Source organism: Pseudomonas sp. NyZ480, assembly GCF_029537255.1.
In the GTDB taxonomy this organism is placed as follows: Bacteria; Pseudomonadota; Gammaproteobacteria; order Pseudomonadales; family Pseudomonadaceae; genus Aquipseudomonas; species Aquipseudomonas taiwanensis.
In genome coordinates, this window is the sequence record NZ_CP120626.1 from 688,310 (window position 1) to 913,894 (window position 225,585).

200 protein-coding genes, 4 tRNA genes, 3 rRNA genes, 1 other RNA gene and 1 pseudogene (2 of these 209 only partly in view) are annotated in these 225,585 nt (G+C 61.9%); 121 read left to right on the forward strand and 88 right to left on the reverse strand.

Annotation, left to right across the window (positions count from 1 at the left end; translation table 11 throughout):
- Positions 1 to 352, forward strand: the final stretch of a protein-coding gene (locus tag P3R38_RS03050) for a YdcF family protein (RefSeq protein WP_027907992.1). The gene continues 410 nt to the left of window position 1, outside the view; 352 of the gene's 762 nt are visible here — the last part of the coding sequence; its start codon lies off the left edge, out of view; its stop codon occupies positions 350 to 352.
- Between the two features lie 152 nt (positions 353 to 504).
- Here the strand turns inward: P3R38_RS03050 and lnt are convergent, their stop codons facing one another.
- From lnt to P3R38_RS03070, 4 genes are read right to left on the reverse strand one after another with little or no spacing between them, the layout of a single operon-like run.
- Positions 505 to 2,022: an apolipoprotein N-acyltransferase gene (gene lnt / locus P3R38_RS03055; protein ID WP_277686814.1), complete on the reverse strand. Its 1,518-nt coding sequence runs from the start codon at positions 2,020 to 2,022 to the stop codon at positions 505 to 507.
- An 8-nt stretch (positions 2,023 to 2,030) separates the two neighbouring features.
- Positions 2,031 to 2,870, reverse strand: a complete 840-nt coding sequence (locus P3R38_RS03060; protein ID WP_023378556.1) for an HlyC/CorC family transporter — start codon at positions 2,868 to 2,870, stop codon at positions 2,031 to 2,033.
- 25 nt (positions 2,871 to 2,895) lie between these two features.
- Positions 2,896 to 3,369 (reverse strand): rRNA maturation RNase YbeY, encoded by a 474-nt coding sequence (ybeY, locus tag P3R38_RS03065; RefSeq protein ID WP_023378557.1) that lies wholly within the window; start codon positions 3,367 to 3,369, stop codon positions 2,896 to 2,898.
- Positions 3,362 to 4,360 carry a PhoH family protein gene (locus tag P3R38_RS03070; RefSeq protein ID WP_023378558.1) on the reverse strand — a complete coding sequence of 333 codons (999 nt, stop codon included), beginning with the start codon at positions 4,358 to 4,360 and terminating at the stop codon, positions 3,362 to 3,364. Before P3R38_RS03070 ends, ybeY begins: the two co-directional genes overlap by 8 nt.
- Positions 4,361 to 4,608: 248 nt before the next feature.
- Here P3R38_RS03070 and P3R38_RS03075 point away from each other — a divergent pair, with 248 nt between their 5' ends.
- On the forward strand, positions 4,609 to 4,935 hold the full coding sequence (locus tag P3R38_RS03075; RefSeq protein ID WP_016393488.1) for a DUF1820 family protein: 327 nt from the start codon (positions 4,609 to 4,611) through the stop codon (positions 4,933 to 4,935).
- 6 nt (positions 4,936 to 4,941) lie between these two features.
- Here the strand turns inward: P3R38_RS03075 and P3R38_RS03080 are convergent, their stop codons facing one another.
- From P3R38_RS03080 to P3R38_RS03095, 4 genes are all read right to left on the reverse strand, one after another.
- Positions 4,942 to 5,487, reverse strand: a complete 546-nt coding sequence (locus P3R38_RS03080; RefSeq protein ID WP_023378559.1) for a tetratricopeptide repeat protein — start codon at positions 5,485 to 5,487, stop codon at positions 4,942 to 4,944.
- Between the two features lie 217 nt (positions 5,488 to 5,704).
- Positions 5,705 to 6,988, reverse strand: coding sequence for a glutamate-1-semialdehyde 2,1-aminomutase (hemL, locus tag P3R38_RS03085; protein ID WP_023378560.1), 1,284 nt, complete (start codon positions 6,986 to 6,988; stop codon positions 5,705 to 5,707).
- Positions 6,989 to 7,005: 17 nt separating this feature from the next.
- Entirely contained in the window at positions 7,006 to 7,629 is a 624-nt protein-coding gene (thiE, locus tag P3R38_RS03090; protein ID WP_023378561.1) for a thiamine phosphate synthase, read from the reverse strand.
- A gap of 14 nt (positions 7,630 to 7,643) precedes the next feature.
- Complete coding sequence (locus P3R38_RS03095; RefSeq protein ID WP_023378562.1) at positions 7,644 to 8,441, reverse strand: hydroxymethylpyrimidine/phosphomethylpyrimidine kinase; 798 nt, start codon at positions 8,439 to 8,441, stop codon at positions 7,644 to 7,646.
- Positions 8,442 to 8,706: 265 nt separating this feature from the next.
- On the opposite strand from P3R38_RS03095, the gene P3R38_RS03100 reads away from it, so the two are divergent.
- The 4 genes from P3R38_RS03100 (at position 8,707) to P3R38_RS03115 (ending at position 15,410) form a co-directional block, all read left to right on the forward strand.
- A complete protein-coding gene (locus P3R38_RS03100) occupies positions 8,707 to 10,698 on the forward strand; it encodes a hybrid sensor histidine kinase/response regulator (RefSeq protein WP_027907995.1) in 1,992 nt (663 codons plus the stop codon).
- Positions 10,699 to 10,800: 102 nt separating this feature from the next.
- On the forward strand, positions 10,801 to 12,453 hold the full coding sequence (locus P3R38_RS03105; protein WP_023378564.1) for an acyl-CoA dehydrogenase family protein: 1,653 nt from the start codon (positions 10,801 to 10,803) through the stop codon (positions 12,451 to 12,453).
- An 851-nt stretch (positions 12,454 to 13,304) separates the two neighbouring features.
- Complete coding sequence (gene amn / locus P3R38_RS03110; RefSeq protein WP_023378565.1) at positions 13,305 to 14,768, forward strand: AMP nucleosidase; 1,464 nt, start codon at positions 13,305 to 13,307, stop codon at positions 14,766 to 14,768.
- A 6-nt stretch (positions 14,769 to 14,774) separates the two neighbouring features.
- A complete protein-coding gene (locus tag P3R38_RS03115) occupies positions 14,775 to 15,410 on the forward strand; it encodes a pseudouridine synthase (RefSeq protein ID WP_027907996.1) in 636 nt (211 codons plus the stop codon).
- Between the two features lie 72 nt (positions 15,411 to 15,482).
- On the opposite strand, the gene P3R38_RS03120 is transcribed toward P3R38_RS03115, so the two are convergent.
- Positions 15,483 to 15,686 (reverse strand): DUF2788 domain-containing protein, encoded by a 204-nt coding sequence (locus P3R38_RS03120; protein WP_023378567.1) that lies wholly within the window; start codon positions 15,684 to 15,686, stop codon positions 15,483 to 15,485.
- 19 nt (positions 15,687 to 15,705) lie between these two features.
- Positions 15,706 to 16,182, reverse strand: coding sequence for an Lrp/AsnC family transcriptional regulator (locus tag P3R38_RS03125; protein ID WP_016712159.1), 477 nt, complete (start codon positions 16,180 to 16,182; stop codon positions 15,706 to 15,708).
- Positions 16,183 to 16,577: 395 nt separating this feature from the next.
- Between P3R38_RS03125 and P3R38_RS03130 the strand changes: the two genes are divergently transcribed.
- Positions 16,578 to 17,417, forward strand: a complete 840-nt coding sequence (locus tag P3R38_RS03130; protein WP_027907997.1) for a DUF6515 family protein — start codon at positions 16,578 to 16,580, stop codon at positions 17,415 to 17,417.
- A gap of 69 nt (positions 17,418 to 17,486) precedes the next feature.
- Here P3R38_RS03130 and P3R38_RS03135 read toward each other — a convergent pair whose 3' ends face one another.
- Positions 17,487 to 18,356 carry a cation diffusion facilitator family transporter gene (locus tag P3R38_RS03135; RefSeq protein ID WP_023378569.1) on the reverse strand — a complete coding sequence of 290 codons (870 nt, stop codon included), beginning with the start codon at positions 18,354 to 18,356 and terminating at the stop codon, positions 17,487 to 17,489.
- 25 nt (positions 18,357 to 18,381) lie between these two features.
- Positions 18,382 to 18,801 carry a hypothetical protein gene (locus P3R38_RS03140; protein WP_023378570.1) on the reverse strand — a complete coding sequence of 140 codons (420 nt, stop codon included), beginning with the start codon at positions 18,799 to 18,801 and terminating at the stop codon, positions 18,382 to 18,384.
- 118 nt (positions 18,802 to 18,919) lie between these two features.
- On the opposite strand from P3R38_RS03140, the gene hrpB reads away from it, so the two are divergent.
- The gene (gene hrpB / locus P3R38_RS03145) at positions 18,920 to 21,448 is read left to right on the forward strand and encodes an ATP-dependent helicase HrpB (protein WP_104882990.1); all 2,529 of its coding nucleotides are present in this window, start codon (positions 18,920 to 18,922) and stop codon (positions 21,446 to 21,448) included.
- Positions 21,449 to 21,491: 43 nt separating this feature from the next.
- Here hrpB and P3R38_RS03150 read toward each other — a convergent pair whose 3' ends face one another.
- On the reverse strand, positions 21,492 to 22,148 hold the full coding sequence (locus P3R38_RS03150) for a YciC family protein (protein ID WP_023378572.1): 657 nt from the start codon (positions 22,146 to 22,148) through the stop codon (positions 21,492 to 21,494).
- Between the two features lie 155 nt (positions 22,149 to 22,303).
- On the opposite strand from P3R38_RS03150, the gene P3R38_RS03155 reads away from it, so the two are divergent.
- Together P3R38_RS03155 and P3R38_RS03160 are read left to right on the forward strand one after the other, a co-directional pair.
- Positions 22,304 to 23,047 (forward strand): DUF2076 domain-containing protein, encoded by a 744-nt coding sequence (locus P3R38_RS03155; protein WP_027908000.1) that lies wholly within the window; start codon positions 22,304 to 22,306, stop codon positions 23,045 to 23,047.
- 63 nt (positions 23,048 to 23,110) lie between these two features.
- Positions 23,111 to 23,590 (forward strand): NYN domain-containing protein, encoded by a 480-nt coding sequence (locus P3R38_RS03160; protein WP_023378574.1) that lies wholly within the window; start codon positions 23,111 to 23,113, stop codon positions 23,588 to 23,590.
- A gap of 2 nt (positions 23,591 to 23,592) precedes the next feature.
- Here the strand turns inward: P3R38_RS03160 and P3R38_RS03165 are convergent, their stop codons facing one another.
- Positions 23,593 to 24,051 (reverse strand): Lrp/AsnC family transcriptional regulator, encoded by a 459-nt coding sequence (locus P3R38_RS03165; RefSeq protein ID WP_027908001.1) that lies wholly within the window; start codon positions 24,049 to 24,051, stop codon positions 23,593 to 23,595.
- 151 nt (positions 24,052 to 24,202) lie between these two features.
- Between P3R38_RS03165 and yedA the strand changes: the two genes are divergently transcribed.
- Positions 24,203 to 25,123 carry a drug/metabolite exporter YedA gene (gene yedA, locus P3R38_RS03170; RefSeq protein ID WP_023378576.1) on the forward strand — a complete coding sequence of 307 codons (921 nt, stop codon included), beginning with the start codon at positions 24,203 to 24,205 and terminating at the stop codon, positions 25,121 to 25,123.
- 56 nt (positions 25,124 to 25,179) lie between these two features.
- A complete protein-coding gene (locus P3R38_RS03175; RefSeq protein ID WP_023378577.1) occupies positions 25,180 to 26,511 on the forward strand; it encodes a DEAD/DEAH box helicase in 1,332 nt (443 codons plus the stop codon).
- Positions 26,512 to 26,556: 45 nt separating this feature from the next.
- On the opposite strand, the gene P3R38_RS03180 is transcribed toward P3R38_RS03175, so the two are convergent.
- The 3 genes from P3R38_RS03180 to P3R38_RS03190 form a co-directional block, all read right to left on the reverse strand.
- Positions 26,557 to 27,807: a TIGR03862 family flavoprotein gene (locus P3R38_RS03180; RefSeq protein ID WP_104882987.1), complete on the reverse strand. Its 1,251-nt coding sequence runs from the start codon at positions 27,805 to 27,807 to the stop codon at positions 26,557 to 26,559.
- 149 nt (positions 27,808 to 27,956) lie between these two features.
- The gene (locus P3R38_RS03185) at positions 27,957 to 28,871 is read right to left on the reverse strand and encodes a histone deacetylase (protein ID WP_023378579.1); all 915 of its coding nucleotides are present in this window, start codon (positions 28,869 to 28,871) and stop codon (positions 27,957 to 27,959) included.
- A 75-nt stretch (positions 28,872 to 28,946) separates the two neighbouring features.
- Positions 28,947 to 29,636, reverse strand: a complete 690-nt coding sequence (locus tag P3R38_RS03190; protein WP_023378581.1) for a histidine phosphatase family protein — start codon at positions 29,634 to 29,636, stop codon at positions 28,947 to 28,949.
- A 163-nt stretch (positions 29,637 to 29,799) separates the two neighbouring features.
- On the opposite strand from P3R38_RS03190, the gene P3R38_RS03195 reads away from it, so the two are divergent.
- The 4 genes from P3R38_RS03195 (at position 29,800) to P3R38_RS03210 (ending at position 33,060) form a co-directional block, all read left to right on the forward strand.
- Positions 29,800 to 30,369: a GNAT family N-acetyltransferase gene (locus tag P3R38_RS03195; RefSeq protein WP_023378582.1), complete on the forward strand. Its 570-nt coding sequence runs from the start codon at positions 29,800 to 29,802 to the stop codon at positions 30,367 to 30,369.
- A 95-nt stretch (positions 30,370 to 30,464) separates the two neighbouring features.
- The gene (tesB, locus tag P3R38_RS03200) at positions 30,465 to 31,334 is read left to right on the forward strand and encodes an acyl-CoA thioesterase II (RefSeq protein WP_023378583.1); all 870 of its coding nucleotides are present in this window, start codon (positions 30,465 to 30,467) and stop codon (positions 31,332 to 31,334) included.
- Positions 31,331 to 31,921, forward strand: a complete 591-nt coding sequence (locus P3R38_RS03205) for an HAD family hydrolase (protein ID WP_027908005.1) — start codon at positions 31,331 to 31,333, stop codon at positions 31,919 to 31,921. Before tesB ends, P3R38_RS03205 begins: the two co-directional genes overlap by 4 nt.
- A 128-nt stretch (positions 31,922 to 32,049) precedes the next feature.
- Complete coding sequence (locus tag P3R38_RS03210; protein WP_104882209.1) at positions 32,050 to 33,060, forward strand: NAD(P)-dependent alcohol dehydrogenase; 1,011 nt, start codon at positions 32,050 to 32,052, stop codon at positions 33,058 to 33,060.
- A gap of 9 nt (positions 33,061 to 33,069) precedes the next feature.
- Here P3R38_RS03210 and P3R38_RS03215 read toward each other — a convergent pair whose 3' ends face one another.
- Positions 33,070 to 33,762, reverse strand: a complete 693-nt coding sequence (locus tag P3R38_RS03215; RefSeq protein WP_104882208.1) for a FadR/GntR family transcriptional regulator — start codon at positions 33,760 to 33,762, stop codon at positions 33,070 to 33,072.
- 290 nt (positions 33,763 to 34,052) lie between these two features.
- Between P3R38_RS03215 and P3R38_RS03220 the strand changes: the two genes are divergently transcribed.
- From P3R38_RS03220 to gabP, 3 genes are all read left to right on the forward strand, one after another.
- Entirely contained in the window at positions 34,053 to 35,402 is a 1,350-nt protein-coding gene (locus P3R38_RS03220) for an MFS transporter (RefSeq protein WP_023378587.1), read from the forward strand.
- 18 nt (positions 35,403 to 35,420) lie between these two features.
- Positions 35,421 to 36,794, forward strand: coding sequence for a glucarate dehydratase (gudD, locus tag P3R38_RS03225; RefSeq protein WP_027908007.1), 1,374 nt, complete (start codon positions 35,421 to 35,423; stop codon positions 36,792 to 36,794).
- 492 nt (positions 36,795 to 37,286) lie between these two features.
- A complete protein-coding gene (gabP, locus tag P3R38_RS03230; RefSeq protein ID WP_023378589.1) occupies positions 37,287 to 38,678 on the forward strand; it encodes a GABA permease in 1,392 nt (463 codons plus the stop codon).
- A 71-nt stretch (positions 38,679 to 38,749) separates the two neighbouring features.
- Here the strand turns inward: gabP and P3R38_RS03235 are convergent, their stop codons facing one another.
- Entirely contained in the window at positions 38,750 to 39,013 is a 264-nt protein-coding gene (locus P3R38_RS03235; protein WP_104882201.1) for a DUF3077 domain-containing protein, read from the reverse strand.
- Between the two features lie 108 nt (positions 39,014 to 39,121).
- The gene (locus tag P3R38_RS03240) at positions 39,122 to 39,364 is read right to left on the reverse strand and encodes a hypothetical protein (RefSeq protein ID WP_277686815.1); all 243 of its coding nucleotides are present in this window, start codon (positions 39,362 to 39,364) and stop codon (positions 39,122 to 39,124) included.
- Positions 39,365 to 41,283: 1,919 nt separating this feature from the next.
- Here P3R38_RS03240 and P3R38_RS03245 point away from each other — a divergent pair.
- Positions 41,284 to 41,382 (forward strand): annotated as a pseudogene (locus P3R38_RS03245) (transposase); the annotation flags it as partial.
- A gap of 79 nt (positions 41,383 to 41,461) precedes the next feature.
- Here P3R38_RS03245 and P3R38_RS03250 read toward each other — a convergent pair.
- Together P3R38_RS03250 and P3R38_RS03255 are read right to left on the reverse strand one after the other, a co-directional pair.
- Positions 41,462 to 42,643 (reverse strand): hypothetical protein, encoded by a 1,182-nt coding sequence (locus P3R38_RS03250; RefSeq protein WP_277686816.1) that lies wholly within the window; start codon positions 42,641 to 42,643, stop codon positions 41,462 to 41,464.
- A gap of 62 nt (positions 42,644 to 42,705) precedes the next feature.
- Positions 42,706 to 43,578, reverse strand: a complete 873-nt coding sequence (locus P3R38_RS03255) for a WYL domain-containing protein (protein ID WP_277686817.1) — start codon at positions 43,576 to 43,578, stop codon at positions 42,706 to 42,708.
- 118 nt (positions 43,579 to 43,696) lie between these two features.
- Here P3R38_RS03255 and P3R38_RS03260 point away from each other — a divergent pair, with 118 nt between their 5' ends.
- The 4 genes from P3R38_RS03260 to P3R38_RS03275 all read left to right on the forward strand — a co-directional run bounded on the left by P3R38_RS03260 (position 43,697) and on the right by P3R38_RS03275 (position 46,340).
- Positions 43,697 to 43,957, forward strand: coding sequence for a hypothetical protein (locus tag P3R38_RS03260; protein WP_144968035.1), 261 nt, complete (start codon positions 43,697 to 43,699; stop codon positions 43,955 to 43,957).
- An 8-nt stretch (positions 43,958 to 43,965) separates the two neighbouring features.
- Positions 43,966 to 45,018, forward strand: coding sequence for an ADP-ribosylglycohydrolase family protein (locus P3R38_RS03265; RefSeq protein WP_277686818.1), 1,053 nt, complete (start codon positions 43,966 to 43,968; stop codon positions 45,016 to 45,018).
- 287 nt (positions 45,019 to 45,305) lie between these two features.
- The gene (locus P3R38_RS03270; protein WP_256592196.1) at positions 45,306 to 45,431 is read left to right on the forward strand and encodes a hypothetical protein; all 126 of its coding nucleotides are present in this window, start codon (positions 45,306 to 45,308) and stop codon (positions 45,429 to 45,431) included.
- A 114-nt stretch (positions 45,432 to 45,545) separates the two neighbouring features.
- Positions 45,546 to 46,340 (forward strand): EcsC family protein, encoded by a 795-nt coding sequence (locus P3R38_RS03275; RefSeq protein ID WP_277686819.1) that lies wholly within the window; start codon positions 45,546 to 45,548, stop codon positions 46,338 to 46,340.
- Between the two features lie 284 nt (positions 46,341 to 46,624).
- On the opposite strand, the gene P3R38_RS03280 is transcribed toward P3R38_RS03275, so the two are convergent.
- The 6 genes from P3R38_RS03280 to P3R38_RS03310 all read right to left on the reverse strand — a co-directional run bounded on the left by P3R38_RS03280 (position 46,625) and on the right by P3R38_RS03310 (position 54,914).
- A complete protein-coding gene (locus P3R38_RS03280) occupies positions 46,625 to 46,846 on the reverse strand; it encodes a hypothetical protein (protein WP_277686820.1) in 222 nt (73 codons plus the stop codon).
- 828 nt (positions 46,847 to 47,674) lie between these two features.
- Positions 47,675 to 48,066: a transfer-messenger RNA gene (gene ssrA, locus P3R38_RS03290) on the reverse strand.
- Positions 48,067 to 48,169: 103 nt separating this feature from the next.
- The gene (locus P3R38_RS03295; RefSeq protein ID WP_023378599.1) at positions 48,170 to 48,457 is read right to left on the reverse strand and encodes a hypothetical protein; all 288 of its coding nucleotides are present in this window, start codon (positions 48,455 to 48,457) and stop codon (positions 48,170 to 48,172) included.
- Positions 48,458 to 49,134: 677 nt separating this feature from the next.
- The gene (locus tag P3R38_RS03300; RefSeq protein WP_277686821.1) at positions 49,135 to 51,945 is read right to left on the reverse strand and encodes an FAD-binding and (Fe-S)-binding domain-containing protein; all 2,811 of its coding nucleotides are present in this window, start codon (positions 51,943 to 51,945) and stop codon (positions 49,135 to 49,137) included.
- A 59-nt stretch (positions 51,946 to 52,004) separates the two neighbouring features.
- Complete coding sequence (gene lldD, locus P3R38_RS03305) at positions 52,005 to 53,180, reverse strand: FMN-dependent L-lactate dehydrogenase LldD (RefSeq protein ID WP_023378601.1); 1,176 nt, start codon at positions 53,178 to 53,180, stop codon at positions 52,005 to 52,007.
- Between the two features lie 63 nt (positions 53,181 to 53,243).
- Positions 53,244 to 54,914 (reverse strand): lactate permease LctP family transporter, encoded by a 1,671-nt coding sequence (locus P3R38_RS03310; RefSeq protein WP_023378602.1) that lies wholly within the window; start codon positions 54,912 to 54,914, stop codon positions 53,244 to 53,246.
- A gap of 256 nt (positions 54,915 to 55,170) precedes the next feature.
- Here P3R38_RS03310 and P3R38_RS03315 point away from each other — a divergent pair, with 256 nt between their 5' ends.
- Positions 55,171 to 55,938 (forward strand): FCD domain-containing protein, encoded by a 768-nt coding sequence (locus tag P3R38_RS03315; RefSeq protein ID WP_023378603.1) that lies wholly within the window; start codon positions 55,171 to 55,173, stop codon positions 55,936 to 55,938.
- A 57-nt stretch (positions 55,939 to 55,995) separates the two neighbouring features.
- Here P3R38_RS03315 and smpB read toward each other — a convergent pair whose 3' ends face one another.
- Complete coding sequence (gene smpB, locus P3R38_RS03320; RefSeq protein WP_023378604.1) at positions 55,996 to 56,478, reverse strand: SsrA-binding protein SmpB; 483 nt, start codon at positions 56,476 to 56,478, stop codon at positions 55,996 to 55,998.
- Between the two features lie 162 nt (positions 56,479 to 56,640).
- On the opposite strand from smpB, the gene P3R38_RS03325 reads away from it, so the two are divergent.
- Both P3R38_RS03325 and P3R38_RS03330 read left to right on the forward strand, forming a co-directional pair.
- The gene (locus tag P3R38_RS03325; protein WP_277686822.1) at positions 56,641 to 57,075 is read left to right on the forward strand and encodes a type II toxin-antitoxin system RatA family toxin; all 435 of its coding nucleotides are present in this window, start codon (positions 56,641 to 56,643) and stop codon (positions 57,073 to 57,075) included.
- Positions 57,068 to 57,370 (forward strand): RnfH family protein, encoded by a 303-nt coding sequence (locus P3R38_RS03330; RefSeq protein ID WP_104882192.1) that lies wholly within the window; start codon positions 57,068 to 57,070, stop codon positions 57,368 to 57,370. The genes P3R38_RS03325 and P3R38_RS03330 overlap by 8 nt, the downstream gene beginning before the upstream one ends.
- A 58-nt stretch (positions 57,371 to 57,428) precedes the next feature.
- Here the strand turns inward: P3R38_RS03330 and P3R38_RS03335 are convergent, their stop codons facing one another.
- Positions 57,429 to 57,959, reverse strand: coding sequence for an outer membrane protein assembly factor BamE (locus P3R38_RS03335; RefSeq protein ID WP_023378608.1), 531 nt, complete (start codon positions 57,957 to 57,959; stop codon positions 57,429 to 57,431).
- A 97-nt stretch (positions 57,960 to 58,056) separates the two neighbouring features.
- On the opposite strand from P3R38_RS03335, the gene fur reads away from it, so the two are divergent.
- Positions 58,057 to 58,461: a ferric iron uptake transcriptional regulator gene (gene fur, locus P3R38_RS03340; RefSeq protein WP_023378609.1), complete on the forward strand. Its 405-nt coding sequence runs from the start codon at positions 58,057 to 58,059 to the stop codon at positions 58,459 to 58,461.
- A gap of 128 nt (positions 58,462 to 58,589) precedes the next feature.
- Here the strand turns inward: fur and recN are convergent, their stop codons facing one another.
- Positions 58,590 to 60,263, reverse strand: coding sequence for a DNA repair protein RecN (gene recN / locus P3R38_RS03345; RefSeq protein ID WP_023378610.1), 1,674 nt, complete (start codon positions 60,261 to 60,263; stop codon positions 58,590 to 58,592).
- 192 nt (positions 60,264 to 60,455) lie between these two features.
- Between recN and grpE the strand changes: the two genes are divergently transcribed.
- From grpE to P3R38_RS03385, 8 genes are all read left to right on the forward strand, one after another.
- Positions 60,456 to 61,010 (forward strand): nucleotide exchange factor GrpE, encoded by a 555-nt coding sequence (gene grpE, locus P3R38_RS03350; protein WP_023378611.1) that lies wholly within the window; start codon positions 60,456 to 60,458, stop codon positions 61,008 to 61,010.
- Positions 61,011 to 61,112: 102 nt separating this feature from the next.
- Entirely contained in the window at positions 61,113 to 63,035 is a 1,923-nt protein-coding gene (gene dnaK, locus P3R38_RS03355; RefSeq protein WP_023378612.1) for a molecular chaperone DnaK, read from the forward strand.
- Positions 63,036 to 63,230: 195 nt separating this feature from the next.
- Positions 63,231 to 64,358, forward strand: coding sequence for a molecular chaperone DnaJ (gene dnaJ, locus P3R38_RS03360; protein ID WP_023378613.1), 1,128 nt, complete (start codon positions 63,231 to 63,233; stop codon positions 64,356 to 64,358).
- Positions 64,359 to 64,372: 14 nt separating this feature from the next.
- On the forward strand, positions 64,373 to 65,179 hold the full coding sequence (dapB, locus tag P3R38_RS03365) for a 4-hydroxy-tetrahydrodipicolinate reductase (protein ID WP_023378614.1): 807 nt from the start codon (positions 64,373 to 64,375) through the stop codon (positions 65,177 to 65,179).
- Between the two features lie 333 nt (positions 65,180 to 65,512).
- Positions 65,513 to 66,649, forward strand: coding sequence for a glutamine-hydrolyzing carbamoyl-phosphate synthase small subunit (gene carA, locus P3R38_RS03370; protein ID WP_023378615.1), 1,137 nt, complete (start codon positions 65,513 to 65,515; stop codon positions 66,647 to 66,649).
- 108 nt (positions 66,650 to 66,757) lie between these two features.
- The gene (carB, locus tag P3R38_RS03375; protein WP_277686823.1) at positions 66,758 to 69,979 is read left to right on the forward strand and encodes a carbamoyl-phosphate synthase large subunit; all 3,222 of its coding nucleotides are present in this window, start codon (positions 66,758 to 66,760) and stop codon (positions 69,977 to 69,979) included.
- Positions 69,976 to 70,458, forward strand: a complete 483-nt coding sequence (gene greA / locus P3R38_RS03380; RefSeq protein WP_023378618.1) for a transcription elongation factor GreA — start codon at positions 69,976 to 69,978, stop codon at positions 70,456 to 70,458. The genes carB and greA overlap by 4 nt, the downstream gene beginning before the upstream one ends.
- On the forward strand, positions 70,436 to 70,885 hold the full coding sequence (locus tag P3R38_RS03385; RefSeq protein ID WP_277686824.1) for an MFS transporter: 450 nt from the start codon (positions 70,436 to 70,438) through the stop codon (positions 70,883 to 70,885). Before greA ends, P3R38_RS03385 begins: the two co-directional genes overlap by 23 nt.
- A 72-nt stretch (positions 70,886 to 70,957) precedes the next feature.
- Here P3R38_RS03385 and yhbY read toward each other — a convergent pair whose 3' ends face one another.
- A complete protein-coding gene (gene yhbY / locus P3R38_RS03390; protein WP_023378620.1) occupies positions 70,958 to 71,266 on the reverse strand; it encodes a ribosome assembly RNA-binding protein YhbY in 309 nt (102 codons plus the stop codon).
- A 102-nt stretch (positions 71,267 to 71,368) separates the two neighbouring features.
- Between yhbY and rlmE the strand changes: the two genes are divergently transcribed.
- The 16 genes from rlmE (at position 71,369) to P3R38_RS03470 (ending at position 87,351) form a co-directional block, all read left to right on the forward strand.
- A complete protein-coding gene (gene rlmE, locus P3R38_RS03395) occupies positions 71,369 to 71,995 on the forward strand; it encodes a 23S rRNA (uridine(2552)-2'-O)-methyltransferase RlmE (protein WP_023378621.1) in 627 nt (208 codons plus the stop codon).
- Between the two features lie 204 nt (positions 71,996 to 72,199).
- The gene (gene ftsH, locus P3R38_RS03400) at positions 72,200 to 74,104 is read left to right on the forward strand and encodes an ATP-dependent zinc metalloprotease FtsH (RefSeq protein WP_023378622.1); all 1,905 of its coding nucleotides are present in this window, start codon (positions 72,200 to 72,202) and stop codon (positions 74,102 to 74,104) included.
- Between the two features lie 8 nt (positions 74,105 to 74,112).
- Positions 74,113 to 74,964 carry a dihydropteroate synthase gene (gene folP / locus P3R38_RS03405; RefSeq protein ID WP_023378623.1) on the forward strand — a complete coding sequence of 284 codons (852 nt, stop codon included), beginning with the start codon at positions 74,113 to 74,115 and terminating at the stop codon, positions 74,962 to 74,964.
- Between the two features lie 16 nt (positions 74,965 to 74,980).
- Positions 74,981 to 76,321, forward strand: coding sequence for a phosphoglucosamine mutase (glmM, locus tag P3R38_RS03410; protein ID WP_277686825.1), 1,341 nt, complete (start codon positions 74,981 to 74,983; stop codon positions 76,319 to 76,321).
- A gap of 66 nt (positions 76,322 to 76,387) precedes the next feature.
- Entirely contained in the window at positions 76,388 to 77,143 is a 756-nt protein-coding gene (tpiA, locus tag P3R38_RS03415) for a triose-phosphate isomerase (RefSeq protein ID WP_202675874.1), read from the forward strand.
- 4 nt (positions 77,144 to 77,147) lie between these two features.
- Positions 77,148 to 77,540 carry a preprotein translocase subunit SecG gene (secG, locus tag P3R38_RS03420; RefSeq protein ID WP_023378626.1) on the forward strand — a complete coding sequence of 131 codons (393 nt, stop codon included), beginning with the start codon at positions 77,148 to 77,150 and terminating at the stop codon, positions 77,538 to 77,540.
- A gap of 21 nt (positions 77,541 to 77,561) precedes the next feature.
- Positions 77,562 to 77,647 (forward strand) — tRNA-Leu (locus tag P3R38_RS03425).
- Positions 77,648 to 77,745: 98 nt separating this feature from the next.
- A tRNA-Met gene (locus P3R38_RS03430) sits at positions 77,746 to 77,822 on the forward strand.
- A 130-nt stretch (positions 77,823 to 77,952) separates the two neighbouring features.
- The gene (gene rimP / locus P3R38_RS03435; RefSeq protein WP_023378627.1) at positions 77,953 to 78,411 is read left to right on the forward strand and encodes a ribosome maturation factor RimP; all 459 of its coding nucleotides are present in this window, start codon (positions 77,953 to 77,955) and stop codon (positions 78,409 to 78,411) included.
- A 59-nt stretch (positions 78,412 to 78,470) separates the two neighbouring features.
- Entirely contained in the window at positions 78,471 to 79,952 is a 1,482-nt protein-coding gene (nusA, locus tag P3R38_RS03440; protein ID WP_023378628.1) for a transcription termination factor NusA, read from the forward strand.
- 27 nt (positions 79,953 to 79,979) lie between these two features.
- The gene (gene infB, locus P3R38_RS03445) at positions 79,980 to 82,517 is read left to right on the forward strand and encodes a translation initiation factor IF-2 (protein WP_023378629.1); all 2,538 of its coding nucleotides are present in this window, start codon (positions 79,980 to 79,982) and stop codon (positions 82,515 to 82,517) included.
- A 116-nt stretch (positions 82,518 to 82,633) separates the two neighbouring features.
- Positions 82,634 to 83,032, forward strand: coding sequence for a 30S ribosome-binding factor RbfA (gene rbfA / locus P3R38_RS03450; RefSeq protein ID WP_277686826.1), 399 nt, complete (start codon positions 82,634 to 82,636; stop codon positions 83,030 to 83,032).
- Between the two features lie 3 nt (positions 83,033 to 83,035).
- Positions 83,036 to 83,953 (forward strand): tRNA pseudouridine(55) synthase TruB, encoded by a 918-nt coding sequence (truB, locus tag P3R38_RS03455; RefSeq protein ID WP_023378631.1) that lies wholly within the window; start codon positions 83,036 to 83,038, stop codon positions 83,951 to 83,953.
- Positions 83,954 to 84,102: 149 nt separating this feature from the next.
- On the forward strand, positions 84,103 to 84,372 hold the full coding sequence (gene rpsO, locus P3R38_RS03460) for a 30S ribosomal protein S15 (RefSeq protein WP_011532144.1): 270 nt from the start codon (positions 84,103 to 84,105) through the stop codon (positions 84,370 to 84,372).
- Between the two features lie 259 nt (positions 84,373 to 84,631).
- Positions 84,632 to 86,737 (forward strand): polyribonucleotide nucleotidyltransferase, encoded by a 2,106-nt coding sequence (gene pnp / locus P3R38_RS03465; RefSeq protein WP_277686827.1) that lies wholly within the window; start codon positions 84,632 to 84,634, stop codon positions 86,735 to 86,737.
- Positions 86,738 to 87,000: 263 nt separating this feature from the next.
- On the forward strand, positions 87,001 to 87,351 hold the full coding sequence (locus tag P3R38_RS03470; protein WP_023378633.1) for a BON domain-containing protein: 351 nt from the start codon (positions 87,001 to 87,003) through the stop codon (positions 87,349 to 87,351).
- Positions 87,352 to 87,422: 71 nt separating this feature from the next.
- On the opposite strand, the gene P3R38_RS03475 is transcribed toward P3R38_RS03470, so the two are convergent.
- On the reverse strand, positions 87,423 to 87,725 hold the full coding sequence (locus P3R38_RS03475; RefSeq protein WP_023378634.1) for a putative quinol monooxygenase: 303 nt from the start codon (positions 87,723 to 87,725) through the stop codon (positions 87,423 to 87,425).
- Positions 87,726 to 87,785: 60 nt separating this feature from the next.
- Between P3R38_RS03475 and P3R38_RS03480 the strand changes: the two genes are divergently transcribed.
- Positions 87,786 to 88,199 (forward strand): VOC family protein, encoded by a 414-nt coding sequence (locus P3R38_RS03480; RefSeq protein ID WP_023378635.1) that lies wholly within the window; start codon positions 87,786 to 87,788, stop codon positions 88,197 to 88,199.
- A gap of 73 nt (positions 88,200 to 88,272) precedes the next feature.
- On the opposite strand, the gene P3R38_RS03485 is transcribed toward P3R38_RS03480, so the two are convergent.
- The 13 genes from P3R38_RS03485 to dksA all read right to left on the reverse strand — a co-directional run bounded on the left by P3R38_RS03485 (position 88,273) and on the right by dksA (position 107,738).
- Positions 88,273 to 91,209 carry a DUF748 domain-containing protein gene (locus P3R38_RS03485; RefSeq protein ID WP_277686828.1) on the reverse strand — a complete coding sequence of 979 codons (2,937 nt, stop codon included), beginning with the start codon at positions 91,207 to 91,209 and terminating at the stop codon, positions 88,273 to 88,275.
- 78 nt (positions 91,210 to 91,287) lie between these two features.
- Positions 91,288 to 92,157 carry an oxygenase MpaB family protein gene (locus tag P3R38_RS03490; protein ID WP_023378637.1) on the reverse strand — a complete coding sequence of 290 codons (870 nt, stop codon included), beginning with the start codon at positions 92,155 to 92,157 and terminating at the stop codon, positions 91,288 to 91,290.
- A 41-nt stretch (positions 92,158 to 92,198) separates the two neighbouring features.
- Positions 92,199 to 94,133: an acetate--CoA ligase gene (acs, locus tag P3R38_RS03495; protein WP_023378638.1), complete on the reverse strand. Its 1,935-nt coding sequence runs from the start codon at positions 94,131 to 94,133 to the stop codon at positions 92,199 to 92,201.
- 188 nt (positions 94,134 to 94,321) lie between these two features.
- A complete protein-coding gene (pgi, locus tag P3R38_RS03500; RefSeq protein ID WP_023378639.1) occupies positions 94,322 to 95,986 on the reverse strand; it encodes a glucose-6-phosphate isomerase in 1,665 nt (554 codons plus the stop codon).
- Positions 95,987 to 96,254: 268 nt separating this feature from the next.
- Complete coding sequence (gene panC / locus P3R38_RS03505; protein ID WP_023378640.1) at positions 96,255 to 97,118, reverse strand: pantoate--beta-alanine ligase; 864 nt, start codon at positions 97,116 to 97,118, stop codon at positions 96,255 to 96,257.
- The gene (panB, locus tag P3R38_RS03510; RefSeq protein ID WP_023378641.1) at positions 97,115 to 97,915 is read right to left on the reverse strand and encodes a 3-methyl-2-oxobutanoate hydroxymethyltransferase; all 801 of its coding nucleotides are present in this window, start codon (positions 97,913 to 97,915) and stop codon (positions 97,115 to 97,117) included. The genes panC and panB overlap by 4 nt, the downstream gene beginning before the upstream one ends.
- Positions 97,916 to 98,166: 251 nt before the next feature.
- Complete coding sequence (folK, locus tag P3R38_RS03515; protein ID WP_277686829.1) at positions 98,167 to 98,646, reverse strand: 2-amino-4-hydroxy-6-hydroxymethyldihydropteridine diphosphokinase; 480 nt, start codon at positions 98,644 to 98,646, stop codon at positions 98,167 to 98,169.
- Positions 98,643 to 100,031 carry a polynucleotide adenylyltransferase PcnB gene (locus P3R38_RS03520; protein WP_023378643.1) on the reverse strand — a complete coding sequence of 463 codons (1,389 nt, stop codon included), beginning with the start codon at positions 100,029 to 100,031 and terminating at the stop codon, positions 98,643 to 98,645. Before P3R38_RS03520 ends, folK begins: the two co-directional genes overlap by 4 nt.
- 1,583 nt (positions 100,032 to 101,614) lie before the next feature.
- Positions 101,615 to 103,063 carry a sigma-54 dependent transcriptional regulator gene (locus tag P3R38_RS03525; RefSeq protein WP_023378644.1) on the reverse strand — a complete coding sequence of 483 codons (1,449 nt, stop codon included), beginning with the start codon at positions 103,061 to 103,063 and terminating at the stop codon, positions 101,615 to 101,617.
- 4 nt (positions 103,064 to 103,067) lie between these two features.
- Entirely contained in the window at positions 103,068 to 106,043 is a 2,976-nt protein-coding gene (locus tag P3R38_RS03530; RefSeq protein WP_027908026.1) for a sensor histidine kinase, read from the reverse strand.
- On the reverse strand, positions 106,027 to 106,203 hold the full coding sequence (locus tag P3R38_RS03535; RefSeq protein WP_003250005.1) for a hypothetical protein: 177 nt from the start codon (positions 106,201 to 106,203) through the stop codon (positions 106,027 to 106,029). The genes P3R38_RS03530 and P3R38_RS03535 overlap by 17 nt, the downstream gene beginning before the upstream one ends.
- 138 nt (positions 106,204 to 106,341) lie before the next feature.
- Positions 106,342 to 107,229 (reverse strand): tRNA glutamyl-Q(34) synthetase GluQRS, encoded by an 888-nt coding sequence (gene gluQRS, locus P3R38_RS03540; protein ID WP_023378646.1) that lies wholly within the window; start codon positions 107,227 to 107,229, stop codon positions 106,342 to 106,344.
- A gap of 65 nt (positions 107,230 to 107,294) precedes the next feature.
- On the reverse strand, positions 107,295 to 107,738 hold the full coding sequence (gene dksA / locus P3R38_RS03545; RefSeq protein WP_023378647.1) for an RNA polymerase-binding protein DksA: 444 nt from the start codon (positions 107,736 to 107,738) through the stop codon (positions 107,295 to 107,297).
- Between the two features lie 210 nt (positions 107,739 to 107,948).
- On the opposite strand from dksA, the gene P3R38_RS03550 reads away from it, so the two are divergent.
- A complete protein-coding gene (locus tag P3R38_RS03550) occupies positions 107,949 to 109,121 on the forward strand; it encodes a pyridoxal phosphate-dependent aminotransferase (RefSeq protein WP_023378649.1) in 1,173 nt (390 codons plus the stop codon).
- Positions 109,121 to 109,834, forward strand: a complete 714-nt coding sequence (gene sfsA, locus P3R38_RS03555; RefSeq protein ID WP_023378650.1) for a DNA/RNA nuclease SfsA — start codon at positions 109,121 to 109,123, stop codon at positions 109,832 to 109,834. Before P3R38_RS03550 ends, sfsA begins: the two co-directional genes overlap by 1 nt.
- Here sfsA and P3R38_RS03560 read toward each other — a convergent pair.
- Positions 109,824 to 110,141: a Rieske (2Fe-2S) protein gene (locus P3R38_RS03560; RefSeq protein WP_027908027.1), complete on the reverse strand. Its 318-nt coding sequence runs from the start codon at positions 110,139 to 110,141 to the stop codon at positions 109,824 to 109,826. The two genes, sfsA and P3R38_RS03560, sit on opposite strands and share 11 nt — an antisense overlap.
- Before the next feature lie 148 nt (positions 110,142 to 110,289).
- On the opposite strand from P3R38_RS03560, the gene P3R38_RS03565 reads away from it, so the two are divergent.
- The 4 genes from P3R38_RS03565 to P3R38_RS03580 are packed head-to-tail and all read left to right on the forward strand — an operon-like array spanning position 110,290 to position 113,875.
- A complete protein-coding gene (locus P3R38_RS03565; protein ID WP_104882181.1) occupies positions 110,290 to 111,174 on the forward strand; it encodes an ABC transporter substrate-binding protein in 885 nt (294 codons plus the stop codon).
- 50 nt (positions 111,175 to 111,224) lie between these two features.
- Positions 111,225 to 112,208 (forward strand): iron chelate uptake ABC transporter family permease subunit, encoded by a 984-nt coding sequence (locus tag P3R38_RS03570; RefSeq protein ID WP_177429858.1) that lies wholly within the window; start codon positions 111,225 to 111,227, stop codon positions 112,206 to 112,208.
- Positions 112,208 to 112,975, forward strand: coding sequence for a heme ABC transporter ATP-binding protein (locus tag P3R38_RS03575; RefSeq protein WP_104882179.1), 768 nt, complete (start codon positions 112,208 to 112,210; stop codon positions 112,973 to 112,975). The genes P3R38_RS03570 and P3R38_RS03575 overlap by 1 nt, the downstream gene beginning before the upstream one ends.
- A gap of 12 nt (positions 112,976 to 112,987) precedes the next feature.
- A complete protein-coding gene (locus tag P3R38_RS03580) occupies positions 112,988 to 113,875 on the forward strand; it encodes a ChaN family lipoprotein (protein ID WP_277686830.1) in 888 nt (295 codons plus the stop codon).
- Between the two features lie 193 nt (positions 113,876 to 114,068).
- On the opposite strand, the gene P3R38_RS03585 is transcribed toward P3R38_RS03580, so the two are convergent.
- From P3R38_RS03585 to P3R38_RS03595, 3 genes are all read right to left on the reverse strand, one after another.
- Entirely contained in the window at positions 114,069 to 114,347 is a 279-nt protein-coding gene (locus P3R38_RS03585; RefSeq protein ID WP_023378656.1) for a TfoX/Sxy family protein, read from the reverse strand.
- Between the two features lie 154 nt (positions 114,348 to 114,501).
- Entirely contained in the window at positions 114,502 to 114,849 is a 348-nt protein-coding gene (locus P3R38_RS03590; RefSeq protein ID WP_027908028.1) for a pentapeptide repeat-containing protein, read from the reverse strand.
- 98 nt (positions 114,850 to 114,947) lie between these two features.
- Positions 114,948 to 116,510 carry a bifunctional aminoglycoside phosphotransferase/ATP-binding protein gene (locus P3R38_RS03595; protein WP_027908029.1) on the reverse strand — a complete coding sequence of 521 codons (1,563 nt, stop codon included), beginning with the start codon at positions 116,508 to 116,510 and terminating at the stop codon, positions 114,948 to 114,950.
- Positions 116,511 to 116,626: 116 nt separating this feature from the next.
- Between P3R38_RS03595 and mrcB the strand changes: the two genes are divergently transcribed.
- The 20 genes from mrcB to P3R38_RS03695 all read left to right on the forward strand — a co-directional run bounded on the left by mrcB (position 116,627) and on the right by P3R38_RS03695 (position 144,189).
- Positions 116,627 to 118,948, forward strand: a complete 2,322-nt coding sequence (gene mrcB / locus P3R38_RS03600) for a penicillin-binding protein 1B (RefSeq protein WP_023378659.1) — start codon at positions 116,627 to 116,629, stop codon at positions 118,946 to 118,948.
- 15 nt (positions 118,949 to 118,963) lie between these two features.
- On the forward strand, positions 118,964 to 119,734 hold the full coding sequence (locus P3R38_RS03605) for a tetratricopeptide repeat protein (protein ID WP_027908030.1): 771 nt from the start codon (positions 118,964 to 118,966) through the stop codon (positions 119,732 to 119,734).
- Positions 119,734 to 120,066 carry a YqcC family protein gene (locus P3R38_RS03610; RefSeq protein ID WP_023378661.1) on the forward strand — a complete coding sequence of 111 codons (333 nt, stop codon included), beginning with the start codon at positions 119,734 to 119,736 and terminating at the stop codon, positions 120,064 to 120,066. Before P3R38_RS03605 ends, P3R38_RS03610 begins: the two co-directional genes overlap by 1 nt.
- Positions 120,067 to 120,473: 407 nt before the next feature.
- Positions 120,474 to 122,198, forward strand: a complete 1,725-nt coding sequence (locus P3R38_RS03615) for an acetolactate synthase 3 large subunit (protein WP_023378662.1) — start codon at positions 120,474 to 120,476, stop codon at positions 122,196 to 122,198.
- A gap of 1 nt (position 122,199) precedes the next feature.
- A complete protein-coding gene (ilvN, locus tag P3R38_RS03620; protein WP_003250040.1) occupies positions 122,200 to 122,691 on the forward strand; it encodes an acetolactate synthase small subunit in 492 nt (163 codons plus the stop codon).
- A 56-nt stretch (positions 122,692 to 122,747) separates the two neighbouring features.
- Positions 122,748 to 123,764: a ketol-acid reductoisomerase gene (gene ilvC, locus P3R38_RS03625; RefSeq protein ID WP_023378663.1), complete on the forward strand. Its 1,017-nt coding sequence runs from the start codon at positions 122,748 to 122,750 to the stop codon at positions 123,762 to 123,764.
- 150 nt (positions 123,765 to 123,914) lie between these two features.
- Entirely contained in the window at positions 123,915 to 124,766 is an 852-nt protein-coding gene (pssA, locus tag P3R38_RS03630) for a CDP-diacylglycerol--serine O-phosphatidyltransferase (protein ID WP_003250045.1), read from the forward strand.
- A 79-nt stretch (positions 124,767 to 124,845) separates the two neighbouring features.
- The gene (gene msrP / locus P3R38_RS03635) at positions 124,846 to 125,859 is read left to right on the forward strand and encodes a protein-methionine-sulfoxide reductase catalytic subunit MsrP (protein WP_277686831.1); all 1,014 of its coding nucleotides are present in this window, start codon (positions 124,846 to 124,848) and stop codon (positions 125,857 to 125,859) included.
- On the forward strand, positions 125,859 to 126,470 hold the full coding sequence (gene msrQ / locus P3R38_RS03640) for a protein-methionine-sulfoxide reductase heme-binding subunit MsrQ (protein ID WP_023378665.1): 612 nt from the start codon (positions 125,859 to 125,861) through the stop codon (positions 126,468 to 126,470). Before msrP ends, msrQ begins: the two co-directional genes overlap by 1 nt.
- 729 nt (positions 126,471 to 127,199) lie before the next feature.
- Positions 127,200 to 128,736: ribosomal RNA gene (locus tag P3R38_RS03645) — 16S ribosomal RNA — on the forward strand.
- Positions 128,737 to 128,822: 86 nt separating this feature from the next.
- Positions 128,823 to 128,899 (forward strand) — tRNA-Ile (locus P3R38_RS03650).
- 26 nt (positions 128,900 to 128,925) lie between these two features.
- Positions 128,926 to 129,001 (forward strand) — tRNA-Ala (locus tag P3R38_RS03655).
- Between the two features lie 242 nt (positions 129,002 to 129,243).
- Positions 129,244 to 132,135: ribosomal RNA gene (locus P3R38_RS03660) — 23S ribosomal RNA — on the forward strand.
- 130 nt (positions 132,136 to 132,265) lie between these two features.
- Positions 132,266 to 132,381, forward strand: a 5S ribosomal RNA gene (gene rrf, locus P3R38_RS03665).
- The 16S, 23S and 5S rRNA genes sit together here with 2 tRNA genes alongside, the layout of an rRNA operon.
- A 188-nt stretch (positions 132,382 to 132,569) precedes the next feature.
- On the forward strand, positions 132,570 to 136,049 hold the full coding sequence (gene recC, locus P3R38_RS03670; RefSeq protein ID WP_277686832.1) for an exodeoxyribonuclease V subunit gamma: 3,480 nt from the start codon (positions 132,570 to 132,572) through the stop codon (positions 136,047 to 136,049).
- The gene (gene recB / locus P3R38_RS03675; RefSeq protein WP_104882175.1) at positions 136,046 to 139,720 is read left to right on the forward strand and encodes an exodeoxyribonuclease V subunit beta; all 3,675 of its coding nucleotides are present in this window, start codon (positions 136,046 to 136,048) and stop codon (positions 139,718 to 139,720) included. Before recC ends, recB begins: the two co-directional genes overlap by 4 nt.
- Positions 139,717 to 141,792, forward strand: coding sequence for an exodeoxyribonuclease V subunit alpha (gene recD / locus P3R38_RS03680; protein WP_277686833.1), 2,076 nt, complete (start codon positions 139,717 to 139,719; stop codon positions 141,790 to 141,792). The genes recB and recD overlap by 4 nt, the downstream gene beginning before the upstream one ends.
- 67 nt (positions 141,793 to 141,859) lie before the next feature.
- The gene (locus P3R38_RS03685) at positions 141,860 to 142,426 is read left to right on the forward strand and encodes a YfiR family protein (RefSeq protein ID WP_277686834.1); all 567 of its coding nucleotides are present in this window, start codon (positions 141,860 to 141,862) and stop codon (positions 142,424 to 142,426) included.
- The gene (locus P3R38_RS03690; RefSeq protein ID WP_023378670.1) at positions 142,423 to 143,664 is read left to right on the forward strand and encodes a diguanylate cyclase; all 1,242 of its coding nucleotides are present in this window, start codon (positions 142,423 to 142,425) and stop codon (positions 143,662 to 143,664) included. The genes P3R38_RS03685 and P3R38_RS03690 overlap by 4 nt, the downstream gene beginning before the upstream one ends.
- A 33-nt stretch (positions 143,665 to 143,697) precedes the next feature.
- Positions 143,698 to 144,189 carry an OmpA family protein gene (locus P3R38_RS03695; RefSeq protein WP_104882173.1) on the forward strand — a complete coding sequence of 164 codons (492 nt, stop codon included), beginning with the start codon at positions 143,698 to 143,700 and terminating at the stop codon, positions 144,187 to 144,189.
- Positions 144,190 to 144,248: 59 nt separating this feature from the next.
- Here the strand turns inward: P3R38_RS03695 and P3R38_RS03700 are convergent, their stop codons facing one another.
- A complete protein-coding gene (locus P3R38_RS03700; RefSeq protein WP_277686835.1) occupies positions 144,249 to 145,199 on the reverse strand; it encodes a LysR family transcriptional regulator in 951 nt (316 codons plus the stop codon).
- Positions 145,200 to 145,339: 140 nt separating this feature from the next.
- On the opposite strand from P3R38_RS03700, the gene P3R38_RS03705 reads away from it, so the two are divergent.
- Positions 145,340 to 146,866 (forward strand): CoA-acylating methylmalonate-semialdehyde dehydrogenase, encoded by a 1,527-nt coding sequence (locus P3R38_RS03705; RefSeq protein ID WP_023378674.1) that lies wholly within the window; start codon positions 145,340 to 145,342, stop codon positions 146,864 to 146,866.
- Between the two features lie 10 nt (positions 146,867 to 146,876).
- Positions 146,877 to 147,767 (forward strand): 3-hydroxyisobutyrate dehydrogenase, encoded by an 891-nt coding sequence (gene mmsB, locus P3R38_RS03710; protein WP_023378675.1) that lies wholly within the window; start codon positions 146,877 to 146,879, stop codon positions 147,765 to 147,767.
- A gap of 971 nt (positions 147,768 to 148,738) precedes the next feature.
- Here the strand turns inward: mmsB and P3R38_RS03715 are convergent.
- From P3R38_RS03715 to P3R38_RS03750, 8 genes are all read right to left on the reverse strand, one after another.
- Entirely contained in the window at positions 148,739 to 149,083 is a 345-nt protein-coding gene (locus P3R38_RS03715; RefSeq protein WP_003258412.1) for a cupin domain-containing protein, read from the reverse strand.
- Positions 149,084 to 149,209: 126 nt separating this feature from the next.
- The gene (locus P3R38_RS03720; protein ID WP_277686836.1) at positions 149,210 to 150,142 is read right to left on the reverse strand and encodes a phosphatidate cytidylyltransferase; all 933 of its coding nucleotides are present in this window, start codon (positions 150,140 to 150,142) and stop codon (positions 149,210 to 149,212) included.
- Between the two features lies 1 nt (position 150,143).
- Positions 150,144 to 150,767: a lysophospholipid acyltransferase family protein gene (locus P3R38_RS03725; RefSeq protein ID WP_027908032.1), complete on the reverse strand. Its 624-nt coding sequence runs from the start codon at positions 150,765 to 150,767 to the stop codon at positions 150,144 to 150,146.
- A 10-nt stretch (positions 150,768 to 150,777) separates the two neighbouring features.
- Positions 150,778 to 151,209 carry a hypothetical protein gene (locus P3R38_RS03730; protein WP_023378679.1) on the reverse strand — a complete coding sequence of 144 codons (432 nt, stop codon included), beginning with the start codon at positions 151,207 to 151,209 and terminating at the stop codon, positions 150,778 to 150,780.
- Complete coding sequence (locus P3R38_RS03735) at positions 151,206 to 152,519, reverse strand: phosphatase PAP2/dual specificity phosphatase family protein (RefSeq protein ID WP_041925435.1); 1,314 nt, start codon at positions 152,517 to 152,519, stop codon at positions 151,206 to 151,208. The genes P3R38_RS03730 and P3R38_RS03735 overlap by 4 nt, the downstream gene beginning before the upstream one ends.
- Positions 152,516 to 154,273: a bifunctional alpha/beta hydrolase/class I SAM-dependent methyltransferase gene (locus tag P3R38_RS03740; protein ID WP_277686837.1), complete on the reverse strand. Its 1,758-nt coding sequence runs from the start codon at positions 154,271 to 154,273 to the stop codon at positions 152,516 to 152,518. Before P3R38_RS03740 ends, P3R38_RS03735 begins: the two co-directional genes overlap by 4 nt.
- A 30-nt stretch (positions 154,274 to 154,303) precedes the next feature.
- Positions 154,304 to 154,909 (reverse strand): CDP-alcohol phosphatidyltransferase family protein, encoded by a 606-nt coding sequence (locus P3R38_RS03745; RefSeq protein ID WP_277687194.1) that lies wholly within the window; start codon positions 154,907 to 154,909, stop codon positions 154,304 to 154,306.
- Positions 154,910 to 155,104: 195 nt separating this feature from the next.
- A complete protein-coding gene (locus tag P3R38_RS03750) occupies positions 155,105 to 156,022 on the reverse strand; it encodes a LysR family transcriptional regulator (RefSeq protein ID WP_023378683.1) in 918 nt (305 codons plus the stop codon).
- A 77-nt stretch (positions 156,023 to 156,099) separates the two neighbouring features.
- Between P3R38_RS03750 and P3R38_RS03755 the strand changes: the two genes are divergently transcribed.
- Complete coding sequence (locus tag P3R38_RS03755) at positions 156,100 to 156,864, forward strand: sulfite exporter TauE/SafE family protein (protein ID WP_186598934.1); 765 nt, start codon at positions 156,100 to 156,102, stop codon at positions 156,862 to 156,864.
- Here P3R38_RS03755 and P3R38_RS03760 read toward each other — a convergent pair.
- Complete coding sequence (locus P3R38_RS03760) at positions 156,854 to 157,168, reverse strand: putative quinol monooxygenase (RefSeq protein WP_023378686.1); 315 nt, start codon at positions 157,166 to 157,168, stop codon at positions 156,854 to 156,856. The two genes, P3R38_RS03755 and P3R38_RS03760, sit on opposite strands and share 11 nt — an antisense overlap.
- A 196-nt stretch (positions 157,169 to 157,364) precedes the next feature.
- Here P3R38_RS03760 and P3R38_RS03765 point away from each other — a divergent pair, with 196 nt between their 5' ends.
- The 3 genes from P3R38_RS03765 (at position 157,365) to ggt (ending at position 160,848) form a co-directional block, all read left to right on the forward strand.
- Positions 157,365 to 157,955 carry an NAD(P)H-dependent oxidoreductase gene (locus tag P3R38_RS03765; RefSeq protein WP_023378687.1) on the forward strand — a complete coding sequence of 197 codons (591 nt, stop codon included), beginning with the start codon at positions 157,365 to 157,367 and terminating at the stop codon, positions 157,953 to 157,955.
- Between the two features lie 125 nt (positions 157,956 to 158,080).
- Positions 158,081 to 158,977, forward strand: coding sequence for a LysR family transcriptional regulator (locus P3R38_RS03770; protein WP_104882167.1), 897 nt, complete (start codon positions 158,081 to 158,083; stop codon positions 158,975 to 158,977).
- Positions 158,978 to 159,180: 203 nt separating this feature from the next.
- Positions 159,181 to 160,848, forward strand: a complete 1,668-nt coding sequence (gene ggt / locus P3R38_RS03775) for a gamma-glutamyltransferase (protein ID WP_023378689.1) — start codon at positions 159,181 to 159,183, stop codon at positions 160,846 to 160,848.
- 108 nt (positions 160,849 to 160,956) lie between these two features.
- Here ggt and P3R38_RS03780 read toward each other — a convergent pair whose 3' ends face one another.
- Both P3R38_RS03780 and P3R38_RS03785 read right to left on the reverse strand, forming a co-directional pair.
- On the reverse strand, positions 160,957 to 162,876 hold the full coding sequence (locus tag P3R38_RS03780; protein WP_023378690.1) for a methyl-accepting chemotaxis protein: 1,920 nt from the start codon (positions 162,874 to 162,876) through the stop codon (positions 160,957 to 160,959).
- Between the two features lie 192 nt (positions 162,877 to 163,068).
- Positions 163,069 to 163,953, reverse strand: a complete 885-nt coding sequence (locus P3R38_RS03785) for a neutral zinc metallopeptidase (RefSeq protein WP_023378691.1) — start codon at positions 163,951 to 163,953, stop codon at positions 163,069 to 163,071.
- 201 nt (positions 163,954 to 164,154) lie between these two features.
- Between P3R38_RS03785 and pcaH the strand changes: the two genes are divergently transcribed.
- A complete protein-coding gene (gene pcaH, locus P3R38_RS03790) occupies positions 164,155 to 164,874 on the forward strand; it encodes a protocatechuate 3,4-dioxygenase subunit beta (RefSeq protein ID WP_023378692.1) in 720 nt (239 codons plus the stop codon).
- Positions 164,875 to 164,884: 10 nt separating this feature from the next.
- The gene (gene pcaG / locus P3R38_RS03795) at positions 164,885 to 165,490 is read left to right on the forward strand and encodes a protocatechuate 3,4-dioxygenase subunit alpha (RefSeq protein ID WP_023378693.1); all 606 of its coding nucleotides are present in this window, start codon (positions 164,885 to 164,887) and stop codon (positions 165,488 to 165,490) included.
- A gap of 102 nt (positions 165,491 to 165,592) precedes the next feature.
- Here the strand turns inward: pcaG and trmA are convergent, their stop codons facing one another.
- The 3 genes from trmA to P3R38_RS03810 all read right to left on the reverse strand — a co-directional run bounded on the left by trmA (position 165,593) and on the right by P3R38_RS03810 (position 169,404).
- Positions 165,593 to 166,678: a tRNA (uridine(54)-C5)-methyltransferase TrmA gene (gene trmA / locus P3R38_RS03800; RefSeq protein ID WP_023378694.1), complete on the reverse strand. Its 1,086-nt coding sequence runs from the start codon at positions 166,676 to 166,678 to the stop codon at positions 165,593 to 165,595.
- The gene (locus tag P3R38_RS03805; protein WP_023378695.1) at positions 166,675 to 167,970 is read right to left on the reverse strand and encodes an NCS2 family permease; all 1,296 of its coding nucleotides are present in this window, start codon (positions 167,968 to 167,970) and stop codon (positions 166,675 to 166,677) included. Before P3R38_RS03805 ends, trmA begins: the two co-directional genes overlap by 4 nt.
- Positions 167,971 to 168,183: 213 nt before the next feature.
- Positions 168,184 to 169,404: an MFS transporter gene (locus P3R38_RS03810; RefSeq protein WP_023378696.1), complete on the reverse strand. Its 1,221-nt coding sequence runs from the start codon at positions 169,402 to 169,404 to the stop codon at positions 168,184 to 168,186.
- Positions 169,405 to 169,762: 358 nt separating this feature from the next.
- Here P3R38_RS03810 and P3R38_RS03815 point away from each other — a divergent pair, with 358 nt between their 5' ends.
- From P3R38_RS03815 to P3R38_RS03825, 3 genes are read left to right on the forward strand one after another with little or no spacing between them, the layout of a single operon-like run.
- Positions 169,763 to 171,199: a cytochrome ubiquinol oxidase subunit I gene (locus P3R38_RS03815; protein WP_023378697.1), complete on the forward strand. Its 1,437-nt coding sequence runs from the start codon at positions 169,763 to 169,765 to the stop codon at positions 171,197 to 171,199.
- A gap of 3 nt (positions 171,200 to 171,202) precedes the next feature.
- Positions 171,203 to 172,210: a cytochrome d ubiquinol oxidase subunit II gene (gene cydB, locus P3R38_RS03820; protein ID WP_023378698.1), complete on the forward strand. Its 1,008-nt coding sequence runs from the start codon at positions 171,203 to 171,205 to the stop codon at positions 172,208 to 172,210.
- 12 nt (positions 172,211 to 172,222) lie between these two features.
- Positions 172,223 to 172,375, forward strand: coding sequence for a DUF2474 domain-containing protein (locus P3R38_RS03825; protein WP_023378699.1), 153 nt, complete (start codon positions 172,223 to 172,225; stop codon positions 172,373 to 172,375).
- 62 nt (positions 172,376 to 172,437) lie between these two features.
- Here P3R38_RS03825 and P3R38_RS03830 read toward each other — a convergent pair whose 3' ends face one another.
- Both P3R38_RS03830 and P3R38_RS03835 read right to left on the reverse strand, forming a co-directional pair.
- Positions 172,438 to 173,562: a methyltransferase gene (locus P3R38_RS03830; RefSeq protein WP_202675882.1), complete on the reverse strand. Its 1,125-nt coding sequence runs from the start codon at positions 173,560 to 173,562 to the stop codon at positions 172,438 to 172,440.
- Between the two features lie 95 nt (positions 173,563 to 173,657).
- Positions 173,658 to 174,365 carry an autoinducer binding domain-containing protein gene (locus P3R38_RS03835; protein WP_023378701.1) on the reverse strand — a complete coding sequence of 236 codons (708 nt, stop codon included), beginning with the start codon at positions 174,363 to 174,365 and terminating at the stop codon, positions 173,658 to 173,660.
- Between the two features lie 220 nt (positions 174,366 to 174,585).
- Between P3R38_RS03835 and P3R38_RS03840 the strand changes: the two genes are divergently transcribed.
- Positions 174,586 to 175,362 (forward strand): ferredoxin--NADP reductase, encoded by a 777-nt coding sequence (locus P3R38_RS03840; RefSeq protein WP_023378702.1) that lies wholly within the window; start codon positions 174,586 to 174,588, stop codon positions 175,360 to 175,362.
- A gap of 73 nt (positions 175,363 to 175,435) precedes the next feature.
- On the opposite strand, the gene mscL is transcribed toward P3R38_RS03840, so the two are convergent.
- On the reverse strand, positions 175,436 to 175,855 hold the full coding sequence (mscL, locus tag P3R38_RS03845; protein WP_023378703.1) for a large-conductance mechanosensitive channel protein MscL: 420 nt from the start codon (positions 175,853 to 175,855) through the stop codon (positions 175,436 to 175,438).
- 176 nt (positions 175,856 to 176,031) lie between these two features.
- On the opposite strand from mscL, the gene radA reads away from it, so the two are divergent.
- A complete protein-coding gene (radA, locus tag P3R38_RS03850) occupies positions 176,032 to 177,399 on the forward strand; it encodes a DNA repair protein RadA (protein ID WP_023378705.1) in 1,368 nt (455 codons plus the stop codon).
- Positions 177,400 to 177,530: 131 nt separating this feature from the next.
- Here radA and P3R38_RS03855 read toward each other — a convergent pair whose 3' ends face one another.
- Both P3R38_RS03855 and P3R38_RS03860 read right to left on the reverse strand, forming a co-directional pair.
- A complete protein-coding gene (locus tag P3R38_RS03855; protein WP_023378707.1) occupies positions 177,531 to 179,051 on the reverse strand; it encodes a nucleobase:cation symporter-2 family protein in 1,521 nt (506 codons plus the stop codon).
- Between the two features lie 260 nt (positions 179,052 to 179,311).
- Positions 179,312 to 179,677: a PilZ domain-containing protein gene (locus P3R38_RS03860; protein WP_023378708.1), complete on the reverse strand. Its 366-nt coding sequence runs from the start codon at positions 179,675 to 179,677 to the stop codon at positions 179,312 to 179,314.
- A gap of 166 nt (positions 179,678 to 179,843) precedes the next feature.
- On the opposite strand from P3R38_RS03860, the gene P3R38_RS03865 reads away from it, so the two are divergent.
- From P3R38_RS03865 to yjiA, 3 genes are all read left to right on the forward strand, one after another.
- Positions 179,844 to 181,910, forward strand: a complete 2,067-nt coding sequence (locus P3R38_RS03865; protein ID WP_023378709.1) for a carbon starvation CstA family protein — start codon at positions 179,844 to 179,846, stop codon at positions 181,908 to 181,910.
- A gap of 18 nt (positions 181,911 to 181,928) precedes the next feature.
- Positions 181,929 to 182,126: a YbdD/YjiX family protein gene (locus tag P3R38_RS03870; RefSeq protein ID WP_013974210.1), complete on the forward strand. Its 198-nt coding sequence runs from the start codon at positions 181,929 to 181,931 to the stop codon at positions 182,124 to 182,126.
- 149 nt (positions 182,127 to 182,275) lie between these two features.
- Positions 182,276 to 183,253, forward strand: a complete 978-nt coding sequence (yjiA, locus tag P3R38_RS03875) for a GTPase (protein WP_023378710.1) — start codon at positions 182,276 to 182,278, stop codon at positions 183,251 to 183,253.
- On the opposite strand, the gene P3R38_RS03880 is transcribed toward yjiA, so the two are convergent.
- Positions 183,213 to 184,700, reverse strand: a complete 1,488-nt coding sequence (locus P3R38_RS03880) for a methylenetetrahydrofolate reductase C-terminal domain-containing protein (RefSeq protein WP_277686838.1) — start codon at positions 184,698 to 184,700, stop codon at positions 183,213 to 183,215. The two genes, yjiA and P3R38_RS03880, sit on opposite strands and share 41 nt — an antisense overlap.
- Positions 184,701 to 184,955: 255 nt before the next feature.
- Here P3R38_RS03880 and metE point away from each other — a divergent pair, with 255 nt between their 5' ends.
- A complete protein-coding gene (gene metE / locus P3R38_RS03885; RefSeq protein WP_277686839.1) occupies positions 184,956 to 187,244 on the forward strand; it encodes a 5-methyltetrahydropteroyltriglutamate--homocysteine S-methyltransferase in 2,289 nt (762 codons plus the stop codon).
- Between the two features lie 73 nt (positions 187,245 to 187,317).
- On the opposite strand, the gene P3R38_RS03890 is transcribed toward metE, so the two are convergent.
- On the reverse strand, positions 187,318 to 188,496 hold the full coding sequence (locus P3R38_RS03890; protein WP_104882162.1) for an acetyl-CoA C-acetyltransferase: 1,179 nt from the start codon (positions 188,494 to 188,496) through the stop codon (positions 187,318 to 187,320).
- Between the two features lie 314 nt (positions 188,497 to 188,810).
- Between P3R38_RS03890 and fabV the strand changes: the two genes are divergently transcribed.
- Positions 188,811 to 190,022, forward strand: coding sequence for an enoyl-ACP reductase FabV (fabV, locus tag P3R38_RS03895; RefSeq protein ID WP_023378714.1), 1,212 nt, complete (start codon positions 188,811 to 188,813; stop codon positions 190,020 to 190,022).
- Positions 190,023 to 190,161: 139 nt separating this feature from the next.
- The gene (locus P3R38_RS03900; RefSeq protein ID WP_023378715.1) at positions 190,162 to 191,073 is read left to right on the forward strand and encodes an alpha/beta fold hydrolase; all 912 of its coding nucleotides are present in this window, start codon (positions 190,162 to 190,164) and stop codon (positions 191,071 to 191,073) included.
- A gap of 68 nt (positions 191,074 to 191,141) precedes the next feature.
- Here the strand turns inward: P3R38_RS03900 and P3R38_RS03905 are convergent, their stop codons facing one another.
- The 4 genes from P3R38_RS03905 to P3R38_RS03920 form a co-directional block, all read right to left on the reverse strand.
- Positions 191,142 to 191,483: a HopJ type III effector protein gene (locus P3R38_RS03905; protein ID WP_027908042.1), complete on the reverse strand. Its 342-nt coding sequence runs from the start codon at positions 191,481 to 191,483 to the stop codon at positions 191,142 to 191,144.
- Positions 191,476 to 191,772: a DUF1244 domain-containing protein gene (locus tag P3R38_RS03910; RefSeq protein ID WP_023378717.1), complete on the reverse strand. Its 297-nt coding sequence runs from the start codon at positions 191,770 to 191,772 to the stop codon at positions 191,476 to 191,478. The genes P3R38_RS03905 and P3R38_RS03910 overlap by 8 nt, the downstream gene beginning before the upstream one ends.
- 9 nt (positions 191,773 to 191,781) lie before the next feature.
- Positions 191,782 to 192,474 (reverse strand): dihydromonapterin reductase, encoded by a 693-nt coding sequence (folM, locus tag P3R38_RS03915; RefSeq protein ID WP_023378718.1) that lies wholly within the window; start codon positions 192,472 to 192,474, stop codon positions 191,782 to 191,784.
- A gap of 77 nt (positions 192,475 to 192,551) precedes the next feature.
- The gene (locus tag P3R38_RS03920; RefSeq protein WP_023378719.1) at positions 192,552 to 193,112 is read right to left on the reverse strand and encodes a hypothetical protein; all 561 of its coding nucleotides are present in this window, start codon (positions 193,110 to 193,112) and stop codon (positions 192,552 to 192,554) included.
- Between the two features lie 218 nt (positions 193,113 to 193,330).
- On the opposite strand from P3R38_RS03920, the gene P3R38_RS03925 reads away from it, so the two are divergent.
- Positions 193,331 to 194,260: a MerR family transcriptional regulator gene (locus P3R38_RS03925; RefSeq protein ID WP_041925436.1), complete on the forward strand. Its 930-nt coding sequence runs from the start codon at positions 193,331 to 193,333 to the stop codon at positions 194,258 to 194,260.
- Here the strand turns inward: P3R38_RS03925 and P3R38_RS03930 are convergent.
- Together P3R38_RS03930 and P3R38_RS03935 are read right to left on the reverse strand one after the other, a co-directional pair.
- Complete coding sequence (locus P3R38_RS03930) at positions 194,245 to 194,862, reverse strand: hypothetical protein (protein ID WP_277686840.1); 618 nt, start codon at positions 194,860 to 194,862, stop codon at positions 194,245 to 194,247. The two genes, P3R38_RS03925 and P3R38_RS03930, sit on opposite strands and share 16 nt — an antisense overlap.
- Positions 194,863 to 194,918: 56 nt before the next feature.
- On the reverse strand, positions 194,919 to 195,347 hold the full coding sequence (locus tag P3R38_RS03935; protein WP_023378722.1) for a PAS domain S-box protein: 429 nt from the start codon (positions 195,345 to 195,347) through the stop codon (positions 194,919 to 194,921).
- A gap of 105 nt (positions 195,348 to 195,452) precedes the next feature.
- On the opposite strand from P3R38_RS03935, the gene P3R38_RS03940 reads away from it, so the two are divergent.
- Entirely contained in the window at positions 195,453 to 195,908 is a 456-nt protein-coding gene (locus P3R38_RS03940) for a flavodoxin (protein ID WP_277686841.1), read from the forward strand.
- Between the two features lie 75 nt (positions 195,909 to 195,983).
- Here the strand turns inward: P3R38_RS03940 and P3R38_RS03945 are convergent, their stop codons facing one another.
- Positions 195,984 to 196,862, reverse strand: a complete 879-nt coding sequence (locus P3R38_RS03945; RefSeq protein ID WP_277686842.1) for a LysR family transcriptional regulator — start codon at positions 196,860 to 196,862, stop codon at positions 195,984 to 195,986.
- 96 nt (positions 196,863 to 196,958) lie between these two features.
- On the opposite strand from P3R38_RS03945, the gene P3R38_RS03950 reads away from it, so the two are divergent.
- The 4 genes from P3R38_RS03950 (at position 196,959) to P3R38_RS03965 (ending at position 200,133) form a co-directional block, all read left to right on the forward strand.
- Positions 196,959 to 197,345, forward strand: coding sequence for a CidA/LrgA family protein (locus P3R38_RS03950; protein WP_277686843.1), 387 nt, complete (start codon positions 196,959 to 196,961; stop codon positions 197,343 to 197,345).
- On the forward strand, positions 197,335 to 198,021 hold the full coding sequence (locus P3R38_RS03955) for an LrgB family protein (protein ID WP_027908047.1): 687 nt from the start codon (positions 197,335 to 197,337) through the stop codon (positions 198,019 to 198,021). The genes P3R38_RS03950 and P3R38_RS03955 overlap by 11 nt, the downstream gene beginning before the upstream one ends.
- Before the next feature lie 176 nt (positions 198,022 to 198,197).
- Positions 198,198 to 199,103: an alpha/beta hydrolase gene (locus P3R38_RS03960; protein WP_186598927.1), complete on the forward strand. Its 906-nt coding sequence runs from the start codon at positions 198,198 to 198,200 to the stop codon at positions 199,101 to 199,103.
- Between the two features lie 115 nt (positions 199,104 to 199,218).
- Entirely contained in the window at positions 199,219 to 200,133 is a 915-nt protein-coding gene (locus P3R38_RS03965; RefSeq protein WP_104882159.1) for an SDR family oxidoreductase, read from the forward strand.
- A gap of 265 nt (positions 200,134 to 200,398) precedes the next feature.
- Here P3R38_RS03965 and P3R38_RS03970 read toward each other — a convergent pair whose 3' ends face one another.
- Positions 200,399 to 201,184 carry an IclR family transcriptional regulator gene (locus P3R38_RS03970; RefSeq protein ID WP_104882939.1) on the reverse strand — a complete coding sequence of 262 codons (786 nt, stop codon included), beginning with the start codon at positions 201,182 to 201,184 and terminating at the stop codon, positions 200,399 to 200,401.
- Positions 201,185 to 201,349: 165 nt separating this feature from the next.
- Here P3R38_RS03970 and hmgA point away from each other — a divergent pair, with 165 nt between their 5' ends.
- From hmgA to maiA, 3 genes are read left to right on the forward strand one after another with little or no spacing between them, the layout of a single operon-like run.
- Entirely contained in the window at positions 201,350 to 202,651 is a 1,302-nt protein-coding gene (gene hmgA / locus P3R38_RS03975; RefSeq protein ID WP_104882938.1) for a homogentisate 1,2-dioxygenase, read from the forward strand.
- A 3-nt stretch (positions 202,652 to 202,654) separates the two neighbouring features.
- Positions 202,655 to 203,947, forward strand: a complete 1,293-nt coding sequence (gene fahA, locus P3R38_RS03980; RefSeq protein ID WP_277686844.1) for a fumarylacetoacetase — start codon at positions 202,655 to 202,657, stop codon at positions 203,945 to 203,947.
- A 14-nt stretch (positions 203,948 to 203,961) separates the two neighbouring features.
- Positions 203,962 to 204,594 carry a maleylacetoacetate isomerase gene (gene maiA, locus P3R38_RS03985; protein WP_023378733.1) on the forward strand — a complete coding sequence of 211 codons (633 nt, stop codon included), beginning with the start codon at positions 203,962 to 203,964 and terminating at the stop codon, positions 204,592 to 204,594.
- Here the strand turns inward: maiA and P3R38_RS03990 are convergent.
- Positions 204,588 to 205,394, reverse strand: coding sequence for a tetratricopeptide repeat protein (locus P3R38_RS03990; RefSeq protein ID WP_023378734.1), 807 nt, complete (start codon positions 205,392 to 205,394; stop codon positions 204,588 to 204,590). The two genes, maiA and P3R38_RS03990, sit on opposite strands and share 7 nt — an antisense overlap.
- Before the next feature lie 124 nt (positions 205,395 to 205,518).
- On the opposite strand from P3R38_RS03990, the gene P3R38_RS03995 reads away from it, so the two are divergent.
- Complete coding sequence (locus tag P3R38_RS03995) at positions 205,519 to 206,538, forward strand: Glu/Leu/Phe/Val dehydrogenase dimerization domain-containing protein (protein ID WP_023378735.1); 1,020 nt, start codon at positions 205,519 to 205,521, stop codon at positions 206,536 to 206,538.
- A 42-nt stretch (positions 206,539 to 206,580) separates the two neighbouring features.
- Here P3R38_RS03995 and P3R38_RS04000 read toward each other — a convergent pair whose 3' ends face one another.
- Entirely contained in the window at positions 206,581 to 206,838 is a 258-nt protein-coding gene (locus P3R38_RS04000; protein ID WP_023378736.1) for a YebG family protein, read from the reverse strand.
- A 257-nt stretch (positions 206,839 to 207,095) separates the two neighbouring features.
- Between P3R38_RS04000 and P3R38_RS04005 the strand changes: the two genes are divergently transcribed.
- Both P3R38_RS04005 and P3R38_RS04010 read left to right on the forward strand, forming a co-directional pair.
- Positions 207,096 to 207,566 (forward strand): phosphate-starvation-inducible PsiE family protein, encoded by a 471-nt coding sequence (locus P3R38_RS04005; protein ID WP_023378737.1) that lies wholly within the window; start codon positions 207,096 to 207,098, stop codon positions 207,564 to 207,566.
- A 114-nt stretch (positions 207,567 to 207,680) separates the two neighbouring features.
- Positions 207,681 to 207,983, forward strand: coding sequence for a hypothetical protein (locus P3R38_RS04010; RefSeq protein WP_027908053.1), 303 nt, complete (start codon positions 207,681 to 207,683; stop codon positions 207,981 to 207,983).
- A 15-nt stretch (positions 207,984 to 207,998) separates the two neighbouring features.
- Here P3R38_RS04010 and P3R38_RS04015 read toward each other — a convergent pair whose 3' ends face one another.
- Both P3R38_RS04015 and P3R38_RS04020 read right to left on the reverse strand, forming a co-directional pair.
- Complete coding sequence (locus P3R38_RS04015; protein ID WP_027908054.1) at positions 207,999 to 208,301, reverse strand: DUF3509 domain-containing protein; 303 nt, start codon at positions 208,299 to 208,301, stop codon at positions 207,999 to 208,001.
- A 125-nt stretch (positions 208,302 to 208,426) separates the two neighbouring features.
- Positions 208,427 to 208,774 carry an HPF/RaiA family ribosome-associated protein gene (locus tag P3R38_RS04020; RefSeq protein WP_023378740.1) on the reverse strand — a complete coding sequence of 116 codons (348 nt, stop codon included), beginning with the start codon at positions 208,772 to 208,774 and terminating at the stop codon, positions 208,427 to 208,429.
- A 335-nt stretch (positions 208,775 to 209,109) separates the two neighbouring features.
- Between P3R38_RS04020 and P3R38_RS04025 the strand changes: the two genes are divergently transcribed.
- The 3 genes from P3R38_RS04025 (at position 209,110) to P3R38_RS04035 (ending at position 213,195) form a co-directional block, all read left to right on the forward strand.
- The gene (locus tag P3R38_RS04025) at positions 209,110 to 209,667 is read left to right on the forward strand and encodes an RNA polymerase sigma factor (protein WP_023378741.1); all 558 of its coding nucleotides are present in this window, start codon (positions 209,110 to 209,112) and stop codon (positions 209,665 to 209,667) included.
- On the forward strand, positions 209,664 to 210,650 hold the full coding sequence (locus P3R38_RS04030) for a FecR domain-containing protein (RefSeq protein WP_104882934.1): 987 nt from the start codon (positions 209,664 to 209,666) through the stop codon (positions 210,648 to 210,650). Before P3R38_RS04025 ends, P3R38_RS04030 begins: the two co-directional genes overlap by 4 nt.
- 154 nt (positions 210,651 to 210,804) lie before the next feature.
- Positions 210,805 to 213,195, forward strand: a complete 2,391-nt coding sequence (locus P3R38_RS04035) for a TonB-dependent receptor (protein ID WP_277686845.1) — start codon at positions 210,805 to 210,807, stop codon at positions 213,193 to 213,195.
- Between the two features lie 29 nt (positions 213,196 to 213,224).
- On the opposite strand, the gene P3R38_RS04040 is transcribed toward P3R38_RS04035, so the two are convergent.
- Complete coding sequence (locus tag P3R38_RS04040) at positions 213,225 to 214,100, reverse strand: helix-turn-helix domain-containing protein (protein WP_023378744.1); 876 nt, start codon at positions 214,098 to 214,100, stop codon at positions 213,225 to 213,227.
- Between the two features lie 214 nt (positions 214,101 to 214,314).
- Between P3R38_RS04040 and P3R38_RS04045 the strand changes: the two genes are divergently transcribed.
- From P3R38_RS04045 to P3R38_RS04055, 3 genes are all read left to right on the forward strand, one after another.
- Positions 214,315 to 215,238 carry a DMT family transporter gene (locus P3R38_RS04045; RefSeq protein WP_277686846.1) on the forward strand — a complete coding sequence of 308 codons (924 nt, stop codon included), beginning with the start codon at positions 214,315 to 214,317 and terminating at the stop codon, positions 215,236 to 215,238.
- 102 nt (positions 215,239 to 215,340) lie between these two features.
- A complete protein-coding gene (locus tag P3R38_RS04050; protein ID WP_277686847.1) occupies positions 215,341 to 215,928 on the forward strand; it encodes a hypothetical protein in 588 nt (195 codons plus the stop codon).
- A gap of 116 nt (positions 215,929 to 216,044) precedes the next feature.
- Positions 216,045 to 217,631 (forward strand): hypothetical protein, encoded by a 1,587-nt coding sequence (locus tag P3R38_RS04055; RefSeq protein WP_277686848.1) that lies wholly within the window; start codon positions 216,045 to 216,047, stop codon positions 217,629 to 217,631.
- A 24-nt stretch (positions 217,632 to 217,655) separates the two neighbouring features.
- Here P3R38_RS04055 and P3R38_RS04060 read toward each other — a convergent pair whose 3' ends face one another.
- Both P3R38_RS04060 and P3R38_RS04065 read right to left on the reverse strand, forming a co-directional pair.
- Positions 217,656 to 218,630, reverse strand: a complete 975-nt coding sequence (locus P3R38_RS04060; protein WP_277686849.1) for a D-glycerate dehydrogenase — start codon at positions 218,628 to 218,630, stop codon at positions 217,656 to 217,658.
- Positions 218,631 to 218,755: 125 nt separating this feature from the next.
- The gene (locus P3R38_RS04065; protein WP_023378747.1) at positions 218,756 to 219,703 is read right to left on the reverse strand and encodes a LysR family transcriptional regulator; all 948 of its coding nucleotides are present in this window, start codon (positions 219,701 to 219,703) and stop codon (positions 218,756 to 218,758) included.
- 180 nt (positions 219,704 to 219,883) lie between these two features.
- Between P3R38_RS04065 and P3R38_RS04070 the strand changes: the two genes are divergently transcribed.
- From P3R38_RS04070 to P3R38_RS04085, 4 genes are read left to right on the forward strand one after another with little or no spacing between them, the layout of a single operon-like run.
- Positions 219,884 to 221,410 (forward strand): efflux transporter outer membrane subunit, encoded by a 1,527-nt coding sequence (locus P3R38_RS04070; protein ID WP_023378748.1) that lies wholly within the window; start codon positions 219,884 to 219,886, stop codon positions 221,408 to 221,410.
- Positions 221,407 to 223,584 carry an FUSC family protein gene (locus P3R38_RS04075; protein ID WP_023378749.1) on the forward strand — a complete coding sequence of 726 codons (2,178 nt, stop codon included), beginning with the start codon at positions 221,407 to 221,409 and terminating at the stop codon, positions 223,582 to 223,584. The genes P3R38_RS04070 and P3R38_RS04075 overlap by 4 nt, the downstream gene beginning before the upstream one ends.
- A complete protein-coding gene (locus P3R38_RS04080) occupies positions 223,574 to 223,774 on the forward strand; it encodes a DUF1656 domain-containing protein (protein WP_023378750.1) in 201 nt (66 codons plus the stop codon). The genes P3R38_RS04075 and P3R38_RS04080 overlap by 11 nt, the downstream gene beginning before the upstream one ends.
- 10 nt (positions 223,775 to 223,784) lie before the next feature.
- Positions 223,785 to 224,645, forward strand: coding sequence for an HlyD family secretion protein (locus P3R38_RS04085; protein WP_023378752.1), 861 nt, complete (start codon positions 223,785 to 223,787; stop codon positions 224,643 to 224,645).
- A gap of 258 nt (positions 224,646 to 224,903) precedes the next feature.
- Here the strand turns inward: P3R38_RS04085 and P3R38_RS04090 are convergent, their stop codons facing one another.
- Positions 224,904 to 225,362 carry a universal stress protein gene (locus tag P3R38_RS04090; RefSeq protein ID WP_277686850.1) on the reverse strand — a complete coding sequence of 153 codons (459 nt, stop codon included), beginning with the start codon at positions 225,360 to 225,362 and terminating at the stop codon, positions 224,904 to 224,906.
- Between the two features lie 177 nt (positions 225,363 to 225,539).
- Here P3R38_RS04090 and P3R38_RS04095 point away from each other — a divergent pair, with 177 nt between their 5' ends.
- Positions 225,540 to 225,585, forward strand: partial view of a LysR family transcriptional regulator gene (locus P3R38_RS04095; protein WP_023378754.1) — the 5' portion only. Its footprint extends 863 nt past the window's final position; the window shows 46 of its 909 coding nt (coding positions 1-46); the start codon lies at positions 225,540 to 225,542; its stop codon lies beyond the right edge, outside the window.

The following is a 225,585-nucleotide window of genomic DNA, read 5'->3' on the forward strand; positions in this document are numbered from 1 at the left end:
GAGTGAGGCGCAGTTGATGGCCGACCGGTTGCAGGAGGACTTTGCCGTTGGCGTCAAATGGAAGGAAGAAGCCAGCCGTACGACCTGGGAGAATGCCCAGCTCAGCGCCCGGCTGCTTCAGCCTTTGGGTATTCGCCGGGTAGTGCTGGTGACGCAGGCATGGCACATGCAGCGCTCGCGCTGGAGCTTCGAGCAGGCGGGCTTCGAGGTGGTGGTGGCGCCGATGGGATTTCTTGGGCGTGATCATGCGCGGCCGTTTGGCGGGTTGCTGCCGGAGAGCCGGGCGGTGTGGCAAAGCGGGCAGTTGCTCAATGAGGCGGTGGGGTTGCTAGGGTATCGGTTGTTCTATTGAGATGGCCGTTCACCGGCAAACCGGCTCCAGCAGTGCCCCGCACGATCTCGGCTCTTGCCCAGGGCTGTTGTTTCCAAGCCCCGAAGTTCTTGGATGGGCGCGGCCATGCGACGCGAAAGGGCTGCGCTGCAGCCCTCGCCTGTCCCGTGTCGTCAAACGGTCTTCGCGATCCGCCCGGCTGCCAACGCCCAACCCAGCAACAGCGCACAGACGATCGCCAGCGGCCACGAGCGCCATTGCAGATAAGGTGTCAGTTGCTGCATGGGCACCACCTCGCCATACAGGATCGCCTGCTGGAATTGCGGTATTTGCGCGGTGATCTTGCCGAATGGGTCGATCAGCGCGGTGACCCCGTTGTTGGTGGCCCGGATCATCCAGCGGCCAGCTTCCAGGGCACGCATCTGCGCCATCTGCAGATGCTGCAGCGGGCCGATCGAGGTGCCGAACCAGGTGTCGTTGCTGATGGTCAGCAACAGGTCGCTGCGGGCAGCCAGGCCGGCGGCGAATTCCGGGTAAACGACTTCGTAGCAGATGTACGGCGCAATCTGGTAGCCCTTGGCTTGCAGTAGCGGCTGGTCTTCAGGTCCCCGGGCGAAGTCGGACATTGGCAGGTTGAAGAACTCGATCAGCCCCCGAAGCATGTCCTGCAGTGGCACGTATTCGCCGAACGGCACCAGCTTTTGCTTCAGATACGTGCCATCGCCCTCACCGGTGACGGTGATACCGTTGTAGTAGCGGCGCTGGTGGTGCACCACTTGCCGCACAGGTAGGCCGGTGATCAGCGCAGAATGCCGCTCGGCGGCAAAACGCCCCATCACGTCGATGTAGCCCTGCGCCTGGTCCTTGAGCACCGGTACGGCTGTCTCGGGCCAGACCAGCAGGTCCACGGGCTTGGAGGTGAAGCTCATGTCGCGGTACAGCGCCAGCTGTGCGTCGATATGGGCGGGGTCCCACTTCAGGTCCTGCTCGACGTTGCCTTGCACGGCAGCGACCTTGAGCGGGTCGCCGACCGGGGTGGTCCAGGCGTGGCCCTTGAGCGCAAGGCCCAGGCCCCAGGGTGCCAGCAGCAGCACGATGCCGACCGCCAGGAATGACGGGCGTGCCCGCAGACGCGGCAGGTTGCACAGCAGCGCAGCGCTCATGGCCAGAACGAAGGACACCAGCCACACGCCACCCAGCGGGGCAAGCCCGGCCAGCGGACCGTCCAGCTGGCTATAGCCTGCGTATAGCCACGGGAAACCGGTCAGGAACCAGCCTCGGAAGGCCTCTTGCAACAACCACAGCGCAGCAAAGCACAACGCATCGGCCAGGGGCGCTTCATTGCGCCGTAGCCAGCGCGCCCACAGCCATGTGGGCAAGGCGAAGAACCAGGCAAGCGCCGCGAAGAACGCCAGCAGCAGCAGAGTCGCCAGCAGCGGAGAAGCACCGCCATAGGTGTTCATGCTGACGTAGATCCACCAGGTGCCGGCACCGTACAGGCCGAAGCCGAAGCACCAACCGCGGCCCATGGCCTGGCGCGGGCTGAGCTCGCGCAGGCCGAGGTAGAGCAGGGCGATGGACACCAGGGCCAGCGGCCAGATGTCGAATGGCGCCAAGGCCAGGAGAGTGGAGGCGCCGGCCGCCATGGCCAGCAGGTTACCGGGCCAGCCGGGGCGGGTGATCCAACGCATGTTTGTCCTTAGCGGGTGATCGGTGTCAGGCGCAGCAAGTGTATCCGCCGGCTATCGGCGTTGAGAATACGGAATCTGTAGGAACCGATCTCGGTAGTCTCGTTGCGCTTTGGCAGGTGGCCAAAGGCGCTCATCACCAGGCCGCCGACCGTGTCGAACTCGTCGTCCGAGAACTCGCTGTCGAAGAACTCGTTGAAGTTGTCGATCGGTGTCAGTGCCTTGACCAGGAAGTCGCCGCTTGGCAGTGGCTTGATGTAGCTGTCTTCCTCGACATCGTGTTCGTCTTCGATGTCGCCGACGATCTGCTCGAGCACGTCCTCGATGGTCACCAGGCCCGCCACACCACCATATTCGTCGATGACGATGGCCATGTGGTTGTGATTGGCGCGGAATTCACGCAGCAGCACGTTCAGGCGCTTGGATTCCGGCACGAAGGTGGCGGGGCGCAGCAGGTCCTTGATGTTGAAACTGTCGCCGTTCTCTTTGAGGATCAGCGGCAGCAGGTCCTTGGCCAGCAAGATCCCGAGCACATCGTCATGGCTTTCGCCGATCACCGGATAGCGCGAGTGGGCGGCGTCGATCACCGCAGGCAGGAACTCACGTGGCGACTGGGTAGCCTTGATGCTGATCATCTGCGAGCGTGGCACCATGATGTCGCGCACCTGCAGGTCCGCGACCTGGATGGCACCTTCGACGATGGTCAGCGCTTCGCTGTCGAGCAGCTTGTTCTGATGGGCTTCACGCAGCAGCTCGAGGAGCTCCTGGCGGTTTTTCGGCTCATGGGCAAAAGCCTGGGTCAGTTTACCCAGCCAGGACTTCTGCCCGTTGCTCGATCGATCTTCGCTCATGGCGGTTCTCGTGATCCTTGCAGTATCAGTGTGTGATTGATTCGTTTTCATCGTCGGCATATGGGTCGGGGTGACCCAGTTCTGCCAGCAATTCCCGTTCCAGCGCTTCCATTTCCTCGGCCTCATCGTCTTCGATGTGGTCATAGCCGAGCAGGTGCAGGCAGCCGTGGATGACCAGGTGCGCCCAGTGAGCCTCCAGGGACTTGCCCTGTTCGGCGGCCTCGCGCTCGACCACTGGCACGCAAATGACCAGGTCGCCCAGTAGCGGGATATCCAGCAGGTCGTCCGGCACGTCGGCTGGGAACGACAACACATTGGTTGCGTAGTCCTTGTGCCGGTAGGTGTGGTTGAGTTCGCGGCCTTCGGTTTCGTCGACCAGGCGAATGGTCATTTCCGAGTCGGCGCTGCGCTGGCGCAAGGCCAGTTCGCACCAGCGGCGGAAGGCGGCGTCATCCGGGGCGGCAGCGTCCGTGGCCCGTTGCAGGTCGAGTTCAAGCATCTTTGCCGGGAACCTCGGGTTTTGCCTGACGGGCGTCGAAACGGTCGTAAGCCTCGACGATGCGCTGCACCAGTGGGTGACGAACCACGTCTTTGGGTTGGAAGTGGGTAAAGCTGATGCCCGGAACGTCCTTGAGCACCTCGATGACGTGGGCCAGGCCCGACTTGGTGCCGCGTGGCAGGTCGACCTGGGTGATGTCACCGGTGATCACCGCCGTCGAGCCGAAGCCGATTCGGGTGAGGAACATCTTCATCTGTTCGAGCGTGGTGTTCTGGCTCTCGTCGAGGATGATGAAGCTGTTGTTCAGTGTGCGGCCACGCATGTAGGCGAGGGGGGCGATCTCGATCACCTGGCGCTCGATGAGCTTGGCCACATGCTCGAAGCCCAGCATCTCGTAGAGCGCGTCATAGAGCGGGCGCAGGTACGGGTCGATCTTCTGCGCAAGGTCGCCTGGCAGAAAACCGAGCTTCTCGCCGGCCTCGACGGCCGGACGCACCAGCAGGATGCGACGCACTTGCTCGCGTTCCAGGGCGTCCACGGCGCAGGCCACGGCCAGGTAGGTCTTGCCGGTACCGGCCGGGCCGATGCCGAAGTTGATGTCGTTGGCCAGGATTTCCTTGACGTAGCGCTGCTGGTTGACCCCGCGCGGGCGAATGTTGCCCTTGCGTGTACGCAACGAAACGCTCACCTCATTGACCGCCGGGTTGTCGATGTTCTCGACCGTGGACTCCTGCAGGTACAGGTGGACGGTTTCCGGCGACAGGTCGGAGGATTTGGCCTCGCGATAGAGACGTCGCAGCAGTTGCTCGGCAGCGGAGGTCGTCTTGGGTTCGCCGATCAGCTCGAATTGGTTGCCGCGGTTGCGGATTTCGATGGCCAGGCGTTGTTCGATCAGGCGCAGGTGCTCGTCGAACTGGCCGCACAGGTTGGCGAAACGGTGGGCCTCGAAAGGTTCGAGGATGAAACGATGGGGTTCTATGGGTGCGTTCAAGGTCGTTTTTTAGCCGCTCGACGGCAATGAATGTGATCTCAAGAATAACCCTTCGATGGCAGTGGCGAAAGCACTGAAACGATCAAGGGTTGGCACAAGCTATGTACTGCCCGTTCCGGCCTTGTCGCCGGCGAGCCGGCTCCGGCCGGAAGTGCGGGACTCGTGCTGGCTGGAACCGGCGGCACAGATCGATCTGCCTCTCTGCTATGATGCCCGCCTTTTCTTACGCATGTGTTATCTCCGCAAACATGAGCAAACGCGAACCCGCCATCTATAAAGTCATTTTCCTGAATCAGGGCCAGGTCTTCGAAATGTATGCCAAGCAGATCTACCAGAGCGATCTGTGGGGCTTTCTCGAAATCGAGGAGTTTGTCTTCGGCGAGCGCACCCAAGTGGTGGTCGACCCGAGCGAAGAGAAGCTCAAGAACCAGTTCGAAGGGGTGATCCGCAGCTTCGTGCCGATGCACTCGATCGTGCGTATCGACGAAGTGGAGCGTCTGGGAACGGCCAAGATCAGCGAAGCCAAGGGGGGTGGCAATGTAATGCCATTCCCGATGCCGATGCCGGAGAAGTAAGGCGTTTCAGGGAAGTGGCGAGAACGGCGTGCGCCCTTCGGCGTTCTGTAGTTCAAGCAGGTACTTGCGGAAGATCTGGCCGAGCACCTGGGTGGCATGCTCCAGCTCGTCACGGGGCATCTGCTCGGTCACTTCATCGGCCATGTCCAGTGCATCCTCGGCACCGTTGACCGCGGCCATCTTCAGCAGGATGTAGGCCTGCACGTTATTGGCCTTGACCCCTTCGCCATGGAAGAACATGGCGCCCAGGCGGTATTGGGCTTCGGCGTGACCTTGCAGCGAAGCTTTCTCGAACCAGTCCAGGGCCTTTTTCAGGTCCTTTGGCGTTTGCGTGTAGTAATACTCGCCCAGTTCGAACTGCGCTTGGGCGTCCCCGGTCGCCGCCGTCTGCTCACAGGCCTTCAAGGCATTGTGCAGGTCTTCTGGCTGAACGTTCAAAGTGCAGCGGCCCGTCGCTGGAATCAGCAACGAGTTACCGCCCTCCGCCAGGGCCAGCAGGGGCTGAAGAAGCAACAGGCAGCCCATGGTCAGGGCGCGGCCGGTGCGGTTCATGGGGATCGACTTACCTCTGCAAAGCTACGGCCAATGTCTCTGGTGGCACATTATGGGATAAGCAGCGCCAACCTTACAAAGTTTTACGCGAATTTCTGTTTGGTTGGGGAAGTCAGTGCGTGTTGCAGGCTCTTTTATTACCCGCCCCCACAGGTATTGCACAGGTTACCAGGCCTGTGAAGTACCTGCAGGAGCCGGCGGCCGGCGATCAGGGAGCTTACTTGAGCTTGGCGAAAGCGCGCTCGGCCGCATCCAGGGTGATCTGCAGCTCTTTCTCGCCGTGGGCGATCGAGGTGAAGCCGGCCTCGAACGCGCTTGGGGCCAGGTATACGCCACCTTCGAGCATCAGGTGGAAGAAGCGCTTGAAGCGCTCGGCGTCGCTGGCCATCACGTCGTCGAAGGTGACGATGTCGTCGGCGCCACTGAAGTACAGGCCGAACATGGCCCCCGCCTGGGTCGTGACGAACGGAATGCTGGCAGCATCGGCGCGCTGCTGCAGGCCATCGAGCATGCGGCTGGTGAAGGCGCTCAGTTCATCGTGGAAGCCCGGGCGGCTGATCAGTTTCAGGGTGGTCAGGCCGGCCGCCATGGCCAGTGGGTTACCCGACAGCGTGCCCGCCTGGTAGACAGGGCCCAGCGGGGCGATGCAGCCCATGATTTCGCGTTTGCCACCGAAGCAGCCGACGGGCATGCCGCCACCGACGATCTTGCCGAAGGTCGACAGGTCCGGCTTGATGCCGTAATGGCCCTGTGCGCCACCGAGGGAGACGCGGAAACCGGTCATCACTTCGTCGAAGATCAACACCACGCCGTGCTTGTCGCACTGCTCACGCAGGCCTTCGAGGAAGCCTGGAGCCGGTGGTACGCAGTTCATGTTGCCGGCCACCGGCTCGACGATGATGCAGGCGACGGTCTGACCGACTTCGGAAAGGGTCTTCTCCACCGCAGCGATATCGTTGAACGGCAGGGTCAGGGTGTGCTTGGCGAAGTCCGCCGGGACGCCGGCGGAGCTAGGCACGCCCTGAGTCAGCAAACCAGAGCCGGCCTTGACCAGCAGGCTGTCGGAGTGGCCATGGTAGCAGCCCTCGAACTTGATGATGGCGTCGCGGCCAGTGTAACCACGGGCCAGACGAATGGCGCTCATGGTCGCTTCGGTGCCCGAGCTGACCATGCGCACCATTTCCATGGACGGCACGATCGAGCAGACCAGGTCGGCCATTTCGGTTTCCATGGCGGTCGGTGCGCCATAGGACAGGCCGTGTTCGAGCTGCTTGCGTACCGATTCGAGTACGTCCGGGTGGCCGTGGCCGAGGATCATCGGGCCCCAGGAGCCGACATAGTCGACGTAGCGCTTGTCGTCCTCGTCAACCACGTAGGCGCCTTCGGCGTGCTTGAAGAACAGTGGCGTGCCGCCGACGCTCTTGAAGGCACGGACCGGCGAGTTGACGCCGCCGGGGATGTGCTTCTGGGCTTGGGCGAACAGGGATTCGGAACGGGACATGGAGTTATCTCTCGAAATCAGGAAGCGAACAGGGCGTTGAAGGCGCGGGCGCGGCGGGTAACTTCCTGCGCGCTGTCGGCACCGAACAAGCCATGGATCACCGCCAGCAGGTCTGCACCATGGGCGACCAGCGGGGCGGCGTTGTCGAGGGTGATTCCGCCGATCACGGCGATCGGCAGCTTGACCTGGGCACGGGCCTGTTCCAGCAGCTCTACGCTGGCGGCCGGCGCACCGGGCTTGGTCACCGAGTTGAAGAAGCGCCCGAAGGCCACATAGCTGGCGCCTTCGTTGGCCGCTTGTCTGGCCAGGTCGAGCTGGGCGTGGCAGGTCGAGCCGATGATGGCATGGCGGCCCAGCAGGGCGCGGGCGGGTGTCAGTGGGCCATCGGTTTGGCCCAGGTGCACGCCGACGCCCAGGCGCGCGGCCAGTTCGGCATCGTCGTTGATGATCAGCTGGGTGCCGTAGCGCTCGCAGAGCTGCTTCAGCGCCTCTGCTTCGCGCAGGCGGCGGGCGGCATCGTCGCTTTTGTCACGGTATTGCAGCAGGCACACGCCGCCTTCAAGGGCTGCCTCGACGTGGGACAGGAAACGGCCGGCGAGCAGCTGGCTGTCGGTGATCGCGTACAGACCGCGTAGCTTCATCGGAAAGCCTCGTATCAGGAACAGAAGTCCAAGGGCAGACGGCGCGGGACGAACTGGCCTTTGCCCAGTTGTTCGGCATCGCGCAGGGTTCGCCAGGTGTAGTCCAGGGCACTGCGTACGGCGCTCTGGAGCTGCTCGCCAAGTGCCAGGCGACCGGCTAGGGCACTGGCCAGCGTGCAGCCCGAACCATGGTAGCTGCCGGGCAGGCGTTGGCAGGTCCAGGTGTGGCTCTGGCCGTCGCGGCTGTACAGGCGGTTATGGATTTCGTCTTCGTCACCGTGGCCACCGGTGATCAGCAGGTGTTTACAGAACGGCAACAGTTTTTCGGCACACTCGTCGGCGCTGCCGTCGGGCAGTTCGGCCAGAATGCGTGCTTCGGGTAGGTTTGGCGTGGCGATGGTGGCACGCGGCAGCAGGCGTTCGCGCAGGGCATAGCCGACCTCGTCCTTGCCCAGGCGGCCGCCGCCACCCGCGCGCAGCACGGGGTCGCAGACCAGCGGGAGGTGAGGGTGGGCGCTGAGCAGTTCGGCAACGGTGTCGACCATTTCAATCGACCCGAGCATGCCAAGCTTGACCGCAGCGACATCGGAGTCGGCCAGCACGGCGTTGGCCTGTGCCAGTACCCATTCGCGGTCGAGCACGCGGAAATCGGTAACGTTGACGGTATCCTGGACGGTCAGGGCTGTTACCGCGGGCGCGGCGTGACAGCCTTGGGCGATCAGGGCTTCGATATCTGCCTGCAGGCCGGCACCGCCACTGGGGTCGTGGCCGGAGAGACAGAGGACAACGGGGCGGGAGCTGTAGGTATTCATGGTCGGCGAGCTTACCACCAATCCCATTTGCGCGGATCGTCCTACAAACGCTATTTGTTGATCAATCGGTCAAATTATTGGTTTCGGATGTCTGCAAGCCATTGATCTAGAGCGGTTTCTTTAAAATATGAAGTGGCCCAATGCTATCGTTGAAGGCTATGCTAGAGTGCTCGGATAATTCGACTAACGGGTACTGCCGGGGTACGTCGTCTCAAAGGGATGGGGGGCAACCACGACGCGACCGGACAGGCCATGCTGGGGCTGTATGCGCTATTTGCTGATTGTGCTTCTGGGCTGGCTGCCCGTGCTGGCCGGTGCGGTCGAAATAACCGACGCGACCCGGCATCTCCCGCTTGGCAGGGTCATGCAGGTCTACGAGGACCGCGACGGCAGCGCCAGTATCGCTCAGGTCAGCGCACCTGCGTTCGCCAGCCGTTTCCGCCAGCATGGTCAGGACGTGCTCAATGCTGGTTACTCGACGTCGGTGTTCTGGCTCAAGTTCGACCTGCGTTACGCCGCTGCCCCGGGTGCGGCGCCGCGTCAGTGGCTTCTTGAACTGGCCTACCCGCCATTGGACCATCTCGAACTGTATCTGCCTGACGCCAGCGGAGCCTACCGCCTGGCCCAGCGTACCGGCGACGCGCTGCCTTACCACAGCCGGCAGATACGGCAGAACAACTACCTCTTCGAACTGCCCTTGCGCCCGGGCCAGGCGGTCACGGCCTATCTGCGCCTGCACAGCCAGGGCTCGGTCCAGGCCCCCTTGGCGCTGTGGTCGGCCGAAGCCTACATCGAAGAGCAACCTGCGCGTTTGTACGTGCTAGGGATCATCTACGGCGTTTTGCTGGTGATGCTGGTGTACAACCTGTTCATCTACCTGAGCGTTCGCGACGTCAGCTACCTCTATTACATTGCCTATATTGCGTCGTTCGGCTTGTATCAGGTATCGGTCAATGGCGCGGGCGTAGCCTACTTCTGGCCCGACAGCCCCTGGTGGGCGAATGCGGCGACGCCGATGTTCATTGGCGCTGCCGGCTTGTTCGGGTGCCAGTTCGCCCGGCATTTCCTGCAGCTGAGCAGTATTGCCCGTGGTTTCGACCGGCTGTTGCAACTGTTGATGCTGGGCGGTGCGCTGGTCATGGTGCTGGCAGTGAGCATGCCCTATGGCGTCGCCTTGCGCATGGCCACCTTGCTGGCGCTGGCGTTCACCGTGAGCATTTTCGCGGCGGGGCTTTATGCCTGGTGGCATGGCCTACGGGTGGCGCGCTGGTTCATCATCGCCTGGTCGGCGTTCCTGCTCGGCGGCCTGGTCAACACCCTGATGGTGCTGGGCTATCTGCCGAATGTGTTCCTCACCATGTACGCCAGCCAGCTCGGCTCGGCCCTCGAGGTGGCGCTGCTGTCCTTGGCCCTGGCCGACCGGATCAACAGCCTGCGCGAGCAGCAGGCCAGCACGTTACGCGACACGGGGCGGACGTTGGAGCAATTGAACCAGCAACTGGCACGCAGTAACCGCCTGAAGGACGAGTTCCTGGCCACTGTGACCCACGAACTGCGCACGCCGATGAATGGTGTGATCGGTTCGCTTGAGTTGATGCACACGCTACCCATGGACGCGGAGATGGCTCAGTACCACCGGACGGCGGTGGGCTCGTCGCAGGACATGATGGACATGGTCGACGACATTCTCACCCTGACCGAACTCCAGGCCGGCCGCCTGCGTGTGCAAGGCACGCCGTTCAGCCTGCGGCGTCTGGTCCAGGACCTGCGGGCGGGCTACGCCGGGCGTGCGCTGGGCAAGGGTTTGTACCTGAGCCTGGACATTCCTGCAGAATTGCCTGACGCGCTGGTTGGGGACGCGCAGAAGCTGGCCCGCTGCCTGGGTTGCCTGGTGGATAACGGCCTCAAGTTCACCCATCAGGGGGGTGTCATGATTCAAGCCCGAGGCCGGCGTCTTGGCCCGGACAGCCTGTCGCTGACCTTCACGGTCAGCGACAGTGGCATCGGCTTCGATGACCTGGACCAGGCGATTCTCTACCAACGCTTCTTCCAGGTGGATGGCTCGATGACCCGACGTTATGGCGGCCTGGGTATCGGCTTGTCGATCTGCCGACAGTTGGGCGAGTTGCTCGGGGCCACGTTGTCCCATGAGTCGACGCGGGGGTTGGGTAGCCGATTCGAACTGACGCTGGAGGTGGCCATCGAGCAGGTGCAGATGCCTCCCGGGCGGACGGCCTCCGGGGCAACGCGGTTCTAGGTCATTCCGTCGCCGTCTGTTTAGTCATATTTGTCACTATGACTGCCTGGCAGGGAGTGCTTCACTGGGGTTTCAGGCTTGCCCGGATCCAGGAGCTCGACGATGAACCTGCACCAGTACGCTGAAACCCACGAAGTGACGAACCAGCCGCCCTCCCTGGATGGCGCCAACCTGTACCGTCTGGACCAGCCGCTACAGGAGTGGTCGCAGCGTTGCGGCGCGGGCTGGGCGGAGTCGCGGATCGACGCCTATGGCGCCCTGGCCGGCGGACCGCTGATGGCGGCTGGCTTTCTGGCCAATGCGCACAAGCCGGAGTTCAGCAGTCACGACCGTTATGGCCATCGGATCGACCTGGTGGAATTCCACCCCGCGTATCACGAGCTGATGCGCACGGCTGTCGAGCACGGGTTGCCTTCACTGCCCTGGGCCGAACCACGCCCGGGCGCCCACGTGGCCAGAGCGTGCATGACCTACCTGCACAGCCAGGCCGAAGCCGGCACGGGCTGCCCGCTGACCATGACCTTCGCTGCGGTGCCGGCTTTGCGCGTGCAGCCGGAGCTGGCCGAGTACTGGTTACCGAAGATCCTGGCGCGGGAGTACGACCCACGAAACGTCGGTGACCGGCACAAGGCCGGGGTTACCCTTGGCATGGCCATGACGGAAAAACAGGGCGGCACCGACGTGCGTGCCAACACCACCCGGGCCTACCCGGTTGGCGCTTCCGGGCCCGGCCAGGCGTACGAGTTGGTCGGGCACAAATGGTTCTGTTCCGCGCCCATGTGCGATGCCTTCCTGACGCTGGCCCAGACGGAAAAGGGCCTGAGCTGTTTCCTGTTGCCCCGGCATCGGCCTGACGACAGTCGTAACCAGTTCTATATCCAGCGGCTGAAGAACAAGTTGGGCAACAGCTCGAATGCTTCGAGCGAAGTGGAGTTTCGTGGTGCCTTGGCGTGGATGATCGGTGAGGAGGGGCGGGGCGTGCCGACCATCATCGAGATGGTGGCCATGACCCGTTTCGACTGCATGGTGGGTTCCAGTGCCTTGATGCGGCAGGCGTTGACCCAGGCGGCCCATCATTGCGCGTATCGCAAGGTGGGTGGCCGGGTATTGAGCGAGCAGCCGTTGATGCAGAACGTGCTGGCTGACCTGGCCCTGGAAAGCGAGGCGGCGCTGGCCTTGAGCTTGCGCATGGGGCAGGCGCTCGATCAGTTGGACGATCCTCAGCAAGCGCACTTCGCGCGGTTGGTGACGGCGGTGGGCAAGTATTGGATCTGCAAGCGGGCGCCGGGGATGATCAACGAAGCGGCGGAGTGCCTTGGGGGCGCGGGTTATGTCGAGGAGAGCATCTTGCCCCGGCTGTACCGAGAGGCGCCGGTCAACTCGACTTGGGAGGGTTCTGGGAACGTGCAGTGTCTGGATGTGCTGCGGGCGTTGTCCAAGGAGCCGGGAGTGTTGGACGCGTTGTTCGCCGAATTGGGCGATGGCCATGGTGACCCGCGGCTTGCAGCGCATATTGGCAATCTCAAGGGGGCTTTTGCCGACACCGGAGACATTCAATACCGCGCCCGGCAGTTGACCGAAGATATTGCGCTGGCGCTGCAGGCCAAATTGTTGCTGGAGGCAGGTAATACAGCGGTGAGTGATGCATTCATTGGCAGCCGGTTGTGCACGGGTGGCCGGGTGTATGGGGCGTTGCCCAGGGGTATTGATGTAGGAGCGCTCGTGGCGAGAGCTACGCCTGTTTGGTCAAATTGAGAAGCGCCTCATTTTGAGTTCTTGCTCTTGCTCTTGCTCTTGCTCTTGCTCTTGCTCTTGCTTTTGCTTTTGCTCTGCTTTTGCTTCTAATGCGCGATAGTCCAGACGCCACGAATTGCGACGTCAGGAGGCCGAGCGTAGGGCTTGCGGAGGGAGGTGACGGGCATGGATGCCCGTCAAGCGCTGCGGCCCAGGATGGGCCGTTCAGCGCGGTCCTCCCGGGAGCAAGACCGTAGCGAGGGGACCCCGAAGCGCAGCGTAGGGGCCGGATGATAGGAGCCAACGGTTTTGGTTACTTTGGCCACGACCAAAGTAACCCGCCGGAAGGGCGGAAAGGTGAATAGGCGCCTCCATGGCAAATGGATATTCACGCTATTTGAATGCCAGTACCAAGTATTCGCTTTGAGGTTTGAGGTTTGAGGTTTGAAGTTTGGTATTTAGATTTATGAGCATATCCATTTGCCAAGGCGACGCTCAATCACCTTTCCGCTCTTACAGCGGGTCACTTTTTGGCAGACGCCCCAAAAAGTAACCAAAAAAGTCTGGCTCCTATCATCCGGCCCCTACGCTGCGCTCCGGGGTTCCCTCACTCCGGCCTCCTGACGTCGCAATTCGTGGTGTCTGGACTATCGCGCACGAAAAGCCAGAGCAACAGCCAGAGCACAAGCCACAGCACAGCCAGAGCACAAGCCACAGCGACAGCCAGAGCACAAGCCACAGCGACAGCCAGAGCGACAGCCAAGCCACAGCGACAGCCAAGCCAGAGCGAGATACTCCTGATCAATGGGGATGTAATTACCCGCGAAGGTAGGCAAGATGACTCCCATGCATGTCCAGACAGGAAGCCCAGTGTGAGCCAAGCTTTTGTAGTCGTTGATACCCCCGAACAGGCCGTCGATCGTCTGGCGGCCTTGCATGAACAGGCCACCGGGGCCCTCAGCCAGGCCCTGAAGCTTTACCTGAAGGACCGTACCCAGCCCAATGACGACGAGCGGGCCTTGTTCCGCTACCCGGCCCTGCGCCTGACCTACTACAGCCATGGCGAAGTCGCCGCCACCACCCGGGCCTACGCCAAAGTCCAGGTAGCCGGCACCTACAGCGTTACCGTCACCCAACCCGCCGCGTTCAGAAGCTACCTCCTGGAACAGCTGCGCCCGCTGATGAGCGACTACACCGTAACGGTGGAAGTCGGTGTCAGCGAACAGAACATCCCATACCCCTACGTGGTCGACCAAGGCGACGAACTCGCCGGCAGCGGCATCACCGCCGCAGAACTCGCGCGGGTATTCCCCAGCACCGACCTGTCAGCCGCCACCGACAACATCGCTGACGGCCTGTGCGACTGGGGCAGCGCCGAAACCCTGCCGCTGGCGCTGTTCGACGCCGCCCGCGTCGACTTCTCGCTGCGCCGCCTGGTGCACTACACCGGCAGTGACTGGCGCCACATGCAGCCGTGGATCCTGCTGACCAACTACCACCGCTATGTCGACCAGTTCATCAGCCACGGCCTGGAGCAATTGCGCGAGGACCCACGCTTCGTACGCATGGTGTTGCCAGGCAATGTAGTGATCGAGAAGGGCATGGACCACGGTGAGGCCCAAGCGCTGGTCGCCAGCGTCGTCTGGCACCGTTACCAGATGCCGGCCTACCACCTCATCGCCGGCGATGGTGATGGCATCACCCTGGTCAACATCGGTGTCGGCCCGTCCAACGCCAAGAACATCACCGACCACCTGGCGGTGCTGCGCCCGCACTGCTGGCTGATGATCGGCCACTGTGGCGGCCTGCGACAGTCGCAGACCATCGGCGATTACGTGCTGGCCCACGCCTACATGCGCCGCGACGGTATCCTCGACCGGGTCGTGCCGCCGAACATTCCGATTCCGGCCCTGGCGGAAGTGCAACTGGCACTGCAGGAAGCCGCGGCGCAGGTGACCGGCGAGCGTGGCGAGGCCTTGAAGAAGCGCCTGCGCACCGGCACCGTGCTGACCTACGACGACCGCAACTGGGAGCTGCGTTGGGCCCAGGAGCGTCCGCTGATCAACCTGTCCCGCGCCGTGGCGGTGGACATGGAAAGCGGCACCATCGCCGCCCAGGGCTACCGCCTGCGTGTGCCGTACGGCACCTTGCTGTGTGTTTCGGACAAGCCGCTGCACAGCGAGATCAAATTGCCTGGCTCGGCCAATGCCTTCTACAACCGCGCCGTCAGCCAGCACCTCAAAATCGGCATCGCTGCCCTCGATCTGTTGCGTACCGAGCTCAATTCGTTGCACTCGCGTAAACTGCGCAGCTTCGATGAGCCGCCGTTCCGCTGAGGATCCATGCCCCTGCCACCCCGTTCCAAGCCGCGCCGCCCCTCGGCGCGGCCTGCCGGTCCCCGTCGCCAACCCAAGGCGCCGCCGGCCGAGCCCCGCCTGATCCTGTTCAACAAGCCGTTCGACGTGCTGACCCAGTTCAGTGACGGCGAAGGGCGTGCCACCCTCAAGGACTACATCGACATCCCGGGCGTCTATCCAGCCGGGCGGCTGGATCGTGACAGTGAAGGCCTGCTGCTGCTGACCAACGACGGTGGACTGCAAGCGCGCATCGCCGATCCGAAGCACAAGTTGGCCAAAACCTATTGGGTGCAGGTCGAAGGCGAGCCGAGCGACGAGCAATTGCAGCGGCTGCGCGACGGCGTGGAACTCAACGACGGGCCCACCTTGCCAGCACAAGCGCGGCGCCTGGATGAGCCTGATCTGTGGCCGCGCAATCCGCCGGTGCGGTTTCGCAAGAGCGTGCCGACCAGTTGGCTGGAGCTGGTGATTCGCGAGGGGCGCAACCGCCAGGTGCGGCGGATGACGGCAGCGGTAGGGCTGCCTACCTTGCGTCTGGTGCGGGTACGTATTGGTGACTGGACCCTGGATGGCCTGGACCAGGGCTGCTGGCGCGAGGTGGCGCCAAAGCTCGTGCGCTAACCCAGCGCCGTCGGCAGGGGCAACACCGCCCCTGCAGGAGCTGGCTTGCCGGCGCCGAGCTCCGCCAAACCGCTAAACCCCCTCCAGAAACCCCACCACCACGCTCTTGATGATGAAGGCCAGTACACCCAGGCCCAACACGAAGAACAGAATCAGCGTACCAAAACGCCCCGCCTTGGATTTCTTGGCCAGGTCCCAGACGATGAAGCCCATGAAACCGATCAGCACGGTCACCAGGACGATCATCATCCACTCTTCAAATACAGCCGGATCCATCTGTTTTCTCCTGTTGCGATCAGCGCAGGTGGGTCAGCGGCATTTCGGTGCTGGCCAGCACCTGGTTGAGCACGAAGCTCGAACGCACGCTGGTGACGCCTTCGATACGGGTCAGGCTGCCTAGGAGCAACTTCTGGTAATGGTCCATGTCGGGCACCACGACCTTCAGTTGATAGTCAGCGTCCATTCCCGTGACCAGGCTGCATTCCAGCACCTGGGGCAGGTTGCGGATGGCGGCTTCGAAGGTTTCGAAACGCTCCGGGGTGTGACGGTCCATGCCGATCAATACATAGGCAGTCAGGCTCAGGCCGAGTTTCTTGCGGTCGAGCAGGGCGACCTGGCGCGAGATATAGCCGTCGTCTTCCAGTTGCTTGACCCGACGCGAGCATGGGGAGGGCGAAAGACCGATACGTTCTGCCAGCTCCTGGTTGGAGATGCGTGCGTCACGCTGCAATTCGGCGAGGATGCTCAGGTCGTAGCGGTCAAGCTTGCTCATGGGAAAGGCCTTTTCTGTTCAGATTGCGATGAATTATCAATCCAGGGTGAAAAATTGCGCAAGTGCTATTTATCCGAGCAATCTTCGCAATCATCTGCTGCACCGTCTCCCGTATCGTTACTCACAGAATCACTGCCCGGACATGAGTCCACGGCGACGCGCCCTAGGCGGGCGGTCGCGGCCAGCCATCCAACAGGATCCGCCAGGCCCCCGGGCTACACACCGTCCAGAAGACGATGTGAGGTGAGCCGGTGCCACAAGCACCGAGCACGGACGACAATTCCCAAAGGGAGGCCCAGCGGCCTCCCTTTTTTCATGCCTGCGTTTTTCATCTGCCCTTGCCATGGGCGCGGTAGACTGGCGGCCAGTGCAGTGCATTCACCGAGAGGAACAACATGAAGTCGCGCATCTGGCAGTTGGCAGGTGTTGGTGTGTTGGGGCTGGGCATCAGCTTGGGCGCTTTGGCCCAAGGGCCGGGCGAGGGCTATGGCGGTCAGGGCGACACCCCCCAGCAAGGCGCCAATGGTGGCGCCCCAGGCCGTGCGCTCAACTCGCGCGACGAAGTGCGTCAAACTCAACCAGCGCGACAGGGTTACTACCAGGACATCCCGCGTCGCAATGGCGAGGTGCGTTCGTGGGAGGCGGGTGGCCCAGGTCAGCGGCCTGGGGGCGACTGGCATGGGCGTCCGGACGGGCATGGCAATGGCTGGGGGCCTGGGCCGCAGTACCGCCCTGGGCATACGGTAGACCGCTTCCCCGACCGTTACTGGAAGGTGCCCTACCGTGGGCAGGATTACTTCTACTCGGGCGGTTACTGGTATCGCCCTCATGGGGGCCGCTATATCGTGGTGACCCCGCCGTATGGTGTGCGGGTCGATTACCTGCCGCCTTACGCCCGCGAAGTATGGCTGGGCGGGGCGTTGTTCTTCCTGGTGGCCGATACCTACTACCAGTACCTGGCCGACAGCCGCGAATATGTAGTGGTCAACCCGCCTGTGGCCAGGCCTGCACCGGTAGTGCCCGCCGCCAACGGTTATGACGTGGTGGCCTACCCGATGTATGGCCAGGGGCAGGAGCAGCAGGATCAGGATCGCTACCAGTGCCACCGCTGGGCCGTAAGCCAGTCGGGGTTCGACCCCGCGAACGCCAGCTATGCGCCCGCCGCCAACGTGGCGGACACCTACCGACGTGCGCTGGGCGCTTGTCTGAGTGGGCGGGGATACAGCATCAACTGAGGCTGTGTGTCGGCTGGATAGACCCTATCGCCGGCCAGCCGGCTGCCGCACCCGTTGGCGATAGGGGGCTCAGACAGGGTCCGCATGCACCATCACATCCGCCTTCGGATACCGCTGGCGGATCGCCGCAGATGCTGCCACACACAATGCATGTGCCTCGTGCAGCGGCAGTTCCCCGGGCAGCTCCAGATGCAGTTGCACGAACCATTGGTTGCCTGACATACGCGTGCGCAGGTCATGCACGCCTTTTACCCCAGGCACCGCCAGCACTTGTTCGGCCATGCCTTCGGCGACATCCGCAGGCAGCTCCTGGTCCATGAGGATCGCCGTGCTCTCCCGGGCAATCTGCAGCGCGCTCCAAAGGATGTATACCGCGATGCCGAGGCCAAACAGTGCATCCACTTGTGGCCAGCCGAAGCGGGCCAGCACCAGGGCCAGCAGGATGCTGCCATTGAGCAGCAGGTCAGAGCGGTAGTGCAGCGAATCGGCGCGTACGGCCGTGGAGCCGGTCAGGCGGATGACCTTGTGCTGCAAGGCCAGCAACGCCACGGTCAGTACCAGCGACAGCAACATCACGGCGATACCGATGCTGGTGTCGCCCAGAGGCTGCGGTGTCTGCAGGCGCTCGACCGCTTGCACCGCGATCAGCACCGCGCTGCCACCGATGAACAATGCCTGGGCCATGCCGGCCAGGGCTTCGGCCTTGCCATGGCCGAAACGGTGGTCGTCATCGGCCGGGCGCAAGGCGTAGTGCACGGCCAGCAGGTTGAGGAACGAGGCGACGGCGTCCAGCGCCGAGTCGGTCAAGCCCGCCAGCAGGCTCACCGAGCCGCTGAGCCACCAGGCGACCGCCTTGCTCAGGACCAGGATGCTGGCCACGGCCAATGAGGCGCGGGTAGCCAGGCGCAGCAGGCGTTGGTGTTCAGCCGGGGTGATCATGCCGGAGGCGATGTCCTTGTGTGGTTCAGGCGGCCGGGACCAGGCCGTAAGCGGCCAGTTGCTCGACGCTGCCACGGTGCTGGATCAAGCGCGGGTCGTTCAGCGGCAAGCGCTGGCCCAGCTCGCTTTCGAGAATGGCCTGCAGCTTGAGGTTGTCGACCTTGCCGTCGGGCGTGACGGCTTGGCGCAGTTTCTCCGGCGCGACCTGGGCCGTGGTGCCGCCGGGGTAATAGATGGCACCGGTGGCGAAGTCCACGCCGAAGGCGATCAGGCCAGGAATGACATAGAACAGGATACCGATGGCATCGAGCGCGGCGACCACAGGGTCGATCTTGCCTTCGATCTGACCGCGACGGTCAGGGTAGAACAGCGTGCCACAGGCCGTCAGCTGGGTCAGCAGGGTGGCGATGAGTACGCTGCCAATGACGCGGGAAGGGATACGCATGTGAATCTCCGAAAAAGGTGTACTGCAAGGCTAGGCGTTACGCCAGCACCTGATGCTAAGACCATGATAGAGCAGGCTCGGTTCGCCGTTATACTCGGACGATTGTTCGAGGACCACCATGATTTCATTACCAATCGATGCTGTCTTGCCCGCCCTGCGCCGGGCGCTGGAAAACCGTGACGAAGCGGTGCTCGAAGCGCCTCCCGGTGCGGGCAAGACCACCCGGGTACCCTTGGCGTTGCTGGACGAACCTTGGCTGGCCGGCCAGACCATCCTCATGCTCGAACCCCGTCGCCTGGCCGCCCGTGCGGCGGCCGAGCGCCTGGCCAGCGAGCTGGGCGAGAAGGTCGGGGAAACCGTGGGCTACCGCATCCGGCTGGACAGCAAGGTGGGCCCCCATACCCGCATCGAAGTGGTCACCGAAGGTATCCTCACGCGGCGCCTGCAGGCTGACCCGGCGCTGGACGGGGTGGGCTTGCTGATTTTCGACGAGTTCCACGAACGCAGCCTGGACGCCGACCTGGCCCTGGCGCTGAGCCTCAACGGCCGCGAACTGCTGCGCGACGAGCCGCCGCTGAAGATCCTGCTGATGTCCGCGACCTTGGAAGGCGAACGCTTGTCGCGGCTGCTGGACGATGCGCCGGTGGTCAGCAGCGAGGGTCGCATGCACCCTGTGGATATCCATTGGGGGCGCCCGTTCCAACCCGGTGAATTCATCGAGCCACGGGTTGTGGACAGTGTGCTCCAGGCCTTGGCGGACCAGACCGGCAGCCTGTTGGTGTTCCTGCCCGGTCAGGCCGAGATTCGACGTGTCAACCAGAGCCTTCGCGATGCCCTCGGCGAACGTCCCGAGATCCTGCTGTGCCCATTGCACGGCGAACTCGACCTCAACGCCCAGCGTGCGGCCATCGACCCTGCGCCCAAAGGCCAGCGCAAGGTGGTGCTGGCCACCAATATCGCTGAAACCAGTCTGACCATCGACGGTGTGCGCGTGGTCATCGACGCCGGCTTGGCACGCGTCCCGCGTTTCGACCCAGGCAGTGGCATGACGCGCCTGGACACGCAGCGCATCTCGCGGGCCAGTGCCACCCAACGTGCCGGGCGGGCTGGACGTCTGGAGCCGGGGGTGTGCTACCGACTGTGGTCCGAAGCCCAGCACGACCAGCTGGCGGCCCACGGCAGTGCCGAAATTCTTCAGGCCGACCTGGCAGGCCTGGCCCTGCAACTGGCGCGATGGGGGGTTGAACCAGGGCAACTGCGCTGGCTCGACCAGCCGCCGACTGCTGCGTTCGCTCAAGCCCGGGACCTGCTGGCACGGCTGGGCGCGTTCAAGCCGGGCAGCCGCGATCATCTCAGCGAGCACGGCCAGGCCATGGCCGAGCTGCCTGCCCACCCGCGCATTGCGCACCTGCTGTTGCGCGGGCAGAGCCTGGGATTGGCCGACATGGCCTGCGATGTCGCCGCCTTGCTGGGCGAGCGCGATATCCAGCGCGGGGCTGGCGCCGACTTGCACAGCCGACTGGCGCTGGTCAGCGGCGAGGCCAAGGCCGGTCGTGACAGCCAAGGGGGCGTGCAGCGTGCGCGCCAGCTGGCCCGTCAGTACCGGGGGCTGTTGCGCGGCAAGGCTGCAGCGGCGGTTACCGACCCTGATCATCCTCGTTGGCTCGGTGCGCTGTTGGCGCTGGCCTATCCCGATCGGGTCGCTCAGCAGCGCCGCGAGGGCGGTGCCGAGTATCGCCTGGCCAATGGCCGCGCAGCGCTGTTCGCCGAGGTCGATGCTCTGATGAAGTGTCCATGGCTGGTGATCGCCGACCTGGGCAGCCGTCAGGGGCAGCGGGAAGAGCGCATCTACCTGGCGGCCGAGTTCGACCCGGCGCTGTTGGACGGCGTGCTGGCCGAGCAGGTCGATGTCCTCGATATCCTTGACTGGGACGAGCGGGAGAACGTTTTGCGTGCCGAGCGTCAGCGCAAAGTGGGCGAACTGGTACTCAGTCGCGAACCCTTGCCTGGTTTGGATGAAGAGGCGCGAACCAAGGCCCTGCTCGGTTTGGTGCGACGCAAAGGCCTCAACCTGCTGACCTGGACGCCGGAACTGCGCCAGTGGCAGGCGCGTATTGCGTTGTTGCGCCAGCTCGATCTCGCGCAGGACGGCCAAAGCGAATGGCCTGATCTGAGCGACGAGGCATTGTTGGCGAGCCTCGATGTCTGGCTGCAGCCGTACCTGGGCAACGTGTCGCGGCTGAGCCATTTTGCCGCGCTGGATGTGTCCTCGATCCTGCGCAACCTGCTGCCCTGGCCGTTGCCGCAACGTCTGGATGAGCTGGCGCCGCAATCGCTGACAGTGCCTTCGGGTTCGAACATCAGGCTCGATTACAGCGAGTACCCGCCGATTCTCGCCGTGCGCCTGCAAGAGCTTTTTGGCTTGGCGGATACGCCACGTCTTGCGCAAGGACGCCTGCAGGTGAAGCTGCACTTGCTGTCACCCGCGCGCCGACCGGTGCAGGTCACTCAGGATCTGGCCAACTTCTGGCGCACGACCTATGCCGAAGTGAAGAAAGACTTGAAAGGACGTTACCCGAAGCACTACTGGCCGGATGACCCGCTGGTGGCCGAGGCCACGGCGCGGGCCAAACCACGCGGCACGTGACAGCGCCGGCACCGTTGCTGAAATGGGCGGTGCCGGTCAGGTATCACGCGCCAGCTTCGCCTTCGAGCAGCATGAACAGGCGGTAGAGCACCACGGTGCTGAACAGTTGCAAGAACCCGCTGAGGCTGTCCATGGCCAGCTTGGCGGCCGGCGAAGGCTCTGCAATGGCCATCAGCAGCGTGCCATCGATCAGCCAGATCGGCGCCAGCACGCCCACCACGCAGATCATGATGCGCATGAAATGGCCGGTGGTCATCCGCGCGCTTTCGCGCATCGCTTGCACCACTGGCAGGCCGCGCAGAACCAGCAGGTACTCGGCGAACACCAGGTTGATCATGATCCACACGCCCGGGAAGATGAACAGCGCCAGGCCCGCCATGATCAGCAGCGAGCTGATCAGGATCAGCAGCGCCAGTTGCGGCCACAGCTGCACGGCGCGGGCGAACAGGTTGCGCTTGGGGATGTCCTGGCCGTTGCTGCGGGTGTCCAGGTAGAGGATCAGCGCCGCGCTGTAGAGCGGGTAGAACAGAAGACTGACCAGCATGCCGTAGGCAGGTGAGGCCTGCTCGCCCATTTGCCGGTACAGCAGTTGAGTCAGCAGGGCTTCGAGCACCACCAGTGGCAGGCACAGCGCAATGATGCTCTGCAAGTGGCGGCGGAAGAAGTACAGGGAGTCGCGCAGAACGCTCAGCGGATTCATCAGTCAACATCGCATGGCTGTAGAAGCAGGGGCCTTACTTTAGCCCAGAGCGGCCAGTTGCTAAAAAATGTTTAACCGTCTCGATGATTGAATCCTCTGGTTACGCGCCCCATCTTTGACACATCCGATGTCCTGCTCCCCCATGAGGTAGCTCCATGAACACTGAAGAACAAACCCTGATCGACGGCCTGTTCGGTCGCATCAAGCAAGCCGAGGACCCGAGCCAGCCTCGCGATGCCCAGGCCCAGGCGCGCATCGAGGACCACCTGCGACAGCAACCGGCCGCGCCTTACTACATGGCCCAGGCCATTCTGGTCCAGGAGGCTGCGATCAAGCGCCTGGACGAGCAGAACAAACAGCTCGAAGCCGAACTCAAGCAAGCCCGTGCCCAGCTCGAGGCAACCCGCAGCAGCAACAGCAGCAGCGGTGGTTTCCTGTCCAGCATCTTCGGCGCAGGCACACGCAACCCAGAGCCGGTTCAGCAACCTCAACGCCCAGCAGCGCCTGCTTCCGGTGGAGGCGGCTGGCGCGAGCCGTCCGCACCTGGGTTCTCCCAGCCCCCTGTGCAGCAGCCAGGTTTCGGTGCAGCCCCGGCCCGCAGTGGTGCCAGCAGCTTCCTCGGCGGTGCCATGCAGACCGCGGCCGGTGTGGCGGGCGGCGTCTTGCTGGCGCAGGGCATCAGCAGCCTGTTCAACCATCACTCGCAGCCGGATGAGGTGGTCGAGGTGATCAAGGAAGAACCGGCCCCGGCCAGCGACAACGGTGGTTGGAACGACGCTTCCGAGCCTCGGCAGGTCGCCGACAACGGTGGCTGGGGCGCTGATCAGGGGGGGTATGCGGATACCGACTATGGCAGCGATGACGGCGGGTTCTTCTCCGACGACGACACCTTCGTCTGACCGGTCTGGCATACTGGAGGCATTTCAGGGGTGCGTTGCGCCCCTTCCTGCCGAGAGTGAGTCGTGAAGAAGATCGCGCTGTTCGCCGATGTGCAGAACCTCTACTACACCGTGCGCCAGGCCTACGGTTGCCACTTCAATTACACCGCGCTATGGGCCGATGTGTGTCGCGAGGGCGAGATCGTCGAAGCTGTGGCGTACGCCATCGACCGTGGCGACACCAAACAACAGCAATTTCAGCAGATCCTGCGCAACCTCGGTTTCGATGTACGTCTCAAACCCTTCATCCAGCGCAGCGATGGCTCGGCCAAGGGCGACTGGGACGTGGGTATCACCCTGGATGTGATCGATGCCGCCAGCCGTGTCGACCAAGTGGTGCTGGCCTCAGGCGATGGCGATTTCGACCTGTTGCTCGAGCGCGTGATCCAGCGCCATGGCACCGAGGCGGTGGTCTATGGCGTGCCAGGGCTGACCGCGTTGTCGCTGATTCGCGCCGCCAGCCGCTACGTACCTATCGAGGGGCGCCTGTTGCTGCGCCATTGAACTCAGCTTTTCTTGCCATTGCTCTGCAGGTGATCCAGCGGCACCCGCCGTTCCACCGCGCTGGACAGAATGATCGAGGTCTTGCTGAAACCCAGCTGCGAAACGCGGTTGATCAACGCTTCCAGTTCAAGCATCGAACCCACGGCAGCCTGCATGATCACGCAAGGGTCGCCGGTCACCCGGTGGCACTCGGTCAGCTCGGGTATGCGGGCCAGCTCGTCATAGCTCTGTTGATTGCCATGGCTGGCCAGCCGCAATTCGATCACGCACTGTATCGGCAGGCCGATCTTGGCCAGGTTGACCTTGGCCGTGTAGCCAGAGATGACCCCTGTGGCTTCAAGCTTGGCCACCCTTTCCGCGACCGCCGGCGCCGAAAGATTTACCTGGCGAGCCAGTTGTGCGTAGGTGGCCCGTCCGTTTTCGAGCAGGGCGGCGAGCAGCATGCGGTCGTATTTGTCCATCTGAGGTTCCTGCTTTGCATTCAACGGCAAAATGGCCGAACAAACGTTCATTGCAAAGTGTAAGGGCGTGTTAAACGTGTTTTGTAACTTAAGTTTGCACGGAAGCCTTTCTAAACTAAGTCACCCGTAAACGGATTTCGAGTCTTTTTCCATGCCTGCCTCCCGTCGCCTTCCCTGGTTGCTCATTGGTGCCTTCCTGGCCTTGTATCTGGTCTGGGGTTCCACCTACCTGTTCATCCGCATCGGTGTCGAAACCTGGCCGCCGATGCTCATGGCCGGGGTGCGATTTTTGATTGCCGGTAGCCTGTTGTATGGCTTCCTGCGCTGGCGTGGGGTGCCGGCACCGAGCTGGACGCAGTGGCGTGCGGCAGGCGCCATCGGCTTTCTGTTGCTCAGTTGCGGCAATGGCGGTGTGACCCTGGCCGAGCATGCCGGGGTTGCATCGGGTGTGGCGGCCTTGGCGGTTGCCACCGTGCCCCTGTTCACCTTGCTGTTCGGGCTACTGTTCGGTCACCGCAACTCGCGGTTGGAGTGGGCGGGGATCGTCCTTGGTCTGGTCGGTATCGGGCTGCTGAACCTGGGGTCGAACCTGCAAGCCAGCCCCATGGGCGCGGCACTCATCCTGTTCGCGGCGGCGGCCTGGGCGTTCGGCTCGGTGTGGAGCAAAAACCTGCCCTTGCCCCAGGGCGCGATGGCCAGTGCCGCCGAGATGCTGGTCGGCGGCGCGGTATTGCTGCTGGGCAGTGCCCTGAGCGGCGAGCGCTTGACGCAGATGCCCACCGCAGCCGGTTGGGGCGCGCTTGCCTACCTGGTGTTCTTCGGCTCGATCCTGGCCTTCAGTGCCTACATGTACCTGCTCAAGCACGTACGTCCGGCGGCAGCGACCAGCTATGCCTATGTCAATCCGGCAGTTGCGGTGTTGCTCGGCATCGTCTTTGCCGGTGAGACCATTGGCGCCGAAGAATGCCTGGCCATGGCGGTGATCATTGGCGCGGTAGTGCTGATCGGCCTGCCACAGTGGCGCAGGCCGCCGCAGCCCGTGCAGCCGTTGAAAGGCGAAATCTGCAAGTAGGGTGGGGTGTTGCGGTAAACTTGCCGCCTTCGCTGAACCCCCCTGACGGTATTGCCATGAATTTCGCCAAACTCGGCCTGATCGAACCCTTGCTGCGCACGTTGCAGCACCTGGACTACAACACTCCGACCCCTGTCCAGGCCAAGGCCATTCCCGCCGTGCTGGCCGGCCGCGACCTGATGGCCGCGGCCCAGACCGGTACCGGCAAGACCGCGGGTTTTGCCCTGCCGGTGTTGCAGCGCCTGGCCCTCGAAGGGGAAAAAGTCGCCAGCAACTCGATCCGAGCGCTGGTGCTGGTGCCGACCCGTGAACTGGCCGAGCAGGTGCATGCCAATATCCGTGAGTATGCCGAAAACCTGCCGCTGAGCACCTATGCGGTGTATGGCGGTGTCAGCATCAACCCGCAGATGATGCGCCTGCGCCGGGGTGTCGACCTGTTGGTGGCAACCCCAGGGCGACTGCTGGACCTGTTCCGTCAGAATGCGGTGAAGTTCGGCCAAGTGCAGACCCTGGTGCTCGACGAAGCCGACCGAATGCTCGACCTGGGGTTCGCCGAGGAACTGCAGGCGGTGTATGCCGCCTTGCCGCGCAAGCGCCAGACCCTGCTGTTTTCCGCCACCTTCTCCGACCAGATCCGCATGTTGGCGGGCCTGGCCCTGAACGATCCGCTGAGCATCGAGGTCAGCCCGCGCAACACCACGGCTTCGACGGTCAAGCAGTGGCTGGTGCCGGTGGACAAGAAGCGCAAGGCCGACCTGTTCTGCCATCTGCTGCGCAAGCAACGCTGGAAGCAAGTGCTGGTGTTCGCCAAGACCCGTAACGGTGTCGACCAATTGGTGGAGCGTCTGATGGGCGAGGGCGTGAACGCCGATGGCATTCATGGTGACCGGCCACAAGCCACGCGCCAGCGTGCGCTGGACAGTTTCAAGGCCCGCGAGATTCAGGTGCTGGTGGCCACCGATGTGGCGGCGCGCGGCCTGGACATCGACGACCTGCCACTGGTGGTCAACCTGGACCTGCCGATCGTGGCCGAAGACTATGTGCACCGCATCGGCCGCACCGGCCGGGCGGGCAACAAGGGCGAGGCCATTTCGCTGGTGTGTGCCGACGAAGTGCAACTGCTGGCCAGCATTGAAACCTTGATCCGCCAGACCCTACCGCGTCATGAAGAGCCGGACTTCATCCCCGATCACCGGGTGCCGATGACCGATGCCAGCGGCCAGGTGATCAAGAAGCCGAAGAAGCCCAAGAAGCCGAAAGAGAACAGCGCCAAGCGTGGATTGGGACGGTGGATGGACAGTGCCGAGTCTGGGGCCTCGGAAGCCCCGGTCAAGGCAGTACGCAAGGTGCCGAGTTTCAACAGTGGGCCACGTAAGCGTAAGCCTTGAGGTGGTCGGGGCCGCATTGCGGCCCAATCGCCGGTGAGCCGGCGCCTACCGTGCGGGTTTGGGATGGGCCAACCACTGTGCCGCAGCGCGCCCCGCTCGCAGCCCGCTGGCAAAGCACGCCGTCAACAGGTAGCCCCCGGTCGGGGCCTCCCAGTCCAGCATCTCTCCGGCACAAAACACGCCGGGTAGTTGCTTGATCATCAACCCCTCATCCAGCCCCTCGAAGCGCACGCCGCCGGCGCTGCTGATCGCTTCATCCAGCGGCCGTGGACGCAGCAACTCGATGGGCAATGCCTTGATCGCCTGTGCCAACGCTTGTGGGTCGGCAAAGGTGGCCTGGTCGGTCAGTTCGCGCAGCAAGGCGGCTTTCACGCCGTCGAGCCCCAATTGGCTGTGCAAGTGCTTGGCCATGGAACGCGAGCCTCGTGGCTTGGCCAGGGCGAAAGCGATTTTATCCACAGGCCGGTCGGGCAGCAGGTCGAGTCGCAACGTTGCTCGGCCATCACGGTTGATCGCCTCGCGAACCGGCGCCGACCAGGCATACACCAGGCTGCCCTCGACACCCTGGGCGGTAAGAATGAATTCGCCCTTGCGCGGCGCACTGCCAGGCACGCTGAGGGCGATGTTCTTCAGTGGTGCGCCGGCGAACTTGTCCTTGAGCAATGCACTCCAGCCTGCGACTTCAAAGCCACAGTTGCTCGGTTGCAGCGGCGAGATATCCACACCCCGGGCGGCCAGCAGCGGCTGCCAGCTGCCATCCGAGCCCAGGCGTGCCCAGCTACCACCACCCAACGCCAGGACTACCGCACTGGCGCGTACACTCAGTTCGCCCTGTGGATAAGCAATCCGCAGGCTGCCGTCATCGTTCCAGCCCAGCCAGCGATGGCGGGTGTGGATAACCACGCCACTGTCGCGCAGGCGCTTGAGCCAGGCACGCAGCAGTGGCGCGGCTTTCATGTCGCGGGGGAAGACACGGCCCGACGTGCCGACGAAGGTCTCGATGCCCAGGCCGTGGATCCACTGGCGCAAAGCATCGGCATCGAAGTCGTGCAGCAGGGCGTCGATCTCACCCTGGCGTTCGGCGTAGCGCGAAACGAAGGCCGGGTAAGCCTCGGAATGGGTGATGTTCATGCCACCCACGCCCGCCAGCAGGAACTTGCGACCCACCGAAGGCATGGCGTCGAAGACCTCCACGGCGAGGCCGGCCTGGGCCAGGGCTTCGGCGGCCATCAAGCCAGCGGGGCCGGCGCCAATGACGGCGACCAGGGGAGGGGAGGCAGGGTGTAGATCGGGCATGGTGGGGGGCAGGCTGTGGAAAAGAGCGCGCATTCTACCGCAGGCAGGCCTGTGGCGGCACTGAACAAAAAATGATCAGTACCTTGTACGCCAGGTGTTCAGAGGGCTGCAGCCGCTTTCCCGCAGGTTATCCACAAGCGGTTCCACAGTCATTGTGAACAACCGATGACTTTCGCAGCGCTGTGGTGAAGGATCCCGTGGCGCTTGGCCAGGGCCAGACGGTCCTTGCTGTAGCCGCCACCGATGACGCCCACCACTGGGATATCGCGGCCCAGGCAATGGCGCAGGACCTGTTCGTCACGCGCAGCCAGGCCCTCATCGGTCAGTTGCAGGTAACCCAAGGCATCGTCCTTGTGCACATCCACCCCAGCGTCGTACAGCACGAGGTCGGGCTGGTACAGCGGTAACAGGTAGTTGAGGGCATCGTCCACCACCTTCAGGTACGCAGCGTCGCCCATGCCTCGGGGCAACGGGATGTCCCAGTCGCTTTGCGCCTTGCGGGCCGGGAAGTTCTGTTCACAGTGCAGCGACACGGTGATGGCATCGGGGGTGTCATGGAGAATGCGCGCGGTGCCGTCGCCCTGATGCACGTCGCAGTCGAAGATCAGGACCCGGTGCACGCGCCCAGCCTCCAGCAGGTAACGGCTGATCACCGCCAGGTCGTTGAAAATGCAGAAGCCGGCGGGGTGGTCATAGTGGGCATGGTGGGTGCCGCCGGCCAGGTGACAGGCCACCCCATGGCGCAGCGCCATTTCGGCGGTGAGCAGCGACCCGCCGACGGCGCGCACGGTCCGCCGAGCCAGGGCCTCGCTCCATGGCAAGCCAAGACGGCGCTGGTCTTCGCGAGACAGTTCGCCACTCATGTAGCGCTCGATGTAGCCCCTGTCATGGGCCAGGGCGAGGACGTCGTTCGGGCAGATTTCCGGACGCAGCAGCGCCTGGTCGGTGGTCAGTCCGCTGTCGATCAGGTGATCGTGCAACAGGCGGAACTTGTCCATCGGGAAGCGGTGCTCGGGGGGAAATTCCGGGCTGTAGTCTTCGTGGTAGATCAACGGCAACGGCATGGCAGGTTCGCATTCAGGGCCAGCGGCCATCTTGCCAGCAGTTGCCGTGTCGTTGCCAATGCCAGCGTTGCAAGGCTACCGCTCGGTCGTGGCCAGTACCCGCTGCCAGTCCGGCGCGTTCATGCGCCCCAGGATCCTTGCCTTGCCGGTGCTGTCCACCGAAACGAACAGGGCGCTGGCGTATCCGCTGTCACGCTCGCCGCCAGCCACCTTCTGCGCGCGCTGGAAATGGTCGATGCAACCATTGTGGGTGACCAGCACCAGGTTGTGGCCTGGGCGCTTGCGAGCCAGCGCATCGTCGACGAACGAGCGGTCGCAGCGCTCCAGCCAATCTTCGCTGGGCACGGCTTGGCCAAGAATGAAATGAGCCGTCTGGCGTGTGCGCAGCTTGGGGCTGCTGAGCATGTCAGCGTTGGCCAGCCCCAGGTGTTGCAAGCCCTGGCCGACGCGGGTGGCGGCCTCACTGCCGGCCACGGTGATGCCGGTGGGGTCGTCCAGGCACGGGCCGGGGGCGCTGTCGCAGCGTTCGGCATGGCGGACCATGACGATCACCGCACCCTCGGCCCAGTCCTGCAGCAGGCCGCTGTCACTTAACTGTTGTTCGTTGCCAAGGTCCACGATATGCGTCCTCGTTGCCAGCCAGGTGCTCAACGCCGCCAGTATCAGGCACAGGCCGAAGGCGGCACCGAGAAGCGTGCGCAGGCGTCCACTTCGCTTGCGTTGGGTGTGGGCGATAGGGGCTTCCAGTGTGTTGCTCGACTGCATGCGTCACTCCGATGGCATGACCGCGCCAGGCGCGGCGTTGGATGCCGGCATTCTGGAAAGCGTGCTGTCGGGAGGCGGTGAAGGGGTTGTGAAAATTGCATTCAAGGCGCCCTGGCCGCGCCTACGCTTTAAACTGCAAGACCGTGAAACCGGAGCCTCATCGATGACCCCTATCCTGCATCTGGAAAGCGCACGTCTGGTGCTGCGTCAATGGCACGACGACGACTTGCGCGAGTTCGCCGCCCTGTGCGCGGACCCGCAGGTGATGCGCTATTTCCCTGCCCCCATGACGCGCCTGGAAGCGGCAGCCTTGATCGGACGGATCCGTGGTCACTTCAACGAATACGGCTTTGGCCTGTGGGCGCTCGAGCGCAAGGACAGTGGTGCCTTCATCGGCATGACTGGCCTACTCAACGTCAATTTCGACGCCCCCTTCGCCCCGGCCGTCGAGATAAGCTGGCGCCTGGCGCGGCGGCACTGGGGGTTGGGTTTCGCCAGCGAGGCGGCCTGGACGTGCCTGCGTTGTGCTTTCGCCCAATTGCGCCTGGATGAAGTGGTGTCGTTCACTACCGAGGGCAACCTGCCGTCGCAGAAAGTCATGCAGGCCATTGGCATGGTGCAGGACGTTTCTGGCAGTTTCGAACACCCCCGCCTACCCGCAGGTCACCCTTTGCGCCCCCATGTGCTGTATCGCATCGACCGGGCGCACTGGGAGCAGACCCTGCGCGGCTGAATGGTTGGCCATGCGCGGTGCCGATGACAAACCCTGTATCATTTACCCCGATGAGCGCGCCGAAGAGCTGTGATGCCTTGCTAGGAGAACCCCCGATGAGCCATGTGTTGGACGACCTGGTCGACCTGTTGAGCCTCGAGTCGATCGAGGAAAACCTGTTCCGCGGACGCAGCCAGGACCTGGGCTTCCGCCAGCTGTACGGTGGTCAGGTACTGGGCCAGTCGTTGTCGGCGGCCAGCCAGACGGTCGAGGATGCGCGCCATGTGCATTCGCTGCATGGCTACTTCCTGCGGCCGGGCGATGCCAGCCTGCCGGTGGTCTATTCGGTCGACCGCGTGCGCGACGGCGGCAGCTTCAGCACGCGCCGGGTGACGGCGATCCAGAAGGGCCAGACCATCTTTACCTGCAGTGCCTCGTTCCAGTACGACGAGGAGGGGTTCGAGCACCAGGCGCAGATGCCTGATGTGGTGGGCCCCGAGAATCTGCCCAGTGAAGTCGAGCTGGCGCGCACCATGGCCGATCACCTGCCCGAGCGCATTCGCGAGAAGGTGCTGTGTGCCAAACCGATCGAAATCCGCCCGGTCACCGAGCGCGACCCGTTCAATCCCAAGGCTGGCGACCCGGTCAAGTACGCCTGGTTCCGCGCCGACGGCAGCCTTCCGGACACCCCGGCGCTGCACAAGTACCTGCTGGCCTATGCCTCGGACTTCGGCCTGCTGACCACCTCGCTGCAGCCCCATGGCAAGTCGGTGTGGCAGAAGGATATGCAGATCGCCAGCCTCGACCACGCGCTGTGGTTCCACCGTAACCTGCGCGCCGATGAATGGCTGCTGTACGCCACCGACAGCCCGTGGGCTGGTAACTCCCGTGGTTTCTGCCGTGGCAGCATCTACAACCGCGCCGGTCAGTTGGTGGCGTCCTCCACCCAGGAAGGTCTGATTCGTCACCGCAAGGACTGGGCATGAGCCTCGCCGAGATTCGCAACTGGGTGTTCGACATGGACGGCACGCTCACCGTGGCGGTGCACGATTTCGCGGCCATCCGCGAGGCGTTGGAGATTCCTGCCGAGCATGACATCCTCACCCATCTGGCGGCGTTGCCAGCAGCGGAGGCGGCAGCCAAGCATGCCTGGCTGCTGGAGCACGAGCGTGACCTGGCCATTGCCTCCACGGCCGCGAGCGGCGCGGTGGAGCTGGTGCGTGAGCTGGCCGCGCGTGGCTGCCGGCTGGGTATTCTGACCCGTAATGCCCGGGAGCTGGCGCATGTGACCCTGGAAGCGATCGGTTTGGCGGACTGCTTTGCAGTCGAGCACATCCTCGGGCGTGACGAGGCCGCGCCCAAGCCCAGCCCAGATGGCTTGTTGAAGATCGCTGATGCGTGGGGCGTGGCCCCGGGCGAGCTGGTGATGGTCGGGGACTATCGTTTCGACCTCGATTGCGGGCGCGCAGCGGGCGCGCGAACGGTGTTGGTGAACCTGCCGGACAACCCCTGGCCTGAGCTTGCTGACTGGCATGCCGCCGACTGCCACGCGTTGCGCAGCCTGTTGGGCTGAAGGGCCTGTCGCCAACGGACAATCCGCCTGGGGCTGCGCGGCGTCCGCCGGCGATGGGGCCATTACAGACACCGCCGCCATTGCTGGCTAAGCTCCTGTTCTGCTTCCCCATCCAAGGAGTTCCAGCCATGAGCAGCAAGGCCATCTACGTCCAACCCGGCGGCGGCTACGACAAGGTCCAGGTCGGCACCTGCGAGGCCCCGGCACCAAAGGCCGGCGAGATCACCGTGCGCCTGCACGCCAGCTCCCTCAACTACCATGACTTCGCCGTGGTCAGCGGCATGTGGGGGCCGAGCGAGCGGCGTATTCCCATGGCCGATGGCGCGGGCGAAGTGGTTGCGGTCGGCGCGGGTGTCGATGAATTCAAGGTGGGCGATGCCGTGGTCAGCACCTTCTTCCCAGGCTGGCTCGACGGCCAGGCCCAGGTCGAAGGCTTCGCCAGCGTCCCCGGTGATGGCATCGACGGTTACGCCCGCGAACACGTGACCGCCCGTGCCACCGCCTTCACCCTGGCCCCCAAAGGCTACAGCCATGCCGAAGCCGCCACGCTGACCACCGCCGGCCTCACCGCCTGGCGTGCGCTGATGAGCGATGACCACCTCAAGCCCGGTGACACGGTGCTGGTGCAAGGCACCGGTGGGGTATCGATCTTCGCCCTGCAATTCGCCAAGTTGGCCGGCGCGACGGTCATCGCCACCTCATCCAGCGACGCCAAGCTCGAACGCCTCAAGTCGCTGGGCGCCGACCACCTGATCAACTACCGCACCACCCCCGCCTGGGGCGAGCAGGTGCGCCAGCTCACCGACAACCGGGGTGTCGATCACGTCATCGAAGTGGGCGGCCCTGCGACCCTGGAGCAGTCGATGATCGCCGCACGGATCGGCGGGCATATCTCGCTGATCGGCATCCTCACCGGTGTGGCAGGGCAGTTGCCGCTGGTGCAGGCGCTGGTACGGCAGATCCGCCTGCAGGGCGTGCTGGTGGGCAGCCGGGCGCAGCAACAGGCGATGGTCCGGGCGATCGATGCCAATGGCCTGCGGCCTGTGGTAGACAAGCACTTCGAACTGGAGCAGATCGTCGATGCGTTCCGCTACCAGGAGAGCAATCGCCATTTCGGCAAGATCTGCCTGACCTGGTAACCCGTTCGGTCAGTCCGGCAACAAACGGTCCCGGCTGTTGGACAGGTGCAAGCAGATCGCCGCCCGCGCCGCATCCGGGTCCTTGCGCCGAATGGCATTGAGGATGGCCTCGTGTTCGAGGTTGGCCAGGTAGGCATGGCGAGCCAGGTTGGCGCCCGAACGCTCGTTCAGGGCCATGCGGTTGCGCGGGATCATGCCATTGCCCAACTGCATCATCATCTCGGTGAAGTACAGGTTGCCAGTGGCTTCGGCAATCAGCAGGTGGAAACGCCGGTCGGGCTCGATGCAGCTGTCGCCGGCCGCTGCCAGGTCCTGGTAATCGTCCAGCGCCTGGCGCATGCGCTTCAGGTGCTCGTCGCTGCGGCGCAGGGCGGCGAGGGCGGCGGCCTGGCCTTCCAGGCCGATTCTCAACTCCAACAGGTCGCGCACACTGGCGGCGTTCTCTGCCGCCACCCGCAAGCCCGTCTGGGCCTGGCGCTCGATCACGAAGGTGCCGATCCCGTGGCGTGGCTCCACCAGTCCCGACGCCTGTAGCTTCGACAAAGCCTCGCGTACCACCGTGCGGCTGACGCCATGCTCGCGCACGAGCGTGTTTTCTGAGGGCAGCTTGTCACCGGGCTGGAAGGTGCCCAGCAGAATGTGTTGGGTCAGGCTCGAAACCAGGTCGTGGGCGCGGCTGTGGCCACGGGAGTGGGTGTCCATGGGTTTTCCTGGTAGCCGTTAACTTGTATGACAAGATAATGCATCGAAATATTTTTTGCAGATTTTTTGTATCGAAGACGGAGTGGTCTTGCCGCTGTTTTAACGAATATCGCGCAATTTAGGCTTTTTGCAGCTTGTATTTTGCCATTTAGACGGTTTTTCTCGTCTTGTCGTACAACTGCCCGGCGAATATGCTCGTTCCCACTGGCCTGTCAGACAACCCCGGCGGACTGCCTCCCGCCAACGACAGCCTCTCGACCCGCACAAAAACAATTAGTGGGAGATTTCACGTGAACGACACCCTCGATCCGTCCGCCCGAAGCGGTGGCGACGCGTTGGCCAGTGCCGTGGCCAAGGTCAAGCGCCATGTCCTGCCGCTGTTCGTCATCATGTTCATCGTCAACTACCTCGACCGCGTCAACATCGGTTTCGTGCGCCCGCACCTGGAAAGCGACCTTGGCATCAGCGCGGCGGCCTACGGTTTCGGCGCAGGGCTTTTCTTCATTGGCTACGCCCTGTTCGAAGTGCCGTCGAACATGCTGTTGCAGCGTGTCGGTGCACGCCTGTGGCTGACCCGCATCATGTTCACCTGGGGGCTGGTCGCTACGGCCATGGCGTTCGTGCAGAACGAAACCCAGTTCTATGTACTGCGCTTCCTGCTGGGGGTGGCCGAGGCCGGTTTCTTCCCAGGGGTCATCTATTACTTCACCCGTTGGTTGCCAGCTGCCGAGCGCGGCAAGGCCATTGCCATCTTCCTCAGCGGTTCGGCAGTGGCATCGCTGATTTCCGGGCCCCTGGCCGGCGCCTTGATGCAGATTCAGGGCATGGGCCTGCACGGCTGGCAGTGGATGCTGTTCATCGAAGGCATGGCCTCGGTGGTGCTGTGCTTCTTCGTGTTCTTCTGGCTCGACTCCAAACCACAGGACGCCAAGTGGCTGAGCAAGGCCGAGCAGGATGCCCTGGTCGAAACCATCGACCGCGAGCAGCGTGAGCGCGAGGCGGGCGGGGTGGTGAAGGTGTCGGCCTGGCGACTGCTCAAGGACCGTCAGATCGTGCTGTTCTGCGTGATCTACTTCTGCATCCAGCTGACCATCTACGCAGCGACCTTCTGGCTGCCGAGCATCATCAAGCGCATGGGCGAGCTGTCCGACATTCAGGTGGGCTTCTTCAACTCCATCCCCTGGCTGATCTCGATCCTGGCGATGTATGCCTTCGCGGCAGGCTCGGCGCGCTGGAAGTTCCAGCAGGCCTGGGTGGCCGCCGCGCTGGTGGTCGCGGCCATCGGCATGTTCATGTCCACCACGGGCGGGCCGGTCTTCGCATTCGTCGCCGTGTGCTTCGCCGCCATCGGTTTCAAATCGGCCTCGTCGTTGTTCTGGCCAATCCCACAGGGGTACCTGGATGCGCGGATCGCTGCGGCGGTGATCGCCCTGATCAACTCCGTCGGCAACCTCGGTGGCTTTGTCGCTCCCACCACCTTCGGCCTGCTCGAGCAGCAGACCGGCTCGATCCAGGGTGGCCTGTATGGCCTGGCGGTGACCTCGGTACTGGCAGCGATCCTGGTGTTCTTCGTCCGCACCCGCCCCAACACCTCCTCGAACAGCCTCAAGCCGCAGTCGGCGTTGAGCCAGACCCACTGAACCTGCAGGAAACCCTACATGAACATGCAGAGCACTCCAGAATCCTTCAGCGGCTCCCCGGTACACACCGCCACCCCAGTGGTCACCGACCTGCGCGTGATCCCGGTGGCCGGCCACGACAGCATGCTGCTCAACCTCAGCGGTGCCCATGGCCCGTACTTCACCCGCAACGTTGTGGTGCTGCGTGACAGCGCTGGCAATACCGGCCTGGGTGAAGTGCCTGGCGGCGAGAGCATTCGCCAGACCCTGGAGGACGCCCGCAGCCTGGTGGTCGGCCAGCCCATCGGCCACTACCAGCGCGTGCTCAACGCCATGCGCCAGACGTTCGGCAACCGCGACGCTGCTGGTCGTGGCCTGCAGACCTTCGACCTGCGCATCACCGTGCACGCGGTGACGGCCATCGAGTCGGCCTTGCTCGACCTGCTTGGCCAACACCTGGGGGTGCCGATGGCAGCACTGCTGGGTGAAGGCCAGCAGCGCGAAGCAGTCAAGATGCTGGGTTACCTGTTCTACATCGGTGACCGTCAGCAGACCAGCCTGGCCTACCGCAACGAAGCCGACGCCGATAACGACTGGTTCCGCCTACGCCACGAAAAAGCCCTGACCCCTGAGGCCGTGGTGCGCCTGGCGGAAGCTGCGAAGGCGCGTTATGGCTTTGGCGACTTCAAGCTCAAGGGCGGCGTGCTGCGTGGCGAGGAGGAGATGGAAGCGGTCACCGCCCTGGCCGAGCGCTTCCCTGAGGCACGCATCACCCTGGACCCCAACGGTGCATGGTCACTCAAGCAAGCCATCGCCCTGTGCCGCGACAAGCACGCTGTGCTGGCTTACGCCGAAGACCCATGCGGTGCCGAAAATGGCTACTCGGGCCGTGAAGTGATGGCGGAATTCCGTCGTGCGACCGGGCTGCCGACCGCCACCAACATGATCGCCACCGACTGGCGGCAGATGGGCCACGCGATTCAGTTGCAGTCGGTGGACATTCCGCTGGCCGACCCACACTTCTGGACCCTGCAGGGTTCGGTGCGTGTAGCGCAGATGTGCAACGACTGGGGGCTGACCTGGGGCTCGCACTCCAACAACCACTTCGATATTTCCCTGGCCATGTTCACCCAGGTGGCGGCCGCGGCGCCGGGCGAGATCACCGCGATCGACACCCACTGGATCTGGCAGGACGGCCAGCGCCTGACGCGCGAGCCGCTACGCATCGTCGACGGCCATGTGCGCGTGCCGCAGCGCCCCGGGCTGGGCGTGGAGCTCGATGAAGACCAACTGGCCAAGGCCCATGAGTGCTACCGCAACATGGGGCTCGGCGCACGGGATGACAGCGTGGCGATGCAATTTCTGATTCCGGGCTGGACGTTCGATCACAAGCGGCCCTGCCTGGTGCGCTGATTCCAATCTGCTCGCGAAAGCCCTTTCGCGGATAAACCGCTCTTACAGGCACGGCGCCGTCCCCAAAAACCGCCGGGATCCTGTAGGAGCGCGTTTCACCTGCGAACCCCGGCGAAGCCGGTGCCATCCTCCCGGGAACGTCTACTCCGCCCTTAACCCCGCCCCGCAGGCTCACGCCGCCCCAGCACATCCGCATGAAAAACGAAACCTTCAATTCGCCAGCAGGCGCGTTCAGACACGCCATCTGCAACTTGTGACGCAATCGGAAAACCCTTGTCGTGATCGCGCACCTACGGGACGTTCTCGTGTAATTTCCTACAGCCTCACGGGGCTTAAATGAAGCCCGAATTCCGCTGGCGCGTTGCTCTGTAAAGCGTGCAAAAGGCCTACAACAGAGCGCGAGTGACGTGCCCCTTACGTTCTTCCCAAGGAGATTTTTTCGCTTACGTCTGCCCGTCCTTTCCTTGTGTCAGCAAAAAGAGAACAACATCAATGAGCACCGTGGGATCTGATGGCAACCTTGCACAAGGTTTCAAGCCACGTCACGTAACGATGCTGTCCATCGCGGGCATCATCGGCGCCGGACTTTTCGTGGGTTCCGGGCACGCCATCGCGGCGGCCGGGCCAGCAACCATTCTTTCTTACTTCGTGGCCGGAACCCTGGTGGTGCTGGTCATGCGCATGCTCGGCGAAATGGCCGTAGCGCACCCCGATACGGGTTCATTCTCCACCTACGCCGACCAGGCCATAGGCCGCTGGGCCGGCTACACCATCGGCTGGTTGTACTGGTGGTTCTGGGTCCTGGTGATTCCCATCGAAGCACTTGCCGCCGGGCACGTGCTCAACGCCTGGTTCCCGCAGGTGGACAGCTGGATCTTCGCCCTCGCGTCAGTCCTGCTGCTGGCCAGCACCAACCTGTTCAGCGTGGCCAAGTACGGTGAGTTCGAGTTCTGGTTCGCCATCCTCAAGGTCACGGCGATTCTGGGCTTCATCGGCCTAGGTTTCGCCGCGCTGATGGGCTGGCTGCCCAACCGCGAAGTCAGCGGCCTGAGCACCCTGATGGCCGAGTACGGCGGCTTCGCCCCCAAAGGCTGGTCGGCGGTGGTCGGTGCCTTCATCACCGTGATGTTCAGCTTCATTGGCACCGAGGCGGTGACCATCGCCGCATCCGAGTCCAGCGACCCCTCGCGCAACATCGCCAAGGCCACCCGCTCGGTGATCTGGCGCATCAGCACCTTCTACATCCTGTCGATCTTCGTGATCATCTCGGTGGTGCCGTGGAACGATCCACAGCTTGCGGTGGTGGGTTCGTACCAGCGCGCGCTGGAGATCATGAACATCCCCAATGCCGCACTGATGGTGGATTTCGTGGTGCTGATCGCCGTCACCAGTTGCATGAACTCGTCGATCTACATCGCCTCGCGGATGATGTACTCGTTGGCCAAGCGCGGTGATGCCCCAGCCTTCCTCAACAAGACCTCCAAGGTCGGCGTGCCGCGTGCGGCCGTGTTCGGCAGCACCCTGATCGGCGCGGCCATCGCCGTCCTCAATTACTTCGCGCCCAAGGGCGTTTTCGAGTTCCTGCTCGCAAGCTCCGGCGCCATCGCTTTGCTGGTGTACCTGGTGATCGCCATTTCCCAGCTGCGCATGCGCCGTCGCCTGGAGCGGGAAAATGCCGAGCTGAAGTTCCGCATGTGGCTGTTCCCATGGCTGACCTGGGCGGTGATTGCCTTCATCAGCGGTGCGCTGGCGGTGATGATGTATACCCCGGAGCACCGGGCTGAGGTGACGGCGACCTTGAGCCTGGCGATCGTGATTTCCTTCCTGGGGATCGTGACCTCGCGTGGGCATGCGCGGGCAGTGGCGGTGCGGTCGGTGGGCTGATGGGGTTCACTGATTGAAGGTGAAAAGAGCACCCTGGGATGGGTGCTCTTTTTGTTTGGGGGCGACTTGCTTCAACGCAGCAGGCCCAATTCAGCATCATCCAGCAGGGCTTTGCCCAGCGCGCAGAGGTAATGCGCAGCCCATATCAGGCTGGGTTTGTCCTCCATCAACCCGTCGATGGTCAGGTCTCGTGCATAGCCCATCAGTTCCGAGGCCTGTTCGCGGGCGTTTTGGCAGGGGATGCCGGCTTCGATGCGAAACAGGGGGTGGGTCTGGTTTTCACCTTGGTAGAAGATGGTTTTGCCCACTGTGCATTTGATGTCTTCGGTGGCCATTGAGGAATCTCCCTGGGGTGGGACGGTGCCTGGGCTGGCCCTATTGCCGGCAAGCCGGGCTCGTACAGGTTGAGTGGGGGAAAGGGCCAGGCAGGTCATGATGGCGGGTCAATGCAGCGTTTGCGGGTCCGCTGGTTGTTGGACCTGGGCCAGTGCGGTTTCGAGTAACCTTCGCAGGGTTTCGAGCTCGTGCATCGACGCCATGAGCAGCAACGATGCGGGCGATTTGGGCTGCATCAGCATCGCTTGATGGGCGACGGCTTCGGCACAGACTGCGTAGTCCGAGGCCAGGATGAGCGTGTCTTCCAGGGAATGGAGGTGGTGGGGTGGATCCGGCACTATCTTCAACATGATTGCTTCCATATCAGGGCTCTCACTCCCTGCTGTCAAACAGAGGGTGGCAGCTGTACGCGGGTTGACAGACCGGCGGAAACAACAAAGTTCCGGCGCACGCAAGCGTGCCCGCACGTACAGCTGCCATAGAGGCGAGCCGTGCTGTTGTTTACCGTCGCGACCTGTCAAAGTCATGCCGTTGATGAGCAACGACCGCCCGAGACTAAGACCCTGAATAGACGTCTGCAACGGAAAACAGGCGCGGGGAGTATCTTTGGGAAACGTCCTACATGAAAGGGGTTAAATCTGATTTTCCTGGTTCGCGTACCCAAAATGCCAGGCGCAGAAAGACGCACGAAGGCGTCTTCTTTTTTGGAATGTTTGGTGGGCCGGGGTAATTTGAAACAACTCGGTATCTATCTGTTTTGGTTAGTAAAAAAATGATTGGTTAACATGCTTGGAATACCAGTTGGAACGCTGCGTGGCCTGGATTCCGATGGACGGTGCTGTTGGAGCTAGGTACGAGCGCGTAAATGCGTGGTGCTAAACAGATGCTTTCGCGTGAGCAATGTCAGAGCCAGATGTCTCCACGCTTCCTTGCTGAGGTGTTGGTCGGCTGGATCGACCAGCCTGCGCTTTGATGTAGCCCAATGGCCGCAGTGTTGGGATGATGATAGCGATTTGGTATACCGTAAGAAACGGCTGCCAGGGCTCCTTGAGACATAGGGATGGGAGGTGGCCCAGTAAAGGCACCTCCGTGATGGGTTATCGCAATTGCAGAAAACTGAGTCCCAATGCCAAGGGGCAATAGGGAGTAAGGTAGATCACCCGAGAGTAGAACGGGTCCTCCAGCCCTGATTATCCTCATTGCATATCCACTGTCATTTCGATTGCTGGGAGCGCCTGTACCTTTCCATAGCTCTATTCCACTCCTGATGCTAAAGAACGGAGCAGAAAGCAGAGTCAGGTTGGTACCCAGAAGAGCCTGGAGCCGGGCCGCATTTGGCCCGATTGGTTGATCAGGCGCATACCACGCGAGGTTACGAAGCTCCGGAATTTTGCTGACGGCTAACGAATAGTGGTCAAAGTCCCAGTGAGACAGGACGACAAATCCCGATTGAGGCACCCTTTTCTGTTCGAGAAACACGCTGGGGAATGTCTTGTGATGAAAGAACAGCGGCTCTCCTACGTCAAAGTACCCCATGATTGGAGATGTGATGTTTTTGCTGGAATGGATGGCTGAAAAGCTAGCTTGACCGACGTCAACTACCCTCACAAACGGACCGCTCGCGTTTCGTCGAGGACGCCAACTTGAAAGCTGTTGGACGTGTTTCGCATCAGGAGCTTGGCAAAACTCGACTAGCTTTTGTTCAAGTCTACTCGCCGCAAACGGCCCTCCTCCTATGCGGACAGCGTCGGTGATGTTCGTGCGAACGACCTTTCCGCCGTAGTCACCATCAGCGGAGAGGTACCAAGCTGGAGGATCTCCTGGACTGTCTTGGAGCTTGAACTCGATCCAGCTTCCCTCTTCCCAATTGCTCCCTGGGAAGCGCGCTTCTAAACGATTGATGGTTGAAAGGATCCGAACTATCAAAAGATCATCAGCCGTGTCCCTGACGCTCACACCCTTCTGGAGTGCCTCTACTCGAAGGCTATCCAAAACTAAATTCACGCGCCCCCGGTTACTCTCCTTAGGGTCAGGGTAAGTCACTGCTTCAACAAAGCCATAAGCCTTAATAACCGGCCTTTCCCGCCCATCCATGGTCAATCCTCACGCATGATCAATGACGCTTTGAAAACCCAGATTCCCTAAGAGCATCGCGTTGCGATGAAAAGGCCCAGGGGGGGCTAGGTGCTTGCAGGACTTTATGCCTCCAACACACAGGGCGCCCCCCTGGAAGATATAGGATGAGCAGACTGTATTCCAGGCGGAATGTACCAGGTACCTAGACGATAGGGCTGTGCACATCGACAGCAACCAGCTGGAGAACCAGATACGGCCATGGGCACTCGTTCGCTCTAACTGTTTGTCTGCCGCGATAAAAGGGGACAGATTTATATCTTGCGTTCCGGTATTCAATAAACACCGGAACGTGGGTAGGCATGGGGGCAGGATCAATTCGGCTTGGCTACCGTCGCGGCATCCTTGCTTAATACAGGAGCGGCTACATGCACCTTGGCCTCAGACAACGCAATACAGCGGTGTGCGTAGCTGCCGATCTCTTTCAAAGCGATATTTCGATAGCGAGCGGGACAGATTAACAACGTATCGCCGAAGCGGAACTGACGAAACGCCCTGACGCTATACAAACCATTCGGCCCGTCGTAGCTCTCCAGTTGCCACGGGTCGCTGCTGAAGACCTCCTTCGGATAATCCTTTTCGTTCAACACATAGCTCAGCTCGGTATTGTCCCTGATTTTGATCAGATTGGCGGCGGAATAGACCCACAGGTCCAAGAGGGCCGGCAACAGCATGGTATTGACGAAGATGCACCCGAGCAGTACCAGTGCGGCTCGGCCGGTGCGCTGCATCGCATTGCCGTTTGTCAAATAAAAGACGAGGACTGGCGCTAGGTAGAGGCACATTATCAATAAGCAGAGAGCGATAGCCCCGAATGCCTCTTCGTCGCTCTCTCCGCCTCGCCACGTCATGATGGCTAGCTGGGCGGGCATGACTCCACTCACCGAAGTAAACGCTAGCAGCGTACCTAGCCAGCCAACGAGGGCTGTGTAATAGAGTTTGCGATGCGAGGGTTTGCGGGGACCAGGCGGCAGCTCCAGTACTTTGTTGTGCAGGGGCGCATCGCGGCGAAGCAGAACTATCACGGCACAAGCGGCAGCGACTACGACGATAGGGAAGAAGTAGCCTGGAGCCATGGTGTGATCAAAGAGGGCCCCCAGCAGGTTGAGCGATAGCAGTAGGTAGCCCCCGCCTACGATGAGGCCAAAGCGTAAGGCGAGCCTCTTTTCCAGCTCTCTGTCGACGGTGCATACAGACATGCTTAACGTGAAGACCAAAGACGGCACCGATACGATGAGCAGCAGCGACGCGAGTATCAGCAGGCTGAAGAATAACCAGGCGACGAGGTTCGAAGGGTTACCTAACGAACTTAGGATCAACTCGGGGTGATGGATTACCCAGAGGTACTTGGTGAGGAGTGAGATTGAGATAAGCGTTGAAACTACTGGCAGCCACCATTTGATATCGGCGAGTAGTTTGAATAGTGCTTGCCGGGGGCTGGTGGAGGCGGCGGACTCGCTTTGCGGGTTGGTTGTGGGAGGAGATGCGGCTGTCATGAGCGTGTGTTTCTTCCTTGAGTGCAGTTTTCATGCTGATGGAATGCAACGAGCGCGCTGAATCAGTCGTACAGCCAAGGCTTCAGCTGGTTCAAGTTGGCGATCACGACCTGCTGCGCTTCTGGCTTGGGGTCCAGGTTCTTGGGGTCGATTTGATAGCGTTGCAGCACATACTTTACCAGCGCTTGCCGGCTCGGGATCTCCAGGCGTCCGTCCTGCATGCCGTAGTCACCCTCGATGATCGCCTTCTGTGCGGCGTCCAGGCGCGGGTCAGGCTCCAGAATCACCGATACCTCGGTGTTCCATACCGTATCGCCTTCGATGCCGTTGCCATTGCCATCGAGTAGGTCAGGATTGCCGCGCATGCGGCTGAGTACGAAGTCGCGGTAAGCACCGTTTTTCTCGCAGTAGGCCCGAACGTGCCATCGCATGCCGGTGTGGATCAGGGTGTGCGGCTCGATCAAGCGAATCTCAGGCTCAGGGTTGGCCAACGAAACGTATTCGACCTCGAGCCGCAACCCTTCCCGGCACGCCCGCAACAGGGGTCGAAGCACCTCCGGCTGAATGCTGCGATCTGGAACTTGCAGCATCAATGTATGCGCATATGCCAGCTTCAGCCCTTCGATGTGCGGCGCCCGTTCATTGTTCTGCGCAAGCATGTCGAGGTAGGCGCTGGCGCTGAGGTCGATGAAGCGTGGTTTGAAGTGCGACGTAGGTACGTAGCCTTTGATCCGCTTGTCATATGTCAAGTTTCTTGACGCATGCTCGCTGATGTAAGTGTTGATGTCTTTAGACGCTTGCTGGCGGCTGATGCCAAAGCTCTGCATCAGGTGGCCCGTGGTCAGCCGGCCTTCCCACCAGGCAACTGTCTCGATTAAACGATAGCGAAGTGCCAGGTCCCAGCGTACCTGTTCGATGGATTGCTTGCGTTTCATACCCTCTCCATGTGCGCGATTACTTTACCTGTATAAGTCTACATTCTAGACGTGTAATTTTGAACTACATATCTTTGATTTGTCTTCGGAATACATCGGGGCAGCAAAGGATATGAGCATGACGATGCCGGAAGTAGTTGCTACAGGGGCCTTGGTGGCGATGGGGATCATCCTGCTGGTGCTAATTCAGCAGGCTTTGAAGCTCGGTGAGCTTGGGAAAAAGGTCGAGCACTGCCAGAGGGACCTGCGCTGGCTACAGATTTGGGAAATGGAAAACCGCGAGCTGCGGTCGGCGTTGCGCGCAGAGCGGGAGCATGTTGCGCAGTTGCAGCGCAAGCTGGTGATTTTGCAGGACCTAGCTTCTGGTGAAGGGTGTTGAGGGACGATATGAACAGAATTGAACGGATCAGCGGCTGCCTGCTGGGGGGAGCCGTCGGAGATGCGCTGGGCTCTCCCGTGGAGTTGCTTGAGTGGCCTGTGATTGAGGCTAGGTTCGGTGCGCAGGGCATCAGTGATTTTGCCCAGGCTTACGGCATCACCGGTGCCATCAGCGACGCTACGCAGATGATGCTGTTTACCGCTGAAGGCTTGCTGCGGGCTTTTGTGCTTGGCAGTTCGCGGCAGCCATGCCATGTGCCCAGCGTAATTCACCACGCGTTGCTACGCTGGCTGACGACCCAGGATCATCCCTCGGTGATACCGGTCGTAACGGATGGCTGGCTGATCGAGCATATGGCGCTCTGGTCGCGTCGTGCCCCGGACACCACCAGCCTGAATGCCCTCAAGGCCAGCGGCCGGTTGGGTGCGGTCGCCGAAAACTACAGCAAAGGCTGCGGTGCTTTGGTACGCGTTGCACCATGCGCATTCTTCGCCAACGCATTCGACTACGCAGCGCAGTCCGGGCGCCTGACGCACGGGCACCCGACGGCCTACTTGGCGGCAGGGCTGTTCGCCGACCTGCTTCAGCGTGTTGTAGATCGGCAAGCCAGCTTGGAGCACGCTGTGACGCAAACTTTGGCCCGGTACGGGAAAGTCCCTGGGATGAAAGATATCTGTGGCCTTGTCGAGCGTGTGCTGTTCTTCTTTTACGAGGGCTATGCACCGACCCCGCATCGCATTGGTAATTTTGTCGATGGCTGGGCTGCCGAGCAGGTGCTGGCGATTGGGCTGTGGTGCGCGCTGACGGCGCCCTCGTTCGAAGAAGGGGTGATCATGGCGGTGAATCACAGTGGTGACAGCGCCAGCACGGGGCTTGTAGTCGGGCACTTGCTGGGGGCGCTGCATGGTGCTGGCGGCATTCCGGCCCGCTGGCTCGAACGCCTGGAACTGCGCCAGGTGATTGCGCAGGTTGCCGAAGACATTGAGCGCGTTCCGCTTGACTACTGTGGGATTGGCGGCGCGTTCGATCAGCAGATCGAGCTGGCTTATCCCGGTAGTTGAATGTGGTTGATGCAACGAGTTTGTACAGGGACCAAGGAGCTTAAACATGCCCATCAAACCCAGGCCCTTCACTGTTGAATGTGAAGGTTGCGGTTGGACGAAAACAGTGGCGCCGCGAAGTGATGCGTTGGCGCCGGGGGAGTGGGTCGACCATTGCCCGAAGTGTAGGGGCAAGGAATTGAAGGTGCGCGCTGCTGGGTGGTTGGCCGGAACGGTGGCGGAGTTGCTGACGCGGCGGCGGTTTTAGAGCATGGGCGGGCAAATCAATCAATAAGGAGAATGCAGCCATGAAGAATATCTTTGCCGTTGTTGGGTTTATCGTGATCGTTACCAAGGGGTACGAGTTGTATCGCGAATATAGTGAGATGAAGCGTGAGAAGGCGGCGCGGGAGGCCGGTGGCGGCTCGGTGTGACGTATGTCCAACGAGGCTGGTAGTCGAAGCAGGTGCTGGTCGAGCTGGAGTCAAAAAACAGTGATATCATATAGCCTTCATTGGCGTCGTTCAGGCTTCGAGGGTTTTACCGTGATGGACCAAATTTCTGATGCTGATCTGAAGGCCCTGCAGAATGCAAAAAATCTTCTGGAGAATCCTGGCGTTGCAGTGAAGGTTACTAACCTGATAGGTGCCCCAATCGAAAAGGGCTTTGAGTTGCTGCCCGAGGATTGGAACAAAAATATCGGAGATGTTGTAAAGACGGCTTTGCTCAAAGCGTCGGATATGGCCACCTTCACGATGAAAGATATTCCGGGTGAAGAGTCCTCAAATATTTGGCATAAGCTTGGAGTAGCAATCACCGGCGGAATCGGAGGTTTTTTTGGATTGCCAGCTCTGGCAGTCGAACTTCCGATCTCTACCTCAATCATGTTGCGATCTATCGCTGACATAGCAAGAAGCGAAGGCGAGTCAATATCTGACGCTGACACTAAACAGGCTTGTCTGACCGTATTCGCGCTCGGCGGTGAAAGTGTTGATGATGATTGCGCTGAAAGTACTTATTATGCGGTGAGGACAGCCCTCGCTAAGTCAGTTGCGACTGCTTCTGAATTTCTTGTTAATAAAAAGCTTACCGAGGAGAGCGCCCCTGTTCTGGTGAGGCTGATAGCTGCAATTGCAGAACGGTTCAGTATTCAAATCACTGAGAAGGTTGCGGCGCAAGCAGTTCCGGCAATTGGTGCGGCAGGAGGTGCGTTTATAAATACTATATTTATGGATCACTTCCAGGACATGGCAAAAGGGCACTTCACCGTCAGGCGTCTGGAGAGAAAATATGGTGATGAGCTAGTGCGGTCAGTTTACGACGGGCTTCCAAAGCTCGGATAAGTCTAAAGGCTGCAACCTAGGCGGCCTTTATACAGAATGTATCGCAAAAATTTGTCAATTAAATTGTGTAGGGCTCTGCAGGGTGAGGACTGTCAAGTGAAACACTTTTACGAGGCCTCTTCATTGCTCGGAGTGCGATTTCAATAAATCTTGAGCGTTTCATCACCCTCTAGCGGGAAGCCGCGAGCTGCAGCCGGCATTGAGTAGGATAAAAGGGGACAAGATTTATATCTTGCGTTCCGGTATTCAGTCAACACCGGAACGTGGGTAGGCATGGGGCAGGATCAATTCAGCTTGGCTACCGTCGCGGCATCCTTGCTTAATACAGGAGCGGCTACATGCACCTTGGCCTCGGACAACGCAATACAGCGATGTGCGTAGCTGTCGATCTCTTTCAAAGCGATATTTCGGTAGCTAGCGGGACAGATCAACAGCGTATTGCCGAAGCGGAACTGACGGAACGCCCTGACGCTGTACAAACCATTCGGTCCCTCGTAGCTTTCCATTTGCCACGGGGCGCTACTGAATACCTCCTTTGGATATCCGGGCAGTTGAATGCACCGATGGCAATACATCAGCGAAGGGACCAAGGAGCTTTAGAATGCCCATCAAACCCAGGCCCTTCACCTTTGAATGTGAAGGATGCGGTTGGACAAAGACAGTGGCACCGCAAAGTGATGCGCTGATGCCCAGCGAGTGGTTTGACCAGTGCCCGAGGTGCGGGAGCAAGGCACTGAAGATGCGCACCGCAGGGTGGCTTGAAGGGGCGTTGGCGGAGTTGCTGGCGCGGCGGCGATTTTGAGCGCACAGGCCAGGGTTCAGCGCCCAGGCCTGCAACGGCCTGCCAGCAGGCAGGCCTGGGTTTGTAACACGCTGTGTGCCGGCGTTTACCGGCGTATTCGAGTGCGAAGGAAGTCATCAGACTCGACAGAGGTTCTGGTGCGAACGAGTTCGCAAACCTCTAGGGCTTAGCCCATCAGCATGGGGATGCGAAGCCTCCCCATGCTGATGGGCTTAGCCGGAGAAACCAAAATCGAGGCGAGTTGGCGACTGTCGCCATCCGCTCATCCGTGAGGACATAGTCCTTGTCTTTGGGCTTGACCGCCTTGAGCTGGCGGTCGGAGAGGCGAGCTGTTTGAGCGCACATGGGAGAGCTCCATGACACCTTTTGGTATTCCCAAGATTAGCCCCAGGTAGGCTGGAATACCACCGGGAATACCGGGGTGGCTGGAACTCAAAAAACCGTTGTGGCCCTCAAAAGAGCAGTAAGCCCTTGATTTCACTGACTTCCAGGCACAAAAAAAGACGTCCGTGGACGTCTTTGATTGATCATTTGGTGGAGCCGGGGGGATTTGAACCCCCGTCCGCCAGTACTCCGCTGTCGGTACTACATGCTTAGCCGTGTCTACTGAGTTAATCCGCAGCCGCCCGACGGGCAGGGTGCTTTGGACGAGTTGGGTAAGTTTTAGTCGCTTTGCCCCCAACGTGCTACACGACGATCCTGTTCTGTATGACAATCATTTCGGGTTTACAGGCATCCCCTGATGATTGCTGGAGCCGAAGCTACCAGGAGAGCGGGCTCAGCTGCTTACGCAGCGAGAGCGTAGCCCTCGTAGTTTTCGTCATTGGCAACTATAGAAAGTTGCAACAGTGGATTTACGAGTTCTGTTACCAACTCGGCATGCACCTAGAGTTTCGCTACCGGCGTCGAATCCTGATCGGCCCCACGCTACAGCTCTCTAGCTGGCTTACCTTTCGGTACGCACGATGGAGTATACGCGTTTGCGCGGGCGACGTCGACTGTCCGTCCTGTCGCCCGCTCCTTGGGGTCACGCTCCGCTCGGGGAGCCACTGCTCTTGTCGGTTTTCTCCAGACGCTCAAGCACTTTGGTGGTGATGGCGATGCACTCTTTGGTATCGCCTGAGGCTTGTGCTGCCTTGGCTTTGTCGACGTGCTCGGTGATGGCTTTGTCCAGGCCTTCGGAGGTGGCGCCAGCGGTGGCCATGCTGTCGTCGATTTTCTGCAGGTTGGCCGTGCAAAGGTCTTCGGCGGCGAACGCTGGGGCAGCCAGGAGGGTGGCCGCGGCGAAGAGGGCGGAAAGCGCAGTACCTTTCATGGGTGTCTCCTTTGAGGGCCTCTGGAAGGTGGGCCTGTTAGGTGGACTGTGGGGAGGTGCCGAGGGTTCAATCGGGGTGGTGGGGGTGGGGAGGGCTTGGGGTTGTTAGGGGGGGATTGGGCGCGGCGCATCGTGAGCAAGGCTCGCTCCTACACTGGTTGGGGGCCGTTTTTGCCGATGCGATATGCGTGCGAGCGCTTGGGTGCCTAGCGCGATACCGGGTCGTACATACCAGGCGGTCGCGCGGATCTGTCACTGGCGTTATTGGCCCGAAACAGACGTAGGGAGCCAACTGTCTTTGCGCTTACGCCCGACCAACGCACCTATTAGGGCGTGCAGGCGCTAATTCTGCCTCCAGGGTACACGTTCGAACTGGCTGATCACCCCCAAGGCATCGCCCATGGGGGCCTGGGAGATCGAGCGCCGCCTGCGCGGCGCATCGCGAGCAAGGCTCGCGCCTACGATTCCTGCGGGATTCGCGCGCGAACGCCTGGGTGCATGGCACCATATCGTGTCGTACAAACCAGGCGGTCGCGCGCATCTGTCACTGCCGTGACTGGCCCGAAACACACGTAGGCGCGAGCCTTGCTCGCGATGCGCCGCGCGGGCGGCACTCGATCTCCCACCCCCTGAACACCTCAAGGCGATCACCTCTCGAGACCACCCCCCCCCTCAACTCAGCCCCCCCGAGGCCGCGTCACGCGGTCCACCAGGTACACCAGCCCGTGGTAGTCGATACCGCTATGACTGGACAACCCAATCTCACAGGTACGACTCGTAGAAATGCCCTCACTGCAATACTGCACCGCATCCTTCAAGCTGCGCAGCGAATGCGCATTGAGCTCAGGCGTGGTGAAGCCCTTGTCACCGGCAAAGCCGCAGCAGTGAATCCCTTCCGGGATCACCACCTGATTGCTGCAACGCCGCGCCAGGTCGATCAGGGCCTGGCTCTCGCCCAGGTGCTGGGTGCTGCAGGTCACATGCACGGCCACCGGCTCGTCCTGAGGGGTGAACTCCAGCTTGTCGAGCAGGTGAGTGCGGATAAAGCGCACCGGGTCGTACAGGTCCAGGCGGGTTTCACCCAGGTCCTGCACCAGGCGCAGGGTGCAGGGGCTGGTGTCGCAATAGATCGGGTCGAGGCCGCCACGGCTGGCATGCAGCAGGGCGTTGATCAGCTCCTGGCGCTTGTGCTCCGCTTGCTCGGGATAACCTTTCGAGGCGAACGGCTGGCCGCAGCACAGGCTGTCGGCGTTCTCCGGGAACACCACCTGGTAACCTGCCTTTTCCAGCAGGGCGCGGGTCTTGTCGAGCAGTGAACTTTGCTCGCGGTCGGCATAAGCCGGGCCCATCACCCGCGAGACGCAGGCAGCCAGGTACACCACGCGTGGTCGGGCGTTGTTGCTGGCCGTGCCGAAATCCAGCGGGCGCAGCGGCTGGGGCATCGCCGGCGTCCACTGTGGCAAGCGGCCTTTACTGGCTTTGCTCAGGCTGGCGCTCAGGCGGCCCAGGCGGGGTGCGCCGAGCAGCTTGCGGGCGGTGTTGGCGGCGGTCAGGGTCAGGCGGGCACCGCCCAGCGCGGTGCCGAAGTGGTCGGCCAGCCAATCGGCGGTCTTGCCATGCTCGGCGGCCTGGCTGCGCAATTTCTTCACCAGTTCGCCGGTGTTGATGCCCACCGGGCAGCGCTGGGCGCACAGGCCGGTGGCAGCACAGGTGTCGATGCCTTGGTATTGGTAGGTCTGCAGCAGTTCGCGGGTGTCGATGCCGGCGCGTTTCTTGGCCTGGATGTCGCGCCACATGACGATGCGTTGGCGTGGGCTGAGGGTAAGGCCCTTGGACGGGCACACGGGCTCGCAGAAGCCGCACTCGATGCACTTGTCGACGATCTCGTCGGCCGCCGGCAGGGGCTTGAGGTGCTTGAGGTGGATGTCCGGGTCTTCGCTCAGCACCACGTCCGGGTTGAGGATGCCGTTGGGGTCGAGCAGGCGCTTGAGCGTCCACATCAGCTGATAGGCATCATGGCCCCACTCCAATTCGACGAACGGCGCCATGTTGCGGCCGGTGCCGTGTTCGGCCTTGAGCGAACCGCCGAACTCCACCGCCACCAGTTGCGCCACGTCATCCATGAAGGCTTGGTAGCGCGCCACTTCCTCGGCGCTGTTGAAGCCTTGGGTGAAGACGAAGTGCAGGTTGCCCTCCAGCGCATGGCCGAAAATGATCGCTTCGTCGTAGCGGTGCTTGTCGAACAGCTGGATCAGCCGGTTGACGCCTTCGGCCAGTTGCTCGATGGGGAAGGTCACGTCTTCGATGATCACGGTGGTGCCGGTCTGGCGCACAGCGCCGACAGCGGGGAAGGTGTCCTTGCGGATTTTCCACAGCTGGTTGTACACCGCGGGGTCTTCGCTGAAGTCGACTTGCTGCTCCAGCGGGAACTCGGCGATGGAGGTCATTACCTGCTGCAGTTGTTCGTGCAGCAGGCTCCGGCTGGCGGCGCGGGACTCGATCAGCAGGGCGCAGGCGTGGTCCGACAGGCCTTTTACCCACAGCGGCATGCCGGGCATGTCCTGCACTGAACGCAGGCTGCGGCGGTCGAGCAGTTCGACGGCGGAAACCGGCTGGCGCTTGAGCACGGTCACGGCGCGGCAGCAGCTTTCCACGCTGGGGAACACCAGCAGGGCGCTGGCTTTGTGCGGGTGGTCCGGCACGGTGTCGTAGGTGACGGCGCTGATGAAGCCCAGGGTGCCTTCGGAACCGACCAGCAGGTGCTGCAGGATATCCAGCGGTTTGTCGTAGTCCACCAGGGCGTTCAGCGACAGACCGGTGGTGTTCTTGAGCCGGTACTTGTGGCGGATGCGGTCGGCCAGTTCGGTGTTGGCGCGGGTTTCCCGACCGAGGCGGGCCAGGGCTTCGAGCAGGCTGGCGTGGCTGTGCTCGAAGGCTGCGACGCTGGCGGGGTCCTCGCTGTCCAGGCGCGTGCCATCGGCCAGCACCAGGCGCATGCCGGCCAGGGTGTGGTAAGTGTTCTGGGCCGTGCCGCAGCACATGCCGCTGGCGTTGTTGGCGACGATGCCGCCGATCTTGCAGGCATTGATCGAGGCCGGGTCGGGGCCGATCTTGCGGCCAAAGGGGGCCAGCCAGGCGTTGGCCTGGGCACCGATGACGCCGGGCTGCAGGCGGATCTGCTCGCCCTGGCCACGGATTTCGCGGCCGTTCCAGTTGTCGCCCAGGACGATCAGCACCGAGTCGCTGATGGCCTGGCCAGACAAGCTGGTGCCAGCCGCGCGGAAGGTGACCGGCACGCGTTCGCGCTGGGCCAGGTGGAGCAGGCCGACCACTTCGTCCTCGGACTCGACGCGCACGACCAGTTTGGGAATCAACCGGTAAAAGCTGGCGTCCGTGCCGAAGGCCAGGGTCGAGGTCGGGTCGTCGAAACGGCGTTCGGCGGGGATCAGGCGCTCGGCATCACGCAGGAACGCGGCGGGCAGGCTCATGCAGTCTCCTCGCGGGGCCGGGCGTCTGTCGCGCCGCGTGCCCCGGGTTTATCAGGCAGTCAGGCGGGGATGGCTTCGTGGGAGCGGCTCAGCGCGCCCAGTTCGCGAACCAGCGAATCGCGGGTGATTTCGCTGATCGACTTGGCACCGGTCAGCACCATCGCCACGCGCATTTCCTTCTCGAACAGTTCGAGCAGGTTCTTCACCCCAGCCTGGCCGTGGACGGCGAGGGCATAGAGGAAGGCGCGGCCGATCAGGACGGTGTCGGCACCCAGGGCGATCATGCGCACCACGTCCAGGCCACTGCGAATGCCGGAGTCGGCGAGAATCTTCAGGTCGCCTTTCACCGCGTCGGCAATCGCCGGCAGGGCGCGGGCGCTGGACAGCACGCCGTCGAGCTGGCGGCCGCCGTGGTTGGACACCACGATGCCGTCGGCGCCGAACTTGACGGCGTCGCGGGCGTCGTCGGCGTCGAGGATGCCCTTGATGATCATCGGGCCGTCCCAGAATTCACGAATCCATTCCAGGTCTTTCCACGAGATCGACGGGTCGAAGTTGTTGCCCAGCCAGCCGATGTAGTCGGCCAGGCCGGTGGGGTTGCCCCGGTACTTGGAGATGTTGCCCAGGTCGTGCGGGCGGCCCATCACGCCAACGTCCCACGCCCATTCAGGGTGGGTCATGGCTTGCAGCACGCGGCGCAGCGGGCCGTTCTTGCCGCTCATGCCGGAGTGGGCATCGCGGTAGCGGGCACCCGGCACTGGCATGTCGACGGTGAACACCAGCGTCTTCACGCCGGCGGCCTTGGCGCGCTCCAGGGCGTTGCGCATGAAGCCGCGGTCTTTGAGGACATACAGCTGGAACCACATGGGCCGGTCGATGGCCGGAGCCACTTCTTCGATCGGGCACACCGACACCGTGGACAGGGTGAACGGAATGCCATGGGCAGCGGCTGCGCGCGCCGCCTGCACTTCACCACGGCGCGCGTACATGCCGGTCAGGCCAACGGGCGCCAGGGCCACGGGCATGCTCAGGGTTTCATCGAACAGCTGGGTCTTCAGGCTCAGCTCGGACATGTTCTTCAGTACGCGCTGGCGCAGGGCGATGCTGGCCAGGTCCGAGACGTTGTGACGCAAGGTGTGCTCGGCGTACGCGCCGCCGTCGGCGTAGTGGAAGAGGAAAGGGGGCAGCTTGCGTTGGGCCGCGGCGCGATAGTCGGTGGAGGCGGAAATGATCATGGATTCTCGCAGCGTGGGTTGAGGAAGTTACCGGGCGCGCCATGGCGCCCGGCCCCTTTCACTTTAGTGATGAACCAGCATGCCGGTCAGCCAGTAAGCCTGGATCAGGGTGATCAGGCCGACGATGGTGGCGAAGAACAGGCTGTGCTTGACGGTGAAGCGGAACAGGTCGGATTCCTTGCCGACCAGGCCGGTCGCGGCGCAGGCCACGGCGATCGACTGCGGCGAGATCATCTTGCCGGTCACGCCGCCGCTGGTGTTGGCAGCCACCAACAGGGTGTCGTTGACCCCGATCTGGTGCGCGGTGGTGGCCTGCAGCGAGCTGAACAGCGCGTTGGACGAGGTGTCGGAACCGGTCAGGAACACGCCCAGCCAGCCGAGGAACGGCGAGAAGAACGGGAACGCAGCGCCAGTACCAGCCAGCACCAGTGCCAGGGTCGACGACATGCCCGAGTAGTTGGTGACGAAGGCGAAGGCCAGCACCATGCCAATCGAGAGAATGGGCCAGCGCAGCTCCCAGAGGGTTTCCTTGAAAGTGGTCAGACCAGTTTTGACGTTGATCTTGAGCACTGCCATGGAGATCAGCGCCGACAGGAAGATCGCGGTGCCGGTGGCGGAGATTGGGTCGAGCTTGAACACGGCCGGCATTGCGGTGGCGGTGGTGACGATCGGCGCGGTCTTGATCACCAGCTGGTCAAGGTGCGGGATGGCGAAGTTGAACACGAAGTTGTACATCGAGCCGCCAGCGGCGAAGGCGGCTTTGAACGGCTTCAGGGTCCAGAGGGTGACCAGCACGGTGAGGATCAGGAACGGCGACCAGGCCTTGAAGATCTCGCCCAGGCTGTAGGGCGAAGGCTGGCTGCCACCGCTGCTGACCACGGCGGCGCCGACACTGCCCTTGGCTTCTGCGAACGAGCGCTTGGGTTGCCACACTTTCAGGAACAGGGTCAGGGCGATCAGGCTGGCCAGTGCCGAGGTGATGTCCGGCAGTTCTGGGCCGATGAAGTTCGAGGTGAAGTACTGGGTGACGGCGAAGCTCAGGCCTGCGACCAGGGCTGCTGGCCAGGTTTCTTTCACGCCGCGCAGGCCGTCCATCATGAACACCAGCCAGAACGGTACGAACAGCGACAGCAGCGGCAGTTGACGACCGGTCATAGCGCCAATGTGGAAGGCGTCGATACCGGTGACCTGGCCCGCAACGATGATCGGGATACCCAGGGCGCCGAAAGCCACGGGCGCGGTGTTGGCGATCAGGCACAGGCCGGCGGCGTACAGCGGGTTGAAGCCCAGGCCGACCAGCAGCGCGGCCGTGATGGCCACCGGTGCGCCGAAGCCGGCCGCGCCTTCGAGGAAGGCACCGAAGCAGAAGCCGATCAGCAGCACCTGCAGGCGCTGGTCATCGGTGATCGACAGCACCGAGCTGCGGATGACTTCGAACTGGCCGCTCTTGACCGTGAGTTTGTAGAGGAACACCGCGGCAACGATGATCCAGGCAATTGGCCAGAGGCCGTAGAGGAAGCCATAACCGGCGGCGGCGAAGGCCATGTCGGCAGGCATCTGGAAGGCGAAGATCGCCACCAGGATCGACAGTGCAAGGGTGATGCTGCCGGCGACGTGGCCTTTGAGGCGGAACACGGCGAGCGCGAGGAAGAAGAACACGATAGGGATGACCGCCGCCAGTGCGGACAGGCCGAGACTACCAAGCGGGGTATAGAGTTGTTGCCAGGTTTGCATATGGGGTGGCCCCTAATTGTTGTTGGTCAGGCACTGGCATTGGATAATTGGTAAGACCAATTTACAATGGCTGGACGCTAGGTTAAAAGCGCTGTCGTGGGTGTGTCAATTTGTCCGAGGCAAAACTTTGGTCGCGTGCCGATGAGTGGCCAGCTGATTGGCTGGCAAAATCCATAGCTGATGGGTGTCTGCGCGGCGCGGATCGGCGAGAATAGACGCCCCCCGAAACAAGCAGGGGGTTCGTGGAGAGCATGTGATGGTTTTTGATCAGGTCCGCCAACGGCGTCTGTCCGACGACATCGTCGATCGGTTGGAAGGGATGATTCTCGAGGGTACCTTGACCTCCGGGCAGCGGCTTCCCGCGGAGCGCGTGCTGGCCGAGCAGTTCGGGGTGTCCCGTCCGTCGCTGCGCGAGGCCATCCAGAAGCTGGTGGCCAAAGGGTTGCTGGTCAGCCGTCAGGGTGGCGGCAACTATGTCGCGCAGAGCCTCGGTTCGACCTTCAGTGACCCTCTGCTCCAGCTGCTCGAGCACAGCGCCGAGGCGCAGCGCGATTTGCTCGAGTTTCGCCATACCCTGGAGGCGTCCTGCGCCTATTACGCGGCGCAGCGTGCCACCGAGCCTGATCGCGTGCGCCTGAAGGCGGCATTCGACACCTTGCAGGACTGCTATACCCGGGTCGATGAAGTCACCCGGGCGGAGGAGGGCGCAGCCGATGCGCGTTTCCACTTGGCCATTGCCGAGGCCAGCCACAATGCGGTGCTGCTGCACACCATCCGTGGGTTGTTCGACCTGCTCAAGCGTAACGTGGTGACCAATATCGGCGGCATGTACCAGCAGCGCTCAGAAACCCGGGACATGCTGATCAGTCAGCACCGGGAGCTGTACCTGGCGATTGTCGAGGGCAGGGCTGACGATGCGCGGGAGGTGTCCAGCCGGCACATTCTGTATGTGCAGGAGGTGCTGGAGGAGGCGCATGAAGAGGCGCAGCGGGTCGCGCGGGCGGAGCGGCGTAGCGGGCGTTGAGTACGCTGGCCCTTTCGCGGGTTTGCCCGCAAAAGGGCCAGCACAGGCCGAAGCGTATTACTCTTCCTTGCCCTTGTTGCGCACCGCACGCTGCAGCTCGCGGTTGGAGTCGCGTTCGCGCATGGTATCGCGCTTGTCGAACTCCTTCTTGCCCTTGCCAAGCGCGATTTCGCACTTGATCAGGTGCTTGCTCCAGTACAGCGACAGCGCCACGCAGGTGTAGCCTTTTTGCGCCACGGAGGCTTCCACGCGCTCGAGCTCGCGCTTGTTCAGCAGCAGCTTGCGGGTGCGGGTGGGGTCGGCGATGACATGCGTGCTGGCGGTGGTCAGCGGGGTGATGTGGCTGCCGAACAGCCATGCCTCGCCATCCTTGAGCAGCACGTAGCTGTCGGTCAGGTGTGCCTTGCCGGCCCGCAGGCTCTTTACTTCCCAACCGGACAGGACCAGTCCGGCCTCGAACTTGTGTTCGATGAAGTAATCGTGTCGCGCCTTCTTGTTTTGCGCGATGGTCCCGGTCGGATGTTTCTTTTGTTTAGCCATAGGGGCGGCATTATAGGCAGTCGCTGCGTCGTCGGCTACGGGATTTCAGTGTGCTTGAGCCAGTGGAATGAATACCGGACAATACGGGCCCTGTCTTTTGCACAGAACCTGTTTTCGGCACGCTGCGAAGCGCCGCCACCCAGCCTTGGAAGTGACGCCTGGATGACTACCCATATTCAACGCTCCGCCCTGCTGCCGTATCCCGCCCAGGCGCTGTACGATCTGGTCAACGACGTAGCCAGCTACCCGAAGTTCCTGCCCTGGTGCTCGGCATCGACCGTGATCGAAGTCAGCGATACGCACATGCGCGCGAAGCTGGAAGTGGCCAAGGGTGGCATGAGCCAGCAGTTTGTAACGAGCAATGTGCTGGTGCCAGGCCAGTCCATCGAGATGAATCTCGAAGAAGGGCCGTTCACCCAGTTGCATGGTGTATGGGTGTTCAAGCCGCTGGGTGAAAAGGCCTGCAAGATCAGCCTGGACCTGTCCTTCGACTATGCCGGGCCTATCGTGCGGGCAACCCTGGGGCCGTTGTTCAACCAGGCGGCGAATACCCTGGTAGATGCGTTCTGCCAGCGCGCCAAGCAGCTCAATGGTTGAGCGCTCGCTGAAAATCGAAGTGGTCTACGCCACGCCCGAGCGCCAGTGGTTGCTTGCCTGCGAAGTGCCCCGTGGTACGACCGTACGCGAGGCGTTGCGTGTTTCGGGGATTGCGGGGCAGGTGGCCGGTCTGGATGTCGAAGGTTGCCCTGTGGGCATTTTCGGCAAGGTGGTCAGTGACCCGGCGGTGCGCGAGGTAGAGGAGGGCGATCGCCTGGAGATCTATCGGCCCCTGCTGGTCGACCCTCTGGAGGCGCGCAAGCAGCGCGCCGCCAAGGCCAGGGCCAAGCGCTAGTCGCCTGGGGTGCACAAAAAAGCCCGGATGCGATCCGGGCTTTTTGTTGTCCGCAATATTACTGCGGCGAGGTTTCCAGCGGTGCTGGGGTCGGGACCGGGGTGGTCTCGATGGTGTCGATTTCGCGCTGGATGGATTCTTCCACCGAACCGGGTTTGGCAGGTTTTTCTTCCGGCTGCGGCGTCGGTTGGCCTTCGCCGGCTGGGCTGACGGTGGTGTCGCCGCTGCCGCCGAGAATTTCCTGGTCCTTGCTCACGCCGGGCATGAAGTCGCCGGACAGGCTGACCAGTTGGTCGCTTTCGTTGAAGAAGACGCTCATGCGCTCCTGCTGGCGCTGCCCGCCACCAGGCTGCAGACTGTACAGGTAGTCCCAGCGGTTGGTGTTGAACGTGTCCTGAATCAGCGGGTTGCCCATGATAAACCTTACTTGCCGGCGGGTCATTCCGGGACGTAATTGGTCTATCATGTCTTGCGTAACGACATTGCCCTGCTGGATGTCGATTTTGTAAACCCCGGGAAACGAGCAACCGGCGAGTGCGAGCAGTCCCACAAAGGTGAGGCTGGTTAGCAAGAGCTTGGTGTTTTGCATCGGTGGGCGACTTCCACTATCTTGGCTGGACAACGTAAACCCCGATCATACCCGTATTAAGAGAAGCTGCGAAGCAGCATCGGCGAGAAAGCTGACCATGGTTGAAAATAGCGAATTGCGCAAAGCCGGTCTCAAGGTGACCCTGCCTCGAGTCAAGATCCTTCAAATGCTGGACTCGACCGAGCAGCGTCACATGAGTGCCGAGGATGTCTACAAGGCGCTGATGGAGGCGGGCGAGGACGTCGGTCTGGCTACTGTTTATCGCGTACTGACCCAGTTCGAAGCAGCGGGTCTGGTGGTTCGCCACAACTTCGACGGCGGTCATGCAGTGTTCGAGCTGGCGGACGGCGGTCACCACGACCATATGGTCAACGTGGACACCAGCGAAGTCATCGAATTCATGGATGCCGAGATCGAAAAACGTCAGAAAGAGATCGTCGCCGAGCATGGCTACGAGCTCGTGGACCACAATCTGGTCCTGTATGTACGTAAGAAGAAGTAACGATTTTTATCGTTGTTCATGACAAAGGCGACCTCAGGGTCGCCTTTGTACTTTAGGGCTCGGGTGATTCATGTCTGCCCAATCGCCAGCGCGCCGGCTCGGACACGGCTCCGGTGGGCCCGAAGATCTCAAGCCTTCCCGCTGACCACCATCTTGCGCGCATGCGCCAGGGATTCCTTGGTCAAGTCGATACCGCCGAGCATCCGCGCCACTTCCTCGACCCGCTCGCGCTTGGCCAGGCTGGTCACTGCGGTGTGAGTGGTGTCGCTGTTGCGCACCTTGTGCACGAACAAATGGTGATGCCCTTGTGCGGCGACTTGCGGTAGGTGGGTCACGGTCAGGACTTGGCCGCGTTCACCCAATCGGCGCAGCAACTGGCCGACGATTTCGGCGGTGGGGCCGCCGATGCCGACGTCGACTTCGTCGAACACCAGCGTCGGGATGCGGGAGGTTTGAGCAGTGATCACCTGGATCGCCAGGCTGATGCGTGACAGTTCACCGCCCGAGGCCACCTTGGCCAGGCCCTTGAGGGGTTGCCCAGGGTTGGCGCTGACCAGCAGTTCGATCTGCTCAAGGCCGTGGGGCGACAGTTCCTGGCCGTCGTTTGGTGTCAGTTCGATGCAGAAACGCCCGCCGGGCATGCCCAGGCGCTGGATCTCCTGCTCGACGGCAGTTGCCAGCTGGCTGGCGGCCTGCCGACGCAGTGCGCTCAGTTCGCTGGCCTTCTCTTTATAGTGGTGGGCGTAGGCGGTCAGCTCATCGCCCAGGCGTTCGATGGATTCGTCACTGGCATTGAGCCCTTCCAGCTCTTCCATCAGCTGTTGTTGCAGGTGCGGTAGCTCGGTCGGGTGCACGCGGTGCTTGCGTGCCAGGGTGTAGAGGGTGTCGAGGCGTTCTTCCAGGGCTTGCAGGCGCATGGGGTCGGCATCGAAGTTGTCCAGGAAGCGGTTGAGTTCGCCCACGGCCTCTTCGACCTGGATCTGCGCGCTGGCGATCAGGTTGGCGGCCTCTGCCAGTGCCTTGGGGGCATGGTTGGCGGCGCCCAGCCGGTTGAGGCTGGAGGTGAGGGCGCTCAGCACATTGCCCGAGTCGCTCTCGCTGCACTGGTCGATGACCTGGCGGCAAATGCCGAACAGCGCCTCGGCACTGGTCAGGTTCTTGTGTTCCTGTTCGAGTTGTTCGAGTTCGTTTTCGCCCAGGCCCAGGTTGTCGAGTTCTTCCAGTTGATAGCTGAGCAGCTGATGGCGAGCGCGTTGCTCGTCGCTCGAGTTGGTCAGGCGCTCCAGTTCGAGGCGGGTCTGGTTCCAGCGTTTGGCGGCCAATTGCACCTGGCGCGCCAGGTCGATGGCACCGGCATATTCGTCCAGCAGGCGGCGATGGGTGTCGGTCTTGAGCAGCGACTGGTGTTCGTGCTGGCTGTGAATGTCGATCAGCAGTTCGCCCAGCGCCTTCAGGTCGCCCAGCGGGCAGGGTGTGCCGTTGATGTAGCCGCGGCTTCGGCCCTCGGCGGTGATGACCCGGCGCAGGATGCACGGCCCGTCGATGTCCAGGTCGCGTTCGGCCAACCAGGCGCGTGCCTCGGGGATGTCCACCAGGTCGAAGGTGGCGAGGATGTCCGCCTTGTCTGCGCCGGGACGCACAACGCCGCTGTCGGCACGGTCACCCAAGGTGAGGCCGAGGGCGTCGAGCATGATCGACTTGCCTGCGCCGGTCTCACCGGTGATGACGGACATGCCACGGGCCAGTTCGAGGTCGAGGTGCTCGACGATGGCGTAGTTGTGAATGGACAGGTGCACCAGCATGAGGGCGGCTCCCGAAGCGGTTGGTCTGGTTATTTATACAGTAGTTTTTTCGAGGCTGACAATGCCCGTTGGCAGATTCTTGCGTTGCCTGAAAACCACATTGCCCCTTGAAGCCTGTTTTTCCGGCCCCATATAGCCGACAAACAAGGCGAGCCAGGCTCGCAGACCAGAAATTTGCGGAGGAGAACACCCATGGCTGACGAACAGCTGGATGAAAACACCCTTAATACCGAAGAGGCTGGTGCGACGTCCGTCGATGCCCGCGTCCAGGAGCTAGAGGAGCAGCTGGCCGCCGCCAAGGATCAGTCCCTGCGCACCGCCGCCGAACTGCAGAACATTCGCCGTCGTGCCGAGCAGGACGTCGAGAAGGCGCACAAGTTCGCCCTTGAGAAATTCGCCGGCGACCTGCTGCCGGTCATCGACAGCCTGGAACTCGCCCTGACGCACTCCAGTGCCGAAGACGAGCACGTCAAGCAGATTCGCGAAGGCGTCGAGCTGACCCTGAAGATGTTCCAGGACACCCTCAAGCGCTACAACCTCGAAGCCATCGACCCGCACGGCCAGCCGTTCAATGCCGAGCACCATCAGGCGATGGCCATGCAGGAAAGCGCCACTGTCGAGCCCAACAGCGTGCTGAACGTGTTCCAGAAGGGCTACCTGCTCAATGGCCGCCTGCTGCGCCCCGCCATGGTGGTGGTCAGCAAGGCGCCAGCAGCGCCACAACCTTCTATCGATGAAAAGGCTTGAAATCCGTCAGGGCATCCCCATCTAGGTGTCAAGCCTTCAAGTATTACCGCAGTTGGCTGAATGAAGTCGCTGCTACCAAATTCAAGTTTCGGGAGATTCAACATGGGTAAAATCATCGGTATCGACCTGGGGACCACCAACTCGTGCGTCTCCATTCTGGAAAACGGTAACGTCAAAGTCATCGAGAACGCCGAGGGCGCGCGTACTACCCCTTCGATCGTGGCTTACGCCAACGATGGCGAAATCCTGGTTGGCCAGTCGGCCAAGCGCCAGGCCGTCACCAACCCGCACAACACCCTGTTCGCCGTGAAGCGTCTGATTGGCCGTCGCTTCGAAGAAGACGTCGTGCAGAAAGACATCAAGCTGGTGCCGTACAAGATCGTCAAAGCCAACAATGGTGACGCTTGGGTCGAGGCCGGCGGCAAGGAAATGGCTCCGCCGCAAATCAGCGCCGAAGTCCTGAAGAAAATGAAGAAGACCGCCGAAGACTACCTCGGCGAGCCGGTCACCGAAGCGGTCATCACCGTTCCGGCCTACTTCAACGACAGCCAGCGTCAGGCCACCAAGGACGCCGGCCGCATCGCGGGTCTGGACGTAAAACGCATCATCAACGAACCGACCGCTGCTGCCCTGGCCTACGGCATGGACAAAGCGAAGGGCGACCACACTGTGATCGTCTATGACCTCGGTGGTGGTACCTTCGACGTTTCCGTGATCGAGATCGCTGAAGTCGACGGCGAGCACCAGTTCGAAGTACTGGCCACCAACGGTGACACCTTCCTGGGTGGTGAAGACTTCGACATGCGCCTGATCGACTACCTCGTCGACGAATTCAAGAAAGAGTCGGGCATGGATCTGAAGAACGATCCGCTGGCCCTGCAACGTCTGAAAGAAGCGGCTGAAAAGGCCAAGATCGAGCTGTCCTCGTCTCAGTCGACCGACGTCAACCTGCCGTACATCACTGCGGACGCTACCGGTCCTAAGCACCTGAACGTGAAGATTTCCCGCGCCAAGCTGGAATCGCTGGTCGAAGACCTGGTCAACCGTACCATCGAGCCTTGCCGCATCGCGCTGAAAGACGCGGGTATCGACGCAAGCAAGATCGACGACGTGATCCTGGTCGGTGGCCAGACCCGTATGCCGATGGTGCAGAAAGCCGTTGCCGACTTCTTCGGTAAAGAAGCACGTAAGGACGTCAACCCGGACGAAGCCGTTGCCATGGGCGCAGCCATTCAAGGCGCGGTACTGGCCGGTGACGTGAAGGACGTACTGCTGCTGGACGTCAGCCCGCTGACCCTGGGTATCGAAACCATGGGCGGCGTGATGACTCCGCTGATCGAGAAGAACACCACCATCCCGACCAAGAAGTCGCAGGTGTTCTCGACTGCCGATGACAACCAGGGCGCTGTGACCATCCACGTTCTGCAGGGTGAGCGTAAGCAGGCCGCTCAGAACAAGTCGCTGGGCAAGTTCGACCTGGCCGACATTCCGCCGGCCCCACGCGGTGTGCCGCAGATCGAAGTGACCTTCGACATCGACGCCAACGGCATCCTGCACGTCAGCGCCAAAGACAAGGCCACCGGCAAGTCGCAGTCGATCGTGATCAAGGCCAACTCCGGTCTGTCGGACGAAGAAATCGAGCGCATGGTGCGTGACGCCGAGGCCAACGCCGAGGAAGACCGCAAGTTCGAAGAGCTGGCCGCTGCCCGTAACCAGGGTGACGCGCTGGTTCACTCGACTCGCAAGATGGTCGCTGACGCCGGTGACAAGGTTACCGCCGAAGAAAAAACCGCCATCGAAGCTGCGGTCGTTGCCCTGGAAGCCGCCGTCAAAGGCGACGACAAGGCTGCCATCGATGCCAAGGTCGAGGAGCTGTCGAAAGTCTCCGCGCCAGTGGCTCAGAAGATGTACGCCGAACAGGCTCAGCAGCCGCAGGGCGGTGCCCAGCAGGCTGAGCCGGAAGCCAAGCACGATGACGTGGTTGACGCCGAGTTCGAAGAAGTGAAAGACAACAACAAGCAGTAATCCCTGCATGTTGTCGGCCAGTGAGCGTCATTTGACGATGAACTGGTAGGATGTCGCCGCGCGGGGGCTTGCTCCCGCGTTGGTGTGTCTGGAATACGAGAATTTTTACAGCATCTGTCAGGGCGCTTTGGGCGTGTAGCGGCAGGTGCTGACGGCATGGAGCATGCCGAACGCCCTCAAGAGTGCAAATGACCTATGGCAAAGCGTGATTATTATGAGGTCCTGGGTGTCGAGCGTGGCGCCAGCGAAGGTGACCTCAAGAAGGCTTATCGCCGCCTGGCGATGAAGTACCACCCCGACCGCAACCCGGATGACAAGGCGTCGGAAGAGCAATTCAAGGAGGTCAGCGAGGCCTATGAAGTGCTGTCCGACGCGAACAAGCGTGCATCCTACGACCAGTATGGCCATGCCGCTTTCGACGCTGGCATGGGTGGCGGTGGCGGCGCTGGTTTCGGTGGTGCCAACTTCTCTGACATCTTCGGTGATGTCTTCAGTGATTTCTTCGGCGGCGGACGCGGTGGTGCTCGTGGCGGCGCGCAGCGCGGCAGCGACCTGCGATACACCCTGGAGCTGAATCTGGAAGAGGCTGTGCGCGGTACCACGGTCAATATCCGGGTGCCTACGCTGGTCAACTGCAAACCCTGCGACGGTTCGGGTGCGAAGAAGGGGTCGACCCCATCCACCTGCCCGACCTGCGGCGGTGCTGGCCAGGTACGCATGCAGCAGGGCTTCTTCGCCGTGCAGCAAACCTGCCCCCGTTGCCATGGGCAAGGCAAGATCATCACCGACCCTTGCACCTCTTGCCATGGCGAAGGCCGTGTCGAGGAATACAAGACCCTTTCGGTCAAGGTGCCGGCGGGCGTCGATACCGGCGACCGCATCCGCCTGTCCGGTGAGGGCGAGGCCGGTACCCATGGTGGCCCGACCGGCGACCTGTACGTGGTCATCAATGTGCGTGAGCACGCGATCTTCCAGCGTGATGGCAAGCATCTGTACTGCGAAGTGCCGATCAGCTACACCGATGCGGCCCTGGGCGGCGAGCTGGAAGTGCCGACCCTCGATGGTCGGGTCAAGTTGAAGATCCCCGAAGGCACCCAGACCGGCAAGCAGTTCCGCCTGCGTGGCAAGGGCGTGGCGCCGGTGCGTGGGGGTGCGGCGGGCGACCTGCTGTGCCGTGTCGCGGTGGAAACGCCGGTCAACCTCAGCCGCCGTCAGCGCGAGCTGCTTGAAGAACTGCGCGATTCGCTCGATGGCGACAGCTCTCATTCGCCCAAGGCCAGTGGCTGGTTCGAGGGTGTGAAGCGCTTCTTCGGCGATCTCTGACAAGGAACAGACGTATGCGACGTATTGCAGTGATGGGCGCGGCGGGGCGGATGGGCAAGACCCTCGTCGAGGCCGTGCAGCAACAGGCGCCTCAGGCAGGCCTGACGGCGGCGATCGATCGCCCCGATAGTTCCCTGGTGGGGGCGGATGCGGGTGAGTTGGCGGCCCTGGGCCGTATTGGCGTGCCGATTTCCGATGACCTGGCCAAGGTCGCCGACGAGTTCGATGTGCTGATCGACTTCACCCATCCCTCGGTCACCCTGAAGAACCTGGCGTTCTGCCGCAAGGCAGGCAAGGCCATGGTCATCGGTACCACTGGTTTTACCCCGGAAGAAAAGCAGCAACTGGTCGAGGCGGGCAAGGAGATTCCGATCGTCTTCGCCGCCAACTTCAGCGTTGGCGTCAACCTGTGCCTCAAGCTGCTGGATACCGCAGCGCGGGTATTGGGCGACGATGTGGATATCGAGATCATCGAGGCGCACCACCGACACAAAGTCGATGCACCTTCGGGTACCGCCCTGCGCATGGGGGAGGTGGTTGCCCAGGCGTTGGGGCGCGATCTGCAGGAAGTGGCCGTTTACGGTCGCGAAGGCCAGACTGGCGCGCGCGATCGTCAGACCATCGGTTTCGCTACTGTGCGTGCCGGTGACGTAGTCGGTGACCACACCGTGCTGTTCGCCGCCGAAGGCGAGCGCGTGGAGATCACCCACAAGGCGTCCAGCCGCATGACCTTTGCCAAGGGTGCCGTGCGTGCGGCGCTGTGGCTGGATGGGCGTGAGCCGGGCCTGTACGACATGCAGGATGTGCTCGAGCTGCGTTAAGCAGGTCGAGCGGCGGTGGCTTCATCGCGGTAAGCCTGCTCCCGCTCCCGCATGGAATGGCGTTGCTCCGAGGTTTGGCGCGGTGTCTGTAGGAGCGGGTTTACCCGCGAAGGGGTTTTCAGGGATGTCAGTCTGTCGCAATCATGTGTTTTAGAGACACATATGCGGTAGACCTAAAACGCACTTTTCTGTAAGCTACAGCTTTAGTGTGTCCACTAAAAGCGCGCAGCGAATTGAATTCAGCACATGAAAGCGGGGTGACGTGTCCATACGTCACTCCGCTTTTTTGCAACCTGCGATCGCCCTTTCATGCTTGATTAACGGGAGGTCTTCTTGACAAAGCCAGCCATACTCGCCCTTGCCGATGGCAGTATTTTCCGCGGTGAAGCCATCGGAGCCGACGGTCAGACCGTTGGTGAGGTGGTGTTCAACACTGCTATGACCGGCTACCAGGAAATCCTTACTGATCCTTCCTACGCGCAGCAAATCGTTACCCTGACCTACCCGCACATCGGTAATACCGGCACCACCCCGGAAGATGCCGAGTCGAACCGCGTCTGGTCCGCTGGCCTGGTCATCCGTGACCTGCCGCTGCTGGCCAGCAACTGGCGTAACACCCAGTCGCTGCCTGAGTACCTGAAGGCCAACAACGTCGTCGCCATCGCCGGTATCGACACCCGTCGCCTGACCCGCATCCTGCGTGAGAAGGGCGCCCAGAACGGTTGCATCCTGGCCGGTGACAACATAAGCGAAGAAGCCGCCATCGCCGCTGCCCGCGCCTTCCCGGGCCTCAAGGGCATGGACCTGGCCAAGGTCGTTTCCACCAAAGAGCGCTACGAGTGGCGTTCCAGCGTGTGGGAGCTGAAAACCGACAGCCACCCGACCATTGACGCTGCCGACCTGCCTTACCACGTGGTGGCCTTCGACTACGGCGTCAAGCTGAACATCCTGCGCATGCTGGTCGCCCGCGGCTGCCGCGTGACCGTGGTGCCTGCCCAGACCCCGGCGAGCGAAGTCCTGGCAATGAATCCAGATGGCGTGTTCCTGTCCAACGGCCCTGGTGACCCCGAGCCTTGCGACTACGCGATCCAGGCGATCAAGGAAATCCTGGAAACCGAGATCCCGGTCTTCGGTATCTGCCTCGGCCACCAGCTGCTGGCCCTGGCCTCCGGCGCCAAGACCGTCAAGATGGGTCATGGCCACCACGGTGCCAACCACCCGGTCCAGGACCTGGACACCGGCGTGGTGATGATCACCAGCCAGAACCACGGTTTCGCCGTCGACGAAGCCACCCTGCCGGGCAATGTCCGCGCCATCCACAAGTCGCTGTTCGACGGCACCCTGCAGGGTATCGAGCGCACCGACAAGAGCGCGTTCAGCTTCCAGGGCCACCCTGAAGCGAGCCCAGGCCCGACCGACGTCGCGCCACTGTTCGATCGTTTCATCGATGCCATGGCCAAGCGCCGCTGAGCATCCTGCTTCAAGGCCCCGGGCCGGCTCGTGCCGCGCCCGGAAGCGCCTGACCCAGATTGTTCAAGACGGCTTGCCGACTGACCCGCGGATTTGAGTGACAACCCAATGCCAAAACGTACAGACATTAAAAGCATCCTGATTCTCGGCGCTGGCCCGATCGTGATCGGCCAGGCCTGCGAATTCGACTATTCCGGCGCCCAGGCCTGCAAGGCCCTGCGCGAGGAAGGTTTCCGCGTCATCCTGGTGAACTCCAACCCAGCCACCATCATGACCGACCCGGCCATGGCCGATGCCACCTACATCGAGCCGATCAAGTGGCAATCGGTGGCCAAGATCATCGAGAAAGAGCGTCCGGATGCCCTGCTGCCGACCATGGGCGGTCAGACCGCACTGAACTGCGCCCTGGACCTGGAGCGCCACGGCGTTCTGGAGAAATTCGGCGTAGAGATGATCGGTGCCAACGCCGACACCATCGACAAGGCCGAAGACCGTTCGCGCTTCGACAAGGCGATGAAAGCCATTGGCCTGGAGTGCCCGCGTTCCGGTATCGCCCACAGCATGGAAGAGGCCAACGCCGTTCTCGAGCGCCTGGGCTTCCCGTGCATCATCCGTCCGTCGTTCACCATGGGTGGCACCGGTGGCGGTATCGCCTACAACCGTGAAGAGTTCGAAGAAATCTGCGCCCGTGGTCTGGACCTGTCGCCGACCAAGGAGCTGCTGATCGACGAATCGCTGATCGGCTGGAAGGAATACGAGATGGAGGTGGTCCGTGACAAGAAGGACAACTGCATCATCGTCTGCTCCATCGAAAACTTCGACCCGATGGGTGTGCACACCGGTGACTCCATCACTGTCGCTCCGGCGCAAACGCTGACCGACAAGGAATACCAGATCATGCGTAACGCCTCGCTGGCGGTACTGCGTGAAATCGGCGTCGAAACCGGCGGTTCCAACGTTCAGTTCGGTATCTGCCCGAACACCGGCCGCATGGTCGTGATCGAGATGAACCCGCGTGTATCGCGCTCCTCGGCCCTGGCCTCGAAGGCTACCGGCTTCCCGATCGCCAAGATCGCCGCCAAGCTGGCCGTGGGTTACACCCTCGACGAACTGCAGAACGACATCACCGGCGGCCGCACTCCGGCTTCCTTCGAGCCGTCGATCGACTACGTCGTCACCAAGCTGCCGCGCTTCGCCTTCGAGAAATTCCCGAAAGCCGACGCCCGCCTGACCACCCAGATGAAGTCGGTCGGTGAAGTCATGGCCATCGGCCGTACCTTCCAGGAATCCCTGCAGAAAGCCCTGCGCGGCCTGGAAGTCGGTGCCTGCGGTCTGGACCCGAAAGTCGACCTGGCCAGCCCGGATGCCAACAGCATCCTCAAGCGCGAGCTGACCGTACCGGGCGCCGAGCGTATCTGGTACGTGGCCGACGCCATGCGTGCTGGCATGACGTGCGAAGAAATCTTCAAGCTGACCGGCATCGACATGTGGTTCCTGGTGCAGATGGAAGATCTCATCAAGGAAGAAGAGAAGGTCAAGACCCTGGCCCTGTCGGCCATCGACAAGGACTACATGCTGCGCCTCAAGCGCAAGGGCTTCTCTGACCAGCGTCTGGCCAAGCTGCTCGGCATCACCGACAAGAACCTGCGTCGTCACCGCCACAAGCTGGAAGTGTTCCCGGTCTACAAGCGCGTCGACACCTGCGCCGCCGAGTTCGCCACCGATACCGCCTACCTGTACTCGACCTACGAGGAAGAGTGCGAGGCCAATCCGTCGACCCGCGACAAGATCATGATCCTGGGTGGCGGCCCGAACCGTATCGGTCAAGGTATCGAGTTCGACTACTGCTGCGTACACGCTGCCCTGGCGCTGCGTGATGACGGTTACGAGACCATCATGGTCAACTGCAACCCGGAAACCGTTTCCACCGACTACGACACCTCGGACCGTCTGTACTTCGAGCCGCTGACCCTGGAGGACGTGCTGGAAGTCTGCCGCGTCGAGAAACCCAAGGGCGTCATCGTCCACTACGGTGGCCAGACCCCGCTGAAGCTGGCTCGCGCCCTTGAAGAAGCTGGCGTGCCGATCATCGGTACCAGCCCGGACGCGATCGACCGCGCCGAAGACCGTGAGCGTTTCCAGCAGATGGTTCAGCGCCTGAACCTGCGCCAGCCGCCAAACGCCACCGTGCGCAGCGAAGACGAAGCCATCCGTGCCGCTGGCGACATCGGCTACCCGCTGGTCGTGCGTCCGTCGTACGTACTGGGCGGTCGCGCCATGGAGATCGTCTACGAACTGGACGAGCTCAAGCGCTACCTGCGTGAAGCGGTCCAGGTCTCCAACGACAGCCCGGTGCTGCTCGACCACTTCCTCAACTGCGCCATCGAAATGGACGTGGATGCGGTGTGCGACGGCACCGACGTGGTGATCGGCGCGATCATGCAGCACATCGAACAGGCCGGTGTTCACTCCGGTGACTCGGCGTGCTCGCTGCCACCTTACTCGTTGAGCAAGGAAGTCCAGGACGAAGTCCGTGACCAGGTGCGCAAGATGGCCCTGGAACTGGGTGTCGTCGGCCTGATGAACGTGCAGCTGGCTCTGCAGGGCGACAAGATCTACGTGATCGAAGTCAACCCGCGTGCGTCGCGTACCGTTCCGTTCGTTTCCAAGTGCATCGGTACTTCCCTGGCGATGATCGCGGCGCGCGTCATGGCGGGTAAAACGCTCAAAGAGCTGGGCTTCACCCAGGAAATCATCCCGAACTTCTACAGCGTCAAGGAAGCCGTCTTCCCGTTCGCCAAGTTCCCAGGTGTTGACCCGATCCTCGGCCCTGAGATGAAATCTACCGGTGAAGTGATGGGTGTCGGCGACAGCTTCGGTGAAGCCTTCGCCAAGGCCCAGATGGGCGCCAGCGAAGTGCTGCCGAACGGCGGTACTGCGTTCATCAGCGTGCGTGACGACGACAAGCCACAAGTGGCTGGCGTTGCCCGCGACCTGATCGCCCTGGGCTTTGAAGTGGTTGCAACTGCCGGTACCGCCAAGGTGATCGAGGCGGCTGGCCTGAAAGTGCGCCGTGTGAACAAAGTGACCGAAGGTCGCCCGCATGTGGTCGACATGATCAAGAACGACGAAGTGTCGCTGATCATCAACACCACCGAAGGCCGCCAGTCGATCGCCGATTCCTACTCGATTCGTCGCAATGCGCTGCAGCACAAGATCTACTGCACGACCACCATTGCGGCAGGTGAAGCCATCTGCGAAGCGCTGAAATTCGGCCCTGAGAAGACCGTTCGCCGCTTGCAGGATCTGCATGCAGGACTTAAAGCATGAGCATTACCAAGTACCCGATGACCGTCCAGGGCGCTCGCGCCCTGGAAGAGGAACTGACCTTCCTGAGCAAGACCGAGCGCCCGCGCCTGAGCCAGGCGATCGGTGAAGCGCGTGAGCTGGGCGACCTCAAGGAAAACGCCGAGTACCATGCTGCCCGCGAAGAGCAGGGCATGGTCGAGGCGCGTATCCGTGACATCGAAGGCCGTCTGCAGAACTCGGTGGTGATCGATGTCACCACCATCGCGCACACCGGCAAGGTGATCTTCGGTACCACCGTGGACCTGGAGAACACCGAGACCGGCGATCAGGTGACCTACCAGATCGTGGGCGAGGACGAAGCCGACGTGAAGAAAGGCAAGCTGTCGAACAGTGCGCCGATCGCCCGTGCCATCATCGGCAAGGAAGAAGGTGACACCGTTGTCGTCAAGACGCCAAACGGTACGGTCGAGTACGAGATTGTCGAAGTCAAGCACATCTGACCGGCGCCTTCGGGCGCCCTCCCTCGAGGGAATCCTCTGGCAGCTGGCCCAGGTCTTCTGGGTTGGCGGCCTCTGGGTGTTCCATGTGGGTTTGGTGCCTGCGCTCAAGGTCAGTGGTCTGGCGCCATTGCTGGTGCAGGATATCGCTGGGCAGATTGACCGCTGGTTGATCGGCGTGGCGTTGCTTGGGCTGTTGACCCAGCTGGCGGTGCTGGCGAGGGTGGAGGGCCTGGCGGCCTGGTGGCGGCAGTTTCGCGGCCAGATGCTGTTGCTCGGCTTCGGTGCTTGCGTGGGGTACTACACCCTGCGCTATGGCATCTCGGTAGCCGAGCGCTGGCAGATGTTCTGTTTTCTGGTGCTGGGCTTCTCCGGCATCGTGCTGGTAGCCCAGCCTGTCCCGGTCAAGACGCGTTCACCGCGCCACTGACAGGGAAGGCGCCGAGGCCTCGACGCTGGCAAGCCGGCCCCCACAGGGTGAATACCTGCGGGGGCCTTTCCGTTACTTGTAACGGTGGATGTTGGACAGCTGCTTGTTCGGCTGCGGGTTCTTGCGGTAGATCAGCGCTTTCTTGCCGATGGTCTGCACCAGCTCCGCGCGGCCAGCCTTGCACAGCTCGGCGATGGCGGCGGCACGTTCTTCACGATCTTCGGAGCGAATCTCGACCTTGATCAGTTCGTGGTCGGTGAGTGCACGTTCCAGTTCGGCGATGACGCCTTCGTTCAAGCCGTTGCCAGCCACGATCAAGACCGGCTTCAGGTCATGACCAATGGATTTGTACTGTTTCTTCTGCTCGTTATTGAGCGGCATAATCTGACCCTTTTCGTCTGATTCTGTAAAATTGACGGGCATTTTACCCGAGGGCCCGTGGCTCCGCCCAGTCAAACACGACGCATATCATCGAGGTGCCCCGTGGCGCAACGTTCCAAAAGCAGCCATAACTGGCTGAGAGAGCATTTCAACGATCCTTTCGTCAAGCAGGCGCAAAAGGATGGCTACCGCTCGCGCGCGAGCTACAAGCTGCTTGAGATCCAGGAAAAGGACCGACTGATCCGTCCTGGCATGAGCGTGATCGACCTGGGCGCCGCCCCGGGAGGCTGGTCGCAGGTGACCAGTCGTCTGATTGGTGGGCAGGGTCGCTTGATCGCATCCGACATCCTGGAAATGGACGCGATCCCCGACGTTACCTTCATTCAGGGCGATTTCACCCAGGATGAAGTCCTCGCCAGCATTCTGCAGGCAGTCGGCGATTCGCACGTGGACCTTGTGATTTCCGACATGGCCCCCAATATGAGTGGTACGCCTGCGGTGGACATGCCGCGCGCCATGTTCCTGTGTGAGCTGGCCCTCGATCTGGCCACCCGCGTCCTCAAGCCGGGCGGCGATTTCCTGATCAAGATTTTCCAGGGCGAAGGTTTTGACGTGTACCTCAAGGACGTGCGCAGCAAGTTCGACAAGGTACAGATGCGCAAGCCGTCGTCCTCGCGGGATCGCTCGCGTGAGCAATACCTGCTGGCCAGGGGCTTCAAAGGGGTGTGAAAAGGCGGGTTGGGGGGTGGTCGATAGTTATTTCCAATCGCCCGCCCCCTCAGGATCGTCCGAACTTCGTGTAGTCTAGGTTTCACAAAGGGTTACAGACGGTGCCTGCGGATGCGTAGGTAATGTAGTAAGTTAGGGCGACGAATATCATGCGAGGCACGGCTGCGTCGTGCGCCGGCCTCAGAGGGTAGCGAATTGAACGACATGGCAAAGAATCTGATCCTCTGGTTGATCATCGCGGCGGTCCTGGTGACGGTGATGAACAACTTCTCGAGCCCTAACGAGCCGCAGACCCTCAACTACTCCGACTTCATCCAGCAGGTAAAAGACGGGAAAGTCGAGCGTGTGACCGTCGATGGCTACATCATTACCGGCAAGCGTTCCGACGGCGACAACTTCAAGACCGTGCGTCCGGCCATTACCGACAATGGCCTGATCGGCGACCTGGTCGACAATCACGTCATCATCGAAGGCAAGCAGCCTGAGCAACAGAGCATCTGGACGCAGCTGCTGGTAGCCAGCTTCCCGATCCTGGTGATCATCGCCGTCTTCATGTTCTTCATGCGCCAGATGCAAGGCGGCGCGGGGGGCAAGGGCGGGCCGATGAGCTTCGGCAAGAGCAAGGCGCGCCTGTTGTCCGAAGACCAGGTCAAGACCACCCTGGCCGACGTCGCAGGTTGCGACGAAGCCAAGGAAGAGGTTGGCGAGCTGGTCGAGTTCCTGCGCGATCCGGGCAAGTTCCAGCGCCTGGGTGGCCGTATTCCGCGTGGCGTACTGATGGTAGGCCCGCCCGGTACCGGTAAGACCTTGCTGGCCAAGGCCATTGCCGGTGAAGCGAAAGTGCCGTTCTTCACCATTTCCGGTTCCGACTTCGTGGAAATGTTCGTGGGTGTCGGTGCCAGCCGCGTCCGTGACATGTTCGAGCAGGCCAAGAAGCACGCGCCTTGCATCATCTTCATCGACGAGATCGACGCCGTGGGTCGCCACCGTGGCGCGGGCATGGGCGGTGGTCACGACGAGCGCGAACAAACCCTCAACCAGTTGCTGGTCGAGATGGATGGCTTCGAAATGAACGATGGCATCATCGTCATTGCCGCCACCAACCGTCCGGACGTACTGGACCCTGCGCTGCTGCGTCCCGGCCGTTTCGACCGTCAGGTCGTGGTCGGCCTGCCGGATATCCGCGGCCGTGAACAGATTCTCAAGGTGCACATGCGCAAGGTGCCGGTCGGCGAGAACGTCAATCCGGCGGTCATCGCCCGTGGTACCCCTGGCTTCTCCGGTGCCGACCTGGCCAACCTGGTCAACGAGGCTTCGCTGTTCGCCGCACGCTCCAACAAGCGCCTGGTCGAAATGAAAGAGTTCGAACTGGCCAAGGACAAGATCATGATGGGCGCCGAGCGCAAGACCATGGTCATGTCCGAGAAGGAAAAACAGAACACTGCCTACCACGAGGCGGGTCATGCCATCGTCGGTCGTCTGGTGCCTGAGCATGACCCGGTCTACAAGGTGTCGATCATTCCTCGTGGCCGCGCCCTGGGTGTGACCATGTTCCTGCCGGAAGAGGACCGCTACAGCCTGTCCAAGCGCGCGTTGATCAGCCAGATCTGCTCGCTGTACGGTGGCCGTATCGCCGAGGAAATGACCCTGGGCTTCGACGGTGTCACCACGGGTGCCTCCAACGACATCATGCGTGCCAGCCAGATCGCCCGGAACATGGTGACCAAGTGGGGCCTGTCCGAGAAGCTCGGCCCGCTGATGTACGCCGAAGAGGAGGGCGAGGTGTTCCTCGGCCGCAGCGCTGCCAGCCAGCACGCCAGTGTCTCCGGTGAAACCGCCAAGCTGATCGACTCGGAAGTGCGCAGCATCATCGACCAGTGCTATGCCACGGCCAAGCAACTGCTGACCGACAACCGCGACAAGCTCGATGCCATGGCCGAGGCGCTGATGAAGTACGAGACCATCGACGCCGAGCAGATCGACGATATCATGGCCGGCCGTCCACCCCGCGAACCGCGTGACTGGGACGACGACTCGGCTTCGGGCACCTCTGCAACCCAGGGTGATCGCCCAGAGTCGCCGATTGGCGGCCCAGCGGCACAACACTAAGGGCACTTATGAGCTCACAGCAGTACCCGACCCGGTTGCCTTGCGGCAACCGGGTTCTTGATTTGTCCCGTACCCATGTCATGGGTATTCTCAATGTCACCCCCGACTCCTTCTCCGACGGCGGGCGCTTCAATCAGCGCGACGAAGCGCTTCGGCATGCCGAGGCGATGGTCGCTGCAGGCGCCACGCTGATCGACATCGGTGGCGAGTCGACCCGGCCTGGCGCGCGGGCAGTATCGGTTACTGAAGAGCTCGAGCGCGTGGCGCCGATGGTCGAGGCGATCAACAGTCGCCTGGATGTGGTGATTTCCGTGGATACGTCCACCCCGGCCGTGATCCGCGAGTCGGCGCGCCTGGGGGCCGGTCTGATCAACGACGTGCGCGCGCTGGAGCGCGACGGTGCACTGGATGCCGCTGCCGATACCGGCCTGCCGGTCTGCCTCATGCACATGCGTGGCGAGCCGGGCAATATGCAGGATGATCCACATTACGACGATGTGACCGCCGACGTTACGCGCTATCTTGAACAGCGGATGGCGGCCTGCGCAGCGGCCGGTATCGACGCTGACCGAATCATTCTTGATCCTGGCTTCGGTTTCGCCAAGACCCTGGCGCATAACCTGAGCCTGTTCAAACACATGGAAGCGCTCTACCGCTTGGGGCGCCCGCTTTTGGTGGGCGTTTCGCGCAAAAGCATGATCGGCTTGACCCTGGATCGCCCGGTGGGCGAGCGGTTGTACGGCAGTCTTGCGCTGGCGGCATTGGCGATGACCAAGGGTGCTAGCATCCTGCGCGTCCATGACGTGGCCGAGACCGTTGATGTCGTGCGCATGATCGCTGCGGTACAGAACGCCGAATAAGAACATTGGAGTCCCTATGAGCAGAAAATACTTTGGTACCGACGGCATTCGTGGCCGCGTCGGCGAATACCCGATCACACCGGATTTCATGCTGAAACTGGGTTGGGCTGCGGGCATGGCGTTCCGCAAGCAGGGCAATTGCCGAGTGCTGGTAGGCAAGGACACCCGTATCTCCGGGTACATGTTCGAATCGGCGCTCGAAGCCGGTCTTTCTGCCGCCGGTGCCGATGTCATGCTGCTCGGGCCGATGCCGACGCCGGCCATCGCCTACCTCACCCGGACCTTCCATGCCGAAGCGGGGATCGTCATCAGCGCCTCGCACAACCCGCATGACGACAATGGCATCAAGTTCTTCTCGGGCCAGGGCACCAAGCTGCCGGACGAAGTCGAGCTGATGATCGAGGAGTTGCTGGACCAGCCGATGACAGTGGTCGAGTCGAGCAAGCTGGGCAAGGTGTCCCGTATCAACGACGCCGCCGGTCGCTACATCGAGTTCTGCAAGAGCAGCGTGCCGAGCAGCACCAGTTTCGAAGGCCTCAAGCTGGTGGTCGACTGCGCCCATGGCGCTACCTACAAGGTTGCGCCCAGCGTGTTCCGTGAGTTGGGCGCTCAGGTGACCGTGCTGCATGCCCAGCCGGACGGCCTCAACATCAACGAGAATTGCGGATCCACGCACATCGAGTCGCTGCAGGCTGCCGTACTGGTCGGCCACGCCGACCTAGGCATCGCATTCGATGGCGATGGGGACCGTGTGCTGATGGTCGACCACACCGGCGCCATCGTCGACGGAGACGAATTGCTGTTCATCATCGCGCGCGACCTGCACGAGCGCGACAAGCTGCAGGGTGGCGTAGTGGGTACCCTGATGAGCAACCTCGGCCTGGAGCTGGCGCTCAAGGACCTGGATATTCCGTTCGTGCGGGCCAAGGTCGGCGACCGCTATGTCATGGCGGAGTTGCTCGAGCGCGAGTGGCTGGTTGGCGGGGAAAACTCCGGGCACGTGGTTTGCTGCAACCACACCACCACTGGCGATGCGATCATTGCCGCGCTGCAGGTGCTGTTGTCGCTCAAGCGCCGTGGCGAGACCCTGGCGCAGGCCCGCCAGGCCGTTCGCAAATGCCCACAGGTGCTGATCAACGTGCGCTTTGGCGCAAGCAAGGTCGACCCGCTGGAGCATCCTGCGGTGAAGGAGGCCAGTGCCAAGGTCACCGAGGCGATGGCTGGGCGCGGACGGGTACTTTTGCGCAAGTCGGGTACCGAGCCGCTGGTGCGGGTCATGGTCGAAGGCGACGACGAAAACCAAGTGCGCAGCCACGCCGAAGCCTTGGCCAAGCTGGTCAGCGAAGTTTGTGCCTGAAATAGGCTTGCCAGCGCAGATCTGGTTGGGTAAGATCTGCGCCCACTTTGACCGACGAGGTAAAGCATGCGTCGCCCCATGGTAGCTGGTAACTGGAAGATGCACGGTACCCGCGCCAGCGTCGCTGAGCTGATCCAGGGCTTGGGCAATATGTCCTTGCCAGACGGTGTGGAAGTCGCGGTGTTTCCGCCGGCGCTGTTCATCAATCAAGTCATTGATGGGCTGCAAGGCAGGGGGATCATCGTAGGTGCACAGAATTCTGCGGTAAAACCCGAAGAGGGTGCGCTGACGGGTGAAATTGCACCCAGTCAGTTGGTTGAAGCAGGTTGCAAGTTGGTTCTGATTGGCCATTCCGAACGCCGCCAAATTATTGGTGAAACTGAGGAAGTGCTGAAAGATAAGTTTGCAGCTGCTCAACTTAGTGGTTTAATGCCGGTGCTTTGCGTAGGGGAAACTCTCGAAGAGCGCGAGGCGGGCAAGACGCTTGAAGTTGTCGGGCGTCAACTAAGCAGTATCATCGATGCATTCGGTGTTAAGGCTTTTGCCAATGCAGTAATTGCTTATGAGCCCGTGTGGGCCATTGGCACAGGTTTGACGGCTTCGCCGCAACAAGCGCAGGATGTGCATGCAGCCATTCGCGCGCAGTTGGCGGCGGAAGACGCCGAAGTTGCCGCGAACGTGCAGCTTCTCTACGGCGGCAGCGTGAAGGCGGCCAATGCGGCTGAGCTGTTCGGCATGCCGGATATCGATGGGGGGCTCATTGGTGGAGCGTCCCTGAACGCAGACGAATTCGGTGCAATTTGTCGCGCCGCAGGAAACTGAACAAATGCTGGAAACAGTTATCGTTGTTTTTCATCTGTTGGCAGCGCTGTCACTCGTAGTGCTGGTTCTGTTGCAACAGGGTAAAGGTGCGGAAGCAGGTGCATCTTTCGGCGCAGGTGCCTCTAATACTGTGTTCGGAAGCCAAGGTTCTGCTACCTTCCTGAGTAAATTGACTGCTATACTCGCTGCCACTTTCTTTTTGACAGCACTTGGGTTAGGATACTTCGCCAAGCAACAAGCTCACCAGCTGAGCCAGGCGGGTCTCCCAGATCCAGCGGTACTGGAAGTGAAAGAGCAGAAGCCGGCAGTTAATGATGATGTACCGGTGCTCCAGGAGCAGAAGAGCGAAACCACCAACGCTGGTGACGTACCTCCTCCGGCTCAAGAGCAGAAGTAACGGGTTTCAAGTAGTAATATTGCCGAGGTGGTGGAATTGGTAGACACGCAACCTTGAGGTGGTTGTGCCCATAGGGTGTAGGGGTTCGAGTCCCCTTCTCGGTACCAATTAAAGCTTGAGAGCCCGCTTTAGCGGGCTTTCTTGCAGGTGGAGGTTAGATTGACCCTGTAGCGGGTTCAGTCTTATACTTTCGCCCCAGCTTTGTCGCGGGGTGGAGCAGCTTGGTAGCTCGTCGGGCTCATAACCCGAAGGTCGTTGGTTCAAATCCAGCCCCCGCAACCAGCTTCAGCGGAGCCCCTTTTCAGGGGCTTTTTGCTAGCCGAACAGTTATCGGCGTCGTTGTCCAACGGCGCTTTCAGGGATGGGCGCTTCGCCCATTTTTTATTTGCACAGCATGCACGAGGGGGTTCAGGTGTCGAGCAAGCTAGAACAGTTGCAGGCCTTGTTGGCCCCGGTGGTCGAGGGTCTGGGCTACCAATGCTGGGGGATCGAATACATCTCCCAGGGCAAACATTCGGTCCTGCGTATCTACATCGACAAGGAAGGCGGAATCCTGGTGGACGACTGCGAAGCGGTCAGCCGTCAGGCCAGTGCCATCCTGGATGTTGAAGATCCGATCAGCAGTGAATATACCCTCGAGGTGTCCTCTCCAGGCATGGATCGCCCGCTGTTCACTCTGGAACAGTTTGCTTCGCATGCCGGCGAACAAGTGAAGATCAAGCTGCGTACGCCCTTCGAGGGTCGTCGTAACTTCCAGGGCCTTCTCCGCGGTGTGGAGGAGCAGGATGTGGTGGTCCAGGTGGACAATCACGAGTTCCTGTTGCCGATCGACTCGATCGACAAGGCCAATATTATTCCCAGTTTTGACTGAGACGTGCCGGGCCCGGCGGACTGTCCGGACCCAATGGCTTGCGCAAGGCGAGGCGTACGATGAGCAAAGAAGTACTGCTGGTTGTTGAATCGGTATCCAACGAGAAAGGTGTACCGCCCGGCGTCATTTTCGAGGCGCTGGAAGTGGCCCTGGCCACTGCAACCAAAAAACGTTTTGAGGACGAAGTCGACCTGCGTGTGGAAATCAACCGCCACACCGGTAGCTACGAGACCTTCCGCCGCTGGACCGTGGTCGACGAGAACGACCTGGACGATCCGGCTATCGAAACCTGGCTGAGCAAGATCCAGGACACGCATCCGGATGCCAAGATCGGTGACGTGATCGAAGAGAAGATCGAGTCCATCGAGTTCGGTCGTATCGCCGCCCAGACCGCCAAGCAGGTCATCGTGCAGAAAGTGCGCGAGGCCGAGCGTGCCCAAGTGGTCGACGCCTACCGCGAGCGCGTTGGCGAGATCATCTCCGGTACCGTCAAGAAGGTTACCCGCGACAACGTCATCGTCGACCTGGGTAACAACGCCGAGGCCCTGTTGGCTCGCGAAGACATCATTCCCCGTGAGACCTTCCGTGTCGGCGTGCGCCTGCGTGCGCTGCTCAAGGAAATCCGCACCGAGAACCGCGGTCCGCAACTGATCCTGTCGCGCACTGCGCCACAGATGCTGATCGAGTTGTTCCGCATCGAGGTACCGGAAATCGCCGAAGGCCTCATTGAAGTCATGGCTGCATCCCGTGATCCGGGTTCGCGTGCCAAGATCGCCGTCCGCTCCAAGGACAAGCGCATCGACCCGCAAGGTGCCTGTATCGGCATGCGCGGTTCGCGTGTCCAGGCCGTATCCGGCGAGTTGGGTGGTGAGCGTGTGGATATCGTCCTGTGGGACGAGAACCCGGCGCAGTTCGTCATCAACGCCATGTCGCCGGCTGAAGTCGCGGCGATCATCGTTGATGAAGATGCCCATGCAATGGACATCGCAGTTGCCGAAGACAACCTGGCCCAGGCTATTGGCCGTGGCGGTCAGAACGTTCGCCTGGCCAGTCAGCTGACCGGTTGGACCCTGAACGTGATGACCGAAAAGGACATCCAGGCCAAGCAGCAGGCTGAGACCGGCGACATCCTGCGCAACTTCATTGAGGAACTGGAAGTCGACGAGGAGCTGGCACAAGTGCTGGTCGACGAAGGCTTCACCAGCCTTGAAGAAATTGCCTACGTACCGTTGGAAGAAATGCTCAACATCGATGGCTTTGACGAGGATATCGTCAATGAGCTCCGCGCTCGTGCCAAGGACCGTTTGTTGACCAAGGCCATCGCTACCGAAGAAAAACTGGCAGACGCCCATCCGGCTGAAGACCTGCTCTCCCTCGAGGGCATGGACAAGGACCTGGCGGCGGAACTGGCGGTGCGCGGCGTGGTTAACCGCGAAGACCTGGCCGAGCAGTCGATCGACGATCTGCTCGACATCGACGGCATCGACGAAGAGCGTGCCGGCAAGTTGATCATGGCCGCCCGAGCCCACTGGTTCGAGTAATTAGGCGCGGCCTGAGGAGAGAAGTGCATGACGCAAGTCACGGTGAAAGAACTGGCCCAAGAGGTCGAGGCACCGGTAGAGCGCCTGCTGCAGCAGATGCGTGAGGCAGGTCTGCCGCACACCGACGCCGGTCAGGTAGTGACCGATAACGAGAAGCAGGTTTTGCTGACCCATTTGAAGAGCAGCCACAAGAGCAAGGCGGAAGAGCCGCGCAAGATCACCTTGCAGCGCAAAACCACCAGCACCCTGCGTGTAGCCGGTAGCAAGAGCATCAGCGTAGAAGTACGCAAGAAGAAAGTATTCGTGCAGCGCAGCCCGGAAGAGATCCAGGCTGAGCAGAAGCGTGAACTGGAAGAGCGTCGTGCGGCCGAGAACGCCGTTCGCGAGAAGGCTGAAGCCGAGGCTCGCCAGCGCGCCGAGGAACAAGCCCGTCGCCAGGCCGCCGAAACCACTGCTACGGCCCCTGCGGCCAAGGCAGAGCCGGCGCCTGCCCCTGCAGCTGCTGCTCCGGTAGTGGCCGAGGCGCCAGCGTCCGAAGACGCTGCCGCACGCGCTGCCGAGCGCAAGAAGGACGAGACTCGTCGCAACGAAAGCCGCACTCGCGACGAAGACCGTCGTGGCGGCGAGCGTCGTGGCGAAGCCCCGCGCGTGTCGATCAAGGTCAAGGTCAAGGAGAAAGAAAAAGCTCCTACGCCTCGTGCCGCGCCACGCACCACCGATGAAGAAAGCGATGGTTTCCGTCGCGGTCGCGGTGGCAAGGGCAAGCCGAAGAAGCGTAACCAGCATGGCTTCCAGAACCCGACCGGCCCCGTCATTCGTGACGTGACCATCGGCGAGACCATCACGGTCTCCGAACTTGCCCAGCAGATGTCGGTGAAAGCCGCTGAAGTCGTCAAGTTCATGTTCAAGCTGGGTACCCCGGTCACCATCAACCAGGTGCTCGACCAGGAAACTGCTCAGCTGGTCGCTGAAGAACTGGGCCATAAGGTCACCCTGATCAGCGACACCGCCCTGGAAGACTCCCTGGCCGAATCGCTGAAGTTCGAAGGTGAGACCGAGCCTCGTGCACCGGTAGTGACCGTCATGGGTCACGTTGACCATGGTAAGACCTCGCTGCTCGACTACATCCGTCGTGCCAAGGTTGCTGCTGGCGAGGCCGGTGGTATTACCCAGCACATCGGTGCCTACCACGTGGAAACCGACCGCGGCATGGTCACCTTCCTCGATACCCCAGGCCACGCTGCGTTCACCGCCATGCGTGCCCGTGGTGCCAAGGCCACCGACATCGTCATCCTGGTGGTGGCGGCTGACGACGGCGTGATGCCGCAGACCCGTGAGGCCGTGCAGCATGCCAAGGCAGCTGGCGTTCCGCTGGTGGTCGCGGTGAACAAGATCGACAAGCCGGGTGCAGACCTCGATCGTATCCGCAACGAACTGGCCGTCGAAGGCGTAACCTCCGAGGACTGGGGTGGTGACACTCCGTTCGTCAAGGTTTCGGCGAAGATGGGTACCGGTGTCGACGAGCTCCTCGAGGCCGTCCTGCTGCAGGCCGAGATCCTCGAACTCACCGCCACTCCGACCGCACCAGGTCGTGGCGTCGTGGTCGAATCGCGCTTGGACAAGGGTCGCGGTCCAGTGGCTACCATCCTGGTTCAGGACGGTACCCTGCGTCAGGGCGACATGGTCCTGGTCGGCTCCAACTACGGCCGCGTGCGTGCCATGCTCGACGAAAACGGCAAGCCTGTGAAGGAAGCCGGTCCGTCGATTCCGGTCGAGATCCTCGGTCTGGATGGTACGCCGGAAGCCGGTGACGAGCTGTCCGTGGTTGCCGACGAGAAGAAAGCCCGCGAAGTTGCCCTGTTCCGTCAGGGCAAGTACCGCGAGGTCAAGCTGGCCCGTGCTCACGCCGGCAAGCTGGAAAACATCTTCGAGACCATGGGTCAGGAAGAGAAGAAGACCCTCAACATCGTCCTCAAGACCGACGTGCGCGGTTCTCTGGAGGCCCTGCAAGGCTCGCTCAGCGGCCTGGGCAACGACGAGGTTCAGGTTCGTGTCATCGGTGGCGGCGTCGGTGGTATCACCGAGAGCGACGCCAACCTGGCGCTGGCGTCCAACGCGGTGCTGTTCGGCTTCAACGTGCGTGCCGATGCTGGCGCCCGCAAGATCGTCGAGCAGGAAGGTCTGGATATGCGTTACTACAACGTGATCTATGACATCATCGAAGACGTCAAGAAGGCCCTGACCGGTATGCTCGGCAGCGATGTTCGCGAGAACATCCTGGGTGTCGCCGAGGTCCGTGACGTGTTCCGCTCGCCGAAGTTCGGCGCCATTGCCGGCTGTATGGTCATCGAGGGTACTGTGTACCGCAACCGTCCGATCCGCGTACTGCGCGAGGACGTGGTGATCTTCGAAGGCGAACTGGAATCGCTGCGTCGCTTCAAGGACGACGCCTCCGAAGTGCGTAGTGGCATGGAGTGCGGTATCGGCGTCAAGAGCTACAACGACGTCAAGGTCGGCGACAAGATCGAAGTCTTCGAGAAAGTCCAGGTGGCTCGTACCCTGTAAGGGGTGGGCATGGCGCAGGCCTCGCCCCAGGGCGTTTGGCAGTGCCTCTGAAGGTAGCGCCCGGTCAGGCTTCAGCTTGACCGGGCGTTTGCCGCTTTACGTTACAGGTAGCAAGAATGGCAAAAGAATATAGCCGTACCCAACGCATCGGTGATCAGATGCAGCGTGAGCTGTCGGAGCTGATTCGCCGTGAAGTCAAAGATCCGCGCGTCGGCCTGGTGACCATCACCGCCGTGGACGTCAGCCGCGACCTGGGGCACGCCAAGGTCTTCGTCACCGTCATGGGCCAGGACGGGACCGACGCCGTACCTCAGACCCTCAAGGCCCTTACCAGTGCCGCGAGCTTCCTGCGCCTGCACCTTGGGCGTGTCATGCAACTGCGCAGCGTGCCGCAGCTGCACTTCCACTTCGACGAGAGCGTCAGCCGTGGTGCCCATCTGTCGGCACTGATCGAGCGCGCGGTCGCCGAAGACCGTCTGCACCAGGATGCCGACAAGCCGGACGCCGGGGAGTAAGCGGTGGCCCAGGTCAAACGTATTCGCCGTAATGTCAGCGGCATCATCCTGCTCGACAAGCCATTGGGGTTCACCTCCAACGCCGCGCTGCAGAAAGTCCGCTGGTTGCTCAATGCCGAAAAGGCCGGTCACACCGGTAGCCTCGACCCACTGGCCTCCGGCGTACTGCCGCTGTGCTTCGGTGAGGCGACCAAGTTCTCGCAGTACCTGCTCGATTCCGACAAGGGCTACGAAACGGTCATGCAGCTGGGGCAGACTACCAGCACCGGCGATGCCGAAGGGGAAGTACTCAAGACTCGCGACGTGACCGTTGGTCGCGCCGAGATCGAGGCTGTGCTGCCGCGTTTTCGTGGTCAAATCAGCCAGGTACCGCCGATGTACTCCGCCCTCAAGCGCGACGGCCAGCCGCTTTACAAGCTAGCTCGTGCAGGAGAGGTAGTGGAGCGCGAGGCGCGTTCTGTTACTATTGGCCGCTTGGAATTGCTCGAGTGCGAAGGCACCCGTGCGCGCCTGACCGTCGGTTGCAGCAAAGGCACCTATATCCGCACCCTGGTGGAGGATATCGGCGAGGCCCTGGGCTGTGGCGCCTATGTCGCCGAGCTGCGCAGGACCCAGGCCGGGCCCTTCGAGCTGGCGCAGACGGTAACGCTCGAAGAACTCGAGCAGGCCCACGCCGAAGGGGGCAACGAAGCGCTCGATCGCTTCCTCATGCCGTCCGACAGCGGCTTGCAGGACTGGCCGCTGGTGCGCCTGTCCGAGCACAGTGCGTTCTACTGGCTGCATGGGCAGGCAGTGCGTGCTCCGGACGCGCCGCAATTCGGCATGGTTCGGGTACAGGATCACAATGCCCGCTTCATCGGTATCGGTGAGGTGAGCGAGGACGGGCGCATTGCGCCGCGTCGACTGATTCGGTCGGAATGACCGAACACACAGGGTCAGGCTTGCGCCGAGCCCTGTGGACACGAGGGTGGCTGTCAGTAGGCACGGTCACACCTCTTTTATTAATACGGGGATATTGTCCCTGGCCTATTGGACCCCGCTTGCGGGATCCGTTTATCAGGAGAAGCCAAATGGCCCTCAGCGTTGAAGAAAAAGCTCAGATCGTTGCCGAATACCAGCAAGCCGCCGGCGATACCGGTAGCCCGGAAGTGCAGGTTGCTCTGCTGACCGCCAACATCAACAAGCTGCAAGGCCACTTCAAGGCCAACGAGAAAGACCACCACTCCCGTCGTGGTCTGATCCGTATGGTTAACCAGCGTCGTAAGCTGCTGGACTACCTGAAGGGCAAAGACACCACTCGTTACAGCGCCCTGATCGGTCGCCTGGGTCTGCGTCGCTAATAGCGGCCTGGCCAGTGGTGTGCATGGCGTGTTGCATGCTCGATGCTGTATGGCAGCAATGCTGTACAGCGTTGGCGTCCAACACGCCACGCGTATCTCCGAGGTTGGCAGCCTGGTGATGTCGAGCGGATTTTCCGCTGGGCAGCCAGGCTCCCAGCCTCGTGTTGTATCTGGACGGTCAATGGGGCCGATTCCCCGTTCTGCCCAAGAATTCGCAAGAAACCAGTTCCCCCAGAGCCACTGAAAAAGGTAGGAAACCGTGAACCCGGTAATCAAGAAGTTCCAGTTCGGTCAATCGACCGTTACCCTCGAAACGGGCCGCATTGCCCGTCAGGCGACCGGCGCCGTGCTGGTCACCGTCGACAACGACGTCACCGTGCTGGTGACCGTGGTTGGCGCCAAGCAGGCCGACCCAGGCAAGGGCTTCTTCCCGCTGTCGGTCCACTATCAGGAAAAGACCTACGCCGCCGGTAAGATCCCAGGTGGCTTCTTCAAGCGCGAAGGCCGTCCTTCCGAGAAAGAGACGCTGACCTCGCGCCTGATCGACCGTCCGATCCGCCCGCTGTTCCCAGAAGGTTTCATGAACGAAGTGCAGGTTGTCTGCACCGTCGTCTCCACCAGCAAGAAGACCGATCCGGACATCGCTGCGATGATCGGTACCTCGGCTGCCCTGGCGATTTCCGGCATTCCGTTCGAAGGCCCGATCGGCGCCGCCCGCGTTGCCTTCCACGAGAGCACCGGCTACCTGCTGAACCCGACTTACGAGCAGCTGCAGGCTTCGAGCCTGGACATGGTCGTGGCCGGTACCGAAACCGCCGTTCTGATGGTTGAATCCGAAGCCCAAGAGCTGACCGAAGACCAGATGCTGGGCGCTGTCCTGTTCGCCCATGACGAGTTCCAGGCCGTGATCAAGGCCGTCAAGGAACTGGCCGCCGAAGCCGGCAAGCCAACCTGGGACTGGCAGGCGCCAGCCGCCAACACCGAACTGCTCAACCTGGTACGTGCCGAGTTCGGCGAGGCTATCTCGCAGGCCTACACCATCACCATCAAGGCCGACCGCTACAACCGCCTGGGCGAATTGCGCGACCAGGCCGTTGCCCGTCTGGCCAACGAAGAAACCGGCCCGACCGCTGGCCAGATCAAAGAGATCTTCGGCGAGCTGGAATACCGCACCGTTCGCGAGAACATCGTCAACGGCAAGCCGCGTATCGACGGCCGTGACACCCGCACCGTGCGTCCGCTGAACATCGAAGTCGGCGTTCTGCCGAAAACCCACGGTTCGGCCCTGTTCACCCGTGGCGAAACCCAGGCCCTGGTCGTTGCGACCCTGGGTACCGCCCGTGACGCCCAGTTGCTGGACACCCTGGAAGGCGAGAAGAAAGACCCCTTCATGCTGCACTACAACTTCCCGCCGTTCTCGGTGGGCGAGTGTGGTCGCATGGGCGGTGCTGGCCGTCGTGAAATCGGTCATGGCCGTCTGGCGCGTCGTGGCGTTCAGGCCATGCTGCCGAGCGACACCGAGTTCCCGTACACCATCCGTGTGGTTTCGGAAATCACCGAATCCAACGGTTCTAGCTCCATGGCTTCGGTCTGCGGTGCTTCCCTGGCCCTGATGGACGCCGGTGTACCGATGAAGGCGCCGGTTGCTGGTATCGCCATGGGTCTGGTCAAGGAAGGCGACAAGTTCGCGGTCCTGACCGACATCCTGGGTGACGAAGACCACCTGGGCGACATGGACTTCAAGGTAGCCGGTACCGCCAAGGGTGTTACCGCGCTGCAGATGGACATCAAGATCAACGGCATCACCGAAGAAATCATGGAAATCGCCCTGGGCCAGGCCCTGGAAGCGCGCCTGAACATCCTCGGCCAGATGAACCAGGTCATCGCTCAGTCGCGCATCGAGCTGTCGGCCAACGCTCCGACCATGATCGCGATGAAGATCGACACCGACAAGATCCGTGACGTCATCGGTAAAGGCGGCGCCACCATCCGCGCGATCTGCGAAGAAACCAAGGCCTCGATCGACATCGAAGACGATGGTTCGATCAAGATCTTCGGCGAAACCAAGGAAGCGGCCGATGCAGCCAAGCAGCGCATCCTGGGCATCACTGCCGAGGCCGAGATCGGCAAGATCTACTTGGGCAAGGTCGAGCGCATCGTCGACTTCGGTGCCTTCGTGAACATCCTGCCTGGCAAGGACGGCCTGGTGCACATCTCCATGCTCAGCGATGCGCGTGTCGAGAAAGTCACCGACGTGCTGAAAGAAGGTCAGGAAGTCGAAGTGCTGGTACTGGACGTGGACAACCGCGGCCGCATCAAGCTGTCGATCAAGGACGTTGCCGCTGCCAAGGCATCGGGCGTCTAAGTCTTTTTCGAAAGGCTGGAAAGAAGGACCCTTCGGGGTCCTTTTTTTGTGCGTGCGATTCTATTTGGCGGACTTGCATCTTGCATGCAGGAAATACCCCCGGCGTGCAAAATGCACGATGAACGATCCCGGGGTTTTTCTATAAATCATTGATTTAATTGGTGTTTTTATAAAGGCAAAAGCTGGCACATGCCGTGCAATATCTCTTGTACCTGCCGCCAGGAATCAAGGCGCAGACCTTTCGACAAACAGGAGTGACCTAAATGAAGAAGTTCGCCATTGCTGCCGCTACTGCTACCGCTCTGACCCTGACCATGGCTAACGCGGCATTCGCCCAGCAGTCCACCCAGGCCCCGATGACGCTGGCGGCCGGTGAGGTGACCAAAGCCAAGGAAGCAACCTCCGATACCTGGATCACCACCAAGGTCAAAGCTGACTTGATGACCGAGAAAGGCGTGCCTGGCAGCGATATCAAAGTCGAAACCAACAAGGGTGTGGTCTCGCTCTCTTCCGACGTTGCCATCACCGATTCGCAGAAAGAAATGGCCATTGCCATCGCCAAGAAGATCAAGGGCGTTCAGGCCGTGTCGGCCGATGGCCTGAAATCCGAGTAAGGGATGTCCCGTCGGCCAAATGGATTTGGCCACTCATTCAAGAAAGCCCCGGCATTGGCCGGGGCTTTTCTTTATGCGACGGGGTTTCGCGCTACCACATCGCTTTCGAAGCACACCTGCTCGATGATCAGGGGCTCGACGAGCGGCCTGCTGTCGCGAAAGTGCGCAGTCTGGGTATGGGCTTCATAGGCGTGCTCATCGCGGTAGATTTCGTAGAGGTAGATCAGATCCGGGTCAGCGCGGTCCTGGGATACGTCGAACACCAGGCAACCAGGCTCGGTGGCCACCGAAGCCGCAGCGTTGGCTTTGATAGCGCTGAGGAACGCGGCAGCGGTACCGGGTTTAACCCGGGTCTTGATGAAGAGACTGTACACAAGCGGATCCTTTTGTTTTAAATTCACAAACGAATTGTATACAAAATAGGAGCCGCGCGAATGTCCGAATTACCCACCCGTCCTGGTCGACTCAACGGCCTGCGTCATATCGCATTACTGGTGCCCAACCTGGAGGAGTGCGAGCGCTTCTACGTGGACGTGCTGGGCATGCAGGTGCTGCACCGGGCCAACGAAGACCTGGTGTACCTCACCTGTGGCAACGACAACCTTTCGCTTGGACGTGGGGCGGGCGCGTCGAACGGTTTTCAGACCCTGGATCACTACGGCTTCATCGTCGATACCGTGCAGGAGCTGGAAGCCTGGTACCACTACTTCAAGGCACACGGCGTGACCCTGCTGGATCGGCCCTTCGACCATGGCGACGGTGCCCGGAGCTTCCACCTGCTTGACCCGGCGGGCAACAAGGTCCAACCGCTTTATCACCCAGCGGTGTCGGGGCAGCGTTTGGCGTGAGGATGTATGTGGCTCTCTGGCCGGCAAACGGGCTCCTACAGGCGCCTGTTTGCCGGCGATGAAGACCTGGCGATCACTCCGCGTCCAGGTGCATTGGCGTCACCACGCGGCCATCGCGCTCGGCTTGCCCCAGGTTGGTGTCGATGAAGTACACCCGGTCGTCCTCGAGCTTGCCCTTGTCGACCAGATAGTCCTTGATGCTGCTGGCGCGCTCCTGGCCCAGGGTGCGCAACAGTGCTGTGCTTTCAGCCCAGGACTTGATCACCGCTTCGCGTAGCTTGGCCGTGCGCTCTTCGCGGCTCAGTTGCTCCCATTCGGCCGGTGGCTGCTGCTTGAGCCTGTTACGGTAGATGCCTTCGAGCATGGCGGGCTTGTCGCTGTCGTCGACTACCAGCATCGAGGCATTGGCCGGGACCTTGTCGCCACGGCGTTGAAGGATCTTGTACCAGGTGGCCTGATACTCACGCTCCAGGCGCTGTTCAGCGATCAATGGGCCATCGCTGCTCTGGGCACTGGTGCCTTCGATCTCCAGGCGCAGTTCTGGGCGCTGTTTGAGCGCGGCCGACAGTTTGTCCAGTGCAGCCTGCGCATCGGCGCTCAGTTCGCTGGAGCCTGGTGCGAAGGCGACGCTGCCAAGGTCTTCCGCGCCGCCGCCGGCAATCAGCCCGCCAATGAACTTGAACGGTGCCTGTGCCGCACGCAGCACCAGGTTGCGCAGTGTCTGCCAGACGATGGGCATGACGCTGAACTGAGGGTTGTTCAGGTCGCCCGCAACCGGCAGTTCGATGGAGATCTTCCCTTCGGTGTCCTTGAGCAGCGCCACCGCCAGGCGAATCGGCAAATCGACCGCGTCCGGGCTGTCGACCTTCTCGCCCAATTGCAGCTGCTCGACGACCACTTTGTTCTCGGCCTTCAGCTGGCCATTGGTGATCAGGTAGTGCAGGTCGAGATTCAGCCGGCCTTTGCGGATGCGAAAGCCTGCGAACTTGCCGGAGTAAGGCGTAAGCGTAGTCAGCTCGACTCGCTTGAAGCTGGTGGCGATGTCCAGGCTGGCCAGTGGGTTGAAGGGGTTCAAGGCACCTTTGATGGTAACCGGCGCATAACGGTCGACTTTGCCTTTGATATCGACCTTGGCCGGTGACGGCCTACGGTTGTCGATGGTGCCGATCTGACCGTTAAGCTGCTGGATGGCGGTGGCGAAGTTCGGGGTAAGGGTCAGGTCGGCGAAGTTTGCCGAGCCATCGTTGATGTCGATCTGGCCGATGTGTATGCCCAGCGGCTTGTCGCTGCCGCCTCCGGCTGGCTTGGCCTTGGCCGAGGCAGGGGCATTGGCCGGTTGAGGGATCAGCAGGTCGTCAATATTGGTGGTGCGGTCTTCGTTGATGATGAAGCGGGCATAGGGCTGCAGCAGGGTCACCTTGTCGATGGCCAGGGCGTCGCCGTGCACGTACGAGAGACCGTCCACGTTGACCTGCTGCCATTTCACGAAATCGCGGTTCTTGATGGTATCCAGGGTGTGCAATTGGCTGACCTGCGCTTTGCCGGCGACCGTGAAGGCCAGTGGCTCGGTGCTCTTGAGGTCGACCTTCAGGTCGCTGCCCAGCATGCCGCTGCGCAGCTCCAGGCGGATGAACGGGCTGATGTAGGACTGGGCGACACGCAAGTCGATGTCCCGGGTGCTGACATCGAGCTTGGCGCTGACCGGTGCCAGGTTCACCTGACCTGCCGCTTGCAGCTTGCCCTGTTTACCGACGCCCGTGTCGAGCTTCAGGGTGAAGGGTGATTGGTTGAGGCTGTCGAAGCCCTGCAAGTCCAGGTTCAGGGGGCCGACGTCCAGTGCCACGGGCTCCGGCTGGCTGCGGTCGGCCAGGTGCACCCTGTAGTTGCGCAGCTGCACGTCCTTGAGCAGCACCTGCCAGGGCTTGGCCGGCTCCTTGGCGGCTTTTTCTTCGGGTGTAGGCTCGGCGGCGGCGGGCTCGGCTTTCTCCTGTGGGGTGGCCTTGGCCGGCTGGCTGGCGAACAGCTTCTGCCAATCGAGCTGGCCGTCTTTCTCGCGTGCTGCCCAGGTTTCGAGCTGTTCGCTGCGGACCTTGCCGACGGTGACCAACTGCTTGGCCAGGTCGATCGACGTATCACTGACTTCCAGGCTGGCCAGGCGCGCCAGCTGACGGCCATCCGGCGCCTTGATGGCGAAGGGCGCGACCCGCACGGAGGTCTTGTCGAGCAACAGCTGTGTTTCTTTGGACAGGTTGAGAGTGTAGTGGGTGTCGAGGTTGATCACGCCGTCTTCCAGCACCAGCGGTACGGCATCGCGTACATAAGGCCAGAACACTTTCATTTTGCCGTCGGTGACCTTCAGGGTGCCTTCCGAGGCGATCGGCGACAGGCTGAACGTGCCGTTCCAGTCGATGCGCCCGCCGTTGGGACCCGCGGCCACCAGGGTCATGTCGGCGTTGTCATCTGGCAGGGTGCTGAGGTTTTTCAGCTCCAGATTCATCGCGTCGTAGAGGAACTCGATCGGCTCGCTGGGGCGGTCGTCCTTGAAGTGCAGGTAGCCGTCCTTGAGCTTGATGCTGCCGATGCGCAGGGGGAACGGATCGCTCGGCGGCTCCTCGGGCTTGGGCTCACTGGGCGGCAGCTTGAACAGCTGGGTCAGGTTGAGCGTGCCGTCCTTGGCGAACAGCAGTTCGCTGCGCGGCTTGTCGAGCTCGACCGCATCCAAGTGCAGTGCGCCTTTCCACAGGCTGTCCAGCGACAGGTTGGCGTACAGCCGCTCGAAGCCGACCTGCTCCTTGCCAGGCTCACCCAACTGCAAGCCCCATAGCGTCAGTTCGAGGCTGAAGGGGTTGAGTTCGATACGTTGCAGGTGCGCAGGTAGCGTGGCGTATTGGGCCAACTGCTGGTTGGCGATGCGCAGGGCGACGCCAGGGAGGATAAGGAAGCCGAGCAGGCTGTAGAGGGCAACGAGGGCCAGCAGTGCGCCGAAGGCGCGAGTCAATCCTTTGTACATGTGTCGCTTCGTCTGTCTAAGCGGGGGTCGTTGGAGTATGGCACGTTAAATCGGTTCCGCAGCGGCGACCATTTGACCTCACTCAATGCCCATGCGCCGTTTGGCCCGGTGGGCGGAGCCATTGCGCATGGCCCAGCGCAACACGGGGGCCGTGCGTTCGATTCCCAGGCGGATCATGCGCCGCTGTAAAGGGCCTTGCTCAAGGCCCAGCATGGCTTGCGCCCATTCCGGCAACAGGTCGATGCCTGCCTGCAGCATCAGCTTGCCGATCGGCTCGGCCAGTCGGCTGGGGGCAGGGGCGTTGAGCAGGATCTCTACCACTTCCAGGCTACGGGCATCACATTGCAGGTGTGGGCGCATGCGCTGCAGATAATCCTCGACCTGTTGGCGTGAGCGCGGCACATCGCGGGCGCCCAGGCGTTCGGCGATCAGGGCGATCTCGTCGTAGTAGGCGTCCTGGTCGGCAAGAGACAGTTGCGGATTGCGGTAGCGCAAGTGGGCGGCCAGGAAACTGCTGACCTCGGCAACGTGCACCCAGGTCAGCAGGTCGGGATCGCTGGCGGAATACGGACGGCCGTCGGGTGCGACGCCGGTCACCTTGAGGTGAATGGTGCGCACTTTCTCGATCAGCCATTCGGCATCGCGGGTGGAGCCGAAGGTGGTGCCTGAGATGAACTGGCTGGTGCGGCGCAGGCGGCCAAGCAGGTCGTGGCGGAAGTTGGAATGATCCCACACCCCTGCCAGTGCCAGCGGGTGCAGCAATTGGAGCATCAGCGCGCTGATACCACCGACCAGCATGCTGGGAAAATCGCCATGCACGCGCCAGCTGATGCTGTGCGGGCCGAACAGGCCCGGGTCGCCCTTGGGCGACTCCAGGTCGAGCTGGCCCAGCGCCAGCCCGGTGAGGCTCATGACCTGGGTTTCGATGCGGCGACGTAGGGTTTCCATGGCGACCTGTCTTCAGGGCGGCCATGAACCCAGGCCGCCGGTTATTTGTTGAGGCGTGTGTCGATCAACCCCTGGACCACGCTTGGGTCAGCCAGGGTCGAGGTATCGCCCAGGTTCTCCAGTTCATTGCAGGCGATTTTGCGCAGTATACGCCGCATGATCTTGCCCGAGCGGGTCTTGGGCAGTGCGGGGGCCCATTGGATCAGCTCGGGTTTGGCGAAACTGCCGATTTCCTTGCTAACCAGATCGAGCAGCGCTTTCTTGAGCTCATCGTCCGGGGTGACACCGTTCATGGGCGTGACGAAGGCATATACCCCTTGGCCCTTCAGATCGTGCGGGTAGCCGACAACGGCCGCCTCGGCGACGCTGTCATGCAGCACCAGTGCACTTTCCACTTCGGCGGTGCCGATGCGGTGGCCGGAAACGTTGATTACATCGTCGATGCGACCGGTGATCCAGTAGTCACCCTCGGCATCGCGCCGAGCACCGTCGCCGGTGAAGTAGTAGCCTGGCATGGGTTTGAAATAGGTGTCGACCATACGCTGGTGGTCGCCATAGACACTGCGGATCTGCCCCGGCCAGCTGGCCTTGATGGCCAGAATGCCAGCCCCGGGCCCTTCGATGAGCTTGCCTTTGTCATCCAGCAGCACCGGTTGCACGCCGAACATCGGTTGCGTGGCGCAGCCTGGCTTGAGCTTCTGCGCGCCGGGCAGGGGTGTGATCATGATGCCGCCGGTTTCGGTCTGCCACCAGGTGTCGACGATGGGGCAGCGTTTCTGCCCGACTGCCTCGAAATACCATTCCCAGGCTTCCGGGTTGATCGGCTCGCCAACGCTGCCCAGCAGCCTCAGGCTTTGACGCGAGGTGCTCTGCAGCGGCCCGGAGCCTTCACGCATCAGCGCCCGCAGGGCGGTGGGGGCGGTGTAGAAGATATTCACCTTGTGTTTATCCACGACCTGCCAGAAGCGTGAAGTGTCCGGATAGTTGGGCACGCCTTCGAACATCAGCGAGATGGCGCCGTTGGCCAGCGGGCCGTAGACGATGTAGCTGTGGCCGGTGACCCAGCCGACATCGGCGGTGCACCAGAACACCTCGCCCTCGCGGTAGTCGAACACCACCTTGAAGGTGAGGGTGGCCTGCAGCAAGTAGCCTGCGGTGGTGTGCAGGACTCCCTTGGGTTTGCCGGTGCTGCCGGAGGTGTACAGGATGAACAGCGGGTCCTCCGCTTCCATGGCCTCTGGCGGGCAGTCGTCGCCGGCCTGTTCGGTCGCCTCGTGGTACCAGAGGTCGCGCTGGTTGATCCAGGCCACTTCGCTGCCGGTGCGACGCACGACGAATACGCTGCTGACATTGGGGCAACTGGCCAGGGCTTTGTCGACGTTCTGTTTCAGCGGGATGCGTTTGCCGCCGCGGATACCTTCGTCGGCGGTAATCACCGTGCGGCAGTCGGCATCGAGGATACGGTCGCGCAACGCATCAGGGGAAAAACCACCGAACACCACTGAATGGATGGCGCCGATGCGTGTGCAGGCGAGCATGGCATAGGCGGCCTCCGGGACCATCGGCATGTAGATGCAGACCCGATCGCCTTTCTTCACGCCCCGCGCTTTCAGGGCATTGGCCAGGCGGCAGACCTGGCGGTGCAGCGCTCGGTAGGTGATGGCCTTGGACTCGCCAGGGTCATCGCCCTCCCAGAGCAGGGCGGTTTGCTCGCCCCGTTTGGCCAGGTGGCGGTCGATGCAGTTGTAGCTCACGTTCAGTTGGGCGCCGTCGAACCAGCGCGCCTTGCCACTTTTCATGTCGCACTGCTGCACGCTTGACCAGGGTTTGATCCAGTCCAGGCGTTTGGCCTGTTCGGCCCAGAAGGTGTCGGGGTCTTCGACCGATTGACGGTAGAGGCGACGGTAGTCGTCGGGGGTGATGGCGGCAGATTGGCTGACGGCGAGCGCCTGGGGAAAATCGCGGATATCGAACATGGCGGGTTGTCCTGCTCTTGTCGGGGCGATGGACTGCTTCGGCTATTCGATAGGACAGTGTAGCTGGAGGGGTGTTCAACCGGTGCCGACCCTTCGCGGAGGAACCCAGGGGTACTGCGCCGCTTCACGGCGTGCGCAGTACCTGGAGAGGCGGGTTCACCCGCGAGCAAGCCGGTGTCGGCGCGGAATCAGCCGCGGTGACGGCCGCGGAAGTAGTTGATCAGGCCTTGCGTCGAGCCGTCCTCGGCGCTGTCTTCCAGGCTGCCGACCAAGCGTTGGTAGACGCCCTTGCCGAGCTCTTTGCCCAGCTCCACGCCCCACTGGTCGAAGGCATTGATGCCCCAGATCACGCTTTGCACGAAGACCTTGTGTTCATACATGGCCACCAGGGCGCCCAGGCGGCGCGGGCTGATGCGTTCGACCACCAGGGTGTTGCTCGGCCGGTTGCCCGGAATCACCTTGTGCGGGGCGAGCTTCTCGATATCGGCCTCGTTCAGGCCTTTCTGGCGCAGTTCCGCCTCGGCTTCCTCTCGGGTTTTGCCCAGCATCAGTGCCTGGCTCTGCGACAGGCAGTTGGCGTACAGCCACTGGTGGTGGTCCGCCACGGGGTTGAAGCTCACCACCGGTACGATGAAGTCCGCCGGGATCAGCTGGGTGCCTTGGTGCAGCAACTGGTGGTAGGCATGCTGGCCGTTGCAGCCAACGCCGCCCCAGATTACCGGGCCGGTATCGGTCTTCACTGGACTGCCGTCCTGCAACACGCTCTTGCCGTTGGATTCCATGTCCAACTGCTGCAGGTGCTTGGTGATGTTGCGCAGGTAGTGGTCGTACGGCAGGATCGCGTGGCTCGATGCCCCCCAGAAGTTGCCGTACCACACACCTAGCAGGGCCAGCAGCACGGGCATGTTCTTGTCGAACGGCGCGGTCTGGAAGTGCTGGTCCATGGTGTAGGCACCCGACAGCAGTTCCTTGAAGTTGGCCATGCCGATGGCCAGGGCGATCGGCAGGCCGATGGCCGACCACAGCGAGTAACGCCCGCCAACCCAGTCCCACATCGGGAAGATGTTCTCTTCGCGGATGCCGAAGGCCACGGCGGCGGCCTTGTTGCTGGAGACAGCGATGAAGTGGCGGTACAGCTCGGCTTCGGAGCCGCCCTGGGCGAGGTACCAGGTACGTGCGGCCATGGCGTTCTTCAGCGTCTCGAGGGTGTTGAACGACTTCGACGAAACGATGAACAGGGTCGTCTCGGCGCGCAGGTTGGCCGACAACTCATGGAATTCGCTGCCGTCGATGTTTGCCAGGTAATGGCAACGCACACCGCGCTGGGCATAGGGCAGCAGGGCTTCGGAGACCAGCTCTGGGCCGAGGAACGAGCCGCCGATGCCGATGTTCACCACGTCGGTGATCGGTTTCTCGCTGTAGCCCCGCCACAGGCCATCATGAATGCGGCCGACCAGCTCGGTGATCTGGTTCAGTACCTTGTGCACTTCCGGCATCACGTTGACGCCGTTGACGCTGAGTTTGTCGCCGACCGGACGACGCAGGGCGGTGTGGAGCACCGGGCGTCCTTCGGAAGCGTTGATGATCTCGCCGCTGAACATCGACTTGATCGCATCCTGCAGGCCGACCTCATTGGCCAGGCCTACCAGCAGGTCACGGGTCTGCTCGGTGATCAGGTTCTTGGAATAATCGAGGAACAGGCCGCAGCTGCTCAGGGAGAACTGGTCGAAGCGCTTGGCATCGCTGGCGAAGGCTTCGCGCATGCTGAAGCCTTGCATGGCGTCGCGGTGTTGCTGGAGTGCCTGCCAGGCGGGCAGGGCCGTAACATCGTGGGGTGTACGGTAATACGCCATTGCGGAGGGTTCCTTGGTGCGTGGTGTTGCCTTGGACAGGGCAGTGATTGCCGGGTTCAGGCTGGCCATCATTATAGGCAATGGCCCGGCGCAGGGAATGGGGCGAGAAGGGGAATTTAGGCGTGCCGCGATCCCTTTAGGAGCGGCCGTGTGTCGCGGTAGGGCTGTGTAGCAGCCCCGGATTCCAGCGTCCCTGCATCAGAGGGTGGGGGCTGCCGGGCAGCCCTATCGCGACACAACGCCGCTTCCACACCCAATCGCAGCAGGCTTACGCGGTTTTTTCGTCGAGGTGCAGATACAGGTTGTCGATCAACCGGGTGTTACCCAGGTAAGCCGCAGCCAGAATCACCAGGTCACGGTCACCAAAGGTGGCCGGTTGCAGGTTCACGGCGTGGCGCACTTCGAGGTAATCCGGGCGCAGGCCGGCGGCGTTCAACTGTGCCTTGCCTTCCTCGACCAGCGCGGGGAAGTCGACTTGGCCACGGGTAATCTGTTCGCTGATGTGTTTCAGGGTGCGATACAGCACCGGCGCGACAGCGCGCTGCTCGGGCGTGAGGTAGCCATTGCGCGATGACAACGCCAGCCCATCCTCGGCACGTACGGTCGGCTCGCCGATGATTTGAATCGGCATGTTGAGGTCACGCACCATCGCGCGGATAACTGCCAGTTGCTGGTAGTCCTTCTCGCCAAAAACGGCGAGGTCGGGCTGGACCATGTTGAACAGCTTGTTGACCACCGTGGCCACACCCTCGAAGTGTCCCGGTCGGCTGGCACCGCACAGGCCTTCGGAGAGGTTCGGCACGCTGACGCGGGTCTGCACGCTCATGCCGTCGGGGTACATTTCCTCGACCGTCGGGGCGAACAGTAGGTTGCAACCGGCCTCGAGCAGGCGTTCCTGGTCGGCAGCCAGGGTGCGAGGGTATTTGTCGAGGTCTTCGTTGGCGCCGAACTGCAGCGGGTTGACGAAGATGCTGGCAACCACGAAGTCGGCTCGTTGAGCCGCCTTGGTCACCAGTGCGGCGTGGCCGCTGTGCAGGTTGCCCATGGTGGGCACGAAGCCGATGCGTTTGCCCTCGCTGCGCGCGCGCGCGACGGCGGCACGCAGTTCCCGGACGGTCTTGACTGTATTCATGCGCTGAACCCGTGTTCGCTACCTGGGAAGCTGACCTCTTTGACGGCCTGTACGTAGGCGGCAAGGGCGCTCTGGATGTCTGGCTGGCCGGACATGAAGTTCTTCACGAACTTCGGTACGCGACCGCTCAGGGACAAGCCGAGCATGTCATGCAAAACCAGCACTTGGCCGTCGGTAGCATTTCCCGCACCGATGCCGATCACCGGGATGCTGACCGCCTGGGTGATCTCAGCTGCCAGTTCACTGGGCACGCACTCGAGCAGCAACATGGCCGCTCCGGCCTGCTCCAGGGCAATGGCATCGGCACGCATTTGCCGCGCCTGGGCTTCCTGGCGACCCTGTACCTTGTAGCCGCCCAGCACGTTGACGGTTTGCGGGGTCAGGCCCATGTGCGCGCACACAGGTACGCCACGGTCGGCGAGCAGTCGAATGGTCTCGGCCAGCCAGGCTGCACCTTCGATCTTGATCATGTGAGCGCCGGCACGCATCAGGGTCGCGCAGTTGGTGAAGGCTTGCTCTGGCGTGGCGTGGGCCATGAACGGCAGGTCGGCCAGGATCAGGGCGCCATCGTTGCCGCGTTTGACGCAGGCAGTGTGGTAAGCCATTTCGTCGGTGGTGACAGGCAGCGTGCTGTCATGGCCTTGCAGGACCATCCCCAGGGAGTCGCCCACCAGCAACACTTCGACACCGGCTTGGCTGGCCGCCTTGGCGAAGGTGGCGTCGTAGCAGGTCAGCATGGTGATTTTTTCACCCTTGGCCTTCAGGCCATGGAGGGTGGTCAGGGTTACTTCAGGCATTTAGGAAAATCCTCGTTCAGGCGCTTTGAAAAACGACTGCGACCAACACGTTGAGTCATCTTCCGGAGCGGCACATCATCGCTTGTGATGTTCGGGCACAGGTCCGTCCGGGCCTAGATACGGGTATGCGGCACTTTGGTGCCACACGGGACGCCTATAGTCGTGAGCGAGGTGGGGGAAGTCAATCACCCTGTTACCGCATTGTTACGATTCGGGTGTTACTGGCGTTACCTTGGTCTGGAACGCCCGGATTACAGGCGTTCCAGCCCGACGAACGGGCAGTCTGCGAGCAACTGTGCGAGGGCGCGGCCATCGGCCAGGCGGAAGTCCGCGGGTACCAGTTCGGCAAGCGGGTACAGCACGAAGGGCCGTGCATGCATGTGGTAGTGCGGGACTTTCAGGCGCGGTACGTCGAGCACCTGGTCGCCGAACAGCAAGATGTCCAGGTCGACCGTGCGCGGGCCCCAGCGCTCCTTGCGCACACGCCCCTGGTCATTTTCGATGGCTTGCAGGGCATCGAGCAGCGCCAGCGGTTCAAGCGATGTGTCGAGGGCGGCTACGGCATTGGTGTAACGCGGTTGGCCTGGCAGCAGCGAGTCGCTGGTATACAAGGCGGATGCGGCGACCAGGTGGGAGCCTTCGACCTGGTCGAGCGACTGCAAGGCACTGCGCAGTTGCTCGGCAGGCTGGTCCAGGTTGCTCCCCAGGCCGATGTAGGCGCGCGTGTTCAATCGAAGGCCTCGTCACCGCCACGCTTGCGCTTGCTGCCACTGCGTTTGCGTTTGCGCGGGCCGGCACCGGCGCCATCGTCACGGCTGCCCAGCTCGCGGATCATCTCGCGGCGTTCGCTGTCGTTGGCGTCCTGGTAGTCGGTCCACCACTGGCCGAGGTCGTCGGTGTCTTCACCGGCGCTTTCACGCAGCAGCAGGAAGTCGTAACCGGCACGGAAGCGCGGATTGTCCAGCAGTAGGTCGGCACGTTTGCCGCTGCGGCGCGGCAGGCGCTCCTGCATGTCCCAGATTTCGCGGATCGGCAGCGTGAAGCGCTTCGGGATGGCGATGCGTGCGCATTGCTCGGCGATCAGGTCGTGGGCTGCGCCGTTCATGGCCGGAATCGGCGGTACACCCTGGTTCTGCAGGTGCAGGACGCGGCTTGGCAGCGCTGGCCAGAGCAAGGCGGCGAACAGGAAGGCCGGTGTTACCGGCTTGCCTTGCTTGACGCGCAGGTCGGTGTTGTTCAGCGCCTGGCTGATCAGGGTGTGGGTGTAGGTCGGCCGCTCTTCCAGGGCATGGGCACTGGCCGGGAACAAGGGGTCGAACAAGTGCAGGTCGACCAGCATCTCGAAGGCGATCGCGCCTTGGCCGGAGAGGAACAGCTTGAGGGTTTCCTCGAACAGGCGGGCTGGCGGGATGTCACGCAGCAGCGGAGCCAGTTCACGAATGGGCTGGTAGGTGTGCTTCTCGATACCGAAGTCGAGCTTGGCGGCGAAACGCACAGCGCGCAGCATCCGCACCGGGTCTTCCTGGTAGCGGTGGGTTGGGTCGCCGATCAGGCGCAGCAGGCGGTTGCGGACATCGTGCACACCGTTGGCGTAATCGAGGATGCGCTCGCTGACCGGGTCGTAGTAAAGGGCGTTGATGGTGAAGTCGCGGCGTTGGGCGTCTTCCTCCAGCGTGCCGTAGACGTTGTCGCGCAGAATGCGGCCACTGGCATTGTGTGACGAACGGTGGCTGTCGCCCTGGTCTTCTTCGGAGTGAGGCGCACGGAATGTGGCGACTTCGATGATCTCACGGCCGAAATGCACATGGACCAGCTTGAAGCGGCGGCCAATGATGCGCGCATTGCGGAACTCGGCGCGGACCTGCTCGGGGGTGGCACTGGTGGCGACGTCGAAGTCTTTCGGCGTGATGCCCAGCATCAGGTCGCGGACACAGCCACCGACCAGGTATGCCTGGTAACCAGCACTTTGCAGCCGCTCGACGATATTCACCGCGTGGCGGCTGAACTGGTGGCGTTGCAGCGAGTGTTGGCTCTTGTTGATCACCTCAGGCGTGGTGCGTCTGTGGTGCTGGCCCGGTACGGGCGGGCGGAACGACTGGAACAGCTTCTTCAGCATGGGATGCACTGTTTGAAGGAATGTTCGGCCAAGAATAGGAGAATGGCCGCATGATGGGCGGGGATTCTAGCATTTACTCGGGGAATGGTGTAGGCGGTCGCAGGAAGCCTGCTGGAAGGAGAGAAACGACAAGGGGAGCCTAAGCTCCCCAAGAAGTCGTTGCGTGCTCTTATTGTTCTTCTGCTGGGCTTCTTGTTTTTGTTGAGTGCCCTGTCCACAAATCTCAAAGCTTGTGGACGACCCCCAATCCAGGGGTTAAGAGCAAACGGATTGCTTTGGTCGCTGATGTCACGTTGATCTATCGATCCAACCAGTTCAGGCGCTGCTTTTTAGTGCAGTTTTTGTTGTTCTCTGCCTGGTCGTGGGGCAAGCCCCAAACACGCATCCTCTCCAAAAGAATCAGTTAGCTGCGCCTCCGCCGTCTTGTTTTTATTGTGCGTGAGCCGTTTCGTCTTGTTCTTATTCTGAGTTGCAGTGCTTGTTATTGTTCTTGTGCCAAAGATATAGCAGGTGCCGTGCCAACTTTTGAAAACACAATAAAATCAATGGCTTGGCGAGATTTGGCGGAAGCGGGCGGGCGGGAAATGTAGAAATTTCGTTACCGTACACCTCGGGAACTGTTACGCGGGGAGAGCCTGGGTAACAGATTGTTGGGGTGGGGAGGTGTTACCTGGGAGGTTTACAGTCCGCAAGGGCCTGACGTAGCAGGTTTGGCGCCTGTGAGACCGAGCGCCGCCTGCGCGGCGCATCGCGAGCAAGGCTCGCTCCTACGTTTGTTTCGGGCCAATCATCCCTGCGGGATGGGCGCGCGACCTGTAGGAGCGAGCTTTGCTCGCGATGCGCCGCGCAGGCGGCGCTCGATCTCACAGGCCCCCGAAAATCTGGCAGCGCGCCGTCCCCAGCCTCAACTATCGCTGGTGGCGTTGCTCTTGCGACGAGGAATGCCCAGGCACTTGCGGCTTACGCCCAGCTTGCGCGCAAGCTCGGGGGAGGTGTTACCTGGGAGGTTTACAGTCCGCAAGGGCCTGACGTAGCAGGTTTGGCGCCTGTGGGACCGAGCGCCGCCTGCGCGGCGCATCGCGAGCAAGGCTCGCTCCTACGTTTGCTTCGGACCAATCATCCCTGCGGGATGGGCGCGCGACCTGTAGGAGCGAGCTTTGCTCGCGATGCGCCGCGCAGGCGGCGCTCGATCTCACAGGTCCCTGAAAATCGGGCAGCGCGCCGTCCCCAGCCTCAATTATCGCTGGTGGCGTTGCTCTTGCGACGAGGAATGCCCAGGCGCTGGCGGCGCTCCCACAGGCACTTGCGGCTTACGCCCAGCTTGCGCGCAAGCTCGGGGGAGGTGTTACCTGGGAGGTTTACAGTCCGCAAGGGCCTGACGTAGCAGGTTTGGCGCCTGTGGGACCGAGCGCCGCCTGCGCGGCGCATCGCGAGCAAGGCTCGCTCCTACGTTTGTTTCGGACCAATCATCCCTGCGAGATGGGCGCGCGACCTGTAGGAGCGAGCTTTGCTCGCGATGCGCCGCGCAGGCGGCGCTCGATCTCACAGGCCCCTGAAAATCGGGCAGCGCGCCGTCCCCAGCCTCAATTATCGCTGGTGGCGTTGCTCTTGCGACGAGGAATGCCCAGGCGCTGGCGGCGCTCCCACAGGCACTTGCGGCTTACGCCCAGCTTGCGCGCAAGCTCGGTTTCGGTCATGTGGTCCTGGTGCTCGAGGACGAAGTGCTGGAAATAGTCCTCCAGTGACAGGTCCTCGGTGGGCTCATGGCTGGCATTGTTGGCGTTGCTACCCGCGATGATCGGGGTGTCGTCGAGAATATCGTCGTCCAGGTCGCTCAACTCGATATCGATGCCCAGCAGTTCGGCAGAAATTTCCGGGCTTTCGCTCAGAATGACTGCACGCTCCACGGCGTTCTCCAGCTCGCGCACGTTACCTGGCCAGCTGTAGTGACGGATCGCTTGCTCGGCCTCTGCCGAGAAACGCAGGTCGTCACGGCCAATGCGCGCACTCTGGCGAGCCAGGAAGGCGTTGGCGATTTCGTTGACGTCACTGCCGCGCTCACGCAGGGCTGGCAATTTCAGGGCAATGACATGCAGGCGGTAATACAGGTCTTCACGGAATTGCCCGGCCTTGGCCAGGTTCTTCAGGTCCCGGTGCGTTGCAGCGATCAGCCGCACATCAACTTTCTGCGACTGAACCGAACCCACCCGGCGAATCTCGCCTTCCTGCAGCACACGCAGCAGGCGTGCCTGGGCCTCCAGCGGCAGTTCGCCGATCTCGTCGAGGAACAGGGTGCCGCCGTCGGCTGCTTCCACCAACCCCGCACGCCCCGCGCTGGCACCGGTGAAGGCGCCTTTTTCGTGGCCGAACAGTTCGGATTCGATCAGGGTCTCGGGAATGGCCGCGCAGTTGACCGAAATCATCGGTGCCTTGGCGCGGCGCGACAGATTGTGCAAGGCGCGAGCGACCAGCTCCTTGCCGGTGCCCGACTCGCCCTGGATAAGTACGTTGGAATCGGTGGGCGCGACCTTGCGGATCTTGCTGAACATGTCCTGCATCGGCGGGCAGGACCCGATGATGCCGATTTCACCATTGGCCGGTGCCATGCTGCCTTTGTCGGCCAGCGGTGCCTTGCCATTGGGGCGCGGTTCGGCGGTGACTGGGGCCACGACAGGTGCGTTCTGCCGGTCACGCAGAATGCGCGCGACGGCCTGGAGCATCTCGTCGTGGTCGAACGGTTTGGCGATGTAGTCCACCGCGCCCATTTTCATCGAATCTACTGCCGAGCGCAGGCTGGCATAGCTGGTCATGATCAGCACCGGTGTGCCCTGGCCGAGCTTGATCAGCTCGGTACCGGGTGCACCGGGCAGGCGCAGGTCGCTGACGATCAGGTCGAAGGTGGCAATGCTGAAGCGTTCCTGTGCTTCCTGTACCGAGCCGGCTTCGCTGACCTGGTACTGGTTCCGCTCCAGCAGACGACGCAGGGCCGAGCGGATGATGGTTTCGTCTTCGACGATCAGAATGTGCGGCATTGATTCAATTCTCTCGACGGTCTCGAATTTCAGGGGACGTCGCTACGACATGCCGGGGCAGGGTCACGCGGATCCGGGTGCCACGTTGCCGTTCGATGTCGGCCGGGCTGTCGATGGTGATTTGCCCATAATGCTCCTCCACGATGGAATAGACCAGAGCGAGCCCCAGTCCGGTTCCCTCGCCAGGGTCCTTGGTGGTGAAGAACGGTTCGAACAGGCGGTCCATGATGTTCTTGGGAATGCCGCTGCCTTCATCCTCCACGATCAGGTCGACCGTGTGCTCGTTGGCCTCGCTGCGCACACGAACGGCGCTGCCAGGTGGCGAGGCATCGCGGGCGTTGGAGAGCAGGTTGATCAGCACCTGAGCCAGTCGCTGCGGGTCGCCCTCGGCCCAGTGGTCGGGGTCGCAGAGGTTGAAGAACTGTACTTCGAAGTTGCGCCGGTTCAACGCCAGCAGACCAATGGCGTCCTGGGCCACCTCTGCCAGGCACACCGGCTCTTCGCTATTCTGGTGGCTGCCGCCGGCGTGGGCGAAGCTCATCAGCGACTGGACGATGCGCGACACTCGCTTGGTCTGCTCCAGGATCTGGCTGGACAGCTCGATGATCTCGCCGTCACCCTCGCGCTCTTCACGCAGGTTCTGCGCCAGGCAGGCGATGCCGGTGATCGGGTTGCCGATCTCGTGGGCTACACCGGCGGCCAGGCGGCCAATGCTGGCCAGGCGTTCGGAATGCACCAGTTTGTCTTCCAGGGCCTGGGTCTCGGTGAGGTCCTCGACCAGCAGCACCAGGCCGCTGTTGCCTGGTGCCAGTGGCTCGTCGATGGCCGCCTTGTGCAGGTTCAGCCAGCGGGGTTGACCGTCCAGGGCCAGGCGCTGCTTGTGCAGGTGCTCGTCGGGCACATTGATGAAGCCTTGCAACAGGCCGCGCCAGGGTTCGCTGATGGTGACCAGGCGCGAGCCCACCACGTGCTTGGCGGCAATGCCGGTGAGTTCTTCCATGGCCTTGTTCCACATCAGGATTTCCTGGTCCTTGGCCAGCGAGCATACGCCCATGGGCAGCTCTTGCAGGGTCTGGCGGTGGTAACGGCGCAGGGCATCGAGCTCGGCGGCCAGGCCGGTCAGGCGCGAGTGGTAGTCTTCCAGACGGCTTTCGATGAAGTGGATGTCTTCGGTGACATAGTTCTCGTTGCCGGACTTGTAGGGCAAGAAGGTCTCGACCATGTCCTGGGCAACGCTTGGCCCCATCAGGCCGGACAAGTTCGCCTCGATGCGGTCGCGCAGGCGGCGCAGGGCGTAGGGGCGGCGCTCGTCGAAGGGCAGGTAGAGATCGCGTAGCGCCTGCTCGACTTCCTTCTGCGCAGCCTTGGCGCCCAATGGCTTGGCCAGCTGGGTGGCGAACTCCTGGGGCGAGGCGGCATGCAGCTCACGACGTTGCGGGCGGCGTACGTTGTCCACCGCGCAGGCCTCGGCGGCGCTGGCTTCTTCGGTGCTGGCGTTGGTGAACAGCGAGATCAGGGTGAACAACAGCACGTTGGCCGCCAGCGAGGCAATGGCCGCCATGTGCCAGCTGGTGTCGTCCAGCACGTAGATCATGTCCAGCAGCGGAATGTAGAAGCCCTGCAGGTTGCCCAGCAACGGCAACAGCATCGTTACCATCCACACCAGGGTGCCCGCCAGCAGGCCGGCGATGAAGCCACGGCGGTTGGCGGTCGGCCAGTACAGCACCGACAGCACGCCGGGCAGGAACTGCAAGGTGGCAACGAAGGCGACGATGCCGAGATTGGCAAGGCTTTGGTGGTTGTTCTGGGTGAGGTAGAACATGAAGCCGGCGGTGATGATGGCGACGATCAGTGCGCGTCGGGTCCATTTCAGCCAGCGGTAGATGTTGCCCTCGGCGGGGGGCTGGTACAGCGGCAGCACCAGATGGTTGAGCGCCATGCCCGATAGCGCCAGGGTGGTGACGATGATCAGTCCGCTGGCGGCCGACAACCCGCCGACGTAGGCGAGCAAGGCCAGAGCCGGATTGCCGGCAGCTATTCCCAGGCCCAGGGTGAAATACTCGGGGTTGGTGCTGGCGCCCAGGCGCAAGCCGGCCCAGAGCACCAGGGGCACCGCCAGGCTCATCAACAGCAGGAACAGTGGCAGGCCCCAGCTGGCGCTGACCAGCGAGCGCGGGTTGAGGTTCTCGGTGAAGGCCATGTGGTACATGTGTGGCATGACGATAGCCGAGGCGAAGAACACCAGCAGCAGGGTGCGCCATGGCCCTTCCTGCAGCGGGGTATGCAACGCCGCCAGGGCGGTCTGGTTCTGCAGCAGCCACACCTCGAGCTGGTGAGGGCCGCCGAACACGCCATACAGGGCATACAGTCCGATACCGCCCAGGGCCAGCAGTTTGATCACCGATTCGAAGGCGATGGCGAAGACCAGACCTTCGTGTTTTTCGCGCGTGGCGATATGACGTGAGCCAAAGAAAATGGTGAACAGGATGATCAGCACGCAGAACGCGAACGCCACCCGCGCCTTGACCGGTTCTCCGGTGAGAATGCTGATCGAGTCTGCGACCGCCTGGATCTGCAGGGCCAGCAACGGCAACACGCCGATCAGCATGATCACCGTCGTCAGCGCACCGGCCCAGGTGCTGCGAAAGCGAAACGCCAGCAGGTCTGCCAGCGAGGAAAGCTGGTAGGTCCGGGTGATCTTCAGGATCGGGTAGAGCAGCACCGGGGCGAGCAGGAACGCGCCTGAGACCCCCAGGTAACACGCCAGGAAGCCATAGCCATACTGGTAGGCCAGGCCAACCGACCCATAGAAGGCCCACGCGCTGGCGTATACCCCCAGCGACAGCGTGTAGGTCAGGGGGTGACGGATGATGGAGCGGGGAATCAGCCCTCGCTCGCTGATCCAGGCCACGCCGAACAGCACCAGAAGGTACGCGGCGCTGATCAGGATCATCTGGGTCAGGCTAAAGCTCATCGGCATCTCGTTGGCTCTGCAGGATGAAGGTGACGACGATCAGGATCAGCCAGAGCAGGTAGGGGCGGTACCAGGCTCCGGTCGGTTCGATCCACCAGTCCATGATGGCCGGGGAGAACAGGTAGATCCCCACGACCAGAAGCAGGACCAAACGATAGATGTACATGCTGGCCTCGATGGTTGGGCGCTGCGGGCTTGGACTTATTATTGGCGCAAATGGCTGGGGCGATGCTAGCGGGAATCCATGGGGTTCGCCAAGAGTTTGAATTTATTGGGCTTTTGTTTTCGAGAGGCCGGGCCTGCGTCAGTGCAAGTCTGCCTCTGCAACAGTGGCCTGCCGGGCAATCGCCTCTGGCCGCCACTGCTTGCGGGCTACCGCAAGGACTTCAGCCGGTGTTGCCAGCCGCAACTCCGGGTCTGCTGCCTGCCCCAAGGCCCGCAGCGCGCGCAGCAGCAAAGGCGTCGCCTGTTCCGCCTGCAGCGGCGGCGAGCGATAGGACTTGCCCAGCTTGTGTCCATCCGGCTGCACGATGAGCGGAATATGCAGGTAACGCGGCTGCGAAAGGCCCAGCAGTTCCTGCAGGTACAACTGGCGTGGGGTGTTGTCGAGCAGGTCCGCCCCGCGCACGATGTCGGTAACACCCTGCCAGGCATCATCCAGCACCACCGCCAGTTGATACGCATACAGCCCATCACGCCGCTGGATCACGAAATCGCCCACTTCACGCCCCAGGTGTTGCTGGAACTCGCCCTGCACCCGGTCTGTAAAGCGGTAGATCAACTCAGGCACCCGTAGCCGGATCGCTGCGCCTTCTCGGGCATGCCCGGCGTTACGGCAAAAGCCTGGGTAGATGCCGTTGTAGCCCTCCAGCTGCTTGCGCGAACAGGTACAGGCGTAGGCCAGGCCCATGCTGAACAGGCGGTCGACCACCGCGGCGTAGGCGTCGTGGCGCTGGCTCTGGTAGACCACTTCGCCATCCCACTCCAGGCCATAGCGCTCTAGGGTCTGCAGGATCGCGTCGCGGGCCCCGGGCATTTCCCGGGGCGGGTCGGTGTCTTCCATGCGTACCAGCCAGCGGCCATCGACCGCGCGGGCGTCGAGCCAGGAGGCGAGGGCGGCGACCAGCGAGCCGAAGTGCAGGAAGCCGCTGGGAGTGGGGGCGAAACGTCCGATATAGCGGGAGTCTTTCATGGGCCGTACAGGTCGTAAAAATGAAAACGGGGCGCATGGTGCGCCCCGTTCGAATGGGAAAAGAGTCAGCCTTTGCCGACCGTCTTTTCCTTCTTCTCCGCGATTTCCTTGCAATCGAAGCACAGGTCGGCGGTGGGACGGGCTTCCAGGCGACGCAGGCCGATCTCGATGCCGCACGATTCGCACCAGCCGTATTCGTCGGCCTTGATCTTGTCGAGGGTCTTGTCGATCTTCTTGATCAGCTTGCGCTCGCGATCGCGGTTGCGCAGCTCAAGGGCGAATTCTTCTTCCTGGCTGGCGCGGTCAGCCGGGTCGGGGAAGTTGGCAGCTTCGTCCTTCATGTGATCCACGGTGCGGTCCACACTGTTCATCAGTTCCTGTTTCCAGGCACCGAGAAGCTTGGTGAAGTGCTTTTTCATGGGCTCGCCCATGTACTCTTCGCCCTGCTTTTCTACGTAGGGCTCGACACCGTACATGGTCTGGGCTTTGTGCTTTTCTACGGTGGACATGAATAGACCGCCTCTCACTCATCTGATCCAATGCGCAGGCTGCTCCATCTCCGGCACCCGCCGGCCCTGCGACTGCGAGCCGCCGAACTTACCAGATAGATCGGGGGTGCGCTACCCCGCCCGATTCTAGTGGTTGACAGCGGCGCAAGTCGTACGTTCGGTGCCGCGCAGAGGTAGAATCCACAGTTTAGACCCAATTGAGAGAAGGTCATGGCCCACACCCACAGTGCGCGCAGTCGCGCCATCGAACCCTTCCATGTCATGGCACTGCTGGCGCGGGCCAACGAGTTGCAGGCGGCTGGGCACGATGTGATCCACCTTGAAATCGGCGAGCCAGATTTCACCACCGCTGCACCCATCGTCGCGGCGGGCCAGGCGGCGCTGGCGGCAGGTCATACCCGATACACCGCGGCCCGTGGCTTGCCGGCCTTGCGCGAGGCGATCGCCGGCTTCTACCAGCAGCGTTATGGCGTGACGATCGACCCGCAGCGCATTTTGATCACCCCTGGCGGATCGGGCGCGCTGTTGCTGGCCAGCAGTCTGTTGGTGGACCCCGGCAAGCACTGGTTGCTGGCCGACCCAGGCTACCCCTGCAATCGACATTTCTTGCGCCTGGTCGAAGGCGGCGCCCAACTGGTCCCGGTGGGGCCGGACGTCAACTACCAACTGACGGCCGATCTGGTCGAGCGCCACTGGGACAAGGACACCGTTGGCGCCCTGGTCGCTTCGCCAGCCAACCCGACCGGCACGGTGCTCAGCCGTGACCAGTTGGCCAGCCTGTCCAGGGCCACCCGTGAGCACCATGGTCACCTGGTGGTGGACGAGATCTACCACGGCCTCACCTATGGCATGGACGCTGCGAGCGTGCTGGAAGTCGATGATGAGGCCTTTGTCCTTAATAGTTTTTCCAAGTATTTCGGCATGACCGGATGGCGCCTGGGTTGGCTGGTGGCACCGCCCAGTGCCGTGGCCGACTTGGAGAAACTGGCGCAGAACCTCTATATCAGCGCACCGAGCATGGCCCAGCACGCCGCGTTGGCATGCTTCCAGCCCGAGACCTTGTCGATTCTCGAAGAGCGCCGCGCAGAGTTCGCCCGCCGTCGCGATTTCCTGTTGCCGGCGCTGCGCGAGCTGGGCTTCGGGATCGCCGTCGAGCCTCAGGGCGCGTTCTATCTTTATGCCGATATCAGCGCATTTGGCGGCGATGCCTTTGCGTTTTGCCGGCATTTCCTCGAAACCGAACACCTGGCCTTTACCCCAGGTCTGGACTTTGGCCGCCACCTGGCCGGTCATCATGTGCGTTTTGCCTATACCCAGAGCTTGCCGCGCCTGGAGGAGGCGGTACAGCGCATTGCCCGTGGCCTGCGGAGCTGGCAAGGCTGATGCGCTTTTCACCCGCACTCGAACAGGGGCGCCTGCTGCGTCGCTACAAACGCTTTCTGGCCGATATCGAACTGGCCAGCGGCGAGCAGCTGACCATCCATTGCCCCAACACCGGTTCCATGCTCAATTGCATGCTTGAAGGTGGTCAGGTCTGGTTCAGCCGCTCCAACGACCCCAAGCGCAAGTTGCCTGGAACCTGGGAAATTAGCGAAACGCCTCAGGGGCGCCTGGCCTGCGTGAACACCGGTCGGGCCAATGCATTGGTCGAAGAAGCGTTGCACGCAGGTGTCATCCGTGAGTTGGCAGGTTTCACCGGACTCAAGCGCGAGGTGGCGTACGGCGAAGAACGTAGCCGTGTGGATTTTCGCCTGGAGTTCGCCGATGGCCCGGCTTATGTCGAGGTCAAGAGCGTGACCCTGGGTTACCCGGACTCCTCGGTCGCCGCCTTCCCCGATGCGGTGACCCAGCGCGGTGCCAAGCACTTGCGCGAATTGGCGGCCCTGGCCCGGCAAGGTATTCGTGCGGTGCAGCTGTACTGCGTCAACCTGACCGGTGTGGACGCTGTGCGCCCTGCCGAAGAGATCGATGCGGCCTACAGCCAGGCCCTGCGCGCGGCCGTGGCGGATGGCGTAGAAGTGCTGGCCTACGGCGCTCGCCTGGACGCCGGTCAGATCGTCATCGACCGCCCTTTGCCGGTGCTGCTCAACCGGTAAGCCAGATGCCCTGGCTGTCCTCACGGCAGCCCAGGGCCTCCAACGCCTCGCCCTCGCAGGGGCCGGCCACGCATTCGCCACTTTCGATCAGGAACAGGGCGCCGTGATGGGCGCAGTGGATCAGGCTGGCGCTGTCATCGAGAAAGCTGTCCTCTGCCCAGTTCAACGCAATACCGCGGTGGGGGCAACGGTTGCGGTACAGGTACACCTGGCCTCGGCGACGTACGCCGAACACCGCGGTGCCGTCTACGCTGAAGGCGCGGCTATGGCCCTCGGGCAGCCCGTGGGAAGTACAAAGGAAGTGCATGGCAGGGGTGTTCCAGGTGGCAACGTCTGGCTTGACGCTTTAATGCGAATAATTATCAAATTGCAGCCGCTCGCTGCGCCTGCCTGCCTATGGTGCGCAGTTCCGCCGCCCGCCACAAGGCGCGTGGCCTGCCTTCAGGAGGAATCCGATGATGCGCCGTATCGCTGCCCATGTCGCCCTGTGCGTGGGCCTGGTGCTTTCAACCCAGGCCCTGGCCACCGACTCGCCGCAACGCTGGGTGAGTGCTGGGGGCTCCCTGAGCGAATGGATCAGCCTGCTGGGTGGCGAGCAGCGGCTGGTTGGTGTCGATACCACCAGCCAGCATCCTGAGTCGCTGAAGGCATTACCAAGCATCGGGTATCAACGGCAGCTGTCGGCCGAGGGCATTCTCAGTTTGCGCCCGGATGTACTGGTTGGGACCGAGGAAATGGGGCCGCCGCCGGTGTTGGCGCAGATTCGCAAGGCCGGTGTGCAGGTCGAGCTGTTGTCCAGCAAGGCCGAGCTGGCTGCCGTGGATGAAAACCTCAAGCAGCTGGGCAAATTGTTGGGGGTGCAGCAGAAGGCTTCGGAGCTGGCTGCGGGCTACCACCAGCAACTGGAAGCGCTATCGGCAAGGGTCAGACAGGCCCAGGCAGGCCAGAAGGCGCCGGGCGTATTGCTGCTGGTCGGCCATGCGGGAGCCAAACCGTTGATTGCCGGGCAAGGCACGGCGGGCGATTGGGTAGTGCGTCAGGCTGGTGGGCGTAACCTCGCCGAACACCCAGGCTACAAGCATTTCTCCGTCGAAGCGTTGGCTGCGCTGGACCCGGATGTCGTGGTGTTCTCCGACCGTGCCCTTGTGGGCGAGCAGGCCTTGCAAGCATTGCTCAAGGAAAACCCGGCACTGGCCGTATCACGCGCGGTGCGTGAGCAGCGCCTGGTTGCGCTGGACCCGACCCTGTTGGTGGGTGGCCTTGGCCCACGCTTGCCGGCCACCCTGCAAGGGTTGGCGGAAAGCTTCTATCCCAATGCCAAGGCACGTCCCACTCAATGAAGCAGCGGATCGCGCCGCGCAGCGTGTGCCTGGGTTTGGGCCTTCTGTGTCTGCTGGCGGTCTGGCTGTCGCTGGCACTAGGGCCGGTCAGCCTGCCATTGTTCGATACCCTGCGCGCGGGGCTGCGCTTGCTCGGGCTGCCCGTTGGAGGTGATGGCCTCGAGCAGGCGCAGATGATTCTCGGCCAGATCCGCGTTCCGCGCACCTTGCTAGGCCTTGCCGTCGGAGCGGTGCTGGCGCTGTCCGGGGTTGCCATGCAAGCGCTGTTTCGTAACCCGTTGGCTGACCCGGGGCTGGTGGGCGTGGCGAGCGGCGCGGCGCTTGGCGCGGCAGTGGCGATCGTGGCGGGGAGCTGGCTTGGAGGTTTGCCAGAAGCGCTGGCACCGTACCTGCTGTCGGCTTGTGCATTCGTCGGTGGGCTCGGTGTGACCGCGCTGGTGTATCGCCTGGGCCGGCGCGATGGCCAGACCCATGTCGCCACCATGCTCCTGGCCGGCATCGCCATGACCGCTTTAGGCGGCTCGGCGGTGGGGTTGTTCACCTATCTGGCCGATGACGCCACGCTGCGTACACTGACATTCTGGAACCTGGGCAGCCTCAATGGCGCCAGTTACGAGCGTTCATGGCCAGTGCTTCTGGTCACGCTGGCCGTGGCGATCTGGCTGCCGCGTCGGGCGCAGGCGCTAAATGCCTTGCTGCTGGGTGAATCGGAGGCCCGTCACCTGGGAGTCGATGTGGAGCGGCTCAAGCGCGAACTGGTGCTTTGCACGGCGCTGGGCGTAGGTTCGGCGGTGGCGGCAGCCGGCCTGATCGGCTTCGTCGGTCTGGTGGTGCCGCACTGGGTGCGGCTGCTGGCTGGCCCGGATCATCGGGTATTGCTGCCGGCCTCGCTGCTGGCAGGCGGCGCGTTGCTGTTGTTTGCCGATTTGGTTGCGCGCCTGGCCCTGGCCCCAGCCGAGTTGCCGATTGGGATCGTTACCGCGTTCATTGGTGCGCCGTTCTTTCTGTTCTTGCTGGTACGGGGGCGCAACTGATGCTTTCAGTCGAGGGCCTGCACTTGCGGCGGGGAAGCAACGAGGTGCTGCACGGCCTCCACCTTCAGTTGCAGCCAGGCCAGGTGCTGGGCGTGCTCGGTCCGAACGGTGCGGGCAAAAGCAGTCTGTTGGGTGTGCTGTGCGGCGAGCTGGCGCCCAGCGAGGGCCAGGTGAGGTTGCAGGGGCGGGCATTGGCCGACTGGCCAGGGCAGGCGCGGGCACGACGCCTGGCGGTGCTGCCACAGGTGTCCAGCCTGGGGTTCGCCTTTCGTGTGGACGAGGTGGTCGGCATGGGGCGTCTGCCTCATGACACCGGCCGGCAACGTGATCGAGAGATCGTCGAGGCGGCGTTGCAGGCAGCGGATGCCTGGCATCTGGTCGAGCGCAGCTACCTGGCGCTGTCCGGCGGCGAGCGTCAGCGGGTTCACCTGGCGCGGGTCCTGGCCCAGCTATGGCCAGGCGAAGTGGGGGCCACGTTGCTGCTCGACGAACCAACCTCGATGCTCGACCCTCTGCACCAGCACACCACGTTGCAGGTTGTGCGAAGCTTTGCCGACCGTGGTGCGGCGGTGCTGGTGATCCTGCATGACCTGAACCTGGCGGCGCGTTACTGTGATCGCATCCTGCTGCTGGAGCAGGGGCGCTGTCATGCGCTTGCTGAGCCGCAGGCGGTCTTGACGCCTCGGGCGCTCAAGGCGGTATTTGGCATCGATGTTCTGGTGCAGGAGCACCCAGAGCGTGGCCACCCGTTGATCATCACTCGCTAGGAGGCTCTGTGCATGCGTCATCCATGGCTGTCTGCTGTTTCGCTGGGTCTGGGGCTGGCCTTGGGCGGGTGCCAGGCGAGCTTGCCGACGCTACCGGCCTGGCAAAGCAGTGAAGGGCGTGACAGTGCGCAGTTGGGGCAGATTCGCGACCTGACCAGCGGTCAGTCGATCAGCCCTGAGCAACTGGTCCGGCGCCTGGCCGATGCGCCACGAGTGATTGTGGGCGAGAAGCATGACAACCCTGACCACCATGCCCTGCAGCTATGGTTGCTGCGTGCCGTGCAGACCCAGCGCCCCCAGGGCAGCCTGTTGATGGAGATGCTGCAACCGGACCAGCAGTCCCAGGTCGATGCCGTGCAGCAGCAAGCCCAGTTGCCTCAGGACCTGCCCAAGGCTCTGGCCTGGGATGAAGGCTGGGATTGGCCATTGTATGGGCCGATCGTGCGGGAGGCCTTGCAGGGGCATGTCCCCTTGCTGGCGGCCAACCTTTCACCCGAGCAGATGCGTCAGGCCTATCGCCAGCCGCCGCCATTGCCCGGCACACGCTCCAACAGCCCGGCAGTGAAAGCGGCATTGCTCAAGCAGGTACGGGAAGGACACTGTGGTCTGTTGCCGGAAAGCCAACTGCCGGCGATGCTGGCCGTTCAGCAGCAGCGTGACCGGCGAATCGCCGAACGACTCAACGATGCGCCGCAGCCTGCAATGTTGCTGACCGGGGCCTATCACGCGCGCAAGGACCTGGGCGTGCCACTGCATTTGGCCGACCTGGAGGCGAAAGGGGAGACCAAGGTGTTGATCTTGGCCGAGGTGGGTCAGACTGTGGAAGCTGGCATGGCCGATTACGTGTGGTACACCGCCGCCCTGCCCGAGCAGGATTACTGCGCGACGCTGCGTCAGTAACGATTTCGGCGCGCCGGTCAGCGTCCAGGCAAAAAAAGACCCGGCAAAACTGCCGGGTCAATAACCGTGATTAGCCTGATGAGGAGATAATCTGAGAGTCCGAACCAGGGGCTTTCAGCTTATCCAACCAGTCTCGCGACCAGTTGTGATAATCATAACGATTCTCATTTAATCGTCAATCCCCTTTGTGCGTTCATTTCGCATTTTTTTGCGTAAGGCATTTCGCATCCAGTTGTTGGTTGAGTGCTTCCTTGCGTTCGGCCGGCAAATCGTTCCAGTGCATGTCCAGGAGCGCGCCTTCAATGGCGTACAACAGCACCTTCGATGCCCGGAATCCCCGCGTTTTGACGGCTTGGTACGCACCCACGGCACCGAGACGACGCAGGTCCGACGCACTGTGTATACCCGCCGCGTGCAACCACTGCGCAGAGGTCTTGCCAAGATTCTTCAGATGCTGCAATTCATCGTTCATCTAGCCTCCTTGCGATGGCTGAACGGGTCTTGGGGGATAAATCGCGAGCAGGTCAGAAAGGAGTGTAGCGGGGGTTCGCAAATGCGCGGCCTTTTGCCATCGGGGCCGACGAGATGCCCGAGAGGTGGGGCTGTCGGGCAGCCCCAGCCATGATTCAGGCTTTCGGTCGATAGCGCATGCGCGTGCCGAACTTGGCTGACATGAGGATTTCGTCCGCGCTCAGCTCCGGCGGGAAGTACGTGCCGGAGATCTGGGCATGGGCGATGCTCGCCCCTTCCAGGCCATTGTCACGCAGGTCCAGCCCGCGCAAGTCGGCAGCGCGGAAGTACGCGTCGGTGAAGTCGATGCCACGCGCATCTAGCTCACGCAGGTCCAGGCCACGGAAGTCGCCGCCGCGAAAGTCGATCAGCCCCTCGGCGGGTCTTTCACGATTGAATGCGCTGATGTTCTCGTCGCGGACCAATGCGTACAGGGCATTGTCCAGTTGACGGGGCTGGTTCATGACGGCGCCTCCTTATGATTGTGATGATATTGTAATGCCATCACTGTGGAGGCGCCGAACTTCAGGCGTGAAGTGTCGACTGCTTCACGCCTTTAGGCTCAGAGGCCTGGCAAACGCTGGCGAACCTGATCGATCACCTGGTTCATGCTGGCGCTGTCCTGGGTGTCGACGCGGGTGCTGTGTTTGAGTTCCTCCTCGTCCAGAGGCTCACGGCTGGCCTGCTGCGCCTTGATCACCTCCAGGGTGGCATCCGAAGGGTCGCTGTTTTCTGCCTGGCGCTGCTCCAGCCAGCTGGCGATGACGGCCTCAGGGGCGTGGCAGTCGAGGATCAGGAAAGGCACGCCGGTGTGATTGGCGACTTCCGCCGCTGACTGGCGCTGTGCGCGTTTGAGGTAGGTGGCATCGAGCACTACCGGGAACCCGGCGCGCAGGATGGTCGCCGCCAGCTCGTGCAGGCGCTGGTAGGTGGCGGCGCTGGCGTTCTGGTCGTAGATGCCGGTGTTCTGCTGCCCGGCGTTTGCCGCTTGCTGCTCACCGAACAGGCGTTTGCGCTCTACGTCCGAACGCACGCGGATGGCCCCCAGGGCTTCGACCATGCGCATGGCGACATGGCTTTTGCCCACGGCCGAAACACCGTGGGTGATGGCCAGAAGGCGCGAGGGGATGGCGCTGTAGCTTTCCGCCAGGTTGGCGTAGTTACGGTAGGTACGCAGGGTGGTGGCGCGTTGTACGCCGTCGGCGTCTGCCGGCAGGCTGAACAGCGCAACCTTGGCGCGTACCAGGGCACGATAGGCCTTGTAGAAGTTGAGCAGCTCCAGGCCCTCGTAGTCGCCGGTGAGCTCCAGGTACTGGCTGATGAAGCGGCGCGACAGACACTTGAGGCCACGGTCTTCCAGGTCCATGGCCAGGAAGCCGACGTCGGCGTAGACATCGGTCAGGCGGAAGGGCTCGTTGAACTCGATGCAGTCGAAGATCACCACCTTGCCGTCGATCAGGGTGGCATTGCCCAGGTGGATGTCGCCATGGCACTCACGGATGAAGCCTTTGGCCTTGCGTTGCTCCAACAGGCTGTGCAGGCGCTCGAAGCTGCTGTGGGCCCAGGCTTGCAGGTTGTCCAGTTGTTGCAGGTCGGCCTTGTCGGTGAGGAACGGACGGATCTGCTCGAAGTTCTGCTCCACCGGCGCCATGACGCTGTCCGGGGTGCCCAGCGGGTGGTCGACCGGCACTTTTGGCGCCTGCAGGTGGAACTCGGCGATCTGTCTGGCCATCTGGTCGATATGGCCAGCATTCAGTTCACCGTTGGCCTGCAGCGTGTTGAGCATTTGGCCCTGGGGGAACTGGCGCATTTTCAGGACGTATTCGATAGCCTCGCCCTCGCCGCCGATTTGCGGTGCCTCGGCAGTACCGGTGATCGGCAGGACCTCAAGGTAGAGACCGTCGGTCAGGCGCTGGTTCAGACGCAACTCTTCGTTACAGAAATGCTGGCGCTTATCCAGGCTGGTGAAGTCGAGAAAGCCGAAGTTCATCGGTTTCTTGACCTTGTAGGCGTACTCGCCGGTGAGCAGAACCCAGGAGATATGCGTCTCGATGAGTTGGAAGCCATCCACCGGGTGAGGGTAGAGGGCTGGGTTCTGCAAGGCGTTGATCAAGGCTTGGCTCACGAGAAATCCTTCCGGGGCAGGGAATTCGAATGCGCCATTATGGTCAATGGTGCCGTCCCTGCATACCGCCAGAGGGCGTCTGCCCAGCCTTTACAAAGTGCGTATAATCCGCCGCCATGACTCGAACTCGATCCCCCCGCACCCCTCAGAAACGCCCGACCGGCCGCTCCCGCGCCTGGCTGGGCTGGGCTTTGAAGCTCAGCCTGGTTGGCCTTGTGATCGTCGCCGGCTTCGCGGTTTACCTCGATGCCGTCGTCCAGGAGAAGTTCTCTGGCAAGCGCTGGACCATCCCGGCCAAGGTGTATGCCCGGCCGCTGGAGCTGTTCGTCGGACAGAAACTGAGCAAGAACGACTTCCTCACCGAACTCGATGCGCTCGGCTATCGGCGCGAGAGCGCCGCCAACGGCCCAGGTGCGGCCGCGGTCAATGGTAACAACGTCGACCTCAATACCCGTGGCTTCCAGTTCTACGAGGGCATGGAGCCGGCCCAGTTCGTGCGCGTGCGTTTCTCCGGTGACTATGTTGCGGGGCTCTCCGGCGCCAACGGCGGCAAGCTCGATGTGGTGCGCCTGGAGCCTTTGATGATCGGCGGTATCTATCCGAAGAACCTCGAAGACCGCATTCTGATCAAGATCGACCAGGTGCCGCCGTACCTGCTCGAAACCTTGGTGGCGGTGGAAGACCGCGACTTCTACAGCCACTTCGGCGTATCGCCCAAGTCGATTGCCCGCGCCATGTGGGTCAACACGTCATCCGGCTCCATGCGCCAGGGCGGCAGTACCCTGACGCAGCAGTTGGTGAAGAACTTCTACCTGACCAGCGAGCGCAGTCTCAGCCGCAAGCTCACCGAAGCGATGATGGCCGTGCTGCTGGAGCTGCATTACGACAAGCGCGAAATTCTCGAGGCCTACCTCAACGAAGTGTTCGTTGGCCAGGACGGTCAACGTGCCGTGCATGGCTTCGGCCTGGCCAGCCAGTTCTTCTTCAGCCAGCCGCTGTCGGAACTCAAGCTGCATCAGGTCGCCTTGCTGGTGGGTATGGTCAAGGGGCCGTCCTACTACAACCCGCGCCGTTACCCGGAGCGTGCGCTGACTCGCCGTAACCTGGTGCTCGACCTGCTGGCCGAGCAGAACGTGGTGAGCAAGGAAGTCGCCGAAGCGGCCAAGAAAATGCCCTTGGGCGTGACCAAGCGTGGCAGCCTGGCCGACAGCTCGTTCCCGGCCTTCCTCGACCTGGTCAAGCGTCAGCTGCGCCAGGACTACCGCGATGAGGACTTGACCGAAGAAGGCCTGCGAATCTTCACCAGCTTCGACCCGATCCTGCAGATGAAGGCCGAGAGCGCCATGAGCGAGACGTTCAAGCGCCTGGCCGGGCGCAAGGGCGCTGATGAGGTGGAGTCGGCAATGGTTGTGACCAACCCGGAAACCGGTGAGGTGCAGGCGCTGATCGGCAGCCGCCAGTCGGGCTTCGCCGGCTTCAACCGCGCCATCGATGCGGTGCGTCCGATTGGTTCGCTGGTCAAGCCAGCGGTCTACCTGACCGCGCTGGAGCAACCGACCAAGTACACCCTGACCAGCCGCGTGCAGGATGAGCCGTTTTCGGTCAAGGGCGCCGACGGCCAGGTATGGCGTCCGCAGAACTACGACCGCCGCCCCCATGGCACCATCTACCTGTATCAGGGGCTGGCCAACTCCTACAACCTGTCGACCGCCAAGATCGGCTTGGAAGTGGGGGTCCCGAACGTCATCAAGACCATTGGGCGGCTGGGCGTGAATGTCGATTGGCCAGCCTTCCCATCGATGCTGCTGGGCGCCGGTGGGATGTCGCCGATGCAGGTCGCGACCATGTACCAGACCATCGCCAATGGTGGCTTCAATACCCCGATGCGCGGTATTCGCAGCGTGCTGACGGCCGAAGGCGAGCCGCTCAAGCGCTACCCGTTCCAGATCCAGCAGACTTTCGATCCGGGCTCGATCTACCTGGTGCAGAACGCCATGCAGCGAGTGATGCGTGAAGGTACCGGTCGTTCGGTGTACAGCGTGCTGCCAAGTTCGCTGACCCTGGCAGGCAAGACCGGGACCAGTAACGATTCGCGCGACAGCTGGTTCTCCGGCTTCAGCCAGGACCTGCTGGCCGTGGTCTGGCTGGGCCGCGACGATAACGGCAAGACACCGTTCACTGGCGCCACCGGTGCCCTGCAGGTATGGACCAGCTTCATGCGCAAGGCCGACCCGCTGCCGTTGGACATGCCGCAGCCGGACAATGTAGTGCAGGCCTGGATCGACCCGTACAGCGGGCAAGGTTCCGATGGCAGCTGTCCGGGAGCCGTGCAGATGCCGTATATTCGCGGGAGCGAACCGCCCGCGGGTGCGACCTGTGGCGGTGAGCAGGATCCGGTTGAGTCGGTCATGGACTGGGTCAAGGGCTGGATGAATTAAGCACTGGCTGCATTGATGAGGTGTGAAGTGAAAAAGTGGTGGTTTCCTGCCGTGACGGCACTGGTTGTGCTCCAGGGTTGCTCCAGCGTTCCGCGGGGCAATATCCCGGTCGTCGACTCGAGCACACGCGTGTCCAACAGCGAGCGCATCACTGCCAACCGTTCGGCGGTTGGCATGAGCGGTGGCACCTCTCAGGCACAGACGCTGCCCGAGGACTCCGGGGTGACCGTGGTCATTCCACAGGGCGCGGGTTCCGCGCCAATCCAGACGTTCCCGGCCGCGACCGGGGCGGCGCCGATCAGCACTGCGCCAATCAGCACCACACCGATCACGACCAACCCTAATCCGATCGCCGACGAGCCGTTCGACATCGCGTCGATGAGTGGCGGTTCGAGCGCCACCAGCGCCCCGACCGGTATTCCACGCAGCGGTGCCTCGGGTGGCCTGTCGGCCGATGAGCAGTTGGACGGCCCGGTGCTGGCATTGCTCACCACCGCCCAGCAGCAGCAAGGCAGTGGCGACTTCAATGGCGCGGCTTCCAGCCTGGAGCGTGCCCAGCGCATCGCCCCGCGCGAGCCGCAAGTGCTGTTCCGCCTGGCCCAGGTACGCTTGTCCCAAGGGGATGCCGCTCAGGCCGAACAACTGGCGCGTCGTGGCCTGAGCTATGCCAACGGCCGCCCAAGCCTGCAGGCCGAGCTGTGGAACACCATCGCCCAGGCACGCGAAAAGCAAGGCGATAGCGCCGGTGCCGCACTGGCGCGGCAAAAGGCTCGGGTCAGCTCCTGATGGTCGAACAACGGATCCTGGACATCGCCGATCACCTGCTGCTCATCGAGCGTGAGCTGCAGGTGCAAGGCTGGTGGAGCGACGCCTCGCCGAGCAAGCAGGCGCTGGCCAGCACGGTGCCATTTGCGGTCGATACGCTGAGCTTCGAGCAGTGGCTGCAGTGGATCTTCCTGCCCCGCATGAGGCTTATCATCGAGCGGGGCCAACCGCTGCCCAACGCCTCGGGCATCCTGGTCATGGCCGAAACCGTCTTTGTCGATCGTCCGGAGCAAAGTCGTGAGCTGCGGCGCCTTTTGGCAGCTTTCGATCAATTGATCGCTCCTTCCGCCTGATTTCTTCTTTTTTTCCTTCAAGGGCCGCAGATTGTGGCCCTTTTTTATGGAAATCTTATTTTTTCTGCTGCTGAGGCGGTTTTTAGTGGTGGCAGGAATTCATCTTGAGGAAAAATTGGCAATAATTTTTCTTGACTTGTAGCCGCCAAATCACAAGAATCCAGATTCCGCTGTAGAGGGACTGCCAGAAGCAGACCCGCTAAGCAGATCATGAGGCGCACACCCGCGCCGACCTGTTACACCCCGCAACGCGTTACCTCGCGCTGGGTGGGAAACCCCCGCAACACTCTGGGGAGCTCCCAATACTTGCTCAGTCAGTGCTGACGTTCGCTCATGCTCTGCTTGGCAGTAAACCTATTAAGACCCGTCCATGTGGGCGGTATTCTGGCGTTTTAGAGGTGAACAACGTGGAGCTTTTATCTGGCGCTGAGATGGTCGTCCGCTTCTTGCGTGACGAAGGCGTTAAGCACATCTACGGGTACCCTGGTGGTGCTCTCCTTCATGTTTACGATGCACTGTTCAAGGAACCGGAAGTCGAGCACATCCTGGTTCGTCACGAGCAGGCTGCTACCCATATGGCGGACGGCTACGCCCGTGCCACCGGCAAGGCCGGTGTGGTGCTGGTGACTTCCGGCCCGGGTGCGACCAATGCCATTACCGGTATTGCCACCGCCTACATGGACTCGATTCCGATGGTCATCCTGTCCGGCCAGGTGCCTAGCACCATGGTGGGTACCGATGCCTTCCAGGAAACCGACATGATCGGGATCTCGCGGCCTATCGTGAAGCACAGCTTCATGGTCAAGCATGCCTCGGAAATCCCTGAAGTCCTGAAAAAAGCGTTCTACCTGGCGCAATCCGGCCGTCCTGGCCCGGTCGTGGTCGACATTCCAAAAGATATGACCAACCCGGCCGAGAAGTTCGAATACGTCTACCCGAAAAAGGTCAAGCTGCGCTCCTACAGCCCAGCCGTACGCGGCCACTCCGGTCAGATCCGCAAGGCAGCCGAGATGATCCTCGCCGCCAAGCGCCCGATCGTGTACTCCGGTGGCGGCGTCATCCTCGGTGGTGGCTCCGAAGCCCTGACCGAAATCGCCAAGTCGCTGAACCTGCCTGTCACCAATACCCTGATGGGGCTGGGTGGCTTCCCGGGCACCGATCGCCAGTTCCTTGGCATGCTCGGTATGCACGGCAGCTTCACCGCCAACATGGCCATGCACAATGCCGACGTGATCCTGGCGGTTGGTGCGCGTTTCGACGACCGTGTGGTCAATGGCCCGGCCAAGTTCTGCCCCAACGCCAAGATCATCCACATCGACATCGACCCTGCGTCGATCTCCAAGATGATCAAGGCTGACGTACCGATCGTGGGGCCAGTCGACAGCGTGCTGAGCGAGATGCTCACCATCCTCAAGGAAATCGGCGAGCAGCCTGACAAGGCCGCGTTGGATGCCTGGTGGAAGCAGATCGACGAATGGCGCGGTGACCGTGGCCTGTTCCCTTACGACAAGGGCGACGGCAGCGTCATCAAGCCACAGACCGTGATCGAGACCCTCTGCGAAGTGACCCATGGCGACGCCTTCGTCACCTCCGACGTAGGTCAGCACCAGATGTTCGCGGCGCAGTACTACCGCTTCAACAAGCCGAACCGTTGGATCAACTCTGGTGGCCTTGGCACCATGGGCTTCGGTTTCCCGGCGGCCATGGGCATCAAGCTGAACTTCCCGGATCAGGACGTGGCCTGCGTCACTGGCGAGGGCAGTATCCAGATGAACATTCAGGAACTGTCCACCTGCATGCAGTACGGCCTGCCGGTGAAGATCGTCAACCTGAACAACGGCGTGTTGGGCATGGTCCGCCAATGGCAGGACATGTCCTACAACGGTCGTCACTCGCATTCGTACGTCGAGTCGCTGCCTGACTTCATCAAGCTGGCTGAGGCCTATGGCCATGTGGGCATCCGCATCACCAGCCTGAAGGACCTCAAGCCGAAGCTGGAGGAAGCCTTCGCGATGAAGGACCGCCTGGTGTTCATCGACATCGCGGTTGACCGTACCGAGCACGTCTATCCGATGCAGATCAAGGATGGCTCGATGCGTGACATGTGGCTGAGCAAGACGGAGCGTACCTGATATGCGGCACATCATCTCCCTGCTGCTGGAAAACGAACCCGGTGCGTTGTCCCGTGTGGTCGGCCTGTTCTCCCAGCGCAACTACAACATTGAAAGCCTGACCGTGGCGCCGACCGAAGACCCGACCCTGTCGCGTCTGACGCTGACCACCGTTGGCCATGACGAAGTGATCGAACAGATCACCAAGAACCTGAACAAGCTGGTCGAAGTGGTCAAATTGGTCGACCTGTCGGAAAGTGCTCACATCGAGCGCGAGCTGATGTTGGTCAAGGTCAAGGCCACCGGTGCCCAGCGCGCCGAGATCAAGCGCACCACGGATATCTTCCGTGGCCAGATCGTCGACGTCACCGCCAGCGTGTACACCGTGCAACTGAGCGGTACCAGCGACAAACTGGACAGCTTCATCCAGGCGATCGGCACTGCATCGATTCTCGAAACCGTGCGCAGTGGCGTCACCGGCATTGCCCGTGGCGACAAAGTGCTCAGCATCTAAATTCAAAAATTAGCGATGGCTCCGCAGGGGGCCGAGATATAACCAGGGGTATTTCCATGAAAGTTTTCTACGACAAAGACTGCGACCTTTCCATCATTCAGGGTAAGAAAGTCGCCATCATCGGTTACGGCTCCCAGGGCCACGCTCAGGCGTGCAACCTGAAAGACTCCGGTGTGGATGTCACCATCGGTCTGCGTAAAGGTTCGGCCACCGTTGCCAAGGCAGAAGCCCATGGCCTGAAAGTGACCGACGTTGCCTCTGCCGTCGCTGCTGCCGACCTGGTCATGATCCTGACTCCGGACGAGTTCCAGGGCCAGCTGTACAAGAACGAGATCGAACCGAACATCAAGAAGGGCGCCACCCTGGCCTTCTCCCACGGCTTCTCGATCCACTACAACCAAGTCGTTCCTCGTGCCGACCTGGACGTGATCATGATCGCGCCGAAGGCTCCGGGCCACACCGTTCGTTCCGAGTTCGTCAAAGGCGGCGGTATCCCTGACCTGATCGCTATCTACCAGGACGCCTCCGGCAATGCCAAGAACGTTGCCCTGTCCTACGCTTCGGGCGTTGGTGGCGGCCGTACCGGCATCATCGAAACCACCTTCAAGGACGAGACCGAGACCGACCTGTTCGGTGAGCAGGCTGTTCTGTGTGGCGGTACCGTCGAACTGGTCAAAGCCGGTTTCGAAACCCTGGTCGAAGCTGGCTACGCGCCGGAAATGGCCTACTTCGAGTGCCTGCACGAGCTGAAACTGATCGTTGACCTCATGTACGAAGGCGGCATCGCCAACATGAACTACTCGATCTCCAACAACGCCGAGTACGGTGAGTACGTCACCGGCCCAGAAGTCATCAACGAAGAATCCCGCAAGGCCATGCGCAACGCTCTGAAGCGCATCCAGGACGGCGAATACGCGAAGATGTTCATCTCCGAGGGCGCCACCAACTACCCATCGATGACCGCCAAGCGTCGTAACAACGCTGCCCACGGCATCGAGATCATCGGTGAGCAACTGCGCTCGATGATGCCTTGGATCTCGGCTAACAAGATCGTCGACAAGACCAAGAACTAAGTCTTATCGAAAGATGAAAAACGCGGCTTCGGCCGCGTTTTTTCGTTCCGACAGTCAGCTTCTGGTATAAAGCAGACCAGTGGCTTGCTGTAAGAACCTGTTTTGCAGGCCCGTGTCGAACATTTTCCATCCTGTTGCAAGGTACCCTCCATGAGCGAACGTCCCGAAGAGCCGAACAAGCCCTCCGACGCCGAAAGCCTGCTACCTGTCGATGAGCACGTTGAAGAAGGGCATGACGCCGAAGGGCGCAAGGTGCGCCATCGCGGCATCTATCTGTTGCCTAACCTGTTTACCACCGCCAACCTGTTCGCGGGTTTCTATTCCATCATCAGTTCGATGAGCGCACAGAGCGCCCTCAGTGCCGGTGACCCGCGGGAGGCGAGCAAGTATTTTGCCTTTGCCGCCATCGCCATCTTCGTTGCCATGGTGCTTGACGGTCTCGATGGCCGAGTGGCACGCATGACCAATACCCAGAGTGCCTTCGGCGCCGAGTACGACTCGCTGTCGGACATGGTTGCCTTTGGCGTGGCACCCGCGTTGCTGGCGTTCGGCTGGGCGCTGGGCGACATGGGCAAGGTCGGCTGGATGGTCGCATTCATCTACGTCGCTGGCGCCGCGCTGCGCCTGGCGCGTTTCAATACCCAGGTGGGCACTGCTGACAAACGCTACTTCATCGGCCTGGCCAGTCCGGCTGCCGCCGGAGTGGTCGCCGGTACCGTATGGGCTTTCAGCGACTACGGCATCCAGGGCTCGAAACTGTCGTTTCTGGTCGCGCTGCTGGTAGCCGCTGCCGGCATGCTGATGGTCAGCAACATCAAGTACAACAGCTTCAAGGAGCTGGACCTCAAGGGACGCGTTCCGTTCGTGGCGATCCTTGCTGTGGTGCTGGTGTTCGCCGTGGTGTTCAGCGACCCGCCACGCATCCTGCTGCTGATCTTCCTCGCTTACGCGGCTTCGGGGCCAATCCAGTTCCTGTTGAAAGCGCGCCGTCGTAAAGCGTGACATTCTTTTAATGGTGGAATAACCCTCCGGCTCCATAGTCTTACTGGAACATCCGCTATCCAGTGCTATGGAGCCGACCATGCTCATCAAGCTTCCCAAGTCTTCCGAGTGCAAGGCATCGGAGATCACCCCCGAAGGCGTATACCTTTCCCGTCGAACCCTGCTGGGTGGCTCCCTGGCTGGCCTCGCCCTGGGCGCATTGCCGGGCCGGGCCAGCGCGGTTGAAGCCTCGCGTTATGCCGATGTGCAGGCCGGCGCCGCACCGGCTTGGTTCACCGAGAAGCTTGCAGCTACACGCTGGCAGGCGGTAACGGTCAAAGATGAGGCGGTCACGCCCTTCAAGGATGCGACCCACTACAACAACTTCTATGAGTTCGGGCCCGACAAGGGCGACCCGGCGGCCAATGGTGGCAGCCTGAAGACCGAGCCGTGGAGCGTGGTGATCGATGGTGAGGTGGGCAAGCCGGGGCGGTATGCGCTGGAAGACTTCGTCAAACCCTATCAGCTCGAAGAGCGTATTTACCGATTGCGCTGTGTCGAGGCCTGGTCGATGGTCATCCCCTGGCTGGGTTTTCCGTTGGCGCAGTTGCTCAAGCAGGTCGAGCCGACCTCGAAGGCGCGTTATGTGCGCTTCGAAACCCTGAACGATCCAGAGCATATGCCTGGGCAGCGTTCAGGCTTTGCCCTGATCGACTGGCCCTACAGGGAGGGGTTGCGCCTCGACGAGGCGATGCACCCGCTGACGATCCTGGCGGTTGGCATGTACGGCCGGGAACTGCCTAACCAGAATGGCGCCCCTTTGCGGCTGGTGGTGCCTTGGAAGTATGGGTTCAAGAGCATCAAGTCGATCGTGCGCATCAGCCTGGTGGCCGAGCAGCCTGGCACCACATGGCAAGGGTTGGCGCCGGATGAGTATGGCTTCTATGCCAATGTGAATCCGACGGTCGACCATCCGCGTTGGACTCAGGCGCGTGAGCGGCGTCTGCCCAGTGGGTTGTTCAGTCCCAACGTGCGGGAAACCCAGATGTTCAATGGCTACGCCGACGAAGTTGCGTCGCTGTATACCGGGCTGGATCTGCGGAAGAACTATTGATGCGTTATCCCTGGTTGCGACTGGCCATTTTCGTTGTGGGCTGCCTGTTTCCGGTGTGGTGGCTGTATGAGGCCGCGATGAATCTGCTTGGGCCGGATCCGGGCAAGATCATGATGGATCGCCTGGGGCTCGGGGCGCTGACCTTCCTGCTGGTCACCCTGGGCATGACCCCGCTGCAGAAGTTATCGGGGTGGTCGGGCTGGGTCGTGATTCGGCGGCAGCTGGGGTTGTGGGTGTTCGCCTATATCGTGCTGCACATCCTGGCCTACCTGTTCTTTATCCTCGGGCTGGATTGGGCGCAGTTGGCGGTGGAGCTGCGTAAGCGGCCTTACATTATCGTGGGAGCGCTCGGGTTTCTTGGCTTGCTGGTGTTGGCGGTCACCTCGAACCGTTACAGCCAGCGGCGGCTTGGGGCACGCTGGAAGAAGCTGCACAGGTTGGTGTATGTGATTCTTGGGTTGGGGTTGCTGCATTTCCTTTGGATCGTGCGTTCCGACCTCAGGGAGTGGGCCATCTATGCGTCGATAGGCGCCTTGCTGATGGCGCTGCGGATTCCAGCTGTGTCGCGGGTGCTTCCCAGGATCGCCAGGAAGCAGGGCAGGGTGGTTTGAGGCGTAGCTGCCTTGGTCGTTCTGGCGCCTATGGGATTGAGCGCCGCCCGCGTTGGTATACGCCACGTTATCGAACCGTACAAACCAGGCGGTCGCGTGCGTCTGCCACTGGCGTTACTGACCAAAAACAACCTGTAGGAGCGAGCCTTGCTCGCGATGCGCCGCGCGGGCGGCGCTCGATCTACAAACCGCTGAATGCATCGCGGCGGGCACCTGGCGGCCTCGATACGGTCCGTGTTTGCCATTATTTCAATTTAAATGAACATTAACGGTTGACGGCCTCTCGAATCCCCTTATAATACGCCCCACTTCCGACGCAGTCGAAACGAAAAACTCCTTGTTAATCAACAGGTTGAGCGTTTAGAAAGCAATCGGAAGGGCTGAAAGAGGTGGTTGACAGCGTTTTAAAACGCTGTATTATTCGCCTCCCGCTACGAGAGATCGCAGCGAGTCAAGTGTTTGAAGCTAAACGAGTTTCTCGCAAAAAACTTCAAAATAAACGCTTGACAGCAAATGAGGAAAGCGTAGAATGCGCGCCTCGGTTGAGACGAAACGCTCTTAGCCAAACGCTCTTTAACAAATCGAATCAAGCAATTCGTGTGGGTGCTTGTGAGTATGGACTGATAGTCACAAAGATTATCAGCATCACAAGTGACCATGCGAGAAATCACATAGTCATTTGAGATTGCTGAGCCAAGTTTAGGGTTTCTTAAAAACCCAAGCAGTATTGAACTGAAGAGTTTGATCATGGCTCAGATTGAACGCTGGCGGCAGGCCTAACACATGCAAGTCGAGCGGATGACGGGAGCTTGCTCCTTGATTCAGCGGCGGACGGGTGAGTAATGCCTAGGAATCTGCCTGGTAGTGGGGGACAACGTTTCGAAAGGAACGCTAATACCGCATACGTCCTACGGGAGAAAGCAGGGGACCTTCGGGCCTTGCGCTATCAGATGAGCCTAGGTCGGATTAGCTAGTTGGTGAGGTAATGGCTCACCAAGGCGACGATCCGTAACTGGTCTGAGAGGATGATCAGTCACACTGGAACTGAGACACGGTCCAGACTCCTACGGGAGGCAGCAGTGGGGAATATTGGACAATGGGCGAAAGCCTGATCCAGCCATGCCGCGTGTGTGAAGAAGGTCTTCGGATTGTAAAGCACTTTAAGTTGGGAGGAAGGGCAGTAAGTTAATACCTTGCTGTTTTGACGTTACCGACAGAATAAGCACCGGCTAACTCTGTGCCAGCAGCCGCGGTAATACAGAGGGTGCAAGCGTTAATCGGAATTACTGGGCGTAAAGCGCGCGTAGGTGGTTCGTTAAGTTGGATGTGAAAGCCCCGGGCTCAACCTGGGAACTGCATCCAAAACTGGCGAGCTAGAGTACGGTAGAGGGTGGTGGAATTTCCTGTGTAGCGGTGAAATGCGTAGATATAGGAAGGAACACCAGTGGCGAAGGCGACCACCTGGACTGATACTGACACTGAGGTGCGAAAGCGTGGGGAGCAAACAGGATTAGATACCCTGGTAGTCCACGCCGTAAACGATGTCAACTAGCCGTTGGAATCCTTGAGATTTTAGTGGCGCAGCTAACGCATTAAGTTGACCGCCTGGGGAGTACGGCCGCAAGGTTAAAACTCAAATGAATTGACGGGGGCCCGCACAAGCGGTGGAGCATGTGGTTTAATTCGAAGCAACGCGAAGAACCTTACCAGGCCTTGACATGCAGAGAACTTTCCAGAGATGGATTGGTGCCTTCGGGAACTCTGACACAGGTGCTGCATGGCTGTCGTCAGCTCGTGTCGTGAGATGTTGGGTTAAGTCCCGTAACGAGCGCAACCCTTGTCCTTAGTTACCAGCACGTTATGGTGGGCACTCTAAGGAGACTGCCGGTGACAAACCGGAGGAAGGTGGGGATGACGTCAAGTCATCATGGCCCTTACGGTCTGGGCTACACACGTGCTACAATGGTCGGTACAGAGGGTTGCCAAGCCGCGAGGTGGAGCTAATCTCACAAAACCGATCGTAGTCCGGATCGCAGTCTGCAACTCGACTGCGTGAAGTCGGAATCGCTAGTAATCGCGAATCAGAATGTCGCGGTGAATACGTTCCCGGGCCTTGTACACACCGCCCGTCACACCATGGGAGTGGGTTGCACCAGAAGTAGCTAGTCTAACCTTCGGGAGGACGGTTACCACGGTGTGATTCATGACTGGGGTGAAGTCGTAACAAGGTAGCCGTAGGGGAACCTGCGGCTGGATCACCTCCTTAATCGACGACATCAGCCTGCTGATGAGCTCCCACACGAATTGCTTGATTCTTTGTATAAAGACGATGCTGTAACGCGACCCTGTTATAGGTCTGTAGCTCAGTTGGTTAGAGCGCACCCCTGATAAGGGTGAGGTCGGCAGTTCAAATCTGCCCAGACCTACCAATTACTTGGTGCGGCCTAGAACACACGGGGCCATAGCTCAGCTGGGAGAGCGCCTGCCTTGCACGCAGGAGGTCAGCGGTTCGATCCCGCTTGGCTCCACCACTCTTTCAGGTTGTACAGCTGCTCAGAACTTAGAAATGAACATTCAGATCGAATGTTGATTTCTGACTTTTGTCAGATCGTTCTTTAAAAATTCGGATATGTGATAGATAGACTGACACGCACTTTCACTGGTGTGATGTCAGGCTAAGGTAAAATTTGTGAGTTCTGCTCTTAATTGAGCAACATGCGAATTTTCGGCGAATGTCGTCTTCACAGTATAACCAGATTGCTTGGGGTTATATGGTCAAGTGAAGAAGCGCATACGGTGGATGCCTTGGCAGTCAGAGGCGATGAAAGACGTGGTAGCCTGCGATAAGCTTTGGGGAGTCGGCAAACAGACTGTGATCCAGAGATCTCTGAATGGGGGAACCCAGCCAGCATAAGCTGGTTATCTTGTACTGAATACATAGGTACAAGAGGCGAACCAGGGGAACTGAAACATCTAAGTACCCTGAGGAAAAGAAATCAACCGAGATTCCCTTAGTAGTGGCGAGCGAACGGGGACCAGCCCTTAAGTTGATTTGAGATTAGTGGAACGCTCTGGAAAGTGCGGCCATAGTGGGTGATAGCCCCGTACACGAAAATCTCTTATCAATGAAATCGAGTAGGACGGAGCACGAGAAACTTTGTCTGAACATGGGGGGACCATCCTCCAAGGCTAAATACTACTGACTGACCGATAGTGAACCAGTACCGTGAGGGAAAGGCGAAAAGAACCCCGGAGAGGGGAGTGAAATAGAACCTGAAACCGTATGCGTACAAGCAGTGGGAGCCTACTTTGTTAGGTGACTGCGTACCTTTTGTATAATGGGTCAGCGACTTATATTCAGTGGCAAGCTTAACCGAATAGGGGAGGCGTAGCGAAAGCGAGTCTTAATAGGGCGTTTAGTCGCTGGGTATAGACCCGAAACCGGGCGATCTATCCATGGGCAGGTTGAAGGTTAGGTAACACTGACTGGAGGACCGAACCGACTACCGTTGAAAAGTTAGCGGATGACCTGTGGATCGGAGTGAAAGGCTAATCAAGCTCGGAGATAGCTGGTTCTCCTCGAAAGCTATTTAGGTAGCGCCTCATGTATCACTCCAGGGGGTAGAGCACTGTTTCGGCTAGGGGGTCATCCCGACTTACCAAACCGATGCAAACTCCGAATACCTGGAAGTGCCGAGCATGGGAGACACACGGCGGGTGCTAACGTCCGTCGTGAAAAGGGAAACAACCCAGACCGTCAGCTAAGGTCCCAAAGTCATGGTTAAGTGGGAAACGATGTGGGAAGGCTTAGACAGCTAGGAGGTTGGCTTAGAAGCAGCCATCCTTTAAAGAAAGCGTAATAGCTCACTAGTCGAGTCGGCCTGCGCGGAAGATGTAACGGGGCTCAAACCATGCACCGAAGCTACGGGTGTCATCTTTGATGACGCGGTAGAGGAGCGTTCTGTAAGCCTGTGAAGGTGAGTTGAGAAGCTTGCTGGAGGTATCAGAAGTGCGAATGCTGACATGAGTAACGACAATGGGAGTGAAAAACTCCCACGCCGAAAGACCAAGGTTTCCTGCGCAACGTTAATCGACGCAGGGTTAGTCGGTCCCTAAGGCGAGGCTGAAAAGCGTAGTCGATGGAAAACAGGTTAATATTCCTGTACTTCCAGTTATTGCGATGGAGGGACGGAGAAGGCTAGGCCAGCTTGGCGTTGGTTGTCCAAGTTTAAGGTGGTAGGCTGAGATCTTAGGCAAATCCGGGATCTTAAGGCCGAGAGCTGATGACGAGTTGCCTTTAGGCGACGAAGTGGTTGATGCCATGCTTCCAAGAAAAGCTCCTAAGCTTCAGATAACTGGGAACCGTACCCCAAACCGACACAGGTGGTCGGGTAGAGAATACCAAGGCGCTTGAGAGAACTCGGGTGAAGGAACTAGGCAAAATGGCACCGTAACTTCGGGAGAAGGTGCGCCGACGAGGGTGAAGGACTTGCTCCGTAAGCCCATGTCGGTCGAAGATACCAGGCCGCTGCGACTGTTTATTAAAAACACAGCACTCTGCAAACACGAAAGTGGACGTATAGGGTGTGACGCCTGCCCGGTGCCGGAAGGTTAATTGATGGGGTTAGCGCAAGCGAAGCTCTTGATCGAAGCCCCGGTAAACGGCGGCCGTAACTATAACGGTCCTAAGGTAGCGAAATTCCTTGTCGGGTAAGTTCCGACCTGCACGAATGGCGTAACGATGGCGGCGCTGTCTCCACCCGAGACTCAGTGAAATTGAAATCGCTGTGAAGATGCAGTGTATCCGCGGCTAGACGGAAAGACCCCGTGAACCTTTACTATAGCTTTGCACTGGACTTTGAATTTGCTTGTGTAGGATAGGTGGGAGGCTTTGAAGTGGGGACGCCAGTTCTCATGGAGCCATTCTTGAAATACCACCCTGGCAACTTTGAGGTTCTAACTCAGGTCCGTTATCCGGATCGAGGACAGTGTATGGTGGGTAGTTTGACTGGGGCGGTCTCCTCCCAAAGAGTAACGGAGGAGTACGAAGGTGCGCTCAGACCGGTCGGAAATCGGTCGCAGAGTATAAAGGCAAAAGCGCGCTTGACTGCGAGACAAACACGTCGAGCAGGTACGAAAGTAGGTCTTAGTGATCCGGTGGTTCTGTATGGAAGGGCCATCGCTCAACGGATAAAAGGTACTCCGGGGATAACAGGCTGATACCGCCCAAGAGTTCATATCGACGGCGGTGTTTGGCACCTCGATGTCGGCTCATCACATCCTGGGGCTGAAGCCGGTCCCAAGGGTATGGCTGTTCGCCATTTAAAGTGGTACGCGAGCTGGGTTTAGAACGTCGTGAGACAGTTCGGTCCCTATCTGCCGTGGACGTTTGAGATTTGAGAGGGGCTGCTCCTAGTACGAGAGGACCGGAGTGGACGAACCTCTGGTGTTCCGGTTGTCACGCCAGTGGCATTGCCGGGTAGCTATGTTCGGAAGAGATAACCGCTGAAAGCATCTAAGCGGGAAACTTGCCTCAAGATGAGATCTCACTGGAACCTTGAGTTCCCTAAAGGGCCGTCGAAGACTACGACGTTGATAGGTTGGGTGTGTAAGCGCTGTGAGGCGTTGAGCTAACCAATACTAATTGCCCGTGAGGCTTGACCATATAACACCCAAGCAATTTGCCGACGCAGATTGCGGTGGTGAAGACGAAACGACCGAAAGTTCGCAAGACCACAAATTCACATATCCGAATTGGCCAAGAGTGTTTACACGACATTCTGGCAACAGAATTTCTTGACGACCATAGAGCATTGGAACCACCTGATCCCATCCCGAACTCAGCAGTGAAACGATGCATCGCCGATGGTAGTGTGGGGTTTCCCCATGTGAGAGTAGGTCATCGTCAAGATTCATTTCGCAAAACCCCTATCTGCGCGAGCAGGTAGGGGTTTTGTCTTTCTGGCGCAGAACACTACTGCTCTGGCGCACCGCGCCCCCCAGTTCAAGGGCTGTCGCACAACCGACTGCGACACATTTCGGTGTCTGCCCCGTGATATGGTTCCGCACCAGAACCGACCAGTTACCAGAGAACGCTCAATGGCTAACAGCACCCCACTTCATCCCGGCTTCATGATCGTCCACGGCAACCGACTGGATGACCTGCGAAGCCTGGTGGTGAGCTGGATGCGGCGCTACCCGCTGGCGCCACTGGAAAACGAAATCGCCCTCGTGCAAAGCAACGGCATCGCGCAGTGGCTCAAGCTGGCCCTGGCTGAGGACCCGCAGGACGACGATCAAGGAGGTTGTGGCATCGCGGCCGCCATTGACGTGCAACTACCTGGCAGTTTCATGTGGCAGTTGTACCGGGCCATACTGGGGCGCGAAGAAATCCCCGAGGTATCCCTGCTCGACAAGGCCCCGCTGACCTGGCGCCTGATGCGCTTGCTTCCCGCCTTGATCGAACGTCCCCATTTCGAGCCGCTGCGCCGTTTCCTCACCGACGACAGCGACCTGCGTAAGCGTTATCAGTTGGCGGAACGCCTTGCCGACCTGTTCGACCAATACCAGGTCTACCGCGCCGACTGGCTGAAGGACTGGGCTGCCGGTGAGCATGTACTCAACACCGCCCGTGGCGAACGCAAACCGTTGGCCCCCGGTAATCGTTGGCAAGCCGAGCTGTGGCGAGCGCTGTTGGAAGATGTCGGCGAGCAAGGCATGGCCCAGAGCCGTGCCGGAGTGCACCAACGCTTCATCGAGCGTATCAACCAACTTCAAGACGCACCGGCGGGCCTGCCTTCACGGGTAATCGTGTTCGGTATCTCGTCCTTGCCTGCCCAGGCACTGGAGGCGTTGGCCGGCCTGGCCCGTTTCAGTCAGGTCTTGCTTTGTGTGCACAACCCATGTCGTCACCACTGGGCCGATATCGTCGCCGACAAGGACCTGCTGCGTCATCAGTACAAGCGCCAGCAGCGCAAGCAGGGCATGCCCTTGCAACTGGATGATGAATCGCTGCATCAGCATGCCCATCCCCTGCTTGCCGCTTGGGGCAAGCAGGGCCGCGACTACATCAACCTGCTCGACAGCTACGACGACCCTGGCAGCTACCGGGGCGTGTTCAGCGATGGGCGTATCGACCTGTTCAGCGACGGCGCGCCCACTACATTGCTCAACCAGTTGCAGGACGACATTCTCGAACTTCGTCCGCTCGCGGAAACCCGCGAGCGGTGGCCACAAGTCGACCCTGGCAAGGATCGTTCGGTGCGTTTCCACGTGGCCCATAGCCCCCAGCGTGAGGTCGAGATCCTCCATGACCAGTTGCTTGCCCGGTTCAGCGCCGACCCTACCCTGAGGCCACGTGACGTCATCGTCATGCTCCCGGCAATCGACACCTATGCCCCGCACATTCGCGCTGTGTTCGGTCAACTGCAGCGTAACGATCCCCGCTACATCCCCTACACCCTCACCGATCAGGGGCAGCGTGGTCGTGACCCACTGCTGATCGCCCTCGAATACCTGCTCAAGCTCCCCGACAGCCGCTTCGCCGTCAGTGAAGTACTCGATCTGTTGGATGTCCCGACCGTTCGCGCCCGTTTCGGCATCCGTGAGAGCGACCTGCCGACACTGCATCGCTGGATCGAGGGTGCCGGTATTCGTTGGGGTTTGAGTGCCGAGCAAAGGGCCTCGCTGGGGTTGCCGGAAGGCCTGGAGCAGAACAGCTGGCGATTTGGTTTGCGCCGCATGCTGCTGGGCTATGCCGTCGGCGTGGGTGAGAGCTGCGACGGCATCGAGCCCTACGATGAGATCGGCGGCCTCGACGCTGCCTTGATCGGCCCATTGGTGGCGCTGCTGGAGGCCTTGGACGTGGCCTGCGAAGCCTTGCGCCAACCCGCTACCGCCGCGCAGTGGGGCGAGCGTCTGCACGCGCTGTTGCAGGTATTCTTCCTGGCAGAGGAAGAACACGATGAATTCCTCCTGATGCAATTGCAGGAGCTGCGCGACAGCTGGCTCGAAGTCTGCGAAACCGTGGGGCTGCAGGATTTGCTGCCGCTTACCGTCGTGCGCGAGGCCTGGCTGTCCGGTCTCGACCAGGGCAAGCTGTCTCAGCGTTTTCTCGCCGGGTCGGTGAACTTCTGCACCTTGATGCCCATGCGCGCCATTCCTTTCCGCGTAGTCTGTCTGCTGGGCATGAACGATGGCGATTACCCGCGCGCCCAGCCACCCCTGGACTTCGACCTGATGGCCAGCGATTACCGTCCAGGTGACCGCTCCCGCCGTGAAGACGACCGCTACCTACTGCTCGAAGCCGTGCTTTCGGCTCAGGACCAGCTGTATGTCAGTTGGGTCGGTCGCAGCATTCGCGACAACAGCGAGCGGCCAGCCTCGGTGTTGATTGGCCAGTTGCGTGACCACCTTGCGGCCGGTTGGCGCCTGCTCGGTGCCCAGGATGGCGAACAGCAAGACCCCGGCCAGCAACTGTTGCATGCCCTGACCCAGGAGCATCCATTGCAGCCGTTCAGCTGGCGTTATTTCCAGAAGGGCAGTGCATTGTTCAGCTATGCCCATGAGTGGCAGGTGCTGCATCAGGCAGTCGAACAGGTGCCACTCAGCGACGCACTGGCGCCCTATGACAATGAGGAGGCCCTGACGCTGATGCAACTGCAGGACTTCTTGCGTCACCCGGTCCGGCATTTCTTCAGCCAACGGTTGAAAGTGTTTTTCGAGGCGTTGGAAGCACCAACCCCAGATGAGGAACCGTTCGTGCTCGACACCCTGCAACGCTACAGCGCCAGCGAAAGCTTGCTGGGCGCCGCGCTGGCCGATCCCGACCACGCCGAGCAGGCCTTGCACGCCCAGGCCCGTCGTCTGCAGGCCTGTGGGGCGCTGCCTCTGGCGGGCTTCGGTGAACTGCTGCAGGCCGACTTGATCGAGCCCTTGCCTGATCTTTTGCAACGTCACCGACAACTGTTGCAACGCTGGCCAACCTTGGTTGAGGGGGCGCTACCAATTCATTTCGAGCAGGGTAAGCATCGCCTCGAGGGTTGGTTGGGACGCGTATACCAGGCCGATGACCAGAGCCTACTTAGCGTCACCACGGTACCCAATACCATCAGTGCCGGGCGCAACAACTTCAAGTGGCACCGCCTCACGGCAAGCTGGGTGATGCACCTGGCAGCCTGCGCTGCCGGTTATCCGCTCAACAGTGCCGTGGTGGCCAGTGACCTGACCCTGCTGCTGCCGCCCCTGCCACAGGCGGATGCCGCCAAACTGCTTGGCCACCTGCTCGTGGCACGCCAGGCGGCGATGAACGCACCGCTGCCGGTGGCCGCCAAGACAGCGTTCGCCTGGCTCGCCCAGGAAGACCCGGAGAAGGCCCTGGCCGCCGCTGAGCGTGCCTATGAAGGGGATGGCCGAACCAGCTTTGGCGAACGCAGCGAAAGCCTCGCCCTGGCGCGCCAGTTCCGCGACTTTGCCGCACTCATGGCCGACGAGACCTTCGAGGGCTGGTGCGAGACCCTGTACCGACCGTTATTTACCGCACCCTGGCAAACCCTGGGTAACCCGGAGAGTGGCGCATGACCCAGGTTCGACCTCTGGCATTGAGTTTTCCCCTGCATGGCAGCCAGCTGATCGAGGCCAGTGCCGGTACGGGCAAGACGTTCACCATTTCCGCACTGTACCTGCGCCTGATCCTCGGCCACGGCGGCGAACAAGGCTTTGGTCGCGAACTGCTGCCACCGCAAATTCTCGTGGTGACCTTCACCGATGCCGCCACCAAGGAGTTGCGCGAGCGCATTCGTGCCCGCCTGGCCGAGGCTGCACGCTTCTTCCGGGGCGAACTGGCCGCCGCCGATCCGCTGCTGCAGCAGCTGCGTGACGACTACCCCGAGCACGACTGGCCGCGCTGCGCCAGCCGTCTGGAAATCGCCGTTCAGTGGATGGATGAAGCCGCGGTATCGACCATTCACGGCTGGTGCCAGCGCATGTTGCGCGAGCATGCCTTCGACAGTGGAAGCTTGTTCACGCAGAGCCTGGAGACCGACCACAGCGAGCTGCTGGGCCAAGTGATGCGCGACTACTGGCGACGCTTCTGCTACGCCATGCAGGGCGAAGCACTGGCCTGGGTGCGCGACCACTGGGGCAGCCCGGACGCGCTGCTTCCCCGTATTCGTCCGCTGTTCGGGCGAGTGGCCATCGACCTGGACGGGCCAGAGCCACAAGCGTTGATCGAGGCTGCGCTGCGCCAGCGCGGTGAACAGCTGCGCCAACTCAAGGCGCCCTGGGCGCAATGGGCCGACGAGCTACAGCAGCTCTGCCAGGATGCCGTCGCTGCCAAGCAGGTCGACGGACGTAAACTACAGGCGCGGTTTTTCGTCCCCTGGTTCGACAAGCTGCGTGCCTGGGCCAGCGACGATCAGCTCGCGGAGCTGGAACTGGGCACCGGTTTCACACGCCTCACCCCAGACGGCATGGCCGAGATCTGGAAGTCGGGCGCGCCTCCGGCGCATCCCGGACTGGATGCCATGCAGTCGCTTGAGCAGCAATTGCAGGCCCTGGCCAGTCCCGACGCACGCTTGCTGGAACAGGCTGCGGGCTGGGTATCGGCACGCTTTGAAGTGGAGAAGCGCCGCCGTGCGGAAATGGGCTTCGACGACATGCTGACGCGATTGCAGCAGGCATTGACGAGCGAGGCTGGTGAGCGCTTGGCGGGACTGATACGCGAGCAGTTCCCCGTGGCGCTGATCGACGAGTTCCAGGACACCGACCCGGTGCAGTACGGCATCTTCGAGTGCATCTACCGGATTACCGAGAATCGCCGGGAAACCGGTCTATTCATGATCGGCGACCCCAAGCAGGCGATCTACGCTTTCCGCGGCGCCGACATCCATACCTACCTGACTGCCCGACGTGCCACCGCCGACCGACTGCATAGCCTGGACACCAACTACCGGTCCAGCCAGGCCATGGTCGCGGCAGTCAACCAAGTGTTCCTCCAGGCAGAAGGCCGGACGCAGGGGCGAGGGGCGTTCCTGTTCCGCGAGGCGCATGACAACCCATTGCCCTTCGTAGAGGTGAAGGCCAAAGGTCGAAGCGAGCAATTGCTCGTCGATGGCCAGCCATGCGCGGCACTGCATTGCTGGCGACTGGAGCGTGACGAACCGATCTCCAGTACGCTCTACCGGCAGCAACTTGCGGCCAGCTGCGCCAGCCACATCGTGACCCTGCTCAACGGCGGCCAGCAGGGCACGATCGGCTTCGGTAAGGGGGATGGCGACTGGCGTCCCTGCCTGCCTTCGGATATCGCCATCCTCGTGCGCGACGGCAACGAAGCGCAGTTGATTCGCAGCGAACTGGCGGCGCGCAGCGTGCGCAGTGTGTACCTGTCCGACAAGGACTCGGTGTTCGCCGCCCAGGAAGCCCATGACCTGCTGGCCTGGCTCAAGGCCTGCGCCGAGCCGGACTCCGAGCGCCTGCTCAAGGCTGCCCTGGCCAGCCTCACCCTCGACCTGCCGCTGGCCAGGCTGGACCAGCTCAACCAGGATGAGCGGGTCTGGGAAGACTGGGTGATGCGTTTTCGTCACTACCGCGAACTCTGGCAGCGCCAGGGCGTGCTGCCGATGCTGCGCCACTTGTTGCACGACTTCGAGCTGCCCCGAACCTTGCTTGGCCGCACCGACGGCGAGCGTGTACTGACCAACCTGCTGCACCTGGCCGAGCTGCTGCAACAGGCCGCCACCGAACTGGATGGCGAGCAGGCGCTGATCCGTCACCTGGCCGAGCACCTGGCCAATTCGGGCCAGGCCGGCGAGGAGCAAATTCTGCGTCTGGAAAGCGATGAGCAGTTGGTCAAGGTAGTCACGATTCACAAGTCCAAGGGCCTGGAGTATCCGCTTGTCTATCTGCCGTTCATCTGCACCAGCAAACCGGTGGATGGCTCACGACTGCCGCTGGCCTGGCACGACGGCGCGGGCAACGCCCACCTGACCTTGACGCCCACCCCAGAACAGATAGCTCAGGCCGACGACGAACGCCTCGCCGAGGACCTGCGTCTGCTCTACGTGGCCCTCACCCGCGCCCAGCATGCCTGCTGGCTGGGTATTGCCGATCTCAAGCGTGGCAACCAGAAAAGCTCGCAGTTGCACCGTTCGGCGCTGGGTTACTTGCTCGGCGGCGGGCTGGCGCTTCCCACCTCTGAACTGTTGGCGGACTGGTTACAGGCATTGGCGTCGGCTTGCCGCCATATCGTCTGCTCCAGCCCTCCTGAAGTCGATGAAACGCTGTACAGCGCACCGCGCAGCGAGCAAGAAATGGTGCCGGCGCGCAAACCGCGTCGGGCCGCGGCCGAGCATTGGTGGATCGCTTCCTACAGTGCGCTGCGGGTTGGCGAACAAACCCTGGGGGCAGATAGCTCCCTGGCTCAGCAACTGCTCGATGATGAAGCCGTCGATGCCCAACGGGTGCGTGAAGTGCCAGCCGAAGGGGGGGATATCCACCGCTTCCCCCGCGGACCGAACCCCGGCACCTTCCTCCATGGCCTACTCGAATGGGCCGGTCGCGAGGGCTTTGCCGAGGTCAGCGCCAACCCCAGGTTGCTCGAACGCACGGTGGGCCAACGCTGCAATCGGCGAGACTGGACCGGCTGGATTCCGGCCTTGAGCCAGTGGTTGCAGCGGCTGCTGACCGAGCCGCTGTCGATCGACGGTGGCGATGCGACGCTGTCACTCGCCCAGTTGCGGCACTACCAGATCGAGATGGAGTTCTGGTTCGCGAGCCACCAGGTCGACGCCGAGCAGCTTGACCGCCTGGTGGCACGCTACACGCACCCCGGTGCTGGCCGTCCGGCTGCCCAGCCGACGCTGCTCAATGGCATGTTCAAAGGATTCATCGACCTGGCCTTCGAGCTCGATGGCCGCTATTACGTGGCGGACTACAAGTCCAATTGGCTCGGTCCCGACATCCAGGCCTATGACGGCATGGCCATGGAAAAAGCCATCCTGGAGCACCGTTATGACCTGCAATACGTGCTGTACCTGCTGGCCCTGCATCGCCAGTTGCGCGCACGACTGCCTGACTACGACTACGACCGCGATGTCGGCGGTGCACTGTTCATTTTCCTGCGGGGAGCCAGCAGCGGCCACGGCGTGTACTTCGCCAAACCTCCCCGAGTGCTGATCGACGCGCTGGATGCCCTGTTCCGTGGCGTTCACCAACCCGAACAGCAGGACCTGTTTGCCGGAGTCGCGCCATGAGCCGAAGCCTTGACGATCTTTTGCCCACGCCGCTGGATGCCGAGCACCTGCAGGCACTGGCGCCGCAACGTGACAGCAACGACCTGTTGCAATTGCTCGACCGTTGGGTAGAGCGGGGCTGGCTACGCGCCCTGGACCGCGCGTTCGTGTCGTTTCTCGAAGAGCGGGCGCCGGGCAGTGATCCTTTGTTGCTGCTGGCGGCGGCGCTGGCCAGTCATCAGCTGGGCCATGGCCATGTCTGTCTGGACTTGCAGCAGACCTTGGCCGAACCGGACTTCGCCCTGTCACTGCCGCCCGAAGGCGATGCCTTGGCCGGTCCGCTGATGCTACCCTCGCAACTGCTGGCGAATCTGGACCTCTCTACCTGGCGCCAACGTATCGCCGCCAGCCTACTGGTGGCCGCCGGCGATAGTCATGAGCAGCGTTCGCGTCCATTGGTACTCAGTGGCGAGCGCCTTTACCTGCGCCGGTACTGGAGCTACGAACGGCAGATCGACCAGACGCTGCGCCAACGCCTGGGCCGCGGCGAGGTATCGCCCGATGAACTGCCCGAACGTCTGGCCCAGTTGTTCGATGGTGGCTCACCGGCAGGCCAGGTGGACTGGCAGAAGCTCGCGTGTGCCCTGGCCACGCGGGCAGGCTTCAGCATCATCACTGGCGGCCCCGGCACCGGCAAGACAACCACGGTGGTGCGCCTGCTGGCGCTGCTGCAGGCTCCGGCGGTCGAGCAGGGCCGGCCTCTGCGCATCCGCCTGGCCGCGCCGACCGGCAAAGCCGCTGCTCGCCTGACCGAGTCCATTGGCCAGCAGGTCGAGCGGCTGCAGGTCAGCGCCGAGGTACGCGGGCAGATTCCCACCGACGTGAGTACGGTGCACCGCTTGCTGGGCAGTCGCCCAGGGTCTCGGCATTTCCGTCATCACAGCGCCAATCCGTTGCCGTTGGATGTACTGGTGGTCGATGAAGCCTCGATGATCGACCTGGAGATGATGGCTAACCTGCTCGATGCCCTGCCGCCAAGGGCCCGCCTGATTCTGCTGGGCGACAAGGACCAGCTGGCCTCGGTCGAGGCCGGTGCCGTGCTGGGTGACCTGTGCCGGGACGCGGAGGAGGGCTGCTATTCGCCTGAAACCCGAGCCTGGCTTGAGCAGGTGGGCGGCCAATCGCTGGCCAACAGCGGTCTCAAGGCCGGTGATGCACAGCGCAACCCACTCGCCCAGCAGGTGGTGATGCTGCGTTTCTCCCGCCGCTTCGGCGAGGGCAGTGGTATCGGCCAACTGGCTCGTCTGGTCAACCGCCAGGAGGCGCAAGCTGCGCGCGACTTGTTGACCTTGCCACCGGCGGACGTGTTTGGCCTTGCCCTGCGCGGTGAACAGGATCGTGCCTTCGACCGCCTGTTGCTCGATGGACTGAACCGGGGCGAGGAGGGGCCACACGGTTACCGTCACTACCTGCGTGCCATCGGGCGTTTTCGCCCCGCGCCAGGCACCGCCTTCGACGACCCACGCTGGCAGCAATGGGCGAGCAAGGTGCTGCAGCATTTCGAGGACTTCCAGCTGCTGTGCGCGGTGCGCAAGGGCGCCTGGGGGGTGGAAGGGTTGAACGAGCGGGTGACTCGCGTGCTGCACAATGCAGGGCTGATCAATAGCCAGCAGCCCTGGTACGAGGGGCGTCCAGTCCTGGTGACGCGAAACGACTACGGCCTGGGGCTGATGAATGGCGACATCGGGATCGCCCTGTACCTGCCGGATGAACAGGGCCAGCCCCTGTTGCGCGTGGCCTTCCCACGTAACGACGGCAGTGGCGGTGTGCGTTTCGTCCTGCCCAGCCGCCTTAACGAAGTGGAGACGGTGTTCGCCATGACGGTGCACAAGTCCCAGGGCTCGGAGTTCAGCCATACCGCCCTGGTACTGCCCGATGCCCTGAACCCGGTGCTGACCAAGGAGCTGGTGTACACCGGCATCACGCGCGCCAAGCACTGCTTCAGCCTGATCGAGCCGCGCCAGGGTATTTTCGAAGAGGCGGTGATGCGTAAGGTCCGGCGTATCTCGGGGTTGATGCTGGAGCAGGTCTAGCCGCCTGTGGGGCGGCGTTATGCTATCGTTGCGAAATAATTTGAAAGGGATGTGAGAGATTTCCCACATGACAGGGGCTGGGGGACGGTTGTCGCGCTGCGCGCTTTCGCTGCTTCTGGCTGCTCTGTCGCTATTGGCAGGCCCTGTGCGCGCCGACGTCACGGCGACGGCCGAGCAGGCGCAACAGCGGGCCAAGGCCGTCACTCAGGTAGTGCTGGGGATCTTCAGCTATGCCCGTTGGCCGGTGCCACCTTCGCCGTTGCGCTTGTGCCTGGTCGGGCCTACCGAATATGCCGACGACCTGATCAAAGGCAATGTCCAGAACGCCGGCCAGCCGCTTCAGGTGCGCCGCCTGTTGGCCGACGATGCCCAGCTCGCCCAGTCCTGCGATGCGCTGTACATCGGCAGGCTTGACCCCGGCCAGCGTGACCGCCTCTTCCAGTCGGTCAGCGGCCACCCGGTGTTGAGCATCAGCGAGGCTGACGACCCCTGCACGGTGGGCAGCCTGTTTTGCCTGCGGGTCACTGACCAGCAGGTCGCCTTCGAGGTGAACCTCGACTCCGTGGCGCGCTCAGGCGTTCGTATTCACCCTAGCGTGCTGCAATTGTCGCGGCGTCGAGCGGTGCAGCCATGAAGCCTGGCAAGCAGCGTAATGCACGCCCGACCCTGCGCTCGGTGCTGAGCCGTGGCCACCTCAGCGTGGCGTTGCTGGCAGTGGGGCTGGCCGGTATATCCCTGACCCTGCTCGGGGTGCTTGCCCTGCAAGCTTATGCCAATCACAACCTGCACTTGATTGCCCGCTCGATCAACTACACCGTCGAAGCCGCCGTGGTGTTCGACGACAGTGCCGCGGCCAATGAGGCGTTGGCGCTGATCGCCAGCACCGAAGAGGTGGCCGAGGCCAAAGTCTTCAACAACGATGGCGATCAGCTTGCGCACTGGCAACGCCGCGATGACAGCATGCTTGCCCATCTGGAAGCCCGGGTGGCAACTGCCTTGCTGGACGAACCGATCAACCTGCCGATTTTTCATCAGCAGCAGAAGGTGGGGCATATGGAGCTGGTTGGCCAGGGCCGCAGCCTGTTGTTATTCCTGCTCAGCGGATTGGGCGGCATTCTGTGCTGCACTCTGTTGAGCGCGGTGGTTGCCCTTTACCTGTCGCAACGCATGCTGGGCGACATTGTCCGCCCGCTGCGCGGCCTGGCCAGCGTCGCCCATGCCGCGCGCCGTGAGCGCAGTTTCGACCGTCGCGTGCCGGAAGCACCCATTGCCGAGCTCAACGAACTGGGTAACGACTTCAATGCCTTGCTCGATGAACTGGAGGTCTGGCACAGCCACCTGCAGAACGAGAACCAGACCCTGGCCCATCAAGCCAGCCACGACAGCCTCACCGGCTTGCCCAACCGCGCGTTCTTCGAAGGCCGTCTGAACCGCACGGTGCGCAATGCGGCCCGTCAGGGCGATCACCTGGCACTGTTGTTCCTCGATAGCGACCATTTCAAGCAGATCAACGACAGCCTCGGCCATGCCGTGGGCGACGAAGTGCTGATCTGTGTTGCCGAGCGCGTTCGCGCCCAGTTGCGCGAACACGACTTGGTGGCGCGCCTTGGCGGTGATGAATTCGCCGTGATCCTGACACCGATGCAGTCGCGCGAAGATGCCGAGCGCATTGCCGAGAAGATCGTTGCCAGCATGAAGCTGCCCATCCAACTGGACAGCGGCAGCAGCATCAGCACGTCGGTGAGCGTGGGCATCGCTTACTACCCGCAAGATGGCACCGACCCTGCCAGCCTCCTCAATGCCGCCGATGCGGCGATGTACCAGGCCAAGCGCAGGCGTCGGGGTCATTGGCAAGCGGCGCAGACGGAGTAGTCCGCCGTAGAAATAAAAAACAGGAGTTGAACCGTGATACTGCGTTTACGTTTTCCCCTCGTTGCGTTGTTGCTGGCCCTGCTGGCGCTGGGTGGTTGCCAGAGTGCGCCACCCAAAGGACTGAGTGCCGAACAGATCGCTGTCCTCAAGCGTGAAGGGTTTGCTCCGACGGAGGAGGGTTGGGCTTATGACCTGTCGGGCAAGGTGCTGTTCGGCAGCGACCTGGACAGCCTCAACGGCCAGAGCGAGGCGATAGTCGAGCGGATCGGCAAGGCGTTGTTGAGCGTGGGTATCCAAGGTGTGCGGGTCGACGGTCATGCCGATGCCTCGGGCAAGGCTGCCTACAACCAACAGCTTTCCGAGCGCCGGGCACAGAGTGTGGCCAGGGCTCTGATTGGCATCGGCATGCCGGCACAGAACATTCAGACCCGAGGTCTGGGCAGCAGTCAGCCGGTTGCAGACAACCGCAGCAGCGCTGGGCGCATGGAAAATCGCCGTGTGTCGATCGTGGTGGCGTCGTACTGAATCTTGCGCGATCACGGTAGAAGCCAACACGCCGGCTCCTACCGTGGCCTTGTGGCCTCTCAGGCCTGAACGAACCGCATCTTGCGCGTTTCACCCATCAACAGCGGTGCATTCGCCTCGGTCACCTCACGTATGTAATCCCACAGCAAGGTAATCCGCTTCAACTTGCGCAAGTCCTCCCGGCAATACATCCAGAACTGCCGCGTCACTTCGATCTCCTCCGGCAGCACCGTCAACAGCCGCGGATCCTGCGCCGCCAGGAAGCACGGCAGAATCGCCAGTCCTCGACCCTGCAGCGCGGCGGTGAACTGGGCGATCACGCTGGTGCTGCGCAGGTGCGCACTGGCATTGGGAATCAGGTTGGCCAGGTACAGCAGCTCCGAGCTGAACGCCAGGTCATCCACATAGCTGATGAACGGATGCTCGACCAGATCGCTCACCTGGCGAATCGGCGCGTGGCTGTCCAGGTACTCCTGGGTGGCATACAACCGCAGGCGGTAGTCGCACAGCTTGCAGCACACGTACGGCCCATGCTCCGGACGTTCCAGGGCAATCACGATGTCCGCCTCGCGCTTGGACAGGCTGATGAAGTGCGGCAGCGGCAGGATATCCACCGAAATGGCCGGCCAGGCATCGACGAAATGGCTCAATTGCGGGGTGACGAAGAAGCTGCCGAAACCCTCGGTGCAGCCCATGCGTACGTGCCCCGACAACGCTACCCCAGAACCGGAAACCTGTTCGCAGGCCATGTGCAGGGTGCTTTCGATCGACTCGGCATAGCCCAGCAAGCGCTGGCCCTCGGCCGTGAGCACGAAGCCGTTGGTGCGTGATTTTTCGAACAGCAAGGTGCCCAGGGCGCCCTCCAGCGAGCTGATGCGCCGCGATACCGTGGTGTAGTCGACGCTCAGGCGCTTGGCGGCGCTGCTGGCCTTGCGGGTGCGTGCCACTTCGAGGAAGAACTTGAGATCGTCCCAGTTCAGCGCGCTCAATGAGGTGAGGTCTTTTTGCATGATGATCCGGTTTTTTTGTGCGTTCTTGTTGGATGTTTGCACATCTATACTCGAAAAAAGCCCCAAGACCCAAGCGCCACCTCGCGTTTGCCCCCGGCGCTGGCGATCTCGTCCTGACAATAATTCCAAGGAGAACGCAGATGAACGCACCGCAATCCCCCGACCAGACCAAGGTCGAACAGGTCAAGCTGCTGATCGATGGCCAATGGGTCGAATCGAAGACCAGCGAATGGCGTGACATCGTCAACCCGGCCACCCAGCAGGTGTTGGCGCGAGTTCCCTTCGCCACTGTCGAGGAAGTGGATGCTGCTGTGGCCGCCGCCCAGCGCGCCTTCCTGACCTGGCGCGACACCCCGATCGGCGCACGCATGCGCATCATGCTCAAGCTGCAGGCGTTGATCCGCGAGCACACCAAGCGCATCGCCCAGACCCTCAGCGCCGAGCAGGGCAAGACCCTGGCCGATGCCGAAGGCGATATCTTCCGTGGCCTTGAAGTGGTCGAGCACGCAGCGTCCATCGGTACCCTGCAGATGGGCGAGTTCGCCGAGAACGTCGCCGGTGGTGTCGACACCTACACCCTGCGCCAGCCCATCGGCGTGTGTGCAGGCATCACCCCGTTCAACTTCCCGGCGATGATCCCGCTGTGGATGTTCCCCATGGCCATCGTTTGCGGCAACACCTTCGTTCTCAAGCCATCCGAGCAGGACCCGCTGTCGACCATGATGCTGGTCGAGCTGGCGCTGGAAGCCGGCGTGCCAGCGGGCGTTCTGAACGTGGTCCATGGTGGCAAGCAAGTGGTCGATGCGATCTGTACCCACAAGGACATCAAGGCCATCTCCTTCGTCGGCTCCACCGAAGTCGGCACCCACGTCTACAACCTGGGCAGCCAGCACGGTAAGCGCGTGCAGTCGATGATGGGCGCCAAGAACCATGCCGTGGTGCTGCCCGATGCCAACCGCACGCAAACCGTCAATGCTCTGGTCGGCGCCGCTTTCGGCGCAGCCGGCCAGCGCTGCATGGCCACGTCGGTGGCGGTGCTGGTGGGCAAGGCCCGTGAGTGGCTGCCGGATATCAAGGCGGCGGCGAGCAAGCTCAAGGTCAATGCTGGTTGTGAACCAGGCACCGATGTGGGCCCGGTGGTATCCAAGCGCGCCAAGGAGCGTGTTCTGGGCTTGATCGAAAGCGGTATCAAGGAAGGCGCCAAGCTTGAACTGGATGGGCGCGATGTGAAGGTCCCAGGCTACGAGCAGGGCAACTTCGTTGGCCCGACCCTGTTCTCTGGGGTGAAAACCGACATGCAGATCTACACCCAGGAGATCTTCGGCCCGGTGCTGGTGACCCTGGAAGTCGACACCCTCGATGAAGCCATCGCCCTGGTCAACGCCAACCCGTTCGGCAACGGCACCGGCCTGTTCACCCAGAGTGGCGCGGCGGCGCGCAAGTTCCAGAGCGAGATCGACATCGGCCAGGTCGGTATCAACATCCCGATCCCAGTGCCGGTTCCGTTCTTCAGCTTCACCGGTTCGCGCGGCTCGAAGCTGGGCGACCTGGGCCCGTACGGCAAGCAAGTGGTGCAGTTCTACACTCAGACCAAGACCGTCACCGCCCGCTGGTTCGATGACGACAGCGTCAATGACGGTGTGAACACCACCATCAGCCTGCGCTAAGGAGATTGCCATGCGTATCGCATTCATCGGCCTGGGCAACATGGGTGCCCCCATGGCCCGCAACTTGATCAAGGCCGGGCACTCGTTGAACCTGTTCGACCTGAACAAGACCGTGTTGGCCGAGCTTGCCGAGCTCGGGGGGCAGGTCAGCGCCTCGCCCAAGGACGCGGCTGCTGGCAGCGAACTGGTCATCACCATGTTGCCGGCTGCGGCCCATGTGCGCGCCGTGTACCTCAACGAAGAAGATGGCGTACTGGCGGGCATCCGCCCCGGTACGCCGACGGTGGATTGCAGCACCATCGACCCGCAGACCGCCCGCGATGTATCCAAGGCCGCCGCGGCCAAGGGGGTGGACATGGGCGATGCTCCGGTGTCTGGCGGCACCGGCGGCGCGGCGGCTGGCACATTGACGTTCATGGTCGGCGCCAGTGCCGAGCTGTTCGCCACCCTCAAGCCAGTGCTGGAGCAGATGGGCCGCAACATCGTGCATTGCGGTGAGGTCGGGACCGGGCAGATCGCCAAGATCTGCAACAACCTGCTGCTGGGCATCTCCATGATCGGAGTATCCGAAGCCATGGCCCTGGGCAATGCGCTGGGCATCGATACCAAGGTGCTGGCCGGCATCATCAATAGCTCGACCGGGCGTTGCTGGAGTTCCGACACCTACAACCCATGGCCGGGCGTCATCGAGACCGCCCCGGCGTCACGGGGCTACACCGGAGGTTTTGGTGCCGAGTTGATGCTCAAGGACCTGGGGTTGGCCACTGAGGCTGCGCGGCAGGCGCACCAACCGGTGATTCTCGGCGCCGTCGCCCAGCAGTTGTACCAGGCGATGAGCCTGCGGGGGGACGGTGGCAAGGACTTCTCGGCGATTGTCGAGGGGTATCGCAAGAAGGATTGACGAGCGAGGCTTGATCGCGGGTTGGGTGCTTTTCCCTCTGTAACTGCGCACCAGAAGGAGGGACACCTGGCCCGCGATTTTTTTTGCCTGTCGTAAGGTTTTTGGCGTTTGCAAGATTGAGCGCCGCCCGCGCGGCGCATCGCGAGCAAGGCTCGCTCCTACGCGTGGCGAGGGGTATCGCCAGAAGGATTGACGAGCGAGGCTTGATCGCGGGTTGGGTGCTTCTCCCTCTGTAACTGCGCACCAGAGGGAGGGGCACCTGGCCCGCGATTTTTTTTGCCTGTTGTAAGGTTTTTGCGTTTGCAAGATCGAGCGCCGTCCGCGCGGCGCATCGCGAGCAAGGCTCGCTCCTACGCGTGGCGAGGGGTATCGCAAGAAGGATTGACGAGCGAGGCTTGAGCGCGGGTTGGGTGCTTCTCCCTCTGTAACTGCGCACCAGAGGGAGGGGCACCTGGCCCGCGATTTTTTTTGCCTGTCGTAAGGTTTTTGGCGTTTGCAAGATCGAGCGCCGCCCGCGCGGCGCATCGCGAGCAAGGCTCGCTCCTACGCGTGGCGAGGGGTATCGCCAGAAGGATTGACGAGCGAGGCTTGATCGCGGGTTGGGTGCTTTTCCCTCTGTAACTGCGCACCAGAAGGAGGGACACCTGGCCCGCGATTTTTTTTGCCTGTCGTAAGGTTTTTGGCGTTTGCAAGATCGAGCGCCGCCCGCGCGGCGCATCGCGAGCAAGGCTCGCTCCTACGTTTGTTTACGGCCAATAACGCCTGTGACAGACGCGCGCGACCGCCTTGTTTGTACGGCGCGATATCGAGCCATGCGCCAACGCGTTCGCGCACGAATCTCGCAGGAATAATTGGCCCGAAACAAACGTGGGAGCGAGCCTTGCTCGCGATGCGCCGCGCGGGCGGCGCTCGATATACGCATCACCGCTAAACCATGACAGCCACCTAGCATCCCCAACCCATATCAAGAATCAGGCGAAGACGAAATACTTGCGCACGGTCTCGACCACTTCCCAGGTGCCCTTCATTCCCGGTTCGATCACGAACACATCACCGGCTTTGAGGTGCTTGGGCTCTTCACCTTCCGGGGTGATGATGCAATAGCCATCGAGGAAGTGGCAGAACTCCCACTTTTCGTAATTCACCTCGAACTTGCCTGGCGTGCAGATCCAGGTACCCATGATCTTGCTGCCGTCGGCAGACAAGTAGGCGTTGAGGTTGACGGTGTGCGGATCGCCGCCGATGCGCTTCCACTTGGTGGCGTCCACGACCGGCGTCGGGCAGGTCTCGCGCAGGACGGTGATGAAATCGGACATGGCACAACTCCTGGTGACTGGCTGAATGACGTATCACCATAGGGCCATTGGCCGAGCGCCAGTTGCCTGGGCTCGACGTCCAGCTGCCTGACCGCGCTATGCCGTCGACCCGTGCAGCGCCACGGCTCACGCCCACCAGTAGCGCACAAAGTGAAAGAACACCGGCGCAGCGAAGCACACTGAATCCATCCGATCGAGCATGCCTCCGTGGCCCTCGATCATGTGCCCCCAGTCCTTGACCCCACGGTCGCGTTTGATCGCCGACATCACCAGCCCACCGAAAAAGCCCATGGCATTGACCGTCAAGGCCATCAATGCAGCCTGCCAGAAGCTGAACGGGGTGATCCAGCACAGTAGGGCGCCGACCAAGGTCGCCAGTGCCACACCGCCGGCCAGGCCTTCGATGGTCTTCGACGGTGACAGGTTGGGCGCCACCTTGTGCTTGCCGAACAACTTGCCGCACACGTACTGCAGCACGTCGCTGATCTGCACCACCAGAATCAGCCAGGCGATCAACAACAGGTTGCGGCCTTCGTAACCGGGTATATCGAGGGTCAGCAGGGCGGGTACCGAAGACAGGCAGTAAACCGCGATCATCAGGCCCCACTGTACCTTCGAGGCCCGTTCCAGAAAGCGCGTGGTGTCACCGCCGAAGCTGGCCAGAATCGGCAACAGCAGGAACAGGTACACCGGGATGAAGATGCTGAACAACCCGTACCAGTCCATGGCAATCAGCAAATATTGCACCGGCAGCGCCACGTAGAAGGCGGCCACGAGCGCCGGGTAGTCGCTGCGTCGGGTCGGGGTGAGGGTCATGAACTCGCGCAAGGCGTAGAACGAAACGCCGTAGAACAACACGATCACACCGTACTTGCCGAACAGGAAGGCGATGCCGATCACCACTACCATCACCCACCAGGCATTGATGCGGGCGTTGAGGTTGTCGATTACCGCATGAGGGGCAGGGCCTGCACGCCATTTGAGCAAGCGACCGATCACACTGGCGAGCAATAGGAGCGCGCCAATACCGGCGAACAGCAGAAGGGTGTTGTCGTCCATGTCAGGCATCCTTTGGTGCCAGATTCAGCAGGGCCTGACTGGCCCGCTCTAGAAAGTCCTGCTTGCCCTCGTCGGCCTGCAGGTGAATGGGCTCACCAAAACTCAAGGTGCACAACAGCGGCAACGGTAGGGCCCGGCCCTTGGGCATCACACGGTTGAGGTTGGCGATCCAGACGGGCACCAATTGCATGCCGGGATTGGCGGCGGCCAAATGGAACAATCCACTTTTGAAGGGCATCAGCGGCTCATCGCCCAGGTTGCGGGTGCCCTCCGGGAAGAAGATCAGGGAATCGCCCTGGGCCAGGGCGTCGAAGATCGGTTGCAGTGGGTTGCCCTGGCCTTCGACCCGGTGCCGGTCGATCAGCACCCCGTTGAACACTTTGCGGATCAGAAAGTCGCGCAGCCCAGGCTTGGCCCAGTAATCGGCGCCTGCCACGGGCCGGGTATGCCTGCGCAGCGGCGCAGGCAGTGAGGCCCAGATCAGCACGAAATCGCCGTGGCTGCTGTGGTTGGCGAAATACAGGCGTTGCACCGGTTGCGGTGCGCAGCCTAGCCACAGGGCGCGGGCGCCGGTGATCAGGCGCGCTGCGCTGGTGATGATGAAGGCAGTCAGGGCGGCAAGCATGGCTCGGTGATCATCCAATGAAAGGCACTGTCAGCAGGGTAGCCAACGTCAGCAGCGCCTGCAGGCCAAGGCACAGGGTCTGACGGCGCAACAGCGCCAGTGCCGCCTGGCTTCGGGCAGACCAGTCGCGGGCGTCTTCGGGCTGGGTTTTCAAATGCAGGTCGAACAGGGCATGGTCCAGAGCCTGGGTATCGGCCGCCAAATCGGTGCTGGCGCCAAGTCGGGCGAACAGGTCGGCGTCCAGCGCGACACGTACCGCCCAGTATTTGTGCAACACACCGAGGGCGAGCAGGGCAGCGCACAGCAGGCTGGCCGATGGCGTCAGCGCTGCACCCAGCAGCGGCGCCAGGCCATAGGCCAAGGCCAGCAGGCTGATGCCATCGGACAGACGCTCCAGCTGCGCGCCACGACCGAGCAGGCTGGCCACCACCATCAGCTTCATGGCGGGCTGCCCAGCCGTTGCAGCGCCAGGCGATGGGCGGGCGACAGCACCACGCCCTGGCGAGCCTTGCGGATCAGTACCTGTGCCTGGGCGATGTCGCTGCATCGACCAGTCAATAGCAGCCAGGCGGCGACCGCGCTGGCACTGCGCGAGTAGCCCAACGCGCAGCAGACCAGCAAAGGGCCTTGGTGGCGCGACCGCTCGATCGCCGCGGCGGCTTGCTGCAGCAACTGGCTGTTCGGCGCGATCAGGTCGAGCGTGGCCAGCACGTGGTAATCGACCCCCTGGGTCATCGGGCAAGGCAGTTCCGCACAGAGGTCGACGATTGCGGCATAGCTCGAAGCTTCAACTTGGCCTGGAATACGCCCCAGGAAAACCCCGTCGCAGACTGCGTCGGCATTGGGGTGACGCCATGTCCACAGTCGCGAATTGATCCATGCCGCCAGCGTGTAGGGGGCAAGCAGCGCGCTGGCGGCAATCGACAAGCGTCCGTCATCACCTTTCTGAAAACCCTGTGCGCCCAGCGCCGCGTAGTTCAGCGCTACCAGCAGCAGCGCCACGGCCGGCCAAAGCAGCCATAACCCGGCACCACCCACCAGCAGCGCAATTACCACGCTGCCCATCGCCCCGGCCCCATAGCGCAGCGCCAGGCGCCAGCGATACGGTTCGCGAGCCAGGTGGGCATGCTGCCAGGGCAACTGGCCCTTAGGCGGCCAGAGCCAGAGGCAGGCGAATCCGGACAATGCTCCGGTGGGCAGGTCGATGAAGTGATGCTGCCAAGTGGTGAGCACGGACACCCCGATCAGCGCCATCCACCCATGCATGACCCAACGCCAGAGCGGGCGATGCAGATGCCGGGCGAACATCGACCAGATGATGACCAAGAGTGCGATGTGCAGCGAGGGGGCCTGGTTGAATGGCTTGTCGAACCCCATCAGCACCTCGAACAGCCAGCCGAACAGACCATCCATTGCCGGCCGTTCGAAGGTGAAACGCAGGGGCCAGAGCAGAAAGCAGCTGACACTGATCACCTGCGCGGTGAGCAGGGCCAGGGCATGGCGGTCCATTTCGCGGCGTGTACGCGGCAGCAGGAAGGACAGGCCATAAAGGAGGTCGATCGACCAGTACGGCAGGATGGTCCAGGGCCAGAGCGGTATGTGCCGTTCCCAGGCGAACACCAGGCTGCCGACATCGTCGCGGCCCTCGGTGTGACTGTTGGCCAGGCCATAGCTGAGGAAGAAGACTGGCCCGAGCAGCAACAGCCACAGCACGCCTCGCCGGATAAGCCCAGGCTCACGCATCGGCTTCACTCACGAACTCGCTGCGCCAGGCTCACGCTGAAGATGCCCCATTCATCGATGCGCTGGGCCAGCTTGCGAAAACCCGCGGCTTCCACCAGTTGGTCCATCTCTGCCTGGCTGCGTCGCCGCATCACCCAGGCCTCGCCACCACGATGGCTGGTAAGGGCGCGGGCGATCATCTCAAGCTGCGGGTGCCAGGGTTGGCCGGTGTAGACCAGGTAACCGCCATTCTCCACGGCCTCGGCAAGGCCAGCCAGCGAGTTGCCAACCAGGGTGTTGCTGGCGAACAGTTCATACAGGCCGGACACCACGGCCAGTGTCGGGCGTGGCTCCAGCGCAGCCAGGCCCTGGCGGTCGAATGCATCGGCTTGCACGAAGCGGGCGATGCTGGTCAAACCCTTTTCTGCGATCAGCGCGCTGCCTTGTTGCACGTTCAGTTCGCTGTAGTCGCGCAGCAGAATCGAGTCCGGCTGCCGATCATGTGCCTGCAAAGCTTCGAGAATGTAGCGGCCATGGCCTGCCGCGATATCGACGATATGCACGGGTCGCTGTTGCTCGCGCAGGCGATCGATGGCCAGTCGCAGCAATTCCTCGACGTGCAGCTTGCGTTGGCGGATGCCTCGCCAGCCTATGGCGTTCAGGTAGTTCTGGTCGATCAGACGGCCCAGTGACCCCTTGCCCGAGGGCTGGTTGCGGTAGACGTAGTCGAGTGTGCTGCCAGAGTCGAAGCCGGTGTCGAAGCCCAGCCTCACGCCTTCGGAGAAGCCCCTGCCCAGGCGCAGCCCTGCGCGGGTGGCGCGCCAGTAAAGCTCGCGGGGCGAGTTGCGGGGTAGCGGCGCGGCGAGGCTTTCGGCTTCGGCGCAGCTGGCGCCGGTCTTGTCCGCATCGAGCAAGCTGGGCGCTGCCACGGGGTTGTCGAAGCTGTGCTCGACGAAGCGCTCGATGCGCCTGAGTACATGGCCGCGGTCGCGTTCGCCCAGGGTGTCGTGGAAGAAGCCGGGAAGCACATGCATTTCCTTGCGCAGGCACCCAAGGCGCTCGAAGAAGCGCTCCTGCGGTGCGCGCTCGACCACCAGGTCGGCCCCCGACACCAGCAGTTGGGTCGGCACCTGGATCGCCTGGGCATCGGCGACCACGCGGTCGGCTGCCTCGTACAAGCCCAGCAGCATGGTTACCGAAATGGGCCGGCTGATCAGCGGGTCGGCGATGTACGACATGACCCGCTCCGGGTCGTGGGTCAGCAGGCGCGGCTTGACATAGCTGTTGACGAAGAAGTTGCCCCGCAGGGCCTTGAGCAACTTCAGGCCTGGGCGGGCGAAGGGCACGTACAGCTTCACCTTGAAGGCCGGCGAGGCAAGCACCAGGCAGCGCACCTTGGGGGCGTAGTCATGGGCCCAGGTGGCGATCAGAACCGCGCCGACGCTCTGGGCAAGCACCACGATGTCTGGCTCGGCAATACCGTGGCGCGCCTGGATGTGCTCGATGAAGGTCTGCACATCACGCACGCTGGTGGCAAACCCTGGGCTATCGCCGCGAGCACCGGGCGACTGGCCATGGCCACGCGCATCCCAGGCGAAGAAGTCGTAGCCAGGCATGTCCAGCTCGTCGGCCAGATGAGCCATGCGCCCGCCGTGCTCATGGCCTCGGTGGAACATCACCACCGCCCGTCTTGGCTGATGTTCGTTTCGGGTGGCGGGCCAATGACGGTAATGCAGTTCGACACCATCATGGGTAGGGAAATACAGCGATTGCGCTTGGCGCATGGCGAAGGTCCTTGTCCGGCGACACTAGGCTCAGCGGGTTTCTACCAGACCCTGGCGAACCCGGTTGTAGAGGGTATAGGGCGAGAGGGCGAGGATGACCAGCAGCAGGCCGTCGATCCACGCCGGGCTCAGGAGGTGGAACGCCACGCCCGCGCCCAGCAGGCCGAAGGCGAAGGCCCGGTCGCTTTTGCCCATGGGGCCGTCATAGCGCCGCGAAGCACCCACCAGCGGCCCCATGACCCCGGCGTATTCGCTGATCAGCGCACTGATCACCACCAGTACCACCAGCAGTGGCGTCACCCCAGGCAAGCATGCGAATGGCAGGTAGAGCGCGGTGTCCGCGATCACGTCGCACAGCTCGTTCAGGTAAGCCCCCAGTTTCGATTGCTGGCCGAATTCACGGGCCAGCATGCCATCGACCGCATTGAGCGCCATGCGCAGCAACATCCATATGGGGATCAGGATGAACAGCCATGTGACAGGGCTCAACCACGCCAACAGCAAACCCAGCAATACCGACACCAGTGCCGCTGCGACCGTGACCTGGTTGGCCGTGACGCCACGGCCGTGGAGACGGTCTACCGCAGGGCGCAACAGGGCCTGGAAGTGTGGTTTCAATTGGTAGATCGATAGCACATCAGGCTCCCATTGCAGTTCGGTATTGCAGGACGACTGGAGCAAGTGGCCTCGAGCCTGAGGGCTACGGCTCGATGAGCTGCCTCAGGTAGCCTCTTGCCAGAGCAATGGTAGTCAATGGTTGGAGGATCGCGGGTGGGTTCGTTGTGAAACGGCGCACTATGTGATCTTTCTGACGTATGAAGCAGACGAGTCCTACATCGGCTGCGTGAGGGGCCGCTTGTCACCTTTGGCGTGTAGCAAGCTGCTGACCAAGCCAGCCGTATAACCTGGCAGCGCGGCGAAGTCCCGCGCACAGAGCAGCAGTTGCCGCTTGGCCCAATCCTCCTGCAGTCTTCGCCAATGCAACGCGAGTGTCGCTTCCCAACGGCGTACCGAGGCCAGCGGCACGATGCCGATACCGGCGCCCCCGGCCACCATACGGATCAACCCATCGAAACCCTCCGCCCGTACCCGCACCTGCATGCGTCGCCCCTGTCGCAGCGCTTGTTCTTCAAGGTGCAGCGCCAATGCACTGCTCGCATCCAGGCCCACATGGCCATGGGCGAGGCTGGCGTTGAAACTGACATCTTCAAGGCTTGCCAGCGGGTGGTCAGGGGACATCACCAGCACCAATGGATCTTCGCGAAACGGGAGAGTCTGCAAATGATCACTGGGCACGGCGGTGGAGATGATGCCAAGGTCGGCCATGCCCTGGGTGATCGACTGGACGATGCGCAGGCTCGGCAGCTCTTGTACATCGATGCTGACGCCCGGTTGCTCGGCCAGGTAACCGGCCAGCAGCTCCGGCAGGTATTCGGTCAGTGCCGCCGTGTTGCACAGCAGGCGTACCTGGCCTTGCTGCCCCTGGGCATATTGCGCCAGGTCGAACTGCAACCGCTCGACCTGCTGCCCGATCATCCGGGCATGCTGCAACAGCGCCTGGCCAGCAGGCGTCGGCTGCACGCCCCGGCGATTACGGGCCAGCAGCGCAATCCCGAGCGAGCTCTCCATCGCACGGATACGCGCACTGGCCGCGGGCAGGGACAGGTGGCTGCGCTGGGCACCTGCCGTGATACTGCCGCACTCCAGCACATGCTGGAACAGGTTCAGGTCGATCAAGTCGAAGTGCATGTGCCTCTGTCCTGGCAAGAGTCAGGCTGAGTATATGGCAGATGTTCAAACCAGCGGATACTGCCCATCATGGGCGCATGAACACACTGATCGCTTTCTATCAAGACATAGGACCGGCGCTGTCGTTGCTGGTGGTGATGACCTTCCTGCTGGCCGGTACGGTCAAGGGTGTCATCGGCCTGGGCCTGCCGACCATCGCCATGGGGCTGTTGGGTCTGGCTATGACGCCGGCACAGGCTGCGGCGTTGTTGATCGTTCCGTCGACGTTGACCAACCTGTGGCAATTGGGTGCTGGCGGGCACCTGCTGGCGTTGTTGCGCCGTCTGGGCCCCCTGTTGCTGATGATCGTCGTTGGCACCCTGCTTGGCAGCGCCTGGTTGGGTATCGACAGCGGACCGTGGGCCGTTCATGCGCTGGGCGCAGCGTTGCTCGCCTACGCGCTGTACGGCCTGGTCGGCCGTGGTTTTCAGCTAACGCCAGCGCAGGAAAGATGGTTAGGCCCCCTGTGCGGACTGGTGACCGGTGTGGTGACGGCGGCAACCGGCGTGTTCGTGATGCCGGCGGTACCTTTTCTGCAGGGCCTTGGGCTGAACCGTGACGAAATGATCCAGGCCTTGGGCCTATCGTTCACGGTGTCTACGCTGGCCCTGGCCATTGGCCTGGCCAGGCAGGATGCCCTTGGCGGTCAAGGCTTGGGCGCATCGCTGCTGATGCTGGCGCCAGCATTGCTGGGCATGCTGGCCGGCCAGTGGTTGCGCCAACGCATCAGCGCGGTAGGGTTCAAGCGTTGCTTCTTCGTGGGCCTGGCCGCGTTGGGCGGCCACCTGCTGGTCAACGGCTAGCGGATGAAGGGCTGAGCATCTCGATGAGCTGGATATCGAAATCGCGCTCCAGGTAGTCCATGCGCTTTTCAAAGAATTCGCGCATGTGCGGCAAGGCCGAGTGCTCATCCAGGGCGGCCTTGCTGGCCCAGACTTCGTAGAACACGAACAGGGTCGGGTCTTGCTTGTCGCGCAGCATGTGGTATTCGACGCAGCCCGGTTCCTGGCGGCTCGGTTCTACGTACGCCCGGAACAGGGTTTCAAAGGCTTCGGACTTTTCAGGACGGGTTTTGGCCTTGAGGATGAAGGCGTGCTGCTCGCTCATGGGGGGGCCTCTAAGGTTGAATGACTGAAACGATTCTAAGGCAACAATGGCCGAACCATTGATGATTTCAAGGCAAAAGTATTTTGCCCCAAGGCCGCTTTTTCTCAGCTTGCCCGCTCCGTAACCTGCCGCCATCCCATTCGGCTCGATCGGCAGGCGCAGCGCCTCGGATCGACACCCACGTTCGAGGTTACCCATGAAAAAGATCCTGTTGCTCAACGGCGGCAAGCAGTTCGCCCATTCCGACGGTCGTCTGAACCAGACCCTGCACGATGCGGCGGTTGCCTACCTGGACCGCGCCGGTTTCGATGTGCGGGAAACGTTCATCGATGGCGGCTACGACGTCGCTGAAGAAGTGCAGAAGTACCTGTGGGCCGATGTGGTCATCTACCAGATGCCAGGTTGGTGGATGGGCGCGCCGTGGACCGTGAAGAAGTACATCGACGAAGTCTTTACCGCAGGCCATGGCAGCCTCTACGCCAACGATGGTCGCACCCGGTCGGATGCCTCGCAGAAGTACGGCAGCGGCGGACTCGTGCAGGGCAAGCAGTACATGATTTCGGCGACCTGGAATGCTCCTGAGCAAGCCTTCGACGACCCGACCGACTTCTTCGAAGGTAAAGGTGTGGATGCGGTGTACTTCCCGTTCCACAAGGCCAATCAGTTCCTCGGCATGACTGGTTTGCCGACGTTCCTGGCGGTGGATGTGATGAAGCGGCCTGACGTACCGGCGGCGCTGGCAGCGTATGAGGCGCACCTGGGAGAGGTGTTCGGCAAGCAAGGGTAACGGTTTCGCGGTGCCTGTGCCGGCCTCATCGTCGGCGAGCCGGCGCCTGCAGGCACTGTGCTTGACTTGCGCAGTGCCCGGCGACCCGCTATCAATCACAGCACTTTTCGATACAGGCCTGCCACGTGAAAACCCGATCCGAAGAACTCCAGGTTTTCGTCGCCGTTATCGACAGCGGCTCCATTTCCGCCGCTGCCGAGCAACTGGGCCAGACGCCGTCTGCTGTCAGCCGCACCCTGTCGCGTCTGGAGGCCAAACTCGATACCACGCTGGTCAACCGTACCACCCGACGCATGGACCTGACCGAAGAAGGCCGCTTCTTCCTTGAGCGCTCGCGGCTCGTCCTCGAACAGATGGATGAAATGGAAGAGCGTCTGTCGATGAACCGCCAGACCCCCTCCGGCCGCCTGCGTATCAACGCCGCTGCCCCGTTTATGCTCCATGCCATCCTGCCGTGGATTGGCGAGTTCCGGCGCCTGTACCCCGGCATCGAGCTGGAGCTGAACACCGACGACCTGATCATCGACCTTCTGGAGCAAAGCACCGACGTGGCCATTCGCATCGGTGAACTGGCCGATTCGAGCCTGCATGCGCGTTCGCTGGGGTGCAGCCCCGTGCAGGTGCTGGCCAGCCCGGCCTACCTGGAGCGGCACGGCGCGCCGCAGCGAGTGGAAGACCTCGACGACCACTGCTTGCTCGGCTTCAGCCAACCCGAGGTGCTCAATCAATGGCCGCTGCGCCATGCGCACGGCGATCGCTGGACGATTCGTCCGGCACTCATCGCTTCGAGCGGCGAAACCCTGCGGCAGTTGGCCTTGGCGGGAGAGGGCATCGTCAGCCTCTCGCACTTCATGACCCACGAGGACATTCGTACCGGTCGTCTTCAGGTCGTGCTGGGCGATGCCCACAATGGCTACCGGCAGCCGATCAACGCGGTGTACTACCGCAACACGCAATTGGCCCTGCGTATCCAGTGCTTCCTGGATTTCATCCAGAACAAATTGGCGATGTACGCCTGCTGAGTTGCCTGGGGGCGACAATTGCTGTCCAAGGGCGGCGAAAGCTCCTAGGCTCTGTACGAAAAGCCTTGATACTCGGTGATGCTGCGTTGAAAACAGCCTGACCTTCGTCTCAAGACTTTTCACACAGAGTCTAAGGTTGTTTGCACGGTCGGTAAGTTCCGGTATTACTGACCGATCAACAAAAACAACACCAAGGAAGTGTTATGCGTAACGTCCTGTTCACGTCCATGGCTCTCGGAGCCGCGATTCTGAGCTGTTCTTCGGCTTACGCCGTAACCCTTGAGGGCGCAGCGGTGGCTGCACCTGATCAATATGGTGCGCAGGTGGCCGCCGATATCCTGAAGAAAGGCGGCAACGCAGTGGACGCCGCAGTGGCCACTGCCTTCACCCTGGCGGTGACCTACCCTGAGGCAGGCAACATCGGCGGTGGTGGTTTCATGACCCTGTTCGTCGACGGCAAGCCCTATTTCCTCGACTACCGCGAAGTGGCGCCCAAAGCTGCAACGCGCAACATGTACCTGGACGAAAAAGGCGAGGTGATCGAGAACCTCAGCCTGGTCGGCGCCCGCGCAGCAGGCGTGCCTGGCACTGTCATGGGCTTGTGGGAAGCGCACCAGAAGTTCGGCAAGTTGCCCTGGAGCGAACTGCTGACCCCCGCCATCGGCTATGCCAAGAATGGCTTCAAGGTCGCGCAGAAACAGTACCAGTACCGTGACGACGCCCAGGGCCTGTTCAAGGCGGGCACCAACTTCAACGACTACTTTTCCAGCATGAAGGTCGGCGAGCTGTTCAAGCAGCCGGAAATGGCGCAAACCCTCGAGCGCATCGCCGACAAAGGTGCCAGCGAGTTCTACCAGGGCAAGACCGCCGATTTGCTGGTGGCACAGATGCAAGCCGACAAAGGCCTGATCACCAAGGAAGACCTCAAGGACTACAAGGCCATCTGGCGCCAACCGATGGCAATCGACTGGCGTGGCAATGTGGTCTACACCGCTCCGCCGCCCAGCTCGGGAGGCGTTGCCCTGGCGCAATTGCTGGGCATCAAGGCCAACCGCGAAGCTGACTTCAAGGGCGTGGAGCACAACTCGGCGCGCTACATCCACTTGTTGGCCGAAATCGAAAAGCGGGTGTTCGCCGACCGTGCCGACTACCTGGGCGACCCGGCCTTCACCCAGGTGCCGGTGGACAAGCTGATTGCTAAGGACTACCTGGCCAAGCGCGCAGCCCAGGTCAACCCGAATGCCATCTCCGATACCGATGGCGTCAAGCCGGGGCTGGAGTCGCACCAGACCACGCACTTCTCCATCGTCGACAAGCAGGGCAACGCCGTCAGTAACACCTACACCCTGAACCTCGACTACGGCAGCGGCGTAGTGGTCAAGGGGGCGGGCTTCCTGCTCAACGATGAGATGGACGACTTCAGTGCCAAGCCTGGCGCAGCCAATGCCTTCGGTGTGGTGGGAGGCGCGGCCAATGCCATCGAACCTGGCAAACGCATGCTCTCGTCCATGAGCCCGAGCCTGATGACGCGCGATGGCAAGGTGGTGCTGGTGATCGGTACGCCAGGCGGCTCGCGGATCTTCACCTCGATCTTCCAGGTGATGAACAACTTGTACGACTATGGCATGCCGCTTGAGAAGGCAGTCGCGGCCCAGCGCGTGCACCATCAGTTGTTGCCCAAGGACACCCTCTACTATGACAGTTATGCACCGCTCACCGGGCCAGTGGCGGATGAGCTGAGGAAGATGGGTTATGTGCTGGAGGACCAGGGCTGGGAGATGGGTGATATCCAGGCGATCCGGGTGACGGGAGAAAAGCTTGAGACGGCCTCTGACCCGCGTGGACGTGGGGTAGGGATGATCGTCAAGTGATACTGGACTGACCGTGCTGACGCATTCGCGGGTGAACCCGCCCCCACCGGTACGGCGCCTTGCGCCGATTCCGTGGGAGCGGTTCTACCCGCCAAGGCCATCTCTCGGTCAAACGCGGAACTGACTGACCAGCATCTGCAGGTGCCCACCCAGGCGAGCCAGCTCCACGCTGGAGGCCGCCGTCTCGTCACTGGCCGCCGCGGTCTGCTCCGACACATCCCGGACATTGAGGATGCTGCGGCTGATTTCCTCGGCCACGGCGCTCTGCTGCTCGGCCGCTGCCGCGATCTGCTGGTTCATCGACTGGATGTTCGACACCGTACTGGTGATGCTTTCCAGCGATGCACCGGCCTTGCGCGCCAGCTCGACGCTGCTGTCGGTCAGGGTGCGGCTACCTTGCATGGCGTTGGCCACCTGCTGGGTGCCACTTTGCAGGCTGGCCACCAGCTCTTCGATCTCTTCGGTGGATTTCTGCGTACGCTGGGCCAAACCGCGCACCTCGTCGGCGACCACCGCGAAACCACGGCCGGCCTCGCCAGCACGGGCCGCTTCGATGGCGGCGTTCAGGGCCAGCAGGTTGGTCTGCTCGGCGACCGACTTGATCACGTCCATGACGCTGCCTATCTTCTGGCTCTCCTGCTGCAGCAGGTTCATGGCCTCGGTAGAACGGTGTACTTCCTCGGCCAGGCGCTCGATCTGGCTGATCGCTTCACCGACCACGCGATCACCGGCCCGGGCTTCGCCGTCGGCACCGGTGGCGGCATGGGAAGCGTGTTCGGCATTGCGCGCCACTTCCTGAACCGTGGCGGCCATTTCATGCATGGCCGTGGCGACCTGGTCGGTTTCGACTTTCTGGCTGTTGGCGCCGGCGCTGGTCTGCTCGGTGACGGCCGAAAGCTCCTCGGCGGCGCTGGCGATTTGGGTAACCCCGTCGCGAATGCCGGAGATCAGTTCGCGCAGGGTGGTGCCCATGCGGGCGATGCCCTGCTGCAGCACACCGATTTCGTCGCGGCGGGTCACCCGCAGATCGTGGGTGAGGTCGCCGCCAGCGATCCGTTCCACCGCGTGCAAGGTTTCGCGCAGCGGGCGGGTGATCTGGCGGGTGATGATGACCGCCGCCAGCACACCTACCAGCAGTGCCAGCAGGGTGGCGATGGTCTGCAGGCTGCGGGCCTGGGTGCTTTCCGCGTCACGACGCTCAAGTTGGATCTTGTACAGCGCATCGCTGCGCTTGACGATGTCCGCGCCCTGTACGGTCATTTCCGCGCGTGCAGTGGTGATACCGGCGACGGCATCGCGGAACTGACGCACGGCATCCCGGTAGGCCTGCACCGACTGCTCGAACTGCTGCAGGCGGTTGGCGTCGCCAGGCAGTTGGCGCTTGAGGGTTTCGACTTCAGCCAGCGCCGCGTCGAGCTGGCGCAATGCGGCCTGTTCGTTGGCAGCAGTGTTGTCGGCAATGTAGCCGCGTACATCGATGCGCACCTGCAGCAATTGCTGGCGGGTCTTGCTGATCAGTTGGTACTGGGCCAGACGCACGCTGTCGGTCTCTGGGCGGGCCATGACCTCCTCGCTGAGGGTGTCCATGGCTTGGTCAGCCTTGATGGCCGAGCTGTTCATGGCTTCGCGGGCCGCCAGGGAGTTCTTGTAACCGGCGCGCATCTTGTTCAGCGACACCTTGTACTCGCTGATGGTCTGGCCCAGTTCATTGAGCAGCTTGACGTTCTCTGGGCTCTTGAAGGTATTGGCCAGGTATTGCTGCTGCTTGCTGAAGGCATCGAGCTTGGCCTGGGTATTGGCTGCCGCTGCGTCATCGCCGTTGGCGATCATGTATTGCAGGCGCGCGACCCGAAGGTCGGTCAGGTCTTTGTTGAGCTGACCGATGTCGCCCATCCAATTGCTACGGTCGATCAGGCTGCCCAGACTGGTCCAGCCAGTCAGGGCCAGCAGGCCGGTCAGGACAAGGACCAGGCCAAAGCCCAGGCCCAGCTTGAGGTTTACGCTGATGTTGGCGAACCAGCTGTTCATGCACGCTCTCCAGAAAAATGATTTCGCTCGCTTGATCTTCGATCGCTAGGCGTTGTTCTTCTGGGTGCCTGCTGATTCGTGCAGCAGTTATCGGCAAGAAAAACGGAAGCTGAAACGCTTTTTCAGCTGATTTGTAACCTTATGAAAACGTTTGCGTTTTCATAAGGCCGTGGGTGGACTTACCCGTGAATCTCAAAGATTCCGCGCACTGAAGGTATCGCAGCTGTTCACATCCCCCTGGGCGAAACCGGTCTTGAACCAACGCACCCGTTGTTGCGAAGTGCCATGGGTGAACGAATCGGGCACCACGCGGCCTTGGCCCTGCTGTTGCAGGCGGTCGTCACCGATGGCATTGGCGGCATTGAGCGCTTCTTCGACATCACCCGGCTCAAGCCAGTTGAGCCGCTGCTGCGCCTGATAAGCCCAGACGCCGGCCAGGCAGTCTGCCTGCAGTTCCTGGCGTACCAGCAGGCCATTGTCGCCCTCCATGCGCTGGCCGTTGCGCCGCGCGGCATCGACCTTGGCCGACACGCCGAGCAGGGTCTGCACATGGTGACCGATCTCATGGGCGATGACATAGGCTTGGGCGAAGTCGCCTGCGGCAGCGAAACGGGTTTCCATTTCACGGAAGAAGGTCATGTCCAGGTACACCCGTTGGTCCGCCGGGCAGTAGAACGGGCCCACCGCCGCCGAGGCAAAGCCGCAGGCCGAGTTGACCTGGCCGCTGAACAGCACGAGCTTGGGGTCGCGGTATTGCTTGCCGGCCTGGGAGAACAGAGCCTTCCAGGTATCTTCGGTGTCGCCGAGGATCGAGGCGACGAACTCGGCCTGCTCGTCGTTGGCCGGCGGCGCCTTGCCGCCAGCCCCACTGGGGACTTGTTGCTGCTGTTCCATCTGCCCGGCGAGCTGGCCAAGGATCTGCAGAGGGTCCTGTCCGGTGAGCCAGCCAATGCCGACGATCAGTAGGATTGCACCCAGCCCCAGCCCCTTGCCGCCGCCAAAGCGCATGCCGCCGCCACCACCTTCGCCTCGGGCATCGACCACATTGTCGCTGCGTCGGCCTTTTCGCCATTCCATGAAGTGCGCTCCAGAGCGTGAAACATGAAGACATAGGTTAGTTCAGTGCAGCGCAACCTGTTAGCCCTGGGTAGAGATGCATAACCATTTGGTTATGTAATTGGCGCGTGTTTTCAATATTCATCCCGCGCGACTTATCTGAAACTGCAAGTCCGCCTGTCATCCACAGGCGTTCTGATAATTCCAAGAGAGGAAATCGGCATGCCCGCTCAGGACAACAGCCGCTTCGTGATCCGTGATCGCAACTGGCACCCCAAGGCCCTCACGCCCGACTACAAGACGTCCGTTGCCCGCTCTCCGCGCCAGGCTCTGGTCAGTATTCCGCAGTCGATCAGCGAAACCACCGGTCCGGACTTTTCCCACCTGGGCTTTGGCCCGCACGACCATGACCTGCTGCTGAACTTCAACAATGGTGGCCTGCCGATCGGCGAGCGCATCATCGTGTCCGGCCGCGTCGTCGACCAGTACGGCAAGCCTGTGCCGAACACCCTGGTCGAGATGTGGCAAGCCAACGCCGGTGGTCGCTACCGGCACAAGAACGACCGTTACCTGGCGCCGCTGGACCCGAACTTCGGTGGTGTCGGCCGCTGCCTGACCGACCGTGACGGCTACTACAGCTTCCGCACCATCAAGCCCGGTCCGTACCCATGGCGCAACGGCCCGAACGACTGGCGTCCGGCGCACATCCACTTCTCCATCAGCGGCCCGTCGATTGCCACCAAACTGATCACCCAGCTGTACTTCGAAGGTGATCCGTTGATTCCGATGTGCCCGATCGTCAAGTCGATCGCCAACCCCGAAGCCGTGCAGCAGTTGATCGCCAAGCTCGACATGAGCAACGCCAACCCCATGGACTGCCTGGCGTACCGCTTCGACATCGTGCTGCGTGGCCAGCGCAAGACCCACTTCGAGAACTGCTGAGGACCCCGACATGCCCATCGAACTGCTGCCGGAAACCCCTTCGCAAACCGCCGGCCCATACGTACACATCGGCCTGGCCCTGGAAGCGGCCGGCAACCCGACCCGTGCTCAGGAAATCTGGAACTGCCTGGCCAAGCCAGACGCCCCAGGCGAACACATCCTGTTGATCGGCCATGTATATGACGGCAACGGCCACCTGGTGCGGGATTCGTTCCTGGAAGTGTGGCAGGCGGATGCCAACGGCCAGTACCAGGATGCCTTCAACCTGGAAAATGCCTTCAACAGCTTCGGTCGCACCGCCACCACCTTCGATGCGGGTGAGTGGACCTTGCAGACGGTCAAGCCGGGTGTCGTGAAGAACGCTGCGGGCGTGCCCATGGCGCCGCACATCAACATCAGCCTGTTTGCCCGAGGCATCAACATTCATCTGCACACGCGGGTGTATTTCGATGACGAGGCAGATGCCAACGCCAAGTGCCCGGTGCTCAACCTGATCGAGCAGCCGCAGCGCCGCGAGACGCTGATTGCCAAGCGTTGCGAGGTGGATGGGAAGACGGCGTACCGTTTCGATATCCGTATTCAGGGGGAAGGGGAGACAGTCTTCTTCGACTTCTGATTCAAGCCTGGGGCTGCCTTGCAGCCCCTTCGCGACCCAAGGCCGCTGCCACGGATACTGCGATAGCGCGATATTCGTGGCAGCGGCTTCGTCGTTGAGCCGTCAGCGCCGGACCAGCAACACCCCACTCTCCATGTGGTGGGTATAGGGGAACTGGTCGAACAACGCACAGCGCTCGATCTGGTGCGTGTCCTGCAACTGGGCAATGTTGGCCGCCAATGTTTCCGGATTGCACGAGATGTACAGGATCCGCTCGAAACGCCGGGTCAGCTCGCAGGTGTCCGGGTCCATGCCGGCCCGTGGCGGGTCGACGAACACCGTGCCGAACTCATAGCGCTTGAGGTCGATGCCTTCCAGGCGGCGGAACGGGCGAACGTCGTTCAAGGCCTGGGTCAGTTCCTCGGCCGACAGGCGCACCAAGCGCACGTTATCCACCGCGTTCTCGTCGAGGTTGCTCAGTGCGGCATTGACCGAGGTCTTGCTGATCTCGGTGGCCAGCACCTTGCGCACGCGGGTGGCCAGCGGCAGGGTGAAGTTGCCGTTGCCGCAATACAGCTCCAGCAGGTCGTCGTCGCGCTCGCCAATGGCGTCGTAGGCCCAGTTCAGCATCTTCTGGTTCACCGCGCCATTGGGCTGGGTGAACGCACCTTCCGGCTGGCGGTAGCTGAACACGCGGCCCGCCACGTCGAGCTTTTCCACTGCATAGTCACGCCCGACCACCAGCCGCTTGCCCTTGGAACGACCGATGACGCTCACCCCAAGGTCGCTGGCCAGTTGGCGCGCAGCCACTTCCCACGCCTCGTCCAGCGGGCGGTGGTAGCACATCGTGACCATCGCATCGCCGGCCAGGGTGGTGAGGAACTCCACCTGGAACAGGCGGTTTCCCAGTGCCTCGCTGGCCTGCCAGGCCGCTTTCAGGCGCGGCATCAGCGCGTTGATGCGCTCGCTGGCGATGGGGAAATCGTCGATCAGGATCGCCTTGTGTTTCTCCCCGGGGGCGAACATCGCATAGTGACGCTGGCCGTCCTCGCGCCACAGGCGGAACTCGGCCCGCAGGCGGTAGTGTTCGCGGGGCGACTCGAAAACAACCGGCTCCGGCGCGCCGAAGGGCGCCAGCAGCTCTCGCAGCCGGGCTACCTTGGCGTCCAGCTGCGTGGCGTAGGAGGAGGGGTCGAAGACAGCACTCATGCGTTGAACCAGCCCAACTTGATGACGAACAGGATGGAGAGGATCACCAGTGCCGGGTTCAGGTCGCGGTGGCGGCCGGAGATCAGCTTGACGGCGGTCCAGGCGATGAAGCCGAAGGCAATGCCGTTGGCGATCGAGTAGGTCAGCGGCATGGCCAGGGCAGTGACCACCACGGGGGCCGCTTCGGTGACATCGTCCCAGTTTATTTCCGCCAGGCCCGAGGCCATCAGCACCGCGACGAACAGCAGCGCCGGGGCAGTGGCGAAGGCCGGTACGCTACCGGCCAGCGGGGCGAAGAACAGCGCCAGCAGGAACAGCACGGCAACCACGATGGCGGTCAGGCCTGTGCGGCCACCGGCACTCACGCCCGCAGCCGATTCGATGTAGCTGGTGGTGGTCGAGGTGCCCAACAGCGAGCCGGCCATGGCCGCGGTGCTGTCGGCGATCAGGGCGCGGCCCATCTTCGGCATGTGGCCGTCCTTGCCCATCAGGCCGGCGCGCTTGGCCACACCGATCAGGGTACCGGAGTTGTCGAACAGGTCGACGAACAGGAAGGCGAAGATCACGCTGACCAGGCCAATGTCCAGGGCGCCTTTGATGTCCAGCTGCAGGAAGGTCGGTGCCAGCGATGGCGGCATCGAGACCACACCACCGAACGGGGTCACACCCATCAGGATCGAGGCAAGCGTGACCGCCAGGATACCGATCAGGACCGCACCGCGGACCTTGAGCGACTCAAGGCCAACGATCAGGAAGAAGCCCAGGGTGGCGAGAATCGGAGCGGGTTGCTTGAGGTCCCCCAAACCCACCAGGGTGGCAGGGTTATCGACGACGATGCCGGCATTGTGCAAGGCGATCAGCGCCAGGAACAGGCCGATGCCGGCGGCGATCGCCGAGCGCAGCGGCAGCGGGATGCTGTTCACGATCCATTCGCGGATGCGGAAGATCGACAGCAGGAAGAAGCACACCGCCGAGATGAACACTGCACCCAGCGCCACCTGCCAGGTGTGCCCCATATGCAGGACCACGGTGTAGGTGAAGAACGCGTTCAGGCCCATGCCCGGTGCCAGGGCGATCGGGTAGTTGGCGATCAGGCCCATGGTCGTCGAGCCGATGGCCGCGGCCAGGCAGGTGGCGACGAAGATCGCCCCTTTGTCCATGCCGGTCTCGCCGAGGATACTCGGGTTGACGAACAGGATGTAGGCCATGGCCAGGAAGGTGGTGACGCCCGCGAGAATCTCGGTGCGCACATTGGTGTTGTGTGCTCTTAGTTGAAACAGCCTTTCCAGCATGCCCGCTCCCCAAGGCGCCCCCGGCGCCGTGAATGTATCGACCCCATCAGCAAAGCACACGTCGTGGCGAACGGTGGTTTATGTGGGGCGGAAAAAAGCCGCGCATCATACCAGCATGGGGGGCCGGGGAGTATGGCCGTCGGGAGGGCTGTTCGGCCCTATCGCCGGCCAAAGGTACCTCGGCGACGTGCAGGCACCGGTGCAGGCCACGCTTCAGCTGTTGTGAAGCCGATCCCGCTTGGCCAACGTCGGGAACAGTTTTATCCACACCCCAGTCACCACCAGCGTCCCCACGCCACCCAACACGACCGCCGGCACCGTGCCGAACCAGTGCGCCGTGACTCCGGATTCGAACTCTCCGAGTTGGTTCGAGGCACCGATGAACAACCCGTTCACCGCGCTCACCCGCCCGCGCATTTCGTCCGGTGTCTCCAGCTGTACGAAGGCGCCACGGATCACCATGCTGATCATGTCGGCCGCGCCCAGCACCACCAGTACCGCCAGCGAGAACCAGAAAGAGGTGGACAAGCCAAAGGCGATGGTCGCCACGCCGAACACGCCGACAGCGGTGAACATGGTCCGGCCCACTTTGCGCTCCACCGGGAAGCGTGCAAGCCATAGCGACATGAGCAGCGCTCCCACTGCAGGCGCCGAGCGCAGCAGACCAAGGCCCCAGGGGCCGGTGAGCAGGATGTCCTTGGCGAACACTGGCAGCAGCGCGGTGGCTCCGCCCAGCAGCACCGCGAACAAGTCGAGCGATATCGCCCCGAGAATATCGGGGCGGCTGCGGATGAAGCGGATCCCAGCCATCAGCGATTCCAGGCTGGCGCGGCCACGCTGAGTCACCTGCTGGCGGGATTCGAGGCTGAGCATTAGCAGGCAGGCGGTGGCATACAGGGCCACGGTTGGGCCGTATACCCAGATGCTGCCGAAGGCGTACAGGAACCCCCCCACGGCTGGAGCGATGATGGTCGCCGCCTGAGTCGCCGAGGCCGAGGCCGCCACCGCCCGCGGGAACAGTCCAGGCGGCACGACATTGGGCAGCAGGGCCTGGGTGGCCGGCATCTCGAACGAGCGGGTCGCCCCCAGGAGGAAGGCCAGCGCGAAGATCAGCTCGCGGGTGACGTTGTCGGTCAGGCTACCCACGGCCAAGGCCAGTGCGATCAGCCCCTGGAGGCTTTGGCAGAGCGCGGCGACCTTGCGCCGGTCATAGCGGTCGGCGACATGCCCGGTGTGCAGCATGAACAGCACGCGGGGAGCGAACTCCACCAGACCGACCAGGCCCAGGTCGAGGACATTTCCGGTGAGCTGGTAGAGGTGCCAGCCGATGGCCACGGTGAGCATCTGGAAGCCGCTGGCGGTGAACACCCGGGCGAGCCAGAAGGCCAGGAACGGACGGTGGTGACGCAACAACTGCGGTGCGGAATCGGACATCGGAAACCTGTGGGCCTCGGCGCAGTAGAGGGGGCGGCAGGTTACCATCTGTTTGTAACAAGCGGTTACTGTTTGCCCAAATCGGCACTTTTTCACACCCTGGTAAAGTGGGTGGGGCAACCGGTCACGCGGCAATCCACCACACCGCCCAACGGTCCAATCAGGACTATGCTTCCAGAAAATTGTTGACTTGGATCAATCGTTGCGGTTGCAACGATACCGTCAGCGATTTTGGCCTTTTGGCCGGATTCCCTGCAGTCGAACAGAACAATTCCAACGCGCCGCACTCGACTACCGTGGGGGCAGTGGGTGATTGGGCCACACGCCCGGTCGCCGGATTATCTGAAGAGGAAGCACCATGTTCGGCTTAGAAGCCCTTGAGCTCGCCCGAATCCAGTTTGCCTTTACCGTGTCCTTTCACATCTTGTTCCCAGCCATCACCATCGGGCTGGCGAGCTACCTCGCGGTCCTCGAAGGCCTTTGGCTCAAGACCCACAACGATGTCTACCGCGACCTCTACCACTTCTGGTCGAAGATCTTCGCCGTCAACTTCGGCATGGGTGTGGTGTCCGGCCTGGTCATGGCCTATCAGTTCGGCACCAACTGGAGTCGATTCTCCGATTTTGCCGGTGCCGTTACCGGGCCATTGCTGACCTACGAGGTGCTCACGGCGTTCTTCCTCGAAGCCGGTTTCCTGGGTGTCATGCTGTTTGGCTGGAACCGTGTCGGTCGCGGCCTGCACTTCTTCGCCACGGTCATGGTGGCGCTCGGGACCCTGGTCTCGACCTTCTGGATCCTGGCGTCCAACAGCTGGATGCAAACACCCCAGGGCCACGAAATCATCGATGGCCGGGTGGTACCGGTGGACTGGCTGGCGGTGGTGTTCAACCCATCGTTCCCCTACCGCCTGATGCACATGGCCACCGCCGCCTTCGTCGCCACCGCCTTCTTCGTTGGCGCCTCGGCGGCCTGGCACCTGCTGCGCGGCCGGGATAACCCGGCGGTGCGCAAGATGCTGTCGATGGCCATGTGGATGGCCTTGATCGTGGCACCGGTGCAGGCAGTGATCGGTGACTTCCACGGCCTGAACACCCTCAAGCACCAGCCAGTGAAGATCGCCGCCATCGAAGGGCATTGGGAGAACGTGCCCGGCGAGCCGACCCCGCTGATTCTGTTCGGCATCCCTGACATGAAAGCCGAGACCACCCGCTTCAAGATCGAGATTCCCGCACTCGGCAGCCTGATCCTGACCCATAGCCTGGACAAGCAGGTTCCGGCGATGAAAGAGTTCCCGCCTGAGGACCGCCCCAACTCGACCATCGTGTTCTGGTCGTTCCGGGTCATGGTGGGCCTGGGCTTGCTGATGATCTTCGTCGGCCTGTGGAGCCTGTGGCTGCGCAAGCGCGGCACGCTGTACAGCAACCGCCCCTTCCTTTACCTCACCTTGTGGATGGGGCCATCCGGGCTGATCGCCATCCTTGCCGGTTGGTTCACCACTGAAATCGGCCGTCAGCCGTGGGTGGTGTATGGCTTGATGCGCACCTCCGAAGGGGTTTCCAACCATAGCTACTCCCAGCTTGGCTTCACCCTGGTGGCGTTCGTGGTGGTGTACTTCGCCCTGTTCGGTACCGGTCTTGGCTACATGATGCGCCTGGTACGCAAAGGGCCTAAGACAGGTGAGGGCGACGAGCACACGCCCGGGGGTCCTGGCCAGAAACGCACACCGGCGCGGCCGTTGTCCGCCGCCGATGATGGCAAAGAAGCCAACACCGTCAGCCTGAGCAAGGGGAACTGAGCCATGGGTATCGACCTTCCGCTGATCTGGGCGGTGATCATCATCTTCGGCGTCATGATGTATGTCGTGATGGATGGTTTCGACCTGGGAATCGGCATGCTCTTCCCCTTCGTCAAGGGCGAGCGTGACCGCGATGTGATGATGAATACCGTTGCGCCCGTATGGGACGGCAACGAGACCTGGCTGGTCCTGGGCGGGGCAGGACTGTTCGGTGCCTTCCCGATGGCCTATTCGGTGGTGCTCGAAGCGCTGTACCTGCCGCTGATCCTCATGCTGATCGGCCTGATCTTCCGGGGTGTGGCGTTCGAGTTTCGCTTCAAGGCCAAGGCCGACAAGCGCCACATCTGGGACAAGGCCTTCATCTGGGGTTCGCTGGTCGCGACGTTCTTCCAGGGCGTTGCGTTGGGCGCTTTCATCGAGGGCTTCAAGGTCGTCGATCGGCATTTTGCCGGTGGCACCCTCGACTGGTTGACCCCGTTCAGCCTGTTCAGCGGTCTGGGACTGATCGTCGCCTACACACTGCTCGGCTGCACGTGGTTGATCATGAAGACCGAAGGGGCGCTGCAGCAGCAGATGCATGACCTGGCCAAGCCCTTGGCGCTGGTGCTGCTGGTGGTGATCGGTATCGTCAGCCTGTGGACGCCGATTGCCTATCCGCAAATCGCCGACCGCTGGTTCAGCATGCCCAACCTGGTCTGGTTCATGCCGGTGCCGATCCTGGTGCTGGTGACCTTCTACGGGTTGCTCAAGGCGGTGGCGCGCAATGCCCACTACACCCCTTTCCTGTTGACCCTGGTGCTGATTTTCCTCGGCTACAGCGGATTGGGTATCAGCCTGTGGCCGAACATCATCCCGCCGTCGATCTCGATCTGGGATGCCGCGGCACCGCCGCAGAGCCAGGGCTTCATGCTGGTGGGCACCTTGTTCATCCTGCCGTTCATCCTGGGGTATACCTTCTGGAGCTACTACGTGTTCCGCGGCAAGGTGACCCCTGACGACGGCTATCACTAGGAGGGCCGCACGATGACCGGTAAACATGGCCTGGAAGAGAAAAAGCCACTGTGGCAGCGACTGGGTTGGCTGGTGTTGATCTGGGCGTTGAGTGTCGCGGCACTGGGCGTGGCGGCTTACGTGATGCGCCTGTTCATGGGGGCGGCGGGTTTGACCACCCACTGAGCCTTTTGGCCTGATCGCCGGCAAGCCGGCTTGCCGGCGATCAAGCCCTGGACCTTAGCGACTCACTTGCGGGCTTTGAGAATCACGAACTTCGGTGTCGCCGCCACTTGCTCCACACCCCGGAACAGCCGCGACAGCTTGCTGTGGTAACCCAGGTGCCGGTTACCGACGATGTACAGCGCGCCGCCCACCACCAATGCCTCACGGGCCTGCTGGAACATGCGCCAGGCAAGAAAGTCGCCTACCACTTGCTGTTGGTGGAACGGCGGGTTGCACAGCACGACGTCCAGCGATTGTCTTTCCTGTCCTGCCAGCCCGTCGCCCGGCATGACGGTCACCGCGCGGTCGCCCAGCGCGGCTTGCCAGTTTTCCCGGGCCGATTGCACGGCCATGTACGATTCATCGACCAGCGTGTAAAGGGCGTCCGGGTTTTCCAGAGCGCTGGCGATCGCCAGCACGCCATTGCCGCAACCCAGGTCCGCCACGCGGGCCTGGCCCAGATGACGCGGCAGATGTGGGAGGAAGGCGCGGGTGCCGATATCCAGCCCTTCGCGGCAGAACACGTTGGCATGGTTGACCAGTTCGAGCGTCGGGGAGTCCAGGCGGTAGCGTGTCGGGTAGGGCGAGGTGGCGACTGTGCGCTCGGCGACCGTGGCCGTCAGCAGCCGTGCTTTTTTCTGAGCCAGTGACGCCTGTACCGGGCCGATGTACTTTTCCATCAGGTCGCCCGCAGCGCGCGGTAGGTGCTTGATCATGGCGCCGGCAATCACCTGGGTACCGGGCGTCAGGTGACCTTGCAGACGGATCAGCTGCTCTTCGAGCAGGGCCAGGGTCTTGGGTACGCGCACCAGCACACGGTCGAAGGGGCCTTGCCAGTGTTCGCTGGCCGGGACGAAGGGCACGCTGTCATAGGCCTGGCCATTACGCGCAAGGTTCTTTTCCAGGGCCAGGCGGGCCAGGTGCGAGTCGCCGCTGCTGACCACCTGGAAGTGGCCGGCCAGACTGACGGCCAGGGCGCCGAAACTGTCATTGAGCACCAGTACCCGGCAGCCTGCGTCGTTCGCCTGAGCGTGCAAGTGCTCGAGCAGATACTCATCGGCGGCATCGAAAGCCTGCAGCGGGTCGTTGGCCTGCTCCGGCTGGCGGATCAGGTCGAGTTCGGCGTAGGGGGTGTTCAACAGGGGCATGGCGTCTGGCTCGGGTACGGATCTGCCCAAGGCGGATCGCCTCGGACTTTGCTGCGGATTCTACAGGGCTTTGCCGAAGGTCGCAGGAAAGGCTGTCAGATCCACCCGCGCAATGCGGCAATGGCAATGGCGCCTGCCTTGTTGGCGGCATTGGTCTTGGTGATGACGCTGCGGATGTGAAAGTTCACCGTGCTTTGCGACAGGGACAGGATGCAGGCAACGTCGGCGGCGGTCTTGCCGGCGGCCGACCACTTCAGCACTTCCAGTTCTCGCTCGCTCATCTTCGGTTGCGGGGGGCACAGTTCACTCAGGTGGTATTCGCCAATCACCGCGTGCAACGTTTGGCACAGCCACAGGACGCTCGCGCCTTTCTCATAGAGCTCTTGAATACCTATCGGGTTGCACGGTCTGGACACACTCAACTGGCTTTCGTTGTGCTGTAAATCGTGCACCGATTGGGTCCAGCCGTGACGCAGGCCGTGCAGGCAGGCGGCTTCACGAAACTGCGGCGCTTCACGATACAGCTCGTCCGACCAGAGCACCGGCATGGTTGAGTGGTGACTCATTTGCGCGGCCGCGTCTTGCTTGTGAAAGTCATCGCACTGACAGCGTGTGATCCATTCGTTCGGGTAGTTGCTATAGAGATAAAGCTTGGGCGTCTGCGTGGCGATCTGGATGCGAAGCTTCAGGCCGACGTATTCCATGCCGAGGTCCTGGGCCAGATGCACCGCCAGGTCGAACAAGCGAGAGGGGTCGCGCTCGGTGGCAAGCTCATGAAGATGCTCGGGCTTCCAGTGAAGCATCGGGTCACACTCCCTTAAGGCTCTTGAAGAATCCAATTCATTTGCACACAGCGATTGATTGTAGGAAAAGTCCGACTATTAAGTTGGGATTTTTTTGTTATAGCGATCAAGTTTTTCTGTGAATTTGACGTGATAATCCGACTTTGGCCCTACAATCCGACGGTTTTTATCCAGGCTGCTTTGCGCGACACTGGGGGCACGCCCACCATGGAAGCCCGTCATGACCGCCAGCGCCGAGAAGTTCACCCGTCAGACCCTGCTCGATGTTCAGCCGCTGACCCCCAGCCTGTTCAGCTTGCGCGTCACCCGTGACCCGGGCTTCCGTTTCCGCGCGGGTCAGTTCGCGCGGCTGGGCGTGACCAAGGCTGATGGCAGTGTGGTATGGCGTGCCTACTCCATGGTCAGCGCACCCCATGACGAATTTCTCGACTTCTTCTCCATCGTGGTACCCGGCGGCGAATTCACCAGTGAGCTGAGCCGGCTGAAAGAGGGCGATTCACTGCTGATCGATCGCCAGGCTTTCGGCTATCTGACCCTGGACCGCTTCGTCGGTGGGCGTGATCTGTGGCTGTTGGCAACCGGCACAGGTATCGCGCCATTCATGTCGATCTTGCAGGACTTCGAGGCCTGGGAGCGCTTCGACAACATCAAGCTGGTGTATTCCGTGCGCGAGGCCAGGGAGCTGGCGTATGTGGATGAGATCGCCGGGTTGGAGCTGCGTGACTACCTGGCGGAGTACGCGGGCAAATTGCAGTTCATGCCAGTGGTCACCCGCGAAAGGCACCCAGGCGCGTTGAATGCGCGTATCACCACGCTGATCGAAAACGGCGAGCTGGAAAAAGCGGCGGGGCTGGAACTGTCGCCTGAACATTCGCGGATCATGCTGTGCGGTAACCCGCAAATGATCGACGAGACACGCAAGGTGCTCAAGGCACGGGATCTGCACTTGAGCCTGAGTAAGCGCCCGGGCCAGGTGGCGGTGGAAAACTACTGGTAAGCGTCTGAAACGGTGCCGGTTCCGTAGCGGCCGGCTGGTCGGCGATGGGGGGCGCAAGGCGCCCCCAGCCATGTCACGGCAAGCGATTCTGGTTCTGCGTCTTGAGTAGATCGCGAATCTCGGTGAGCAGCGTTTCCTCGGCGCTCGGCACTGGTGGAGCGGAGGGCGCCACGGCTTCTTCACGCTTCAGGCGGTTGATCGCCTTCACGCCCATGAAGATGGCGAAGGCAACGATCAGGAAGTCGATGACGGTCTGGATGAACTTGCCGTAGGCCAGCACCACCGCCGGGACATCGCCCTCTGCGGCCTTCAGGGTCACGGCGAGGTCGCTGAAGTCGACACCACCGATGATAAGGCCCAGTGGCGGCATGATCACATCGCCCACGAAGGACGAGACGATCTTGCCGAAGGCGGCGCCGATGATGATACCTACCGCCATATCGACGACATTTCCCTTGACCGCGAAGGCCTTGAACTCACTGAGCATGCCCATGCTGGACTCCTTGTAACAAATGGTTAGGTAAACGCAGTGTAAGCCAACAAATCGCTTTATGCGTTGCATTCAGGCTTACCGACTGCGGCTGCAACGAATAGTTTTGTCGCATCCCGGGGCGTTCGAGACACGTCCCGCTCGGCTATCATGGCGGTTTTTTCCAGGAGACCGAGTCCATGGCCAAGGCCAAGCGCTTGTATGGCTGCACCGAGTGCGGCGCGACCTTCCCCAAATGGGCCGGCCAATGCGGTGAGTGTGGGGCCTGGAACACCCTGGTCGAAACCATGATCGAAAGCGGCGGTGCAGCTGCACCGAGTGGCCGTACGGGATGGGCTGGGCAGCAGGCTCAGATCAAGACCCTGGCCGAAGTCAGCGTCGAGGAAATCCCGCGTTTCACCACCAGCAGCGCTGAGCTTGACCGCGTACTGGGTGGCGGTCTGGTGGACGGCTCGGTGGTGCTGATCGGGGGCGATCCGGGTATCGGCAAGTCGACCATCCTGCTGCAGACCCTGTGCAACATTGCCACGTCCATGCCTGCTCTATACGTCACGGGCGAAGAGTCCCAGCAACAGGTGGCCATGCGCTCGCGACGCTTGGGCTTGCCGCAGGACCAGCTCAAGGTGATGACCGAGACGTGCATCGAGACCATCATCGCCACTGCGCGCGTGGAAAAGCCTCGGGTGATGGTGATCGACTCGATCCAGACCATTTTTACCGAGCAATTGCAGTCGGCCCCCGGTGGCGTGGCTCAGGTGCGCGAGAGTGCGGCGTTGCTGGTGCGCTATGCCAAGCAGAGTGGAACCGCGATTTTCCTGGTCGGGCACGTCACCAAGGAAGGTTCGCTGGCTGGCCCACGGGTACTGGAGCACATGGTCGACACCGTGCTGTATTTCGAGGGTGAGTCCGATGGCCGACTGCGTTTGTTGCGGGCGGTGAAGAATCGCTTCGGCGCGGTCAACGAACTGGGCGTGTTCGGCATGACCGACCGTGGCCTGAAGGAAGTCTCCAACCCGTCGGCGATTTTCCTCAACCGCGCCCAGGAAGAAGTGCCGGGCAGTGTGGTCATGGCTACCTGGGAAGGCACCCGGCCGATGCTGGTGGAAGTGCAGGCATTGGTCGACGACAGCCACCTGGCCAACCCGCGCCGGGTCACCCTGGGCCTGGACCAGAACCGCCTGGCGATGTTGCTGGCAGTGTTGCATCGTCATGGCGGTATCCCTACGCACGATCAGGATGTGTTCCTTAACGTGGTGGGTGGGGTCAAGGTGCTGGAGACAGCCTCCGACCTGGCCTTGTTGGCGGCGGTGATGTCCAGCTTGCGCAATCGCCCGCTTGCCCATGGCTTGCTGGTATTCGGTGAAATCGGCCTGTCCGGCGAGGTTCGCCCGGTGCCCAGTGGCCAGGAACGCCTGAAAGAGGCGGCCAAGCATGGCTTCAAGCGCGCCATCGTGCCCAAGGGCAATGCGCCGAAGGAGGCGCCGGCAGGATTGCAGATAATTGCAGTGACACGCCTGGAACAGGCGCTGGACGCACTTTTCGAGTAGCGTTTAACCCGTTGCGGCCCTTTGGCGGGTACTGCGCTGCGTTGAGCACCTACGGCGAGGGGGCCAAGGCAGGCCAATGAAAAAGGGGCCGACGATGCGCATCGGCCCCCACCTTACCGCTCAGTCAGCGGTCAATGCTCGGCAACCGGCGTTCGTCTGGGAGCTGCGTTGCCATGCTCGTCGAGCTCCATCACGGGCACTTCAGTCCCCTCGGCATCGAATAGCTTGCCGTCCTTGAAGTAGTCGCCATCACGCAACGCCGAGATATCCGAGTACTGGATGGTGCGCTCATAGGCTGCGGCAAACACCGACTGCTGGTCCGAGTTACCCGCAGTGAAGTGGTTGAAGATCAGGTTGAGCAGAATCGCCATGATCGCCGCCGAGCTGATGCCCGAGTGGAAGATGGTCTCGAACCAGTTCGGGAAGTGATGGTAGAAGGTCGGTGCCGCGATCGGGATCATGCCAAAGCCCAGCGAAGCGGCGACGATGATCAGGTTCACGTTGTTCTTGTAATTGACCTTCGACAGGGTACGAATCCCGCTGGCCGCCACGGTGCCGAACAGCACGATGCCGGCACCGCCCAGTACAGGCGTGGGTACCGCGGCAATCACGCGTCCCATGATCGGCAGCAGCCCGAGTACCACCAGGATCACGCCACCGGTGGCCACCACATAACGGCTCTTGACCCCGGTCACCGCGACCAGGCCGACGTTCTGGGCGAAGGCGCTCTGGGTGAACGAGCCGAAGATCGGTGCCAGGATGCTCGATGCCATATCGGCGCGCAGGCCGTTACCCAGGCGCTTGGAATCGACCTTGGTGTCGATGATCTCGCCGACGGCGAGGATATCGGCCGAGGTTTCCACCAGGGTCACCATGATCACGATGCACATCGACAGGATCGCGGCGATGTGGAAGGTCGGCATGCCGAAGTGGAACGGGCTTGGGAAGGCGAACAGCGGGCCTTCGGTGACCTTGCTGAAATCGGTCATGCCCAGCGCCCAGGCAATCAGGGTACCGACCACCATGGCCAGCAGGATCGACAGGCGCGAGATGGTCGCGCTGCCCAGCTTGCTCAGCAGCAGGACGATGGCGAAGGTCAGCGCCGCCAGGCCAATGTTGGCCACACTGCCGAACTCCGGTGAGGCGCTGTTGCCCCCCATCACCCAGCGTGCGGCCACGGGCATCAGGGTCAGGCCGATGGTGGTGATGACGATACCGGTGACCAGTGGTGGAAAGAACTTGGTGATGCGCGAGAACACCGGGGTGATCAGGAAGCCGATGAACGACGCCGCCATGACCGCGCCTAGCACGCCTGGCAAACCGCCGCCTCCCTCACTGCTGAGAATCGCGCCCATGGTCGCCACGCCGGCGAACGACACCCCTTGCACCAGTGGCAACTGGCAACCGAAGAACGGCAGGCCAAGGGTTTGCAATAACGTGGCCAGCCCCCCGGCGAACAGCGACGCTGCGATTAGCAGGCCGATCTCGGCGGGGTTCAGGCCGGCAGCCTGCCCGAGGATCAGGGGGACCGCGACGATCCCGCCATACATGGTCAACACATGTTGCAGACCATAGGCCAGGTTGGCACCAAGACCGAGGTTTTCGTCCTCGGGGCGCTTGGCGGGAGACGTGCTAGGGGACGACGTAGTCATGGAGCAGGCTCTCTGTTTATTGTTGTGCGACTACTGTAGACATTTCCTACAAATCATTGCCACAACAATTGTATACAATTTTTTGATTGGAGCAGGAACACAGATGCCCGCAAGGGGCGTTTTGCGTGAATGCAGAATGCGTTCCAACTTGTGAAAAGCTGTATCAGAGGGGTGTGTACAAAGCGCCGGTAACCCGGAAGAAAGCTGTCTGGGTAGACAAGAAACGTGATGTGGGAACTACGTTAGCTAGCTAAGAGATTTCATTCTTCGATGAGTTGGCGCAGTTCGCGCATCATTTCGGTGCTGTCGGCCACGTTCAATTCCACAAGACGGTGCAAATGCGTCATGGACTCGATGTCGATGTATAGGCAAGTGAAGCCGAGGCGGTGAGGTTCCTCATGGCGCAGTTCCACCTGCATCTTCACGCGGTTCTGTGGGTCGAGTTCGATGATCGCGTCGAAATCCTGGGTCAGGTCGGCATCCCAGGGTTGAGGGCATTCGACCAGCAAGCCCTTGAGCGACAGATCGAGCAGTTTCACCGGCCAGCGGCGATTGCCCTGGCGCAGTTCGGTGGGGGCATCGAAGGGGATGCGCTGAAAGCGGCGGCGTTCGTCGTGTGCGCTCATGTGAAAGCCCTCGTGGGTTCTTCCTGACTATAGTTATTGCTGTAGATGAACCAGGTACTCGAATCTGGCCGCAGAGGCTCTAGGCCAAAGCAGGTATGGCAATGCGCGATGACACGCCCTAGACTCGATGGGCGGTCTTTTCCAATCCACCAGCTGGAAGCAAACCATGAACAACAATAATAGCCTGCTACGCCACATTCCGTGGTTGGCGCTGGCAGTCATAGGCGCCTGTGCGCTGGGTGTGGTCGCCCTGCGCCGCGGCGAGGCGATCAACGCCTTGTGGATCGTGGTCGCGGCAGTGGCCATCTACCTGGTCGCCTATCGTTACTACAGCCTTTTCATCGCCACCAAGGTGATGCAACTCGACCCTCGGCGGGCAACCCCGGCGGTACTCAACAATGATGGTCTGGACTATGTCCCGACCAACAAGCACATCCTCTTCGGTCACCACTTCGCTGCCATCGCAGGCGCTGGCCCCTTGGTCGGTCCGGTTCTGGCCGCGCAGATGGGCTACCTGCCCGGCACGCTCTGGCTGATTGCCGGTGTGGTGCTGGCCGGTGCTGTGCAGGACTTCATGGTCCTGTTCCTGTCTACCCGCCGCAATGGCCGCTCGCTGGGCGACATGGTGCGCGAGGAAATGGGGCGTATCCCAGGGACCATCGCCCTGTTCGGCTGCTTCCTGATCATGATCATCATCCTGGCGGTGTTGGCGCTGATCGTGGTCAAGGCCCTGGCCGAGAGCCCATGGGGTATGTTCACGGTCATGGCGACGATCCCGATCGCGATGTTCATGGGCATCTACATGCGCTACATCCGTCCGGGCCACATCGGCGAGATTTCGGTCATCGGCGTGGTCTTGCTGCTGGCGTCGATCTGGCTGGGGGGCCAGATCGCCGCGGATCCAGTCTGGGGCCCGGCGTTCACCTTTACCGGCGTGCAGATCACCTGGATGCTGGTGGGCTACGGCTTCGTCGCTGCCGTGCTGCCGGTATGGCTGGTGCTGGCGCCGCGTGACTACCTGTCGACCTTCCTCAAGATCGGTACCATCGTTGGCCTGGCCATCGGTATCCTGATCATCGCCCCTGAGCTGAAGATGCCGGCGCTGACCCAGTTCACCGACGGCACTGGCCCGGTGTGGAAGGGCACCCTGTTCCCGTTCCTGTTCATCACCATCGCCTGCGGTGCGGTGTCCGGCTTCCACGCGCTGATCTCCTCGGGGACCACGCCCAAGCTGCTGGATAATGAAACCAATGCCCGTTACATCGGCTACGGCGGCATGCTGATGGAATCGTTCGTCGCCATCATGGCCATGGTTGCCGCGTCGGTGATCGAGCCGGGCGTGTACTTCGCCATGAACAGCCCGGCCGCAGTGGTCGGTGCCGACGTCGCTTCGGTGGCGCAAACGGTCAGCAGCTGGGGCTTCATGATTACCCCAGAGCAGTTGGAAGCCACTGCCCGCGACATTGGCGAACACACCATCCTGGCCCGTGCCGGTGGTGCGCCGACCTTGGCGGTAGGTATCGCGCAGATCCTGCACCAGGTGCTGCCGGGTGAGAACACCATGGCCTTCTGGTACCACTTCGCGATTCTGTTCGAGGCCCTGTTCATCCTGACCGCGGTGGATGCCGGTACCCGTGCTGGCCGCTTCATGCTGCAGGACCTGCTGGGCAGCTTCGTGCCCGCCCTCAAGCGCACCGAGTCGTGGACCGCCAACCTGATCGGTACCGCAGGATGCGTGGCGCTGTGGGGTTACCTGCTGTACCAGGGCGTGATCGATCCGCTGGGTGGCATCAACACCCTGTGGCCGCTGTTCGGTATCTCCAACCAGATGCTGGCCGGTATCGCCTTGATGCTCGGCACTGTGGTACTGATCAAGATGAAGCGCCAGCGCTATGTCTGGGTCACCCTGCTGCCAGCGGTGTGGCTGCTGATCTGCACCACCACGGCGGGCCTGATCAAGCTGTTCGACCCGAACCCGGCGGTCGGTTTCCTGGCCCTGGCCAAGAAATACAGCACCGCACTGGACGCCGGCCAGGTACTGGCCCCGGCCAAGGACATCGGTCAGATGCAGCATGTGATCTTCAATGCCTACACCAACGCCGGCCTGACCGTGCTGTTCTTGTTGGTGGTGTTCAGCGTGCTGTTCTTCGCCATCAAGGTTGGCTTCGCCGCCCTGGGTCGCAAGGAGCGCACCGACAAGGAAACCCCGTTCCAGGCGCTGCCTGACGCGTAACCCAAGAGGAATACCGAGATGTTCAACGACCTGGGTCGACTGGGGAAGTACCTGGGGCAGGCAGCCCGCCTGATGGTCGGCATGCCCGACTACGACAACTATGTCGAGCACATGCAGACCAAGCACCCGGACAAGCCGGTGATGACGTACGAGGAGTTCTTCCGGGAACGCCAGGAAGCGCGTTACGGTGGCAAGTCCGGACCCAAGTGCTGTTGAACATCGACCTCTGCTAGCTTGTCCCGGCCTCATCGCCGGCAAGCTGGCTGCTACAGGAACCCAACAGGCCTCAGGGCGCGTTCGGTTGTAGTAGTAGCCAGCTCGCTGGAGATGGGGCCGCTGTCTTTTCCGCCAAGGAGATTTTCTGCGTGCAGACGCCTATTCCCGTTACTGTTCTCACCGGCTTCCTCGGGGCTGGCAAGACCACGCTGCTCAAGCACATGCTCAAGGCCGAGCACGGCCTGAAAATCGCCGTGATCGAAAACGAATTCAGCGAGGCCGGCATCGACAGCCAGTTGCTGGGTGACGAGCCGGTTCAGGTGATGACCCTGGCCAATGGCTGCGTGTGCTGCAGCATCCATGGTGACCTGACCCGCGCGCTCTACCTGCTGCTCGAACGCCTGGATGCTGGCGAAATTGCCTTCGATCGCCTGGTGATCGAGTGCACCGGCCTGGCCGATCCGGCACCCGTGGCCCAGACCTTCTTCGTCGATGAGGAGCTGCGTGATCGCTACATCCTCGACGGCATCATCACCCTGGTCGACGCCGCCCATGCCGACGTGCACCTGACCCAGACCATTGCCCAGGCACAGGTCGGTTTTGCCGACCGCCTGTTGTTGAGCAAGACCGACCTGGTCGAACCGGCAACCGTGGAGGCACTGCGCGAGCGCCTGGCGCGTATCAATGGCCGGGCGGCCATTCGTGTGGTGGAGCACGGCCGTATCGATCTTGCCGAGCTTCTGGATGTTCGCGGTTTCAACCTCAATCCGGACTTGGGCACGAACCTCAAGCCATCCTTGCGCCCGGTACTCAAGCCGGCCACGCCGGACCGCATCAGCACCCTGGTGTTGCGTACCGAAACGGCGCTGGACATCGACCGCCTCAGCGCCTTCATGAACGAGCTGCTGGAAAACCACGGCAAGCAATTGCTGCGCTACAAGGGCGTGTTGAACATTGCCGGGGAGGACCGCAAGCTGGTATTCCAAGGCGTGCTCAAGCTCTATGGCTTCGACTGGGATGCCGAATGGGCCGAGGATGAAGTGCGTGAAAGCGTGATGGTGTTCATCGCCGACGAGCTGCCCGAAGTCAAGATTCGGGCTGGGTTCGAGGCGCTGGCCGAGGGTTGAGCCGGGTGGGCGCCTGGGCCTCGAACCACTGTGGCCATGAGCTGCGGTGGCGTGTCTGGACTTCGATGCACGGGATCAGCCGCTCGCTGAGCACCGCGGTCTGCCGCACCGCGTTGGCGGTGCGATATTTGACGCTGTGGATGCATTCGCGGTCGCCGAACTCGCAGCGATTCAGCGCGGTGCCGCCGCAGGGCCCGTTGGCCAGCCCCTTGGGGCAGGTTTCCGGACAGATATAGAGCGTGTCTTCGAGGCGGCAGTGGCCGCATGTGTCGCAACCCACCAACGGGCGCTTCACGCCACGTTCCAGCGTGTGCAGCACACGGGCGCCAAGGCGTGTTGTCCACAGCGGTTGTCGCACCGCCCAGCCAAAGGCCTTGCTCAGCCAATTGCGGCGGCTGAACAGCAGTCGGTGCATCCCGTGCATCACGTGATAGCGCAGCTTCTCTCTACCCGAGGCAGCGACCCGCGACTCACCCTGGCGCCAACCGGCCTGAGGAGGATGGAACACTACCGCAGGCAGCCCCGGCATCTGCCAGCTGGCCTGCCAGGCGGGTGCCCATTGCTGCAACGAGTGGATTTGCCCTTGCCAGTGCTCGATCCGTGCCTCCAGGGCCAGCAGTTGCTTGAGCGCGTGAATACCTGACAGGTGCACGCCGGCGTAGCCCATCAACCGGGTGCCAATGATCTGCAGCGCCAGCCGATCGATGCTGCGGGCCTGGGCGAAGGCCTTGGACTGTGCGGCTTCCGCTTCAAGGATGTCGCGCATGGAGGGCGTGACGGTGACGCCGGCCACATGGTCGAGCATCGCCGCGCGCCCATGGGTGAGGCTCATCAGGCAGGCTAGCATCGGCTTGGGCGTGGCCTGGCGGCTCATCCAGCGGATGGCTTCCTGATGTTTGTCAGCGTCGAAGCCCAGTTGAAGGGTGAAGAAATCGGCGCCTGCTGCCAGTTTTTTCTCGGCCTTGAAGTACTGGGCACCGCCTTCTTCCTCGCGGTACTTGAATGGATTGAGCGCGGCACCGAGCAGCCAATGGGGGCAGGCTTGTCGCGCGATCTGCAAGGCTGCTACCGATTCCAGGTAACGTATCGAACGTTGTCCGGGTTCATGGCCTGGCAGGCGGTCGCCAGTGAGCAGCAGCAATTGATCGAGGCCGGCGGCGTCCATGCGTTGCAACTGGGCAAGCAGATGATGGCGCTCGCGGTCCTTGCCAGAAAAATGCGGCAAGGCAGGCAGCGGTTTGCCGAAAGAGGCGAGGGCGTCCAGGGGTGACATGTCCAGCGGGCTGCCGACACGGTCGCCGATGGCCACGGTCATCTGCCAGCCACACAGATGCGCACGGTCCATGATCGCTTCCATGGCGGCGAAGCGTTCCGCGGAGGGCTTGGGGACGAACTCCATGACGCAGACGAAGGTATTTTCGCGAAGCGCCGTTTTCAGCAGGCTCATGGGGGTACCTGGTTGGGGCAGGGGAGCATTGTGCGGCAGGTTGTGAAGAGGGTCATGTCTGATAGCGTATGGAATTGCTTTGAAAGAGACATTCATCCTCATGCCGCGGGTGTAATCCGCTTTGTCGGCAAAAAAGAAGCGCGAACCCAATCATGAGTAAATCTTGTGTTCATCTCAAATTTAATGAGTTTGTCTCAAGATTACCCGTGCCTGACAATTCCCTCATTCATTTTCTGCATTCTGAGGGACAAGAACATGGCACTGGCACACAACCTCGGCTTTCCGCGTATCGGCCGCGATCGCGAGCTGAAAAAGGCCCAGGAAGCGTTCTGGAAGGGCGAGCTTGACGAAGCCGGACTGCGAGAGGTCGGCCGTGCGCTGCGTGCCAGTCACTGGCAGTTGCAAAAGGACGCGGGTATCGACTTGCTGCCAGTGGGCGATTTTGCCTGGTATGACCAGGTACTGACCCACTCCCTGACGTTTGGCGTGATCCCTGAGCGATTCCGTGGCCAGGACGGCGCCAGACCTACCCTGCAGACGCTGTTCGCCATGGCACGTGGCGTCAGTGCCAACTGCTGTGGCGGTGCTCACGCTCAGGAAATGACCAAGTGGTTCGACACCAACTACCACTACCTGGTCCCGGAGTTCACCGCAGACCAGCTGTTCAGCCTGAGCTGGGAACAGCTGTTCGAGGAAGTAGACGAAGCCAAGGCCCTGGGGCATGGGGTCAAGCCGGTGGTGATCGGCCCCCTGACCTACCTGTGGCTAGGCAAGACCAAGGGATCGGACTTCGACAAGCTCGACTTGCTCGATCGCCTGCTGCCGCTCTACGACCAGATCCTCAATCGTTTGGCTATCCAAGGCGTGGAGTGGGTGCAGATCGATGAGCCGATTCTGGCCCTGGACCTGCCACAAGATTGGAAAAACGCGTTCGAGCGTGCCTACAACATCCTTCAGCGTGCACCGCTGAAGAAGCTGGTCGCCACTTATTTTGGCGGCCTTGAAGACAACCTGGGCCTGGCTGCCAACCTGCCCGTCGATGGTTTGCACATCGACCTGGTACGTGCGCCGGAACAGTACCCGACCATCCTCGACCGTCTGCCGGCCTACAAGGTGTTGTCGCTGGGGCTGGTCAACGGTCGGAACGTCTGGCGCTGCGACCTGGAAAAAGCCCTGCAAGTGGCGCGTAATGCCCATGACCGCCTGGGTGATCGACTGTGGGTCGCACCGTCCTGCTCGCTGCTGCACAGCCCAGTGGATCTGGCCCGTGAAGACCAGCTCGATACCGAGCTCAAAAGCTGGTTGGCTTTCGCTGTACAGAAGTGCGAAGAGGTGGCGGTGCTGGCCCAGGCGCTCAATCAGCCGCAAGCGGCCGAAGTGGCGGTGGCCCTGGAGCGTAGCCGAGCGGTGCAGGCCAGCCGCGCTGCTTCGCCGCGTATCCACAAGCCCGCGGTGCAGGCGCGTCTGGCGGCCATCAGGCCCGCCGACAGCCAGCGCCAATCGGCCTTCGAACAGCGTATTGTCAAGCAACGCGCAGGCCTGGCCCTACCAGCGTTTCCGACCACCACCATTGGCTCGTTCCCGCAGACCTCGGCTATTCGCCTGGCGCGCCAGTCGTTCAAGCAGGGCAAACTGACCGAGGCCGACTATGTCGAAGCCATGCACAGCGAGATCCGTCACGCTGTCGAGATCCAGGAAAGCCTGGGCCTGGATGTACTGGTGCACGGTGAAGCCGAGCGCAATGACATGGTCGAATACTTTGCTGAACAACTCGAAGGCTATGTGTTCACCCGTTTCGGCTGGGTCCAGAGCTACGGTTCACGCTGCGTGAAGCCTGCGGTGATCTACGGTGACCTGAGCCGTCCCAAGCCCATGACCGTGGGTTGGATCAGCTACGCCCAGAGCCTCACCAGCAAGGTGATGAAGGGCATGCTGACCGGGCCGGTGACCATGCTGATGTGGTCGTTCCCACGCGAGGATGTGAGCCGGGAAACCCAGGCCCGCCAGCTGGCGCTGGCGATTCGCGACGAAGTGGTCGACCTGGAAGCAGCGGGCATCAGGATCGTACAGATCGACGAAGCAGCGTTCCGCGAGGGCTTGCCTCTGCGCCGCAGTGCATGGGCGGCGTACCTGGAATGGGCGACCGAGGCCTTCCGACTGTGTGCGTCGGGCGTGCGTGACGAAACCCAGATCCACACCCACATGTGCTACAGCGAGTTCAATGACGTGATCGAGTCGATCGCCGCCATGGACGCGGATGTGATCACCATCGAGACCTCGCGTTCGGACATGGAGTTGCTGGAAGCCTTCGAGCAGTTCGACTACCCCAACGAGATCGGTCCAGGCGTATACGACATCCACTCGCCGCGAGTGCCCAGTCGTGAAGAGATGGTCAAGTTGCTGCGCAAGGCGGCTCAGCGTATTCCAGCCGCGCGCTTGTGGGTGAATCCGGATTGCGGGCTGAAGACCCGTGGCTGGCCGGAAACTGAAGCGGCGTTGGTCAACATGGTCGCTGCGGCACGCGAGCTGCGCGCCACGGCGTGATGACCTTATCGCCGGCAAGCTGGCTCCTACAGGTGCGACGTAGGCGGCAGGCGTGCCGGCGATGAGCCACGAATCAGCGCTCGATGGCCAGGGCAACGCCCTGCCCACCACCAATGCACAGGGTAGCCAGCCCTTTCTTCGCATCGCGTTTGATCATTTCGTGCAGCAGCGTCACCAGTACGCGGCATCCGGAAGCCCCGATCGGGTGGCCCAGGGCAATGGCTCCACCATTGACATTGACCTTGTCGGTATCCCATTCAAGCGCCTTGCCCACGGCCAGGGCTTGTGCTGCGAAGGCTTCGTTCGCTTCGATCAGGTCCAGGTCGGCCAGCTGCCAGCCGGCCTTGTCCAGGCAACGCTGGCTGGCGGATACCGGGCCGATGCCCATGATCGCCGGGTCTACCCCCGCGCTGGCGTAGGCGGCAATCCTCGCCAGCACCGGCAAGCCCAGGGCTTGGGCCTTGCTGGCGCTCATCAGCAGCACGGCCGCAGCGCCGTCGTTGAGGCTGGAGGCATTGCCTGCGGTCACGCTGCCATCCTTCTTGAATGCCGGGCGCAGTTTGGCCAGGGATTGTGCAGTCGTGTCGGGGCGAGGTTGCTCGTCACGGTCGAAGACCTTGGGGTCGCCTTTTTTCTGCGCCAGCACGATCGGGGTGATCTCGTCCTTGAAGCGCCCGGACTCGATGGCAGCCACGGCCTTGCGTTGGGACTCGGCGGCAAAGGCATCCTGCTGCTCACGGCTCAGGCCGTACTTGTCCACCAGGTTCTCGGCGGTGATGCCCATGTGGTAGTCGTTGAACGCGTCCCACAGGCCGTCGGTGATCATGCTGTCGACCAGTTGGCCATGGCCCATGCGCTGGCCGGTGCGGGCCGACGGCATGACATAAGGCGACAAGCTCATGTTCTCCTGGCCGCCGGCAATCACCACCTCGGCGTCGCCGCAGCGAATAGCCTGGGCCGCCAGGTGCAGGGCCTTGAGGCCCGAGCCGCAAACCTTGTTCAGGGTCAGCGCTGGCACACTGTAGGGCAGGCCGGCCTTGATCGCCGCTTGGCGGGCAGGGTTCTGGCCGGCTCCCGCGGTGAGTACCTGGCCAAGGATCACTTCGTCGACCTGGGCCGGGTCCAGTCGGGTTTGCTCCAGCAGATGCTTGATCACGGCCGCGCCGAGCTCTACGGCAGGCACGTTGGCCAAGGCACCCTGGAAGCTGCCGATGGCGGTGCGGGTTGCGGCGACGATCACCACGTCGTTCATTTTGTTGTTCTCCGGGCAAGGGGGCGCCGCGCGGGCGCATTACCGCCAGCATCGGTCGGTTGGGTTCATTTGTTAAGTTTGTTTTTCTTTGGCATTGATATGAAAAACAAATAAGTGCCTGGCCTCGCCGCTCTTCGCGCGGATACTTCAACCTGGTCTCACCGGATGGGCGCCAGAACGCCTCGCGCGGTTTGAATCCCCCCAATCACCCCGTAATATGTGTCGGATAACCGGTGGGGGTAGTCTCACCCTCTAGATCAATCGGAATCGCCCGTGGCGGCGCTTCCTGGCATAAACCTGACGAGGTACAGACATTGGCCATCATTCATCCTAAGGTCCGCGGTTTCATCTGCACCACGACCCACCCGAAGGGCTGCGAGCTCAACGTCCGTGACCAGATCGAAGCCACCCGCAAGCTGGGCGTGCGCGAGGATGGTCCGAAGAAGGTCCTGGTCATTGGTGCCTCCAGTGGCTACGGCCTGGCTGCTCGCATCACCGCAGCCTTTGGCTTCAAGGCCGATACCCTGGGTGTGTTCTTCGAAAAACCGGGCACCGAGACCAAGGCGGGTACCGCCGGCTGGTACAACGCCGCTGCCTTCGACAAGTTCGCCAAAGCCGAAGGCCTGTACAGCAAGTCGATTAACGGTGATGCCTTCTCGGACGAAGCCCGCGCCAAGGTCATCGAACTGATCAAGAACGAAATGGGCGGCCAGGTCGACTTGGTGATCTACTCGCTGGCTTCGCCTGTGCGTAAGCTGCCACAGACCGGTGAGCTGGTTCGTTCCTCGCTCAAGCCGATCGGTCAGCCGTACAAGTCGACCGCTATCGACACCAACAAGGACACCATCATCGAGGCCAGCATCGAGCCGGCCACCGAGCAGGAAATCGCCGATACCGTCACCGTCATGGGTGGCCAGGACTGGCAACTGTGGATCGACGCCCTGGCAGGCGCCAACGTGCTCGCCGAAGGCGCACGCACCGTTGCCTTCAGCTACATCGGCACCGAAATCACCTGGCCGATCTACTGGCATGGTGCCCTGGGCAAGGCCAAGCAGGACCTGGACGAAACCGCCCTGCGCCTGGACAAGAAACTGGCCGGTGAGATCAAGGGCGGCGCCAACGTGGCAGTGCTCAAATCGGTGGTCACCCAGGCCAGCTCGGCCATTCCGGTGATGCCGCTGTACCTGTCGATGGTGTTCAAGATCATGCAGGAAAAGGGCGTCCACGAGGGCACCCAGGACCAGCTGGACCGTATGTTCCGCGACCGCATGTACCGTGCCGATGGCCAGCCGGCCGACGTCGATGAAAAGGGCCGTCTGCGCCTGGACGATTGGGAGCTGCGCGACGACGTACAGGACGCCTGCAAGGCGCTGTGGCCGCAAGTGACCACCGAGAACCTGTTCGAGCTGACCGACTATGCCGGTTACAAGAAGCAGTTCCTCAACCTGTTCGGTTTCGAGCGTGCTGACGTCAACTACGACGAAGACGTGGCTACCGACGTGAAGTTCGACTGCATCGAGCTGTAATCGGGTCCGGCCCGTACTGCCCCTGATCGCCGACAAGTCGGCTCCTGCAAATCCTGTAGGGGTCGGCGTGCCGGCGATAGGGCCGGTACAGACATGCCATTTTTTGCTAGCGTTGGCGCACAACAACAGGACGCGCGCCATGAGCAGCCTTACCCAGCCCGCCACTGCTTTTCGTCACGCCACCGCCGACGGCTACAGCCTCGGAGGTTTCCTCTGGCGTCACGCCGAACCCGACGCCCAGCGTCCCCTGGTGATCATCAACGCCGCCACTTCGGTGCGTTGCCGCTACTACTCGCGTTTTGCCGACTACCTGTTCGCCCACGGCTGGGATGTGCTGACCTACGACTACCGTGGCATCGGCGAGTCACGCCCGAATTCGCTACGCGGGTTCAAGGCGTCCTGGAGTGACTGGGGGCAGTTGGATTTCGAAGCCATGCTGACCTATGCCGCACAGCAGTTTCCAGGGCAGCCCGTGGATGTGGTCGGGCACAGCTTCGGCGGTTGCGCAGTAGGACTGGCGCCGTCGGCCGGGCAGGTGCGGCGAGTGGTGATGGTAGGGGCGCAATTCGCCTATTGGCGTGACTATGCGGCGGACCAGCGTTGGCGGCTGTTGGGTAAATGGCATGTGGTGATGCCGTTGCTGACGCGGGTTTTCGGGTATTTCCCCGGCAAGCGTCTGGGCTGGATGGAAGATACACCGGCGGGGGTGGTACAGGACTGGACGGCGCGCACTCCACGTTACGAGCAGCGCCCCAGCGGGAGGCAGCTGCAAGGCTTGCCCTTTGCCCAGGTGCGCGCTGCGACGCTGGCGATCAGCCTGACCGACGACCCGTTTGGCACGGTGGCGGCGACAGAGCGCCTGCTGGGGTACTTGAAGCATGCACAGCGGTTGCACCTGCGCCTGGCGCCTGTGGATATCTCAGTCCGAGAGATCGGCCATTTCGCATTCTTCCACGACCGCTTCCGCGAGCCGCTGTGGCCGATTGCGCTTGCCTGGTTGCAGCGGGGGGAGGTTTCGGCCGAGTGGGCGGGGCAGATCTTTTCGGCCTGATTGCCGGCAAGCCGGCCCCTGCAGCGGTCTTGCAGGACCCGGCTTGCCGGCGATGAATCACGCGGGGCTCACGCCAGGCGCGAGAGTGGCTGCTCGGCGAACTTCACGCCAGCCAAACCCTGCTTGATCAGTGCACGGATATTGCCGTGGTCGCTGCCTTCAGGGGTCGCCAGCACGCTGCGGTAGTGCTCGCCGAATGCCAGCAGTGCTTCCTCATCGCTCAGGCCTTCCAGCAGGGCCAGGCCCAAGGTCTTGCACGAGCCTTCGTTCTGGCCGGCGGCGTTCTCGACACCGCCGTTGTTGAAGGCCTGCGGCTGGTAGCTGTAGTGGGCGGCAATGAACGCCAGGGTGTCGGCAAAGACGTGTTCGCCGCTGGTCAGGCTGGCGCGCAGGGAATTCAGATCAGTCACGAGGTTTTCCTTTTTCAAACGCCGCTTGCTGCTCGGCGCTGGCTTCTTTCTGGTATTGGGCTTTCCACTCGGCGTAGGGCATGCCGTACACCGCTTCGCGCGCATCATCCATGCTCAGTTCGACCTGGCGCTCGTCGGCGGCGGCCTTGTACCACTTCGACAGGCAGTTTCGGCAGAAGCCGGAGAGGTTCATCAGGTCGATGTTCTGAACATCGGTGCGTTTTTGCAGGTGTTCGACCAGGCGCCGGAATGCGGCGGCCTCGAGTTCGAGTTGCTGTTGAGGCGTCATGGGGTTCTCTCAGGTCATGCGATTCTTCAGGTGACGGCCGCCATTGATGACCACCTGGCTGCCGGTGCTGTACTGGCTGGCAAGCAGGTATTTGACCGTCTCGATCAGTGGGCCGGCGCCGGGTTCGAATTCCAGCAGGGCCTTTTTCAGCGTCTGCTGGCGGTACGCTTCATCGCCGCCTTCCTTGAGGATCAACAGGCCCGGGAGGATACCGTTGACATGCACCTTGGGCGCATATTTTTCGGCGAATGACAGCACCATGTTCTGCAATGCGGCCTTGGTGGCGGCATAGCCGATGTGGCTCTTGCTGCCGCGCGAGGAGGTCTCGTCGCAGATGTGAATGATATCGGCCTTGTCCACCTTGGACAGCAGGTCGCCCAGTGCCAGGTTCAGGTGGTAGGGCGCTTCGACGTGAAGGCGGAACATGGTCTCGAGGTTGTCGAGGCCGTCATCCAGCCACAGCGAAGCGTTGTGGATGATCGCTCGCAATCCGTCGTAATGACTGTGCAGGAAGTCGATCAATGCCTGGCGATCGGCCTGCTGGCAGAGGTCGGCCTTGAACGGGACGATATTCGGGTGCGCAGGTTGCGGCTGGAGGCTGCGGCTGGCACTGATCACCGTATGGCCGGCCTGTGCCAGTTCGAGGGCCAGAGCCAGCCCGACACGCTGGCTGGCTCCGGTAACGAGGATTGGGCTGTTCATGTTCGGGCGGTCAACTTGTCTGTCCTTTCATTGCTGACCAGCATACCCGAACTGTTTCCCTCTTGCGTGGCCTGGCCTCAACGGCTGCGTAGCGCCGCGCCGGTGTGTGGCGTGGCATTAAGCCAGTTGGCCAGCAGGCGGGTGGAGAGAGGAATGAAGACATAGACCATCACGGGGGTCAGCATCAGTGTGCTGAGCATCACCCGGGGTACCAGGTCCAAGGCCGCCAGCCAATGGCCGAACAGCAGATTGAACAGCAGCGAAACCGGGAAGAAGGCGAGCCAGATAGCAACGGCTTGCTTCCAACGCGGCGGTTTTTGCACCATATTAGTGCCGAACCAGTCGTCAATGCCGGTTACGCGCCTCTCTTTGGGGCGCTCGAACAGGCCGTTGCCCCGCTGCAACCAGGCTCGGCGCGAGGCGGAATGTTCCCAAGCGTGCAGGGTGGGTTCGTCGCTGAAGCGGAAGATGATCTGAAATTCATCGCCATCGTGGGGCGGTGCGAGGATGCCCGAACCAAGATAGCCGGGAAAATCGGTGGCCAGTTGCTCGCCTTCGTGTAGCCAGGCCAGCAAGTCCTGGTAGCGGCCATGGGCGGCGCGACGTGACACCATCAGGGTGACGGGTGGCGTAGACATCGTGTATCTCCTGACGACGGGGCTGGCGGGTAGCTGGCCCCTTGGCTGTGTCGCCCGGGGTGGTGGGCGACGCAGGCGAACATGCAAGAATCGGGCACGGATTATCGCGACTGTTGAGCGCCAGGCAAGTCTCAGGCGGCGAACGGTCACAGACCGATAATCTATTCTGTCGTAGTAGTATGCGCGTTCAATCAAAGCGCACAGGGTGCTTAGTGCAGATGAACAAAACGGCAATGGAGGCCGGCCTGGAACACCAGGACCTGTTTCCAATCCGCGAAGTTTCCCGCCTCACGGGCGTCAACCCGGTGACCCTGCGTGCCTGGGAGAGGCGCTACGGGCTGATCCAACCGACCCGAACCGACAGTGGCCATCGTCTTTATTCCCAAGCCGATATCGACGACATTCGCCTGATCCTGGGCTGGCTCGAGCGTGGTGTCGCGGTGAGCAAGGTCGGTGGCATTCTTGCCCGAGGCCAGGCCGTGGCGCGCGAAGCCCGTCCCGCCGTCACAGCCAATGCCCAGGGGCCGTGCCAGGCCCGGTTACGCGAGGCCTTGCGCACCTTCGACAGCGCGATTCTGGGGCAGTTGTTCGACCAGGCATTGGCCCATGGCACCCTACAGAACGCTTTCACGGAGCTGTTTCTGCCGGTCTGGCACGATCTGGCGGCAGGGCATGGGATGTTTGGGCAGACCAGCGAATGGCTGTTCCTTGATCAGTTCTTGCGAGGACGCGTGCTGTCGCTGCTGCAGTCTTCGCGCAAGAGCGGTACTCAGCGAGTGCTGATGGCGGCTCTGCCCGGGCCTTGCCAAGAGCTGGAGTTGCTGGTGGCCGGCCTGCTCTTGAGCAGTGATGACGTGGCGGTGACCTTGCTGGCCCCAGGGCAACCGCTTGAAGAACTCACGCTGGTCTGCGAGCGGTTGCGTCCCGCTGCCTTGGTGATGTTCTCCAATCACCAATTGACGCTGGACCTTGGCAAACGTTTGGTGCGCCTGGTGGTGGGGCTGGAGTGCCCACTACTCTTGGCTGGAGAAGCCGCGGAGCTGGCCCAGGACAGTCTGGCAGGAAGCCCGGTGGCGTGTCTGGGCGCTGAGGCGGGGTTGATGCGGCGGCGCTTGCGGCAGTTTCTGGCCGGTCAGCTCGATACCTGAGCGTACAGTTCAGGGTGGGCCTGGCGATGTGCCTGGAGAATGTACTCGCGCAGCCGCTCGATTTCTTCAGCCGGGCTTTGGCTCAGGTCATAGGCAGCCAGATCTGGACCAATGCGCCGGCCCAGAGTCCCCTGCAACTCGATCGGTGTAATTCCACCTGGGGCGAAATACAGCTCGAAATGCGTTGGGGCATGCTTGAGGTCACGAACTTCCAGCAGCGCCCCTTTGAAGGAGATTTCGCGCACCCACAGTCCGCTGACCTTGTCGTGAGCATCGAGCAACGCGCTCGGCTGGTCCAGCGTCAGGCGCCAGGGACGCAGCATCGGGCCGTCCTCGTAGATTTCCGGTGAGCCCAGTTGCAGGTGCAGGGCGTGGAACTCGTCTTCGACCAGTTGCAGCGGGAAGCTGATCTGCTGGTTGTTGAATTGGGCCTGCAACGTCACCTGCTCATTGGCCACCAGGCGGGTGAGCAAGGTCTGGATGCGGCGGTCGCCATTGACCAGCAGGCTCGACATGGGGTCGGCCAGGTTCAGCTGCGGCGTGTGCTGCATGCCCTGTATGAAGTCCAGCTCGTCCTGGGTCAGGAGCGCGTTTGCTTGCATGATCGAACTCGGAGGCGATTTCTTCAACGGGATGGACAATGCTCCTGGGGCTTGGTTCAGGTACGTTCGTCGGAATTCAGGCGGGCATTGAGTTCGGCCAGCTCGCGCTCCAGCTCGACCTGCCGGCTGACATCCTTCTGGATGCCGATGAAATAGGTTCGTTGCTCGGCGTCGTTCTTGACCGGTGTGATGGACAACTCGTTCCAGAAAGCCGTGCCGTCCTTGCGGTAGTTGCGTAGCACTTCTCGGCACGGGCGGCCTTCGGCGAGGGCTTTGCGGATGCGCGCACGGCCGAGTTGATCGCGATCGTCGGCCTGCAGGAAACGGCAGTCCTGGTAGAGAATCTCGTCCCGGCTGTATCCGGTCAGGCGTTCGAACGCCGCGTTCACGTAGATCAGGATGGTGTCTTCGCCCTCCTGTTCGGCAACCACGATACCGTCGTTGGACGCATCGACCATGGATTGCAGCAATTGCGCGTTGATCATGTCCGGGCCATCAATTGAAAAGGAGGACTATGGTAGAGGCGGCCTTTTGCCAGCGCCGGATGTTAGTATCCTATGTTTTCACTCAGTTTCGGAATCCTCTCCCCGATGAAAGTCGCCATTATTTCCGGGTCGGTGTATGGCACCGCCGAAGAAGTCGCCCGTCACGCCGAGTCCTTGCTCAAGACAGCAGGTTTCGACGCCTGGCACGCTGCGCGGGCTACGTTGCAGGATTTGCAGGGCTTCGCGCCAGAGGCCTTGCTGGCGGTCACCTCGACCACCGGCATGGGTGAGCTGCCGGACAACATCATGCCGCTGTACTGCACCATTCGTGACACCTTGCCCGCTGCCTGGCGTGGCCTGCCGGGCGCGGTGATCGCCCTGGGCGACTCCAGCTACGGTGATACCTTCTGCGGTGGCGGCGAGCAAATGCGCGAGCTGTTCGCCGAACTGGGCGTGCGTGAAGTGCAGCCGATGCTGCGTCTGGATGCGAGCGAGACGGTAACCCCGGAGGCCGATGCCGAGCCTTGGCTGGCCGAGCTGGCCCAGGCGCTCAAAGGCTGATTCCAGCGGCTCCTGCCAGGTCCGCTGCGGACCTCGCAGGAGCCGGCTTGGCGGCGATGAGGTCGGTCAAGACGCTCAAGGCGCCTGCCGCACCAATTGCAACCATGCCTGCGCCGCCCGCGACAGATAGGCCCCGCGCCGCCAGATAAAGGCGATGTCCCAGCGCAGCTCCGTGGGCGCGCGCAGTGCCAGGCGCACCACTCCGGGGCGCTCCAGCGCTTTTGCCACCACCCGGGGCAGCAGCACCACGCCTTGGCCCGCCGCCACCAGCGCAGCCAGAAAGTCAGCCTGGCCGCTGCGTCCACCTTCCTTCGGCGTGAATCCCTGCTGCTGACAAGCCTTGAGCAAGCGGTCGTTCAGTACGAAGCTGCGCTGGTACAGCAGAAACGGTGTCTCGGCCAACTGATGTAGATCGATCTGGCCCAGGCCCGCCAATGCATGCCCAGCCGGCAACAGCACATCCAAAGGCTCGTTACAGAACGGTTGGTACGCGAAGGCCGGGTCACTGGGCGTCAGGCTGCCGCCAAGTTCCAGTTCGCCGGTTCTCACCGCTTGTTCCATGCTGTGGCTGCCGCCTTCGAGCAGTTGGATCGAGATATTCGGGTAGCGCCGTCGATACTCGGCGAACAGCCCCGCGAACAAGGCATCGCTGCCTAACAGCGGCAGGCCAAGGCGCAGTTCACCCCGGCCCATCTGGTTCAGGTCGTCGAGTTCTTCGAGTAGCGCCTGGCGTTGGCGCAGCAAGGCTTCGCCACGCTCAAGGATGATGCGCCCGGCAGCGGTCAGGTGCAGCTGCGAAGCCTGGCGCTCCAGCAGGGGCTGGCCTACATCTTGCTCAAGTTGGGCGACCTGTTTGCTGACCGCGGACTGGCTGATGTGCAGGGTGTGCGCGGCTTGCGTGAACCCCCCGCGGTTGACCACTTCGATGAAGCTACGCAGTTGTTTGAATTCCATGGCCTGAATTCCAAAATGGAATGCCGTGCAGTCTAACAATTCGCTTCTGGCCTAGGCAGGCAAATTTTAAGATGAGGGCCTGTCGAGGACTCCCCCATGAAACCCGCGTTACTGAAAAAGATCCTGCGTCTGCTTGGCGAGCTGGCGGTGCTGTTGGCGTTGTTCCTGCTCGGCGGCCAATTGGCCGCCTGGTTGGGCTGGCCCATCCCGGGCGGTGTGATGGGGCTTGCGCTGCTGTTGCTGCTGTTTGCCAGCGGCGTGATCAAACCCGCCACCTTGCAACTGGGCGCCGGCTGGCTGATGGCTGAGATGCTGCTGTTCTTCATTCCGGCACTGATGAGCCTGCTCGACTACGGCGCCTTGGTGCGCCACGAAGGCTGGCGAATATTGCTGGTGATCGCCGTGAGCACACTGATGGTGATGGTGGTCACTGCCGTGACCGTCGAGTGGGTGTGTCGCTGGAGGCTGCGCCATGAGTCTTGAGCCCATGCCGCTGTTCTGGTTAGCCCTGACCCTGGCCGCCTACCTGGGCAGCCGCTGGCTGTACCGGCGTAGCGGTCGCTACCTGCTGTCGCCGTTGATACTGGTGCCAACGCTGCTGTTGGCGGTCGCCATTCCGCTGCACACGGCCTACGCCGAGTACGCACGCAACACCCATTGGCTGATGAGTGTCCTTGGGCCGGTGACCGTGGCATTCGCGGTACCTATCTGGCAGCAGCGGGCCCTGTTGGCCCGGCACTGGCCAGCATTGTTGATCGGCATGGTGGCTGGCAGCGCGGCTTCCATTGCCAGCTCCTGGGGGCTGGCGCACCTGTTGGCGCTGGACAATGCGATCAGCCTGTCGCTGGTGCCTCGCTCGATCACCACGCCCTTCGCCATGCCGCTGGCCCACGACCTGGGTGGCGTCCCGGAGCTGACGGCCGTGTTCGTGATGTTCACCGGCGTGCTGGGGGCGATGTTCGGGGGTGTGCTGCTGCGTTGGTTGCCCTTGCGCACGCCTTTGGCCAGAGGGGCCCTGTTCGGGGTTGGGGCTCATGGCGCTGGGGTCAGTCGGGCGCAGGAAGTGGGCCGCGAAGAAGGTTCCGTGGCCGGCCTGGTCATGGTCCTGACGGGGCTGCTGAACCTGTTTGCGGCGCCGCTTCTGGCCATGCTGTTGTGACCGTTCGTGCCACTGACTCGCTGAGTCATCAAGCTGGCTGTCAACGCAAGTTTCTCTGCTTCGGCGGCTGGCTAGACTGAGGTTCGATGTAGAGAGCACATGTAAGTGCCGAGGTGACATGCAATGACCGCAGCCTTGCCCTATTCCACCAACCCTTATCCGACGGGACGATTCTGATGCCTTTGGCCGAGATTCCATTGTGCGTCTGGCGTACCCGGGGACAGCATTTCTCATTCCGGGGCCAGAGCATCCGCTACTGGACCGCAGGGCAAGGAGAGCCCCTGCTACTGTTGCACGGATTTCCCACCGCGAGTTGGGATTGGCACTACCTGTGGGCGCCGCTGGCTCAGCGCTTCCGGGTCATTGCCTGCGACATGCTGGGTTTTGGCGACTCTGCCAAACCGCTCAAACACACCTACAGCTTGATGGAGCAAGCCGACTTGCAGCAGGCTTTGCTTGCCCATCTGCAGGTCGACCAGCCGGTGCACCTGCTGGCGCATGGCTATGGTGGCAGCGTCGCCCAGGAGTTGCTGGCGCGACACCACGAACAGCGCGCGGACATCGCCAGTTGCGTGTTCCTCAACAGCGGATTGTTCCCCGAGCGCTGCCAGGTGTTGCTGATTCAAAAGCTCCTGCTCAGCCGGCTGGGTTGGCTGGTGGGCCGTTCGTTCGGGCGGGACGACCTGGTGCGCAGCGTCACCCAGATCTATGGCCCATGCACACATCCCAGCGAGAGCGCGCTGGACGATTGCTGGAGTCTGATCGCGGCCAACCGGGGTACACGCATTCTGCACAAGCTGGTGGGCTATGTACCCGAACGCAGGCTGCACCGCGAGCGCTGGGTCGCGGCAATGCAGCGCGCAGGGGTGCCGATGCGCTTGATCAACGGTGTGGTCGACCCGATCTCGGGCATCCGCATGGTCGAGCGCTACCGGGAACTGGTACCCGAGCCGGACACCGTGCAGCTACAAGGCATTGGCCATTACCCGCATACCGAGGCACCCGTGCAGGTGCTGCGTCACTACCTGGCGTTTCGCGAACAACCGCTGAGTTTCCTGCCGCTGAAGGTCGCCTGGTCCTGACCAGGCGATCATCGCCCTGCGTTATCGCCCGGCATTCAGCCTGAGTGAGCTTGATTGTTCGCCCTGCGGGGCTGGCGGACACTCGCTGCATCCAACCTGACCAGGAGCCACGAACATGAGCGAGCCGGTGCAACTGCAAGACCGAGTGGTGATCGTCACGGGAGCCGGGGGTGGCTTGGGCCGCGCCCATGCATTGTTGTTTGCCGAGCGTGGCGCCAAAGTCGTGGTCAACGATCTGGGCGGCTCGACCCACGGTGAAGGTGCCAGTGCTTCGGCGGCTGATCGCGTGGTGGCCGAGATCCGCGCTGCAGGGGGAACGGCGGTGGCCAACCATGACTCGGTCGCCGACGGCGCCCGTATCGTCGAGCAGGCCCTGGACAGCTTTGGTCGGGTCGATGTACTGGTGAACAATGCCGGCATCCTGCGTGACAAGACGTTCCACAAGATGGAAGACAGCGACTGGGATCAGGTCTATCAGGTGCATGTCGAAGGCGCCTACAAAGTGACCCATGCAGCCTGGCCGCACCTGCGCGCGCAGAACTGGGGACGCGTGATCTTCACCGCCTCGACGTCCGGCATCTACGGCAATTTCGGCCAGGCCAACTACGGGATGGCCAAGCTCGGCCTCTACGGCCTGACCCGTACACTGGCCATCGAAGGACGCAAGCATGGCGTTCTGGTCAATGCCATAGCGCCGACGGGGGGGACCCGAATGACCGAGGGGTTGATTCCGCCGCAAGTGTTCGACCGGCTCAAACCTGAACTGATCAGCCCGCTGGTGGTGTACCTGGGTAGCGAGCAGTGCCAGGACACAGGTCAGCTATTCGAGGTCGGCGGTGGCTGGATTGGCAAAGTGCGCTGGGAGCGTAGTCTGGGCGTCGGCTTTGACCCACGGGAAGGTTTCACCCCCGAGCAGGTGGCGCAAAGCTGGGAACAAATCGGCGATTTCCAGGGTGCGGTACACCCAGAGGACAGCCTGCAGGCATTGCAGCAGATGATGGCGAACCTGCAGAAATATCCGCTGGGTTGATTGTGGCAAGCCAAAAAAAAGACCGCTGCAAAGGCAGCGGCCAATCGAGACGTATGATCAAGGAGCTTCAAAATCAACGTCGGTGAACCCTGTTCGGCGCGAAAGGCGGGGGGGAGAGCCCTTCGTGCCAGCCAGTGAGACAAGAATAAGCGCTTGATCCTGGGGGAAAAATAGTCGCTGGTGACATTCACCTTTACGTTTCGGGTAAAAGTGCCCGTAGCGCAATTCCTGTCTCTTTTCAGGTTTTCACCTCCGCCCTGCAGGCTCACTCAACCCTCGGCGAATAGCCCATCCGCCAACTGACCTCTTGAGCCGCCGCCAACAGCTGCCGTGCCGCCGGGCCAGATTCGTCGGCATGGAAGATCGAGGTTGGCCCCACCACGGTCATCACGGCGGCAATCTGGCCCATGGCATTGAATACGGGTGCCGACAGCGCATCGACCCCCGGCATCAGCAGGCCATGCACATGGTGCAGGCCGCGCGCGCGGATACCGGCCAGCACGGGTCCATAATCCGCAGGCGTTTGCCCCAGCGAAGCCAGCTCGCGGTCACGCAATTCTCGCGTTTCGCGTTCGGGCAGGTAGGCGGCGAAGACCAGCCCGGTCGAGGAACTCAGCAACGGCAATACCGAGCCGATCTGGGTCACCACGGTCACCGCACGCACCGCCGGCTCGATGCTCACCACGGTCGCTCCCTGGTTGCCCCACACCGCGATGAAGCAGCTTTCGTTGAGTTCGTCGCGCAACTGCGACAGCGGCAAGGCCGAGATTTTCAGCACATCGATGCTACCTAACGCGGCTAGCCCCACCCGCAAGGCCTCGCGTCCCAACCCATAGTGGTTGGTGGCTGCATCCTGCTCAGCGAAGCCGCTGGCGATCAGCGCCTGCAAATAGCGGTGCACCTTGCTTGCGGGCATCTGCACATGCTCGGCCAGACGCGACAACGACGTGGAAGGGGAGAGCTCGGCCAGGGCCTTGAGGATGTCGGTGCCGACTTCTGCCGAGCGGACCTTCTGCTTGCCGTTGTCGGCGGGGGGGCTGGCTTTGGCCATGGACTGGGGCTTCCGAAGTCTTCGAGTGGCGTCTTTATAGCTTGACGCCTTTCGGGGAGCAAATTACGTTATACGTAATCTGATTACGATAAAAACAATGCAGACGCGCTGCCTTCTCCCGCAGCCAGCTGCCAACAACGGCTCTGCACGAGCCCGGAGGCATCGATGAACAGTGACACGTCCCCCGACCTTCACTACTTGAGCGGCTTTGGCAACGAGTTTGCCAGTGAAGCGTTGCCTGGCGCATTGCCGGTGGGGCAGAACTCGCCGCAGAAAGCCCCTTACGGCCTGTACGCCGAACTGCTTTCCGGCACCGCCTTCACCATGGCCCGCAGCGAACTGCGTCGCACTTGGTTGTATCGCATTCGTCCCTCGGCACTGCACCCGCGCTTCGAGCGCCTCGAGCGCCAGCCACTGAACGGCCCGCTTGGTGCGAGCACTCCCAACCGCCTGCGTTGGAACCCACAGCCAATCCCCACCGAGGCCACCGATTTCATCGAAGGCTGGCTGCCAATGGTGGCCAACGCGTCGGCGGACAAACCCGCTGGCGTCAGCATCTATATCTACAGCGCCAACCGTTCCATGGAACGGGTGTTCTTCAATGCCGACGGCGAACTGCTGCTGGTGCCGGAGCAGGGACGGTTGCGCATCGCCACCGAGCTTGGGGTCATGGAAGTCGAGCCGCTGGAAATCGCGGTGATCCCGCGGGGCATGAAGTTCCGTGTCGAACTCCTCGACGGCCACGCCCGTGGTTACCTGGCAGAGAACCATGGGGCGCCGCTGCGCATTCCGGAGCTGGGGCCAATCGGTAGCAATGGCCTGGCCAACCCGCGTGATTTCTTGACGCCGGTCGCCCATTACGAAGAGTCCACCGGGCCGGTACAACTGGTGCAGAAGTTCCTCGGCGAGCACTGGGCCTGCGAGCTGCAGCACTCGCCGTTGGATGTGGTCGCCTGGCACGGCAGTCATGTGCCCTACAAGTATGACCTGCGCCGTTTCAATACCTTGGGCACGGTCAGCTTCGACCACCCGGACCCATCCATTTTCACCGTGCTGACATCACCGACCAGCGTCCACGGCATGGCCAACATGGACTTCGTGATCTTCCCGCCACGCTGGATGGTGGCCGAGAACACCTTCCGACCCCCATGGTTCCACCGCAACCTGATGAATGAGTTCATGGGCCTGATCCAAGGCGCCTACGACGCCAAGGCCGAAGGTTTCCTGCCTGGCGGCGCTTCGCTGCATGGCGTGATGAGCGCCCACGGGCCGGATGCCGAAACGTGCGAGAAAGCCATCGCCGCAGACCTTGCGCCGCACAAGATCGACAACACCATGGCTTTCATGTTCGAGACCAGCCAGGTGCTGCGCCCAAGCCGCCATGCCCTCGAATGCCCCCAATTGCAGGCCGACTACGATAGTTGCTGGGCAACCCTGCCGAGCACCTTCAACCCGAACCGGAGATAACCGATGAACCAGACCGCCATTGCCCGCAGCTGGGTAGAGCACGCCAACGGGCATAGCGACTTCCCGTTGCAGAACCTGCCATTGGGAATCTTCAGTCGTCCTGGTGAGGCACAGCGATGTGGCGTCGCCATTGGCGATGCCATCCTCGACCTGGAGGCGGTACTGGCCGCCGGCCTGTTCGAAGGGCAGGCCAAGACTGCGGTCGAGGCTACTCGGGGTGGGCAACTGAATGCCTTCTTCGCGCTGGGCCGCAGCGCCCGTGTCGCCCTGCGCGAGCGCCTGTTGGTGCTGCTGGGGGAGCACAGCGAGCATCAGGCTGCCCTCAAGGCCGCGCTGTATCCGGCCGGTGACTGCCAGCTGCACCTGCCAGCCAAAGTCGGCGATTACACCGATTTCTACGTCGGTATCGAGCACGCCAAAAATGTCGGCAAACTGTTCCGTCCCGACAACCCGTTGCTGCCCAACTACAAGTATGTGCCGATCGGCTATCACGGCCGGGCATCGACCCTGCGCCCCTCCGGTACCGAGGTGCGTCGTCCCAAGGGCCAGACGCTGCCGGCCGGGCAGAGCGAGCCGACCTTCGGCCCCTGCGCGCGGTTGGACTACGAGCTGGAGCTGGGCATCTGGATTGGCCAGGGCAATGACCTGGGCCAGGCGATCCCAGTGGGGGATGCCGCCGAGCGCGTGGCCGGCTACTGCCTGCTCAACGACTGGTCGGCGCGTGATATCCAGGCCTGGGAGTACCAGCCGCTGGGCCCGTTCCTGTCCAAGAGCTTCATCACCAGCATTTCGCCCTGGGTGGTGACCGCCGAGGCGTTGGAGCCTTTCCGTTGCGCCCAGCCAGCACGCCCTGAAGGCGACCCGCAACCGCTCTCGTACCTGCTGGACAAACGTGACCAGGCCAATGGCGCACTGGACATCGAGTTGGAGGTGCTGCTGCTCACCGAAGGCCTGCGCGAGCAAGGCCTGCCGGCCCACCGCCTGACCTTGAGCAACACCCGCAGCATGTACTGGACCGTGGCGCAGATGGTGGCTCATCACAGCGTCAACGGCTGCCAGCTACAACCGGGCGACTTGTTTGGCTCCGGGACGCTGTCCGGGGCCACGCCTGGCTCCTACGGCAGCCTGCTGGAGATCACCGAAGGTGGCAAGCAGCCGGTAGCCCTGGCCAGTGGCGAAGTGCGCAAGTTTCTCGAAGACGGCGACGAAATCATCCTGCGTGCCCGCTGCACGCGCGAGGGCTTCGCCAGCATCGGTTTCGGTGAATGCCGCGGCAAGATCGTAGCGGCCAATTGAGCGAGGGTCGGCACATGGAGCTGTATACCTACTACCGTTCCACCTCTTCCTTTCGGGTGCGTATCGCCCTGGCGCTCAAGGGCCTGGACTACCAGGCCCTGCCGGTGAACCTGCTCAAGGGTGAGCAGCTCGGTGCAGGTTATGCCGCCATCAACCCACAGGGCCGTGTGCCGGCCCTGCGCACCGATGGCGGTGATGTGCTGGTGCAGTCCCCTGCGATCATCGAGTACCTCGAAGAGGCGTATCCACAGCCTGCACTGCTGCCTGCGGGTACCGAGGACAGGGCCAGGGTGCGAGCTGTAGCGGCGATCATCGCCTGCGATGTCCATCCATTGCACAACGTCAGCGTGCTCAACCAGCTGCGGCAGCTGGGGCATGACGAGTCGCAGGTCAACCAGTGGATCGGCCACTGGATTGGCCAGGGGTTGGCGGCGATCGAACAACTGATCGGTGACGAGGGCTTCTGTTTCGGCGCTTCGCCAGGGTTGGCGGATGTGTACTTGATTCCACAGCTGTACGCGGCCGAGCGGTTCACTGTCGACCTGGGTGCCTACCCGCGTATCCGCCGAGTCGCGGCCCTTGCGCAGCGACACCCCGCCTTCGTGACGGCTCACCCATCCCGCCAGCCGGACACACCGGCTCAGTGAATCGACCGGTTTACCGCCGGTAGCTGGCCGATGCGCTCGGTCAGCTTCAGGCGCTGGATCGGATCGTCGGTCAGCAGCAAGGCATGCTCCAGGTCGAAGCGTTCGGCCTGGGGGCAATCCAGATGCTGGTAAAGCGAGGCCCGGGCCGTGTAGTCACTGGCCTGGACTGGCCCCAGTTGCATGACCCGCTCAGCATCGATCAACGCGGCCAGGTGGTTATCGTTGCTGATGTGCAATTGACGCAGGTTGCGCGACAGTCGCTGCAGCATCTGCGTCGGGCTTGCCACCCGCAGATGTTCGGCGGTCAGTGGCACATGCGGGCCGAACTGGCGGGCCAGCAGTTCGCGGCAATCCGCCGGGTACAGGCGCCGGCCGCCGCAGGGGTCGAGCAGGTGATCGGCACCGGGAACGCGCAGCAGGAAGTGCCCGGGAAAACCAACGCCCTCAAGGGGGATGGACAGCCGTTGCGCAAGCTCCAGGGCCAGTATGGCAAGGGTCAACGGTTGCCCGCGACGACGTTGCAGCACCTTGTCCATCAAGGCTGCCTGTGGGCGTAGCGGGTGGTATTCGTCCTGCTGGAAGCCAAGGGCATTGAGCTGACGCAACAGTGGCTGGGCCAGTTCACATAACGGCAGCATCGGCAGGTTGGCGCTGATCTCACGCTGCAGGTTGTGCACCGTGACAAGGCACGCGACCGGGTCGACATTTCGGTCGTGCTCGGCGGCGATCCAGAGGGCGGCTTCCAGCAGGGCGACCGGCTGGCGCTCCAGGCAGGTCTGGCAGGCTTGACGTGGGTTCATCGCGCTTCTCCACATACGCTTAACTATTAGCTTTGACGCCCTCGTTCGTCCAGTGGTCCGCCAAAGTGCCTTGGATGGGCTGCCTGCCTATACTCAAAGGAGCACCTCTTGGGGGAGCCAGTTGATGTTCGCGCTGATGCAAAGCACCCGCACCCAGTCAATGCACCTGTGGATCGACCCGACCACAGGGTTGAAGGCTGTGGTGGCGATTCACAGCGAACACCTGGGGCCGGCCATGGGGGGCTGTCGCTACCTGCCGTACGCCGATGACGAAAGCGCCATGACCGATGCCATTCGCCTGGCTCAAGGCATGAGCTACAAAGCGGCGCTGGCTGGCTTGTCGTTCGGTGGCGGCAAAGCGGTGATCATGCGCAACCCGCATGTGGAAAACCGAGCGGCGTTGTTCGAGGCCTTTGGCCGTTTTGTCGACACCTTGCAAGGTCGCTTCATAACCGCCGTGGACAGTGGCACCTCGACCCTGGACATGGACTGCATAGCCCAGAGCACGCCCCACGTCACCAGCACCACCGCCTCGGGTGACCCATCGCCGCATGCTGCGATGGGCGTGTTCGCCGGTATTCGCGCCACGTCCCAGGCTCGCCTGGGCAGTGGCAATCTGGAGGGCTTGCGGGTAGCGGTTCAGGGGTTGGGCAATGTGGGCTATGCCTTGGCCGAGCAACTGCATGCGGCCGGTGCGGAGTTGCTGGTGAGTGACCTGGACCCTGGCCGCGTACGCCTGGCGGTTGAGCAGTTCAACGCCCACCCGGTGACCAACGACGCCTTGATCAGCACCCCCTGCGACATCTTCGCTCCGTGCGGCGTGGGGCCGGTTCTCACCGGCCAGAGCGTGATGCAGCTGCGCTGCGCGGCGGTAGCGGGATCGGCGAACAACCAGCTCACCACATTGCAGGTGGCGGACCAGTTGGAGGCCCGCGGAATTCTTTATGCGCCCGACTACGTCATCAATGCTGGCGGGTTGATCTATGTGGCCCTCAAGCACCGTGGTGAAGACCTGACCACCATCACCGCGCATCTTGCGCGGATCCCCTCGCGCTTGACCGAGGTATTCGCCCACGCCCAGGCAGAAAAGCGCTCGCCAGCGCGGGTGGCGCAGATGCTGGCGGAACGGCTGTTGTACGGTTGAGAGGCGAAGGCTCATGCTCCTTCGCCTGCTGCGCGCCAGCCGCTATTCGCTCGGCTGAACCAGTTCGCCCAGGGCCGACGCGTTGCTCTTGAACGCAGTAGCGAACACTGCGCGGTTCTTGGCCATGAAGATGCCTGCGTCTTCGGCCTGTTTTTCACTCAGGTTGGCGACATTCTTCAGCAACACTTCGGTGAGCGCCTCGGCGAGTTCGAGCATTTGGTCATGCGCATCGGCGAGTTTGCGGTCCACGAAAAGGGTCTCCAGGTCTCGAGAGCTGCGGTAAAGGGTTTCAACAGCCATTGTTTGGCCTCTTCAGCGAAGGAGAAGGGAAGGTGCTAGGTGATATCTGTATATTCATACAGTATCGACGCTAATGCAATCCTGCATGCTGGCGAACTGGCATTTTTATAGCCCAGTTTGGCGTCGGCGGCCTCTCTCAGGTGTCTTGCGGCGTTCGGTCGCCTTCCAAGAGAGGGGGCCTGGCCCTTTAACTGCATGGCACAAGCGTCACAGGCGTGATGCATCATCCTTCATGTCGTATCGGGGAATGGACAATCGTGAACATCAAATGGGCTGAAAAACTGCGCAAGGGCCTGCACGGCTCGGCCGACTCGCTGGGCAATCTGTGCGTCGAGGCGTTCCACTACTTGGCGCTGTTCGGCATCGGCGCTATCACCGCCTATGCGGCAGTGATGACCTTCCTGGACATGCTGGGCAAAGGCGGCATCAGCGTGGATGACATCCTGCTGCTGTTCATCTACCTGGAGCTCGGGGCGATGGTGGGGATCTACTTCAAGACCAACCACATGCCGATCCGCTTCTTGCTGTATGTCGCCATCACCGCGTTGACCCGCCTGCTGATCGGTGACGTATCGCACCACAAGGCGCCGGACGAAGGGCTGCTGTACCTGTGCGGCGGTATCCTGTTGCTGGCGTTCTCGATTCTGGTGGTGCGCTACGCGTCGTACCGCTACCCGTCGACCAAGGTGCTGGACGCTAACGGCAAAGAATTGGAAGAGGGCAAATGAGGGGCTAGATAGTTAGCGCGGGTGTTAACGTCCCCGGCGGTTCAATGATGTCCGGCGTCGAGTCCTTGATCGCGACACAGGGTCGCGAGCTGCGTACGCCGAATGGAGAACCCCATGACGATTGAAGCTGAAAGCGTCCGCGCTTACCTGACCGAGGCCTTCCTGCCGCTGGGAATCGACCTGGATACGGTGTATGTCACCGAAATTGCCGATGTGATCGATTGCGATGTGGTCGTCTCGCGCAACCTGGTCGATGAAGTCTTGCACCATCTGCGTCGGGGTGAGGAGCCTACCTACGATCAGGGGTTGTTTGGCCTGTTCCACCAACCTGCCACTTTCGACCTTCGTTACCGTGTGCGCGGCCTGCATTTGCTGGACCTCGAAAAAGAGATCGGCAACATGCTGGGTCTTGGCTGACAGCCCACCCCTGCTTCAGTTAGCGACGCCCACGGCGGAGAAATTGCGCGGTTCGGGACGTGGGTCGCGGGTTAGCGCAGCAAGCACCTGCAACGGGTTCTGTCCCAACTCGATGGCCAGGCCCAGGCGAATGCTGTCGATGACACGCTGCAAGCGCACCGGGTCGTTGCGCTGGGCCTGGCTGATCAGGCGCTTGACGACCATGCCGCTATCGTCCGAAAGCGTCAGCATGATACTGCCGTCCAGGCGTTCGATGCTCAGGTTGACCCGGTAGTCGGGGGCGAAGGCGGCGCTGATCTGCTCGAAAGGGTTGTTCATGGTCAGGCTCTGCACGTGATGATTGCAGAAGTTGACCGGCAATCGCTGGCTTGGTTCAGGCGCGATGGCCGACGGAAACGAAAACGCCCGGCGCAAGGCCGGGCGTTGTTGTACATAGGGCTTGATCAGGCGTCAGGATCACTCAGTTCCAGTGCCCCGCGCTTGCTGCGTAATTTGCCGTAGAAGTGCTCCAGCGCATTGTTCAGCTTGCTGGCGGCGCCATCGACGGCCTGGTCCAGCGAGGTGGCGGTGTGGGTCACGGAAATCGGCTGATGGCCTTTCGGGCGAGCCTCCATCTGGCAGCGTTTGTCATGCGGTCCGGGCTTGGCGCCGTTCTCGTCGCGCAGGTGCACCTCGATGCGGGTGAGGTCGTCCTCGTAACGTTCGAGAGTGCTCTGCAGTGTGCTGCGGACCCACTCATTGAGCCGGATGTTGCCTTCGATATGGTTGCTGCTGTTGACCTGGATTTGCATGATTCAATCCTTATTCAGCTTGCTCGCATGGAGGCGTGCCTAGGCCATTGAGGCCCTTGGAATTTCTTCGCCTCTTGACCCTAAGGTCAGGCAACGGCGCGACGATTACAACCCCTTTTTGAAAATAAATTTCCTGTTGCAATTAGCCTGTTGCGGCTACTGCGCAAACAGACTTGCGGCAGTCAGGTCAGGAAAACCGCATTCCCGGCCTTTGCTTATGAGAATTGAAATCATTATTATTGAATGCGGCCTGGCCAGCTATGGCGGCAACTTCACGGCTATCTCAATGACCTGTTTCTGCCGCCCGGGGCGGGTGGCGCTGGCCCTATGAACCCATGAACGAATCAGACTCCGACAGCACAGGCGGGCGTGCACGTTTTCTGCAGGTATTCCTGGCCCAGCGCGCCCGCATGGAAGCGCTGGTCAGCCGGCGGATCGGTTGCCGCGCAACAGCCGCGGACCTGGTCCAGGAACTGTTCCTGCGCTTCTGGCGTCGGCCCGAGGTCAAGGTCGAGGCGCTCGACACTTATCTGCTGCGCTGCGCTGGCAACCTGGCCATCGACCATCTGCGCAGCGAAGGCAGCCGCGAGCGCGTTGCCGAAGCCTCGCTGCCGTTGGACGAAACGCCTGTCGCCCAGGCACCAGAGCAGGCGCTGGAGGTCGAGCACGACCTGCAATGCATCGAAGCTGCGCTGCGGGCGCTGCCCGAACGCACACGGCAGATCTTTCTGCTCAACCGCATTCATGGCTGCAAGTACGGTGAGATCGCCCAAGCCATGCAACTGTCCCAGAGCGCCGTTGAAAAGCATATGATGCGCGCCCTTGAAGCGTGCAAGGCGAGCGTCGCCGAGCCCGTGTCGTCCACACGCAGGCCAGGGAGCGCCCGTCGATGAGCCGCCGTCCGAATTCGATTTCCGCCGCCCAGTCCCAGGCAGCGTTGCACTGGCTCAGCCGCATCAATGAACGGCCAGAGGAAGCGAACGGCGCGGCGTTCAAGCGCTGGCTGCTGGCCGACCCCGCACACCGTGATGCCTATGCCGATGCCCAGGAACTCTGGCGGCTGAGCGCCGCACCGGCTGCCCGACTGGCGCAGGAGGAGCGTGCAGGCTTGCAGCAGTACCTGGACGCGATGGTAGCGACCCCGCGCAGGCGCCGCTGGTCGCGAATGGCAGGGCCCCTGGCTGCAGCGGCATGCCTGGTGTTGGCCTTGGGCACTGCCGGTGGTTGGCATCCAGGCAACTGGCTGCAAGACCTGCAGGCCGACTACAGCAGCACCGGGCGAGTGCGCCAGGTCAGCCTCGCCGACCAGTCGCAGGTCGTGCTGGATGCCGACAGTGCGATTGCCGTCGACTTCAGTCAGGGGGAGCGTCGCGTACGGCTGTTGCGCGGGGCCGCGTACTTCCAGGTGACCCACACCGGCGAGCCGTTCCTGGTAGAGGCGGCAGGTGGTGAAGTGCGCGTGCTGGGAACCCAGTTCGAAGTGCGCGAGCAGGGCGCCGGTGCCCAGGTCACCGTGCGCAGCGGTCGCGTGGCGGTGACGCCGGCTCAGGGCCGGGCTGCTCGTGAGTTGACTGCCAATCAGCAACTGGTCTATGCCGAGGGACGGCCAGGCGAGACCTTGAGTGTGGACAGCGAAACCCGCTTGGCTTGGCGCCAGGGCTGGCTCAATTACTACCAGGTGCCGTTGGCGCAAGTGGTCGAGGATCTGGGGCGTTATTACCCAGGCCGTATCCTGCTGCTCGATGAGCAGTTGGCTCAACGCAAGGTCAGTGGCAGTTTCCCGGTCCAGGACCCTTTGTTGGCGCTGGACTCACTGGGCAAGGTGCTGGGCTTCTCGCGTCAGACGGTCCTTGGGCGTCTGACTGTTGTTCGGTAAGTGTGCAAGCCCAGGGAGGAGCCGGCCTGCCGGCGATGCGGCCGACACAGGTAAAAAATGTTCAAAACAAGGTGAGGTAACGGAACCTGGCGTACGTGTAATGAGTGGAAGTGCGATTCATTCGCAGTAATAACCCTCTCACAGGTCAGCGTCCATGAAGTTCACCCCGCGTTGCATTCCTCTCTGCTTCGGCCTCGCGGCGCTTGGCGCCTTGCCCGTCGCCCCGCTGGTGCAGGCCGCCGAGCAGGTTCAGTTGTATGCCTTCGCTCAGCCCAGCCAACCTTTGGCTCAGGCAATCAACGCTTTCAGTCGCGCCACTGGCCAGAGCGTGGTTTATACCCTTGAACTGCCTGTTATTCAGGCGCTGGCACTCAACGGCAGCTTCAGTGCCGAGCAGGCATTGCAGCAGTTGCTAGGTAATTCCGGCCTGACCTGGCGGCGTGTCGATGCCCGTACCTTGACCCTCGAACCTATGGACACCTCGGGCGCGCTGAACCTGCAAGCCACCACGGTGACCTCGCAGATGGACACCCACAGCTACCAGCCACCAGCGGTAGCATCAATCATGCGTGGGCAAGGACCGACGCAGGACATACCCCAGGCTATCAACGTGGTTCCGGCGCAGGTCATTCGCGACCAGGCCCCACGCAACCTCGACGATGCGCTGACCAACGTCAGCGGCATCACCCAGGGCAACAATTTCGGCGGCACCGCCGACACCGTGATGAAGCGCGGCTTTGGCGACAACCGTGACGGTTCGATCATGCGCGATGGCATGCCCATCGTGCAGGGCCGAAGCCTCAATGCCAGCACCGAGCGGATCGAGGTGCTCAAAGGTCCGGCCTCGCTGCTGTATGGAATCCAGGACCCAGGTGGCGTCATCAACGTGGTCAGCAAGCGGCCACAATTGGAGCAGTACAACGCGCTGACCGTTCGAGGCTCCACCTATGGGAGCGGCAAGAACGGCAGTGGTGGCGGGTTCGACAGCACCGGCGCGTTGGGTGACAGTCAATTCGCCTACCGCCTGATCGTCGATCATGAAGACGAAGACTACTGGCGCAATTACGGCGTGCATCGCGAGTCTTTGGTCGCGCCGTCGCTGGCCTGGCTGGGCGAAGACACCCAAGTGGTACTGGCCTATGAGCACCGCGAGTTTCTCTACCCCTTCGACCGCGGAACCGCCTTCGGCAGCGATGGCCATCCGTTGAACATCCCAGCCACCCGGCGCCTGGACGAGCCGTTCAACGACATGCAAGGGCGCTCTGATCTCTACCGCCTGGAGGTCGACCACCAGCTGGCCTATGACTGGAAACTGCACGTCGGCTACAGCTTCAACCGCGAGACCTACGATGCCAGCCAAGTTCGCGTGACCGGCGTGAACGAAGCCAATGGCACCCTCAAACGCAGCATCGATGGCACCCACAACGCCATGAGCCGCGACCAGTTCGTCACGGTCAGCCTCAACGGCAATGTCGAACTGGCGGGCATGCAGCATGACCTGTTGCTCGGTGCCGACCACGAGGACCGCAAGATCTTTCGCGGCGACCTGATTCGCCAGAGCAGCCAGTCGACCTTCAGCTACCTCAACCCAGTCTATGGCCAGGAAGTGGAGGGCAGCACCGTGCGGGCCAGCGACAGCGACCAGACCGACAAGCTGCGTACCGATGCGCTGTTCTTCCAGGACGCGCTGCACCTGGACGACCATTGGATCCTGGTGGCCGGCGCGCGTTTCCAGCAGTACGACCAGTACGCCGGACGCGGTCGCCCGTTCAAGGCCAACACCGACACCAGCGGCCAGGCCTGGGTGCCGCATGCAGGCATCGTGTACAAAGTGGACGAGCAATTGTCGTTCTACGGCAGCTACAGCGAGTCGTTCAAGCCTAACTCGAGCATTGCCCCGTTGACCGGCGGGCTGGTACTGGACTCGTCCATTGCGCCGGAGGAGGGCAAGTCCTGGGAGATTGGCGCCAAGCTCGATGTGCCTGGCAAGCTCACCGGTACCCTGGCGCTGTTCGACATCACCAAGCGCAATGTGCTGGTGGCCAACTTCGATACCAGCAGTGGCGAAACCGTGTACAGCAACGCCGGCGAAGTCGGTTCGCGAGGCGTCGAACTCGATCTCACCGGCCAGTTGAGCGAGCGCTGGAGCCTGATCGGCAGCTATGCCTACACCGATGCAGAAGTCACCAAGGACCCGGAGCTCAAGGGCAATCGCCTGCAGAACGTGGCCAAGCACAGCGGCTCGTTGTCGGCGGTGTACGACTTCGGCAGTCTGTTCGGCGGCGACAACCTGCGCCTGGGGACAGGAGTGCGTTATGTGGGGGAGCGGGCAGGCAACGCGACCAACACCTTCGACTTGCCGTCCTACACCGTGGCCGATGCGTTCGCCAGTTACGAAACCAAGCTGGACGAGCACAAGGTACGCCTTCAGTTGAACGTGAAGAACCTGTTCGACAAGGTGTACTACAGCTCGGCCGTGAATCAGTACTTTGTCGCGATAGGCGATGCGCGGCAGGTGAGCTTGTCCAGCACGCTTGAGTTCTAGGAATGTGGGGCTGCAGTGCGGCCCCGATTTCACGTGTCGAAAGCCAAGCGGTATTCGCCGGGTGTTGCACCGAACGCCTGCTTGAACCGATTACTGAAATGGCTGGCACTGGCAAAACCGCACGACAAGGCAATCTCCCCGAGCGCCATCTCGCCCCGCCGCAACAGCTGGCAAGCCCGGTTCAGGCGCCGGGCCAGCAGGTACTGGTGCGGCGGTAGCCCGAAGCTGGTGCGGAACATGCGTGCAAAGTGATATTCGGAAAGGTTGCAGTACAGCGCCAGCTCGCTCAGGGTAATCGGCTGGTCCAGATGCGCTTCGATGTAGTCGGCCAGTTGCCGGCGCGCACTGGGCGCCAGCCCACCTTTCAAGCGCAACCCTTCGCGCAGGCCAACCTGACCGAGCACTGCATGGTCGACGATCTCATGGGCCAGGCTGCTGGCCAGCAGTCGTTCGCTGGGTTCGTCCCAGTTCAGGGTGATCAACTGGCGAAAGCGCCCGGCCTGCTGCGGGTCGTCCAGGAACGTCGCTTCCCGTAACTGCAGTTCGCGAGGTTCGCGGTCGAGCAGACGTATGCAGCCAAGGGCGAACTGCGTTTCGCTGACGTACAGGTGCGCCAGGCGTATCGAGCCATTGACCACCCAGTTCGACTCGTGGCCGGCGGGCATGATGCACAGCTTGTTCGGCGCGCCTTTGTCGTCCGGGCGCTGGCGCCGGAAAGTCCCTGTGCCGTCGGCGATGTAGCACGACAGCGTGTGGTGGCTCGGCGCCTGGTAGTCGCGGGCATCGTCGCGGTTGCTCCACAGCGCCGCTGCCAGCCCATCGCCCAGGTGCGCGCTCAGCTCCAGCCTGGCGTTGGGCGAGGCATGCATGGCGTTGAAGACTTGCAGCTGGGACAGTGGGGTCATGGGCGTTTCCTCTGGCAGCCATCGTACTGCGGTTGCAAGGCCGTGGCAGCTACCGGCGAAGCAAAAGCGCAAGTTTGTGCAAGCGCCAAAGGTCGACAGAAACAACACTGGTGTCTCATCCCCGGCAATACCGGGCTTCTCCAGGAGCCAGCTTGCCGGCGATAGGCCGCCAAGCGGCCTTAGCAAGCATGGACGAATACCCAAGGAGCCACCCATGAACCTGTCCTTGTATTTACTCACTGTGCTCATCTGGGGCACCACCTGGATCGCTCTCAAACTGCAGTTGGGCGTGGTCGCCATCCCGGTATCGATCGTCTACCGTTTCGCCTTGGCCGGCCTGATCCTGTTCGCCATCCTGCTGTTCACGCGCCGGCTGCAGCCGATGAACCGGCGTGGCCATCTGGTTTGCCTGGCGCAGGGTTTGTGCCTGTTCTGCGTCAACTTCATGTGCTTTCTCACGGCCAGCCAATGGGTCGCCAGTGGCCTGATTGCGGTGGTGTTCTCCACCGCCACCCTATGGAATGCGCTTAATGCACGGATCTTCTTTGGCCAGAAAATCGCCACTAATGTGCTGGCTGGCGGGGCGACGGGCTTACTCGGCCTGGGCCTTCTGTTCTGGCCTGAACTGTCCAGCCACACGGCCAGCCGCGAGACCTTGTATGGACTGGGCCTGGCCCTATTGGGCACCCTGTGCTTCTCGGCCGGCAACATGCTTTCCAGCCTGCAGCAGAAAGCGGGGCTCAAACCCATGACCACCAACGCCTGGGGCATGGTCTATGGCGCGTCGATGCTGGCGCTGTATTGCCTGGTCAGCGGTATTCCCTTCGCGATGGAATGGAACCTGCGCTACATCGGTTCGTTGCTGTACCTGGTGATTCCAGGTTCGGTGATCGGCTTCACCGCCTACCTGACCCTGGTAGGTCGCATGGGGCCTGAGCGAGCGGCCTATTGCACGGTGCTGTTCCCGCTGGTGGCGCTGAATGTGTCGGCGTTTGCCGAAGGCTACCAATGGACGGCCCCAGCGTTGCTGGGGCTCGTCGCGGTAATGGCGGGCAATGTGCTGGTGTTTCGCAAGCCGAAGGCTGGCGCCGGTATCCGCGGCTATTCCTTGAAAAAGGTGAGTGCATCAATCAAATAACCGGCCTCGATAGTGTTGAGACAACTGATATTTCTGCCAGTTGCGGGGGGGATTTCATCAATTTAATGTCACTCAGTACAGTCTTGCATATGGAGTGACACCATGTCGTATGGCGATCGCAGAAAAGCGTTGGCGCGCAAGGGGATTTCGACCTGGATGCCTTTGTATGACGCTAAAGTCAAGGGCGTTTTTACAAAGGATCTTAAAAAAGTTCGAACACGTGAAAGTGCCTGGCTTGCGCTTTGTTTCTTTGAAGTTGGTGAGCGTCTTGAAATAGCTAATGATCTGCTTGAAGGGGTATTGGCGCAGCAAGAACAATCCGATCGAAATAAAGCGAAGCGTTACAATTTCAAATGGTATTACGAGCAGGGCAGTGTCTCTGATTACAATGGCCTGTCTTTTGTTGGGCCTGTGTTGGCATATGTTTATACCACTCACAGAAAGGTGATCCGGCCCGATCTGGTTGGGCCACTGCACACTGCCTTGTGCAATGGCAAAATCTGCGTTCAACAGCTGTTTTTCGAACAGATACCTGTCACGTATACCAACGTCTACGTGAACCTTATTGCTTATCTGATTATGTTGGGTGACGAAGACAAAGCCGCGCCCTATGTCGAAAGGCTGTACCAGATGGTCCAGCAAGGGGGATCAACGAATACTGCTCCTGGGCCTATCTGGCTGTGCAGCTAAACGGTCTCCAGGCGGGGTATGCCCATTCGCAGAACCCCTCGCTCAAGGAAAAGCTCAGACAGCTCTTGGCGTTGCACTGGCTGGATGCAATCCACCATTACCACAGAAAAACGAGCATGCTCTCGTCGGTGGGCGCCAGGGTGAAAGATGCGTATGGTTTGAACACGTCATACGATGTTCAGTCGTTGATGTATCTGTACTTTGATGCGGTCCCCCTCGACACGATAGCCGAGCCGTCTGTCGAGTCGCTGATGAGTGATTATGAACCCGATGAGGAGATGGGGCAGATACTCAGAACCAAGACGAAGCTTGCCTATCAAGCTGCGTATGGCCGTGTAGATGTATCTGTCTACCAAACGGAGAATTTCTCCTTATCTACTCAAACCGGCAGGCGCAGCCAGTTTGCCTATACGGATGTTACCGAACCTCGGCGTAAGGTTGTCGTCGGGCATGAGTCGGAAGAACACGACATTCAGTTGGTGTATCATAATGAAAAAACAGGTCACCGTGGTATTCGGTTTCACACCTATGATATTGATACGGAGTTGGATGATTATAATCATCATTGGGTTAATTCCGTGCAGTATAAGAACAAGGCGATTGTGAGTTACAATTTTGATCCCGATGGAAATCAGGGTGGCGCATTGTATTCAGAAGCCTGCCTTGGGCATTTGAGTACGCTGGCACCTGGCGGCGATTTTGGTAACGTGAGAATTAATGGGGTTGCTTGGGATGGACGCGACATTGCCCTTTCAGAAGCTGATGTTATCGCTTTCATGGCCGGTGGCGCTTATGTAGGTATTCGCTTTCTGGCGACAGATGTAATCGCGTTGGAGCATCCTCTGTGCACACCTCAACAACCCATACTCCTGTCCACCGAAGCGCAACCCGGCAAGGCACTGCTGGTATGGTTGCGTAACTATGTTGCGCTCGTTGCCAACTCTCAACCGCTGACGGGTAACGATTATCGGCTTGGCTATGTCATTGAAATGGCAGACGCCGCAGACTTTGCGAGCATCACCGCGTTTGACAGCCATATGCAAACGCTAAGGGTAGAGCAGCATGTACTCGATGGTATTCAGGAAATCATGCTCCACAGTGGTGCCGATCAGTTGTATCTGAAAGAGGACCTGCGACTAAATATGCCACTTGTCCGTAGTAGTAATGGCGTGGCATTCGATAATCGCTTCACTCTTAAGTCACCCTATGTTTCTCTGGAACTGGGGAGCGATCTTGCAGACAGGCTGGTTGATACGAGCGGAGGGCTGCCTTGCAATGGAAGGCTTCCTGCTTTGCTCCAAGTCACTGCAGAGCAGATGATCATCGAAGCCCCCATGGCCTGTGAATCTTTCTTGGGGGGGTATGGGAAAGTCATCTTTACGACGCAGGCAGAACGAGGAAGTGCCGGAGCAATTGTTAGCATTCCCCATGACGGTCAATGGTATGTATGGGCGAGAGTCTTCTGGGTTGACACCCGTTCAAACTCATTCACCCTCCGTTTCAATAATGATCCCAACGCTCCTCGTACCGTGCTTACTGACGACAAATATGCCGAATTCCATTGGCTGAGGGCGCCAGCCGGCTACTTCCTCTCGCAAGGCAGGCATACGCTTCACGTGGATGGGCGAGAGGTTGGAGCCCGGCTGGACAGGGTCATCATTACGGATGACCAAACCTATCACCCAGCTCCAAGTTTAGTGTAGCGGTGCAGTACGATGACCTATGGGTTAATCCTTCCACACCTGCGGGTTCACCAGGTCCTGTGGCCGCTCACCCAGCAGCGCCGCGCGCAGGTTGTCCATCGCCCGCTTGGCCATGGCCTCGCGGGTTTCGGCGGTGGCCGAGCCGATGTGTGGCAGGGTCAGCGCGTTGGGCAACTTGAACAGCGGTGAGTCGCTCAGCGGCTCTTTCTCGTACACGTCCAGGCCGGCGCCGCGCAGGGTGCCGTTCTGCAGTGCCTCGACCAGCGCCGCTTCGTCGACCACCGGGCCACGGGCGATGTTGATCAGGAAGGCGCTCGGCTTCATCAGCTTCAGTTCGCGTGCACCGATCAGCTTGCGGGTGGCGTCGGACAGCGGCACCACGATGCAGACGAAGTCGGATTCGGCCAACAACTGCTCAAGGCTGCGGTACTGCGCGCCCAGTTCCTGCTCCAGCGCCGTCTTGCGGCTGTTGCCGGCATACAGCACCGACATGTTGAAACCGAAGCGGCCACGGCGGGCGATGGCCGCGCCAATGTTACCCAGGCCGACGATACCCAGGGTCTTGCCGTGCACATCGCTGCCGAAATGCGCCGGGCCGACGGTGGCTTGCCAGTTGCCGGCCTTGGTCCAGGCGTCGAGCTCGGCGGTGCGGCGGGCGCAGCCCATGATCAGCGAGAAGCCCAGGTCGGCGGTGCTTTCGGTCAGCACATCCGGGGTATTGGTCAGGGCGATGCCGCGCTCGTTGAAGTAGTCCAGGTCATAGTTGTCGTAGCCGACCGACACGCTGGAGACCACTTCCAGCTTGGCCGCGCCTTCAAGCTGGGCGCGGCCAAGCTTGCGACCGACGCCGATCAGACCATGGGCCCCGGGCAGGGCTTCGTTGAACTGGGCAGCGATGTCGCCGAGCTTAGGGTTCGGCTGGATCACGTTGAAGTCTTGCTGCAGGCGCTCGGCCATGGCCGGGGTGATACGGCTGAAGGCCAGGACGGTCTTTTTCATCGGGCTACTTCTCTGCAAGGCGGTAGGACAGTGGTGGCGGCTTCGCGGATGAACCGGATCGTTGCGAAGAGGCCGGTATTGGTTAGCAACCTACCATTGTCCACCGCCTTGGCGCAGCAGCTTTTTCAGTTGGCGATCTGCAGCTCGTGGGTTTTCAGGTCCGCTTCGTGGGCCGCGAGAATCTCTGGCAGGGAGTTACGCAAGTACTCCACCCAGGTCTTGATCTTCGCATCCAGGTACTGGCGAGAGGGGTAGATGGCATACAGGTTCAGCTCCTGCAGCCGGTACTCGGGCATCACCCGCACCAGGCTTCCGTCGCGCAGGCCGTCGATTGCCGAATAGATCGGCAACACGCCCATGCCCATGCCGCTGCGAATCGCGGTTTTCATCGCATCGGCCGAGTTCACCTGGAACGGCGAGGTGGAGATGTTGACCAGTTCCTGGCCTTCCGGACCATCGAACAGCCACTTTTCCAAGGGAATCACCGGGCTGACCATGCGCAGGCAGGCGTGCTTGAGCAGGTCGACCGGTTTGTGCGCGAAACCCTGCTTGGCCACGTATTCAGGCGAAGCACAGACAATGCTGTAGGTGATCCCCAGGCGCTGGGAAACGAACCCCGAGTCGGGCAGTTCGCTGGCCAGCACGATGGACACGTCGTAGCCCTCGTCGAGCAGGTCCGGTACGCGGTTGGCCATGGTCAGGTCGAAGGTGACGTCCGGGTGCGATTCGCGGTAGCGGGCAATGGCGTCGACCACGAAGTGCTGACCGACACCGGTCATGGAATGCACTTTCAGTTGCCCGGCCGGACGGGCGTGGGCATCGCTGGCTTCGGCTTCGGCTTCCTCCACGTAGGTGAGGATCTGTTCGCAGCGCATCAGGTAACGCTTGCCCGCCTCGGTCAGGGCGATACGCCGGGTGGTGCGGTTCAGCAGCCGGGTTTGCAGATGGGCTTCCAGATTGGATACCGCCCGCGAAACGTTCGCGGTGGTCGTATCGAGCTGCGCGGCGGCAGCCGTAAAGCTGCCCAGCTGAGCTACGCAACTGAAAGCACGCATGTTTTGCAGGGTGTCCATGGGTCACTCTCGATGTAGAGGACAAAATTGTGACACGAAGTAACGAAAATGTTCCTTCGACCAAAGCCGGATTATCGCCGTTTTGGTAACAAAGATTCGCAGGAATGTGCGCTTATCGCCAGTGCGGCTGCCCCCTAGAATTGCCCGGCCTCTCCACTTCTTCCTCGGGAAATCGCAGCTGTGCCGCGTCGCATCATCGGAACGCTCCAGGCGTTCAGCGTCTGTGCCCTTAGTCTCGCCTTGAGCGGCTGTATTGGAACCTGGGGCATAGCCCCGAAAAGCAAAACCCTGCAAGCCAACACCCTGATCACCGATGCGGCCATTCGCGAAGCCGCAACCGATGCCCATTGGCCCGATCAACAGTGGTGGCACGCCTACCACGACCCGCAACTGGACCGTTGGGTCGCCCTGGCAGTGGCCGGCAGCCCGAGCATGGCCATGGCCGCCGCGCGAGTGCGTCAAGCCAAATCCATGGCGGGCGTGGTCGAGTCGGCAGAAAAGCTGCAGGCCAACGGCCAGGCGACGCTCAAGCGCCACAACTGGCCCGAGGACCAGTTCTACGGCCCCGGCGCGTTGTCGGGTGCCAACACCTGGGACAACAATGCCGCCATTGGCTTCAGCTACGCCCTCGATCTGTGGGGGCGCGAGCGCAATGCCACCGAGCAGGCCGTGGACCAGGCGCACATGAGCGTGGCCGAGGCGCGTCAGGCGCAGCTCGAGCTACAGAACAATGTGGTACGTGCCTATATTCAACTGAGCCTGCATTTCGCCCAGCGCGATATCGTCAAGGCCGAACTCGATCAGCAGGAGCAGATTCTGGCCCTGGCCCAGCGTCGTCTGGACGCCGGCATCGGTACCCATTTCGAAGTCAGCCAGGCCGAAGCGCCCCTGCCTGAAACGCACCGCCAGCTCGACAGCCTCAACGAAGAAATCGCCCTGACCCGCAACCAGTTGGCGGCATTGGCCGGCAAAGGCCCAGGGGAGGGTGCCAGCATCGAGCGACCCACCCTGACCCTGGGGGCCGACCTCAAGCTGCCATCGGCCTTGCCTGCCGAGCTGGTCGGGCAGCGCCCCGACGTGGTTGCCAGCCGCTGGCAAGTGGCGGCTCAGGCGCGGGGCATCGACGTCGCCCATGCCGGGTTCTTCCCCAATGTGGACCTGGTCGGTAGCCTCGGCTTCATGGCCACCGGCGGCGGCCCGCTGGAGTTTCTCACGGGACGCAAGTTCAACTACAACGTAGGCCCGGCCATCAGCCTGCCGATTTTCGACGGTGGTCGCCTGCGCTCCGAGCTGGGCGTCGCCTCGGCCGGTTACGACGTGGCCGTGGCGCGCTACAACCAGACGGTGATCGGCGCGCTGAAGAACATCTCCGACCAGTTGATCCGCCGCGAGTCGATGAAAGAGCAGTCGCACTTCGCCGCCGAGTCCGTGGCCGCCGCGCAGAAGACCTATGACATCGCCATGGTTGCCTTTCAGCGTGGCTTGACCGATTACCTCAACGTGCTCAACGCCCAGACCCTGCTGTTCCGTCAGCAACAGGTGCAACAGCAGGTGCAGGCTGCACGACTGGCCGCCCACGCCGAGCTGGTCACCGCGTTGGGCGGCGGCCTTGGGGCCGGTGAAGACGTACCGGACCAGGCGCGTCAGGCCGCGCCGAAAACCCCCGCCACGCTGGCCATCTTCGACAAGCCGGAACACGCTGAATGAGCACATCGAGCTTGCCCCTGCGCTGGCTGCAAAGCCTTGAGTGGCGTCGGGGTTTCTTTGCCTGGGCGCGTACCGATGGGGTGACCTGGGTCTACATCTTCAAGATCATCGCGGCTGCGCTCATCACCCTGTGGTTGGCCATGCGGTTGGAGTTGCCGCAACCGCGCACGGCAATGATCACTGTGTTCATCGTCATGCAGCCGCAGAGCGGTCATGTATTCGCCAAGAGCTTCTACCGGGTGCTCGGCACCTTGGCCGGCTCGGCGATGATGATCGCGCTCATTGCCCTGTTCCCACAGAACACCGAGTTGTTCCTGCCTTGCCTGGCGGTGTGGGTCGGCCTGTGCTCTGCCGGTGCCATGCGCTACCGGACCTTCCGCGCCTATGGGTTCGTGCTCGCCGGCTATACCGCGGCGATGATTGGCCTGCCGGTGCTCGAGCACCCAGACCAGGCCTTCATGGCCGCCGTGTGGCGGGTGCTGGAAATTTCGCTGGGCATCTTGGTGTCGACGCTGGTCAGTGCCGCCGTGTTGCCACAATCGGCCAGTGCTGCCATGCGTAACGCTCTCTACCAGCGCTTTGGCGTGTTCGCCGGGGTCGTGGTCGAGGCGCTGCGCGGCGAAAGTCAGCGTGACCGCTTCGAAGCCAGCAACGTGCGCTTCGTCGCCGAGGCCGTGGGCCTGGAAAGCCTGCGCAACGTCACCGCGTTCGAAGACCCGCACATGCGACGTCGCAGTGGCCGGCTGGTACGCATGAACAGCGAGTTCATGGCCATCACCACGCGCTTCAATGCCCTCAATCGCCTGCTCGAACGCTTGCGTGCACGCGGGCCGCTGCAGATCGTCAGTGCTATCGAACCCGGTATCGAGACCTTGGCCAAACTGCTCGACCCGTATGTGGGCCGGGCCTTGACCGATGCCGATGCCCTGCGCCTGGCCTTGGAGTTGGCGGCCTACAAGGAAGGTCTGCAGGCCCAGGTGCGCAGCCTGCGCGCCGACTACCTGCAAACCGAGCCCAGCGAGTCGGACCTGCTGGACTTCCACACTGCGTTCGAGTTGCTGTACCGGTTCGTCGACGAGATGTTCAGCTACGCCGAAACCCATGCCTCGCTGGCGGCCCACAACCATGCGCGTGAGCAGTGGGACGAGCCTTACGTGTCGCGCACTAACTGGCTGGTGTCGCTGGCCGCGGGCGTGCGTGCCTCGGCGGTGTTGCTGCTGTTGGGCAGCTATTGGTTGCTCAGTGACTGGCCTAGCGGCGCCATGATGACCTTGGTCGCCACGGTGACGGTGGGCCTGTCGGCGGCCTCGCCAAACCCTAAGCGCATGTCGTTCCAGATGGCCTGCGGCACGATGCTTGGGGCTTTCATCGGCTTCTACGAAACCTTCTTCGTCTTCCCCTGGATCGACGGCTTCCCGTTGCTGTGCGTGGTCCTGGCACCGGTCTTCGTGCTAGGCGCGTTCCTCGCATCGCGCCCGGCCTATGCTGGGTATGGACTGGGGCTGCTGGTGTTCTTCTCCATCGGGTCGGTGCCCAACAACCTCACCACCTACAACCCTTACAGCTTCATCAACGACTACATCGGCATGGTCATCGGTATGCTGGCCTGTGCGGCTGCGGGGGCGATCATCCTGCCGCCGAACAGCCGCTGGCTGTGGAGCCGCCTGGAGCAAGATTTGCGCGCGCAGGTGCTGTTCGCCATCGGCGGACGCCTGCGCGGTTTGGGCAGCGCCTTCGAAAGCCGAACCCGCGACCTGTTGCACCAGGCCTACGGCCTTGCCGCTGGCAAGCCCGAGGTGCAAAGCCAGTTGATGCGCTGGATGTTCGTGGTGCTGGAAATCGGCCACGCCATCATCGAACTGCGCAAGGAACAGGCCCGTGCTCCGGTGCATCCGGCCTATGCCGAATCGCAGCCTTGGCGCCAGGCTATCCGCGTGATGGGCCGGGCCCTGGCCCGGTTGTTCCTGCAACCTAGCGCCAGCAATCACGAACGTGCCCTGGTGGCGGTGGACCATGCCATCAGCCGTGTGCAGGCCACCGACGAACCCTTTGCCCGGCACTTCGACACTTCGGTGCTGCGCCGGGTGCAGAGCTATTTGCATTTCATCCGTACTTCCCTGCTCGACCCACAGTCGCCACTGGCCCCGGCGAAAGGATTGCACCATGCCCCGTGAGATCGCCTTCCATGGCGTTTACATGCCCACCATGACCCTGATGTTCCTGCTCGCCCTGGGCCTGGCCTGGGGTCTGGACCGGTTCATCGCCAGCCATGATGGCTATCGTTTTTTCTGGCATCCGGCGCTGCTGCGCCTGAGCCTGTTCGTCTGCTTGTTCGGCGCCATGGCGCTGTCTCTCTACTGGTGAGAATCCTTCGATGAAAAAGTTCTTCAGCTTGATCGCCACTCTGCTGGTGCTGGCCGCCGCCGTGGTGATCGGCCACCAGTTGTGGAAGCACTACATGACAACGCCGTGGACCCGTGACGGCCGCGTGCGTGCCGACATCATCAACGTCGCCGCCGACGTGCCCGGCTATGTAGTGGAGGTGCCGGTCAAGGACAACCAGCGGGTCAGGAAGGGAGACCTGTTGATCCAGATCGACCCTGAGCACTACCAACTGGCGGTCGACCAGGCCAAGGCCCTGGTCGCCTCGCGTAAGGCCACTTGGGAAATGCGCAAGGTCAACGCCAAGCGCCGTGCCGACATGGACAACCTGGTGATCTCCAAAGAGAACCGCGACGACGCCAGCAACATCGCCAATTCCGCGCTGGCCGACTACCAGCAGGCCCAGGCACAGTTGGCGGCCGCCGAACTGAACCTCAAGCGTACGCGCATCGTTGCGACGGTGGACGGGTATGTCACCAACCTGAACATTCACCGGGGCGACTATGCACGTACCGGAGAAGCGGTGATGGCAGTGGTCGATGAGAACTCGTTCTGGGTCTATGGCTTCTTCGAGGAGACCAAGCTGCCGCATGTGAAGGTTGGTGACCAGGCCGAGCTGGAGATGATGAGCGGCGAGCGCATCAAAGGGCATGTGGAGAGCATCGCCCGCGGTATCTACGACCGCGACAACCCACAAAGCCGCGAGCTGATCGCCGATGTGAATCCGACCTTCAACTGGGTGCGCCTGGCGCAGCGGGTGCCGGTGCGGATTCATATCGATGAAGTGCCGCAGGGGTATCTGCTGGCGGCGGGGACCACTTGTACGGTGGTGGTGAAGCCTGGGGAGAGGTGAGATGTTCTGGGGCCAGGCATGGGATTTGTGGCGGGTTTGAGATCGAGCGCCGCCCGCGCGGCGCATCGCGAGCAAGGCTCGCTCCTACGTCTGTTTAGGGCCAATTATGCGTGAGTGCATGGTGCGATACCGTGTCGTACAAACAAGGCGGTCGCGCGCGCCTGCCACTGGCGTTACTGGCCAGAAACAAACGTAGGAGCGAGCCTTGCTCGCGATGCGCCGCGCGGGCGGCGCTCGATCTCACTGACGCTACAACACTCACGGCGAACCCTCCGCAGCCCCCACCAAAACAGGCACCTGCACCCGATCAATCACCTTCGCGCTGATCGACGGATCCAGCAACCGCCCCAGCCGGGACAGGTGCCGGTGCCCCATGATGATCAATTCGCACTCCAATTCCTGGGTCTTGGCGACAATCGCCTCGACAGGCTGCCCGGCAACCATGCAGCCCCGGGCAGCAAAACCAGCTCCTTGCAAAGCCGCTACAGCCTCGGCCACCGCGCGGTCGCCCAAGCGCTGCTCTTCACAGGCAGCGGGGTATTGCTCCAGTTCTTCGGCGGTGTAAGGCGCGGGTGTGTCGTGCACGGCGAAAGTGGAGTCGATGGCCAGCAGGATATGCAGTTCATGTTCGCCTGGGCGGCAGTAGCGTTGGGCCAGGGCGAGCAGCCCGGTGGAAGCGGGGGAAGCGTCGATGGCGATGAGTACGGGGCTGGGCATGTGCGATCCTTGTGGGGGTGATGTGTTGCCGGCGATGGCGCCGGTACAGCCACTGCATTCCTTATGGCCCATCCGCACGCCGAGATAAATGCCCCATCATGCATGGCCGCATTGCGTCTGGTGCAATCGTCCGACCTGTTAACATGATGGCCCCCACAGCTGTCACGGAAAACGGTCATGCAACTCCCGGACATGAACCTGCTCGTCGCCCTCGACGCCCTGC

What these genes read in the sequence shown, in the direction of transcription:
- P3R38_RS03165 (WP_027908001.1), bottom strand. Translation starts at nt 24,051, where the DNA reads ATGGACAAATACGACCGCATGCTGCTCGCCGCCCTGCTCGAAAACGGA.
- P3R38_RS03175 (WP_023378577.1), top strand. Translation starts at nt 25,180, where the DNA reads ATGAATTTCGCCAAACTCGGCCTGATCGAACCCTTGCTGCGCACGTTG.
- P3R38_RS03185 (WP_023378579.1), bottom strand. Translation starts at nt 28,871, where the DNA reads ATGCCGTTGCCGTTGATCTACCACGAAGACTACAGCCCGGAATTTCCC.
- P3R38_RS03825 (WP_023378699.1), top strand. Translation starts at nt 172,223, where the DNA reads ATGACCGGTAAACATGGCCTGGAAGAGAAAAAGCCACTGTGGCAGCGA.
- P3R38_RS03310 (WP_023378602.1), bottom strand. Translation starts at nt 54,914, where the DNA reads ATGCAAACCTGGCAACAACTCTATACCCCGCTTGGTAGTCTCGGCCTG.
- P3R38_RS04045 (WP_277686846.1), top strand. Translation starts at nt 214,315, where the DNA reads ATGAACCTGTCCTTGTATTTACTCACTGTGCTCATCTGGGGCACCACC.
- msrP (WP_277686831.1), top strand. Translation starts at nt 124,846, where the DNA reads ATGCTCATCAAGCTTCCCAAGTCTTCCGAGTGCAAGGCATCGGAGATC.
- P3R38_RS03970 (WP_104882939.1), bottom strand. Translation starts at nt 201,184, where the DNA reads ATGGCCAAAGCCAGCCCCCCCGCCGACAACGGCAAGCAGAAGGTCCGC.
- P3R38_RS03105 (WP_023378564.1), top strand. Translation starts at nt 10,801, where the DNA reads ATGAACCTGCACCAGTACGCTGAAACCCACGAAGTGACGAACCAGCCG.
- msrQ (WP_023378665.1), top strand. Translation starts at nt 125,859, where the DNA reads ATGCGTTATCCCTGGTTGCGACTGGCCATTTTCGTTGTGGGCTGCCTG.
- P3R38_RS03270 (WP_256592196.1), top strand. Translation starts at nt 45,306, where the DNA reads ATGAAGAATATCTTTGCCGTTGTTGGGTTTATCGTGATCGTTACCAAG.
- P3R38_RS04030 (WP_104882934.1), top strand. Translation starts at nt 209,664, where the DNA reads ATGAGCCGCCGTCCGAATTCGATTTCCGCCGCCCAGTCCCAGGCAGCG.
- P3R38_RS03605 (WP_027908030.1), top strand. Translation starts at nt 118,964, where the DNA reads ATGAGGTGTGAAGTGAAAAAGTGGTGGTTTCCTGCCGTGACGGCACTG.
- tpiA (WP_202675874.1), top strand. Translation starts at nt 76,388, where the DNA reads ATGCGTCGCCCCATGGTAGCTGGTAACTGGAAGATGCACGGTACCCGC.
- P3R38_RS04010 (WP_027908053.1), top strand. Translation starts at nt 207,681, where the DNA reads ATGACGATTGAAGCTGAAAGCGTCCGCGCTTACCTGACCGAGGCCTTC.
- yedA (WP_023378576.1), top strand. Translation starts at nt 24,203, where the DNA reads ATGCCTGCCTCCCGTCGCCTTCCCTGGTTGCTCATTGGTGCCTTCCTG.
- P3R38_RS03925 (WP_041925436.1), top strand. Translation starts at nt 193,331, where the DNA reads ATGAACAAAACGGCAATGGAGGCCGGCCTGGAACACCAGGACCTGTTT.
- P3R38_RS03095 (WP_023378562.1), bottom strand. Translation starts at nt 8,441, where the DNA reads ATGAATACCTACAGCTCCCGCCCCGTTGTCCTCTGTCTCTCCGGCCAC.
- mmsB (WP_023378675.1), top strand. Translation starts at nt 146,877, where the DNA reads ATGCGTATCGCATTCATCGGCCTGGGCAACATGGGTGCCCCCATGGCC.
- smpB (WP_023378604.1), bottom strand. Translation starts at nt 56,478, where the DNA reads ATGGCTAAACAAAAGAAACATCCGACCGGGACCATCGCGCAAAACAAG.
- P3R38_RS03760 (WP_023378686.1), bottom strand. Translation starts at nt 157,168, where the DNA reads ATGAGCGAGCAGCACGCCTTCATCCTCAAGGCCAAAACCCGTCCTGAA.
- recC (WP_277686832.1), top strand. Translation starts at nt 132,570, where the DNA reads ATGGCTAACAGCACCCCACTTCATCCCGGCTTCATGATCGTCCACGGC.
- P3R38_RS03470 (WP_023378633.1), top strand. Translation starts at nt 87,001, where the DNA reads ATGAAGAAGTTCGCCATTGCTGCCGCTACTGCTACCGCTCTGACCCTG.
- folM (WP_023378718.1), bottom strand. Translation starts at nt 192,474, where the DNA reads ATGAACAGCCCAATCCTCGTTACCGGAGCCAGCCAGCGTGTCGGGCTG.
- dksA (WP_023378647.1), bottom strand. Translation starts at nt 107,738, where the DNA reads ATGTCCACCGTAGAAAAGCACAAAGCCCAGACCATGTACGGTGTCGAG.
- P3R38_RS03685 (WP_277686834.1), top strand. Translation starts at nt 141,860, where the DNA reads ATGACAGGGGCTGGGGGACGGTTGTCGCGCTGCGCGCTTTCGCTGCTT.
- lldD (WP_023378601.1), bottom strand. Translation starts at nt 53,180, where the DNA reads ATGATCATTTCCGCCTCCACCGACTATCGCGCCGCGGCCCAACGCAAG.
- P3R38_RS03580 (WP_277686830.1), top strand. Translation starts at nt 112,988, where the DNA reads ATGCGTCATCCATGGCTGTCTGCTGTTTCGCTGGGTCTGGGGCTGGCC.
- panB (WP_023378641.1), bottom strand. Translation starts at nt 97,915, where the DNA reads ATGCCTGAAGTAACCCTGACCACCCTCCATGGCCTGAAGGCCAAGGGT.
- P3R38_RS04085 (WP_023378752.1), top strand. Translation starts at nt 223,785, where the DNA reads ATGAAAAAGTTCTTCAGCTTGATCGCCACTCTGCTGGTGCTGGCCGCC.
- P3R38_RS03755 (WP_186598934.1), top strand. Translation starts at nt 156,100, where the DNA reads ATGAACACACTGATCGCTTTCTATCAAGACATAGGACCGGCGCTGTCG.
- P3R38_RS04025 (WP_023378741.1), top strand. Translation starts at nt 209,110, where the DNA reads ATGAACGAATCAGACTCCGACAGCACAGGCGGGCGTGCACGTTTTCTG.
- hemL (WP_023378560.1), bottom strand. Translation starts at nt 6,988, where the DNA reads ATGTCCCGTTCCGAATCCCTGTTCGCCCAAGCCCAGAAGCACATCCCC.
- hmgA (WP_104882938.1), top strand. Translation starts at nt 201,350, where the DNA reads ATGAACAGTGACACGTCCCCCGACCTTCACTACTTGAGCGGCTTTGGC.
- P3R38_RS03810 (WP_023378696.1), bottom strand. Translation starts at nt 169,404, where the DNA reads ATGTCCGATTCCGCACCGCAGTTGTTGCGTCACCACCGTCCGTTCCTG.
- P3R38_RS03130 (WP_027907997.1), top strand. Translation starts at nt 16,578, where the DNA reads ATGAAGTCGCGCATCTGGCAGTTGGCAGGTGTTGGTGTGTTGGGGCTG.
- rpsO (WP_011532144.1), top strand. Translation starts at nt 84,103, where the DNA reads ATGGCCCTCAGCGTTGAAGAAAAAGCTCAGATCGTTGCCGAATACCAG.
- dapB (WP_023378614.1), top strand. Translation starts at nt 64,373, where the DNA reads ATGCGACGTATTGCAGTGATGGGCGCGGCGGGGCGGATGGGCAAGACC.
- P3R38_RS03535 (WP_003250005.1), bottom strand. Translation starts at nt 106,203, where the DNA reads ATGTACATCTATCGTTTGGTCCTGCTTCTGGTCGTGGGGATCTACCTG.
- P3R38_RS03275 (WP_277686819.1), top strand. Translation starts at nt 45,546, where the DNA reads ATGGACCAAATTTCTGATGCTGATCTGAAGGCCCTGCAGAATGCAAAA.
- P3R38_RS04060 (WP_277686849.1), bottom strand. Translation starts at nt 218,630, where the DNA reads ATGAAAAAGACCGTCCTGGCCTTCAGCCGTATCACCCCGGCCATGGCC.
- P3R38_RS03945 (WP_277686842.1), bottom strand. Translation starts at nt 196,862, where the DNA reads ATGGAATTCAAACAACTGCGTAGCTTCATCGAAGTGGTCAACCGCGGG.
- P3R38_RS03240 (WP_277686815.1), bottom strand. Translation starts at nt 39,364, where the DNA reads ATGTTGAAGATAGTGCCGGATCCACCCCACCACCTCCATTCCCTGGAA.
- P3R38_RS03815 (WP_023378697.1), top strand. Translation starts at nt 169,763, where the DNA reads ATGTTCGGCTTAGAAGCCCTTGAGCTCGCCCGAATCCAGTTTGCCTTT.
- P3R38_RS03195 (WP_023378582.1), top strand. Translation starts at nt 29,800, where the DNA reads ATGACCCCTATCCTGCATCTGGAAAGCGCACGTCTGGTGCTGCGTCAA.
- P3R38_RS03805 (WP_023378695.1), bottom strand. Translation starts at nt 167,970, where the DNA reads ATGCTGGAAAGGCTGTTTCAACTAAGAGCACACAACACCAATGTGCGC.
- panC (WP_023378640.1), bottom strand. Translation starts at nt 97,118, where the DNA reads ATGAATACAGTCAAGACCGTCCGGGAACTGCGTGCCGCCGTCGCGCGC.
- P3R38_RS03490 (WP_023378637.1), bottom strand. Translation starts at nt 92,157, where the DNA reads ATGGAAACCCTACGTCGCCGCATCGAAACCCAGGTCATGAGCCTCACC.
- P3R38_RS03855 (WP_023378707.1), bottom strand. Translation starts at nt 179,051, where the DNA reads ATGACTACGTCGTCCCCTAGCACGTCTCCCGCCAAGCGCCCCGAGGAC.
- P3R38_RS03330 (WP_104882192.1), top strand. Translation starts at nt 57,068, where the DNA reads ATGGTTGAGCGCTCGCTGAAAATCGAAGTGGTCTACGCCACGCCCGAG.
- carB (WP_277686823.1), top strand. Translation starts at nt 66,758, where the DNA reads ATGCCAAAACGTACAGACATTAAAAGCATCCTGATTCTCGGCGCTGGC.
- P3R38_RS03940 (WP_277686841.1), top strand. Translation starts at nt 195,453, where the DNA reads ATGAAAGTCGCCATTATTTCCGGGTCGGTGTATGGCACCGCCGAAGAA.
- maiA (WP_023378733.1), top strand. Translation starts at nt 203,962, where the DNA reads ATGGAGCTGTATACCTACTACCGTTCCACCTCTTCCTTTCGGGTGCGT.
- P3R38_RS03960 (WP_186598927.1), top strand. Translation starts at nt 198,198, where the DNA reads ATGCCTTTGGCCGAGATTCCATTGTGCGTCTGGCGTACCCGGGGACAG.
- P3R38_RS03750 (WP_023378683.1), bottom strand. Translation starts at nt 156,022, where the DNA reads ATGCACTTCGACTTGATCGACCTGAACCTGTTCCAGCATGTGCTGGAG.
- P3R38_RS04065 (WP_023378747.1), bottom strand. Translation starts at nt 219,703, where the DNA reads ATGGACACCCTGCAAAACATGCGTGCTTTCAGTTGCGTAGCTCAGCTG.
- gabP (WP_023378589.1), top strand. Translation starts at nt 37,287, where the DNA reads ATGAGCACCGTGGGATCTGATGGCAACCTTGCACAAGGTTTCAAGCCA.
- P3R38_RS03835 (WP_023378701.1), bottom strand. Translation starts at nt 174,365, where the DNA reads ATGCTTCACTGGAAGCCCGAGCATCTTCATGAGCTTGCCACCGAGCGC.
- P3R38_RS03830 (WP_202675882.1), bottom strand. Translation starts at nt 173,562, where the DNA reads ATGCCCCTGTTGAACACCCCCTACGCCGAACTCGACCTGATCCGCCAG.
- P3R38_RS04015 (WP_027908054.1), bottom strand. Translation starts at nt 208,301, where the DNA reads ATGAACAACCCTTTCGAGCAGATCAGCGCCGCCTTCGCCCCCGACTAC.
- P3R38_RS03900 (WP_023378715.1), top strand. Translation starts at nt 190,162, where the DNA reads ATGAGCAGCCTTACCCAGCCCGCCACTGCTTTTCGTCACGCCACCGCC.
- P3R38_RS03715 (WP_003258412.1), bottom strand. Translation starts at nt 149,083, where the DNA reads ATGTCCGATTTCATCACCGTCCTGCGCGAGACCTGCCCGACGCCGGTC.
- P3R38_RS03215 (WP_104882208.1), bottom strand. Translation starts at nt 33,762, where the DNA reads ATGGACACCCACTCCCGTGGCCACAGCCGCGCCCACGACCTGGTTTCG.
- P3R38_RS04035 (WP_277686845.1), top strand. Translation starts at nt 210,805, where the DNA reads ATGAAGTTCACCCCGCGTTGCATTCCTCTCTGCTTCGGCCTCGCGGCG.
- recN (WP_023378610.1), bottom strand. Translation starts at nt 60,263, where the DNA reads ATGCTGGTGCACCTGTCCATTCACAACTACGCCATCGTCGAGCACCTC.
- P3R38_RS04020 (WP_023378740.1), bottom strand. Translation starts at nt 208,774, where the DNA reads ATGCAAATCCAGGTCAACAGCAGCAACCATATCGAAGGCAACATCCGG.
- rbfA (WP_277686826.1), top strand. Translation starts at nt 82,634, where the DNA reads ATGGCAAAAGAATATAGCCGTACCCAACGCATCGGTGATCAGATGCAG.
- ilvC (WP_023378663.1), top strand. Translation starts at nt 122,748, where the DNA reads ATGAAAGTTTTCTACGACAAAGACTGCGACCTTTCCATCATTCAGGGT.
- P3R38_RS03840 (WP_023378702.1), top strand. Translation starts at nt 174,586, where the DNA reads ATGACCGCCAGCGCCGAGAAGTTCACCCGTCAGACCCTGCTCGATGTT.
- P3R38_RS03990 (WP_023378734.1), bottom strand. Translation starts at nt 205,394, where the DNA reads ATGAACCCACGTCAAGCCTGCCAGACCTGCCTGGAGCGCCAGCCGGTC.
- P3R38_RS03865 (WP_023378709.1), top strand. Translation starts at nt 179,844, where the DNA reads ATGAACAACAATAATAGCCTGCTACGCCACATTCCGTGGTTGGCGCTG.
- ilvN (WP_003250040.1), top strand. Translation starts at nt 122,200, where the DNA reads ATGCGGCACATCATCTCCCTGCTGCTGGAAAACGAACCCGGTGCGTTG.
- pcaG (WP_023378693.1), top strand. Translation starts at nt 164,885, where the DNA reads ATGCCCATCGAACTGCTGCCGGAAACCCCTTCGCAAACCGCCGGCCCA.
- P3R38_RS03575 (WP_104882179.1), top strand. Translation starts at nt 112,208, where the DNA reads ATGCTTTCAGTCGAGGGCCTGCACTTGCGGCGGGGAAGCAACGAGGTG.
- P3R38_RS03115 (WP_027907996.1), top strand. Translation starts at nt 14,775, where the DNA reads ATGCCCCTGCCACCCCGTTCCAAGCCGCGCCGCCCCTCGGCGCGGCCT.
- P3R38_RS03125 (WP_016712159.1), bottom strand. Translation starts at nt 16,182, where the DNA reads ATGAGCAAGCTTGACCGCTACGACCTGAGCATCCTCGCCGAATTGCAG.
- P3R38_RS03725 (WP_027908032.1), bottom strand. Translation starts at nt 150,767, where the DNA reads ATGCTTGCCGCCCTGACTGCCTTCATCATCACCAGCGCAGCGCGCCTG.
- P3R38_RS03300 (WP_277686821.1), bottom strand. Translation starts at nt 51,945, where the DNA reads ATGAGCCTGCCCGCCGCGTTCCTGCGTGATGCCGAGCGCCTGATCCCC.
- P3R38_RS03120 (WP_023378567.1), bottom strand. Translation starts at nt 15,686, where the DNA reads ATGGATCCGGCTGTATTTGAAGAGTGGATGATGATCGTCCTGGTGACC.
- P3R38_RS03485 (WP_277686828.1), bottom strand. Translation starts at nt 91,209, where the DNA reads ATGTACAAAGGATTGACTCGCGCCTTCGGCGCACTGCTGGCCCTCGTT.
- gudD (WP_027908007.1), top strand. Translation starts at nt 35,421, where the DNA reads ATGAACATGCAGAGCACTCCAGAATCCTTCAGCGGCTCCCCGGTACAC.
- dnaK (WP_023378612.1), top strand. Translation starts at nt 61,113, where the DNA reads ATGGGTAAAATCATCGGTATCGACCTGGGGACCACCAACTCGTGCGTC.
- recD (WP_277686833.1), top strand. Translation starts at nt 139,717, where the DNA reads ATGAGCCGAAGCCTTGACGATCTTTTGCCCACGCCGCTGGATGCCGAG.
- P3R38_RS04055 (WP_277686848.1), top strand. Translation starts at nt 216,045, where the DNA reads ATGCTCTCGTCGGTGGGCGCCAGGGTGAAAGATGCGTATGGTTTGAAC.
- P3R38_RS03965 (WP_104882159.1), top strand. Translation starts at nt 199,219, where the DNA reads ATGAGCGAGCCGGTGCAACTGCAAGACCGAGTGGTGATCGTCACGGGA.
- P3R38_RS03260 (WP_144968035.1), top strand. Translation starts at nt 43,697, where the DNA reads ATGACGATGCCGGAAGTAGTTGCTACAGGGGCCTTGGTGGCGATGGGG.
- P3R38_RS03530 (WP_027908026.1), bottom strand. Translation starts at nt 106,043, where the DNA reads ATGCCGATGAGCTTTAGCCTGACCCAGATGATCCTGATCAGCGCCGCG.
- P3R38_RS03190 (WP_023378581.1), bottom strand. Translation starts at nt 29,636, where the DNA reads ATGCAGTCGAGCAACACACTGGAAGCCCCTATCGCCCACACCCAACGC.
- greA (WP_023378618.1), top strand. Translation starts at nt 69,976, where the DNA reads ATGAGCATTACCAAGTACCCGATGACCGTCCAGGGCGCTCGCGCCCTG.
- P3R38_RS03585 (WP_023378656.1), bottom strand. Translation starts at nt 114,347, where the DNA reads ATGAACGATGAATTGCAGCATCTGAAGAATCTTGGCAAGACCTCTGCG.
- P3R38_RS03295 (WP_023378599.1), bottom strand. Translation starts at nt 48,457, where the DNA reads ATGAAAGGTACTGCGCTTTCCGCCCTCTTCGCCGCGGCCACCCTCCTG.
- P3R38_RS03205 (WP_027908005.1), top strand. Translation starts at nt 31,331, where the DNA reads ATGAGCCTCGCCGAGATTCGCAACTGGGTGTTCGACATGGACGGCACG.
- P3R38_RS03315 (WP_023378603.1), top strand. Translation starts at nt 55,171, where the DNA reads ATGGTTTTTGATCAGGTCCGCCAACGGCGTCTGTCCGACGACATCGTC.
- P3R38_RS03255 (WP_277686817.1), bottom strand. Translation starts at nt 43,578, where the DNA reads ATGAAACGCAAGCAATCCATCGAACAGGTACGCTGGGACCTGGCACTT.
- P3R38_RS03995 (WP_023378735.1), top strand. Translation starts at nt 205,519, where the DNA reads ATGTTCGCGCTGATGCAAAGCACCCGCACCCAGTCAATGCACCTGTGG.
- P3R38_RS03880 (WP_277686838.1), bottom strand. Translation starts at nt 184,700, where the DNA reads ATGAGCCTGCTGAAAACGGCGCTTCGCGAAAATACCTTCGTCTGCGTC.
- recB (WP_104882175.1), top strand. Translation starts at nt 136,046, where the DNA reads ATGACCCAGGTTCGACCTCTGGCATTGAGTTTTCCCCTGCATGGCAGC.
- P3R38_RS03560 (WP_027908027.1), bottom strand. Translation starts at nt 110,141, where the DNA reads ATGCACTTCCTTTGTACTTCCCACGGGCTGCCCGAGGGCCATAGCCGC.
- P3R38_RS03280 (WP_277686820.1), bottom strand. Translation starts at nt 46,846, where the DNA reads ATGGAAAGCTACGAGGGACCGAATGGTTTGTACAGCGTCAGGGCGTTC.
- P3R38_RS03890 (WP_104882162.1), bottom strand. Translation starts at nt 188,496, where the DNA reads ATGAACGACGTGGTGATCGTCGCCGCAACCCGCACCGCCATCGGCAGC.
- dnaJ (WP_023378613.1), top strand. Translation starts at nt 63,231, where the DNA reads ATGGCAAAGCGTGATTATTATGAGGTCCTGGGTGTCGAGCGTGGCGCC.
- secG (WP_023378626.1), top strand. Translation starts at nt 77,148, where the DNA reads ATGCTGGAAACAGTTATCGTTGTTTTTCATCTGTTGGCAGCGCTGTCA.
- nusA (WP_023378628.1), top strand. Translation starts at nt 78,471, where the DNA reads ATGAGCAAAGAAGTACTGCTGGTTGTTGAATCGGTATCCAACGAGAAA.
- folP (WP_023378623.1), top strand. Translation starts at nt 74,113, where the DNA reads ATGAGCTCACAGCAGTACCCGACCCGGTTGCCTTGCGGCAACCGGGTT.
- P3R38_RS03590 (WP_027908028.1), bottom strand. Translation starts at nt 114,849, where the DNA reads ATGAACCAGCCCCGTCAACTGGACAATGCCCTGTACGCATTGGTCCGC.
- ybeY (WP_023378557.1), bottom strand. Translation starts at nt 3,369, where the DNA reads ATGCTTGAACTCGACCTGCAACGGGCCACGGACGCTGCCGCCCCGGAT.
- P3R38_RS03610 (WP_023378661.1), top strand. Translation starts at nt 119,734, where the DNA reads ATGGTCGAACAACGGATCCTGGACATCGCCGATCACCTGCTGCTCATC.
- P3R38_RS03520 (WP_023378643.1), bottom strand. Translation starts at nt 100,031, where the DNA reads ATGCTGAAGAAGCTGTTCCAGTCGTTCCGCCCGCCCGTACCGGGCCAG.
- P3R38_RS03100 (WP_027907995.1), top strand. Translation starts at nt 8,707, where the DNA reads ATGCGCTATTTGCTGATTGTGCTTCTGGGCTGGCTGCCCGTGCTGGCC.
- P3R38_RS04080 (WP_023378750.1), top strand. Translation starts at nt 223,574, where the DNA reads ATGCCCCGTGAGATCGCCTTCCATGGCGTTTACATGCCCACCATGACC.
- P3R38_RS03765 (WP_023378687.1), top strand. Translation starts at nt 157,365, where the DNA reads ATGAAAAAGATCCTGTTGCTCAACGGCGGCAAGCAGTTCGCCCATTCC.
- tesB (WP_023378583.1), top strand. Translation starts at nt 30,465, where the DNA reads ATGAGCCATGTGTTGGACGACCTGGTCGACCTGTTGAGCCTCGAGTCG.
- ftsH (WP_023378622.1), top strand. Translation starts at nt 72,200, where the DNA reads ATGGCAAAGAATCTGATCCTCTGGTTGATCATCGCGGCGGTCCTGGTG.
- mscL (WP_023378703.1), bottom strand. Translation starts at nt 175,855, where the DNA reads ATGGGCATGCTCAGTGAGTTCAAGGCCTTCGCGGTCAAGGGAAATGTC.
- P3R38_RS03335 (WP_023378608.1), bottom strand. Translation starts at nt 57,959, where the DNA reads ATGCAAAACACCAAGCTCTTGCTAACCAGCCTCACCTTTGTGGGACTG.
- glmM (WP_277686825.1), top strand. Translation starts at nt 74,981, where the DNA reads ATGAGCAGAAAATACTTTGGTACCGACGGCATTCGTGGCCGCGTCGGC.
- P3R38_RS03075 (WP_016393488.1), top strand. Translation starts at nt 4,609, where the DNA reads ATGAGCAAACGCGAACCCGCCATCTATAAAGTCATTTTCCTGAATCAG.
- P3R38_RS03920 (WP_023378719.1), bottom strand. Translation starts at nt 193,112, where the DNA reads ATGTCTACGCCACCCGTCACCCTGATGGTGTCACGTCGCGCCGCCCAT.
- thiE (WP_023378561.1), bottom strand. Translation starts at nt 7,629, where the DNA reads ATGAAGCTACGCGGTCTGTACGCGATCACCGACAGCCAGCTGCTCGCC.
- radA (WP_023378705.1), top strand. Translation starts at nt 176,032, where the DNA reads ATGGCCAAGGCCAAGCGCTTGTATGGCTGCACCGAGTGCGGCGCGACC.
- P3R38_RS03690 (WP_023378670.1), top strand. Translation starts at nt 142,423, where the DNA reads ATGAAGCCTGGCAAGCAGCGTAATGCACGCCCGACCCTGCGCTCGGTG.
- P3R38_RS03250 (WP_277686816.1), bottom strand. Translation starts at nt 42,643, where the DNA reads ATGACAGCCGCATCTCCTCCCACAACCAACCCGCAAAGCGAGTCCGCC.
- pgi (WP_023378639.1), bottom strand. Translation starts at nt 95,986, where the DNA reads ATGGCGTATTACCGTACACCCCACGATGTTACGGCCCTGCCCGCCTGG.
- P3R38_RS03525 (WP_023378644.1), bottom strand. Translation starts at nt 103,063, where the DNA reads ATGCCGCACATTCTGATCGTCGAAGACGAAACCATCATCCGCTCGGCC.
- P3R38_RS04000 (WP_023378736.1), bottom strand. Translation starts at nt 206,838, where the DNA reads ATGGCTGTTGAAACCCTTTACCGCAGCTCTCGAGACCTGGAGACCCTT.
- P3R38_RS03910 (WP_023378717.1), bottom strand. Translation starts at nt 191,772, where the DNA reads ATGACGCCTCAACAGCAACTCGAACTCGAGGCCGCCGCATTCCGGCGC.
- yhbY (WP_023378620.1), bottom strand. Translation starts at nt 71,266, where the DNA reads ATGCCGCTCAATAACGAGCAGAAGAAACAGTACAAATCCATTGGTCAT.
- P3R38_RS03705 (WP_023378674.1), top strand. Translation starts at nt 145,340, where the DNA reads ATGAACGCACCGCAATCCCCCGACCAGACCAAGGTCGAACAGGTCAAG.
- P3R38_RS03950 (WP_277686843.1), top strand. Translation starts at nt 196,959, where the DNA reads ATGAAACCCGCGTTACTGAAAAAGATCCTGCGTCTGCTTGGCGAGCTG.
- gluQRS (WP_023378646.1), bottom strand. Translation starts at nt 107,229, where the DNA reads ATGAAAGACTCCCGCTATATCGGACGTTTCGCCCCCACTCCCAGCGGC.
- fahA (WP_277686844.1), top strand. Translation starts at nt 202,655, where the DNA reads ATGAACCAGACCGCCATTGCCCGCAGCTGGGTAGAGCACGCCAACGGG.
- P3R38_RS03730 (WP_023378679.1), bottom strand. Translation starts at nt 151,209, where the DNA reads ATGAAGCTGATGGTGGTGGCCAGCCTGCTCGGTCGTGGCGCGCAGCTG.
- cydB (WP_023378698.1), top strand. Translation starts at nt 171,203, where the DNA reads ATGGGTATCGACCTTCCGCTGATCTGGGCGGTGATCATCATCTTCGGC.
- P3R38_RS03150 (WP_023378572.1), bottom strand. Translation starts at nt 22,148, where the DNA reads ATGAATCCGCTGAGCGTTCTGCGCGACTCCCTGTACTTCTTCCGCCGC.
- P3R38_RS03700 (WP_277686835.1), bottom strand. Translation starts at nt 145,199, where the DNA reads ATGCAAAAAGACCTCACCTCATTGAGCGCGCTGAACTGGGACGATCTC.
- P3R38_RS03480 (WP_023378635.1), top strand. Translation starts at nt 87,786, where the DNA reads ATGTCCGAATTACCCACCCGTCCTGGTCGACTCAACGGCCTGCGTCAT.
- P3R38_RS03155 (WP_027908000.1), top strand. Translation starts at nt 22,304, where the DNA reads ATGAACACTGAAGAACAAACCCTGATCGACGGCCTGTTCGGTCGCATC.
- P3R38_RS03325 (WP_277686822.1), top strand. Translation starts at nt 56,641, where the DNA reads ATGACTACCCATATTCAACGCTCCGCCCTGCTGCCGTATCCCGCCCAG.
- trmA (WP_023378694.1), bottom strand. Translation starts at nt 166,678, where the DNA reads ATGAGTGCTGTCTTCGACCCCTCCTCCTACGCCACGCAGCTGGACGCC.
- P3R38_RS03140 (WP_023378570.1), bottom strand. Translation starts at nt 18,801, where the DNA reads ATGCGTATCCCTTCCCGCGTCATTGGCAGCGTACTCATCGCCACCCTG.
- infB (WP_023378629.1), top strand. Translation starts at nt 79,980, where the DNA reads ATGACGCAAGTCACGGTGAAAGAACTGGCCCAAGAGGTCGAGGCACCG.
- P3R38_RS03180 (WP_104882987.1), bottom strand. Translation starts at nt 27,807, where the DNA reads ATGCCCGATCTACACCCTGCCTCCCCTCCCCTGGTCGCCGTCATTGGC.
- hrpB (WP_104882990.1), top strand. Translation starts at nt 18,920, where the DNA reads ATGATTTCATTACCAATCGATGCTGTCTTGCCCGCCCTGCGCCGGGCG.
- P3R38_RS03210 (WP_104882209.1), top strand. Translation starts at nt 32,050, where the DNA reads ATGAGCAGCAAGGCCATCTACGTCCAACCCGGCGGCGGCTACGACAAG.
- P3R38_RS03955 (WP_027908047.1), top strand. Translation starts at nt 197,335, where the DNA reads ATGAGTCTTGAGCCCATGCCGCTGTTCTGGTTAGCCCTGACCCTGGCC.
- P3R38_RS04075 (WP_023378749.1), top strand. Translation starts at nt 221,407, where the DNA reads ATGAGCACATCGAGCTTGCCCCTGCGCTGGCTGCAAAGCCTTGAGTGG.
- pssA (WP_003250045.1), top strand. Translation starts at nt 123,915, where the DNA reads ATGAGCGAACGTCCCGAAGAGCCGAACAAGCCCTCCGACGCCGAAAGC.
- sfsA (WP_023378650.1), top strand. Translation starts at nt 109,121, where the DNA reads ATGCGCTTTTCACCCGCACTCGAACAGGGGCGCCTGCTGCGTCGCTAC.
- lnt (WP_277686814.1), bottom strand. Translation starts at nt 2,022, where the DNA reads ATGCGTTGGATCACCCGCCCCGGCTGGCCCGGTAACCTGCTGGCCATG.
- P3R38_RS03930 (WP_277686840.1), bottom strand. Translation starts at nt 194,862, where the DNA reads ATGCAAGCAAACGCGCTCCTGACCCAGGACGAGCTGGACTTCATACAG.
- P3R38_RS03565 (WP_104882181.1), top strand. Translation starts at nt 110,290, where the DNA reads ATGATGCGCCGTATCGCTGCCCATGTCGCCCTGTGCGTGGGCCTGGTG.
- P3R38_RS03135 (WP_023378569.1), bottom strand. Translation starts at nt 18,356, where the DNA reads ATGATCACCCCGGCTGAACACCAACGCCTGCTGCGCCTGGCTACCCGC.
- P3R38_RS03860 (WP_023378708.1), bottom strand. Translation starts at nt 179,677, where the DNA reads ATGAGCGCACACGACGAACGCCGCCGCTTTCAGCGCATCCCCTTCGAT.
- P3R38_RS04040 (WP_023378744.1), bottom strand. Translation starts at nt 214,100, where the DNA reads ATGACCCCACTGTCCCAGCTGCAAGTCTTCAACGCCATGCATGCCTCG.
- P3R38_RS03265 (WP_277686818.1), top strand. Translation starts at nt 43,966, where the DNA reads ATGAACAGAATTGAACGGATCAGCGGCTGCCTGCTGGGGGGAGCCGTC.
- mrcB (WP_023378659.1), top strand. Translation starts at nt 116,627, where the DNA reads ATGACTCGAACTCGATCCCCCCGCACCCCTCAGAAACGCCCGACCGGC.
- grpE (WP_023378611.1), top strand. Translation starts at nt 60,456, where the DNA reads ATGGCTGACGAACAGCTGGATGAAAACACCCTTAATACCGAAGAGGCT.
- P3R38_RS04090 (WP_277686850.1), bottom strand. Translation starts at nt 225,362, where the DNA reads ATGCCCAGCCCCGTACTCATCGCCATCGACGCTTCCCCCGCTTCCACC.
- P3R38_RS03720 (WP_277686836.1), bottom strand. Translation starts at nt 150,142, where the DNA reads ATGGACGACAACACCCTTCTGCTGTTCGCCGGTATTGGCGCGCTCCTA.
- metE (WP_277686839.1), top strand. Translation starts at nt 184,956, where the DNA reads ATGGCACTGGCACACAACCTCGGCTTTCCGCGTATCGGCCGCGATCGC.
- P3R38_RS03740 (WP_277686837.1), bottom strand. Translation starts at nt 154,273, where the DNA reads ATGCGCCAAGCGCAATCGCTGTATTTCCCTACCCATGATGGTGTCGAA.
- P3R38_RS03060 (WP_023378556.1), bottom strand. Translation starts at nt 2,870, where the DNA reads ATGAGCGAAGATCGATCGAGCAACGGGCAGAAGTCCTGGCTGGGTAAA.
- P3R38_RS03550 (WP_023378649.1), top strand. Translation starts at nt 107,949, where the DNA reads ATGGCCCACACCCACAGTGCGCGCAGTCGCGCCATCGAACCCTTCCAT.
- ggt (WP_023378689.1), top strand. Translation starts at nt 159,181, where the DNA reads ATGCGTAACGTCCTGTTCACGTCCATGGCTCTCGGAGCCGCGATTCTG.
- P3R38_RS03235 (WP_104882201.1), bottom strand. Translation starts at nt 39,013, where the DNA reads ATGGCCACCGAAGACATCAAATGCACAGTGGGCAAAACCATCTTCTAC.
- P3R38_RS04050 (WP_277686847.1), top strand. Translation starts at nt 215,341, where the DNA reads ATGTCGTATGGCGATCGCAGAAAAGCGTTGGCGCGCAAGGGGATTTCG.
- P3R38_RS03780 (WP_023378690.1), bottom strand. Translation starts at nt 162,876, where the DNA reads ATGAACAGCTGGTTCGCCAACATCAGCGTAAACCTCAAGCTGGGCCTG.
- pcaH (WP_023378692.1), top strand. Translation starts at nt 164,155, where the DNA reads ATGCCCGCTCAGGACAACAGCCGCTTCGTGATCCGTGATCGCAACTGG.
- P3R38_RS03870 (WP_013974210.1), top strand. Translation starts at nt 181,929, where the DNA reads ATGTTCAACGACCTGGGTCGACTGGGGAAGTACCTGGGGCAGGCAGCC.
- acs (WP_023378638.1), bottom strand. Translation starts at nt 94,133, where the DNA reads ATGTTCGATATCCGCGATTTTCCCCAGGCGCTCGCCGTCAGCCAATCT.
- P3R38_RS03785 (WP_023378691.1), bottom strand. Translation starts at nt 163,953, where the DNA reads ATGGAATGGCGAAAAGGCCGACGCAGCGACAATGTGGTCGATGCCCGA.
- P3R38_RS03935 (WP_023378722.1), bottom strand. Translation starts at nt 195,347, where the DNA reads ATGATCAACGCGCAATTGCTGCAATCCATGGTCGATGCGTCCAACGAC.
- fur (WP_023378609.1), top strand. Translation starts at nt 58,057, where the DNA reads ATGGTTGAAAATAGCGAATTGCGCAAAGCCGGTCTCAAGGTGACCCTG.
- P3R38_RS03080 (WP_023378559.1), bottom strand. Translation starts at nt 5,487, where the DNA reads ATGAACCGCACCGGCCGCGCCCTGACCATGGGCTGCCTGTTGCTTCTT.